Origin of the sequence: Thermoactinomyces sp. CICC 10523, assembly GCF_016055105.1 — a bacterium.
In the GTDB taxonomy this organism is placed as follows: Bacteria; Bacillota; Bacilli; order Thermoactinomycetales; family Thermoactinomycetaceae; genus Thermoactinomyces_A; species Thermoactinomyces_A daqus.
The window spans coordinates 57,672-288,357 of the sequence record NZ_JAECVX010000001.1 but is presented as its reverse complement, the minus strand read 5'-3'; the positions used below and the strand labels follow the sequence as shown (position 1 = coordinate 288,357).

The window sequence follows — 230,686 nt, the reverse complement described above, 5'->3', positions numbered from 1 at the left end:
GGATTCAGCCAAAAGCAGATTGATGAAGCGAACGATGTCATTTGCGGGATGATGACGATTGAAGGGGCACCTCATCTACGGGAAGAACATTATCCGGTCTTCGATACGGCAAATCCATGCGGAAAACACGGCACCCGCTTTATCCACTACATGGGGCATCTGCGGATGATGGCAGCCGCCCAGCCGTTTTTGAGCGGGGCGATTTCCAAAACGATCAACATGCCCCATGAAGCGACGGTTGAAGATATTTTGCATGCTTATGAACAAGGATGGAAGCTGGGCCTTAAAGCCGTTGCCCTGTACCGGGACGGTTCCAAGAGTTCGCAGCCGCTAAACAGTCGCGGAGATAAAAAGGAAGAGGATGAAAAAAATGAGGTGAAACCGTCCGCGGCAGAAACGGGGCAAACGCTGAAAGAAGTGGTTGCCACCGGGCATGTGCCCAGCATCCGCCGCCGCCTTCCGCGCAAACGGGAAGGATTTACCCAGGAAGCGAGAATTTCCGGACAAAAAATCTTTGTCCGCACCGGTGAATATGAAGACGGATCGCTGGGTGAAATCTTCATCGATATGCACAAGGCGGGGAGCACGATGCGCGGAATGCTGGATGCTTTTGCCGTGGCCGTATCGCTTGGTCTGCAGCATGGCGTTCCGCTGGAGAAATATGTGAATTCCCTTACTTTCACCCGTTTTGAACCGGCGGGGATCGTGGAGCATCCAAATATCAAAATGGCGACGTCTGTCATTGATTATGTGTTCCGGTTGCTCGGAATGGAATATCTGGGGAGAACCGATTTCGTTCAGGTACCGCCGGCAAAAGAAGAGCTTCGATATTATGCGAACAAGGATAAGAAAAAGAATGCAGAGAAGGAGCCGGATGGCGGCGGACAGCACACCAGCCGGGAGAATAACAGCCACAGCCATGAGGCTGCTTTATCCACCGGCAATCTCGATGCGATCCGTGCCAGCAGCGGGGCACCACTTTGCATCGAGTGCGGCGGGATGACAAAGCGAAACGGTTCCTGTTATGTGTGTCTCGATTGCGGCTCCACCACCGGCTGCTCTTGATTCCCATGAAAAGCACCCTTTTGCCGGGGTGCTTTTTTTCGGTTTTCGTCCCGGTCTATTGACTTTGCCAATCCTTTCCCTTCATGATTGAATAAGGGCTGTTTGCAAAGATTGATGGTAACGATCACAATGGATGCGGTCCGAGACGAATACATAAGGGTGTGAAGCATTTTGGCTATTTATGCGCTAAGCGATCTTCATTTATCATTTAAAAGGGCGGTCACGCTGTATGATATAGATCCGGTGCAGGACATTGAAAAACCGATGGATCTCTTCGGTTGGGACCGACATTATGAGAAGATCCGTGATCATTGGCTAAGGGTGGTCAGCCAGGATGATACCGTCCTCATTCCCGGAGATATCAGCTGGGCGATGAAATTGGAAGTGGCCCGCTTTGATTTCGGCTGGATCAGCCAGTTGCCGGGAAAAAAAGTGTTGTCCCCGGGCAATCATTGTTATTATGTGAGCAGCAAAAAGAAAGTGCGCGCTGCCTTGCCGGAGAGAATGGAATGGATCGATGCCGACTATACCCTGGTCGAGGGCAAGGTGGTGGCAGGAACACGCGGCTGGACATTGCCGGGGGACCGCTTTTTTAAGGAAGACGAAGACAGAAAGATTTATGAGCGGCAGGTGGGACGGCTGAGAATTGCTCTGGAAGCAGCGCAAAAAGATCATCCGGACAAAGAAAAGATCGTGATGCTGCATTTTCCTCCGATTACCAAAACATCGACGGAATCGGGGTTTTTGGATGTGATGAAGGAATTTGGTGTTCGGATGTGCATCTATGGGCATCTTCACGGCAAAGCGGGGGAAGATGCGATTCAGGGAGAAGTGGATGGCATTACCCTGCGGCTGGTCGCCTGCGATGCGGTCGATTTCTGTCCCGTCAAAATCCGGGATTGATCTGTGTATAAGGGAGGGTGAAATGCTCTCCTTTATTTTTTGCCTATGAATTCAGAATTAGTATAAAATTTTGTTTGGGCAGAGATCTTTCCTGTTTTGAAAGCTACTTGTCACAGGCAGAGGAGGAAGGTTTGATGCACTTTGGCAATCGGGTGCAGTTTGAGGTGTATCGCCGGTTTAAAAAAGCAAAATATCCTGTCCGTTATGAAGAACTTGTGGATAAAGCGAGAGACGTGCTGGAGGAGGGGCCGTTTTATTACGTGGAGGGAGGAGCCGGGGCAGAGGATACGGCACGTGCCAATCGCCGTGCTTTTCAAAAGTGGCAAATCGTGCCGCGAATGCTTCGGGATGTATCCAAACGCGATTTTCGCGTACAGCTGTTTGGACAAACTTATGATTATCCTTTGCTCTTGGCGCCGGTCGGGGTGCAGTCGATCATCCATCCCGAAGGAGAGCTGGGTGCGGCCAAGGCGGCAGCTGAACTGTGCGTTCCATTTGTCGCCAGCACTGCTTCCACTCATTCGCTGGAAAAGATTGCCCGGGTGATGGGCGATGCCCCCAGATGGTTTCAGTTATATTGGAGCAGGGATCAGGATGTGGCCGCGAGTCTTCTGGAACGGGCGGAAAGGGCGGGGTATGCGGCTATTGTCGTGACATTGGACACACCGATGATGGCATGGCGCGAAAATGACATCAATCAGGGTTATTTGCCTTTTTTGCTGGGAGAAGGAATCGGCAATTATTTGTCCGACCCCGCTTTTCGGGCGAAGCTTTCCAAGCCGCCCGAAACAGACCTTGAAGAGGCGATCCTTTATTGGGCACAGATTTTCGGAAATGAGAGCTTAACGTGGGATGATCTCCCTTTTTTGCGCAAACATACGCGATTGCCGATCTTGTTAAAAGGAATTTTGCATCCCGGGGACGCGGAACTCGCGCTCAAACACGGAATCGATGGCATTATCGTCTCCAATCACGGGGGACGGCAAGTGGACGGGGCGATCGCCGCCCTGGATGCGCTGGGGCCGGTTGTCGATGCGGTAAAAGGGAGAATTCCGGTTCTCATGGACAGCGGGATCCGTCGTGGCGCGGATATGATCAAAGCGCTGGCTCTGGGGGCGAGTGCAGTTCTGGTCGGACGTCCTTATGTGTTCGGCCTGGCGTTGGGCGGACAGGACGGAGTGCGGCATGTGGTCCGCAATTTGTTGGCTGATTTTGATCTGACCATGGCGTTGGCAGGCTTTTCCTCTCTGGCGGATCTCAACCGCTCCATTTTGGTGAAAGCGGATCAGCTGTTCCTTTGAACCTTTATTGCTCTGCCGGATTAAATCGAAAACCGCGATGAAGAACGGATTTCCTCTAAGAAATCCGTTCTTTTTCGCTTGTGGCCGATCCGATTCCATCAGCGATAATAGGGAGGGGCCGGGTAATCCGGGTTGATAGCAAGAGCTGAGAGCTGCTCACGCAAAAGGCGGTTTTCTTCTTTTAACTGCTGCACTTCATACAGCAATTGTTCCATCCATTCTTCCATCCGGAGGAAAAATTCCTGGTGATGAACCGACTCCTCATTTTGTTCAAATTCCAAATAATCTTTGATAATTTCGTCGAGAAATTCGTTTACATCATCGATATCATAACCGCGTTTCGCTCGTTTGAATTCTTTTCCGTGAATCTCTTCGGCCGTCAAGCGGGGCATACGGGAACCTCCTTAAACATTCTATTAAATTCATTATAGTATTTATATTCAAAACGGTAAATATTCTATTCGGCCCTGTTAGATCTGGAGATCCAGTCTTTCCGCAACCGCTTTAACCAGAGAACCGCTTTTGATCAGGTGAGCGGCGATGTTGATCTCTGCATGTCCTTCACGGTCATCGTCAAGCGGAGGAACGTGTCGGCGCAAAAGCTCCCGTGCAATCAGTGTTCCCCTTCCGCATGATTTGCTGGAAAATTCCAGTGCCTGTGCGGCACACAGGTATTCGATCGCCAAGACGTTGGTTACATTTTCTATGATTTTCAGGCACTTTCGCGCACTGATCGAACCCATGCTGACATGATCTTCCTGGTTGGCCGATGACGGAATTGAATCAACTGAAGCCGGATGGGCCAAAGTTTTGTTTTCCGAGACAAGTGATGCCGCCACATACTGCATGATCATATAACCGGAATGAAGCCCGCTCCTGGCCGATAAGAAGGGGGGCAGTCCGCTCAACTGCGGGTTGACGAGGCGTTCCGTCCGCCGTTCGGAGATATTGGCGATCTCCGCAAGGGCGATGGCGAGAAAATCGGTGGTGAGGGCCAATGGTTGTCCGTGAAAATTTCCGCCGGAGATCACTTCTCCTTCACTGGCAAAAATGAGCGGATTGTCCGTTGCCGCATTCATTTCCTGTACAATTGTCTTCGCTGCATAGTGATAGGCATCTTTGGAAGCTCCATGCACTTGAGGGATGCAACGTAAACTGTAGGCATCCTGCACTCTTTTCTCTCCCGGCCGGGTGGTTCGTCCGCTTTCCGCGAGCAAGGCCAGCATGTTTTTCGCTGTGACGATTTGTCCGTAATGACCCCGAACCTGCTGAATGAGCGGGTGAAAAGCATCGGGGATTCCTTCCAGCGCTTCCACGGTCATCGCGGCGATGATATCGGCTGCTTTCAGTAAGTTTTCCGCATAGAGTACAGCCAGGGCACCGATGCTGCACATCATTTGCGTACCATTGATCAGCGCCAGTCCTTCTTTCGCTTCCAGACGGATCGGTTTCATCCCCAGCCGGGCCAGCGCTTCTTTGGCAGGGATTCGATGCCCGTCGTGAATCACATCACCCAGGCCGATGAGAGGAAGACACATATGGGAAAGAGGCGCCAGGTCACCACTTGCACCGAGAGAACCCTGGGACGGGATCACCGGATGAACTTCGTGATTTAAAAGCGAGATGAGCATTTGCACAACGGACGGACGGATTCCGGAGAAACCTTTGGCCAGCGCGTTGATGCGGAGCAACATCGTCCCGCGCACCACTTCTTCCGGCAAAGGTTCACCGACACCGCAGGCATGGCTTTTCAGCAGATTGTGCTGCAAATTGTGCACTTCTTCCGGGGCGATCAAAACGTCACACAACTTTCCGAATCCGGTGGAGATTCCGTAAACTGCCCTTTCGTCGGAAAGTAATTTCGCCACATATTTCTGCGATGCCTCCATCCGTTCAATCGCGCAGTCGGAGAGTTCCACTGGTGCTTTGTTGAAAACAACTTCTGCAAATTGCTGGAAAGTTAAGCGGTCCCCGTAAATGAAAATGGCCGGTTTCTTCGTCATATTATCACTTTCCCTTTTTATTTAATTAGAGAATACAAGAGAAAGGAGGGTTAGGCGTTGGCCCGACCCTCCTTTCTTCAGAGCATCCTCTATAAACTTGTTTGCCTATTATTATAGGCAATCAAACGGGGGCACGTCTATCTTGCTGGATCACTTTTCACCGCAACAGAAAAAGATGCATAAGTTAAGAAAACGGGTTTAGTTGGGAGGTGTAGGAAAGCATGCCTTGCACCAACCGCAATCTTCTTAAAAACGGCAACTTTCGGAGCGGAATTTTCCCTTGGACGGGAACGGGAATCAAGTGGGTCAAGAACCCGTTTCAAGAAGGGGACGTTTCCGTTCTGATGAAAGGCAGTGCGACCAACCACGCAGTGTTAAAACAGACCATCCCGGGTGAGTTTGAAGAAGAATGTTCCTATTATTTGAATTTCCGCGTTCTCAATGTCACGTCCGGTGGTGGCGAAGCCATATTGTATGCCGCGGTATCCTATTTGGACGGGAGAAAAAATCTGATTCGCACAACACCGCTGTTGATAGAACCGCCGGCCGGCTCTTCCAGCTGGTATTCTTATTTTTCGATCGTTCCGCCTCCTCCTGCGAAAACGCGATTCGCCACTGTGGTCTTTTTGCTTGCGAAGGGAGAATTGCTGGTTGATTATATCCGTTTCGCTTCTCATTCCATTTCATGATTTTTTTCATTTTAAAAGCTGCCTGGCGGGTGGCTTTTTCTGTATGACTTCTCTTTTCATCCCCGGACTGCGCGGGGAAGTGATTGATCGTTTTTGTTTTTTTGTAGAAATGAGGAGACAAATTCGATATACTGTAACGTGCAAAACCATATTGATGTTTATGGGTATTTTATAAAAAAGACGATAAATACATATTTCCTGAAAAGAGGAGTGTGGACGGAATGAAAATATTAGCTGTTCCGGGGAGTTTGAGCACCAATTCGACAACCCATCTGGCTGTAGGCATCGTGGCGGAAGCGGCACGTAAGGCCGGAGCCGAGGTCGAGGTATTTGATCTGCGGAAAAACCCGTTGCCGATTTATGACGCTCGTTCGGATGAATCCACTTATCCCGACAATGTTCACTTGTTTAAGAAAAAAATGTTGGAAGCAGATGGATTTATCCTAGGTTCGCCCGAATACCACGGCAGCATCTCCGGGGTTTTGAAAAATGCCCTTGATTTTATCGGTGCACGCGAACTTGAAGGGAAATTTGTCGCTTTGGTGGGCACTGCCGGCGGGGCAATGGGGGCAACCAACACAGTCAACACTTTAAATATCATCTGCCGTACACTGCATGCCTGGCCTCTGCCCTCGATGCCGTCGGTTCCCCAATCTTATATGGCCTTTAATCCGGACGGAACCCTCAAGGATGAAAAATTGCAAAAGCGATTGGAAGAACTGGGGCAAAATCTGGTGGCCACAATCACACGCCATGGCGTTTTGACGCGATAAACCGCTTGAGACGGGAGGCATGGCATGGAGAATCAATTTTGGACGGATAGGGGGACCTCTTAAATGACGACACCGAGTATGGAAGATTACTTGGAGAACATTTACAAGTTAATTGAACAAAAGGGATACGCAAGAGTCTCCGATATTGCCGAAGCGTTGGAGGTACACCCCTCATCTGTCACGAAAATGGTGCAAAAACTGGATCAGAGTAATTATCTTGTTTACGAAAAATATCGTGGTTTGGTTCTGACCCCCAAAGGGAAAAAAATAGGAAAACGGCTGGTTGACCGCCATCATTTGCTGGAGGAATTTTTGCGGTTGATCGGCGTCAGCGAGGAACAGATTTACCATGATGTTGAAGGCATCGAACACCATTTGAGCTGGGATTCAATCACCTGTATCGAAAATTTGGTTCGGTTATTGGAAAATAATCCGGATTTGGTAAAACATTTGCATACAATAAAAGAAGCAGACGCTGATGATGAATCACGCTAACCCATGGACTCGTCCTTGGGTTTTTTCATTCATTTTTTGCTAGGAGGATGGGGATGGAAGGAAATGAGGTTTGGGCCGATGCTGTCTTTGAAGGCGGGGGAGTGAAGGGGATCGGGCTTGTCGGTGCCCTGTCTGTGGCCGAAGATCATGGATACAGATGGAAAAAGGTGGCCGGCACTTCCGCAGGGGCCATGATTGCGACGTTATCGGCAGCCGGATACACGGCGAAGGAATTGTATGAGATCTTGCTTCAAAAGGATTTTTCTGAATTTTTAATCCGGACTTGGTATGGGCGTATTCCCTATCTGGGACCGGCACTCAGCTTATTGATTAAGAAAGGATTTTATTCCGGCGATGCCCTGGAAAAATGGGTGGAGAAACTCCTTTTGCAGAAGGGGATTGCCACCTTCGATGATTTCGGGGAAGAGGTGCCTGTTCACCTGATCGCATCGGATATCACGCGCGGGCGTTTGCTCGTATTGCCACATGATTTGACGGAATATGGGTATGATCCCGGAGCATTTTCCGTGGCGAGAGTGGTTCGCATGAGTTGCAGCATTCCTTATTTTTTTGATCCGGTGAAACTGTTGCACAAACCGAGTGGAAAACCATGCTATATCGTGGATGGTGCAGTCCTGAGCAATTTCCCTGTCTGGATCTTTGACCGGGAAAATCCACGCTGGCCCACTCTCGGTTTTCGGCTTTTTTCACCGGATGAAAAAGCTTTTCACGAAATCGAGGGGCCGTTCAGCATGTTTATTTCCATTTTTTTGACCATGATGGATGCGCATGATAACCGCTACATTAAGGAACACGATGGGGTGCGGACGATTCAAGTGCCCACTTTGGGGATTAAATTAACTGATTTTTCATTATCGGCAGAAAAAAAGAGGGAGCTGTTTCAGGCGGGGGCCCGGGCAGCAGAGAGTTTCTTCAGTACATGGGATTACCGCAAACATTTGGCCGACCGCGCGAAAAAACAGGGGATTTCCTACAATCTGCGCCCTGGTGACAAGGCCGGAAACGGGTAAAAAACAGCCCTTATCCGCAAGTCCTAGGCGGTATAAGGGCTGGGGAGTTTAATATTTTTTGTTTCCGTCAATCACCTGAAACGGCCTTTTCTTTTTGCGGGCTTTTTTGCCTTTGTTTTTTTTCGCGAGCGGTGGATGGGCAGAAGTGAATCTGAGCAACCACTGTGGGGGTGTCTTAAACAGGAAATAGATCAGCGCAATAATGATCACAGGCAGCAAAATCGAGAAGGGTGCCCTGATCAGCTGAACCACAAAACCGAGACCTGCCAAGCCGAGAATGAGGTAATGCCAAGCTTTGGCTGATTTCATTATCAACCCCACCCCTTTTTAATTAAATGCTGGCGTGGTGCGCTGAACGCCGTTGGCCAGGCGTGCTTCTGCTTGGGCGTCCAGTTCCCGCATGCGGTTAAACGCAGCAATTGCCACTTCCACCTGATCGTCGGTCGGCTCTTTTGTTGTCAATTTTTGCAACCAAAGTCCCGGATATCCGAGCCAGGCTAGAATCGGGATATCTTTAACGGCGTTTGTCATCCGTAAAAGCTCGTAGGAAAGGCCGATTACGAGCGGAATCAGCGCCAGGCGAATCAGGATGCGATCCCATACGCTATGGTAAGTGAAAAATGAGTAGAGGATGACACCGACGATGATCGAGAGAATGATAAAACTGCTTCCGCAGCGGTAATGAAGCGTGGAATGTTTTTGCACATTCGTTACGGTTAATTCTTCCCCTCGTTCAAAGGCGGTAATCACTTTATGCTCGGCACCGTGGTATTGAAAAACGCGCTTGATCAAGGGGGTAAATGAGATGCCCCAAAGGTAGGCAAGCAGAAGGATGGTTTTAATGGCTCCTTCAATTAAACTCTGCAAAAACATACTATGCACGAAACGGTCAAACAGGATGCTGGCGAGAAAGGCGGGCAGGGCGGTAAAGACCATTTTTCCGATGAGCAGGGACAAAATGCCGACCATGGCGACACCGAGAATCATCCCCCATTTGGAACTTGATTGATTCTCCTGTACGCTCTCATCGGCTGATTCCGCTTCCTCATCATGATCGCGTTCGAACATGTCAGATGCAAACTGCAAATGCTTTGCCCCGGAGGCACTGGCCAATACCAGAGCAACAATTCCACGCACAAGCGGAATTTTGCTTAACCACTTCAAGCCGGGTTGTCCTTGTTTTTTCACCTCAAAAAACTCGATTTCCCCAGTTTTTCGCCTCACGGCGGTCACTTGTGCATAACGGCCGCCAAACATCACGCCCTCAACGACCGCTTGCCCGCCATATGCTACAGGTTTGTCAGCCAATTTCTGGTTGCACCACCTTCATTTTATCTGGAAGGAACAAACATTTGGTGGTTTTATTCTAACATAAGGTGAAACTAAAACAAATGCAAAAACTCCTTGGCTGATCTGGATAAATAGCTGTTGGCTCTCCAAATGACAGCCGGTTCCATCACCAAAGGATCATTCTTGAAACGGAGAATTTTAAAATTGCCGAAAGGATTGAGTGAAAGCATGGACAAAGGGAGGATTGTTGCACCGAATCCGGCTGAGACCAGACTGAGCAGCATGGCGGAGTCATGGCATTCGCACAGAATATTCGGTTCTCGTTCCAAACGTTGAAACTCATTGATGATCTGATCATACAACCCTTTGCCGTGCAGGGGACGAAGCAGAATCAGGGGCAAGTCGGAGATATTGGCCAGTTCCGTATATGTGTCGTACGGAACCGTCCATTTTTCCGGCAAAACAAGAACACAGGGATCCGCTGGCAAAACGCGCTTTTCGATATTGCGCCCGGAAACCGAACTGGTGGCAATCGCGATTTCAATCTGCCGGCTTTCCAATAGCTCAAGCAAACGGGGAGACTCCCCTTCCCAAATGTTGAAGGTGAGAGCGGGATTGCGTTTCCGAAGGAGCATCACTTTTTCCAGCATCAAGGAAGCGCAATATATGGTGGACCCGACCGCCAGGGTTCCGCTGACCCTTTCCCTTAACTCCCGGACTTCCACAATGGCCGTTTCCAGATGATTGAGCGTTTCTTTTGCTCTTTTCAGAAACAGTTCGCCCTCATGGGTAAGCGTCAAGCATTTCTTTTTATTCCGTTCAAACAGAGTAACCCCCAGCTCCTCTTCCATTCTCTTCAGCTGCCTGCTCAGCGGAGGCTGTGCCATATGAAGCCGTCTCGCCGCACCTGTAATCGTTTTTTCTTCGGCGATGGCAACAAAATATTTTAACTGGCGAATATCCATTCGTTCTCCTTCTCTCCGTTCAGATGTCAGGATGGAGGTTGCCAACGTTCAAAAATCACTCCATCCCATTCTTGTATTTAATTAATCAACAGACCTCTTAGTATATACTTTAAAAGTATTATATGTATGTTTTTTAGATATTTCAAATATGGCAAAAAGAGGAGTATACTTTAAATTTGTAAAGGCTACTTTAAAAAAGCGTTGATTGATAGAAAGGAGGGGCGGGATGAGGATTATATTGGGGATGTCCGGTGCCACGGGGGCGATTTTCGGGGTGCGCACCCTTCAGTTGCTGAAAGAAGCTGGAGTGGAAACCCATTTGGTTCTCTCTCCGTGGGCCGCAGCGACCATCCGGTTGGAAACACCTTACTCGGTTAAAGATGTGGAAAAACTTGCGGACTATACTTATTCTTACAAGGATCAGGCAGCCAAAATATCGAGCGGATCTTTTCAGGTTGACGGGATGATTGTTGCTCCATGCAGCATGAAGACCCTGGCTTCCATCCGCATCGGGTTGGCAGATAATCTCCTGACCCGTGCCGCCGATGTCATTCTGAAAGAAAGAAAAAAGCTTTTGTTGATGACGCGGGAAACCCCTCTCAGTACCATTCATCTTGAAAATATGTTGGAACTGTCGCGAATGGGAGCCGTTATTTTCCCGCCGATGCCTGCTTTTTATAATCTTCCCAAAAAATTGGATGACCTGGTTGACCATATCGCTTTTCGGGCGCTTGATCAGTTTGGAATTCATCTGCCGGGAGCAAAGAGATGGGAAGGAATGCATTCGCAATCAAAGGGAGGGAATGAAGATGGCATATAAAGATTTGCGCGACTTTCTGGCGACATTGGAAAAAGAAGGGCAACTGCTGACGATCAGTGATGAGGTGAAACCCGAGCCTGATCTCGGGGCGGCAGCCCGTGCGATCAGCAATCTGGGAGATCAGACCCCCGCACTTTTGTTCAATAATATATACGGATACAAAAATGCCCGCGTGGTCATGAATCTCCATGGTTCTTGGCCGAATCATGCTCTGATGATGGGACTGCCCAAAAATACGCCGCTAAAAGAACAGTTTTTTGAGTTCGCCCGTCGCTACAGCCAGTTTCCGGTTCCCGTCCAGCGGGAAGAAACCGCTCCTTTTCATGAAGTTGAAATTACGGAAAACATCAACCTGTTCGAGATTCTTCCTGTGTTTCGTCTAAACCAGGGCGACGGGGGTTTTTATATTGACAAAGCCTGTGTCATCTCGCGCGATGTGAATGATCCTGAGCATTTCGGCAAGCAAAACGTGGGGATTTACAGAATGCAGGTAAAAGGAAAAGACCGTCTGGGAATTCAACCGGTTCCGCAACACGATATTGGCATTCATTTGCGGCAGGCGGAAGAGCGGGGCGAAAATTTGCCGGTTGCGATTGCGCTCGGTTGTGAACCGGTGATTTCCACTGTTGCCGCCACACCGCTCTTATACGATCAATCCGAATATGAAATGGCCGGTGCCATTCAAGGAGAACCGTATAAGGTCGTCAAAGCGAAACTTTCCGATCTCGATATCCCCTGGGGTGCAGAAGTGGTATTGGAAGGGGAAATCCTGGCCGGAGTGCGTGAATTCGAAGGTCCGTTTGGAGAATTTACCGGCCATTATTCCGGCGGGAGAAGCATGCCTGTGATCCAGATCAAACGCGTGTACCACCGTAAAAATCCCATCTTTGAACATCTGTATTTAGGTATGCCCTGGACGGAAGTCGATTATATGATCGGCATCAACACGTGCGTTCCCCTTTATCAACAACTGAAAGAAGCGTTCCCGGAAGAAATTGTCGCAGTCAATGCCATGTATACCCATGGCCTCGTTGCCATTATTTCCACCAAACGCCGTTACGGCGGTTTTGCCAAAGCGGTGGGGATGCGGGCGTTGACGACACCGCACGGTTTGGGATATTGCAAGCTTGTCATCGTCGTCGACGAAGATGTCGATCCGTTTAATCTTCCGCAGGTGATGTGGGCTTTATCGACGAAGATGCACCCGAAACACGATGCCGTCATCATTCCGGATCTGTCGGTTCTTCCGCTTGACCCCGGCTCCAATCCGGCCGGCATTACGCATAAAATGATTCTTGATGCAACAACACCGGTGGCTCCGGAAACGAGAGGGCATTATTCCCAGCCGCTCGATTCTCCTTTGGGTACGGAGAAATGGGAGAAGATCCTGGGTGATATGCTTAGAAAGTAAAAAGGAGTGTGTAGCCATGCATACGTGTCCGCGATGTGAGTCGGAGAAAGCGGAAGTGGTGACCAAATCACCGGTTGAAGGGGCCTGGGAAGTATATCAGTGCCCGGTTTGCCTGTTTACCTGGCGTTCGTCCGAACCTGAAACGATCACGGATCCGAAAAAATACAACAAGGCGTTTAAAGTTGATCCTGCCGATGTTCCGCGTGCGACCAAGGTGCCGGCTGTACCGGAGCGGATCGTCAAATGATCTCCACTGGCGTGACAGCACCTTTGCGAAGAAGGTGACAGCCGGTGCAATGAAACGGGAAGCTCGCTGTTTCAAAAGCGATGCTGTTCAAGGAAAGAGTGAGAAAGATGGAAAATCAGAGGATTTCCGAAGAATTATGCCAGCTCTTCAATGGCCGGTCGCTTGAGGAGAAGCAGCATGAGGCCATGATGTTGCTGACTGTGACGGAAGATCTGTGGCCGCATATTGCCATGGTGAGTGTGGGGGAAATTCTGGCGCTTGACCGGACGCATCTGCGCCTGGCGCTCTGGCCTGGAACGACTACAACAGCGAATATCCTCCGCACAGGGAAAGCAACGCTTGTTGTTTTCTTTGCAGGAAAAGCGCACTATGTCCGGCTCTCTTTGAAAAGATTGCCCGAATTGCCGGGGGCCAGACACAAGCGGGAACGTTTTGCGGCGTCCGTTGTTTCCGCACGCGAAGATGTGGCGAAATACGCGGAGATCCGTTCAGGCGTCACAATCGATTTGAAAGATCCGGATGCGGTTCTCACCCGTTGGAGTGAAACGCTGGAGGAATTGGCCAAATAATAAAGGAATCAGGTTCGCCGAGAGTTGTTCTGTGACGAGACAGAGCAACTCTTTTTTCATGTACACGTCTTTGGGATATATCGCTTTACAATGGGATATCACTATGTTAGGCTGAACATGAGGAAAGTAAGTACTTACCTTATTAAAGTTCGGGCTGGAAGGGGATATGTCGGGTGGATTCATATATTTTGTTTTTCGATCAGGTGGATCGATCCAGCCTTTCCGTTGTCGGAGGGAAAGGGGCAAACCTGGGTGAATTGACCAAGGCCGGTTTTCCGGTGCCGGACGGTTTTTGTGTGACAACATTCGCTTATCAGGATTTTATGGCCACAAGCCCGGAAATGGATGCAATGCTTGATGAACTGAATGCCGTAAACCCGAATGATTTACCACGGCTGCGGAAGTTGGGAGAGCGCATCCGCGCACATATCCGGCAATTGGACATCCCTGTCCGGTTGGCGGAGCAAATTGTTCAAGCCTGGGAAAAGGTCGGAAAAGAGTATGCTTATGCGGTTCGTTCCAGTGCGACGGCGGAGGATCTGCCTGCCGCTTCCTTCGCCGGCCAGCAGGATACTTTCCTGAACATCAGGGGACAGGATGAATTGTTGCGTCATGTCCGGAAATGCTGGGCATCTCTGTTTACCGACCGCGCAATTTCATATAGGTCCAAAAACGGCTTTGATCACCGCCAGGTTTATCTTTCGGTCGTGGTGCAGCGAATGGTGAATCCGGAAATATCGGGGATTATGTTCACGGCTGATCCGGCTTCCGGGAACCGCCAAATCATTTCCATCGATGCCGGTTTCGGCTTGGGGGAAGCGATTGTATCGGGAATCGTCTCACCGGATTTATACAGGGTGAGAGCGGGACGGATCATCGACAAAAAAATCGCCGAAAAGAAAATCGCGATTTTTTCCCTGCCGGAAGGGGGAACGGTGAAAAAGGAGTTGCCCCTTGACCAACAAAGACAGCAAGCGCTGACAGACGAACAGATCGTGCAGCTGGCTGACCTGGGAAAAAGAATCGAGGCTCATTTTGGTTCCCCGCAGGATATCGAGTTTTGTCTGGAAGACGGACGGATTTTTGTGGTGCAGAGCCGTCCGGTCACATCACTGTATCCCTTGCCGGAACTTCCGCAAGAGCCTCTGCATGTCCTGGTCTCATTCGGCTATATGCAAATGATGACCGATGCCATGAAACCGCTTGGGATCTCCGTAATGCGAACGGTTTTTCCGAAATCCGTTCTTTTGGAAGCAGGAGGACGTCTTTTTATTGATCCGACCGAATTGCTTCGCACCAAGCCGGGAAGAAGAATAGTGCCCAAAGCGTATGAGCAGTTATTCGATGAAGGACTCGCCCGGGCGATTGATGAAGTGATTCGGCGGCCCGAGTTTGAACGGGTTTCTCCCAGGCCGGGATTGATCAGACTCATGGTCCGGATGATGGTTCCCATCGTGAAAGATATATGGAAAAACTTGTGGAAGCGCGATCCGAAATCGGCAAAAAGCAAAGTTGAAAGCTTTATGGAGAAAAAGCAATCGGAAATCCGTGCAGAGTTGCAGGGGAAAAGCGGGGCAAGCCGGCTGGAAGCAGTGCAACATCAATTGGGCGTTTTGGGGAAGGAGATTGCCCCGAAACTCTTGCCATACGTCGCCTGTTATCCGATCGCCTTTCTTCTGTTGAAGAAAATGCTGGGGGATGTCAAAGAATTGCATCAATTAAATAAATCCCTCCCTGGCAATATCACGAGCAGAATGGGGCTGGAGATCGGCGATTTGGCTGATCTGGTGCGGGAATTGCCTGAGGTAGAAGCATATTTGCAAAAAGCAAACGACGCGACTTTTTATGAAGGGCTTTTACAAGTTCGCGGAGGAGAGCGATTCAAGGCAGCCTTTGCAGCTTTTATCGCCAAATACGGAATGAGATGCCCGGGGGAAATCGATTTGACAAGGCCCCGCTGGCGTGAAGCACCGACCCGGCTGGTTCCCGCCATCCTGGGACACATGCGCAGCGTGAAGCCGGGAGAACATCGGCATAAATTTATCCGTGGCGAACAGGAAGCCCGGGAAGCGGCACAGCGGATAATGGATCAGGTAAAGCAAAGCGGTTTTAAGTCCAAACGGGTTCGGCGTCTCATTGAGGTGTACCGCTATATGGGCGAACTGCGGGAGCACCCCAAATATCTGTTTGTTTCCATTCTGGATGAATGCAAAAAAGCGATCCTGGCCGAAGCGGAAGAACTGGTGAAGAAAGGAATTCTCAACGAGAAGGAAGATGCGTTTTTCTTTACTCTTGACGAGTTGATTCAACTGACAAAGGGAGAGTTTTATCGGGATATCTTCGCTTGTCTGGCCGATCGCAAAGAAAAATACGAATGGCATCAGACGTTAAAGCCGCCAAAGGTTATGACGAGCGAAGGAGAGGTGGTTACCCCTTCCCCGAGAAAAGGAGAGTTTCCCGGCGGCGCGCTGATCGGAACTCCCGCTTCTGCCGGAGTGGCAGAAGGAATCGCCCGGGTTGTCCTCAAACCGGAAGAAGCTCATCTGAACGAAGGAGAGATTCTGGTTGCCCCTCATACTGATCCCGGCTGGACTCCGTTATTCCAGTCAGCCAAAGCGCTGGTCACCGAAGTGGGCGGGTTGATGACACACGGTTCCGTCGTGGCCCGGGAATATGGAATCCCGGCTGTGGTCGGAGTCGACGGGGCGACCGGAAAGATCAAGGACGGGCAGAGGATTCGGGTGGACGGAAATCAAGGATTTGTGGAAATCTTAGCGTAAACGGCCGGTTGAATAGAAATCAATAGCGGGGTTAAACTATTATCTGAATCGAAGGTTCATACCCCTTTATTTTTCCTGTTCCCTCGTTGATCGGGGGAATTTTTCTGTGAAAGCGGGAATACCTCTCGACTGGCCGCTTCCGGAAGGCATGAATGTTTCCCGTCAAAAGAAGAGATTCTTCCTCCTGCTCTCCTTTCCCGTAATTTTGTGGTACAATGACGGGAGGAAGCGGGGAGGTGATAGGGTGGCGAAGGTGCTTGTTTTGCACGGTCCCAACTTGAACTTGCTGGGTAAAAGGGAGAAGCAGGTTTATGGTCAGACCAGTTTGACGGAGATTAATCGCCGATTGATCTCCATGGGGAGAGAGTGGGGACTGGATGTCGAATGTTTCCAAAGCAACATCGAAGGGGAACTGATCAATCAAATTCACGGCGCAGAGAGCCGATTCGACTACATAATTTTCAACCCGGGTGCCTATACCCATTACAGTTATGCTCTGCGCGATGCGATCGCTTCCGTCGATGTTCCCGTAATTGAAGTGCACTTATCCAATATCCATGCCCGGGAGGCATTTCGGCATACTTCTGTCACTGCGCCCGTTTGCCGTGGACAAATTGTCGGCTTTGGCCCCTTGAGTTATGAATTGGCCCTGTCGGCAGTCCGGCAGTGGAGCCAGACCTAATCTGATAAAGAACGGGGTGAAACCAATGGAACAGAGGATTGACCGCTTGCGCACAAAAATGGCTGAAGCCGGTTTGGACAGCTTTTTGATCAGCAATCCGTATAACCGTCGCTACATATCCGGGTTTACGGGTTCGGCGGGCCTGGTGTTGATCACCGCTTCAGAAGCGATCTTGATCACCGATTTTCGCTATTTGACGCAGGTGAAAGAGCAGGCCCCCCATATGACATTGGTTCAGCACACGGGGTCGATTTTCGGGACGGTTGCCAAAGAATGTCAGAAACTTGGCGTGAAAAAACTGGCCTTTGAGCAGGATCATCTGACTTTTGCCGAGGCGATGAAGCTCAAAGCCACATTGGACGGAATCGAAACGGAACCGGTCAGCGGGATTGTTGAAGAAATGCGCATGATCAAAGATGCGGAAGAACTGAAGATCATCCGGGATGCCGCGAAAATCGTCGACCGCACCTTTGAAACCCTCATCGGGGAGCTGAAACCGGGGATGAAAGAAAAGGAGGTCGCTTTGCGCATTGAAGTGCTGATGCGGGAAATGGGAGCCTCTTCATCCTCATTTGAGACGATCGTTGCTTCCGGAAAACGTTCGGCGCTGCCGCATGGAACGGCAAGTGAGAAAAAACTGGAGAAAGGTGACCTGGTAACGCTCGACTTTGGCGCCTATTATCAAGGATACGCTTCCGATATCACGCGCACGGTGGTGCTCGGCAAACCGGACGGGAAACAAAAAGAGATTTATGATATTGTATTAGAGGCTAACAAACAAACCGTATCCGCGGTTCGTTCCGGAATGACCGGGCGCGAGGCTGATCGCGTCGCCCGTGATTACATCAGCAAACACGGGTATGGCGATTATTTCGGCCATGGAACCGGCCATGGGCTGGGCCTGGAAGTTCACGAAGCGCCGAGGCTTTCCACCATGGGTGACACGGTGCTCACCCCGGGAATGGTTGTTACCGTGGAACCGGGAATTTATCTCCCTGATTTTGGCGGGGTGCGCATTGAGGACGATGTCGTTGTTACGGAATCCGGCAATGAAGTGATCACCCATGCCAATAAAGAATTGATTATCATCGATTAGAGTTGGAGGATGCAAGCATGATCAGTGTAAACGATTTTCGTACCGGCCTTACCATCGAATTGGATGGTGATGTTTGGCAAGTATTGGAGTTTCAACATGTAAAACCGGGGAAAGGGGCAGCCTTTGTCCGTTCCAAACTGCGCAACTTGCGCAACGGAAATATTCAGGAACGCACATTCCGCGCCGGTGAAAAAGTGCAGCGCGCGATGGTGGAAACCCGCCAAATGCAATATCTGTATGAAAGCGGCGGAGAGTACACGTTTATGGATAATGAAACTTACGATCAGATCACCCTTCCGGCAGAACGCCTGGAATATGAGCTCAATTTCCTGCAAGAAAACATGAATGTGAACATCGTCTCATACAAGGGTGAAACAATCGGGATTCAATTGCCCAACACCGTGGAACTGGAAGTGGTGGAAACCGATCCCGGCATCCGTGGGGATACAGCAACCGGCGGCAGCAAACCGGCAAAGCTTTCCACCGGATTCGTCGTTCAGGTTCCGTTGTTTATCAACGTGGGAGATCGCCTCGTGGTCGATACCCGCAGCGGAGAATATGTGTCCCGCGCGTAAGTCTGTCCTCAAAAACCTCTGTGGCTCAAAGGCTATGGAGGTTTTGTATTATTTCCGTGAAGAGGAGGAGAAGAATGAAAATTGTCTCAGTTGAACCGACACCCAGCCCGAATGTGATGAAACTGAATCTGGATGAATCGCTTGAACCGGGCAAGAGCTATAATGTGAGCAGAGAAAAGCAGGAAGGGGCCCCCGATTATCTGCGGAAACTGGTCGCCATCGACGGTGTGACCGGAGTGTTTCAGGTTCTTGATTTTATTTCTCTTGAGCGCCATCCCAAAGCCGACTGGGAAACGGTGTTGGCGGCGGCCCGGGCCGTTTTGGGAGAGACTGAGCCGACAAAAGAAACGAAGACGGGAAATCTTGTGACGGATACTTCGGAGGATGCGTCGTTTGGTGAAGTGGAGGTGCAGATTCAGCAGATTAAAGATATTCCTATGCAAGTCAAAATCATAAAAAATGGGGAGGAAACGCGGTTTGGACTGCCGGAGCGGTTTAAAGAGGCCGTGATGGAGGCGCAAAAGGCGACGACCAATCTCGTTTTTGAGCGGAAATGGGTGCAGCAGAAACCGCGCTATGGCGATGTTCAGGAAGTGGGGGCCCAGGTGGTTGAAGAGATATCGGCCGCGTATGATGAAGAGCGCCTCAAGCGCCTGGTGGAACTCGCCTTTGCTTCCGATCAGGAGAAAGAGAAGCAAAAAACGGCCATCAGCAGGGAAGAAGTGCTCGCCGCTTTTCGCGAGGAGGATTGGAAAAAGCGGTATGCGGCTTTGGAACAATTTGAACCCAGCCTGGATGATACCGACATTTTGGATCTGGCCCTGTCCGATTCCAAAGCTGCAATTCGCCGCCTGGCGGTGGTTTATCTGGGGTTTTTGGAAAACAAAGAGGTGCTTCCCTTCCTTTATCGCGCCTTGAAAGATGCGTCGCCGATCGTGCGCCGGACGGCAGGCGATACGTTGTCGGATCTGGGGTATGCAGAAGCCATTCCGGCGATGTGCGAAGTGTTGACGGACCCGAACAAATTGGTGCGGTGGCGCGCGGCGAGATTTTTATATGAAATCGGAGATGAAACGGCTCTGCCGGCACTTCGTCAGGCGGCAAACGATCGGGAATTTGAAGTGCGTTTACAGGCCAGAATGGCGCTGGAGAGGATTGAGCGGGGAGAAGAAGCCAGCGGAACCGTGTGGCAGCAGATGATGAGGAAAATGGAAGAAGACCGCAAAGATCAGTGAAAGAGAAAAGCCCTTCGCCGAAAAGTGAAGGGCTTGCAATCGATTCAGTTCAGCCACCATTTAAACAGTTTCAATAAAAAGGCGGTGATTCCTGCAGCCATCAGCGGTCCGACTGGAATGCCCCTTAAAAATAAAATGCCGAAGATGGAGCCGAGTACCATGCCGACGATCAACTGTGGATCGACTTTCAGGAGATCAAGCCCTTTCCCGTTCATGTATGTCGCCAGTGCCCCACCGAGGAGCGCCAGGATCCCGGGGAGAGTTAAAAACACCTGAGCGATATCCTTCGATTGAATGCGTCCGCTGGCGAAAGGGACAAGAACGGCGATCGTCAGAAACAGAAGGCCAAACTCCATGCCGCGGCGCTCCAGCGCAAGAAAGTAACGTTCCAGGTGAATAAATTTCAACATAAGCAAAAGGCTTGCCGCAGTTGAGATAATGGGCGATCTTCCTAACATACCAATAATAATGAGACCGACGAGCAAAAGATCGGGATTCATGAAATTTACCCCTATTTTGTGGTGTTTGTACCACTTTATGAGGGGCTTGGTTATTTTATTAACGAAATTCACCGATCATACCGCAATAGTCGGTAAACGTATCCGCCCGGAGTCCCCGCCGCAGGCATTCGAGCGCCAAAATATCGTAATGCGGAATATTTCCGAAATTGGCATTGCTTCCAAGGATCTTTAAAAGCGTGATTTGCTGATCTTTGCAGGGAGCCTCCCAGATCAGGCGGTCGGGGTTTGTTTGTTCAATCAGCTGGTAGAGAACGGGTAACCTGATTTTTCCCTCATGGTCAAAGATGCCGATTTCCTTGCCATTTTCCCTTCCTTCCACAATCACGTAGGAGGCTCCGCTCTCCAGATCTTCCTCATAGGTTTTGACAAACGAAGAAACAGGATAGAGGTAACCGGATTGCTTTTTTCCGATTTCCGTTACTACATGGAGTCCGCTCTCTCGGCAGCGCCTGATGATTTGTTTCCGGTCGTGGGAGGGAAGATCGATCGTCCCTGCCGAGACCTCCATCCACTCCATCCCCAGTTCGGCGACTGTCTCGATGAAGAGCTCCCATTTATTTTTGCTGTAAGCAATCTCAAAAAAGGTTCCCCCGGGGTAAAGGAAGACGCCGTGCTGCTTGGCCAGTGCGGCTTTTTCCCGCAAAATGTCTGCCGGAGTGACCGCGGCGGTACCAAAACCGATCTTGATAAAATCAAGATGGCTGCCGGCAAGTTCCAGCAGATCGCGAAACGCCGTTAACCCCAGCCCTTTGTCCATTACCATGGTAATGCCGGTCTGCCGGGGTTTTTCAGCTCGTTGCAGGCTGAGATCGGTGAGCTCCTCATGCCAAATACATTGTTTTTTCTTCAAGCCATTCGCCTCCTCTAAATGGGCTTCAATTCCAGTTTATGCATAGGCGAATGACCTTGTGCCTTTTCATTTGCTTAAACAGGGGAAAGGCGTTTTTTTCGCAGCAACAGGCGTGATTGCCCATCTTTCCCTTTCAGGCGCTGGGGCCGCCGGATAAAGATGAGCGCCAGGAAAAAGGTAATGATCAGCATGATCCCAAGCCCGATAAATAAGGGGAAAGGCCGGCTGGATAAACTGCTGAAAACGGGTGGCCCCAATGCGACACCAAAAAAGCGGACGCTGTTGTATAAGGCGGTGATGATTCCGCGTTCCTGAAGTCCGATCGCCGATGTGATCAGGGTATTGAGACAGGGGAGGATCAACCCGCTGCCAATCCCGATGAAGAAGGAACAGCCCACCAGCCAATACACATTTTTAAACCAGGGCACTGCGGCGACGGATAAAGTGGCCAAAACGAGGCCGATCAGGATAAATTTTTTCATTTTGTTCGTTTTTTCTTTCACATGGGAACCGCTTAGATAGGCGGTCATACATAACGCAAGAAGCGGAATGGCCAATATGACCCCTTTGAACATACCGTCAATTTTATAAATTTTTTCCAGGAAATCGGACAGATAAAAGAGAACGCCGAACATCGTAAACATGATGATTGCACCGGCCAGGAAAGCGACGGACATCCACTTCCCCTGGCGGCGAAAAATCTTTATGACATGTTGTTTGTACTCGGAAAGAGGCTGCGGTTTTTCTTTTGCTGCCGGTTCGTCAACCAGTTTCCACAGGGCGACCGCAGCCGGCACACAAAGCAGGGGAAAGGCGAAAAACATGGCATACCAGGTGATCATGGCGATCAAGGAACCGAGGATCGGACTCAATACCTTTCCCATCGCGTTGGAAGCTTCGATGATGCCCAGGGCTTTGCTGCGGTTTTGCTTTTTGTAGAGGTCACCGACCAAAACCATCGCGATGGGGGCTGTTCCGGCTGCACCAATGCCCTGGATGATCCGCGATGCGAGCAGCAATGTGAAAGAACCGCCTTTCCATATGGAAGAAAATCCCGCCAGCAAGCCTCCGAGACCGTACAGCAGGAGACAAAGGATCACCACCTTTTTTCGCCCGACCCTGTCGGATAAAATGCCGGCTAAAGGGATGACGATGGCAGCAGGAATGGAAAATAACGTAATCAACAAGCTGACCTGAAAAGACGTTACGTTCAGCACTTTGCTGACTGTGGGCAAAACGGGTATGAGCATGGAGTTGCCAAGAACCATGATAAACGGGATGAAACTTAAAGTGATGAGAGCCCAAAGCGTCGGCGAACGGTCTTTGCTCTCAACAATTGAGCCTTGAGCCATGAAGTTCACCTCTTGTGCAAATCAGATTGATCTTAGCTTTCCCTGCCAAATCATTTTTTATCTGCCAGTTATTGAATGATTTTTGGCCGGGAATCGTGGAACAATAACGATAACGTTCAAGTGGATGAGGTGAAATGATATGTATGAAAGCTTAAGACGGGAAATTTCTTATATCCAGGGCCTTTTGGAAGGTGATTCCGACCATCAGCACCATGTTGAATATAAAGGATTAAACCGTTTGCTCGATATCATCGATCAGTTGATCGAGACCAACGAGCAAATGGCCCGCCGTCTGACGGAACTGGAAGAGTATGTGGAAGCAATTGACGAGGACTTGAATGATGTGGAGCTTCTCACTTATGGTGAGGAGGATGATGAAGGGATGGTTGAGGTCGTCTGCCCGGAATGCGGCGAAGAAGTGCTGCTGGATGAAGAGGATTTGGAAGATGATTCCGTCGAACTCCTCTGCCCCAAATGCCATACGCTGCTTGAAGTGGAAGATGTGAACGAAGAGGAAGTGGATGATTTAATTACCGCCACTGAATAGATGGATCCCTTTTTGATCTGGATGGAGCGGAAAAGGCCGCTCTTTTTTTATGCTTGTCATAATACGAACAAGCTTACATAAGAATGGGAATAAAAGATTTTTCTGGGACAGGAGGTGCTCCATGTCGATCAAACCCGTTTTGCGCATTCTTCCCCTGGCTCTTCGGGAATTGATCCAATCCCTTCCCCGGACGATTTTGGAGTCTCTTGAGGAAATCAGAATTCGGCAAGATCGGCCGTTGGAGATCATCACTTCGGAGCAATCCTGGTTTGTCAATCATTTGGCCCAGTTGACACATGCTCCGCGCGGTTCGTTTCTTCCCGGCAAAGAAGATTGCCTGAAAATACTGAACCTGATCAGTAATCATTCATTATATGCCATGGATGAAGAACTGAGAAAAGGTTTTGTGACCATCGAAGGAGGCCATCGGGTGGGACTGGTGGGCAGGGTTGTGATGGAGCAAGGAAAAGTAAAGCTACTGCGCGATGTCACCGGATTTAATGTGCGGATTGCCAGGCAGATCAAGGGGGTGGGGGAATCACTGATTCCGTTCGTTTTCCCGCATGGGCGTGCGGAAAATGTCCTGATCGTCTCACCGCCACAATGCGGCAAAACCACGCTGATTCGCGATCTGGCACGGTTGGCGAGCCTGGGCGGAGATCATCACCGGTCGCATAAAGTGGGAATTGTGGATGAGCGATCTGAAATCGCCGGCAGCGTGGGCGGGGTGCCGCAACACGATCTGGGGCCGCGAACCGATGTTTTGGATGCGTGTCCGAAAGCAGAAGGCATGATGATGATGATCCGCTCGATGTCCCCCGACATTCTGGTTGTGGATGAAATCGGCAGCAGGGAAGACAGCCAGGCCGTCCATGAAGCGGTCTATGCCGGGATCCGCCTCTTTGTTACCGTTCACGGCCAATCGGTGGATGAGATTCGGCGGCGGCCCATCTTGTCCGAGCTGATGGAGGAGGAAGTTTTTTCCCGCGTGATCGTCCTGAGCCGTTCCAAAGGACCGGGTACGGTGGAAGCGATATATAACCACATGTTTGAACCGCTTGACTTGTCCGTGTCCCGTTCGCGGAAGGTGCATCCCCTGTGATTAAATGGGCGGGCGCGATTTTCATTCTGATCGCTTCCACATGGGCGGGGTTTTTGCTCGCCGGAAATCTCCGGGAAAGGCCGCGGCAAATAAGGGAATTGCGCTCGTGTCTCGCCTTGTTGCAGACGGAAATCAATTATGGAGTCCGGCCATTGGCCGACGCTCTGTCCCGGATCGCTGAAACAGCCGGCGGCGCCCTTGCGCGAATTCTCGAAAAAGGCAGCAAAAATCTGCTCAGCATGGATGGTGAATCTACATACCAGTGTTTGCACCGGGCGATCGAGGAGGAGTGGCGTCATACTGCCCTGTCCAAAACAGAGAAAGAAATTCTGTTGAAATTGTGCCATGTGCTGGGCAATTCAAGTCGCGCGGATCAACTTCATCATTTGCAGCTGGCCGCCACCCGGCTGGAAATGGAAGAGAGCAAAGCAAGATCCGAACAGGAACGGTATGAAAAAATGTATAAAACGATGGGGATTTTGACCGGTGCGCTATTGGTAATTTTGTTGATTTAACGTGGCGGATGGAGGGTGACTATGCCGTACCATTTGGATTCAGTCTTCCAGATCGCAGGGATCGGGATCATCGTCGCGATGATTCACACGGTGCTAAAGCAGATGGGAAAAGAAGATTTCGCCCATTGGGTGACATTGTTCGGATTTGTGGTGGTGTTGTTTATGGTGGCGATGTTGGTTCAGGATTTGTTTCAAACAATCAAAAATGTGTTTCTTTTTCGCGCATGATGGGAGGCGATCCGCTTGGAAATTATCCAGGTGGTGGGTCTGGGCCTCGTCACGACGTTTCTGATCTTGGTCATTAAAGAGCAAAAACCGGTTTTCGCCTTTTTGCTGGCGACCTTTGTCGGGATTATCATTTTTATTTCCCTTGTCGGAAAAATCAGCGAAGTGATCGGCGTACTGGAAAATCTGGCCCATCAAGCGCACGTGAACAACTTGTTCCTTGAGACGATCCTCAAGATTATCGGCATTGCCTATATCGCTGAATTTGGCGCCCAGGTGACGCGCGATGCGGGACAAGGAGCCATCGCATCCAAGATTGAACTCGCCGGCAAGATTCTCATCATGGTTATGGCAATTCCGATCATCACTGTGATCATCGAAACGATTATGCAAATTTTACCTTCGTAAGGATGAACCCGTATGAGATGGAAAAGGCGATTTTTCTGGATGCTTCCGGTGATCCTGGCCCTTTGGTTCACCCCGCTCATCGCCGGGGCGCAAGAAGGCGGGGAAGGACAGGATGCTTCGATCACCAATCAGCTCGTACGATCCCAGCTTAACCAGTTGCAGACAAAGCAGGTAGAGTCGTTTTGGAGCCAGCTCAGCGATGATTACGGCAAGTTTTTCGACCGGGGAAACTTTCCGAACCTGTTTGACATGCTGTTGTCCGGCAAAAAGGAATGGAGCATCAAAGATGTTGCCCTGGCTTTTCTGCGCTATTTTTTTCATGAAATTCTTTATAACGGGAAATTGCTTGGCAGCATTCTCATCCTGACTGTTTTCAGCATGATTCTGCAGACCCTGCAGACGGCCTTTGAACGAAATCAAGTTAGCAAAGTCGCTTATGCGATTGCGTTTTTGGTTTTGATTATTTTGATGGTGAACAGCTTTCATGTGGCCGTCGAAGCCGCGAGAACCGCGATCGGACGCATGATCGATTTCATGCTCGCCCTGGTTCCGCTCATGTTGACACTGATGATGACGATGGGAAATATCGGATCGGCCACGTTGTTTCACCCGTTTATCGTCTTTATGATTCATACGATTGGGACCTTTATCTATACCCTGGTCTTTCCGCTCCTTTTTTTCTCGGCGATCCTCAGCATCGTCAGCAGCTTGTCGGATAAATACAAGGTAAATCAGCTGGCGGGGCTGATGCGGAAAATCAGCATCTCGTTGCTTGGCGGATTGCTGACCATATTTCTCGGCGTCCTGTCCATTCAGGGAACGGCTTCGGCAGTGACGGACGGCATTACTTTGCGCACGGCCAAGTATATTACCGGCAATTTCGTTCCGGTCATCGGCCGCACGATCTCGGAAGCGGCTGACACGGTGGTGGGCGCTTCGCTGTTGGTGAAAAACACCATCGGTCTGGCGGGTGTCATTATTTTACTGATGATTTGCGCCTTTCCGGCGGTTAAAATTCTTTCGCTCGCGCTGATTTACAACTTCTCTGCGGCGGTGATGCAACCTTTGGGCAACAGCCCGATCATCGAAAGCCTTGAGACCATCGGCCGGACTTTGATCTACATTTTTGCCGCGCTGGCGACGGTCGGGCTGATGTTTTTTCTGGCAATTACGATTATCGTCGCTTCCGGGAACATCGCGGCGATGGTCAGGTAGGTGGTTACATTGATCGAGTGGCTCGGCGATTGGTTAAAACAAGTGATACTGCTGATTCTCATCGCCGCTTTTATCGATTTGCTGCTGCCCAATCATTCATTGGACCGGTATGTGAAGCTGGTGATGGGGCTGTTGATTATCATGGCGATCTTGTCGCCGATTTTCCATCTGCTTTCCAAGGATCTGGATTTGTCCCGGATCGCCTTTGGAACAATGAATCCGACGGGAAAAGGCATGGAGCCGATTTCGCAAATCCGGGAGGACAGCGCAAAAGTGAAACATTCCCAGACGGAGCAGATCCGCGACCGGTCGGAGCAGGCGATGGCTCAGGAAATCAAGGATCAGATAAACCGTCACTTTCACATCACGGTAGCCGATGCCGATGTGACGTTGGCGCAAAAGGAGAATCAATGGGAAATCAGACAGGTTCGGATTCTGCTGGAAGAAGGGAAAGCGGATGAAAATCCGGCCAATCCGGCAATGAAGCCGATCGAACCGGTACACATCCAAGTCGGGGATGAAAGTCCGCAACGGGCCAAAAACGACGAACAACAGCGGATCGGCGAGCACATCTCCCGTTTTATCGCCGACAGCTGGGATCTGGCTCCCGATCAGATCATCGTCACCTTTACACAGCCGGATGGGTAGGAGGTGAAAGCATGTTTAAGAAATGGCTGGATCAAATCATCGGGAAAATGGGGGGGAGTGAAAAGCAAAAAAACCGCTTTGGCCTGATCATCATTATGGGCGGAGTCGGGCTGATGATCATGATTTTATCCTCATTTTTCAACGTCAGGGAAAATGACGGGCCTGAACTTTCCACGGGCAATCCTCCTTCGCTGGAGACCGGGGCAAAACCCCTGCAAAGCCGGGGTGACAGTGGAAGCATGCAGGAGTATGAGCGGATGTATGAAACGGAATTGAAAGAAGTGCTCAGCGAGATCGTCGGGGTTGATGATGTTTCGGTCATCGTGAATTTGGATTCCACTGAAGAAGAAGTGGTACAGACCGATGAGCGCGAATCCGAGCAGGTGACCACCGAACGCGATAAAAATGGCGGCAACCGTTCCATCACCCAAAACACCATTGATCGCAAAACCGCGTATTACCGCGGAGAGAACGGGGAGGTGCCCGTGATTGTCAAACGGTTGAAGCCAAAAGTGAGAGGGGTGCTCGTCGTTGCCAGGGGCGTGGAAAATCTGAAAGTAAAAGCGCTGGTCATTGAAGCGATCCAGCGTACACTCGATGTTCCGCTGCATCGAATTTCAGTTTTGCCAAGAGGATAAAAGGAGGGTAAAAAATGTCCATCAACAAACAAACAGTTTGGTTAATTACCATGCTTTCGATTATGGTGGTTTTGTCAGCCTATTATATTGTCACCGGTCCGGTTGAGCCGGTGGGGCAGGAAGCGAGCCGGTCCGAAAAAGCGGCCAAAGGGATCAATGTGGATATCAAACCGGTCGATCAGCCGGCAGCATCGGAAAAGGATATCCTCAAACAGCAAAACGACGATGATTATTTTGTCGGCTATCAGTTGGAACGCAGTACACTGAGGCAAAAGATGGTGGAAGATTACATGAAAGTACTGACCAATCCCGATGCTTCGGATCAGGATTTAAAGGAAGCAAACAGCAAAATTCAGCAGTTGATGAAAGTGGACAATCAGGAAACCGTTCTGGAAGATCTGATTCGCAAGCAAGGGTACAGTGACGCGGTTGTCGTTACAAACAATCCGCATGTCGATGTCGTTGTGCAGAGTGACAAATTAACCCCGCAGCAAGTGGTGAAGCTGATCAGCCTTGTCCGTCAGCATCTCAATGTTTCTCCGCAACACGTCTCTGTCGCTTACCGGCAGTAATATACGCATTTTGCGTTGGCCAGTTTCCGCAAAGGAACTGGTTTTTATTTTATCAAAACCGGTTTTTTCATCTCTGGCATGGAAAAAATAGTAAGACCTGTGTTTGTCTCGAATCTGGGGGTGGTCAAAGCCTTAAAAAAAAGTTATGCTATTAGCGGTGTCGGTAAAAAAACTGATTTTTATGAGAAGCGGGCGGAGGTTTCTGACTTTCCCCCGGGGAGCGAGCTCCCCCTTGTGGGTGTGCTGAGGGCACAAGTATAATAGGCCATGGAGTGCGGAAACACTCAAAATGGTTATAAGGACTTATGAAACTACATTTTTTCCGAAAACCAGGAGGGGCTGGAAATGGCATTCAAAATGCATGAAATTCGCGAACTCATTCGTTTAATTGATGAATCGCAAATCGAGGAATTTGAACTTGACAACGAAGGGGCAAAAGTAATCATCAAAAAAGCGACCGGACGTGCGGAAGCGACTTTGCCGCAACCGGGAATTGCCGGAGAGGCAAAGCCCGCAGCGGTACCGGCGGCTGCGGTAAAACCGGTTGAAACCCAAGCTGCCTCAGTGGCTGCCGAAGCACCGGCCGAACCGAAAAAGCCGGCAGATGAACTGGATGACGCAAACTTACATAAAATTGTATCCCCGATGGTTGGAACGTTTTATCGCGCTCCTTCGCCGGATGCAGACCCCTATGTCAAAGAAGGGGATGAAATTCAGGAGAATACGGTTGTCTGCATCGTAGAAGCGATGAAGCTGATGAACGAGATCGAGGCGGAAGTGCGCGGCACTGTTGTCAAAGTGCTGGTTGAAAACGGTCAACTGGTTGAATACGGTCAGCCGCTGTTCCTGGTAAAACGTTCGTAAGGCTGTGGAAGGGGAGACACTGAATGTTTAAGAAAGTATTGATCGCAAACCGCGGCGAAATTGCGGTCCGGATCATTCGGGCCTGCCGGGAACTCGGTATCAGCACGGTCGCGGTTTTCTCCGAAGCCGATCGCGATGCGCTTCATGTAACATTGGCGGATGAAGCCTATTGCATCGGTCCGGCACCGGGAAAAGAGAGTTATCTCAATATGACCAACCTGCTGAGTACTGCGACGCTCGTCGGAGTGGATGCCATCCATCCGGGGTATGGTTTTTTAGCGGAAAACGCGGATTTTGCCGAACTCTGCGCCGAATGTAATATTACCTTTATCGGACCATCGCCGGAAGCGATTACGAGGATGGGCGATAAAACCACAGCAAAAGAAACGATGAAGGAGGCCGGGGTACCGACGGTTCCAGGAACGGAGGGCATTATCGAGGATCTGGATGAAGCCGCCAAAACAGCGAAAGAAATCGGCTACCCCGTCATTGTCAAAGCGACTGCGGGCGGTGGCGGCAAAGGAATGCGCATCGTTCATAACGAAGAAGAATTAAAACGCGCCATCAATCTCGCACAGAAAGAGGCGGAAGCCAATTTTGGCAATCCGGGTGTTTATCTGGAAAAATTTTTGGTGCAACCAAGACATATCGAGATCCAGATTTTGGCCGACAACTACGGGAATTGCATCCATTTGGGAGAACGGGATTGTTCCATTCAGCGCCGTTATCAAAAGCTGATCGAAGAAGCCCCTTCGCCGGCCTTAAATCCCGAGCTGCGGGAGCGAATGGGGGAGGCGGCTGTTCGGGCGGCGAAATCGGTAAATTATTCCGGAGCGGGAACAGTCGAATTTTTGCTTGACCGCGAAGGCAATTTTTACTTTATGGAGATGAACACACGCATTCAGGTGGAGCATCCGGTGACGGAACTGATTACGGGTGTCGATCTCGTGAAAGAGCAAATTCTCATCGCCGCCGGAAAGAAATTGGAAATCAGCCAGAAAGATGTCCGGTTTGACGGTTGGGCCATCGAGTGCCGCATCAATGCGGAACGGCCGGATAAAAACTTTATGCCTTCTCCGGGAACGGTTGAATTTTACCTGCCGCCCGGCGGAAACGGTGTGCGCGTGGACAGCGCCTGCTATCAGGGATATCGGATTACTCCGTATTACGATTCGATGATCGCCAAGCTGATCGTATGGGGAAAAGACCGCCAGGAAGCGATCGATCGCATGAATCGCGCCCTGCGGGAATTTGCTGTCGATGGGGTTTACACCACCATCCCGTTCCATTTACAAGTCATTAACCATTCAAAATTCATCTCCGGTGATTTCCATATCCAGTTTTTGGAAACGACTAATTTAGATGAGGAGCGTTAGGATCAAATGAACGAAGTATATCGCTACGACGAAAACCAATTGGGGAAAGTGGAGATTGCTCCCGAGGTGATTCAGATCATTTCCGGCATTGCCGCTTCCCGTGTTGAAGGTGTGGTCGGTCTCAGCGGTGGCGTTGCCAGCAACCTGAACCAGCTGTTGGGGAGAAAAAATGTTAAAAAAGGGATTCGCGTAGAGCTGGATGATCAATTGGTGATTGAACTGGCTGTAGTCGTACAGTACGGATATAACATCCCCGAAGTGGGTCAGGAAATTCAGGAGCAGGTAAAATCGGCTGTGGAAAGCATGACCGGATTGATTGTCGATCAGGTGGTAGTCCGGGTTGACGGCATCAAATTCCCTCAGGAAAAAAATACCGAACAGGAATCTTCCGGGAGGGTAAGATAGAGAATGATCAGCCCTTCAGGGGCGTATATTTGAACCGGGCTTTACGGCTCGGGCTTCTTTTTGGAGGAAAGTTGGAATGAGCAGAAGAACGGTAAGAGAAAAAGTGGTTCAAGCACTTTATGAGTGCGATTTTCACCCGGACAATGTAGAAGAGGTAATCGCGAGCCGCGGCGGAAAGCTGAACGAAGAGGATCGGTCGTTTTATTTGCGCCTGGCTCACGGGATCAGGCAACATGCCGCCGGCGCTGATGCGATTATCACCCGGTTTTTGAAAAAAGGTTGGTCAGTTGGCCGGCTCTCTTCGGTTGACCGTACCATCCTGCGTATGGCCGTCTATGAATTGCTTTTTGAAGATACGCCAAAAGCGGCTGTCTTAAACGAAGCGGTTGAACTTGGCAAGGCGTTCGGCGGGCCCGAGTCGGGAAGATTTATCAATGGAGTGCTCGGTAGTGTCGTCGCCAATTTGGAACAAATCAAGCAAGAACAAAAGCAGATACAAGAGAGTTGACGCAGAGAGGGGAAGTACACCCTCTCATATTTTTTAAATCACGAACATTACCTGAAACTTTACAGCCAAAAAATAACGATATAAACTGAACATTAACGAGGTTTACATCAATTAATGTTAAGGAGTTGGGATAATGACTGCAAAGTTGATCAATGGGAAAGAGGTTGCACAAACGGTAAGAAATGAGTTAAAACAAGAAGTGATCCGGTTAAAAGAACAGGGGATTGAACCTGGACTTACCGTTATCTTGGTAGGAAACAATCCTGCCTCGGAAACATATGTACGAGGAAAAATACGCGCATCCGAAGAGGTGGGAATCCGTTCCAATCTGGTGCGCATGAGTGAAGAAGCTTCGGAAGAAGAGCTGCTTGCCGTTGTGAAACAGTTAAATGAGGACCCGGCTGTTCACGGGATTTTGGTGCAATTGCCGCTGCCGGCCCACATGGATCCGAACAAGGTGATCGCGACCATTTCACCGAATAAGGATGTCGACGGCTTTACCCCGATCAATATGGGGAACCTTTTGGTCGGGTTGGAGGGAATCATCCCTTGCACACCTTACGGAATCATGGAACTCCTGAAGCGTTCCGGCATCAAGACAGAAGGCAAACATGCCGTGGTGGTGGGCCGCAGCAATATCGTCGGCAAACCGATTTCTCTCTTGTTGCAGCAAGCGAATGCAACGGTTACGATGTGTCATTCGCGTACGCGTGATCTGCCTTCTTTTACAAAGCAGGCTGACATTCTTGTGGTCGCAGTCGGTATGGCGGAGATGATTACCGCTGATCATGTGAAACCGGGTGCTGTCGTGATCGATGTGGGCATGAACCGCAATCGCGAAGGGAAATTGGTCGGCGATGTCGATTTTGGCGGGGTGGCTCCGCTCGCATCGGCCATCACTCCCGTGCCGGGCGGCGTCGGGCCGATGACGGTGGCCATGCTGATGAAAAACACCGTCATCGCAGCCAAACAGATTCACGGCATCAGTTAATCCCTTCACTTCAAAGGGGGAGTCGCATGATTCGCGAACCGGAACGCGAGGTCTGGTCTGTCACCGAATTGGTTCAGTATCTTTACGATATATTGGATTTGGATGAGAATCTGAAAAAAATCTGGGTTGAAGGTGAGATCACCAACTTCTCCCAGCACAGCAAAAGCCGGCATATGTATTTCACGTTAAAGGATGAACAAACCGCCATCGATGCGGTCATGTTTGCTGGGAATAACCGCCGCTTGCGCTTTACACCCAAAAATGGCGACCGGGTTTTGGTTCGCGGCTACGTCTCCATCTACATGAAGGACGGGCATTTGCAGTTATATGTGCAGGATATGCGCCTGAGCGGAATCGGCGATTTGTATGTTGCGTTTCAACGCTTGAAAGAACAATTGCAGGCTGAGGGGTTGTTTGATGTCCCCAAAAAGAAATTGCCTTCCTTCCCCAGGAGGGTGGGCGTGATCACTTCAGCCAGCGGGGCAGCCGTTCGTGATATTATTGTCACGATGCGGCGCCGCCTCCCCATGACGCCGATTTTGCTCTATCCCGTCTCGGTGCAGGGAGAAAAAGCGGCGAAGGAGATTGCTGAGGCGATCGATCATATGAACAGGTTGATGGAGGTTGATGTCCTGATCGTCGGCCGTGGCGGAGGTTCATTGGAAGAGCTGTGGGCATTTAACGAGGAGATCGTTGCCCGCAGCATTTTTCGCTCCGTGATCCCCGTTGTATCCGCAGTCGGACATGAAACCGATGTGACGATCAGCGATTTTGTCGCCGATGCGCGCGCGGCCACCCCGACAGCGGCGGCAGAAATGGTGGTTCCGCACATCGCCGAGCTTCATGACCGCCTCACCCATCTTTACAAGAGGTTGCTCTACGCCCAAACGAGCCTGATGAACCGCTTAAAGGAGCGCTTGCACAAAAATGTGGATCGTCCGATCTTCACTAATCCCAATGCCCGTCTGTATCAATATGCCCAGCATGTCGATTCGCTTGAGATCCGTCTGCAAAATGCAATGGGCAAACTGATTGAAAAAAAGGACAGGCAGTTGGAACAAAGGGTGTACCGGTTAACAGCCTTTCATCCGCAGAGAAGAGTGGAGAAAGAAGCGGAGCGTCTTGAACTGCTCAAGCGGGATGCCAACTGGCATTTGCGAAATTTGCTCAAAGACAAGGCAAAACAGTACCAGCATCTGCTTGCCAAACTGGATAGCTTAAGCCCGCTGAAGGTTATGCTCCGGGGATATTCGCTCGTTTATCGCCATGATGGAAAAACCCTGGTAAAATCATATCGGCAGGCTGCCCCGGGGGACCTGATTCGCGTTCGTCTGGCTGAAGGCCAACTCAAATGCCAGGTGTGGAAATCGGAGGAGACAGAGAATGAGTGAACCGCAAAAAAATTCTTCCTTGGAATCGCTGCCTTTTGAAGAGGCGCTGAAGCGGCTGGAGGAAGTGGTGGAGATTTTGGAAAAAGGAGATACGCCGCTGGAACAGGCGATTCAACTTTTTGATGAAGGCATGAAGCTGGCCCACATCTGTGGCAAAAAGCTGGAGTGGGCAGAACAGCAGGTGGAGATGCTGGTGCAGGAGAACGGGGAATGGGTGAAAAAATCGTTTAAGGTTGAGGAGGATTCGGAGTAGGTGCAAACGATCAAATCCTATATTGAGGAAAAAGCGGAGCGGGTGCATGAGGCGCTCGACGAGTATACGGCCCGGATGCAAGGGATTCCGCCTCTTTTAAAAGAAGCGATGCGGTACTCGCTCCTGGCAGGCGGGAAACGCTTGCGCCCTGTCCTGGTGCTGGCGACCGTGGAAGCGCTGGGAGGAGAAGAAACGGCTGCTCTTCCCTTTGCTTGCGCCATCGAGATGATCCACACGTATTCTTTGATCCATGACGATTTGCCGAGCATGGATGATGATGATTACCGCCGGGGAAAATTGACCAATCACAAGGTATTTGGCGAGGCTTATGCCATTTTGGCCGGGGATGCGCTTTTGACCGAAGCGTTTGGTCTGATGGCAAAAGGGGGCAAAGAGGCTGCGCTCGCGCCGGAGATTCTGCTCACCATTATTGAGGAAGGAGCTCGTTTTGCCGGAGCACGAGGGATGGTCGGCGGCCAGGTTGATGATTTGCTGGGGGAAAACGGTGCGGTTTCCCTCGAGCAGCTGGAAAGCATTCATCGCCGCAAAACGGGTGATTTGATGGCCTACTCGGTCAGGACGGGAGCTTATCTCGGAGGAGCTTCTCCGGAGGTCCTTGAATCCTTGACCCGATTTGCCTATGATTTGGGGCTTGCTTTTCAAATTCAGGATGATATTCTGGACGTGATCGGAGATCAGCAAGTGATCGGCAAACCGGTGGGGAGTGATGAAGAAAAGCATAAAGCTACCTATCCCGCTCTCCTGGGACTGGAGGAATCGAAAAGGAAACTGACAGAGATCACAAACCGGGCCAAACGCCATGTCGAAGGTTATGAAGAATTGAATCCCGCCAGTTTGATAGGAATCGCCGATTATCTGTTACAGCGCGATCGGTAAGTTCTGCATGATGCCAACATATCCGGCTTATGTTATAATAAAATTTACTTAAGGAAGAGTGGTGCAGTATTCTAGTCAGCTCACCCCCTCTGAAGGCGGGGCTAAAAATCCGCTAAAGGGCACAGCGATGAAGTTCTTGGTGTTGGCTTGTGGCGCCCAGCTGCGGGCTGATGCTGGGAGTTAAGGGAGAAGGGCGATCCGCAAGGGCATGCGGGCGTTGACCCTCCTCCCGCGGAGGCCCAAGTTCGTCGCTTTGAGACTTCGTTTCAGCGATGGCTTGGGGGATGAACCTGCATTCGGGTCAACCCTGGGTGCAGCGTAGCCTGCCTTGAGTGGCAAAGTGGGGATATTCGGAGTTGTTCCGAATTGAAAGCTCTGTTGCAAAAGAGGCTAGGAGGGGAGCTCGGGCTGTTGAGGAAAACTCCTAGACTGTTTGCCGGTGATGGCAAGGCTGTTCAGGGATTAAAGTACGGACTAAGTGGCAATCCAGTCCGGTGACCGGTGACGGCGCCGAGAGGGGTTGTAAAGGGAAACCGCCTGATCGGCGACGATCGGGATACCCCTTTGGGAAATCCTACTGGACCTAAGCCGTAGAATTTACCTGGATAGCTTCCACTCGCTCCCACATATAAGGTTTGAAACCGGGGAAATTACATACTAACTATTGGGGAACCGGTCTATTTCAAGACCGGCGTTTTTCTGATACTGGCCTTTGGAGAAGGAGAATCGGCGCTTTATGACTTCATTACTCCATAAATCGTTGCGCTTTGCGATCACTGTCAGTTTGATTACTGCACTTATAGCTGTATTTTTCTCTCTGTTCTCCACCACTTTGATGGCCGGGCTCACCTGGGGTGGAGGGATTGTGGTTCTATTCGCGATCGTAGTGCTCGGCATTTTGTTCGATATGTTGGGGATCGCAGCAGCGGCGGCTAAAGAAAAGCCATTTCACGCGATGGCGGCCAAAAAGATTCCGGGAGCGAAGGAATCGATTGGCATTGTTCGCCGGGCAGATCAATTTTCCAGTTTTTGCAACGATGTGGTTGGAGATATCAGCGGGGTCATTAGCGGATCAGCCAGTTTTGCCGTGGCGGCTTCGCTTATTGCCACCTTTCCCCAATGGGGGAAGCAGAAATGGCTGATTGATGTGGTTTTGGTCTCGGTTATTTCCGCCCTGACAGTAGGGGGGAAAGCGTTGGCCAAAACCGTTGCCATTCATTATGCAAACGAAATCATTTATCGAGTGGGAATTGTATTTTACTGGGTAAACCGAAAACTTCATCTCTCCTTGTTTCATGTGAAATCGAACAAGAAAAGAAAGCGAAAGCGAGGCGTTTTACGTGCTCCTCGAACGAGTTAATTCGCCGGATCAACTGAAACAACTGCCTGTGGAAGAACTCCCGAAGCTGGCGGAGGAAATTCGCAGGTTTCTGATCGAGAGTTTATCGAAAACAGGCGGACATTTGGCGTCCAATCTGGGGGTGGTCGAACTGACGATCGCTCTTCACTATTTGTTTGACAGTCCCCGTGACAAACTGTTGTGGGATGTGGGCCATCAAGCTTACGTTCACAAAATTTTAACCGGACGCCGGGAGTTGTTTCCCACACTCAGGCAATACAAAGGGTTGTGCGGCTTTCCGAAAATGAGAGAAAGCGCACATGATTGCTGGGAGACCGGTCACAGCAGCACGTCGTTATCCGGTGCGATGGGAATGGCGGCCGCACGTGATCTGAAAGGGGAAGATTACAAGGTGATCGCCGTGATCGGCGACGGTGCCCTGACCGGCGGGATGGCATTGGAAGCGCTCAATCATATCGGTGAAACGAAAAAAGACCTGATGATCGTCCTGAATGATAATGAGATGTCGATCAGTCCCAATGTCGGCGCGCTTCACAATCACCTGGGGCGGCTTAGGACCAATAAGAGTTACAACAAAATGAAGGCAGAAGTGGAACAACTCCTGAAAAAAATCCCGACTGTCGGCGTTCCGTTTGCCAAGACCCTGGAACGGATAAAGGACAGTTTCAAATATCTGCTGGTTTCCGGTGTTTTTTTTGAAACGTTGGGCTTCACTTATTTGGGGCCGGTGGATGGCCACAAGCTGGATGAACTGATGGAAAGCCTGCGCATGGCCGGGCAAACCAAAGGACCGGTGGTGGTTCATGTCGTAACGCGCAAAGGTTACGGGTATGAACCGGCTGAAAACGATTCGGTCGTTTACCACGGCGTGGGGACTTACAAGATTGAATCGGGTGCATTCCAAAAGAAAGCAGGCGGTGCTCCGGCTTATCCCGCCGTCTTCGGAGACACCTTGGTTCGCCTGGCCGAAGAGGATGAGCGAATCGTTGCCATTACGCCCGCCATGTTGACGGGTTCAAAACTGGAGAAATTCTGTGAAAAATTCCCGGAACGCTGTTTTGACGTGGGTATTGCCGAACAGCATGCGGTCACGTTTGCAGCCGGATTGGCTACACAGGGATTGAAGCCGGTGCTGGCGATATATTCCACGTTTTTGCAGCGGGGGTACGACCAGTTCATCCACGACGTGTGCCGGCAGAAGTTGCCCGTCGTGTTCGCCGTCGACCGTGCCGGTTTTGTCGGGGAAGACGGGGAAACGCACCAGGGCGTCTACGATATCAGCTATTTGCGCAACCAGCCGGGCATGGTGATCATGATGCCGAAAGATGAAAATGAGCTGCAACACATGCTCTATACGGCAGTTCAGTATGATAAAGGGCCGGTTGCCGTGCGTTATTCCAAAGCGGCGGGCGTCGGGGTTCCGATGGATGAAGAATTTAAGCTGATCCCCATCGGAAAATCGGAAGAAGTCCGCCCGGGTACTGATGTGGCGCTCCTGGCTTTTGGCACCATGGTGCAAACCGCTCTGGAAGCGGCCGGGCTCCTTGAGGAAAAAGGGATCAATGCCCGTGTCATCAATGCCCGTTTTGCCAAGCCGCTGGACAGGGAATTGCTCGACCGGCTGGCTGATGAGAAAATCCCGATCATCACGCTGGAAGAAGCGTGCATCGAAGGCGGTTTCGGCAGCGCGGTGCTCGAGTATTTCGCGGCGCGGGAAATCAGTGATATCCGGATAAAAATCCTCGGTGTTCCCGATTATTATGTGGAGCACGGAAGCATTCGCGAGCAGCTGGAGGAAGTCGGATTAACTCCGGAGCAAATTGCCGATACTGTTAATACGTTCTTATCGCAAAAAATACAGAAAGCTTGAGGGTTACCAGTGGAGAAAGAACGGATCGATCTTTTATTGGTGGAAAAAGGGTATTATCCGAGCCGGGAACAAGCGCGACGTTCCATTATGGCCGGTCTGGTCTATGTGAATAACGAACGGGTCGAAAAAGCGGGGACGAAAGTCCCCGTAGATGCTATTATTGAGGTGAAAGGCAGGTTGCATTCCTACGTGAGCCGCGGCGGGTTGAAATTGGAAGAAGCGCTCCGAGTCTTTCCCATCCGCTTGCAAAATCGCGTCATGCTGGATATCGGGGCTTCTACCGGCGGGTTTACCGACTGTGCCCTGCAGCACGATGCGAAACAGGTGTATGCGATCGATGTGGGATACGGCCAGCTCGCCTGGAAATTGCGCCAAGACCCGCGTGTCATCGTGATGGAACGCACCAATTTCCGTTATTTAAATCCGGAAGACCTGAAGGGAGAACAGCCGGATTTTGCCGTCATCGATGTCTCATTTATCTCTCTTTCCCACATTTTGCCCAACTTAAAGCGGCTTTTGTCACCCGGTGGGGAAGTAGTTGTTTTAGTCAAGCCGCAGTTTGAAGCTGGAAAAGAGCAAGTGGGAAAAAAAGGGGTGATCAAGGACCCCAAAGTTCACCGGCAAGTGCTGCGCCGCTTTGTTGAAATGGCTCACATGCTCGGTTATCATGTGATGGGACTCACCTTCTCTCCGATCAAGGGCGGGGAAGGGAATATTGAGTTTTTGGCTTATCTGCGTCTGGAAAAAGCGGAGACTCCGGATCCGTGGGATGAGCGAATTGCGGAAGTGGTCGAAGAGGCGCACCGCCGCTTATCATCCGCTCAAGGGTAACCGGTCCGGATTCCCTGCCTCAAGTTTGGCATCAGGGCAGGTTTCATCTGAAGGAACTTCGAATTAGTAGAGAAAGGGGGAGGAAAAGTGGCTAAGCCAGGTGACACCCTTGTGCTTTTTCTGCTAATCGGAGTCATCCTTTATTTTATCATCAGACAGATTCCGCTTTCCGGCGCAAAGTGGGGAAAGAAAGAGGAGGAACCCGTTCAGATCAAAGGAGAAGTTCCGGATCTTTTACGCGCTCACGGATTTGAGGTCATGCATTCCAAAGAGCGGGTTCCGCTTGTGTTCGGGGTGGATGATGCGGTTTATGAAAGCCGGATTTTCATCGATTACATCGCGCGGCGCGAAGATGAACTGTATGTGGTTGTGGTCGCACGGGACAGAAAGCCGCTGAGGATGTCCGGCGCCGGACTTCGCGATTTTTTTCTCCCGTATTATCTGCTGGTTCAGCCTGATGGCATTCTCTATGTGGACAAGGAGAAAAAGACGGTCAAAGTGGTTCATCTTGAGATCCCCGAATTGACATTTTCCAAGAAAAGCCGTAGGAAATGGCCCTTGTATGCCACAGCGGTCGTCTTGCTCTTATTCATTATCTGGCTGGTTCAATAAATGATTGTTTGATGAGGTGGAATTGCTTGAAGACCATCGGGATTACCATAAACAAAAGCAAGCCCAAGGCTCTCCAAGTAGCGGAAGAACTGATCTCTCTCCTGGAACAAAAGGGAGTGGTCGTCTATTTGGAACCGGAGATGGCCGTTGAACTGAAACGGCCCGAATGGGGGCTTCCGCTGAATCAGTTTTGCACAAAGGTCGAACTGGTGTTTGTGCTCGGGGGAGATGGCACCCTGCTGGGGGTGGCCAGGCAGTTTGCGCAACACCGATTGCCCATTCTCGGCTTTAATGTGGGACAGTTGGGTTTTTTGTCGGAAGCGGAACCGGAAGATCTGTCAATGGCTGTGGATCGGGTGCTGGCGGGGGATTATTTCGTTGAGGAAAGACTGATGTTGGAAGCAGAAGTGGTTCGCGACGGCCGTGTCGTTGAAAAAGGGATTGCTTTAAACGATGTGGGTGTCGCCAAAGGCTCGTTTGGCCGGATGATTACCTGTACCGCTTATATGGATGGCATGGTACTGGGAACATATTCCGGAGACGGGCTGATTATATCGACTCCCACGGGATCAACCGCTTATTCGCTTTCGTGCGGAGGGCCGATTGTCCATCCCAGCATTCAACAAGTATTGCTGTTGACACCGATCTGTCCGCATACCCTTACCTCGCGTCCGATGGTTTTGCCGGCGGAGGGGGTTCTGGAAATCGTCGTTTCCGCCGTACATCAGGAGATGGGAATGACGATCGACGGACAGGTGGGTTATTGTTTGCAACAAGGGGATATGGTAAGAGTGAGGCGTTCCCCTTTCCCCACTTTGCTCATCAAATGGCAGGATCGCTCGTTTTTTGAGGTGGTTCGCCAAAAATTGCAAGGTGAAAGCGCGATGGATGACAGCAGAGCAGGAGGAAGATGATGAAGGCACAGCGTCACATAAAAATTCGTGAAATCATTACCAATCAGGAAATCGAGACCCAGGATGAATTGGTGGAAGAATTGAAAAAAGCAGGGTATAACGTAACACAGGCCACCGTTTCCAGGGATATAAAAGAATTGCAACTGATCAAGGTGCCGACCAATAACGGAACTTATAAATATTCGCTTCCAACCGATGAAAAACGGTTTAATCCGCTGAAAAAATTAAAAAGAGCGCTACAGGAGTCGTTTGTCAGCATTGATTACAGCGAAAATCTGATCGTGTTGAAAACATTGCCGGGAAATGCCGATGCGGTCGCAGCCCTGATGGATCATCTAGATTGGGATGAACTTTTGGGAACGATCGCCGGTGACGACACAGTGCTTCTCATCTGCCGCGGCAAAGAAAACGCACCGGTTGTGGTCGGACGCTTCCTTGAACTGTTGTAGGGGGCGATGGGATGCTCAAAGAACTCGTTATTCGCCATTTGGCCATCATTGAAGAAGTGCATATCCAATTTTCCGGGGGTTTTCATGTTCTCACAGGCGAAACGGGCGCGGGCAAATCCATTTTGATTGATGCGTTGGGGTTGATTGCCGGCGGGAGGGCTTCGGTTGATTTCGTGCGGCATGGCAAAGAGAAAGCGGAAATTGAAGCCGTTTTTGAGTTGGCTGAATCCCACCCGGTGCGCCCGCTGCTGGAAGAATGGGGATTTGCGTCCGACGAATTGGACGTGCTCATCATTCGGCGGGAGATCACCTCGGGTGGGAAGAGCACTTGCCGCGTGAACGGCCGGGTGGTGACGCTGGCCCTGTTAAAGCAGATTGGCTCAAAACTGCTGGACATTTCGGGGCAGCATGAACACCAATCCTTGCTTTCCGCCGAAGAGCATTTGTCTTTGCTGGATCAATTCGGCGGTGCTGAGATTATTCACCTGCGCAGCCAATATCAGTCGCTTTACCGGGAATTTAAAGAAATTGACCAAGAATTGAACCGGTTGAAAATCGACCAACAGGAGCTGGCCCATCGCATCGATCTCTTGGAGTTTCAACGAGAGGAAATAGAGGGGGCCGGATTGGTTCCGGGAGAAGATGAAGAGCTGGAACAAGAGCGGAACCGGCTGGCCCATATGGAAAAGTTAATGCAGCATACCGCCAAGGCATATCAAGCGCTTTTTGGCGAGCGGGGGGCTTTGGAGCTGCTTCAGGAATCCCTTTCGCATGCCGAAGAAATGGCCGAGGTGGATCACAGTTTGAAGCCCGCCTGGGATAACATGCAATCGGCTTATTACCAACTGGAAGAGGCTGCCCGGGAGATTTCGCGCTACGGTGATGGGCTTGAGTTTGATCCCGAACGCTTGTATGAGGTGGAAGAACGCCTTCATCTGATCAAGCAATTAAAGCGAAAGTACGGCGAAAGCATTGACGAGATCCTGGCTTACGGAGAAAAGATCAAACAGGAACTGTCCTCCCTGAACCACCGGGAGGAAACGGAAGCGGAATTGACGGCAAGGCGGAATGAATTGCAAGAGGAGTTGCTCGCCTTGGCGAAGGAACTGACCGCCAAACGCAAAAAAGCGGCAACTCTTTTGGAGACACGCGTGGAGAAAGAGCTGGCTGATCTGAATATGGGTTCGACTGTCTTTCATGTGGCCTTTTATCGCGAGCGCGCAGTGCAACTCCTTCCGCACGGGCAGGATCTGATCGAATTCCAGATTGCCCCCAACCCGGGCGAACCGTTGAAACCGTTGGCAAAAATCGCGTCGGGCGGGGAGCTGTCACGGATTATGCTCGCCCTTAAGACTATTTTCGCCTCAAGTGACCAGAGTCATACGCTCATCTTCGACGAGATTGATACAGGGGTCAGTGGACGTGCGGCGCAGGCGATTGCGGAAAAAATGGCCGCATTGGGCCGGAAACATCAGGTGCTGAGCGTAACCCACCTGCCCCAGGTCGCATGTATGGCCGACCATCATTTTTGCATTGCCAAAGAAGCCTTGGATAATGAAACGCGCACGAAAGTGGAGCGGCTTGACCTCAATCGTCGCATCCGGGAACTGGCCCGCATGCTCGGCGGAGCTCAGGTGACCCACACGACAACAGAACATGCGCAGGAAATGATCCGCTTAGCGGAAGAGGTCAAGCAAGCCATGGCTGAAGAAAAGCAAATGTCTCGCGGACAGTGCCTTTGAAATTGTTCAAAGGCCTTTTTTTGTATAAGTGCGAAAGTGCTTGGCGAAAGCCAGGTTGGTCGGATCACCGTTTCAGTCACCAAATCATGATCGCGTTTGTTTTGCACCGGAAGGAAGGGGACAGTGGGAAGCTGTCAATAGTGGAAGCATTTGAAGAACATAAAAGGGAAGGCCCTGGGTTAACTTATTTTTAGAGACGGCAAGGGATAGGCGGGAAGCTCAGGAGAGTGGTGAGGTTGCACAAACAGAGTAAGCAAAAGTGGCTGGGTTTTCTCCTGGTGCTTCTCCTCGTGTTGGGAAGTACTACACCGACATTTCGTCAATTCACCGAATTTCCCCATGAGCTCAGGCTCTTTATGGGGCAATGGAGCAAATTGCATTTAACGATGCCGGTCTCTGCTACTGCTAGTATTTCCAATCCGGATATTATTGAGGTGAATGGTTCCACCGGGGCGCGGGTACCCGTTGATCTGCACAGGCCGCTTCAACTGAAGCCTCATGCCGTCGGCCACGCGCTGATCACCCTGAAATTATTTGGAACGGTGCCGATTCGGAGCCTTGCTGTCCATGTCTATCCGAATCTCAAGGTGATTCCGGGTGGTCAGTCGATCGGGGTCAAATTGCATTCAAAAGGGGTCATGGTGGTTGGACATCATCTTGTACAATCAAAGCAGTCCGACGCAAAGTCGCCTGCGGAAAAAGCGGATATCCGGGTTGGGGATTATCTCCTCAAGATTAACGGACAACCGGTGCAAAGAGTGGTCGATGTCGCCAGATGGGTAAAGCTGGCCGGAAAAGATAAAAAGAGTCTGCATATTACGCTGCTCCGCGATGGCAAAGAGAAGACCGTGGAGATCCAGCCAGTGTATGACGAAAAAGAGCGTGTATACCGGTTGGGGATGTATATACGCGATTCGGCGGCCGGTGTGGGAACACTTACGTTCTATGATCCGGAACATAAAGTGTATGGTGCCCTCGGACATGTTATTACGGATATGGATACAGGAAAGCCGATCCGGGTAGGGGATGGAAAAGTCGTTAAATCCAATGTCACTTCGATTCAAAAAGGGGAGTCGGGTGAACCTGGCGAAAAAAGGGCGATATTCTTCCAGGAAGACCAGGTGATCGGGAATATCCAAAAAAACACGCCTTTCGGTATTTTTGGAAAAATGGATCGCTTGCCGGAAAAGGGATTGCTCAACCAGGAAATTCCAGTGGCCTTGGCAGAACAGGTCAAGGAAGGGCCGGCTAAAATTCTGACCGTTGTTGACGGACAAAAAGTGGAGCAGTTTGACATTGAAATCGTCCATGTGCTGAGGCAGAAGTTTCCCGCTACAAAGGGATTGATCATTAAGGTGACCGATCCACGGCTTCTGGAAAAAACAGGAGGGATTGTCCAGGGGATGAGCGGCAGCCCGATTATCCAAAACGGAAAATTGGCAGGGGCGGTCACGCATGTTTTTGTCAACGATCCGACGTCAGGCTACGGTACTTTTATTGAATGGATGTTGCAAGATGCAGGAGTGTTACACTCGCAAGCGGGCGCTATGAACAGCCCGCTTTTTTTAATTGAGAATGATTATCGACATTCACAAACGTGTTAATTTTTTTTTGCTTTTGAGATGGCATCGTGCATCGGAAAAGTTTAAAATAAAACTCGTTTTAAAGAAAAACAGACTGCGCGTGGTTGCAGTCTGTTGGAATGGATAACCTTAAGCCGCTTGTTTCAGTTCTTCGAGGTATTCTTTGGCCCGGTTTTGGTCGTATTGTTTTTCCCATTTGGACATGACAATGGCGGCAAGAGAGTTGCCGATGACGTTGACGACTGTGCGCGCCATATCCATCAAGCGGTCAACCCCGGCGATAAAGGCGAGTCCTTCCACCGGAATCCCAACCGAACCGAGCGTTGCCAAAAGGACGACGAAGGAAACTCCGGGTACGCCGGCAATTCCCTTGGAGGTTACCATCAAGGTTAACAGCAATGTGATCTGCTGAGACCAGGAAAGATGGATACCGTACATCTGCGCGATAAAAATGGCGGCGATTGCCTGATATAAGGTGGAACCATCCAGATTGAACGAATAGCCGGTTGGAATGACGAAAGAAGTAATTGCTTTGGGACAGCCGAATCTTTCCATTTTCTCCATGATTTTAGGCAGAACCGTTTCCGAGCTGGAAGTGGAATAAGCCAAAATCAGTTCTTCTTTCAGGATCCGGAGAATGTGGAAAATATTCACTCCCATGAGACGGGCAACCAACCCAAGGATGACGATAATAAAGAAAATCATCGTCAGATAAACAAGGACGACCAATTTGCTGAGCGGGATCAGCGATTGGATGCCGAATTTGGAAACCGTCACCCCGATCAGGGCAAACACGCCAAACGGGGCAAAACGCATAATGACATTGGTCATATAGAACATGGCATCCGCCGTTCCCTGGAAAAACTTCAGAACCGGTTTTCCTTTTTCGCCGACAGCGGCAATGCTGAGGCCGAACATGACCGAGAAGAAAATGATGGCCAACATATCCCCGTTTGCCAGCGAGGTAAACAGGTTGGTCGGAACAATGTTGACAAAAGTATCGATAAAGCTGTGCTTTTCAACATCCTGTGTCGTTTGTACATATTGTTCGATATCGGTTTTGTGCAAGGTATTTATATTAACGCCCGTTCCGGGATGAAATGCGTTGGCGACGAATAACCCGACGATAATGGCAAGTGTGGTGATGATCTCAAAATAAAGGATCGTTTTACCGCCCAGTTTCCCCAGTTTTTTTATGTCGCCGACGCCGGCCACCCCGACAATCAGGCTGGAGATCACAATCGGGATCACGATCATTTTGATCAGATGAAGGAAAATGTCACCGATGGGTTGAAGCCATGTGGCGACCGAAGGATTACCGTAAAAAACTGCACCGACAACAATCCCTAAGATAAGGCCGATTAAGATTTGCCATGCCAAGGCGATTTTTTTCCTCTTCATTTAACCACCTCACATATGAATAATATTAGTAAAAATTTTAATAATAAATATTTAACTAAGTAAATAAACTCAGCATATACCATAATAAAACATTTGATTAAATGAATCAATCTTTATAACAACAATAATATAAATGGGAATATTTTTACATTTTGAAGCAAAAAAAGGAGACATGTATGCCTGTTCGCACACTGTCGGCAAAACTCTTTTTCAAATTTGGAGAGGAAATTGTGGATTCGGAACACCTTTATGGGCGCTTTGTCATCAAGCTGATGCACGGGTATGCCTGTCCGCGCTTTTTTATGTTGAAGGGCGATTCGGGCCTTCCATTTTTTTATCGCCAAACCCCGCAGCCGTTTCCTCTTGGTATGGCTGTTTTTTTGCGGGTTTGTCATTCGCCTTTTTTTCCTGCTCAAGACTTCGGCTTTCTTTTGGCATGCTTGTCCCCCCTTTTAAGTAAAGTATGGATCAAAAGGGGCGGGGTTATAACAATAACTGGAATTTTTTCGATGACCGCCCGGCTGTCAGTTGCAGGAAGTTTCGATTGTTTGTCGAAAGGAAAAAAGTAGATTGGATAAGCGGCGATTAGGAGGGTCTCAATTGAGCAAGATCCGTGTCATATTGGCAGATGATAATCGGGAATTTGCTGAACTGTTAAAAGAACATTTGACAAATCAGGAAGATATTGAGGTCATCGGGGTTGCACACCATGGCGGGGAAGTGGTTGACTTGCTTCAGCGAAGTACCCCCGATGTTCTCGTATTGGATATTATTATGCCTCACCTGGACGGTTTGGGTGTGTTGGAGAAAATCCAGCAGCTTCATCTCGAACCGTCTCCCAAAATCATTATGCTGACGGCTTTCGGCCAAGAAAATATCACCCAGCGGGCAGTTGAGCTGGGAGCGTCCTACTACATACTGAAACCGTTCGATTTGGATGTGCTGACCCATCGCATCCGGCAGATGAAAGGGATCGGTGGGACAGAATCCGCGTTTGTCAAAAGCGCAGCCGGAGCGAAATCCAACGCACCAAAAGCGAATAACCTTGACGCCAATATCACCAATGTGATCCATGAGATCGGTGTCCCGGCTCATATTAAGGGTTATTTGTACTTGAGAGAAGCGATCTCAATGGTCTATAACGAGGTCGATTTGTTAGGGGCGATCACCAAATCGCTGTATCCGCGGATCGCCGAAAAGTACAATACGACGCCGAGCCGGGTGGAACGGGCGATTCGCCATGCGATTGAGGTGGCCTGGAGTCGCGGAAACATGGAATCGATTCGCAACCTGTTCGGATACACGATCAATGTGAGCAAAGCGAAGCCGACCAATAGTGAGTTTATCGCCATGGTGGCTGATAAATTGCGGATTGAGCACCGGGCAGGTTAAGCAAATCGCTGCAAAACCCCCTTTTTTCTGGATCGTCTGGCATTCAGAAAAAAGGGGGTTTTTATGGACTGAGCATCTATTTGATTCTTACTTTTTCTTTGCGGTGAAGCCAGAGGCGGTGTTCTTCCTGCGCCTTGGTCAGTTCCCGTAACAATGTATCCGCCACTTCGTAATTTTTGGCGTTTAGTGCCTGCCGGTACTTCTTTTCCAGCGGAGCGATCTCTTTTTGGTGATAAACATTGGACATGCAGGTGTATCTCGGCTTTGCGGGGCGATTGACACCTTTTTCCCGGGTTCTTTTTTTGCCCATGTACACGCACCTCCCGTGGTTTAAAAGGGCTGCCAGATAACCTGGCGGGCCACCTTGAAGCGTTGCTGCACCTGTGGCCAGTAAACGACGTGCCACCAGGCTTCGATGTACTCCTTGCGTCGGTTGGGATATTTCAAATAGTAGGCGTGTTCCCAGACATCCAGCGGCAAGAGCGGAATCACGTCCTGCTGAGAGAGGTTTTGATGTTTTTCCGCTTGCAGGATTTCCAGGCGATGGGTGCGGGGACTCCAAACCAAGAGAGCCCACCCGCCCCCTTCAACCTTTTCCGCCGCCAAAGAAAAATGTTTTTTAAAGGCTTCAAAACTGCCAAAATCCTGTTCGATCTGCTTGAGCAAGGGGCCGCTCGGGCTTCCGCCGCCATGGGGATTCATCGTTTCCCAAAAGATCGTGTGCAGATAATGGCCGGCCCCGTGAAAAGCCGCTTCCCGCTCCCAATGTTTAATCAGTTCAAAATTTCCTGACTGTCGGGCGAGTTCCATCATTTTTTCCGCCTGGTTCAAACCGTTGACATAGCTTTGGTGATGTTCGTCATGATGCAGACGCATCGTTTGTTCGTCGATGTAGGGTTCCAAGGCATCATAGGGATAAGGGAGAGGCGGCAATTTATGTTTGCCGATCGGAACGCGCGGTTCGGCAAAACGGTGGGTGGAACGGGCGGGTTCGAGGTTCAGCATCTCTTCATGTGAGGAGGTGCTCAGTTTATGCTGGGCCGGCAAAAGATCAAGCCAATGGGCGCATTGCTTCAGTGCAGCTGCCACGCGGTCAAACCATTCATCCAGGGCAAAGGGATGAAGGTGATATGCCTTTTTTTCGCTGTGCTCCAGCTGGTTGAGCAGACGTCGCATGGCGGAGGAGATTTCAGGATCGTTTGTGGTTTGCAATTGTTTTTCCAGCCATTTTTTACAGAAACGAATGCTTGACAAAAGAGGGCGTTGGATCCAATTGATCAGCCAAGTTTGCTCGAAATGGTGCATATGGTTTTTGTTCCCTCCCCTGTGATGGGCTCTTTTTTTCACAGGATATGTGAACCATGGGCAAAGGGTGAAAATGGAATCCAAATCGGGAATGACAGATTTCCGGGAAAAAGAAAAACCACCCGCCATGGATGACGAGTGGTTAAAAGCCGGGTTTGTTCTTGTAGTGGAGATCTTTCTCCTTACCCAGTAATTTGGCCTGAATCTTGTTACGTTTTTTATCGCGATAAAAAATAAAACTGCCGAGGACAAAGATTCCTGCGAGAAAGGCAATCAATCCGCCGAGAAAGGGGAACCATGCAAAAGGTTTGCCGGCAAAGGAATCAAACAGGATATCGCGCATCAAAGTCCAGCCATAGATCGCCAAGACCCCGGGCAGGCACATGATCATGATGGCGATAATGCGCTGGTAGACTGGTTTCATGGCTGTGTAACCGTCCTTTCTGTTTCTCAAGGCTATAGTACCTCATTTTTACCAATATTACCACCCTTCCAGGCGTAAAGGGGTATGTTAACATAATGGATGGAAAAAGGAGGGGGCTTCATTGCAATCGATTCTAATCGTAGGCGGGGGAAAAGGAGGACAAGCAATTTTAAGAACCTTTTCCGCAGTTGAGTTCGTCCGGGTCATCGGAGTGATCGATCATCGTTCCGACGCCCCGGCCATGATCGAAGCGAAGAAGCTCGGGATTCCCACAGGCTCAGAGCTGGAACCGTTTTTACATAAAAAGCCGGACGTGATTCTCGAAGTAACGGGTGACCCCGACGTGTTCCGGGAGCTGGCGGAACGCGATCTGCCGGGAACCACGCTCATCTCCGGGGCTGTCGCCCACCTGATGGTTCGCCTCGTTGAGGAGAAAGACCGTTGGTTTGATGCATGGCGGCGCAGACAAAAAGAGCTGGAAGCCATTTTGAATTCGACTCATGACGGTATGATCGCTTTGAACCAGCGGGGAGAGATTACGCTTATGAATGCTTCCGCGGAACGCATGACCGGAGTAAAAACCGGGAATGCTTTGGGACGGCATATTAAGGAGATCATTCCAAATTCGAGATTGGATCATGTACTGCAAACAGGAGTGCCCGAGCTGAATCGCAAGCACATTTTGCCCAGCGGTATGGAGGTGGTGACCAATCGCGTTCCGGTCAAAGGAGCGGATGGCCGGGTGATGGGGGCAGTTTCAGTTTTTCGCGATATCAGCGAGCTTAAAAATCTGACCCAGCAAGTGACGGACCTGAAAAGCATGAAGAGTTTGCTCCAGGCGATCATCGACTCCTCCGATGATGCCATTTCCGTGGTGGATGCCAACGGATTGGGGATTTTGATCAATCCTGCCTACACGAGATTGACCGGTCTTGAACCTGATCAGGTGATCGGCAAACCGGCTGAAACCGATATCTCCGAAGGGGAGAGCATGCATATGAAGGTGCTGACCACCAAGCAACCGGTGCGCGGAGTACACATGAAAGTGGGGCCTCATAATAAAGAGGTGGTCGTCAATGTGGCACCGATCATTATTGGCGGGGAATTGAAAGGGAGTGTCGGAATTCTCCACGACGTATCGGAGATCAAACAATTGAACCGGGATCTGGAACGGGCCAGACGCATTATCCGCACGCTGGAGGCCAAGTATACTTTTGCGGATATTATCGGGAGCAGTGAAGCGATGAAAGTCTCCCTTGACCAGGCAAAACAGGCTGCCAAGACGCGGGCAACCGTTTTGCTGCGCGGGGAATCGGGGACGGGAAAAGAGTTGTTCGCCCATGCCATCCATAATGCGAGCGACCGGAAATACAGCCAGTTTGTGCGCGTCAATTGTGCTGCCCTTTCGGAAAGCTTGTTGGAAAGCGAATTGTTCGGTTATGAAGAAGGAGCATTTACCGGAGCGAAGCGGGGCGGAAAAAAAGGGTTGTTTGAAGAAGCGAGCGGGGGAACCATTTTTTTGGATGAAATCGGTGAGCTGAAGCCAAATACCCAGGCGAAATTGCTTCGCGTTCTTCAGGAAAAAGAAGTGACCCGCGTCGGCGGAACCAAATCCATTCCGATTGATGTCCGGGTGATTGCCGCTACCAATATGTCCCTGGAGAAGGCGATCCAGGAGAAACGCTTTCGGGAAGATTTGTACTATCGGTTAAATGTGCTGCCCATTCATATCGCTCCATTGCGCATGCGGAAAGAAGATTTATATGAACTTTCCCTTCATCTGATTAAAAAGTTTAACCAAGAGTACGGGCGGAATGTTGAGTCAATCGACCAGGAGGCGATTCAGACGCTTTCGGATTATTCCTGGCCGGGCAATGTGCGGGAGTTGGAAAATGTTTTGGGAAGGGCCATGATTAATATGGCTTTTAATGAGAAAGTGATGAAAAAACGGCATCTCCCCCCCTTGAATCTGACGAAGCTGACATTCCCCGATCATCCGGAGAAACATCAGGAGAGCGAAGGAATCCAAACTTTGAAAGAGCGGTTGAGTGAGGTGGAGAAGGAGTATATCGGAAGCATTTACCTCGCCTGCGGGCGAAACAAAACAGAAGCAGCGCGCAAATTGGGTATTTCCGTGCGAAGTTTGTACTACAAATTGGAGCGATACGGTTTATTGTAGAAATGAATTCTTTTGCCTGCAATATTTTGCATACAGTCTGCAATTGTCTGCAAAACGAAAAAAATCTCATTCAGCCAGTTACATGCTGATTTTCAAGGCTTATCCGTTTTTTTAATCGCTTGGCATTACTTTTGCATATAGGGTATCGTGACTGATCAGTCTGCGAAAACTAGTGCTAGTTAAAAAAATAACTTGGTCGGAATAACGAGGTGTGTAGGATGATTAGAACATTTGCTGAAGTAGTAAAAAAAGCAGAAGCTTTGCCACCTGTCACTGTCGCCGTGGCCGCAGCGGCGGATGAAGACGTTCTCGAAGCAGTTCGGAATGCCATCGAACATGGAATCGCCGATTTCCTCTTGTTTGGGGATCAGGAAAAAATTGAGGCTCTGAGCAAAAAAATCGGCCTTAACATTGACTCTTCGAAAATCGGCCATGCTAATACCGTGCAGGAAGCGGCACAGCTTGCCGTGGCCGCAGTCCGCGATGGGAAAGCGGATGTGGTGATGAAGGGGATGATTCAAACGGCCGACTTTTTGCGTGCCATCCTCAACAAGGAAAAAGGATTGCGGACGGGAAGAGTGTTGAGCCATGTTGCCACTTTTGAAGTACCGGGGTATGACCGGCTCATCCACGTGACCGATCCCGCCTTGAATGTGGCACCGGCATTGCCGGAGAAAGCACAAATCGCGCAAAACATCATCGCCTATTGTCATTCGCTTGAAAATATGGAGCCCAAAATCGCTGTCCTTGGTGCGGTTGAGGTCGTGAACCCCAATATGCCGCCGACGCTTGATGCAGCAGCGCTGGCGCAGATGAATCGGCGCGGTCAGCTGAAAGGTGCGGTAATCGATGGCCCCTTCGCCCTGGACAACGCGGTTTCCGTGGAGGCAGCCGAGCACAAAGGGATTGTGAGCCCGGTAGCCGGCAAGGCCGATGTGTTGTTTGTGCCGGATATTGAAGCTGGAAACATCCTCTACAAATCAATGGTCTATTTTGCCAAAGCCAAAATCGGCGCGCTTGTGCTTGGAGCCGCAGCACCGGTTGTTTTGACATCCCGTGCGGATTCTCCTGAAGCAAAGCTGTATTCCATCGCATTGGCGGTGTTGCAAGCGGCAAACCAAAAGTGAGGTTAGGAGGAACTCTCGATGAAAATTTTTGAGTACATGGGCAAATACGATTATGAACAACTCGTATTATGTCATGATGAAGCTTCCGGACTGAAAGCCATCATCTGCATCCACGACACGACTCTGGGTCCTGCGCTGGGCGGGACCCGGATGTGGACCTACGACTCTGAGGATGATGCGATTGAAGACGCCCTGCGCCTTGCCCGTGGAATGACCTATAAAAACGCGGCTGCCGGGCTCAACCTCGGCGGCGGGAAAACCGTGGTGATCGGTGATCCGAAAAAAGATAAAAGCGAAGCGTTGTTCCGCGCCCTGGGACGTTACATTCAAGGGCTGAACGGACGTTACATCACGGCGGAAGATGTGGGGACGACGGTTGAGGATATGGATACCATCCGGATGGAAACCCGGTTTGTTACAGGTATTTCGCCTGCGTTCGGCTCGAGCGGAAATCCGTCTCCGGTAACGGCATATGGGGTATATCGCGGAATGAAAGCGGCTTCAAAAGAGGCTTTCGGAGACGATTCGCTCAAAGGCAAAGTGGTGGCTGTTCAGGGTGTGGGCCACGTTGCTTACAGCTTGTGCAAACATCTGCACGAAGAAGGTGCAAAATTAATTGTAACCGATATCAACAAGGCGAACGTCGACCGTGCCGTTCAGGAGTTCGGCGCTGAAGCGGTTAGCCCGGACAAAATCTACGACGTGGAATGCGATATCTTTGCCCCGTGCGCGCTCGGTGCGATCATCAACGATGAAACGATTGAACGCCTGAAATGCAAAGTGGTGGCCGGTTCGGCGAATAACCAGTTGAAGGAAGAGCGCCATGGCGACATGCTGGAGCAAAAAGGCATTGTCTATGCACCGGATTATGTGATCAATGCCGGCGGTGTCATCAACGTGGCCGATGAACTTCTGGGGTACAATCGTGACCGGGCCATGAAAAAAGTGGAAACGATTTATGACAACATTCTGAAGGTGTTTGAGATTGCCCGCCGGGATGGAATTCCGAGCTATCAGGCGGCAGACCGCATGGCGGAAGAGCGCATCGAAACCATGCGCAAAACACGCAGTACCTTTTTGCAAAACGAGTACAGCATCCTCAACTTGAACGGACGTTAATCCGGAGTGAAAGCCTGAGCAAAACTGAGAGGGGATGGTGCCTTACGGCCATGGAGGTTGCGAGGTGCCACCCCCGACCAACACACTTTCACAGAAAATGGTGTAAACAGAAACGGAGTGTTTAAGGTGGAACCGAAACGGGTTCTTGCAATCAACCCGGGATCGACATCAACCAAAATCGGTGTTTTCGTTGACGAGAAACCGATTCTCGTAGAGACGCTCAGACATGACCCGAAACAAATAGCAGGATTTAAGGAGTTATTTGACCAATACCCTTTTCGCAAGCAAGTGATTTTGGATACGCTTGATCGGGAAGGCATGAACCTCAACCGTCTGGATGCCGTTGTCGCCCGGGGTGGGTTATTGCGACCCATTCCAGGGGGGACTTATCGTGTTAATCAAGCGATGATTGATGATCTTCGATCCGGGGAATATGGAGTTCATGCCTCCAATCTCGGTGCGATCATCGCCGAGGAAATCGCGGGTCGGTTGGGCATACCCGCCTTTATCGTCGATCCGGTTGTCGTCGACGAGATGGAACCGATCGCCCGGATCTCCGGCATTCCGCAAATTGAGCGCAAAAGCATTTTCCATGCGCTGAATCAGAAAGCGGTTGCTCGCCGGATCGCCAAAAAAATGGGCAAACGTTACGAAGATGTCAATGTAATCGTCGTTCATATGGGAGGCGGGATTACGGTTGGCGCTCACAGGCACGGTCGTGTGATTGATGTGAATAACGGATTGAACGGAGAAGGACCTTTTTCTCCGGAACGGGCCGGAACCATTCCGGTGGGCGACTTGGTTGCGCTCAGTTTTTCGGGCAAATATTTTTCCGGTGAAATCATGCGGATGATCGTGGGCCGCGGCGGATTGATGGGGTACCTGGGTACATCCGACGCCCGTGAGGTTGAAAAAATGATCGCCGAGGGAGATGAGAAAGCAAAGCTCATTTATGAGGCAATGGCTTATCAGGTTGCCAAAGAGATCGGTTCCTGTTCAACCGTCTTATACGGAAAACTGGATGGCATTATTTTGACAGGTGGACTTGCCTACAGCGAATACTTTATCCATTTGATCAGAGAGCGGATTGATTGGATCGCGCCGGTCTATGTGGTTCCTGGTGAGAATGAATTGCAGGCACTGGTTGAAGGAGCGCTTCGAGTTATACGCGGAGAAGAAGAAGCCAAAATCTACCCATTTGTGGAAAAAGGAGCGGAGATGGTCCATGGCGGAAAATTATGATCTGGTGATCTTGGGAGCAGGGCCCGGCGGTTATGTCGCCGCAGTTCGCGCTGCCCAATTGGGGATGAAAGTGGCCGTTGTCGAAAAGGAAAAGGTGGGCGGGGTGTGCTTACATAAAGGATGCATACCCAGCAAAACTCTTTTGCGAAGCGCTGAATTGTACCACAATATGAACAACAGCAAAGAGTTCGGCATTCATGTTGCCGGCGTCGAACTGGACTTCGGGCTTGTGCAGAAACGGAAACAAAAGGTGATCGATCAGCTCCATAAAGGGGTACAGGGTCTGTTAAAGAAAAATAAAGTGGACGTGTATGAAGGAACCGGGCGCATTTTGGGACCGTCGATCTTTTCGCCACTGCCCGGGACGATTTCCGTGGAGAAAAAAGACGGCAGCGAACCGGACATGCTTGTGCCGCAATATGTACTGATTGCCACCGGGTCCCGGCCGCGTTCGCTCCCCGGGCTCGAAGTGGATGGAAAAGCGATCATGAATTCCGACCATGCTTTGGCCATGGAAGAGCTTCCGCAATCGATTCTCATCATCGGCGGGGGTGTCATCGGCATTGAATGGGCCTCGATGCTGAGCGATTTCGGCGTGGAAGTGACCGTTGTCGAATACGCCGACCGGATTTTGCCCTTTGAAGATGAAGATGTCAGCAAAGAGATGACACGCATTTTGAAAAAGAGAAAAGTCAAAGTTCTAACAGGGGTCAAAGTGCTCGGTGAAACCGCGGATATCGCTGACGGCCGGGTAACCTTGCAGGCAGAACAAGGATCGGAAACGATTTCTCTTTCTGCCGAACGCGTCCTGGTATCCGTGGGCAGACAGGCGAATATCGACGATATCGGCCTTGCCAATACATCGATCCAGGTGGAAAAAGGCGTCATTGCCGTTAACGAATTCATGCAGACGGCGGAAAAACATATTTATGCCATCGGGGATGTGGTGGGTGGTTATCAGTTGGCCCATGTGGCTTCCCATGAAGGGATTTTGGCCGTGGAACACATGGCCGGACTGGACGTGCATCCGATTGATCCCACTCAGGTGCCGCGGTGTACCTACAGCCGTCCGGAAGTCGGCAGCATCGGCTTGACGGAAGCGCAGGCGAAGGAAAAAGGATATGAGTTGAAAGTGGGGAAATTCCCCTTCCGCGCAATCGGCAAATCCCTCGTCCAGGGCGAAGTGGATGGATTTATCAAAATCATTTCCGACCGGGAGACGGATGATTTGTTGGGAGTTCATATTATCGGTCCCCATGCGACAGAACTCATCTCCGAAGCGGGACTGGCCAAAGTGTTGGATGCCACTGCCTGGGAAATCTCTCATGCGATCCATGCACACCCGACTTTGTCGGAAGTGTACGGAGAGGCCGCTTTGGCGGTGGATGGCAAACCAATTCACGGTTAACTGAAAGGAGCGAAAAACGGATGAGCGAGTTAAACCATCGGGAACTGGGTTTGACGGATGAACAGGTCTTGGAAATGTACCGCTATATGTTGTTGGCGCGCAAAATAGACGAACGGATGTGGCTTTTGAACCGCGCGGGAAAAATCCCCTTTGTGATCTCCTGTCAGGGGCAGGAAGCGATTCAGGTGGGAGCGGCCTTTGCCCTGGACCGGAACAAAGACTGGCTGTGCCCGTACTATCGCGATTTGGGAATGGTACTGGTATTTGGCCAAACAGCAAAAGATCAGATGATGTCCGCATTTGCCAAAGCGGGAGACCCGAACAGCGGCGGACGCCAGATGCCCGGGCATTACGGGGATAAACGATATCGCATTTTGACAGGTTCCAGTCCGGTAACGACCCAAGTTCTCCATGCGGTCGGAATTGCCTATGCAGGAAGGCTGGACGGAGCGGATCACGTGGTCTTAACCTCATGCGGTGAAGGTTCCAGCAACCAGGGTGACTGGCATGAAGCATGCAACTTTGCCGGTGTCCACAAGCTTCCGGTGATTTTTATGGTGGAGAACAACAAATATGCGATTTCCGTGCCTCTGGCCAAACAAGTTGCCGGCGGGGAAGTCTGGAAGCGCGCCCAAGGTTATGGGTTCCCCGGAGTCAAAGTGGACGGAAACAACCCGCTCGCTGTATACCAAGCGGTAAAAGAAGCGGTCGAGCGCGGACGGAAAGGCGAAGGGCCGACACTGATCGAAGCGGTTTCCTACCGGCTTGTTCCCCACTCCAGCGATGATGATGACCGCAGTTATCGCACGCGGGAAGAGGTGGAAGAGGAGAAAAAGAAAGACTCGATTCTCGTTTTCAGAAACTATTTGGCCGAACACGGAATTTTGACCGAAGAAAGTGAGCAAGAGCTCACCAAGTCGATTGTCAAAGAAGTGGACGAGGCGACCGAATATGCCGAAAAAGCGGCTTACCCTGATCCGAAAGATACTTACAAGCATGTGTATGCTTAAGACGGGAGGAGAGAGTTCAAGATGCCAGTCATTTCGTATATCGATGCGGTAACCCAGGCGTTGCAGGAAGAAATGAAACGGGATTCCCGCGTGTTTGTGCTGGGTGAGGATGTAGGTGTTCGCGGCGGCGTATTCAGGGCGACTGCCGGCCTTTATGAAGAGTTTGGTCCGGAGCGGGTTCTGGATACTCCTCTAACTGAATCGGCCATTGTCGGCGTCTCTATCGGTGCCGCAGCTTACGGAAAACGTCCGGTGGCGGAGATTCAGTTTGCCGATTTTATTATGCCGGCAGTTAACCAGATTGTCAGCGAAGCGGCGAAAATACGTTACCGTTCCAATGGTGATTGGACCTGTCCGCTGGTCATTCGCGCACCATACGGAGGCGGCGTGCACGGGGCCTTGTACCATTCGCAAAGTGTGGAAAAAATGTTCAACGGAGTTCCCGGCCTGAAAATCGTCATGCCGTCGACTCCCTATGATGTAAAAGGTCTGCTTAAAGCAGCGATTCGCGATGAAGACCCGGTCCTCTTTTTTGAACATAAGCGCTGTTACCGACTGATTAAGGGCGAGGTTCCCGTCGAGGATTATACGCTGCCGATCGGCAAGGCAGATGTGAAGCGCGAAGGGGATGATGTCACGGTCATCTCCTATGGACTGACGCTCCATTTCGCGCTCCAGGCAGCAGAAATGCTGGAAAAAGAGGGAATCAGTGTTCACGTCCTTGACTTGCGCACCATTTTGCCTTTGGACAAAGAAGCGATTATTGAAGCAGCAGCCAAAACGGGCAAAGTGCTGATCGTGCATGAAGACAATCTGACCGGCGGCGTCGGTGGGGAAGTGGCGGCACTGATTGCTCAGGAAGCTTTCTTTGAACTGGATGCACCCGTTCAGCGTCTGTGCGGTCCCGATGTGCCGGCGATGCCTTACAGCCCGACGATGGAAAAGGAATTTATGCTCAATCCTGAAAAAATCGCCAATGCGATTCGCGAACTGGCGGAATTTTAGAATGAGACGAGGAGGTTCCTTATGGCAACCGATATTTTGATGCCGCAGCTCGGAGAAAGTGTGACAGAGGGTACCATCGCAAAATGGCTAAAAAAACCGGGAGATCCGGTGTCCAAATATGAACCGATTTGTGAAGTTTCCACGGACAAGGTAAATGCAGAAGTTCCGTCCACGATTGAAGGGACGATCGTGGAGCTCGTGGTTGAGGAAGGAACGACGGTTTCCGTCGGGGATCTGATTTGCCGCATTCAGGAAGCCGGTACCGCCGCCGCTGAGGAAGAGCCAAAAGCGGAAGCGGCAAAAGAAGAAAAAGCATCGGCCAAAGCAGAAGTGCCGGCTCAGGAAGAAACATCGATGAAACAGCGCTATTCTCCTGCCGTCTTGAAGCTGGCGAACGAACATAACATCGATCTGACCCGGATCTCGGGAACCGGACGGGGCGGACGGATTACCCGCAAAGACATTCTGCGCGCGATCGAACAGGGAGTTCCCGCCGCTGCCGAGCAACCGGTTGCTGCCGAAAAATCGGCTGCTCCAAGAGAAGAGACAAAACCGGAACCTGCACAACCCAAACAGCCGGCACCTGTTGCTGAAGCCGCCGGCGTTCCGCTGGAAAACGGAGATATCGAAATCCCCGTGACCGCAGTAAGGCGGACCATCGCCCAGCGGATGGTGCAGAGCAAACACGAAGCGCCGCACGCCTGGACGATGATGGAAGTGGACGTAACCGGCCTGGTGGAATTGCGTAACCGCCTCAAAGAGGATTTCAAAAAACGGGAAGGGGTCAACCTTACCTTTATGCCGTTCTTCATCAAGGCGGTGGTTGATTCGCTCAAGGAATTCCCTTACCTCAACTCAGTTTGGGGCGGAGATAAAATTATCTTGAAGAAGCGGATCAATATCTCCATCGCCGTGGCCACTGATGATGCCTTGTATGTACCCGTCATTCATGATGCCGATGAGAAAAGCATCCTCGGCTTGGCACGGGCCGTCAGCCAGCTCGCGGAAAAAACGCGTGCGGGTAAACTGGATTTGAAAGATATGCAGGGTGGAACGTTTACCGTAAACAACACCGGTTCATTCGGCTCGGTATTATCCGCACCGATCATCAATCACCCGCAAGCGGCGATCCTTTCCTTTGAATCCATTGTCAAACGACCGGTTGTCACCAATCAAATGATTGCCGTTCGCGATATGATGAATATCTGCCTGTCGCTGGACCATCGTATTCTCGACGGGTTGATGGCCGGCCGCTTCCTGAAACGGGTCAAAGAGCGTCTGGAAGCTTACGGGCCCAATTCAGAAATTTAATACGCCGCTGCTCTGGTAGAATAGAAGAAGATTGCAACAATCATATGGAGGCACCCGACGCGGTGCCTTTTCCGCTTGGAAAGGTGGATGTCTATGTTTCAAGTACAGCGTCTCGGTCTGGTTCCTTATATGGAAACCTGGGACAAACAAAAGGAATGGGTTCGGAAAATCGATCAAGGGCAGGCGGAGAATCAGCTCTTGTTGCTTGAGCATCCCCATACATTTACGTTGGGACGCGGTTTTCACCAGGAAAATCTGCTCTTTTCAAAAGAATATTATGAAGCACAGGGGATTCAGGTTGTGGAGATTGACCGCGGCGGTGACGTAACCTATCATGGTCCCGGCCAATTGGTCGGCTATCCCATTTTTCACTTGGGAGAGCGCGGCAACGACTCCCACGGTTATTTGCGGGATTTGGAAGAGGTTATCATTCGTGCGCTGAAACACTTTGATATTCAGGGCGGACGAAAAGCCCCCTACACAGGTGTCTGGGTGGGAGACGTAAAAATTGCCGCGATCGGGGTGAAGTTTAACCGTGGACGGCAAAAACGGGGATATATCACCAATCACGGCTTTGCCCTGAATGTGAACACCGATTTGCGCTATTTTAATCTGATCGTTCCGTGCGGAATCCAGGAATACGGGGTTACTTCGATGAAAGAGCTGTTAGGCAGAGAAGTGGATATGGAAGAAGTGATGGAGCAAATCGTGAAAAGCACGGAGGAAGTCTTCGGATGGAAGGCGGGGCAGCCGGTTTAATCAAAAAAGAGTGGAGCGGATCTCTCATGATCCCCTCCACTTGTTTTATGGAATGGCTGGCAGGAGAGCGGGGCCACCTTTTACCTCGCCTTTTCCGGATCAGGGATCTTGAGCGGGGGTTGGCTCAGTCTTCCTTCGGCTCCGTTTCTCACTGGTGCCGTTTTCCATTATTATGCTCATCCCCTGCAGAGAGGCAAAGGTGGTTCGCTTTCAAAATCCCCTTCTTTCCAGCATCGGCCGGATCTGCTGGAGAAATGTTTCCTTGAGGAACTCTTTGGCGACCGTGTTTGTGCATTTTTCCCAGTCCTTCTGATCCGGGGAGCGCTTTCCATAGTAACGCTGGAACCTGCTGCCCAAGCGTTTGGGGAAGAGGAGATAGGAAAAAAACATTTTCCATTCATCAGGATCGAGCGGTTTGGAAGCTCTTTTTTCATAGGCGGAAAGAAAACGCCAAATGGCGGAAGGGGGCCAGTTGTAGGCATATCCGTGGTATTGGACAAATTGGGCCAGGTCAGCCACCCGTTCCATGTAGGTGAGCGTTTCAAAATCAATCAGCCAGATCTGCCGCTTGCGGTCGATCATGATGTTGCGGTGCTGCAGACCGCCGTGACACCAGACGGCATGCTCCGGCATCACCCTTTCCGGAACATCTTGGATGAGATGGTATGCCAGTTTCGCGCGGGTTAAAGCAAAATCGAGCAGGGCCGCCTGCCGGTGATCGCGGCATGACTGGCGCCAGTTTCGCAATTTTTCGAGCATCTTTCGCAGGTATTGATGTCTTCTTCCTAGATATTCCCGTTCGTTGTGGTCACCGTGGGGGATTCCCCGCGATGCTTCATGAAATTCAGCCAGTGTGCCTGCGATTTTTTTCCAATACGGATAACTGTCTGGGGGGACTTCGGTTAAATCGTGCCACTCCTCCATGAAATAAGTTTCGCCGTGATCATCGACGAGCCAATCACCTTCGAGGGAAGGAAGAAAGCTGGGCATGCGCCGAAAGCCATTTTTCCTGATGCAATTTAAACAAGAAATAATAAAGGGGAGGTCGGGCAATTCCTCGGCATTTTTAAAACCGTAGACGCCATGGGACGTTTTGGCTTTGTACACGGCACGCACTTTGGTTAACGAATGGACTTTGAGTCCGTATCGGGTTTCAATGATTCTGGTTACCTCTTCGGGACTGATATGAACATCGGCTTTTACTCGCATCGAAGACACCTCTTTTGCCAAACATGACCCGAAATTGTGCATGGTGGGTCGGATGGTATCGAAAAGGATATGAATGTTTTCCTGAGAAAGAATATGCTTCTATATACCTACGGATGAGCGGAGGCAATTATGCCCCGGTGCCGGATTGTCGCGAAAACAATTTTTTAATTGTTTAGAAGGAAATGATTTAGTAGAAATGGAAGCAAATATAGTAGATAAATCTTTTTTTATCAATTTAAAAATGTGAGGAGGGGCAAAGTGAGTGTGAGTAAAACGATTGCAGTCATCGGTGCGTTTGATACCAAGGGAGATGACTATGCTTTTATCAAGGCGGAAATTGAAAAAAAGGGACACCGGGCGCTGATGGTCAATACCGGAGTGCTTGGGGATCCTTTATTTGAACCTGACATTTCGGCGGAAAGAGTGGCCAAAGCAGGCGGTGTCGCTTTGAGCGAGCTTCGCCGAATCGCCGATAAATCGCTCGCGATGACGATTATGACGAAAGGGATTGCCATCGTGATGCAGGAGCTTTATCAGGAAGGACTGGTTGATGCCGGTTTTTCCATGGGAGGTTCCAATGGAACGATGATCGGAACGTCTGGACTGCGGGCATTGCCGATCGGAGTTCCCAAAGTCATGGTGAGTACGGTGGCGTCAGGGGATACCCAGCCTTATGTGGGGATCAGTGATATCGTCATGATTCCTTCCATCTTGGATGTATCGGGTGTGAATCGCATCAGTGCGCGCATTTACGCCAATGCTGTCGGCGCCATTGTCGGCATGTTGGAAGCTCAAGTCCCGCCTATAGAATCAAAACCGTTGATTACGGCTTCCATGTTTGGCAATACGACAACCTTGGTCAATCAATGCAAAAAATATTTGGATGAAAAAGATTATGAAGTGTTGGTGTTTCATGCCACTGGCACCGGGGGCAAAACGATGGAATCCTTGATTGAAAGAGGCTATATTTCCGGGGTGCTTGAAGTAACGCCAACCGAGCTGGCCGATGAACTGGCGGGTGGTGTTTTGTCAGCCGGTCCCAATCGCATGAGTGCAGCCGCGAAATGGGGATTGCCGCAGGTGATTGCCCCGGGATGTCTGGATATGGTCAATTTTTGGGGGATGTCCACCGTACCCGACAAGTATAAAAACCGGTTACTCTATGCCTGGAATGAGAATGTCACGCTGATGAGAACCACTCCGGAAGAGAATGAAGAACTGGGCCGGATTCTGGCCGAGAAGGCAAACCAGTCCAAAGGGCCTGTCGCCATTTTCCTTCCGCTTCAGGGCATATCCGAATTGGATGCCCCGGATAGAGACTTTTGGTGGCCGGAAGCTGATCAGGCTCTGTTTGATGCGATCAAGAAGAATACAAAGAGCGAAATCCCGATTATCGAACTTGACTGCAATATTAACGATCCCTTATTCGCCCGGGCCGTGACGGATAAACTGCTTGAATTTCTGCAAAATGAAGAAAAATAAGAGGGGGTTTTTTTATGCCTTTTATCACTCGTGATGATGCACTGAAGCGCTTGAAACAGACGATCGAAGACGGATCGGTGATTATCGGCTGCGGTGCGGGGACAGGCATTTCCGCCAAATTCGCCGAACAGGGTGGCGCAGATCTCATCATTATTTATAATTCGGGTCGGTACCGCATGGCCGGCCGCGGTTCACTTGCCGGGCTGATGCCTTATGGAGACGCGAACGGGATTGTGGTGGAAATGGCAGCGGAGGTATTGCCGATTGTCAAAAACACTCCTGTCTTGGCCGGAGTGTGCGGAACAGATCCCTTCCGTCAGATGCCCGTGTTTCTCAAACAATTGAAAGAGATGGGCTTTGACGGAGTACAAAATTTCCCCACTGTCGGCCTGATCGACGGGGTGTTTCGCCAAAATCTCGAAGAAACGGGAATGGGGTTCAACCTGGAAGTGGAAATGATCCGAATCGCCCATGAATTGGATCTGCTTACCTGTCCCTATGTATTTAACCAACGGGAAGCGATTGCGATGGCAGAAGCAGGAGCGGATGTGCTGGTTGCCCATATGGGTCTGACCACCAAAGGATCAATCGGCGCGGAGACAGCGCTCACGCTGGAAGAATCAGCTGAACGGATTCAAGCCATACATGATGCGGCAAAAGAGGTGAATCCGGACATCATCGTCTTGTGCCATGGCGGACCGATTGCCGAACCGGCCGATGTGCAAAAAATCCTCGCATCCACCAAAGGGGTGGCCGGATTCTTCGGAGCATCCAGCATAGAGAGACTGCCTACGGAAAAGGCAATCCGGTCTCAGGTGGAACAGTTTAAATCGCTGTGACAAACTGGTGAAGCCGGGAACGCACAGCGATCCCTTCGCTATGATCCGATGCGTTAAAAAAATGAGGAGACTCCGTGCCTGGTGGAGTCTCCTCACTCTTATTGCAGACCGACAAAGAAATCATACAAAGCGAGTACAGTGACACCGACGAGACCCAATGTGAAGATTCCGCCGATGATGAAACCCGGCTTGTTGCCGGTCTTTTTGTTGTAATAGGTGCCGCGAATCGCGAAAATGCTGATCAAGACCAGTAATGGAACCATAAAGTATTGCACGTTTCACACCCGCTTTCCTCTTTCATCCGCGCTTTGCTACAGCGTTTTCACTAATCAGTATAAATCAACTTCCAGTGAAAAAAACATGAAAATAGACGGCCTCAATCATTTATTTTAATCGACTGTTCTGATGATGTCTATCTATCGGCCAATAATTAAGAATCCAAACAGGATAAATATTTGTTATATTAAGAAGTGAAAGCGTTTTATTTCAGATGGAGAGGAGATTGTCCGCGTGGAGAAAGAGAGATGGAACGAACGGATCCAAAAGTGGGAAGAGAAAACGGAGACTTTATTGGCCAAATCTCCTGAACGCAAAAACCCGTTTACTACGCTTTCCGGCATCGAAGTGAAGCGTTTATATACCAAAGAGGACAGGGCACGGGAAGATGAGGAACTGCCGGGAGAATTTCCGTACACCAGAGGAATTCGGCCGACGATGTACCGAAGCCGCTTGTGGACCATGCGTCAATATGCCGGTTTCGGAACTGCGGAGGAGACAAACCAGCGCTTTCACTATCTGTTGAAGCAGGGGCAAACCGGGCTGAGCGTCGCATTTGATTTACCCACGCAGATCGGTTATGACTCCGATGATCCGATGGCAACGGGCGAAGTGGGCAAGGTCGGAGTGGCGATTGACAGTTTGCAGGACATGGAAGCCTTGTTTGCCGGAATTCCCCTGGATAAAGTGAGCACATCGATGACGATTAATGCGCCGGCCGCCATTTTGCTGGCAATGTACATTGCCGTCGGAGAAAAACAAGGAGTGAAGCCACACCAGCTGCGCGGGACGATTCAAAACGATATTTTGAAGGAATATGTGGCGCGCGGCACTTATATTTTTCCACCCAAACCGTCGATGCGGCTGATCACGGATATTTTTGCGTATTGTGCGAAAGAAGTGCCCAAATGGAATACGATCAGCATCAGCGGTTATCACATTCGGGAAGCTGGTTCCACCGCGGTTCAGGAAGTCGCGTTTACGCTGGCAAACGGGATCGCCTATGTCGAAGCGGCGCTGAAGGCCGGCCTCGAAGTAGATCAATTCGCTCCGCGTTTATCTTTTTTCTTCAACGCGCACAATCACTTTTTTGAGGAGATCGCCAAATTCCGGGCAGCGAGGCGGTTATGGGCGAAAATCATGCGGGAGCGTTTCCATGCCTCGAACGAGCGCTCGTTACAATTGCGTTTTCACACGCAGACCGGGGGTTCCACCCTCACCGCGCAACAGCCGGATAACAATATTGTCCGGGTTACGCTGCAGGCATTGGCCGCGGTGCTGGGGGGAACGCAAAGCCTGCATACGAACTCGCGCGATGAGGCGCTGGCTTTGCCCACGGAGGAATCAGCCCGTATCGCCCTGAGGACGCAACAGATCATCGCTTACGAAAGCGGAGTCGCCGACACGGTTGATCCGTTGGGAGGATCGTATTTCATTGAGGCGCTCACAGATCAGATTGAACAGGCGGCACTTGAATATATTGAAAAGATCGATGCGATGGGCGGGGCTGTCCAAGCGATTGAACAAGGGTTCATGCAAGGGGAGATCCGGCGTACCGCCCTTAATACCCAGCGGAAGATTGAATCCGGTGAAGAAGTGGTGGTCGGCGTCAATCGTTTCCGGCTGGAGCAGGAGGAACAGCCCGGACTGATGCGGGTAGATCCGCAAATCGCCACACAGCAGATTGAAAAATTGAAACGCGTCCGTTCACAGCGGGATGCCGGGAAGGTGAAAGCATGTCTGGACCGGCTGAAACAGGCGGCACAGACATCGGAAAACTTGATGCCACGAATTCTGGAAGCGGTAAAAGCGTATGCGACGGTTGGTGAAATTTGCCATACACTCCGTGGTGTTTTCGGCGAATATCAATCGGTATAGAGGGAGGAAGCAAAATGAACAGACCAATTCGCGTCTTGGTGGCAAAGCCGGGGCTCGACGGGCATGATCGCGGAGCGTTAATCATTGCCCAAGCACTGCGCGATGAAGGGATGGAAGTGATTTATACCGGTTTGCGGCAGTCTCCGGCACAAATTGTGGCTACAGCCATTCAGGAGGATGTGGATGTGATCGGATTATCCTGCCTGTCCGGAGCCCATAATGAGCTGTTTCCGGAGGTGGTGCGCCTGCTCAGGGAACAGGGAGCGGAGGATATCATTGTTGTGGGCGGCGGTGTGATTCCGCAAGCCGACATCCCTTTTTTAAAAGAGCAGGGAATCGCGGAGATTTTCACCTCCGGAACTACGACCAAGGAGACAGCGGATTTTATTCGCCAAGCCGTTTTGGACAGGGAGGGGATGAAAAATGGCTAAAAAGATCAGCCACATCGGCATCGCCGTGAAAAATCTCGACACTTCCTGTTCCTGGTATCAAGATGTGCTGGAATTGCCGCTGGAGGGGATCGAAACCGTCGAGAGCGAGCAGGTACGGGTGGCCTTTTTTAAAGTGGGGGAGAGCCGGATTGAATTGCTGGAACCGCTTTCGGAAAACAGTGCCATCGCCAAATATATTGCCAGGTTTGGAGAAGGAATTCACCATATTGCCCTCGAGGTGGAGGAATTGGAGGAGCGCCTCAAAGCCCTGCGCGAAAAAGGGGTTCGCCTCATCAATGAAAGGCCCAAGCCCGGCGCGCATCAGATGAATATCGCCTTCTTACATCCCAAACAGGCGGGCGGCGTTCTGGTGGAACTGTGCGAACCGAATCATTCGGTTGAAGATTGAACGCTTTTGCCAATCTTGTGGAAAGGATATCCAGGATAAAACTTGATGGGGAGCGACAGAGAGATGGATATGTATCAAAAGATTGAGGAACTGAATCAAAAACGGGCCAAAGTTGAGCAGGGCGGCGGGGAATTGCGGATCCGCTCCCAGCACAAACGCGGAAAGCTGACCGCAAGGGAACGCATTGACCTGTTGGTGGATGAAGGCTCTTTTGTGGAACTCAATCCGTTTATCGAGCATCGCGCCACCCATTTTGGCATGGATCAAACAGAAGCGCCGGGGGAAGGCGTGGTGACCGGTTACGGAAAGATCCACGGACGGGATGTGTATGTGTTTGCCCAAGATTTTACCGTGTTTGGCGGTGCGCTGGGAGAGATGCATGCTTTAAAGATCGCCCGCCTGATGGATTTGGCCGCAAAAAACGGAGCTCCGGTCATCGGACTCAATGACTCGGGGGGAGCGCGCATTCAGGAGGGGGTTGTCTCTCTGGACGGATACGGCCACATTTTTTACCGGAATTCGATCTACTCCGGGGTGATTCCGCAGATTTCCGTCATCATGGGTCCGTGTGCCGGGGGAGCGGTTTATTCTCCGGCGATTACCGATTTTGTCTTTATGGTGCAAAATACAAGCCAGATGTTCATCACCGGCCCAAAAGTAATCGAAGCGGTGACCAAGGAGAAAATTTCCGCAGAAGAGCTGGGGGGAGCCGAAGTCCATGCCAGCCTGAGCGGCAACGTCCATTTCACGGCTGCCACCGAACCGGAGGTGCTGGAACAAGTCCGCCGTTTAATGAGTTATTTGCCGCAAAACAATATGGAAGACCCGCCGCGAGTCTATGAAAAAGAGGATGATGGCTGGATCGAAGAGCTGGCCGGGGCCGTTCCCGTTGACGGCAGCCGGGTCTACGATGTAAAACAAGTGATCCAACTGATTGTCGATCAAGGGGATTTCATGGAAGTTCATCCCGATTTTGCCCGCAATATCGTCGTCGGATTTGCCAGAATCGGCGGACGGACGGTGGGAATTGCCGCCAATCAGCCGAAAGTGATGGCAGGAAGCCTGGATATTGATGCATCGGATAAATTGAGCCGCTTTATTCGCTTCTGTGACAGTTTCAACATTCCCATCATTACTTTCGTGGATGTCACCGGCTTTTTCCCGGGAGTCAACCAGGAACATCACGGGATCATCCGCCATGGCGCCAAAATCCTGTACGCTTATTCGGAAGCGACCGTGCCGAAAATTACGATCATTTTGCGCAAAGCATTCGGCGGGGCGTATGTGGCGCTCAACAGCAAAGCGATCGGCGCAGATCTTGTCTACGCGTGGCCCAGTGCGGAAATTGCCGTCATGGGGGCGGAAGGCGCGGCCAATATCATTTTCAGCAGGGAGATTGAGGAGAGCGAGCATCCGGAGGAAACGAGAAAACGCAGAATCGAAGAATACAAAGAGAAGTTTTCCAACCCGTATATCGCAGCAGCCCATGGAATGGTTGACGATGTCATTGATCCGCGGGAAACGAGACAAAAATTGAAAACCGCCTTGGAGATCCTGCGAAACAAACGGGAGACACGCCCGCCGAAAAAGCACGGCAATATTCCGTTATAATGGAGGGATAAAGTGAATAAGGAGATTTTCTTTATCCGGGGTTCCGTGGATCGTTCACGTTGGAAAACGATGGGCCGGGTGGCGCGATTGTATACAGGGCATACCATTCGGTCAAGGCCAAACTGGCCGTCAGGGGCAAGCCCTGTTTGGCCAAGGCACTTCGCCGGCAGACGGGACGGAGGATGGTTGCGGCGGAGATTCACGGATGAGGGTCATCGGTGAATAAAACGATGGTGATCGGGGAAAATGTATAAAAAAGAAGATTTCGGAAATTTGATCCGCGCCAGGGACACAAAATTTCATTCGATTTCTTCCAAGGGCGTGCTGATTTTCGTCAATTTCTCAGCAATGTTGGGTTTATTTGGTTAAAACTAGGTATTTTTGGCGGATACCCGGTATTTTGGCCGTTTATCGCCTTGATTATTCCCATGACAAACGGCTTGAACGTGGTAAAATAGGAAGAAATTTAAATAGCGATTGGAGGCGCACCCCGTTGATAAACAAACAACGCCTAATCGATGAATTTATTGAGCTAGTGACAACGGATAGTGAAACTGGTGATGAGAGAGCGATCTGTGATCTTCTCAAAGAAAAATTGACCTCGCTGGGGTTGCAGGTGATCGAGGATGACTCGGCCAAGCTGACGGGACACGGAGCCGGAAACTTAATTGCCACGATGCCGAGGACGATACAAGGCGCGCCGAAGATCTATTTTACATGCCATATGGATACGGTTGCTCCCGGTAAGGGGATCAAACCGTCGATTCAGGGAGATTACATCGTTTCCGATGGCACGACCATTCTCGGAAGCGATGATAAAGCCGGACTTGCCGCTCTTTTGGAAGGCTTGCGTGTGATGCAGGAACAAAAACTGCCTCACGGTCAGATTCAATTGATCATTACGGCCGGAGAAGAATCGGGGTTGATTGGCTCGCGTCATTTGGAGATGAAGCTGGTTGATGCCGATTTTGGTTTTGCCTTTGATTCGGACGGGCCGGTTGGAACGATTATCACCTCAGCCCCATCGCAGGTGAAAATTTTGGCCACCATTCATGGAAAGTCCGCTCATGCCGGTGTCGATCCCGAAAATGGGATCAGCGCCATTCAGGTGGCGAGCCGGGCGATCTCAAAAATGCGTCTGGGGCGCATTGATGCCGAGACGACAGCCAACATAGGAAAATTTCAGGGCGGCATCGCCAGCAATGTCGTTCCGGACCGGGTGGAGATCGTAGCCGAAGCACGCAGCCGCAATGAAGTGAAGCTGCGCGCACAGGTTAAACATATGGTACAAGCGTTTGAAGAGGCGGCGGAGCAATTTGGCGCACGTGCCGAAGTGGAAACCAAGGTGCTGTATCCCGGTTTTAAATTTACGGAAGAAGACGTTGTCGTGAAAAAAGCGAAAGCTGCCGTGGAAAAAGTGGGCCGCACGCCTAAAATTGCTGCAAGCGGCGGAGGCAGCGATGCCAACGTGATTGCCGGCCATGGCATTCCAACGGTCAATCTGGGGATCGGGTATGAAAATATCCATACAACCAAAGAGAGAATGCCGATCGCCGAATTGGAAAAAGCGGCAGAACTGGTTGTCGAGCTGGTCGGTGAATGCGCAAAAGTTCCCGTACACAGTACGACATCAAAATAAGGAGCCAAATTGGGAGGAGCGTCCTCATCGTGAGGATGCTCCTCTGTTTTAAACGACATGATTAAGTGTGCATTGAAAGCGTGCCATCTATTCATCCATCCGCGGTGAAACAGGTTCAATGCGTGGTTTCCAGGCCAATCGGCAGAATATAGAGAACCATCATCGCAAAGTGAAAAGCGGTTCCCGCCATGATAAACAGATGAAAAATCTCATGGAAACCGAATTTGTTCGGGAAAAAATTAAAACACTTGGTCGCATAGATGATGGCGCCGATCGTGTAAAAAACGCCGCCTGCGACCATCAGGGTAATCGCTCCCGCAGGCAAATTATGAATCAGTTGTACGAAGGGAATCAAGGCAATCCAGCCCAGTGTCACATAGAATGCCGTGGAAATATAGCGGGGGACGTGGATAAAAAACACCTTTAAAACGATCCCGATCAGCGCCAGGCTCCAGACACTGGACAGCATGATCCATTTCCAATTGCCATCCAAGCCATAATAAAAGACCGGGGTATAGGATCCGGCAATTAAGAGATAAATCGCACAGTGATCCATCTTTCGCAGGAAAAGCTCTTTTTTCGGAGTCGTGGATACCCAATGATAGAGGGAACTGGCGCCATATAATAAAATGACACTCACACCGTAGACGGTCATCGTTACGAGTGCGGAGGGGTGAAACCAGCTGAGTTTGATCAGAAACACCAAACCGGCAATAGCTGCAAGGAATGTGACGAAATGGGTCCAGGTATTAACAGGTTCTTTCATTTTCAATCGCTTCATTTCATAACCTCCGGTGGGTTCAGGATCATATGCGGACTTTCACAAAAGGAGCAGCAGGAGTGATTTCGTTATTTTAAGACAATTTTGTTTAAAGCCTCCCACACCTTTCCAGCTTGTTGTTAGCTATTCTAGCATTTATGTTTGCTGACTGTACAGGGCAAATCCGGAACTGGTCGGATGGGGAGGAGCTTGTTTTGAGTCAACATTCGTTTAAAATCGGCTGAAATGGGGAGAATGCACTTCCACCTTTCACATATGGGAATAGGATGAAGCGAATCCTGTTTGCCGGGGGTGTATAATGGCCATTATTCGGTGGATTTGGCGGATTTGGTGGTTCAGGAAAGTATGGTTCTGGTTGCGGAGATTTAAATGGCCTTCACTGCATCGCTGGATATTTGGATTGCTCAGATAACGGTTTCAAATGCAAAATCAAAAAACGGGCCATCCGCCGCAACAGCGGATCGCGGCCCGTTTTTTATTACTCTAGCGGTTCGGATGCCGTTCAGCGTTGAGACTCTCAAGTTTTTCCAGAATCCGACGCTTGCGGTACAGCATCATTCCCGCCTCTGCAACATCTTCTACCGTGGAACGGTTCAGAAACGCGCCAAAGATGATTCCGATGACGGGAACCATTTGGAACAGCTTCTTCCATCCGAAATTTTCGCCATAGGTGGCGACCACTTCACGCCATCCCTGTAATTCCGAAATCGATTCCCGCTGGATTTCCCCCTTCTGAAAACGGGTTAAATACGAAATGACCGCCTGTTTCCCCACATAATCGGCTGAAGCGAACTGGAGACACTTGACGATAAAGATCCGTTCCCTTTTTTCCAGGGGATTATAGCCATAAACCAAAGCCATCTCCTGAAGCACTTTCAAGGAGAGACCGAGCAGAGCCGGGATGTCGATCGCCAGTGTGAAAATGCCGCCGATTCCGGTTGTGGCTCCTTGGATCATGGCCCATTCGCTCCGGGATTCCTTCAGTTTTTCTGCCGCTTTATTCATTGTACCGAGAGGAAGTGACGCCACTTGATCGAGCGTGAGCCCGCCGGACGGGAGACCTGCGTGCTTTTCCAAATCGTTGATGATCTCTTTTTCGGAAATTAAGTATTTGCCGCCTGTCTGGATAAAGCCTCCCAACTCATCCAGCACCTTTCCCAAGAAGTCCTGAACGGCTTTGGGTGTGATGCGGTCCAAAAGCACAAAGGGAAGACGACCGAGTTTTTCCCAAAACCATAAATCTTTTTGATCCTTTTCCCATTTTTGAATCAGGCTGAGTTCCCTCAGCAATTGCTCTTTGCTGTCAGTCGGGAAGGAGGTGTGCAAGTTTGATCCTCTCCTTGGATAAGCTTGAATAATATTTCCTGTCTTGTGAGTCAGAAATTTTTTCACTATAATGTTAGAAATCATTCATGTCTTGTCATATACAACCGCATCAAAGTTAAGCAAAATTGGGAGTGAAGAAACGCGAACCGGCCTGAGACCACGTTGGGGATTTTTAAAGATAATAATCCAAAATTCGGTCCACGGCCGGGCCATAGGTTTCCCCAAAGATATTTAAGTGCACGAGCAGATAGTAAAGCTGATATAAAGGCTTCCGTTCTTCATATCCGGGATCAAGCGGATTCATCTCCGTGTATGCGCGGTAAAAACGCTGCGAAAAACCGCCGAACAGCTCGGTAAATGCCAGCTCCATCTCGGAATGGGCATACTGGACAGCCGGGTCGATCAAATAGGGACGTCCGCCGGGACCAGCCATCCAGTTGCCGCTCCACAAATCTCCGTGGATCAGGGATGGGGTGACATCAGCCGGTAAGAAGGAATCGAGACGGGCCATCAATCTCTCCAGTTTTTGAGAGCGCAGAGGGGAGATGGCGCCTTTTTTCTGTCCGAGTTTCAATTGAACTCCGAGGCGACGGTCACGGTAAAAAGCGGGCCAATCATCTGACCAGCCGTTTTTTTGCGGCAACATGCCAAGATAATTGTCCATTTCCAATCCGAAATGCGTTCCCCTGTGGCGGTGCAGCCCGGCCACCCCCCGCCCGAGCTCCTCCTCGGTCCGGAAGCTCTCCTCCCCGTCAATCCATTCCAACACGAGAAACGGCGATTGTCCCGTTTCTTCCCGGCTGATGCCGATTACGTCAGGAACGGCGATGGTGTTTGTTTTTTTCAGCAACTTCAATCCGTGAGCTTCCGCTTGAAAAAAACGGTGATCCATTTGTTCATTCACCTTGACAAAATAGGCACGGGTCCGGGTTTGTACATAAAATGACCGATTGATGCATCCGCCGGATACGGGGCGGTAACGGATGATTTCAGCTTCCTTCTCAATTCCCTGCAAAAGTGCCTGAAGAGTTGCCAGCAAGAAGGATCATCTCCCTGTTCTCTGTCTGATTTTTGCAGCCGCATGGTCAGAACTGTGCCCTGCTCGTCAATTTTATCTGTTTCTATTATAGTGGAAAACGGCTGATCGCTTTCGGATATATTGTTTGACGGTGAGGTTGCTTTGGGCCAGATGGTGAAGATAAAGACGGATTTGCCATGCTTTTCCGCTAATCCAGACAGAACGTTCGTCCCATCTTTTTTTCATGTTTTTTCACTCGCTTCCATTTTGAGGATTATCTTTCTGATACGCATTCTGCCCGCAAGATATGTATAATGAAGAGGATGTGAACAGGAGTGACTATGATGAAACGGGATTTGGAAGAAAAGACCATTTCGAGCCGGACGGTGTTTGAGGGAAAGGTCATCCGTCTGCAAGTGGACGAGGTACGGTTGCCAAACGGCAATACCTCCAAGCGCGAAATCGTGAAACATCCCGGGGCTGTCGCGGTAATGGCAGTAACGGATGAAAACAAAATGGTGTTTGTCCGTCAGTTCAGAAAACCGCTGGAGAAGACGATTTTGGAGATTCCGGCCGGAAAGCTGGAGCCGGGGGAGGATCCGCTGGATTGTGCCAAGCGGGAATTGGAGGAAGAAACGGGATACAAAGCGGGCGAGGTAAAACACGTTGTTTCTTTTTATACTTCCCCGGGTTTTGCCGATGAATATTTGCACCTGTACGAGGCGAGAAATCTGGCTGCCGGCAGGGTGAATCTGGATCAGGACGAATTTGTGGAGAGAATGGAGCTGTCGCTGGTGGAGTGTTTTGAACGGATCAGATCAGGAGAGATTTGCGATGCCAAAACGGTGGCCGCCGTTTATCTGTGGCAAAATCGGGTGCTGACTGAAAAATGAGTTTAACACCTTTTTTTGCTGATCTGCATATTCACATCGGACGGACCAGCCGCAATCTTCCCGTCAAAATCACAGCGGCGCGAAATCTGACATTTGAAAGTATCGTGAAGGAAGCGGAACACCGCAAAGGAATCCGCATGATCGGAGTGATTGATGCCCAGTCACCGCCGGTGCAGGAAGATATTGAAGCCGGTCTTTCCTCCGGTTTGTACAAGGAACATCCTGACGGAGGGATTTTGTACCATAACACGATCTGTATCCTTGGGGCGGAGATTGAGGTTAAAGATCCGGGCATGGGTGCAGCACACATTCTCGCTTACTTGCCGACGCTAGCTCACATGCGTGAGTTTACGAAGTGGTGCCGCAACTACATGAAAAATGTCCAGTTGAGCACCCAGCGACTGTACAGGCCTGCCCAAGCTTTGCAGGAAAAGGTGTATGAACTTGACGGGATCATCGTTCCCGCTCATGTTTTTACCCCGTTCAAAAGCGTGTACGGCAACGCGACTGACCGCATGAGCAAGCTGCTCAATCCTGATCTTGTCGCGGGAGTGGAGCTCGGACTCAGCTCGGATTCCAGCCTGGCCGATCAGTTGTCCGAACTTTCCCCGTTAACTTTTGTGACCAATTCCGACGCTCATTCATTGCCGAAAATCGGGCGGGAGTATAACGAATTTCTGATCAAGGAACCGAGTTTTGCCGAATTGAAGCTGGCGCTGTCAAGAAGAGAAGGGCGAAAAGTGTGCGCCAACTACGGATTGGATCCGAGACTGGGGAAATATTACCGAACCCGCTGTCTCAATTGTGAGGAACTGTGGCCGGCTTATCCGGAAGCAGACCGGTGCCCGGAATGCGGAAGTGCGAAAAAGGTACGAGGCGTACGGGACCGAATCATGGAAATCGCCGACCAGGAAAGCGTCCATCCTGATCACCGCCCTCCTTATATTTATCAGGTTCCTCTCGAATTTATCCCGGGACTCGGCAAACGAACCCTGGAGAAATTGTTGGCGGTATTTGGTACGGAAATGAATGTGTTGCATCATGCCGGGATGGAGGAAATCGCCGCAGTCGCCGGAGAGAAAATTGCCTGGCAGATCCGGTTGGCCAGGGAGCAGAGGCTCGAGCTGGAAGAAGGCGGCGGCGGGAAATACGGAAAAGTGAAAATCACCTAGATGAAAGAAAAAGGGCCTGGCTTTGTGCCAAGGTCCTTTTCTGTTAGTCACGGGCGCCAAACTGTTCCAGGATTTGTTGCGCTTGCGCCGATCGTTCCGGCTCCGTAAAAACGGTGACGCAAACATCTTCCATTGAATCAAAGGGTTGCCCGCCGGACAGGCCGCTGGCATCGGGATGGACAGCTTTTAAAATATCCCGGTCCGAGCGGTCACCGCCCAGCGTGCTCGCCTGCAGCGACATGGTCGGGTCAGTAAAGGGATTTTTCAAATCATCGTCCCGATCATGCAAATTTCCTCCGCCAAGAGGGGAAAAACGGTCGATATAAGCCTCGAAGCCATTTTCTTTCAAAGCCTGTGCAGCTTGTTTGGCCGCTTCCATGGTTCGGAAGTAACCGAAAAGATATTTTTGCTCCAACAGGGAATCCCTCCTTTTTCATCTATATAATGTCGTTTTATTCAGAGAAATTATTCATCTGGCAAACGAAAAAAAGGCTTCCCCTTAAGCGGTAAAGGATGTGGAATAATGTGGACAATTGTGCTTGCGGAGGGTTGGCATGCGCGGCGGAAAGGGCATATGGGCTGGTGTTGGGAAAAGCTTGGCAATGGACAGAGAATGAAAAGGGATAATCCCTTTTCAAACGGCTTAAGGATTATCCCCTGAAGGCTAGGCGGAAGGAAGCGGTTTTTTCCTTTTTTCTTTGCGGTTTACCAGGAGAATGCTCAAAATGATAAAGAGAAGGCCCAGCGCCAAATGGAACGACAGCGGCTCCTTCAGGAAGATGGCGCCAAACCAGACGGAGAGGAGAGGGACGAAAAAAGTATAGGAAGCAATGCGGCTGGCTTCTCCGGTTCTCACCAGTTTGAAGTAAACAACCCAGGCAGCCGCGATTCCGAGGAAAGCGCCAAATAACAGCCCCGAGACATAAGGCAGGTTCCATACAATTTGCCCTGCATCTTCAACGGCCAGACCGGCAACTGTCATGACGGCGCCGCCGATGACGCATTGGAGGGAGACCAGCCAGAGGGTGTCCACATTTGTTCCTTCTTTTTTCATATATACAGTGCCGATCGCCCAGCTGATAGCAGTGATCAACGCCAGAATGATTCCGGTTGCCGACAAATGACCGGCCATCCCGTCCCAGCTTACGACCCCCACTCCGATCACGCCTAAAATCAAACCGGTTACCTTGAACAGGTTAAGCGATTCGCGAAGCCAATACCATGCGAGAAATCCGACCAGCACCGGTTGCAGATAGACAATGACCGAAAACAGGCCCGAGGGTAAATACTTTAACCCGACGGTTTGGATTCCATAGAAAAGAACCGCGTTGAACAGAGCGGACACCAGGTAGACTTTCCAATGGGTGCGGAATTGAATTTGCCGGTATCGGGACAGAGCCAGGATGGAGAGACCGATCCCGCCCAAAAGGGTCCTCATTCCGGCAAAAAGAATCGGCGGGGTATATTGTAAGGTCATTTTATAAATAGGCCAGCACAGGCCCCATACGATGACAAGAAATGCGATGAAACCAATTGTTCGAAATCGTTCTTTTGCCAATGGGTACACCTCTGTTATATCAAGCTGAAAATCTTATATTAGTATATCAAAAATAACGAGAATCGAAATAAAACAGGATAATGGATCTATTCTTTTAATAATTTTGAGAAGAACCAGGGCATGACGGATTCCTGTGTTTTGTCAACACAAGCTGACTACAGATTCATTGTCTTTTGCTGGCGGGCCGTTTTGTCACAAGACCATGGAATTGCCAGCATGATGAAAATAGATTAACATAAATCGAAATTGATCCGCTTATTTTGATATGATAAGAGTAGCAGAATTCTGCCTATGCAAGAAAAAGGCAGCGAAAATACCATGATCACATCGGAGTTGGAGTTTACTTTTGCAATGGAGTGATTTCATGATCTTCCCTTTTTCCTCTCAGGAATTTGTGCTCGAGTGGCTATTGATCGCGGTGCTGGTTAGTATCGGCCTGATCATCCTCTGCAAGTTTGCCATTTTTATGCTGCGGCGTCGGCGAATCGCTTCTTTTCTTTTGATTTATAAAAGCTGTTGGGTTTTATTTTTTGTTTGCTATTTTTCCTTGATCGGATTTTTTATTTATCAAATTCTCAACTTTTCAGACTTGCGGAATTTGCGTAACCTGATCATCTCCATTATCATTTTGGGATTGGCTATCCTTTTTTGGATTGGTCCCGCCCGCGGCATATTGGGATTAAAAGCGCGCAAATTGACAATTCGGGCCGATGAAACCAAGGCGGAAAAGATCGTTTCCAAAGATGGCTGGGTGATTGACAGCTGGCTGGGAGAGGGAGGAGTCGCGGAAGTTTCCGAAAATGAAGCCAAAAAAGAAAATCAGCCGGCGAAAACCCGTTTCGGCAAGAATCTGTAAATCTAGGAATGCCGGGCTGTATATTTCTCCTTGTGCTGTCATAGAGTAGAGTGACAGGATAAGGAGGATCGCGAAATGAAGAGGAAAAATCAACTCGGGTCTACCATCGGGCTTCATGTTAAACAGCAAAAATCGCTCTATCTGTTTGTCACTGTTTTGTTTATGATGGGAGTCATTTTCGGTTCCCTGATTGTCAACGCCCTTGACCCAACTCAAAAAGAAGGCTTGCTTCATTATCTGGGGTATTTTTTTCAGGGCCTGAAACAGGATTCGATTGCCGATTCCTCCATCGCTTTGCAACATTCGGCGGGTGATCATCTGAAAACAATCGGATTGATGTGGATTTTGGGCCTCTCGGTAATCGGGATTCCGCTTTTGTTGATTTTTATCTTCATCAAGGGACTGGTGATCGGCTTTACCGTCGGTTTTTTGGTAAATCAACTGTCCTGGCAGGGATTGTGGTTTGCCTTTGTCTCCGTCGTGCCGCAAAATCTGCTGATTATTCCGGCATTGATCATCGTAACCGTCGCCGGGATCAACTTTTCGAAAGATTTGGTGCGCAATCGCCTGATTCACCATCGCGGCCGGATCTATCCGCAATTTGTTTCCTTTTGCATTCTGGTGACCGGAATGGCAGCGGTTCTGATGATTTCTTCGCTATTTGAAGCATTTCTTTCGCCGCAGATCATGAAAGAATTAATCCCTACACTTAACTAACTAAATACTGAAATGGATTTGTGATATTTTTAAAATGATTCTCATCTGATATTTTTTCTTGATTGGTTTGACTTCCCTTGTTGCTCTCCAATATAATGGAGTCAGATAGGCAGGGGGGGTGTCTCTGTGGAAAAACGGGTAAATCAAATTAAACAACAATTATCCGCCCATAATTATAAATTAACCCCCCAACGGGAAGCGACTGTCCGCGTCCTTCTGGAAAATGAGGAGGATCATTTAAGCGCGGAGGATGTTTACCTGTTGGTTAAAGAAAAAGCACCGGAAATCGGATTAGCGACGGTTTACAGGACGTTGGAGCTCCTCAGTGAATTGCAAATCATTCATAAACTGAACTTTGGCGATGGCGTAACCCGCTATGAATTTCGGGCGGAAGGGGCGGAACACCATCACCATCACCTCATCTGTCTCAATTGCGGGTCAGTTGATGAAATCATGGAAGACTTGTTGGAACCGATTGAAGTACAGGTTGAAAAAGAATATGATTTTCAGATCATTGATCACCGGTTAACATTTCACGGAATTTGTCATCGTTGTAAAGGGAAGGTTTCCGATCCAAAAAAGCTTGTTGGTTCAAAGGTAACGTGAGATCTTGGAAAAAAAGATCTCACGTTTTTGTTTAAAAAAGGTGAGCTGTTGCATCCTAGAAATAAATAATTCAGCAACAGAAGGAGGGGAAGTTTGATGAGAATTGGTGTGCCCAAAGAAGTGAAGAACAATGAATATCGTGTGGCCATCACCCCGGGGGGCGTTGATGCCCTGGTACAGGCTGGTCATGAGGTGATCATCGAAAAAGGCGCCGGAGAAGGAAGCGGTTTCAAAGATGAGGAATTTGCAGAACACGGGGCCAAGATCGCACCATCTGCTTCGGACACATGGAACAACGCGGAGATGATCTTAAAAGTCAAGGAACCGCAACCCGAAGAGTATGAATACTTCCGTGAGGATCTGATTTTGTTCACCTATCTCCATCTCGCTCCCGAACCGGAACTGACGAGGGCGCTGATGGATAAAAATGTGGCCGCTATCGCCTATGAAACCGTGCAATTGGACAACGGTTCGCTTCCGCTGCTCACCCCGATGAGCGAAGTGGCCGGGCGGATGTCGGTGCAGATCGGTGCCAGATTTCTGGAAAAGCCTCAAGGAGGGCGTGGAGTTCTTCTCGGTGGTGTTCCGGGGGTTGTTCCGGGAAATGTTGTCATTATCGGCGGGGGAACAGTGGGAACAAATGCTGCCAAAATCGCCTTGGGAATGGGAGCCAATGTTACCATCCTCGACATTAATGCCGACCGTTTGCGCCAGCTGGATGATTTGTTTGCCGGCCGATTGCACACACTCATGTCCAATCGCTATAATATTGCCGAAATGGTGAAACAGGCGGATCTGCTGATTGGTGCGGTACTGATTCCCGGACGCCGGGCCCCGCATCTGGTCACCGAGGAGATGGTGAAAGAAATGCAGGAAGGGGCAGTCATCGTCGATGTGGCAATCGACCAGGGCGGTTCGATCGAAACGATTGACCATGTCACCACTCACAGCGATCCGACTTATGTCAAATACGGAGTCGTTCACTACGCTGTTGCGAACATGCCGGGCGCCGTTCCCCGGACATCTACTTTTGCCTTGACCAATGTGACGATTCCGTATGCCGTGCAAATCGCCAGCAAAGGCCTGGAAAAGGCTATTTCCGAAAACCGCCCGTTAGCCCGGGGAGTCAATGTGTACAAAGGGCAGGTTACATACCAGGCCGTTGCAGAGAGTCTGAACTTGCCGTATGTATCGCTGAATGAGATAATGGGGCGCCAAGTGGTTTAAATGCCCCGGAGATTTTCTCATAAAAGATCGTCCTTTTCCATAGGTTATACCAATATGAGGAAAGGACGATCTTTATGGTAATCTCGCTTCGCAAGCTGAAAGATTGGTGTCAATTCATCCTGTTGTTCATCCTGTTCACTTTGTTGTTGTACCAGTTGATTTCTTTTTTGACTCCTCTCTTCAAGCCGGATTTTATGTATAAACAACCGGCGGGCGGGGCAGTCAAAGTGTTTGCTTATGCCGACAGAAGCAGTCCTTCATCCTTTCTGGAGGAAGTGAAAGAGCGATTGCTAGAATTTTATTGGATCGGGGAATGAAACGTTCGGAAAATGTTGCACTTTTTGTCGATCAGTGACAAACTATGAAAGGGAGCTTTGCTCCCAACTCACTGATAAGGCCGAGACGATGTGAGCAAAAAGCGTCGTCGGTTCTTTTTTTTCAGTGCAGGTATGAAGGAGTGAATGGAATGAATCGTTTTTCTCGAATCGCGCTGATCGTTCTTGACAGTGTCGGAATCGGCGCTTTGCCCGATGCAGCTGCCTTTGACGATGAGGGGGCCAATACGCTCGGACATATAGCTGATTACAAAAAAGGTCTTCATCTGCCCAATCTGGCAAAAATGGGGCTTGGCAATATCGCTCCGATCCAAGGGGTGAATCCGGTGGAAAAGCCGGCCGCCTATTATGCCAAAATGGCTGAAATCTCAAAGGGGAAAGATACGACAACAGGCCATTGGGAATTTATGGGCATTTATACGGACAAACCTTTCAAAACTTACCCGAACGGATTTCCCGAAGAGCTGATCAAGACTTTTGAAGAGCGGACAGGCCGTAAAGTACTTGGAAATAAGCCCGCTTCCGGCACTGAAATCATCAAGGAGTTGGGCGAGGAACATATGAAAACCGGCGCGCTTATCGTCTATACGTCGGCTGACAGCGTTTTCCAAATCGCCGCACATGAAGAAGTGGTTCCGCTTGATGAATTGTATCGGATTTGCGAGATTGCACGGGAGCTGACACTGGATGACCGCTACTCGGTGATCCGCGTCATTGCCCGTCCGTTTGTCGGGGAACCGGGCAATTTTACGCGGACGGCAAACCGGCGTGACTATTCGGTAAAACCGCCGGCTCCGACGGTTCTCAACTATCTCAAGGACGCCGGCAAAAATGTGATTGCTATCGGAAAAATTTCCGATATCTATGCAGGGGAAGGTGTAACCGAGGCCATACATACCAAATCGAATATGGATGGCGTTGATCAATTGCTCCGTACGTTGGAAAAAGATTTTGACGGGCTGGCCTTTGTCAATCTTGTCGATTTTGACGCCAAGTACGGACATCGCCGTGATCCGGAAGGGTATGCGGCAGCACTTGAAGAATTTGATGGGCGTCTACCGGAAATATTGGCTGCGTTGCGCGAAGATGATTTGCTGATTATTACAGCTGATCACGGAAATGACCCCACTCATCATGGGACGGACCATACACGGGAATACACACCGCTCCTGGTTTACGGAAAAAAACTGGCTGATGTCGGAAAATCCCTGGGAGTGAGGGAAACCTTCGCCGATGTCGGGGCGACCATTGCCCACAATTTTGCCGTCCAGGCACCGCCGATCGGCCGGAGCTTTTTGAATGAACTGGAATAACGACGGTCACGTCAACTCGCGTAACCTGAGGATGAAAGCCTTCACAAACTCGTAAGCGGAGTGAGGCCCTTCTGACCGGCCATTGGAAATGAGATAAGGGGCGGTCAGGGGGCAATACCACCAAGCTGCAATAAACGGATACAGAGAAAAGAGGAGGAACACGATCATGCGTTACTCTCGTGTACATATCAAAGAGGCCGCCGAATTTATTCAAGGCAAAATCTCGATTCAACCTGCTGTCGGTTTAATTCTTGGTTCGGGTTTGGGAGTGATCGCGGAAGAGATTCAGAACGCTGTTTCCATCGATTATGAAAACATTCCGCACTTTCCGGTTTCCACCGTGGAGGGACATGCCGGCAAGCTGATTATCGGCGTTTTGAATGAAAAGCCCGTTGTTGTGATGGCCGGCCGCTTTCATCTCTATGAAGGGCATGAGCCGGAAAAGGTGTCGTTCCCCATTCGGGTTATGAAAGAATTGGGGGTTGGAACGATCCTGGTTACCAACGCTGCCGGAGGTGTAAACGAATCATATGATCCCGGTGATTTAATGGTGATTAAGGATCATATCAATCTCATGTTTAAAAATCCGCTGGTTGGCCCGAATGATCCGGAACTGGGGCTGCGCTTCCCGGATATGTCAACCGCATATGATCCGGAATTGCGCGATTTGGCGAAGCAAGTGGCAAGAGAACAAGGTTTTTCCCTGCGGGAAGGGGTTTATGCCGCCGTTTTGGGCCCTTCTTATGAAACTCCGGCCGAGATTCGCATGATCCGGACGCTTGGTGGAGATGCGGTAGGCATGTCAACCGTGCCGGAAGTGATTGTTGCACGGCATGCCGGGATTCGCGTGCTGGGAATTTCCTGCATTTCCAACATGGCCGCCGGAATTCTGCCCCAGCCTCTCAGCCACGAGGAGGTCATGGAAACGGCCGAACGGGTCAAGGAAAAATTTATTGGCCTGGTCAAAGGGATTCTCGATCGATTGTAATAAGGAAGGGAATGCTTTCCCGCCGAAGTTGTCAGCAACGCGTCAGGCGTGATTAACGAAGGATGGACGAGGGATCAAAAGATGAGTACCGTGGAAATCATTCGCAAAAAAAGAGATGGAAAAACGTTGGAAACCAATGAAATTCGGGAGTTGATCCAAGGTTATACCTCCGGAAGGATTCCCGACTACCAGATGTCGGCCTGGGCGATGGCCGTGTTTTACCAAGGCATGACTGAAAAAGAAACCGCCGATCTGACGATGGCGATGGTGGAATCCGGCGACCAGGTCGATCTTTCCGCAATCCAAGGCATCAAGGTGGATAAACACAGCACGGGCGGTGTCGGTGATACGACGACATTGGTATTGGCACCGCTGGTGGCTGCTGCCGGGGTTCCGGTGGCCAAACTTTCCGGCCGGGGCCTGGGACATACAGGCGGTACCATTGACAAACTGGAATCGATTCGCGGTTTTTCAACCGAATTGGCCACGTCAGAGTTCGTCGAGCTCGTCAATCGCAACAAAGTGGCGGTGATGGGACAGACAGCCAATTTGACACCGGCTGACAAGAAGCTGTATGCTTTGCGCGATGTCACTGCAACAGTCGATTCAATTCCGCTGATCGCCAGCTCTATTATGAGCAAAAAGATCGCAGCCGGTGCCGATGCGATCGTGCTGGATGTAAAAACAGGGGAAGGCGCTTTCATGAAAGATGAAGCAGATGCTGTCCGCCTGGCCCAGGCGATGGTGGCGATCGGCAAACATGTAGGACGCAAGACGATCGCGGTTGTCAGTGACATGAGCCAGCCGCTTGGGTACGCCGTCGGAAATGCCGTCGAGGTAAAAGAAGCGATTGATACGTTGAAAGGGAACGGACCGGCCGACTTGACCGAGCTTTGCTTGGTGCTGGGAACGCAGATGCTGGTTCTCTCGGGTGAATACCCTGATAGCAAAGCCGCCCGGCAAACGCTGGAAGAACTGATCCGCAGCGGAAAAGCCCTGGCCAAACTGAAAGAATTTATCGTCGGCCAACACGGGGATCCGGTACAAATTGATCAACCGGAGACGTTGCCGCAGCCCGGGAAAATCATTCCGCTCGAAGCGGAGCAGGATGGGATTGTCCAGACAATTCATGCTGAAGAAGTAGGGCTTTGTGCCATGAAATTGGGGGCAGGACGGGCCACAAAAGAAGATCAAATCGACCATGCAGTGGGCATCCTGTTGCATAAAAAAGTCGGAGACAGCGTGCAAAAGGGAGAACCGCTGGCTTCCCTTTATGTAAACAGAACCGAAGCGCTGGAGGAGGTGAAGCAGCGGATGCGCCAGGCGATCCCGATCGGTACCACTCCGGTTTCGGCTCCGAAATTAATTCGTTCGATTGTAACGGAAGATGGCGTCATCCCGCTGTAAATAAAGATAAATCCGGCCCTCTGAAGAGGGCTGGATTTTTTTATGAGAAAAAATGCAATTATTTTTAGCAATCACTATGCTTTTTTCCCGTTAAAAAAGGCAAAAGAGGGAAGAAGGAAGATTTGCCGAAATATACATAAAGGGAACAAATTTGCCTGCCTGACTCGAAGTCGTTTTTTGAAAATTCAGCCCGTGCAGCAGAGGCAAAGGAGGGATCTCCATGGATTACTGGGTAGAGTTGGGTCTGGAGGAAAAAGTATTGAAGATCCTGGAGGCAGCAAGACAATCGGGGGGAGAAGCTGCGCTGGACGGCCATGAACTGGCGATTGAACTGTTGAAAAGGGAACCATCCCTGCTTCAGGGAACCTCCCTGCGTTTGCGCGGATCGTCGACGGAATCATTCGGCCTTTATCTTGCCAAGCAATTATCCACTCGCATTCTGCATCATCAACTGCCGCTCCTGATGCGAAAAGTGAACAAAAGCATGAAGGTATATACGGCGCCGGACGGGTCGGCTTTTACTGCGAATATGACTGAAAAATTTTATCTCCCATAAAAATGAAAGCGCTTTAATTTTAATGGTTTCGGCCACAAGGGGGGGAGATCGCTCCTTGTGGCTTTTTCTTAACGTTTGCCGGAAGCAGGGCACCAGGCCAGGTCATTGGAAACGAAGGAAGAAGAGGGACCTTGATCCTCATCCGATTCTTTTCATCCCCGAATTTGGACGAAAAGAGGTTTCAGTATATGATGTAAGCCTTTTCAATCAGTTGCAGTCGATTGCTTTTTTTGCAACAAGGCAGTATAGTGGATCAATTCTTCTGTGACTGATGCCAAGCGTTCCTTGACGGCTTCATGAACAGCACCCGTGTCGTCAAGATCGGTTTTATCCACGACGCATTGGCCTGGCAGCACCAGTCCCCCGACGCCGCGAATCACCAGGCGCAGATTATTGAGGGCGTTAATCCCCCCTTTGCCCCCGCCGCTGATCGCCGTGAGCGAGACCGGCTTTTGATCAAAATGGCTTCGGTTCAAAAAATCAAGCGCGTTTTTTAAGGCGCCGCTGATCCCGTTGTGATATTCGGGTGTGCAAAAGAAAAAGCCGTCCGCCTGCTCCGCGATTTTTTGCAGATGCTTTACTTCCGGATGGGCAAAGGTCTCTTCTTCTCCGTTGAATATGGGCAATACGTGAGCGCTCAAATCATACAACAGCACATCGATGCCTCTGGATTTAAAAAAATGGAAGGCGGTCTCGGCCACTTTCTGCGAATTGGAGTTTTTGCGGGGACTGCCGCTGAATATTAATATTTTCATGCGATTCGCTCCTTCATTGACTATTATTTCAAATTTGATATAATAAATTTTGTGATAATTATATAATTTGCGGCTATGTTTTGTCAAATTACAACAACTCGTTTTAAAGGATGTGGTCTTGATCAAGAACGGAGAAATTGAACAATCTATGCATTTATTGCGTGTTTTGGCGCGTTCCTATTCAAGTGTTTCCACCCATTCCTTCGGTTCTTGCAAAAAGTTTGGCTTTAACCCGACGGAATTCGCCGTATTGGAACTTTTATACCATAAAGGGCCGCAGAAGCTGAATGAAATCGGGAGCCGCCTGCTTCTGGTCAGCGGGGGAGTCACCTATGTCGTTGATAAAATGGTGGCAGCTGGATTGGTGATTCGGGAACCTTGCCAGACCGACCGCCGCGTCATCTATGCAAAACTGACGGAGAAAGGGAGAAGGACCATAGAGGAAATCGCCCCAAAGCATGCGGAAAATCTGCACGAAGCCGTCAGCGGACTTACTCCGGCAGAAAAGGAAAAGCTGATTGACCTGTTGAAAAAGATGGGAAAAGAGGCAGAGCGGAAATGGAAGGAGAAAAGCAGCAGGATATAAACGGATCAGTTTGTTTACAGGAGCCTGTCGGGGATTGAGTCCCTGCCGGCTTCCCAAAATCCTTCCATGAATACATACAGTATGGGGCTTATTAACAGGTCTAAAAAATATATATTGAAAAAATACTAAATTCATTTATAATTGTATTGTCTTTTCTATTTGTTTAGAGAAGGGGGAGCGGTATGAAGTTCAATAAGTCAGTCATCGCCCTGCTCTGTTCATCCCTGATCCTCGGGACGATGACGACAGCGCCGATGGTGGGTTTTGCCCAGTCGTCCGAACCTTCGTCCGGGCTGAAACGGAGCAATGCTGACACGGATTGGGCCGTTGTCAATGAAGAAGCATTGATCAAGTCGCTCAAGGATCGCGGGAAATTAAGCAAAGACGCTTCGCCGGAGGAAATTGAAAAAGCGGTTCAAAACTATGTTTCTCGTGGAAAGACCCCGTTCAGCAAAACAGACGGAATCGATACGTCATCTTCTTTTGGTAAGCGGGCGTTCAAAAACAGAAGAGCTTTCCAGAAGAAAATGGACAAGAAAGTTGCCGGATTCAAAGAGGAGTCGACGAAAAAGACAGGTAAGAATCATTTTTCCGATAATGCCGTGGTCGCTCTGATCGAGTTTCCGGATCTCAAACATAATCAGATTCCGCCGAACGATGACGGCACATCCCTCTGGACCAAGGATTTCAGCCCTGAGCATTATCAAAAACTGCTCTTCAGCAAAGACGGCTATACCACGGACGATGGCAAGAAACTGATTTCTTTCACCCAGTATTACCAGCAACAGTCGGCAGGCTACTGGTCGATTTCCGGGAAGATCACCCCGTGGATTGAAGCGCAGCACAATGCCGCATACTACGGGGAACACATAAAAGTCGGGGATTACGAAGATAACGACGCCCGTCCGCGGGATCTGGTCAAGGAAACACTGACGGAAGTGGGCAAGCTGATTGCCGGCCATGAGTCAGAGTACGATCAACGTGATCCCTACGACCTCGACGGTGACGGAAATGTAATGGAACCAGATGGTTTGCTGGACAACCTCATGATCGTCCACTCCGGCATGGGTGAAGAAGCGGGCGGCGGTCAGTTGGGCCCCGATGCGATCTGGTCCCACCGTTCGGTGATCGGACAGGCACCTGTACCAATCCCCGGAACAAAACTAAAAGCGTATGATTACATCATTCAACCCGAAGACGGGGCAGCAGGTGTTTTTGCCCACGAATACGGCCATAACCTGGGTTTGCCCGATGAATACGACACGGGTTACACCGGTTCGGGCTCTCCTGTGGAAGCCTGGTCCATCATGTCTTACGGCAGTTGGGCGGGCAAGGTTCCCGGAACGGAGCCGACGGGGTTCAGCCCTTACGACAAACTGTTCTTCCATGAAACCTACGGTGGCAACTGGCCGGTTCCAACCGTGATTGACTTTAAGAATTTCCACGGTCACCGGACATTCCCCCTGAAAGAAGCCGTGGCGAATACCAAGCGCGGAAAAATGCTGAAAATCGACCTGCCTGATCGTCTGGTCGATCCGCCAACCCAGCCGCTGGGCAAAAAATCGTATTTCTCCACCAAAGGAAATTCGCTTGATACCAGTATGACTTCTCCGGTGATTGACCTGACCAATGCCAAATCACCCAAACTTTCCTTTGATTCCTGGAGAGATATTGAGGCAAATTATGATTACCTGTATCTGAAGGTGAAAGCAGATGGTGCGGACCAGCCAGTCACAGTCAAGGAATACACCGATTCAACCGATGGAAAATGGGTGAATGACCAAATTGATCTGACCCCTTTTGCCGGCAAAAAGATTCAATTGACGTTTGAGTATGTGACGGACATCGGTCTGGCCAAAGAAGGATTCTATGTGGATAATATCGACGTGTCGGACAACGGCCAAACGCTGTTCCACGATGATGCCGAAGGCACGCCGCAATTTACCTTGGACGGGTTTAAAGTGTTTGACGGTTCCAAAATCCCATTCCCGAACTATTATCTTGTGGAATGGCGGAACCACAACGGTGTGGATCAGGGATTGGCCCATATCCGCCGCAACAACAGCTTCCTGGTCTATAATCCCGGAATGCTCGTCTGGTATTACGACGGGCGTTGGGGAGATGACAACATGACCGGACTCCATCCGGGCGAAGGCTTCCTCGGACTTGTCGACGCCCATCAGTTCGGATTTTATTGGAACGACGGAACGGTCGGCTCGACTCGCTACCAGCTGGCGGATGCCGCATTTGGCTGGAAGCCGACGGTGCCAATTGATATTACGTATCCGGATTCATACATGAAATACGATTCCCTGCCGGGTGTGCCCGTATTTTTTGACGGGAATGATTACAGCAGCCCGTACAACCCCGACGGAGGAAAAATTTTGCCTTACAACGGAGTAAAACTTGTTGTGAAAAAGGCAAACCGAAATGACTCAGAAGCATGGGTCGAACTGTCGAAAGTCAAATAATCTCAATCAGAAAAAGGCCTTCCCTGCTGAGTGGGGAAGGCTTTTTTCCGTCCCCGGGTTATCCAAAAAGACTTGGGATATTTTTTGGGAATAATTTTCCAAACGCCTGCTCACACTAAGAACACTGCTGCATAGGAGGGAATGTGGAATGCTGAAAAAGTTCAGCAGGTTCATCTTGTCCATCAGTGTAACATTGCCATTGATGTTTGCGCATACGACCGCCTTTGCTGAAGGGGCGGAAACGGATCTGGCGCCAAACAGCTTATCTGCGGTGTTGATCGATGCATCCACGGGTAAGGTGCTGTTTGAGAAGAATAGCCACAAACCGTTGCCCCCTGCCAGCATCACGAAATTGATGACGATGTTGTTGGTGATGGAAGCGGTGGATGAAGGAAAGATATCCCTGAAGGACCAGGTTCGGGTGAGTGAATACGCCGCCTCCATGGGCGGAACGCAAATCTTCCTGGAACCGGGCGAACAGATGAGTGTGCATGATCTGTTAAAAGGAGTGGCGATCGCTTCGGCAAATGATGCTTCAGTCGCTTTGGCTGAATATATCGGCGGGACGGAAGAAAATTTTGTCGCGATGATGAATAAAAGAGCGAGTGAATTGGGGTTGAAAAATACCCATTTTCAAAACTCGAACGGCCTGCCGGCAGACAATCATTATTCCTCCGCTTATGACATCGCGATCATCTCGCGCGAATTGTTGAAACATCCGCGCATTACCCAGTATACCGGGGTTTATCAGGATTACCTCAGACAAAACAGCAAAAAACCGTTCTGGCTGGTAAACACCAATAAATTGGTTCGTTTTTATCCCGGACTCGACGGGCTGAAAACAGGATTTACCTCCGAGGCGAGATTTTGCCTGTCGGCAACCGCCCAGCGGAAACATCTTCGCGTCATCGCTGTGGTGATGGGCGAACCGGATGCAAAAACGCGCAACAAGGAAGTCTCGGATATGCTGGACTATGCTTTCAACCGCTATACAAGTCACTTGTTGTATAAAAAAGGAGCTGTCATTGCCGAAAAAGCGATCGAAAAAGGAGACCCGGGAGTGGTTCGCATCCGCGCCAACCAGCCGTTCAGCCTGTTGATGGAAAAGGGAGAAAAGATCAGCGACTATCAGCAAAAATGGGAATGGAGAAAATTAAAGGCTCCCATTTCCAAAGGAGACGTTCTGGGAAAAGTCCAATTTCTCAAGGACGGGAAGGTAGAGGCGGAATTGGAACTGGTCAGTGCGGTCGATGTACAAAAGGCGAATCTTTGGTCCTCGCTGAAACAAGTATTGAAAGACGTATTCTATCTGCCGGGCAATATCAGGGAACAAGATTAACAACGCGGATCGGGGAGTTCCGTTTGATGTCGGAGATCCTCGATTTTTTTGTTATTTTCTGCCGGGGAGGAAGAGCAAAGAAGGGTGTAGAAATAGGGGATTAAAACAGAGAGAGGAGTACGGTTATGAGCCTGAATATTCAAGTAAAGCATTTTAAAAGTGTGTTGATTGTCCGGCTTCAGGGAGAATTGGACCATCATTCGGCGGAAAAAGTGCGAAATACCATCGAGCGCGAATTGGCACAGGAGTCGATTTCCCATCTGGTGCTCAATTTGGCCGATCTCGATTTTATGGACAGCTCCGGTCTCGGGGTGATTCTCGGCCGTTATAAAAAAGTATCGCAACTGGGAGGGAAAATGTTGCTCTGCTCGATTCAACCGTCCGTGCACCGCCTGATGGAAATGTCGGGATTATTCAAGATTGTACCTACATACGAAGATGAACATAGCGCGATTCTCGCTTGTGGGGTGGCGTCATGAAAGAGTCGGGAAAAAACGTGATGGAACTCAAGTTTTCCAGTCGATCGGAAAATGAAGCATTTGCCCGCGTGGCCGTGGCATCCTTTGTTTCGCAATTGGACCCGACGGTGGAGGAATTGACCGATATCAAGACGGTGGTATCCGAAGCGGTCACAAATGCCGTGATTCACGGGTATGAAGAGCGGGATGGAATCATCTGCATCCGCACGGAAATCGATGGGGAGCGCGTCAGCATTACCATTTCCGATCAAGGTGTGGGGATTTCCGATGTCAATTTGGCCAGGCAGCCCCTTTATACTTCCAAGCCTGAGCTGGAGCGGTCAGGGATGGGTTTCACCATCATGGAAAATTTTATGGATGAAGTGATCATCCATTCCAAGCCGGGACACGGCACGACGGTTCATATGGTTAAATATCTGAAAAGCCGGCAAAAGTCGTTGGCGAATTGAGGGATGTCCATGGAAGCAGACATTCGCAACCATAAGTTGAGCCATCTCTCTGACGATGAAGTGAAACAACTGATCCTCGACAGTCAAAAAGGGGACATGGAGTCGAGAAACCGTCTGATCAGCCACAACATCCGTCTGGTGTGGTCCGTTGTCCAGCGTTTTCTGAATCGCGGCTACGAGGCCGAGGATCTCTTCCAAATCGGCTGTATCGGTTTGCTGAAAGCCGTCGATAAATTTGACCTGAGCTATGATGTGAAATTTTCCACGTATGCCGTCCCGATGATTATCGGTGAGATTCAGCGTTTTTTACGCGATGACGGGATGGTGAAAGTGAGCCGTTCGCTCAAGGAGATGGCCAATAAAGTGCGCAAGGCGAAAGATGAGCTTTCCAAGAAGCTGAACCGGCTTCCGACCATCCAGGAAATTGCCGCGGAAATCGGGGTGGAGCCGGAAGAGATCGTCTTCGCGCAGGAAGCGAATCGCGCTCCGGCCTCTATTCATGAAACGGTTTATGAAAATGACGGCGACCCGATTACGCTGATGGATCAGATTGCCGATGAACCGGTTACGTCATGGTTTGACAAGCTGGCCATTAAAGAGGCCATTCACCGTTTGTCCGAAAGGGAACAGCTCATTGTCTACCTGCGCTTTTTCAAGGACCAAACCCAATCGGAGGTGGCCGAGAGGCTTGGAATCTCCCAGGTTCAGGTTTCCCGTCTGGAGAAGAAGATCATCGCCCGGATGCGGGAAGAACTTGATCTGAGCAGAGAAACATGAGAACGTGTGGAAAATGCACGGGAAGGTCAGGGAAACGCATATTTTCACAGAAGTCAATGAAAGCGCCGAGAACGGTGCTTTTTTATATTCTTGTCAAAAAGAAGCATACTATTAAAGGATCATCCTTGGTGGAAAGGAGGTTTCCCGTGAAGCCGACTGTATATGTGAGATTGAGGAAAAAGATCGAAGTTGATCCGGAGCAAGTCATCCGGTTAAAGGATATCTGTCAATTGGTGGCGGATGAACCATACCGGTATCTGGGAAACCTGCCTGTTCATACGGCTTCATTGAAGAATGGAAATTACGCTTTGGTTGATGCTGTTCACATCATGCGTTTGATCAAAGAGAGGCAACCGGAGCTGGATGTGTGGCACATAGGGCCGACACAAACCCTGATCGAGATCAAAACCCCGGATCCGATGCCGAAACGGTTGCCGGTGGCAATTGTGATGCTCATTCTGTTTATCGGTTCCGGACTGGCGATCATGAACTTCCATGCCGATGTGAGCATGAAAGAGGTGCACGCCCGGATCTATTATATGTTGACAGGAATTCATGACAAACATCCGTTGCTTTTGCAAATTCCCTATTCGATCGGCATCGGGGCAGGCATGATTCTGTTTTTTAACCGCTTGTTCAAACGCCGTTTCAATGAAGAACCCAGTCCGATGGAACTGGAAGTGTTTTTGTATCAGGAAGCAATGGAACAATACATTATCCATGATGAAAAACAAAAAATGGGGCGAACGACCCATGCAAATCCTGATTGATTTGATTCTGATGGTGATTGGCCTGTCCGGCGGAATTGCCGTCGGCGGAGGTTTCGTCGCCTTTATCACCGTGTTGGATATTGTTCCGCGGCTCGTTCAAATGACGCGGACGTTCCGTAAGATTATGCTGTACGAGTATGCGATTGTGTTCGGCGTCGTTTTTTTTACCTGGGTGGATTTTCGCGACTATTCTTTTTCCTTGCCACGCGTAATTGCAGGTGTGGTGGGGGTGTTTATGGGGATCTTCATCGGTATGCTGGCTGCCGCCTTGACCGAGGTGGTCAATGTGATTCCCATTATGGCCAAACGGCTGAAGATGCAGGTGCACCTCGTTTACCTGATTATGGCCATGACGATGGGGAAAGTGGCTGGTTCTTTGTTTGAATGGCTGTTTTTTGAGTTTTAAATGAAAGGATGTGAATTGCTAATGGGTTCATTTTGGGCGGCTTTTCTCGTCGGCGGATTGATCTGTGTCGTCGGGCAGCTGTTGATTGACGGAACAAATATGACGCCGGCTCATGCTCTGAGTTTGCTTGTGGTGGCAGGAGCGGTATTGGATGGCTTGGGTTTATATGAGCCTTTGATTCAATTTGCCGGGGCCGGGGCCACTGTCCCGATCACAAGTTTTGGCAACGCGCTGGTGCACGGGGCATTGATGGAAGCAAAAAAGCACGGACTTATCGGGGTATTGTCAGGCATTTTTGAGATCACCAGCGCCGGGATCTCCGCAGCGATTATCTTTGGTTTTTTAACGGCTGTGATCTTTAAACCCAAAGGTTGATATTATGGAAAGAAGGCAAGTAATCCTGGTGACGGACGGAGATCAGGCAGCCAAGACAAGCCTGGAGGTGGCGGCACGGCGGGTCGGAGGCCGCTGCATTTCATTGTCGGCGGGAAATCCGAGCCATTTGAGCGGCCCGGAACTGGTGGAATTGATTAAACAGGCTGCGAATGATCCTGTATTGGTCATGTTTGATGATTGCGGTTTGGCAAGAGAAGGGGTGGGCGAACAGGCGCTGAAATATGTGGCGACACATCCGGACATTGAAGTGCTGGGGGCGATCGCCGTAGCTTCAAACTGCAAAAACAGCAAAGGAACCCCTGTCCATGTCACGGTGAACCGCTGGGGACAACTCACAGCGAACAGCGTGGATAAATTCGGCCGGCCCCAATACCGCCACCCTCTCAGGATTTTCGGCGATACGGTTGAAGTGTTGAATGAAGTTGCCGTTCCCTTTGTTGTGGGAATCGGGGATATAGGGAAGATGGGACGCAAGGACGGCGTGGAACTGGGGGCTCCGGTTACCACCAAGGCGGTGCAACTGATTCTGGATCACTATCGGCGCGCTCCGAAGACCCCGTCCCGTCCATAAGCGAAGGAACCGGTCTGTATCGGCATTCTTACCGGCTCTTTAATTAATTAAAGCGGCAAAAAGTTTCTGTTTATTTCTGCTTCAATTTGTCGTATAGTAGTGGATAAACATAAATTAAGGAGTCGGTAGCATGTACCTGCACGGAACAAGCAGAATCAATGAAGCTGGGCATTTGGAAATCGGCGGCTGCGATGCGGTGGAACTGGCCAAACGGTTTGGCACGCCGCTTTACGTGATGGACGAGGCCTGGATTCGCAGCCGGATGCGTAATTTCGTCAAAGCGGCAAAAGAGACGATGATTCCCTTTCGGGTCGCATATGCGAGCAAAGCTTTCAACACACTTGCCATGTGCCGGCTGGTCGATGAAGAGGGATTGCTGCTCGACGTCGTCTCGGGAGGGGAATTGTTTACCGCACTGCGGGCCGGAATGCCGGCAGAGAGAATCTATTTCCATGGAAACAATAAATCCCCGGCAGAGATCGAACTGGCGCTGGACGCCGGGATTCGACTCTTTGTGGCAGACAATTTCACTGAATTGGAGATGCTGGAGGCCATTGCCGCGAACAAGGGCAAAGTGGCCCGCGTCATTCTCCGGGTGAGCCCGGGAGTGGAGGCGCATACACATGCGTATATCCAAACGGGTCAGGCCGATTCCAAGTTCGGATTCGATCTGGAAAGCGGCCAGGCCCTCCAAGGTGTTCGGATGGCGGAAGAGGCTGGACATCTCTGTCTGGAAGGGTTTCATTGCCATATCGGTTCACAAATCTTTGAGACGGAAGCATTTGAACTGGCAGCCGAAAAGATGGCCGGGTTGTGCAAGGACAGCTACGGACAGTTTGGCTTTGAAACGAAAGTGCTCAATATGGGCGGCGGGTTTGGCATCCGCTATGATGAGAATGACCATCCCCAACCGGTCGAACGGTATGTAAACATAATTGCGGACGCGATGAAAAAGCAATTTGCCGGTCTCCCCTTCCTGCCGGAGATCTGGATTGAACCGGGCAGGGCGATTGTAGGAACGGCGGGAACGACGCTGTATACGCTGGGCACGGTGAAAGAAGTTCCCGGGGTGCGCAAATACGTGGCTGTCGACGGGGGGATGACGGACAACCCTCGTCCGGCTTTATATCAGGCGAAGTATGAGGCGTTTTTGGCCAACCGGGCGCTGGAAGAGGCGGAAGAAGTGGTCTCGATTGCCGGAAAATGCTGTGAAAGCGGAGATATGTTGATTTGGGATCTGCCTCTTCCTGCGGTGAGACAAGGCGATTTGCTGGCGGTTCCCTGTACGGGTGCCTATAACTACTCCATGTCGAGCAACTATAACCGTTTCCCACGGCCGGCTGTCGTGTTTGTGCAAAACGGGCAGGCGGAATTGGTTGTGAAGAGGGAAACGTATGAAGATCTGATCTCCCATGATGTGATTCCGAAGCGTCTTTTAAAAAACGCTCCGGCAGCGGAGCTTGAAATGATCAGGAGTTGAAGGGAAGTTCGATGATGCTGCGGCAATGGAACGCGAAGCAGCTTTTTCCGTGGTATCCCTCCCAGGGCATTGAGGCATCATCCTCCCCATTTGTGAGAAGTTTGTGCCTGTTTCCTGAAAATTAAACGACCAGGTTCAGACTGTGGTAAGATGGTAGAGGCGAATCGCCTCTTGATTAGGGGGGAGTTATCTTGAACGAACAACGTTTGCTGCGCATTTTGGCGGTTTTCACGTCAATGGGCGCATATTTGATGGTATTGATGGGAGCGATCGTGAGCGCGACTGAATCGGGCCGGGGGTGCGGCGGTTCCTGGCCTTTTTGCCATGGACAACTCATCCCGCAGTCGATGCCGGTCGATACTGTGATTGAATATAGTCACCGGATTATTTCGGGAATTGATGGGTTTTTTATCCTGCTGCTGACGGTGTGGATCTGGTTCCGGTTTAAAAAGGATCAGCGGGCGAAAATCTTAAGCGGGATGAGCCTGTTTTTTGTCGTTTTGCAAGGTGCCTTGGGAGCGTTGACAGTTGTGTTTGAGGAAACCTTTTCCAAAAACTTCGCGCTGGCGCTCCATTTCGGTTTTTCTCTCATTACTTTTGCCAGTGTGGTTCTGTTGACCGTCCACTTCTTCCAGAACAGGCAGGGAACAGTCGGGAAGAAAGTCTCCCCGGTTTCACAGCGGATGAAAACGGCCGTTTGGGCACTTTCCGCTTATACGTATGTCATTGTTTATACCGGGGCATTGGTTCGGCATACCGATGCGACCATGGCTTGTGGGTATTCATTCCCGTTTTGCGGTGGCCTTTATCTTCCCAATCTCAGTTCACTTGCGGGGATTCAGATGTTGCACCGATTTGGGGCGTTTTCCCTCTGGATTCTCGTTCTCCTGTTCATGATCTTGGTCCTGCGGAGTTATCGGGCGCGAACAGACCTGGTGCGTGCAAGCATCATGGCGCTGATTTTGATTACCTTGCAGGCGGTGAGTGGTGTCATCATCATTTTGACAGGAGGGAAGCTGGTGCCGGAAATGGTTCACAGCACGATTATTTCGGTCTTTTTCTGCGTTCTCTCCTATCTCTGCATGCAAGTTGGCACCCCTTGGGGAAAAAAGCGGCCGGTATTGATTCCTGAAGAGGGGATCACCCATTAAAGATGGAATGGAATAATAGACGGGAAGGATGATTCCTTCCCGTTTTTTAATGGCAACATGAACACGCGCTCGACATTTTTTTCTTGTTGGGCTATACTCATTCATAGAAGGTGAACAATTGAATGATTGTATCTTGCATCCTTCGGGGCAGGGTGAAATTCCCGACCGGCGGTGATGATGGCGATTCGTTGCGATCTCAGCCCGTGACCCGCTTTTGCGGTGGATTCGGTGAAACTCCGAAGCCGACAGTATAGTCTGGATGGGAGAAGGATGAATGGGACTGGTGTACCCTTTGATCGCTGTTTTTTAAAAGCGGAGGTTAAAGGTTTATTTCTGCATGCCTTGATATTGAACGGTACACCGCCTGCTTCTTCCGATTTCTGCCTCGAATTTCAAGCGAATTCGAGGTTTTTTATTTTCTCAAGGTAAGGAGAGACCCATGGAAACACATGAGCATTGGATGAAGTTGGCCGTCAATCTGGCAAGATCGGCGGAAGGGCAGACCTCTCCAAATCCAATGGTGGGAGCTGTGGCGGTAAAAAATGGCCGGATGGTTGGTGTCGGGACCCATTTGCGGGCTGGGACGCCACATGCCGAGGTGCACGCCCTGAACATGGCAGGGGAGGAAGCGAAAGGGGCTACTTTGTATGTTACGCTGGAGCCCTGCAACCATTTCGGGAGAACCCCGCCATGTACGGAAAAAATAATTGAGTACGGGATCAGCAAGGTTGTGATCGGATCGCTTGATCCTGATCCCAGGGTTTCAGGCCAAGGAATCGCCCGGTTGCGCGAAGCCGGGATCGAGGTGGTTTCAGGCGTTCTCGAACAGGAGTGCCTGCGCATGAATGAAGCTTATTTTCACCATCGGCGCACGGGCAAACCTTTTGTTGCCTTGAAAATGGCAACCACCCTGGATGGAAAGATTGCCACCGAAAACGGGGACAGCCGATGGGTCACGGGAGAAAAAGCACGAGCCCGTGTTCACGATTTGCGCCGCAGGTATGATGCCATTCTTGTCGGGAGCGGAACCGTGCTGGCGGATAATCCCCGGTTGACTGTAAGGCTGGGTGGCGAAGCGGCCAATCATCCTTTGCGTGTCATTGTGGACAGCACGCTTCGCACTCCGCCCGATGCGCTGGTGACGGATGTGGCCGAGGCACCGACCTGGATTTTTACCACCGAGCGCAAAGATCCCAAGGCTGAAAAGCGTCTGAGCGAGAAGGGGGTGCGTGTGATCACGGCAGGTCGCGGTCCGCGTGTGGATTTGGATGCCATGCTGGCCTTTCTCGGTGAACAGGGAATCTTGTCCTTGCTTGTGGAGGGCGGGGGTGAAATCAATGCCTCCTTTCTTTCCGGGGGACATGTGCAGAAAGTGATTACTTTTCTGGCTCCCAAGTTGCTCGGGGGAAAAGACAGCCGTTCCGCCATCGCCGGATCCAATCCGCAGCGGATGGCCGATGCCGTCCGGTTGCGCGACCTCGATATTGAACGGATCGGCGAGGATTTTCTCATCATGGGATATGTAGACCAAGAGACAGGAAGGGATGGGTGACATGTTTACTGGAATCGTTGAAGAAGTGGGCCGGGTGCGAAACATAAAGAAAACGCCCCTCACGATGACGATCGCCATCACTTGTCAAAAAGTGTTGGAAGGGACGAAACTGGGAGACAGTATTGCCGTAAACGGCGTTTGTCTGACGGTTACGGAGTTGGGGGCGGATTATTTTACCGCCGATGTGATGCCGGAGACCGTGAAACGGACCAATCTGCATGAATTAACCCTTTCATCTCCCGTTAATCTGGAGCGGGCGGTTGCCGCCGGACAGCGCATGGGAGGCCATTTTGTGCAGGGGCATGTCGACGGAGTCGGGACGATTGTCGCCCGGACACCGTATGAAAATGCGGTTCTGTTTCGCATTCAAGTCGATCCGCATCTGACGGAATATATGGTTGAAAAGGGATCGGTTGCCATGAACGGCATCAGTTTGACCATCGTTGAAACGGGAGATGATTTCTTTACCGTTTCCGTGATTCCCCACACGATTCAGGAGACGATGCTGAGTGAGGCCCACCCTGGAACCAAGGTGAATGTGGAAGTGGATATGATCGGCAAGTACATTGTTAACCATCTGAACAAACGATCCGGTTCCCCGTCAACTTCTTTGAGTGTGGAGAAATTACAAGAGACAGGGTTTATCGGTTAAGGGGGGAGAGTACATGTCATTTCATACGATTGAAGAAGCGCTTGCGGATTTGAAACAAGGAAAAATCATTATTGTTGTCGATGACGAGGACCGGGAAAATGAAGGGGACCTGGTGGCACTCGCGGAAAAAGCAACGCCCGAAGTGATTAACTTCATGATCACTCATGGGCGGGGACTGGTTTGTGTTCCACTTGAAGAGAAAAGAGCGAAAGAACTGGACTTGCCGATGATGGTAAGCCACAATACCGACCGGCACGGTACGGCCTTTACGGTTTCGGTGGACGCCATGAATACCTCTACGGGTATTTCCGCATTTGAACGGGCCGATACCATTGGACAACTCATCGATGAGAAAAAAGGGCCGAATGATTTCCGCCGTCCTGGTCATATCTTTCCGTTGATTGCCAGAGAAGGCGGCGTGCTGAGAAGAGCGGGGCATACGGAAGCCGCTGTCGATTTGGCCCGGCTTTGCGGAGCTTATCCGGCCGGAGTCATCTGTGAAGTGATCAAGGAGGACGGCACGATGGCCCGCGTCCCCGATTTAATCGAGCTGGCGCGCACGTTTGACCTGAAGTTGATCACGATTCAGGATCTGATTCAGTACAGACGTCAGAAAGAAACATTGATCCATCGCGAAGTGTCGGTTCGCATGCCGACGGAATTCGGCGAATTCACGATGGTGGGCTATTCCAATGATGTGGATTACAAAGAGCACGTCGCCCTGGTCAAAGGCGAGATCGATCCGGACCGGCCGGTTTTGGTCCGCGTTCACTCGGAGTGTCTGACGGGCGATGTCTTCGGATCAATGCGCTGCGACTGCGGTCCCCAGTTGCACGCGGCTCTGCAGAAGATCGAAGAAGAGGGATCGGGCATTCTTTTATATATGCGGCAGGAAGGGCGCGGCATCGGCCTGTTAAACAAACTGCGAGCGTATAAATTGCAGGAAGAAGGTCTGGATACTGTTGAAGCCAATTTGCGCCTCGGATTTCGCGATGACCTCAGGGAATATGGAATCGGGGCTCAAATCCTGCGTGATCTTGGGGTTCGCAAAATACGACTGATGACCAATAATCCGCGCAAGATTACAGGACTTAAAGGGTATGGACTCGAAGTGGTAGAGGTTGTCCCGATTGAACTGCCGCCAAACAAAGTGAACCGCAAATATATGGAAACCAAAAAAACAAAGCTGGGGCATCTGTTGCACCTGTAAAGTGGGAGGATACTGTTATGGCAAACATTTTTGAAGGAAATCTGGTTGCAGAAGGAAAACGATTTGCGATTGTGGTGAGCCGATTCAACGAATTTATTACCGGGAAACTGCTGGAAGGCGCATTGGATGCCTTAAAACGCCATGGAGCAGAAGAGCGGAACATCGATGTCGCCTGGGTTCCAGGGGCTTTTGAAATTCCGTTGGCAGCCGATCGAATGGCCGCATCGAAGAAATATGACGCCGTCATCACTTTGGGCTGCGTCATTCGCGGGGCGACCAGCCATTACGATTATGTTTGCAACGAAGTTTCCAAAGGGGTGGCAGCGGCAAGCCTGCGTCACCATTTGCCTGTCATTTTTGGGGTTGTAACCACGGAAAACATCGAACAGGCAATTGAGCGCGCAGGAACAAAAGCGGGCAACAAAGGCTGGGAAGCGGCAGTAAGCGCAATCGAAATGGCAAATTTGCTGCATCAGTTAAACCGATAAGAAAGACGGGATTGAGCGGTGGATGTAAAAATCAAACTCGATATGTTTGAAGGGCCGCTTGACCTTCTGCTGCACTTGATTGAAAAAGCGGAAGTCGATATTTATCAGATTCCGATCGCACGAATCACGGATCAGTATGTGCAGGTGATTACGGCTGCCCAGGAGCGGGAGCTGGAAGTAGCGAGCGAATTTTTGGTGATGGCCGCCACACTTTTGGCCATCAAGAGCAAAATGCTTTTACCCAAACAGGAGCTGATCGAAGAAGATTTTTCGATGACGGAAGAAGAGGATTGGTTTGACGATCCCCGGACAGAGCTTGTGGAAAGACTGCTGGAATATAAGCGCTACAAGCGTTTGGGGGAAGTGCTCAGGCAGAAGGAAGCGGAGCGGAGCAAAGTATTTTCACGACCTCCGCTCGATCTCACCCCCTATACGCCTGAAGTGAACCCGGTCGAAGGACTGACTCCCGATGATCTGTTGCAAGCGTTTGTCGAGGCGCTGAAAAACAGGCAGCCACAGGAGCCGATGGCCAAAGTCGCGCGGGAGGAGATTTCCGTCAGCGAGCGGATGGAGGAGATTCATCAGGAATTGCTGCAAAAAGGGCAACTGTTTTTCACCCACCTTCTGCATTGGGGAACGGTCAGCAAAGAACGGGTGATAACGACGTTTCTGGCTTTGCTTGAGCTGATGAAATTGAAGAAAATCGTTTGCAGGCAACAAACCTTGTTCGGTGAAATATTGATAGAACCACTGGAGATCGGGGTGAGCTAGGATGAAGCCGGAAATGAAACCAGTGATCGAAGGCTTGCTCTTTGCGGCAGGAGACGAGGGACTGAGCCTGAAAGAACTGTCCGAAGCAACGGGATTGTCTAAACATGAGGCGGAACTTCTGATTCATGAACTGCGTGTTGACCTGAAAGAAGCGGGACGGGGCATCCAGATTGTCAAAGTGGCTCAAGTCTACCAGATGACTACGCTTCCCGAACACGCTCCGTACTTTGAGAAATTGGCTCAAGCGCCCAGCCGCAGCGGTTTATCCCGGGCTGCTCTGGAAACATTGGCGATTGTGGCCTACCGTCAGCCGCTGACGAGAATGGAGATTGAGGAAATTCGCGGCGTCAAGAGCGAACGTGTCATCCAGGTGTTGCAGCGCAAAGGGCTGATCAAAGATGTCGGCAGGGCGGAAGGGGCGGGACGTCCCATCCTGTATGGCACTACAAAAGAATTCCTGGAATACTTCGGGCTTAATCGCCTCGATGAATTGCCGCCGGCCGATTCCATTTTCGATTGGCAGGAATGGGAACAAGACCGCCGCGATTTGTTTGCGCGTCTGGGAATGGAAGTCGACCAAGAGACCGCCGGGCCGGATGAATGGGATGAAGAGCCGACTTCGGTCGAAATTTAAAAAAGTTGTTTTAGCGGGCCATCATCGGCCCCTTTTTTCTGTAAAATGCATAGCTGGCAGGGCATCTTCTTCCTCTTTGAGTTCCTGATAACCAGTCAGGGAACCCCGCTTCCTTTCCGGGGTTTGCTCGGTTTTCGGTTTCGTGCAACCGTTTTCTTTTTTAATTGAAAATGGGGAAGGATTGAAGGCAAAAAAAGAGAATCAGGTCAAACAGAGCCTTTGGTTGTTGCCCGTTTTTTGGTGCAAACGATGGGCGCAGATATGAAATTTTTGTTCATCCGGGTTTTCCGGGGGTTCTTTTTTAAGGAGGAGAACGTCGCTTGTTACATCATTTGATCACCCGAGAGACGATTGTATTGAAAGATTTTGTGAGCAATTGGAAGGAAGCCATAAAATCGGCAGCGGAACCGCTTCTGAAGCTAGGTTTGATCCGCGAAGAATATGTGTCGGCGATGATTGAAATCATAGAAAAACTGGGGCCTTATGTTGTACTTACTCCTCATGTGGCAATTGCCCATGCGAGACCGGAAGCGGGTGTGAACCGACTGTCGATGAGTTTGTTGCGTCTGAAAGAGAGCGTTTTCTTTGGCATGGGGAAAGAGGTTCATCTGGTTATCGTGCTGGCTGCTGAAGATAACCAACTCCATCTCAAAGCTTTGGCGGAGCTTGCCAGCCTGCTCCGTGAAGAGGAAAACGTGGATAAAATCATTCATGCGGAGAATCCGGATGAGATTTTGACGATCATTCGCCGCTATTCCGCAGAAGATTAAAATTTCTTGTATAGATCCCGGTCATCTTGCCAAAAATACGGAATATGGTAGGTGATGGGGTTGGTTCTGTTTCTCATCATGGCAGGAATTCTGGTTCTTCTTGTTGTTCTTATCTGGTTTACCAGCGTACGAATCGAAATTTTATATAAGCGCGAAAACAAAAATGACAGAGGTGAAATAAAGATTTCTGCCTTGGGGGGATTGGTGCGTTTCCGCGTGAATCTTCCGGAAGTGAAATGGACAGGCATGGATGAAGGGATGCAGGTGGAAGGAACGGTCAAAGGGCAGACGACCGCGGCCAAAATGGCGAAGGAAAAAGGAAAAGTGAAGCTGAACAGGCGGACGTTTCAACGGTTGCGTTTTTACTATCACGAATTTGTCGAGCGTTTTGACCAGTTTCATAAAACGATCCGCTGGTTTTTAAGCAAAGTCACCTTTGAAAAGCTGACATGGGTGACGAAAATCGGCACGGGTGATGCAGCGGAATCGGGCATTTTAACGGGGGTCGCATGGGGAATCAAAACCACGTTGATCGGTTTTTTCAGCCAGTATACCCGTTGGAGGGAAGCCCCGCAGTTAACGATTCACCCCGAATTTAATCGTGAGGTCTTGGAAACCTATTTTCACAGTATAATCCGATTCCGGGTTGGGCATGCTATCCTTGGTGCCAAACGTTTATTACTCCATATGCGGACAGGGAGGGAACGGACAACATGGCAGAACATCCAATTCAAAGCTTAATGCAGACAGCGATGGAAAACATCCGGGAAATGGTTGATGTGAATACGATTATCGGCGATCCGGTGGAGACGCAGGACGGCCATGTGATCATTCCCGTTTCAAAAGTGGGCTTTGGTTTTGCCGCCGGAGGCAGCGAGTTTAAAGGAGTCGAAGAAGACCGGGATGGCCGGGGGCACGGAGGCGGACAGGGAAAAGGCCAAAATGAGGATGACGCCGGCGTCAAATTCCCCTTTGGAGGCGGCAGCGGTGGAGGCGTTTCCATTACTCCGGTCGCTTTTATCGTCGTTGGTGAAAAAGGAGTCCGCCTGCTCAACATGGACGGTACCACCCATTTATATGACCGGATTATCGATTTGGCTCCATCCGTGTTTGAACAGATTAAAAATCTCGGGCGCAAGAAGAACCAGGGGCAAGAAAACGGGTATTCCCCGATGCAATAGGATTGGAAGAACGACACAGTCTTTTCAGGCAGTGTCGTTTTTTATTTGTATATTCTTGTCCCCCTTTTCATATATATGGGTACAAACCCAGACTGAAAGCGGGGTGAGTCATGTTGCTGAAACGGGTCGGATGCGGAATACTCCTCTTTATGTTGCTTTTAAACGGATCACCCGGGATCAAGCAAGCATGGGCTGAACAGGATTTAGCCCCCGGTGCCCAGGCAGCGATATTGTACGATGCCACTTCAGGGAGGATTCTTTATCAAAAAAATGCGGATAAAGAGATGCTGATCGCCAGTCTGACCAAAATCATGACAGCGATTATTGCCATCGAGAACGGGAAAATGAATGAACTCGTGACCGTCGGCCCCGATGCGGCGGGAGTGGAAGGCTCATCCATCTATCTGAAACAGGGGGAAAAAATCCCATTAAGCACCCTGCTTTACGGTCTCATGCTGCGATCGGGCAATGATGCCGCTGTAGCAATCGCCGAACATATTGGCGGTTCTCTTGAAGGGTTTGTTTATATGATGAATGAGAAAGCTGCTTATTTGGGGATGGTACACACTCATTTCGTCAATCCGCACGGTTTGGATATGCCGGGACATTACTCATCCGCCCGGGACTTGGCAATTTTAACCGCTTATGCTTTGAAAAACCCCATTTTTCAGGAGATTGTGAAGACAGAGGTCAAAACGGTTCCCTGGCCGGGTGAAAAATGGCATCGCAAGTTTTATAACAAAAACAAAATGCTCCGCTTTTACAAATGGGCTGATGGAGTGAAAACCGGTTATACCAAGAAAGCGCGCAGGACACTCGTTTCATCGGCAACGAAGGACGGACATCAGTTGATCACCGTCACCCTGAATGACGGGGATGATTGGAAAGATTCAATGAACATGCTGGAATACGGCTTTAACCATTACGATTTGCTGCCTGTGCTTGTCAAGGGACAGGATTTGCTCCGGAAGGAATATATGACAGAAGATGATCAGAAATTTCGCGTCGTCTCGGAAATTACATACCGATATCCGCTTACCGTGGATGAACGGAAAAAGATTACCGTGGAACCTGTGATCACGTATCCGCTCCATCTGGTGGAGCAAAATCGGATGCAGGTGGGAACTGCCCGTATATTCCTCGATGATCAGCTGATTGGTTCGGCTCCGTTAGTTGTTCAGTATATGAACGAGCCGTCAGTCTGGAATCGCTGGAAGGAAATGATGGGATATGTGTTTTTTCAGAGGTGGATTTGACCGATGATCAATTATATCTGGTTTTTCATGATTTTGAGCGGGGCGGTTGCGGCTGCGGTTCAAGGAAAACTCAATCTGGTTACGACTGCCGCATTAAAGGGGGCGGAAGAAGCGGTGGCCGTTTGTATCGGTTTGATCAGTATCCTTGTCTTCTGGATGGGCATGATGCGAATCGCCCAGGATGCCGGGCTGCTGGAGAAGTTGGCCAAGCTGTTAAAGCCGGTGGCATCGTTTTTGTTTCCCGGCGTTCCTCATAACCATCCGGCAATGGGGTACATCTTGTCCAACATGAGCGCCAATTTGTTCGGCCTTGGGAACGCGGCGACGCCGATGGGATTGAAAGCGATGGAGGAGCTGCAAAAGTTGAACCCTGATTCCAAGACTGCAACGCCGGCCATGTGCACGCTGCTCGCTCTGAATACATCGGGACTTACCTTAATTCCGACTACGGTGATCGGCATCCGGCTTAAATACGGGTCGGCTAATCCGACAGAGATCATCGGGCCCACGTTATTGGCCACCATCATTGCCACCACCATTGCCATTCTGCTGGATCGATATTATCGTAGCCGCACTTTTGATCAATACGGAAATTTAAAGAAATAAACGTTCATATTTTTTCGGCACATTCAACCAATGAGGGTTTGAGGGGGGGACAAACATGCTTCTGGATCTTATCAATTTTATTTCCAAAATGATGTTGCCGGCAATTCTGGTCTTTGTCCCCCTGTATGCCATTTTTCGCAAAGTTCCCATTTATGAAAGTTTCATCGAGGGGGCGAAGGAAGGATTTCCAACAGCCATTTCCATTATCCCGCATCTGGTGGGGATGATGGTGGCTGTGGCTGTTTTTCGCGATACGGGGGCGTTGCAATTTTATTTGCAATTCCTCACTCCTCTATTGGATTTCTTTCACATTCCGCATGAAGTGGTGCCGATTGGCATTTTGCGCCCCATTTCCGGAACCGGTTCGCTTGCCTTTGTCGAAAGTATTTTGCGAATCTACGGGCCTGATTCCTTTCTCGGAAAACTGGCTTCGACGATTCAGGGCAGTACGGATACCACCCTCTATGTGCTGACAGTGTATTTTGGAGCGGTTGGCATTAAGCGTACGCTGTATGCGTTAAAAGTGGGACTGTGGGCTGACCTGGCCGGGTTCTTGGCTTCCTGGATCATCTGCACCATCGTTTTCGCCCATTGACCGATTCGTTTTCCCGCTTTTCTTCGGTGGCCATGCCGCCGTTTTTTTTTGCCTTTGCAACAGAGAATGATGTGAAAAACTTGTGAAAACATGGGTAAACGGTTAAGATGTCATAGAGGTGACTGGATGCATGGAACGATTGCAAAAAGTGATGGCCCATGCCGGCGTGGCATCAAGGCGTCGCTGTGAAGAACTGATCACAGCGGGGCGGGTGAAAGTGAACGGCCGGATTGTGAAAGAACTCGGGATGAAAGTCGACCCGGAAACTGATCAAATCGAAGTGGACGGCCGGCCGCTCAGAAGGGAACAAAAAAGGACATTTCTTTTTTACAAACCGCTGCGGGTGATTACAAGTATGTATGATCCGCAGGGCAGGAAAACGATTGCCGATTTTTTCCGGGACATCAAGGAGCGGGTTTATCCCGTGGGCCGATTGGACTACGATACAGAAGGATTGCTTTTGGTCACAAATGACGGAACTCTCGCCAATCACTTGCTTCATCCCCGGTATGAAGTGGAAAAGGTGTATATTGCCACCGTTCAGGGGAAGCCGAGTCACTCCAAACTCGAGCTTTTGCGCCATGGGGTGGAATTGGAAGATGGGTTGACGGCACCTGCCAAGGTTCGTTTGCTGGAATCGGATGAGAAAAGTTCCAGGCTGGAGCTGGTGATCCATGAAGGCCGAAATCGCCAGGTGCGCCGGATGTGCGCGGCCATCGGACACCCGGTGGAAAAACTGATTCGCACGCGCATTGGATTTTTGGGGATCAACGGCCTTAAAAGGGGAGAATACCGGGAATTAAAGCCGTCAGAGATTCAGCGTTTGAAGAAAATGTTACAAATATGAGACGATATTTCAAACAATCTTCAAATTGACGGCCTGAGAGAATAAGAGGCAGCGTTATAATGAAGAATGGGGGGATAGAACCACAACCGTTATTGCGCTCACGGGTTCCGGGAGGAGAAATAAAAGATGATCGAGAACAGCAAATGTGAATGTGGACACAATAACCCCGTTGGTACCATTCTCTGTGAGTACTGCGGGAAACCGCTGGATGAGGAGTTAAAAGAGAAACAGACCATTGCCAAAGAGATGCGCTATGAAGGCAAAGCGCGCCGTTCTCAGACGCTCCCTGCTTCGCCTTTCGATATGGTCTGGAATTTTTTCTCCTCCGTAAAAGTAGCGGTGATTCTTATTTTGATCACGTTGGTGACGGCAGGAATCGGTTCCATCTATCCGCAGGAAAATCTGATTCCGGAGACAGACAGGTTGGGATATTATGAACAGCATTACGGATTTACCGGCAAGCTGTTTTATGTAACGGGTTTTTCCCATGTGTATGAAACATGGTGGTTTTTCCTTCTTGTGGCAATGATCGGAATATCCCTTGTCGTCTGCAGCCTGGACCGGGTTGTTCCTCTTTTTAAAGCGCTTAACAACCAACAAACGGTAAAAAGTACCGAATTTATTTCCAAACAGCGCATCAGGGACCAAAAAAACGTTCCGGCTGAAGAAAAAGAGGAGAAATTGCAACAAATCAGTGCTGCTCTGGAGAAAAAATTTTATCGCGTCCATCGGGATGGCGATTCCCTGCTGGCGGAAAAAGGCAGAATCAGCCGTTGGGGTCCCTACATCAATCATATTGGGTTAATCCTTTTTTTATTGGGGATTTTGCTGAGATACATACCGGGATGGTACCTCGATGAAACCATGTGGGTGCGTGAGGGCGAGATTAAACGAGTCCCCGAAACTCCCTACTATGTAAAGAATGAGCGTTTTTCCATTCAGTTTTACAATGGTACCCAGTCAGAGAATGAGGGGCCGATTGTAAAAAAATATGAAACGGATGCCGTCCTTTATAAGAAGAATGAAAAAAACGGGAAATTGATTCCCGTTAAAAAATCGCCGATTCTGGTAAACCATCCGTTGAAGTACGACGATCTGATGCTGTATCAGGCTGATTTCCAGATGGGGCTTCTCGACTCGATCAAGCTGAAGGTGACGGAGAAAAAAACAGGGAAACAGATGGGCACGTTTACGGTCGATTTATACAATCTCGATCCCAACCATGTCTACCATGTCGGCAATCTGGATGTAAGGGCGCTGGAATATTATCCTGACTTCGCCATGAAGGATAACCGGCCGATCACGAAATCCCAGGATCCAAACCGCCCTGCCTTTATTTTTGAAGTGAAGGAGAAAGGGCAACAAGAGGGAGAGAAATCATGGGTGATCGCCGGGGAAAATCTGGACAGCCTTACCAAACAAAACAAATATGCGATAGACCTGGCAGGACTTAATATGGTCAACCAAAGCGGCCTGTTGGTCCGTGTGGACAAGTGCCTTCCATTCCTGTTTGTTGGCGGATTTTTTACCATGATCGGGTTGGTGATGGGATTTTACTGGCAACACCGCCGCGTCTGGATTCGCTGGAAGGACGGAATCCTGTATGTTGGCGCCCATACCAACAAAAACTGGTACAGCCTGTTTCGGGAACTGAAGCAAATCGAGTCACTTTCGGAGTTTAGCTTGCAGCCTGTGAAGAAATAGGGGGAAGCGGCACATGGAAAAGCTGATGGAATATCTCCTGCTTTGCACATTTTTTCTTTATCTTCTTTCATCTGTTACGTTTGTCATGGGAATAGCTAAGGATAAAGATCAACAAAATGAAAAAAAGTTGCGCCGCTTTAGCAATCTGGCCGTCGGGATGGCGATCGTCGGCGTGATTTTTCAAACGCTGTTCATCATTACCCGTATCATTATCGGCGGGCATTTTCCCACCAGCAACATGTTTGAATTTACGGCCTTTTTATGTTACACCATAGTTATCGCCTTTGTCATTTTGTATTTTATCTACCGTTCTGCAGTGCTGGGAGCATTTGTCATGCCGCTGGCGGTGATTTTGCTCGCATATGCTTCCGTTTATCCGCGCGATGTACAGCCTCTCATTCCCGCGCTCCAAAGTTATTGGCTCTATATCCACGTTACTACAGCTGCCTTGGGGCAAGGGGCATTTGGTGTCGGTTTTGTGGCCGGACTGATTTACTTGATTAATAAAGTAGGTTTTAATAGAAAAGGGGCCAATGCGCTTTGGCTCGAAATCACATTAACCGTTGTGCTCATGTTTGTCTCGTTTAGTGTGACCAGCTTTGCTTTCGCTGCTGTTCATTATGATGCCAAACTGAGTCACATTGTCGACGGACAGCCGACGGTGGAAGAATATACGTTACCGCCTTTGGTCGGTCCGCACGACGGGAAAGTGATGAACATGGATTCTTTCCTGGGCCTGAAAAAACCTTTGTTTGAAGCGCCGGTCTGGATGAAAGGAAACAAGGCAGCGAGTAAGTTTAATTCCGTGATTTGGTCTGTGCTCAGCGGTTTGATTTTGTACGCGCTCATTCGCCTGTTTGCGCGTAAAAGCTTGCGGGAAATCCTGCATCCGCTTGTAAAAAACCTGAATCTCGATTTGGTCGACGAAATCAGTTATCGTTCAATTGCGATCGGGTTTCCCATCTTTACATTGGGAGCGCTCATTTTCGCCATGATCTGGGCACAGGAGGCCTGGGGCCATTTTTGGAGTTGGGATCCGAAAGAAGTATGGGCTCTGATTACATGGCTGTTCTACAGCGCCTACCTGCACTTGCGGCTCTCCAGAGGATGGCACGGGCTGAAATCCGCCTGGCTTGCAGTAGGCGGTTTTGTGATTATCATGATCAACCTGATCGCAATTAATTTGGTCATCTCGGGATTACATTCTTATGCGTAAATTTTTGGTGACAGCAGAGGTGAACAAGGAATATGGAAAAGCAATATCACATTCTGGTGGTGGATGATGAAGATCGCATCCGCCGCCTGCTAAGAATGTATCTGGAGAGGGAAGGATACCACATCGAAGAGGCGGAAAATGGGGAAAAGGCGCTGGAACTGGCTTTTGAGAACAACTATGATCTCATTCTGCTCGATTTGATGCTTCCGGGGATGGATGGATTGGAGGTTTGTGCGGAAATTCGGAAGAAGAAAGCCACCCCGATCATCATGTTGACGGCGAGAGGGGAGGAGACCAACCGGGTCGAAGGGTTTGAGGCAGGGACCGATGATTATGTGGTGAAACCGTTCAGCCCGCGCGAATTGGTGCACCGGGTCAAGGCGGTGTTGCGCCGGACGTCGGCTACGGCGTTTTTGACGACGGATACGGAAACCCATAATGTGATTGTTTTCCCTGAACTCACGATTGACCACGATGCCCATGAAGTAAAAGCAGGCGGCCGGAAAATCCAATTGACGCCCAAAGAATATGAGCTGCTGTACTATCTGGCCAAATCGCCGGATAAAGTATTCACCAGGGAACAACTTCTTCGTGATGTGTGGCATTATGAGTTTTTCGGCGATTTGCGCACAGTTGATACCCATGTGAAACGTCTGCGCGAAAAACTCAACCGGGCTTCCGCCAAGGCTGCGAAAATGATCACAACAGTCTGGGGAGTCGGGTATAAGTTAGAGGTGCCAAAAGAGTGATTTTACGAAGTGTTGTGGGAAAGCTTTGGCTGACCATCATCGTGTTGGTATCCATGGTATTGGTGCTTCTCAGTTTGTTTTTGAGCGAGCAGGTGGAAAATACGTATGGGAAGGATCAGTTAAAGAGCCTGGAAAACCTGGCGACGGAAATTCAGTCCAATCTGACAAAAACGGTTCCTGACCATACCCAGTATTTGAATAACGTTTTAAAAGTGTCCGAACTGTTCCATACATATATCGTATTGCTGGACCCGAGCGGAGCGGTGAGTCCGGTTGGCGTTTCGCCAAAGGTGCCGGATGTTCCATGGCAAGAGGTTTTGAAAAAAGAGGACATTCAAAAAGTGCTTCACGGCGAGCGTGTTTTCAAAAGGGGAAAAATCACGCTAGAGAAAGATCCGACGGACTTCAGTCTGTTTAAAAATGATATCCTGCTGGTCGCTGTTCCCTATATCAAGGATGGCAAAACGACGGGTGCGATTGTCCTGTATCAAACGCAGGAGCAATTGAGCGAAACGGATATCAAACGCTGGATTTTTTACTCGGCTCTGATCGGCATCGCCCTGACCACTGTTTTTGCATTCTTCTTGTCCACGCGCATTTCCCAGCCGCTGATCCAGATTAAAAAAGCGGCGGAAAAAATGGCTCGCGGGGAATTCTCCATCAGGGTGCCGGTGCGGTATCACGAACGGGATGAAGTGGCGGAACTGGCCTTGACATTTAATCGCATGGCATCGCAACTGGAAGATTCGATTCATCAGCTGTCCCAGGAAAAAGAGCAATTGTTCAGTATTCTCCGCAGCATGACGGACGGTGTCTTGACCATTAACCGTTATGGAAAAATTATTTTGAGCAACCCGGTTGCCGGACGTTTTCTGTCCACGTGGAAGGGACAGATTAAAGAGAACACACTTCCTCCTCCCATGCAAGTGTTTTTTGACAAGGTGATCGAAGACAACAAAGAGCATACAGGGGATATAACCGAGCAGGGGAGAACCTGGGTCGTGGTCATGTCCCCTCTCTATGACCGGGATCAGGTGCGCGGAGTGGTCGCAGTGCTGCGCGATGTGACGGAAGAGCGCCGGCTGGAGAAAATGCGCAAGGATTTTGTTGCAAATGTGTCGCACGAACTCCGCACACCGCTGGCGATGTTGCAGGGCTACAGCGAAGCACTGATGGATGACATCGCGGAAACACCGGAAGAGCGCCGCGAGATCGCTCAGGTGATTAACGAGGAGTCCCAGCGGATGGGACGGCTGGTGCGGGAATTGCTTGATTTGGCGCGCATGGAGGCCGGCCATATTCAAATCGTGCCAACCGAACGTTCCCTGTATGATTTTGTGCAGCGGATCATTCGCAAATTCCAGGCACTTGCCAGGGAGAAACAGGTTCATCTCTCCGCGAAGATTGAAGAGAATTTGCCTTGCATCTATTGGGATGGGGATAAAATTGAACAGGTGTTGACGAACCTGATTGACAATGCGATCCGCCATACCCCGCCGGAAGGATCTGTCTGTGTCCATGTCTATGAGCAGGACGGGATGATCCATTTGGATGTGGAGGATACGGGTTCCGGAATTCCCGAGGAAGATTTGCCGTTTGTCTTTGAACGTTTTTACAAAGCGGATAAAGCACGCACCCGCGGACAATCGGGCGGCACTGGATTGGGCTTGTCGATTGTCAAGCATTTGGTCAATGCTCATGGAGGGAATGTTTCCGTTAAAAGCCAATTGGGCGTAGGAACGGTCTTCATGGTGGAATTGCCGGTGCGGGTGAAGGTGGAGGAAGAAGTAAGCCTGGCATAGCGCCAGGCATTTTTTTATTTCTGGTATTCGCGTGGAACAAGGGGTCTCATTCTCACCTGATTGATGATCACCCCTTTTGGAGCGGAAACGATCGTCCAAACCGTTTCAGCCACTTGTTCGGCTTCAAGCGCATAATCTTTGTGGCGGCCGAACTCCGTTTTGATGGATCCGGGACATACTGTGGATACCTTTACCTGGTGCGGCTTTAGTTCCAAGGTGAGTGCATCGGACAGTGCCATCAACCCGAATTTGGAAGCGCAATATCCAGCCCCGCCCGCAAAGCTCTCCGTTCCGGCAATACTGGAAATATTAACGATATGGCCTTCAGTTTCCTTTAAATGGGGGATGGCATATTTACAAGCCAGAAAGGCTCCCTTCAGATTGACGGCCATCATTTGATCCCAATCGTCTTCCGATAGATCTTCCACTTTGCCGAAGCGGCCGATGCCGGCGTTGTTGACCAAAATGTCCAGGCGTCCAAAGCGTTCTCGGGTAAAATCGATCAATGCTTTGACCTCTGTCGCCCGGGTCACGTCACATGGAAAGGAGACGATTTTCTGCGACTCTTCTTGTTGAAGTTGCTCCAGTTTTTCCTTGCTGCGCGCAGCGGCGACAACCAGAGCTCCGCCTCGGGCCAGACGTGTGGCAATCGCCCTGCCCAACCCTTTGCTCGCTCCGGTTACAATTGCGACTTTTCCACTTAAACTGCTCAAATGGATACCCTCCTTTTATCTGTGAAAGTGCTTTGCAGGTTGAGCGTGATGCCCCCTGCTTTCTCGCGTTCCTGCTGGTGCGCTTTCGATTTTTCATACAGGTTGTGCGGGAAAGACGGAAGCTTTCCGCACAGGAAGAAGCAGAGGAACGGGGTTCCCCTGCTTTTACACTTATATTATAGATCAATTTCGATCAGAGACTGAATTTCTTTTAATTCCTGAAGAGATGCAATCAGCGATTGGGGCAGTGGTTTATCAATTCGCAAGACCATGATTGCCTGGCCGCCGATCGCCTGACGTCCCACCTGCATGGTGGCAATGTTGATATCATGGCTGCCGAGGAGTGTGCCGACACGGCCGATTGCCCCGGGCTGATCACGATGCTGGACAAAGACCAGGTGACCCTGCGGTGTCACATCAACCGGATAGTCGTCGATCTTGGTGATTCGCGACCCGAAGCCGTTCAGCAGGGTACCCGCAACGCTGCGAATATCCGTTGCCGTCACTACTTCCACTTTGATCAATTGGGTAAAGCCGTGGGTGTTTGCCGTTTTTTGCTCGACGACTTGAATGCCGCGCTGTTTGGCCAGGTGAGGTGCATTGACGTAGTTTACATCGGTTAAGTGGTGTGACAGAACCCCTTTTAAAATGGTACGGGTAAGGGGGGCCACTTCCAATTCGGCCACTTCTCCGGAATATGTAACCGTAATTTTCGTCAATGCCCCGCTGGCCACTTGGGAAATAAATTTGCCGAGTTTTTCGGCCAATTCCTGGTACGGCGCCAGCTTTTGTTGCAGTTCGGCCGGGATGGAAGGAAGATTCACCGCATTTTTAAACGGTTCGCCGCGCAGGATATGCAAAACTTCCTCGCACACGTCTACCGCCACGTTTTCTTGTGCTTCCAGAGTGGATGCTCCCAGGTGGGGAGTCGCAATCACTTGCGGAAGGGAAAAGAGAGGGTGCTCACCCGGTGGTTCGTTTTCAAATACATCCAGCGCCGCTCCGGCCACTTTCCCCGATTGAATGGCGTCGTAAAGCGCTTCTTCGTCGATGATTCCTCCGCGTGCACAGTTAAGGATGCGAACGCCGTCCTTCATCAGAGAGAAGGTTTCTTTATTGATCAAATGCCGGGTTTCCTTGGTCAGAGGGGTGTGCACCGTAATGAAATCCCCCGCTGCAATCGCTTCTTCAAATGTAGCTTTTTTTACCCCGATTTTGGCGGCGCGCTCGTCTGACAGATAAGGATCGAAGGCGACGACATTCATGCGGAACGCTTTGGCCCGTTTGGCCAGTTCTGTGCCGATCCGGCCCAGTCCGATGATGCTTAACGTTTTTTGGTTCAGTTCCACGCCGACAAAATTTTTCCGGTTCCATTCTCCGCTGATCACAGAGCGATAAGCCTGCGGGATATTGCGCGCCAAGGCAATCAGCATGGCAAAGGTGTGTTCGGCTGTGGAGATGGTGTTGCCGTCGGGGGCATTGACGACGATAATCCCCTTTTTGGTGGCAGCCGGAACGTCGATATTATCGACACCGACCCCTGCACGGGCGATCACTTTCAACCTGCTTGCTTTTTCGATCAGCTCTGCCGTCACTTTGGTTTGGCTTCGCACCAATAAGGCATCAGCGGTTTCGATGGCAGAAAACAGTTCTTCACCGGTCAGACCCGGTTTTCTTTTCACTTCCACATCTTCTGCTTCCAGCAGTTGATAAATTCCCTGTTCGCTGAGCGGATCCGTTATCAAAACTTTATACATGAAGCATCACCTCTTGTGCCGCTTTTACACCGCTGCCGAGCTCAACCGGGACGCCTGTTTTGATGAGGGCGATCTCCAGAGCTGACAGCACGGTCAAGATATCCAGTTCATCACAATATCCCATGTGGCCGATGCGAAAGATTTTTCCCTTAAGATGCTGTTGTCCGCCGGCGACGCCGACCCCGAGTGCCCGCAATTCTTTTCGGAGCGTTTCTGCTTCCCACTTCTCACGGCCGCCGTAAACGGATGTGACGGTGGGAGAAGCGTCGGCATCGGAGGTCATCAGTTCAAGACCGAGGGCTTTGATTCCCGCCCGGGTCATGGTTTTCAATCGCTCGTGGCGGGCAAAGACCCGGGGCAATCCCTCTTCTTCCAGCATGGCAAGAGCCTCTGCCAAACCGTAGAGAAGGGAAAGCGCCGGCGTATAGGGAGTAGTTTCTTTTTCCAAATTCTTACGGTAGGCGAGCAGATCCAAATAAAAGCGCGGGGTCGGATTTTGTTCAATCTGTTTCCATGCGCGTTGGCTGACTGCCGCAAAGGCGAGGCCGGGCGGGAGCATCAGTGCTTTTTGCGAACCGGTGACCATGATATCGATGCCCCATTCGTCCATCTTGCAGGGAACGGCGCCGAGGCAGCTGACACCGTCGGCAATCACCAGCGCATCAGAGTGTTCACGAACGGATTGGGCCAACTCCCGGACCGGATTTAAGACGCCGGTAGATGTTTCGCAATAGGTGAAAAAGACAGCTTTGGCCGCAGGATGTTGCCGGAGGAACGAGGCCAACAGATCCGGATCGCAGGCTTTCCCCCAAGGCAGATCCAAGCGGTGCAAGGTAATTCCATACTTTTGCACGATTTTGGCAAACCGGTCTCCGAAAGCGCCGGTCACCACGACAACCGCTTCTTCTCCCGGTGAGACGGTATTCACGACGGCGGCTTCCAAAGCGCCGGTTCCGCTGCTGCTGAGGAGAAGAGGATCAGTCTTGGTGCCGAAAACCAGTTTTAATTTGGCAGAGCATTCCAAATAGAGTGAAGAAGCTTCACCGCTTCGATGACCGATCATCGGTTTTTGCATCGCCTGCATCACACGCGCCGGAACCGGTGTCGGGCCGGGAATGCGCAAATGGAATTTGTCGGAAAAGGACATGATTCTTACCCCCTTCAATGAGATCAAAATAAAAAGAACCTCACGCCCATACCAATCCCAATGGATCGGAGGGACGAGAGGTTCGTGGTGCCACCCTCATTTGTTGCCGGTTCACACCGACAACCTTGGCAAGTCCAGGATCAGGACTCATGGATAACGGGTCTGCCGTGCCAGCCTACTTCAAATTCAACCAGCCGCTCCGGAGTGCTCCACATCCGAAAACTTGCCGATTCGCAGCAACCATCGGCTCTCTGGGAAGTTTTCCGTGATGTTTGGCTCCATCATCGTTTTTCTACTCTGAAATTTGATAATTAATTTAGCACGGTAATGTATTTGTGTCAACCTGAAATTTTGAAAAAGAAGGGCAAGATTCGCTTCCTTGCAGAGGGGCCACCGGTTGAAAATTTTGTGTTAAGATATAGGTTGCCTTCAATTGAAAAAACGGAACGGAACACCTGAGGGAAAGGAGGGATTTGTTGCAATGATGAATGCGACAGTGAAAGAGATGATTTTAAGCGGGCTTAACGAAGAGCAATGCCGGGCGGTTACGGCTCCGGAAGGGCCGGTTGCCGTTTTTGCCGGGCCCGGGAGCGGAAAAACCACGGTATTGACGCGCAGGATTTTGTATTTGCTGGAACAGGGGAATTCAGCAAACCAATTGATGGTGGTCACATTTACCCGTGCAGCCGCGCGGGAGATGAAAGCGAGATTGGAGCAGATTGCGCCCGGACAGAGTAAAGAGATGTACATCGGGACTTTTCACTCGCTTTTTTTCCGTATGTTGCGGGAGAGCGGGGAGTTTCCGCCGCCATTGCTTGGCGCGAAGGAACAAGCGGGATGGATTCGGGAGATTTTGGGGCAGAAGGAGCAGCCTGCGGATGAAGAGACCATTGGTACATATCTCAATCAGATCGGCCTTTGCAAAGGGAACGCGATATTGCCGGGGCAATTAAAGGTGCAAAAGCAGAAAAATGTTTTATTTCGCGATGTTTTTTCCGCTTATGAAGAGAGGAAGCAAGCAGAGGGGGTATGGGATTACGACGATATTCTGCTCGCCGTTTACAGCCGGTTGAAGCGCCCCGGTTTCAGGGACTACTGGCAAAATCGCTTTCGCCATCTTCTGGTGGATGAATTTCAAGACATCAATCGTGTGCAATACGACGTTCTCATCCAGCTGGCTGCCGGGCACCGCTGCCTTTTTGCCGTCGGGGATGATGACCAGGCCATTTACGGATTTCGGGGAAGCGATCCCCGGTTTATGTTGAAGATCAGTGAGGATTTTCCGGAAGCGAGGCGAATTATCCTTACGGTCAATTATCGTTCAACAGAGGAGATTATTGGGCTCAGCGAGCGACTGATCAGGAAAAACCGTTTGCGGCAACCCAAAACGCGAATCGGGACGGGAAAAACGGGAACCCGCATCAACTGGTGGGAGCCGGAGGATGAAAACGATGAAGCCCGGCGCATTCTTCTCTGTTTGCGCGATGGAAAGGAATCGGCCATCCTGTTCCGCACCCTGACACAGGCAAGAGCGATTATCGATGAGTTGGTTCGCCGGAATATCCCTTTTTTTGTGAATGATGGTTCATACTCTTTTTACCGCCGCTTTCAGGTGCAGGATATGTTTGCCTATTTGAAATTGGCTTCCGACCCGAATGATCTCGATGCATTGGCGCGAATCATCAACAAACCGAAGCGATACCTGTTCGGCGAAGAATGGCTGGATGCTCTGTGGAATTTGGCGCGCAAGCGGAATTTGTCGTTGCTGGAGGCGTTGCCGCATCTGCCGGGTTTGGAGCCGTACCAGATCCGTTATTTCAAGGAGATGCGTGAACATGTGTTTTCGCTGAAAAACATGTCCGCTGCGGCAGCGATTCGCGCCATCCGTGAAACGATCGGGTATGATCGATACTTAAAAGCTTTTGCGCAGGAGACCGGTTCGGATCTCACCAGTTTGATGGAGCCGGCAGATGAGCTCTTGCTCGCCGCCGAGCCGTTTTCCGACGGACAAGCATTGATGGAGCATGCAAAAAAAGTGGAAGCCCGCCTGAAAATACCGGATGAGCAGGCCAAAGTGAAGCTGATGACGTTTCACCGTTCCAAGGGGTTGGAATTTGACCGGGTCTTTCTGATCGGTTTGCACGCCATGGTTCTTCCTCATTACCGGAGTCTCCAGGTTCCGGAACAGCGGAAAAACGCAGCCTGGGAGGAGGAACGCCGCCTTTTTTACGTCGGCATCACCAGGGCCCGGAAAGAATTGTATCTGTCCGCCAGCAAGACGAGGCAGGGAAAACGGAGTGGAATCTCCCCTTTTCTAAAGGAAATGGGCTTTGCCGGCGGGGAGGAATCAGATCGCGATCCGGTGCTGCAACCCAAACGGCTGCCGGAAGCGGCGGCATGGCGGCAAAGGAGCAGGGAGCAGCCGCAACTTCGCTTCAGCCATGAAGAGGTCGCACAGGGAATGAGGGTGAATCATATCAAATTCGGTGAAGGAGTCGTCACCGAGGTGGCGAGATTGGAAGGAGTTGCTCCCGGACGAAAAATCATGGTCCGGTTTGCGGATGGATTGCAGAGTCTTCATTATGAATTGTCAAGACAGCTGGGACTCATTGAACTGCATGCAAAAAAACCCTGACTTCCGTGGAGGCGAAGCCAGGGTTTTCTTGTTTTTTTATTTGTTTTGCTGATAGCGGTTTTGGCACTCGGCATACAGTTTGGCCGCAAAATCGGCATCTCTCCAACCAACGATGTTGGTTTCTTTTTTTTCCAGGTCTTTGTACACTTTAAAGAAATGCTCGATTTCGCTCAGAATGTGGGGCGGCACGTCATCGAGGCTGTTCACTCCGTTAAAGCGTGGATCATCCTCCGGAACGGCCAGCAATTTCTCGTCCGGACCTTTGTCATCGGACATGAGCAATACCCCGATGACACGGCTGGAGATCACGCAGCCCGGGAAAGTGGGGAACGTGGTGAGTACCAGAATGTCCAACGGATCTCCGTCTTCGGCAAGGGTGTTTTCCAGATAACCGTATTCGGTCGGATAATGCATCGGGGAATAAAGAACGCGATCGAGGCGGAATACCCCTTTTTCCTTGTCAAATTCATATTTGTTTTGGCTTCCTGTGGGAATTTCGATGAATGCATCAACTACGAGGTTGTTTGCCATTCCACATCCTCCTAACTATGTATCCTTTAAGGGATAAAAATTACCTAACCCCCATTGTAGTCGGTTTTAGGCGAAGACGCAAATAAAATGACTCCGGAAAGTGCCGGGGGGACGGATTGTGTTAAAATGAAGGAAAAAAAGGTGAGAATGAGCAATGGCTAACCAAAATCCATCCCATATTTCTGCGGAAGAATTTGCCCGAAAGTACAAAAGCGGAGCCCTTCATCCCGATGAAGTGATTGATGTCCGCGAGCCGGAAGAATGGAGGATGGCCCGGTTGGAGAACTGCAAGTTTATCCCAATGGGATCCATTTCCGAGCGCATTCATGAACTGGATCCGGAGCAAAAAATATACGTGATGTGCGCACATGGGATTCGCAGCCTGCATGTCGTCCGTTTTTTGTCAGATCATGGCTTTGCCGATGTCGTCAATGTGGATGGCGGATTGGCGGAAGTGAGTTTGTATTTGGAAGAAGGGGATCTGCGTCAAGGATAGTGCGGTTTCTTTTGTGACAAAGGAGGGCGGGCTCGGGGAGGGAGGAAGCTCGCTTTCTTTTGCGACAAAAGCGAAAAAGCCACTCAGGGAACTGAGCAGCTTTTAGGCCATGGTTACTCTTCCGTGCTTTTTACTCTTCAACTTTAATGGAGTCAGTCGGGCAACCTTCTTGCGCATCGCGGACATCGTCCCACAGGTCTTCAGGGACATCGGCCGTTCCTGTGTTATCATCAAGAATTACATATGCGATTCCATCTTCATCATAATCATAGACATCCGGAGCAGTTGCACCGCAAGCTCCACATGCAATGCAAGTATCTTTGTCTACCCAAGTGCGCATAAGAATAATTCTCCTCCCATGAATATTCCGAATGAGCTAAGTCCACTTCCAACATCCCCATTTTAGAATGATTTGGTTAGAATTGCAAGGAGCAAACCATCCACAGAACCGAAAGTCAAGAGAATGGATGCATACCCTGAGGACATGAACGCATGATCATTTTTTCCTTCGTTTTCTTCCAGGCAAATCAGGATCAATGCGGCGATCACGGGAGCAGAGTGCTGCTTGACTTTCCCGGAAAGTTGATGCCTCTTGCGGGAGTGGCCAAGCATCAGTAAAATATTGACATGGAATGCGGGGAGATTTTCATTCAAGCAAATGAATTGAATGAAAACGGATCTTGTGCGTGGCCCCGGCATCATGATATGCTGTTTGCCATGCTTGGACTATGCAAGTACCCGCTTCTTTGTGTATGATATTCATAAAGAAAAATAGGAGACTTGACCTCGTAACAGAGCGTTTATTTTTCACATATCTTAGTATTGGGAGGTCTCCAGCGAGGGAGGGTAGGCCATGCGTGTCGAGCGTCTTGGGGGAGATAAAATTCGCTTCTTCTTGACCTTGGATGATCTCGCTGACCGTGGGATTGAGAGGGAAGATATGTGGCGTGATATCCCCAAAGTTCACGAGTTGTTCAATGACATGATGGAACATGCCTATCAGGAATTGGGCTTTGAAGTGGCCGGTCCGGTCGCGGTGGAAGTATTTGCCTTACCCGCACAGGGAATGGTAGTGGTAGTCACCCGTGGGCGTACATCGAAAGCGGAGGATGATTTTGAACATGATGAAGAACTGTATGAACTCGAAGTAACCATGGAAGAGACAGAAGATATCATCTTCCGTTTTGCCGACTTCGAAGACGTCATTCAGGCTGCGATGCGCATGAGTTCTCTCGTGAAGCAGGGCGGACGTCTGTACGCATATCAGAACAGATACTATTTGGTGTTTGGCCGTGATTTGGAAATCGATGATCTCCAAACCCTGGTGGCGATCCTTTCCGAATTTGGCGAGCCTTCTACCGTAACAGAACCCCTGCTGATCGAGTATGGTAAAACCGTGTGCGATCAAGATGCGATTAACCAAATCATTCGATATTTTGGATGAGATAAAAAACGCACCCAAAACAGGGTGCGTTTTCCTATTCATTCATCATGCTTGCAGGTGAATAAAAAAATTTATTTTTGTATAACTAATTGATAATATTCTTCGGAGCGCAACCGGGTCCAGTCACCTTCCAGGACGCCGGGAAAGGCGCGCTCGACGGAAAGATGTTGTGTTTTATGGGCTTTGAGCGCCTGGGCGATTTTGTCGCGATAAGCAGTAACGTCAATTTTCCTGGATACATATGCATCCGGAACTGTATGAACCGCTCTTGCATGCAACTTAGCAATTGATTCCGGAATGACAATATAGTAAAGTTTGGTAGGGAATGATATTTGCTCAACAGCGGCGAGTGTGGCTTTTTGAATCACTTTGTGATCTTGATGGCCGGAGATGCCGGACGGTGGAAAGGTAATCACGAGTTCCGGTCGAATCTGTTCGAGTACCGATCGTATATCCTCAACCAACCGTGAAAAGGGCTGATCTTTCAGCCGACCGTCTCCGAAATCACGCAGGATCAGGTTGTCGATTCCTAAGATTTGCGCCGCTTCTTGCAGTTCCTGAGTTCGCACGTGACCCAGTTCTTCTTTGCTGCAAACAGGAGGATTTCCCGTTTTTCCGGCGTCGCCGTGGGTTGCGCAGTACAGTGTTTGCTTTGCCCCCAGGGAGTGGAAACGAGCAATCGTTCCTCCGCAGGTAAAGGTTTCATCATCGGGGTGAGCAAAACAATAAAGAATGTTTTTTTCTGACATTTCCATACTTCCTCCTTGGGAAACGATCGAGCGGTTTGGGAACCCGGACTTATTTTCTCATATTTCTCGCTGTGGAGAAAGTAGCAGGTATCATTCGTGACTAGTCCGGCGAAATTTCGGTGTGGACTTAAGCAAAATCGGGAGGGGAGTGGTGTCCGCCTGACCGACCACGGGGAACGTGGGAAGGGAAGTGGAATACACGATCCGTCCAGCAAACTTTTACAGAAAAGAGTTTAGATATTTTGAGGATTATTGTATACTGATAAATGTTTAACAGGCTTAGTAGTAATTTTTCTGAGGTGGTCAGGATGGAACAACAGTCAGTTGCAACAGGTCATCAACCGGATGAACAGGAAAATCTGGATGTCCTTGTTTCAACTCAAACGGTGATTAAAGAGGCGTTGGAAAAATTAGGATATCCTGAATCGGTTTACGAACTTTTGAAAGAGCCATTGCGTGTGTTAACGGTACGAATTCCCGTCCGGATGGATGATGGAACGGTTACCGTATTTACAGGTTATCGCGCTCAACACAATGACGCTGTTGGCCCGACCAAGGGAGGAGTGCGTTTCCACCCGGATGTAACAGAATCCGAAGTGAAAGCGTTATCAATCTGGATGAGTTTAAAAGCGGGGATTGTCGATCTGCCTTATGGCGGCGGAAAAGGAGGCATTATCTGTGACCCGCGCAAAATGTCCTTTCGCGAACTGGAGCGCCTTTCACGCGGGTATGTCCGTGCAATCAGCCAGCTCGTAGGGCCGACCAAAGATATCCCGGCACCCGATGTCTTTACCAATTCGCAAATCATGGCGTGGATGATGGACGAATACAGCCGTATCCGCGAGTTTGATTCTCCGGGGTTTATTACGGGCAAACCGCTTGTGCTGGGCGGATCCCGCGGGCGTGAAACGGCGACTGCCAAGGGCGTGACGCTCATGATCCGCGAAGCTGCGAAAAAACGTGGTTTAAACATCAAAGGAGCCCGCGTCGTGATTCAGGGTTTTGGCAATGCCGGAAGTTTCCTGGCCAAATTTATGCATGATGCGGGGGCGAGGGTGATCGGCATTTCCGATGCATACGGTGCCCTTCACGATCCCGACGGACTTGATATCGATTATTTATTGGATCGTCGCGATTCATTCGGTACGGTAACCAAATTGTTTAAGGATACGATTTCAAACCAAGAGCTGTTGGAACTTGACTGTGATATTCTGGTGCCTGCTGCTGTGGAAAACCAGATTACAGCCAAAAACGCCCATCGTATCAAAGCGGACATTGTCGTGGAAGCCGCCAACGGTCCGACGACTCTCGAAGCCACCAAAATTTTGCACGAACGGGGCATTTTGCTTGTTCCGGATGTATTGGCAAGTGCCGGCGGTGTGACTGTATCTTACTTTGAGTGGGTACAAAACAACCAGGGTTATTATTGGTCTGAAGAAGAAGTTGAACAAAAATTGGAAGACATTATGGTAAGGGCTTTCGAAAACGTCTACAATACAGCCAACAACCGGAAAGTGGATATGCGTCTGGCCGCGTATATGGTCGGCGTGCGAAAAATGGCAGAAGCATCTCGCTTTCGTGGCTGGGTATAGTATAATAAGAAGCAGTGTGAGAAGGACACCCTGTTTTTTCCGGGTGTTCTTCTTTTGTATCGCAGGAGGTGGCTGGATTGACAGATGTGATTATTGTAGGAGCAGGGCCTTGTGGCATTTCTGCTGCGATTGAGCTAAAAAAAGAGGGTTTCGAGCCACTGATTATTGAAAAAGGTTGTTTGGTGAATTCCATTTATCATTATCCTTTATCCATGACTTTTTTCAGTTCGGCTGATAAATTGGAGATCGGTGGCATTCCTTTTATTACGATCAATGAAAAACCGACCCGGCAGGAAGCGCTCGCCTATTTTCGCACCGTTTGCCGGGTGCATGAGCTGAACGTCCATACTTATGAAAAAGTGGTGCAAATGGACCGGACGGACTCCGGGTTCCGGGTGGTTACGGCAAAAAGGGATGAAAAGCGGGTTTATGAAGTGCCGGCGGTTGTGTTGGCAACAGGATATTATGACAATCCCCATCTTATGAATATACCCGGGGAAGAATCAGACCATGTCCATCATTATTTCCATGATGCCCATCCCTATGCCGATCAGAACGTTGTCGTCATCGGCGGGCGCAACTCGGCCATCGATGTGGCGCTTGATCTTCATCATGTCGGGGCAAACGTGACCATGGTTTACCGAAGAGAACAATTCAGCCCAAGTGTCAAAGCATGGGTAAAACCCGTGATTGAAGCAGCGATTGAAAAAGGAAGGGTCAAGATGTACTGGGGTTCTGAAGTGAAAGAGATCAAACCGAACAGCGTGGTCATCGAGCAGAACGAAAAGCAAATTGAGATCCCCGCGGATACCGTGTTTGCCATGACCGGTTATCGCCCCAACCTTGAACCGGTTCGGCGCCTGGGCGGAAAAATTGATGAGGATACCGGTGTTCCTTATTTAACGGAAGCGATGGAGACCACGATTCCCGGTCTGTATCTGGCTGGCGTGGTGGCAACCGGCCATGACTCGACCAAAATCTTTATCGAAAACGGCCGACACCATGGGCGAATGATTGCTAGGGACTTGCGCAGAAAGCGTTCCTGAATGGCCGGGACAATCCGGGGATGTGTCTTTAAGCACCTTGCAAGAAAAGCCGGAAAACGCTGATGACCGACCACCAACATATTTTCACGGAATCAAGGCTCGGGAGAAACTGCATCTGCCGCGGGTAGGTGCAGTTTCTCTTTTTGTAGGGATAAATCATATTTTGAAGTAAGTTTCCAATTCGGTGCGATCATTGGTTACTTCAAGTGCCAGCATCAGTTTTATGCGGGCTTTCGGGCCGTTCAGCCCGTTGGCGAAGATCAGGCCCATCTGCTTTAATTGCCGGCCGCCGCCAATGTAATCATACGTATCCTGTACATAGCCATGATAGCAGCGGGAGACGAGGACGATCGGAATCTGTTTCTCCAAGGCCTGCTCTATTCCCGGAAGCATGGCGGGCGGCAGGTTTCCTTGGCCAAGCGCTTCAATGACGATCCCCTGATAGCCGCTGTCCACGGCCCAACGGATCATGGTGTCATCCATTCCGGCTGCGGCCTTGATCAATGCCACTTTCGCTTTTGGGGAGCAGAGGGGCAAGATTTTTTCGCGCGTCAGTTCGCGATGAAAGAGGATGTTCCTTTTTGTAATCAATCCTGCCGGCCCCAGCCCGGGAGATTGAAATGTGGCGACATTGCTAGTATGAGTTTTGGTCACCGTCTTGGCCGAATGGATCTCATCATTGAAGACGACAAGGGTGCCAAAGCCTTTCGCCTCTTCCTCTGCGGCGACGCGGACTGAATTTACCAGGTTATAGGGACCGTCGGCCCCCAGTTCATTTTGGCTGCGCATGGCTCCCGTAATGACGACAGGCTTATCGTTTGAGATGACCAGGTTCAAAAAGTATGCCGTCTCTTCAAGGGTATCGGTGCCGTGAGTGACGACCACTCCGTCAGCATCGTGTTGGAGCAGCGATTGAACCCGTTTGGCGAGGACATACATTTCGTGCGGGGTGATATGCGGACTGGGCAGGTTGAACAGGTGTTCCATTTCCACATCGGCAAATTGGTTAAGGAAGGGAAGCGTTTTTTGCAGCGCTTTCGGATCCTGCGGTTTGACACCTTCGGATTCGTCACTTTGCGACATTGCAATCGTTCCTCCCGTTGTGAGAACGATGATTTTCTTCATCTGTTGCGCCAACCTTTCTTGCTTCATAGTAAACCCGCCTCTATCGTATGGGACAGGGCATTCGCTGTCAATAATACGAAAAGAGGGAAAGGGGGAAAAGCGGATGAATGACAATGAAAAATACGTTGTCAATATTCATTGTAACCAGTGTGGAGAGCATTTTATCTTAAAAGGACGGATGCGCAAAGGAAAACTTGAGACGGGATTTAAGCGTTGCCTGTGCGACAATACCGGGGATTTTGAAATCCATAAAGAACCTTATCTCCCTTGAGGAAAGTCAGTCTCGGCTGCCGGGGTCAACCGACCCGGGCTTTTCTTTTTGCATAATCTGTGTTTTCCCCGCTCAAACTAGCAAAAGAATACGAAAGACGGAGGAAATGACAGTGAGAAATTGGATAAAGAGAGGAGTTATGACGGCCCTTTTCCTGGTGGTTGTTTTCGTCAGCGGAAGCGGGGGCGATTTTGTGAAAGCGGCAAATGCGGGAAATAGCAGCGGCGGCTTTTCCAAAAATGAAATTGACTTGCTGTCGCGCGCGGTTTACGGTGAGGCGCGCGGAGAGCCTTATATCGGTCAAGTCGCAATCGCAGCTGTTATTTTAAATCGGATGGAAAGTGAAAAATTTCCCCATACGGTAGCGGGGGTTGTATACCAACCGGGGGCATTTACCGCTGTAAGCGACGGGCAAGTTTGGCTGGAGCCGAATGAAACGGCACGAAAAGCGGTGATGGACGCGATCAATGGATGGGATCCGACCGGTGGTTGCATTTACTATTTTAATCCGGCCACGGCCACATCGAAATGGATTTGGTCCAGACCGCAGAAACTGAAGATTGGAAAACACATTTTTTGTGAATAAGGAGGCGTGTTGCCATGTACCGCAGGGTGGCGGCCATTCTTTTCCCTATTACATTAATTGCCTTCGTAGCCGTAGCGGCATGGGGGTATCAGGAACATCAGGATAAAAACTCCATCCTCATCAAAGCGGAAAATACGTATCAAAGAGCGTTTCATGACCTGAACAACCATATGGACAAGTTGCAGGGGGAGTTGGGCAAATCATTGGCGCTCAACACCCAAAAACAGGTTTCCAATTCGATGACCAACGTCTGGCGTCTGGCATATGACGCACAGAGCGATATCGGTCAATTGCCGCTTACTCTGATGCCGTTTGATCAGGCGGAAAAGTTCTTGTCCCGCGTCGGCCGGTTTGCGTACAGTGTCGGGATTCGTGATCTGAACAAACACCCCTTAAACGACAAAGAGTGGAAAACATTGCATACCTTGTATAATCAGTCCAAACAGGTGCGGGACGATTTGGCAACGGTTCAAGAAAAGGTTCTTGACAAAAACCTGCGCTGGATGGATGTCGAATTGGCGGTTGCCACAGAAGACAAAAAAATGGATAACACCATTATCGACGGTTTTAAATTGGTAAACCAGAAAGTGAAAGAATTTCCGGAGGTCGACTGGGGACCGAGCGTCAGCAACATGGAGGCGCATGAGCGGCAACGGGCCAAAAATATTTCCGGTGCCAAAATTACCCCGCAACAGGCGAAACAGATCGTGGCCAGAGCCTTTGGAAAACACTCAACCAAAGGGATTTCCGTTACCCTGAACAAGAACGGGGATTATGAGAGTTACAGCGTTTTCTACAGAGGTGCAAAAAATACAGATGTTCATACCGAACTGACAGCCAAAGGCGGCCACATGGTCTGGATGATCTACGACCGCCCGGTAAAACGGCAGAATCTAAGCATGGAGCAGGCACTTCGCCATGCCCAAAACTTCCTGAACCGCATCGGTTATGTTCATATGGTTCCGATTTCTCATGATGAAACGGGGAATATTGTGTCCTTCAATTTTGTTCACCGGGAAAACGGGGTTTACATTTATCCGGAAACCCTGGTGGTAAAAGTGGCGTTGGACAATGGGGAAATCATGGGATTGCAAGCTGAACAATATGTTTTCAACAAGATCAAACGTCCTGAAATAAAGCCGAAACTGACCAAAGCGGAGGCGAAGAAAAAATTAAACTCCCATTTGAAAGTGAGAAAAAGCAATCTCGCTCTTATTTACAATGACAAGGGACAAGAGGTTTTGTGCTACGAATTTTTGGGGCAAATTGATCAAATTCAATACCGCATCTTCATCAATGCGTTGGACGGAAGCGAAGAGATGGTCGATCGCATTGAAAAGGCCGACGCGGATCAAATTTAAACTTTTAAGTGGGCCGATATAATAAAATCGGCTCATTTAATTGTTTTCATTGCAACTGTGACAAAATTATGTTATTCTTTAAACAGGTTTTCCTTGCTCTTGAGATACAGGGCTAGTTCTAATTTCCTATATCTCCGTGTAAAAAAGGAATACATAGCGCGAGATTGGCTGAAAAACAGGGTCGAGTTTTTCGATAGGGATTGTACTTGAGATCGATGGAATCGAATAAAGTAAACCCAATCGAGCAGGCACGGCCTGCTCTCGCCATTTTTTATCCCGTTTTAGGAAGGACTTACGGGCTTTATGAAACGTTTTTTGGTAGCAATCGACGGACCGGCTGGCGCCGGAAAAAGCACAGTGGCTCGTCAGGTAGCCAAGCGTTTGGGGCTCGTCTACATCGATACTGGAGCGATGTACCGGGCACTGGCATGGAAAGCGCTTCGGGATAATATCCCGTTGCAGGATGAAGAATCCGTCACCCGGTTGGCGGAATCGCTCACGTTTACCCTTCATCCAAAAGGAATTTCCATAAATGGGCAGTATCTTTCCCATGAAATCCGGACACCGGAAATTTCGGCTGCGGCCTCCACCATTGCCCGCATGTTAGGGGTACGAAGGGTGCTGGTGAATAAACAGAGGGAGATTGCCGAAAAACAAAATGTAGTGATGGACGGACGTGACATCGGCACAAACGTGTTGCCGCACGCCGACTTGAAAATTTTCCTTACGGCTTCCATCGAAGAGCGGGCAAAGAGACGCTATAACGAGATGAAAGCCAAAGGATTGCCTGCAGATCTTGAGCAGTTGAAAAAAGAGATACGCGAGCGCGATGACCAAGACCGTACACGGGAGCATGCCCCCTTGAAACAGGCGGATGATGCGCTGCTCCTCGATACGACCCATCGCAGTATTGCGGAAATTGTTGAAAACATTCTGCAACTTTGTCGTAACAAATTGAGCAACAGGGAGTAAGATAATGTTATATGCTTCATTGCGTATAGCGGTTCGCAGCTTCTTTTCCTTTTTCTATCGTTGGAAAGTGGAAGGAGTTCATCATATTCCCAAAGAAGGGCCTGTGGTTATTTGTGCCAACCACATAAGCAATCTTGATCCACCGCTGTTGGGAGCTGCCATGGATCGGAGAATCCATTTCATGGCCAAACAGGAATTGTTTCGCATTCCCCTCTTCTCTATGTTGATCCGAGTGCTGGGCGCATTTCCGGTCAAGCGGGGCAGCGGGGACCTGCAAGCTCTTAAACAGGCGCTTCGTCTCTTGCAGGAAGAGAAGGTGCTGGGGATTTTTCCTGAAGGAACCAGATCAAGGGACGGAAAGCTTGGTAGAGCGCATACCGGTGCGGCCCTGATTGCCCTCAGAGCAGGAGCACCTGTCGTTCCGGCAGCGATTATCGGGCCTTATCGCTTATTTCGACCCGTGAGGATCATATTTGGACAGCCAATTGAAGTGACTTCCCCGGCCCGGGAGAAAATCGGGATGAAAGAAGCTGCTGCACTTACTGATCGCATCATGAATGAGATTAAACAAATGATTGATCAACATCGGTAATTAGATCATCAGAAAAAGGAACAATCATGAACCTTTTTCACTCTGATCTTATATCATAAAGGATTTTAGATTGTTTGGAGATTGAGGAGGGGCTCGTTTATGACCGAAGAAATGAAATCTGAATTAACGGAAGTTACCACTTTGCAAGTGGGCGATGTATTGAAAGGGAAAGTCGTCCAAGTGGAAAACAATCAGGCTCTGGTTGATGTGGGATACAAGTTTGAAGCTGTATTGCCCATTTCCGAACTGTCCAGCTTGCATGTTGATCAGGTGTCTGACGTTTTAAGCGTCGGTGACGAAGTGGAAGTGAAAGTGCTGCGCATCCGCGAAGACGAAGACAAACTGATCGTCTCCAAAAAAGCGGTCGACGCTGAGGCTGCCTGGAGCGAACTGCAACGCAAATATGAAACAGGCGAAACACTGACAGCAACCGTGGCGGACATCGTCAAAGGCGGTCTGGTCGTCGATGTGGGTGTGCGCGGATTTATCCCGGCTTCCCATGTTGAACGCCATTTCGTCGAAGATTTTACGGATTACAAAGGCAGGGAACTCACTCTGAAAGTGATTGAAATCGATCCGGAGAAAAATAAGCTGATCCTCTCCCACAAAGCGGTTTTGGAAGATGAGTTGAACCGTAAAAAAGAGGAAACGCTTGCCTCGCTGGAAGAAGGGCAAGTGCTGGAGGGAACGGTTCAGCGCTTGACCGATTTTGGTGCATTTGTGGATATTGGCGGCGTTGACGGACTGGTTCACGTTTCCGAACTGGCTTGGCATCGAGTGGAACATCCGGCGGATGTGCTCAAAGAAGGCGACCGGGTAAAAGTGAAAGTACTGAAAGTAAACCGCGAGCAGGAACGGATCAGCCTGAGCATCAAAGAAACGCAGGAAGGTCCGTGGGAGCAGGTGCAAAAACATATTCAAATCGGCGATGTCGTAACCGGGAAAGTGAAACGCCTCGCATCTTTCGGCGCATTTGTTGAGGTATATCCGGGTGTGGAAGGTCTGGTTCACGTATCGCAAATCTCCCGGCGCCATGTGGCCACTCCGGCTGAAGTGCTGGAAGAAGGTCAAGAAGTGCAAGTGAAAGTGCTCGACATGCAGCCCGAACAAAAACGGATCAGCCTGAGCATGAAGGAAGTTGAACCGGAAGAGTTACGCGAAGAGGCTGAGCAATTCGAGAATCTTCAATCCTCCGGTCTCAATGTAACCTTGGGCGATGTTTATCCCGAGCTTCGCAAATTGAAATAATCGGAAATTCTTTGCAACGGACAGAGGATAAGGCGGAGAAGAGCCTTTTCTCTGTCCTTTTTTGCAGTGAAGTTGGTTGCTGTTCGGGTGTGGCGCCAGGACTTTCGCAATTTTCAGTAGACTGCACGACTTCACATCCATCGCTCCAGATCGGGAGAACGGAACATGAAAGTTTCTGTCCCAATATTTTACTCCTCCACCATTTGCAAAAACGGCTGAAGGCAAGGGGAAACTATAAAAAATCATTCGGACAGAAAGGGGGAAGAAAGTGGAAGCCGGGATATTGGCACTTTTATGCCTGGCCGTCTTGTCGATTCTCGTTTGTACAGGTTGGTTGCCGGGTTTGGAACAGGAATTATCCCTCGGCAAGCGCGATCTTTTCATTTTTTTGGCGCTTTCTTTCTGGTTTGCCATCCGACTTCCCCTGAGCATGGATCCGGCCCTTTTTATTCATCCGGGAATCTTTTCTTTATTTCTTCTCTTTTTTATATTGTTAAAACAAATTTCCCCGAATCGTCTACTGAGCTTGGTCAGTTTCTCCATCTGCACGAGCTCGATTCTGTTTATTTGGCATGAAATGTTCAGAATGAGCGGGGATTGGTCTGATTCTCTCTTTCGCACTGTCACATCAACGGTGATTCCATTGGGGGCCTTAGCCGTTTCCAATGTTCTGGGAGAGAAAATGTTTTATCTGGCGTTCACCTTCCTTTCCTTGCATTTGATTGTGCTCTATTTTCACAGGGAAGCGTTAAGTCCCGTTGTCATCGGGGAAGAGGCTTTTTTGGGCGCGTTTTGGTTGGCTTTGACGATCTTTGTTCTGCTGCTCGAGCCAATTCCTTCCCTTGTGCGGTGGATCAGGGAAGGAGGTTTTCCGGGGATCAGAAAGCGTTGACGGTTGCCTCAGCGAACATTTATGGATAAGATTAGGTATGACTTTACTCTATTACTTGAAATATTGGTTAAAAAGCGAGGATTATGTATGAGTCTACCAGTTGTAGCGATTGTCGGAAGACCCAATGTGGGGAAATCAACCATCTTCAATCGATTGGCAGGTGAACGGATCGCGATTGTAGAGGATCAGCCGGGGATCACCAGAGATCGCATTTATTCGCGGAGCGAATGGAACGGCCGGGAGTTTCACCTGATTGATACCGGTGGATTGGAATTCGGCGAACAGGATGAAATGATGGATCACATTCGCAACCAGGCGGAATTGGCAATTGAAGAAGCCGATGTGATTGTGTTTGTCGTCGACGGCCGGCAGGGGATTACAGGGACGGATGAAGAAGTCGCCCGCATGTTGCATCGCACCAACAAACCGGTAATCGTGATGGCCAACAAGATCGATGACATCAAATACGCCGACAATGTATATGAATTTTACCAATTGGGCTTTGAGCATGTGATTGCCGTATCGTCCATTCACGGGACGGGGACAGGGGATCTGTTGGATGAAGTCGTCCGGCATTTTCCGGAACCAAGTGAAATAGAGTATGATGAGGATACCATCCGTGTCTGTCTGATCGGGCGGCCCAATGCCGGGAAATCTTCTTTGGTCAACGCCCTGCTCGGGGAAGAACGGGTGATCGTCAGCCCGGTTGCCGGCACCACGCGCGATGCGGTGGACACACCGTTTGAATTTGAGGGCCAATCCTATGTTTTGATTGACACGGCGGGCATCCGCAAACGCGGAAAGGTGTATGAATCGGTCGAAAAATACAGTGTCTTAAGAGCGATGAAAGCGATTGAGCGCTCAGATGTTTGCCTGATTGTCATCGACGGGGAGCGGGGGATTGCCGAACAGGATAAACGGATCGCCGGCTATGCGCATGAAGCTGGAAAAGCGTCGGTTTTTGTGATAAACAAATGGGACGCGGTGGAAAAGGACGAAAAAACAATGGATCGCTTTAAGCGCAAGATTCGCGATGAATTTCAGTTTATGCACTATGCCCCGATTCTCTTTGTTTCCGCCAAGACCAAAAAACGGGTACATCAGATTTTGCCGATGGTTTCCGAAGTGGCGGAACAGCATGCGATGCGTGTGCCGACATCGGTTTTGAATCAGGTTATTCAGGATGCGATGGTCACCACGCCGCCCCCTTCGGAAAAAGGGCGCCGTTTTCGTGTGCAATATGTGACGCAAGTGGCGGTAAAACCCCCGGCGTTTGTGTTGTTCGTCAATGATCCGGAGCTGTCGCATTTCAGTTATTTGCGTTTTTTGGAAAACCAATTGCGCCAGGCATTTCCGTTTCAGGGAACACCGCTTCGAATCATCATGAGAAAGAAAAACAAATCGTAAGCAGAAAGCAAAATGAAATGGGGAGAGGTTTTTCGTGTTTTCATTGTCATGGTTGATTCCCGTTCTTATCTCTTACTTACTCGGTTCAATCAGCTTTAGCTTTATTCTGACGAAATTGTTGAAGGGAGTCGATATTCGCGAGTACGGCAGCGGAAACGCCGGGGCGACCAACACGCTCAGGGTTTTGGGGAAAGGGCCCGCAGCAGCGGTGTTTCTGCTCGATGCCTTAAAAGGAATGGCTGCGGTTGGGACGGGCTATTTGGCTGACCACCAGAATCAGATCTTGATGATGGTATGCGGGATCGCCGCGATTATCGGACACAACTGGCCCGTGTTCTTGCGGTTTCGCGGCGGGAAAGGGATTGCCACTACGGTGGGGGTCACCGTATTGCTCGTTTTCTATGCTGCTTTGATCGCAGGTGTTCTCGCCATTTTGTTCATTGTCATTACCCGTTATGTATCTTTGGGATCGCTCATTTTTACCGTGATGATCCCGCTTGTGATGCTTGTGCTTCACTTTCCTTATTCATTGACGCTGCTCACGTTGCTGATTACCGCCATGGCCGTCTGGCGGCACCGGCAAAATATTGTCAACTTGATCAAAGGGCAGGAACGGAAGATTTAAAATGAGGGAGAAACAAATGAAACGGAAAATCGCGGTACTTGGAGCTGGCAGTTGGGGAACCGTTTTGGCAAAAGTGTTGGCGGATAACGGCCATCAGGTGGAGCTGTGGGCCCGGCGGGAAGAGCTGGCGGCGGAGATCACCCTGAAGCATACCAATGAAAAATATCTGCCCGGAATCAAGCTGCCTGCTGAGCTTACGGCTACTTCTTCGCTCGCAGAAGCGCTTTCCGGCAAAGAAGTGGTCGTTTTTGTTGTTCCTTCCCATTCCATGAGGGAGATTGCCCGCGAGGTTGGCGGATTGATCGCTCCCGGCGCCTTGGTTGTTCATGCCGTCAAAGGATTTGAGATCGATACTTGGAAACGGATGTCGGAGGTTTTGCTGGAAGAGCTGGGGGAATCATTTGCGGAGCGGATCACGGTTTTGTCCGGGCCCAGTCATGCGGAGGAAGTGATCAAAAAGTGCCCGACGACCGTTGTGGTCGCCTCTCCCGGCCAAGAAACGGCGGAGCAAGTGCAGATGATGTTTATGAACCGGTATTTTCGCGTCTACACCAATCCCGATGTGATCGGGGTTGAGGTTGGCGGGGCGCTCAAAAATATTATTGCTCTGGCTTCGGGTCTGGTGGATGGTTTGGGTTTTGGGGATAATGCCAAAGCAGCGCTGATGACCCGGGGATTGGCGGAAATCGCCCGCCTGGGGTCCGCGATGGGAGCGAAGCCGATCACGTTTGTCGGATTGGCAGGCGTCGGCGATTTGGTTGTGACTTGTACAAGCAGGCACAGCCGTAACTGGCGGGCCGGCCATAAAATCAGCCAGGGAAAAAAATTGCCGGAAGTTTTGGCCGAGATGGGGATGGTCGTTGAGGGCATCAAAACCACCAAGGCTGCTCATGCTCTGGCCCGGCGCTATGATGTGGAGATGCCGATCGCGGCACAGTTATATGAGGTTCTGTTTGCCGGAAAGGAACCGGCATTGGCGGTGAAAGAGCTGATGGGGCGGGGACGGACAAAAGAGTTGGAAGAGATCGTGCAAGGTTGGTAGCGTTTGGGCTTTTTTGCCTGTTGCAAGCCGTTTGTCAGCTTCATACTCTATAATAGCTTCAATCATTATCCATAAACTTGAGCACTGAAAACAAGGACAGGGGAATCAGTTGTGGCTTAAGTAAAGGATAATGACCCAGCCTTTCCTCCGCCTGAAAGGGCGGGGGTTTCTTAACGGATTTTCGGGAGCAGCCAGGACGTCCCTGAGCAAACGTTCCGGCGGTTCCCATTTGCCAAAAATAAAGGTAATGCCCAAAACGAGGCATTACCTTTATTTTTTTGACCGAAACAAGTTGGACATCATTTTTTGGAAAAGGGGCGAACGAATGATATTCATGATCTGCCCGATACTCATGTTTTGCAATAAAGGGGCAAACGGGATTCCCGGCGCTTCCTGTGACCGCCGGTTCTCATCAAATGGCGGCTGGATGACGGGAATGTTTTCATCAGGGTCGGCCGGGAAAGGACTGCTTTGATTTGTCTGCCACCCAGGAGGGGGATCGGGATTTCTTCTAAACGGTGGTAACATTCCCCGCCGGCCGGTCGGTGCGCCCGGATTCCTGCCGAAGGGCGGCAACAGGGGGAGGCGGCCTCCTCCCCTTCTTCCGGGGGCCATCATCCGGGAAGTCATCGCTAAGATCTGATAAGCTGAATCCATCATATTCTCCATCTTTTGTAACGATGTATTCAACTCCTTGATGGTGGAGCGAAAGGTCATAAACCCGTTCAATATTTTGGCGATGTTGATGGACGAAAGCTGGGATAAAAGAGAGGGTGATGTTGTGGCAGAGGATTTTGTTTTGCCCGGAGTGCCCGGGGATTTCGCCGGTAATTTTGAGCCGGTTCCTTTCTTTATGCTGCTCGGTTTTTTCCGGGAAGCGGTTTTTGGTATTTTCGTGCTCACTTGGCTTCCTCCATTCAGGCATTAGTCCATTTATCCTATGCATGAATAACGCCCCCGAACTGAGTCAGGTGTCCCGGCTCTTGGGTAGGCGATTGTGGATTTGCTATACTGATGGAGATGAGAAGGAGGGATGCCCGTTGGATCTGATGATCATTTTGTTTCTGCTCGTCCTGATCAATCTGTTGATTGCCATCGCCAGGACATCGTCAAAAAAATGGCTCAGGGTCAGTTTGAATTCCGTGTCCTTTGTATTGCTGTTTGTATCTCTCTTGTTTGTTCTTCGCATGTTTTTGTGATCCAAGAAGCAGGAGGAGATGGATGTGGACGTTTTGTTGCGCAGGCTAAAATGGATCAGTCTGCTGATGATGACTTTTTTGCTTTCCGGGTGTATGTATCCGCAAGAGCGCCAACAGCAGCTCGATAAACTGGGGGAGCAGATTGCCACTGTCCAGTCGGCAGTATTGGCGTATCAACGGGAGCATCGCTGGTTGCCTTATCGTTATACAGAGGATGAATACAAACTGACAACAAAATATAAAGTGAATTTTCAGGAGTTGCAGGGCGGGTATTTGGCGGCGATCCCCCCGTCGGCATTTGAAGAGGGAGGACCTTTTATCTATGTACTGATCGATGTGGAAAAGAAACCGACGGTTCGGCTGTTTGATCTGCGCGTCAATGATGAAGTGGAAAAAGTTCAGCCCTATGTGACCGGCTATCATTCCAAGTACAAAAAGTGGCCGCTGGGACAAAAGATTTCTCCTCACTTTTTTACGATTGATTATGAAAAGTTGGGCATCAGCCCGGTGATGGTTCCCAGTCCCTATTCCAGCACGACACTGCCGCTCATCATGGATGATCAGGGCAAAGTTTATGTCGATTACCGGACAGATGTGATGCAAAAATGGCAAATGTCGAAAAATAAACCGGATGCAAACCAGGATCTGCGCCTGTGGATCGCGGAGGATTCATTCTATGTTCCTGCTTTTTCACCAGTGATGAAGATGAGAAATAATGAACCGGTATTTGTTCGGCAATCCTCCTAGCATACAAGGAAAAGTACTTACATAAAATGAAGAGACGGGAACGGGCTTCATGATCCAGGTCACGTGGAGAAGAAGCCCGGTTTGCTCTCTCCCGAACTGGAAAAGGGGTGAAATCGATGCTGCAAAGTATTTGGTTTCATCTCGTGGTAATCCCCGGGATTTTTTTGCTGGGCAGATTGTCTGCCACTGTGAAAATCGCCGGGTTTCGTGCGAAAAAGGTGCCCTCCCGCATGAAAAACGTGACAACTAACGAAAAAGAGACTGTGTAGGGTGGTTTTCACCCTGTTTTTTTTTCATAAAGACTCATATTGGGAAGGTGCATTCATATATTAGTAGTGTCCAAGGTAAGGTCCGGGAGGGAGGGGTAGCCTTCGCACCGGCGACAGATCCAGCTGAGGGAGATCTTGAAGGAGGGAATTTCGTGGAGAAAGTAGATATCTTGCGAGATATTGCAGAGCGAACAGGAGGAGACATCTATCTGGGTGTGGTCGGTGCGGTGCGCACCGGTAAATCAACATTTATCAAGCGCTTCATGGAACAGGTTGTGATACCCAATATCGAAAATGAAGCGGATCGGACCCGGGCTGTCGATGAACTTCCGCACAGTGGTGCTGGGAAGACGATTACCACCATCGAACCGAAATTCGTCCCCAACCAGGCAGTGAAAATCCATGTGGACGAAGGGCTGGAGGTAAATATCCGCCTCGTTGATTGTGTCGGTTACGCGATTGAGGGGGCAAAGGGATATGAAGATGAAAACGGCCCGCGCATGATCACCACACCCTGGTTTGAAGAACCGATCCCGTTTCAGGAAGCGGCTGAAGTGGGAACGAGAAAAGTGATTCAGGAGCATTCCACCGTCGGAATTGTGATCACCACTGATGGAAGCATTACCGACATCCCGCGGGCATCTTATGAGGAGATTGAAGAGCGGGTTGTCAATGAGCTGAAAGAAGTGGGAAAACCGTTTATTCTGCTGCTCAATACTACCCAGCCCTACAGTGATTCCGTACGGGAATTGCAAAGTGAGCTGATCGAGAAATACGATATCCCGGTTCTTCCGGTCAGCGTCGCCAGCATGACCGAAGAAGAAATCCTGGGCATTATGAAAGAAGTCCTGTATGAATTCCCGGTTCACGAGGTGAATGTGAATCTGCCGAGCTGGGTAATGGTGCTGAACGAAGATCACTGGCTGCGTCAGGAATTTGAAAATTCCGTCCGGGAAACGGTGAAAGACATCAAGCGATTGCGCGATGTTGACCGGGTTGTCGGGCAATTTTATCAATATGATTTTATTGAAAAAGCAGCTTTGGCCGGGATGGATATGGGGCAGGGAATTGCGGAGATCGACCTGTATGCGCCGGATGAACTGTATGATCAGGTGCTGACAGAAGTCGTCGGGGTCGAAATTCGGGGAAAAGATCACTTGCTCGAGTTGATGCAGGAGTTCAGCATTGCGAAGCGGGAATATGACAAAGTGTCCGAAGCGCTGAAAATGGTGCGTACGACCGGCTACGGTGTTGCTGCTCCGGCATTGGAGGAAATGTCGTTGGACGAACCGGAATTGATCAAACAGGGAAGCCGGTTTGGTGTGCGTTTGAAGGCGACGGCCCCTTCCATTCACATGATCAAAGTAAATGTGACCTCCGAATTTGCACCGATCATCGGTTCTGAAAAACAGAGCGAAGAACTCGTTAATTATCTGATGCGTGACTTTGAAGTGAATCCGCTGAAAATTTGGGAATCCGATATTTTTGGCCGTTCGTTGAATCAAATCGTGCGTGAGGGAATTCAGGCCAAATTGTCGATGATGCCGGAAAATGCGCGATATAAGCTGCAAGAAACATTGGAGAGAATCATCAATGAGGGGTCTGGAGGATTAATCGCGATTATATTGTAAAGATTTGCAAAAGCGCGTCCCCGGCGCTTTTTTTATTTGAAATGCGGAAAATCGCAAAGATTCACTTGAACTTCCCATAAGTCTATATTAGTATAGGAGTGTCCCACGCATTGAAACCTGCTTTCTCCCCTTTTATAATAGGGAAAGAGCCGTGGATTTGTTTACGGAGGTGTGATGATGAACAAAACGGAACTGATCAATAAAGTAGCGGAAGCTACTCAAATGACCAAAAAAGACGCTGCAAAATCCGTTGAAGCAGTTTTAGATGCGATTACCGCAGCTCTTCGTGAGGGTGACAAAGTCCAACTCATCGGCTTTGGCAATTTTGAAGTGAAAGAGCGTGCCGAGCGTAAAGGCCGCAATCCGCAAACGGGTGAAGAAATCACGATTCCTGCATCCAAAGTACCTTCTTTCAAAGCCGGTAAACAACTTAAAGAAGAAGTAAACAAGTAAGCAGGATTGAATGGATCTCGGGACTACATAAATACCTGCAGAAAAAGGCCTCTTTACGAAGGGGTCTTTTTCGTTTTTGCGATTGAGCCGTGATTATTTGTGGTATAATGATTCGAGATAAAAATTGATTTCTTGCTTTACTGCAGATGAGGATGGAGGAACAATGATGGTTGATCATCGAAAAATTGAAGAAGCAGTGCGCATGATTTTGGAAGCGATTGGCGAAGATCCGAACCGCGAAGGTCTAATCGATACACCGGCACGTGTAGCCCGTATGTATGAAGAAATTTTTTCCGGACTGAAAGAGGACCCGAAGAAACATTTTTCTGTCATTTTCAGTGAAGATCATGAAGAGCTTGTCCTGGTGAAGGATATCCCGTTCTTCTCCACCTGCGAACACCATTTGGTTCCTTTCTTTGGCAAGGCGCATGTTGGATACATTCCCCGTGGAGGCCGTGTAACCGGATTGAGCAAACTGGCCCGTGCCGTTGAAACCGTCACCAGGCGTCCGCAACTTCAAGAACGCATCACCTCGACTGTGGCTGACTGCATCGTGGAGAAGTTGGATCCGCATGGTGTAATTGTCGTGGTGGAAGCTGAACATATGTGCATGACGATGCGCGGGGTGAAAAAACCGGGCTCCAAAACAATCACCTCCGCTGTCAGAGGTGTATTTGCCGAAGACGCGGCTGCTCGGGCGGAAGCGCTTAGCCTTATCGGATTAAAATAAAATTTTTAATAAACCTCTTGACACTTTCCCTTACCCGTTATATACTCATAATTGTCATCAGGCGATGGCAAAAAGTTGATACTTGACGGGCTATGGCGCAGCTTGGTAGCGCGCTTGCATGGGGCGCAAGAGGTCGTCAGTTCAAATCTGGCTAGCCCGACCAAAGGAAAGACTCTTCCTCATGGAAGGGTCTTTTTCTATGCATCTGTGTATTTATTCTATGTTAAACTATGTCTGAATTGAATTTGGGAGGGATTTCTTTGCAAGGATCTCATGCTGATTATATTGTGATTAAAGCCAAGGAAAATGGCGTCAATGTAATCGGATTGACCAGGGGGAAGGATACGCGCTTCCACCATTCCGAAAAACTGGACAAGGGTGAGGTCATGGTCGCGCAGTTTACAGAGCACACCTCAGCCATCAAGATTCGGGGCAAAGCGGTGATTATCACTCCTTTTGGCCAAGTGGAAACAGACAACTGAAAAAATGTCCCCGCCGGTCGTGCATGTTTTCCGGCTCGCACCGATACAATGGTGACAAGAGATCGGTGTAAGGGGAGATATGCGTGAAAACGTTCGCAATCCGGATGATGATGGCTGTCTTTGCCGCCGCTTTTCTGGCCGCCAGCGTGTCCGTTTTCCCGCTCTTCTACCAGAAGAAAGAGAATAAAAAGAGGGAAATTCCTGTTTTCAAATCCTCAAGTAAGCAGCTGCGAGCCGAGAATCTGGTTGATTTTATTAGGGACAGGCATTTTCAATTAACAGTGAAGAAAGTTGATTTGCAAAGGAATTTCCTCTTTTTGGAGCTTTCTCAGGAAAGAGTGAAAGAACCATTGATGTACCAGGAGATTTTGGCGTTGCTGAAGGCGGCGTTTACAGAAACAGAAAATATTGATCAAGTCCGCTTGTTCGTGCATCGGAATGACGGGGCGGACTTTTTGCTAACCGCCACCAGGGAAGAATTTAACAGAGATCCGGGACAGAAAAGAGCTGAAAAACAGCCGCCGGAGAAATATCTCAAATCGATGTTTCACGTGATCACATCCCCTGAGTGATGGAAAACAGCGGAAGAATGCCTATCTCCCCCAAAAGTATGATATACTAATCGCAGTGTTTGATCTTAAGTCCTCATGGGGGAACGTTTTTATGGCATGCGTACATAAAAAAGAGCTGAGAGAAATATTAGAGCAAATTGAAAAACATGCAGAAAATTCATATGTTCGGCAACAAATCGGGAGGCCAGATATCCCTGTTTTTTTTGTGCGCGTTTTGTATTTGATGTTACATGCGTACCAGCTGGAAAAAGAGAAAATTGCGCTGTACACGATTGCGACGACTTTGCTTAAAATGGGAATCGACTTGCACGAAACGGTGGAGACCAGTGCTCCCGAAGCGCTGCCCGGACAGCGAAAACAGCAGGTGACGGTATTGGCGGGGGATTATTACAGCAGCTTGTTTTACTATTTGCTGGCCAAAGAGAAGGAAACGGATGTGATCCATTGTTTGGCCGGGGCCATCTGTCGCATCAATGAGTGGAAAATGTCATTGCATCAGATGCGAAAAGCAGGGGCTCCCCTTACCGCGGAAATGGTCAAGCGGATCAAATCGATTTCGAGTGAACTGATTGCGGCATTGGCCGATTTTTTTCATGTTCGGAAAGGGTTTGCCTTTTCATGGCGGCCGGTTGCAGAAGAACTGCTCCTGTATGAAGAACTCCTGCGCTTTCCCGGACTCAGCTCAACGGAAAAACTTTTTTACTTGGAACAGAGCCGTTCGTCCTTGACCAACCTGTTGAACGGCTGGCCGGATTCGGAAAGCAAAGGCCAATTGGAAGAACTGGCCAAAGAGGTGTACGATAGCGTCGACAGGGGAGCCTGTCTGAAAGAGAGTGGTCAAGCATGAATGTTCGCGGGGAAGAAAAGACGAAATTTGTTCATGAGGTTTTCGAAAGCATCGCCAAAAATTATGACTGGATGAATACATTGCTAAGCTTCCGCATGCATAAGCTTTGGCGAAGATTTGCGATGAAAAAAATGGCGGTGAAGCCAGGGGATACCGCATTGGATGTTTGTTGCGGCACCTGCGACTGGACCATCTCCTTGGCGAAGTCATCCGGAACCGGACGAATCGTCGGCCTTGACTTCAGCGCAAACATGCTGAAGGTCGGGAAAGGGAAAGTGGAAAAGGCCGGATTGGACGGACAGGTGGAACTGATTCAGGGCGATGCGATGCAACTTCCTTTTCCCGATCATACCTTTGATCATGCCACGATCGGGTTTGCCCTTCGCAATGTTCCCGACATCGTCCAGGTATTGAACGAGATGAAACGGGTGGTAAAACCGGGAGGGCAAGTGGTTTCCCTGGAGCTTTCCAAACCGTCCTGGCCTCCTTTTCGCGCCGTATATTACCTGTATTTTGAGCGGATTTTGCCGCTGCTCGGAAAATGGTTTGCGGGCAGCTATGAACAGTATCGCTGGCTGCCGGAATCGCTGATGCAATTTCCCGGATATCATGAGCTGGCCAGGATCATGGCTGAGGATGTAGGATTGCAGGATGTTCAGGTCTATCCCCTCTCCGGCGGAATTGCGGCGCTTCACATCGGGCGCAAACCAGAGGTGGAATAGAAGGAAAGCAAGGTGGTTAAGGTGCTGAAAAAAATTAGGATCGTACTTGAAATGATTAAGTTTGAACACACCATTTTTGCACTGCCGTTTGCCTACATGGGGGCGGTTCTGGGCAGTCTCGAAGTGCGCGGTCATCTTCCGACCTGGGCGGAAATCGGCTGGGTTACATTGGCGATGGCAGGAGCAAGAAGTGCGGCGATGGCTTTGAACCGCTTGATCGACCGCCATATTGATGCCAAAAATCCGCGCACCGCAAACCGGGCCATTCCGGCCGGACTGGTTTCGGTTCCGTTTGTGTGGGGGTTTGTCATCGTTTCGTTTGCACTCTTGTTTCTGGCTGCATTCCAGTTGAATATGCTTGCGGTGGAATTGTTGCCGGTTGCTGTCTTTTTCCTGGTTTTTTACTCCTACACTAAGCGTTTTACCTGGACATGCCATTTTTTCTGCGGAATTTCGTCGGCGTTGGGGTCGCTCGGCGGATGGGTGGCGACCACGGGAGAAATCGATATGCTCTCACTCATTCTGTTTGCCTCCGTGGCATTATGGATCGGTGGCTTTGATGTGATCTATGCCTGCCAGGATTTGGAGTTTGACAGACAGGAGCGGCTTTACTCGCTTCCTGCCCGGTTTGGAATCAAGCGGTCGCTTTTTATTTCCGCATTGATGCATGTCGGTACCGCTGCCGGACTGATTGCCCTTTTGCTGCTGGGTGATTTGGGCTTGTGGTATGGCATCGGTGTGGTGATTGCCCTGATTATCCTCTTTTATGAGCATTCCATTGTTTCCGCTGATGATTTGTCCCGATTGAATACTGCCTTTTTCACGATGAACGGGGTTCTCAGCGTGATTGTTTTCGTCTTTACCATGCTCGATGTGTTAATCAGATAAGGCATCTGGTGTTTGGAGCCGGTTATTTCAAGAACGTTGCTGAGCAATTGCGATTACCGTAATGTTAAGGGATGCAGGGGTTGGTCTTGTCAGTTTTTGAATGGTGATTGTCCTTTAGCATGCGTTAACAGGGTGAAACGGATGAACTTGCAAGAAATTTATCTCAATCTGAAGAATGACTTAGAGCTGATCGAAAAAACGCTGACTGAGGCCATTCAGACCAGCGAGCAAATGTTATATGATTCGTCAAGCCATTTGCTTACAGCGGGCGGAAAGAGGATGCGCCCTGTTTTTGTTCTGCTGGCCGGTCATTTCGGGCGATATGACATTGAGAGATTGACAAAAGTGGCCGTGGCCTTGGAACTGATTCATATGGCCACACTGGTACATGATGATGTGATCGATGATGCCGATACCCGCAGGGGGAGACGAACGGTCAAAGCGGAATGGGATAATCGCGTCGCCATGTATACCGGTGATTATATCTTCGCCCGCGCTTTGCAGAAAATTACGGAGTGCAGGCCGCATGAAGTGCAGGCAATTTTGGCGACGGCGATCAACCGCATGTGCCTGGGGGAGATTGACCAAATGGCCGATTTGTTCAGCGAGTCGCTCTCTTTCAGGCGTTACCTGCGCCGGATCAAGAGAAAAACGGCGCTCCTGATGGCCACCAGCTGTTACTTGGGCGCGTATGTGAGCGGAGCGGAGCCGCGCTATATTCGTTCCCTTCAGGCGTATGGCTATTACGTGGGGATGGCGTTTCAGTTAACCGACGATGTGCTCGATTTTGTCGGAAACGAAAAAGTCCTGGGCAAACCGGCCGGAAGCGATTTGCGCCAGGGCAATGTGACCCTCCCGGTTATTTATGCGCTGGCCAAAGCAGGAACTTCAGATAAGCAAAAAATCACGGATTATCTCCGTTCCGGCGGGGGAGAAGGCAACTTGCCCGCGATTTTGGATCTGATCAAACGGCTGGGCGGAATTGAGTATACGCTGGATTTGTCCCGGCGGTATATGAAGAAAGCGATGCAATGCCTGTCGCTTTTGCCCGAATCGCATGAGCGTGAATCATTGCGACTGATCGGGGAATTTATCGTCAGCCGCTCATACTGAAAAGTGATATTCGGGTGCTGCCCGAGGGTGAAAGTTTTGGCAGAACCGGGAGGGGTGATGCCCCGCTGACCATCCGTTTGAAATAGCAGGGAGGTTTAGGGGCATCAGACACCACCTGCAACATATTTTCACAAAAATAAGGGAATTGGTTGCGTTTTCATTTCGATCTCTGTTACAATTTGGTGTGGTTACCTGGATTCAGGTGCATGCATCGATACATAGCAGTATGGGGGATTCATTTATGGAAAAAACGTTTATCATGGTTAAACCGGATGGAGTTCAACGCGGGCTGATCGGGGAAGTGGTTGCCCGTTTTGAAAAAAAAGGATTCCAGCTGGTGGCAGCAAAGTTGATGTCCGTATCAAGCGAATTGGCGGAACAGCATTATGCTGAACACAAAGAAAAGCCGTTTTTTGGAGAATTGGTTGATTTTATTACCTCGGGTCCTGTCTTTGCCATGGTGTGGCAAGGACCGAATGTGATCGCCACCGCCCGTCAAATGATGGGCAAAACCAATCCGTCTGAGGCACTGCCTGGGACGATTCGCGGCGACTTCGGGGTCAATGTGGGCATGAATATTATCCATGGGTCGGATTCCCAGGCGAGTGCAGAAAGGGAAATCGCCCTTTGGTTTGACGAAGCAGAACTCCTGTCCTACGAAAAAACGATTAACCGCTGGATTTGAAAATAAAAAGCACGGTTCACACGAATCGTGCTTTTTTTGGTTGGCAGGATTATTTTTTGATTTCTTTGACCATATTGGTAACAGAAAAAAGGATCGTTGCTTAAGAAGGAGGTGGACATCCTCTGCCTGCTGTCAACCTGCAAGTGTGCGGGTGATTTTTCGGTTCAAGCAGGCGGAAGGCAATATGGATATTCCGATGAGCCCCGACGAAGTGACCAAGCGAATCAAACATTTAAAACAGCAGGGAGTTTCCCTCAGCAAGAAAAAAGTAAAACAAATGGACCCGGAATTGATGCAAAGCGCCCTGTATTATTATCCCAGCTGGGACCACGCCGTCACCAGCAGTTTAAATATCAAACAGTAAGACCTGTAATCTCCTTCAGCCGGCTTTTTTGCCGGTTTTTTTATTATTGACCGCGAACTTTTTTCAATTTCATCTCCCATCCCCTTTTTTTCTGTGTTATGATAACTATCAAATTTCAGGTCAAAAGAGTTGAGACAGAGAGGAAGATTTGAGATGAGATATTTGACCGCTGGAGAATCACACGGGCCACAGCTGACCGTGATCATTGAGGGATTGCCGAGCCATTTGCCTTTTGCCAAGGAAAAAATCGATTTTGAACTGGCCAGGAGACAAAAGGGGTATGGCCGGGGACGGCGGATGCAGATTGAAAAAGACCAGGTGAAAATCATGTCGGGCGTGCGTTTTCAGCAAACGACAGGCGCTCCGGTTACCCTGGTGATTGAGAATCGCGATTTTACGCATTGGCAAAAAGTGATGGGGGTTGATCCGATTCCGGAAGAAGCGGAAAAAAGGCGGATTTCGCGGCCTCGTCCCGGGCATGCCGATCTCAATGGCGCGATCAAATACGGCCACCGCGATCTGCGGGATGTTCTGGAGCGTTCCAGCGCGAGGGAAACGGCGGCGCGTGTGGCTGTCGGTGCGGTTGCCCGCCTGATTTTGGAGGAATGCGGCATCAAACTTGCCGGTCATGTTCTGCGGATCGGGGATGTTGCGGCGGAACCGGTCGATCTGCCGCTGGAGGAAATGAGACGGGTGGCTGAGGATTCGCCGGTGCGTTGCCTTGATAAAAAAGGGGAGCAGGCGATGATGGAAGCGATTGACCGTGCCAAAAAAGAAGGAGATTCCCTGGGAGGGATCGTTGAAGTGGTGGTCGAGGGGGCTCCGGTCGGTTTGGGCAGTCATGTCCACTGGGATCGCAAGCTCGATGCCCGCATCGCTCAGGCGGTTGTCAGCATTAATGCGTTTAAAGGCGTCGAATTTGGGCTCGGATTCTCCATGGCTTCCCTTCCGGGATCAGAAGTTCATGACGAAATTATGTGGGAGGAGGGGAAAGGTTTTTACCGCGCAACGAATCGCCTCGGCGGATTTGAAGGCGGGATGACGACCGGCGAACCGATTATCGTGCGCGGGGTGATGAAGCCGATTCCCACCCTGTACAAACCGCTGAAAAGTGTGGATATCGATTCCAAAGAACCATTTGAGGCCAGCATTGAGCGCTCTGACAGCTGCGCCGTTCCCGCAGCCTGTGTCGTGATGGAAAATGTGGTCGCATGGGAAATCGCCAATGCCCTTTTGGAAAAGTTCCCGGCTGACACGATGATGGAATTGACAGAACAGGTGAAGCGCTATCGGGAAAGGACGGCCCAATTCTGATGAAAACGTTGACGGTTTCCTTGGAACGGACATCTTATCCCATCTACATTGGCTCGGGCACGTACCAGCAATTGCCTGCTTTGCTCAAGAAACATGGCGTGAGCCGGGATCGCACCATCATGCTGGTCAGCGACACCCATGTTGGTCCGCTTTATGCCGGGAAAATCCAGGAAATATTGCAGCAGGCTGGTTACCGGGTCGGTCTCAGTCTGATTCCCGCGGGAGAAGAGAACAAAAACCTGAAAGAATTTGAACGGGTGATTGGAGATTGCCTTCGATTCGGGTTGACCCGGCGAAGCGTGATCTTGGCTTTGGGCGGCGGTGTGGTCGGCGATTTGGCGGGATTCGTCGCGGCCAGCTATATGCGCGGGATTCCCTTCGTTCAGCTCCCCACTTCGCTGTTGGCTCATGACAGCAGTGTCGGAGGAAAAGTGGCGGTAAACCATCCATTGGGAAAAAATTATATCGGTGCTTTTCATCAGCCGCTCATGGTCGTCTTTGATGTGGATACATTAAAAACCCTGCCCCAAAAAGAGGTCGTTTCCGGCTTCGCGGAGGTGCTAAAACACGGCCTGATCTGGGATGAATCTTTTGTTTCCTGGCTGGAAGATCGTGCCGGGGAACTGCTTGGCTTGGAAACCGAACCGTTGATCGAAGCGATTTACCGCGGCTGTCAGGTGAAAACGGCGGTTGTGTCCCAGGATGAGCGGGAGGCAGGAATCCGGGCGATTTTAAATTACGGGCATACAATCGGCCATGCACTCGAAGCGGTATCCGGTTATCGCACCTTCACGCACGGAGAAGCGGTCGCCATCGGAATAGCCGGTGCGGCGCGCCTGAGTGTAAAGGTCGTCGGAGCCTCTCCCGCGCTGGTGGAACGCACGGAAGCGCTGCTCCAGGCATTTTCCCTGCCGGTGCGCATGGAAACCACCTGGCCGGCAGAAGATTTGCTTGAAGCGATGAAACGCGATAAAAAAGTGCAGAGCGGAGAATATACATTTGTGCTTTCCCCGCAGATCGGCCGTGTCGAATTGGTGCGCGGAGTCGCCGAAGAACCGATTCGCGAGGTGTTGAAGGAGCTTCGCCGGGCATAAGGATGATTATCCGGACGGCAGTGAAATTGGGTTATTGACAGAAAAACACAAGTTCGATACAGTTTTAGATGAGACGAGAAAAAGAAAATCATTCAGTTTGTGAGAGAGTGTTTTTATTTTACCTTGTTTTGTACATTTCAGAGGGTTTAGTTTAGCTGAGCAGAGAATGGATATAGCGTAGTTTGAGCTGAGTGGAGGCTGTTCACATATATTTTCGCCAGAACCAAAGCAGCTCTGCTTTGGTTTTTATTTTTCCTCCATTCTTCCCCTATATCCTTTCTCTCTTCTTGCCGACAGAAGAGGAGGGAGTTCATTGATTTACCCCGATTTGCAGGAGGCCGTGAAACTTGCCAGAGATTTTTCGGTCATCCCTGTTTGCAAAACGGTTCTTGCCGATACGGAAACCCCGATTCGATTATATGATCGTGTAAAAGATCAGCCGTACTCTTTTTTGCTTGAAAGTGTTGAAGGTGGAGAAAGATGGTCGCGCTATTCGTTTGTCGGCTCATCCCCGTGCCGGGTGATTAAGAGCCGGGAAGGGCGAATGGCGATTCGCGACCAGAAAGGGGAACGAACAGCGGTCACTTCCGATCCGCTTTCCGACTTGAACGAACAACTGGCCGCGTATCGTTCCCCGGTATATGACGGGTATCCGCCGTTTTTGGGAGGGGCGGTCGGATATTTCGGCTATGAAATCGTCCGCTTTTTTGAACCGGCCCGTCCAGTGGCAAAGCAGGCCGGTCTGGAGAATTCCGCTTATGATCTTCATTTTATGGTGATGGATCGCTTGCTGGTGTTTGATCATCTCAAACAAGAAGTGATTTTTATCCAGCACTTGCAGGTGCCAAAGAACGGCTCGCAGGCCGAATTAAGGGAGCGATACGAAGAGACGGTCAAAGACTTGGAACGCTGGGCAAACGAGCTTCTCAGTAAGCCCGTTTCCGCCACCTTCAGCGGTGTCACCATCGACCGTGAACCGGTGGATTTAAGCAGCGTCACGGCCAATCTCAGTAAAGAAGCGTATGTGAAGATGGTGGAAAAAGCGAAGGAATATATTCGCGCCGGGGATTTGTTTCAAGTGGTTTTATCGCGGAAACTGACGTGGGCGCCGGCTCCCGACCCGTTTGAAGTATACCGTGTATTGCGGGTGCTCAATCCTTCTCCGTACATGTATTATTTGCGGCTTGGCGAGGAAACGATTGTCGGGACCTCTCCGGAATTGCTGGTGCGGGTAACCGGCGGGCGCGCAGAGACCCGACCGATCGCCGGCTCAAGGCCCCGGGGCAAAACGGCGGAGGAAGAGAATCGATTGTTGGAAAATTTGCTGGCCGATGAGAAGGAACGGGCGGAACACGTGATGCTGGTCGACCTGGGACGGAATGATTTGGGCCGGGTTGCTGACATCGGCAGTGTGACGGTAACGGATTTTATGACAATCGAAAAGTATTCTCACATTATGCACTTGGTCTCCCATGTGGAGGCAAAGCTGAAGGAAGGGAAAGTCCCTGCCGACGCGTTTCGCGCCTGCTTTCCGGCCGGAACCTTATCCGGGGCTCCCAAGATCCGGGCTATGGAGATAATCAGCGAGTTGGAACCCGATTTGCGGGGGGTTTACGGCGGAGCCATCGGTTATCTCAGTTTTACCGGAAATTTGGACACATGCATCGCCATTCGTACGATTTATTTTCACAAGGGACAGGCGACGGTGCAATCCGGAGGCGGCATCGTGGCGGATTCCGATCCGGAGCTGGAATTGCAGGAATCGGTAAATAAAGCGATGGGGATGCTCAAAGCACTGGAACTTGCCGCAAAAAGGACGGTGGGGCTGTCGTGTTGAGGGATTTGCTCAGAAAGATGGTGGAAGGAAAGCATTTAAGCAGACAAGAAGCCCGTCAGGCGATGGAGGAAATGATGAACGGAGAGGCCACTCCCGCTCAGATGGGCAGCTTTTTAACCTCCCTGCGCATGAAAGGGGAAACGGCAGAAGAAATCATCGGGTTTGCCCAGGGACTGAGGGCCCGGATGACCGGATTTGAAGGGGAAATTTCCCATGCGGTCGATACGTGCGGAACCGGCGGGGACGGAGGACAGACATTTAATATCTCCACCGCAGTCGCTTTTGTTGCCGCTGCGGCCGGCGTTCCGATCGTGAAACACGGAAATCGCGCTGTTTCCAGCAAGAGCGGAAGTGCCGATGTATTGGAAGCGCTGGGGATCGAGATTCATCACAGTGCTAAAGAAGCGGAGTTGATGTTGCAGGAAACGGGAGTTTGCTTCCTGTTTGCCCCGCTGTACCATCAGGCGATGAAAAATGTGATGCCCACTCGTACGGAACTGGGATTTCGCACGATTTTTAATCTGCTCGGTCCCCTTGCCAATCCGGCTGGTGTGCAATATCAGCTGCTCGGTGTGTACGATCCGGAATTAACGGAGAAAGTGGCCTGTGTCCTGCAGGAACTGGGGACGAAAAAGGCGCTTGTCGTGGCCGGACTGGACAGATTGGATGAAATTTCTGTTTCGGCTCCCACCCGAATCAGCGCTCTTGACGGAGACAAGGTGGTGACTTTTGAAGTAATTCCGGAAGACTTCGGGATATCCAGGTCGCCGATCACCGCAGTCAAGGGGGGGACGGCACAGCAGAACGCGGCGCTGATTGCGGATATTTTCAGCGGGAGACGGGGAGCTCCGCGCGATATCGTCCTCTTGAATGCGGGTGCGGCCCTGGTCGTGGGCGGCAAGGTGTCCACTTTGACAGAAGGGGTTCAGATGGCCCGGGAAACCATCGATTCAGGTATGGCGGCAAAAAAACTGCAACAAGTGATTCGGATGTCACGGGAGGTACGCTATGTTTCTTGAAAAAATCGAAGAGTGTAAAAGGGCGGAAATCGCCAAACTGCGGGAACGATTCGGCAAAGAGGATTGGGATCGTGCGCGGCGGATGCCGCCAGGTCGTTCTTTGCAGGCGGCCCTGAGCAAGCAAACCGGACTTTCCCTGATTGCCGAGGTGAAACCGGCTTCTCCTTCAAAAGGAGTGATCCGGTCGGAGGTGAATCCGGTTCAGGTGGCCAAAGGGTATGAAAATGGAGGAGCGGCCGCTGTTTCCGTGTTGACGGACGTTTCCTTTTTTTACGGAAATCCGGAATCGCTCCGAGCGGTAAAAGAAGCAGTGCAAATTCCGGTGCTTCGCAAAGATTTTATTCTCGATCCGCTTCAGGTGCTGGAGAGTAAATTGCTGGGAGCCGATGCGATTTTATTGATCGTGGCTCTGCTGGAGGAAGACCGGTTGCAGGAATTAAGCTCGATTGCTCACCGTCTGGAGATGGAAGTGCTGGTCGAGGTGCACGCAGAAAAGGAGATCCCGGCTGCGACCCGGTGCGGGGCGGATGTGATCGGCATTAATAACCGCAATTTGCATACGTTTGTCACTGACCTTGCCACCACTGAACGTTTGCGGCCGCTGATATCCGCTTCGGTTCCGGTGATCGGGGAAAGCGGCGTTTTCTCCATCGGAGACGCGAAGCGCATGCTGGCCGCCGGCGTGGACGGATTGCTCATCGGTGAATATTTGATGCGGCAAACTGATCCGGGGGCAGCAGTTAAGGAATTGATCGAGGGTACACGGTATGAATAAAAACATTTCTCTTAAATTTTGCGGTTTTTTTGCTGAACCGGATGTGGAAAAGGCCGTTCAATTTGACATTGATGCGATCGGATTCATCCTTGTCCGCGGCCGAAAGCGTTCGGTTGAACGGGAAATGCTGCCGAAACTGGTGCGCAAGGTTCCGGCCGGAATCTGGACGGTTGGTGTGCTGCAAAACCCGTCTCTCAGGGAGATGGAAGAATGGCTTTCCGTGGCTCCCTTAAGCGCCATTCAACTGCACGGTGAAGAAACGCCGGAGTTTTGCCGCACGGTGAAAAAAGCATTTGGCGTGCGGGTGATTAAAACGTTTCATGTTACCGGCCGCATTGCCGGCGAAGAGCGAATTGCCCAATATGCGCCGTGGATCGATGCGGCGCTCCTTGATACCGGAACGTCGGGAGGAAGCGGTCAGGCTTTTGACTGGAATCAGATTCCGCCTTTTTATGAGGAGTGCCGGAGGGCGGGAGTCCCGCTGTGGGTGGCAGGCGGTTTGAATGTTCGGAATGTCAGGTCGCTCATCACGCGTTATCCGTTGGATGGCGTTGATGTTTCCAGCGGGATCGAAGCAGATGGAGGAAAAAAGGCCGAATTGATGGCAAAGTTTGCGGAAAGGGTGAAGCGGAATGAAGACAGATGAAAAACTGGGCGGTCAGGGGAAGGCGACGACGTGGAGATTTGGCCCTTTCGGCGGCCGTTTTGTGCCGGAAACGACGATGAATGCGCTGATCGAATTGGAGCAGGGATTTCGCGAAGCCTTGGCAGATCGCGAGTTTATGAACAATTGGAGAGAGAGGCTTGAGGAATATTCCGGCCGCCCCACCCCGCTCACATTTGCAGAGCGGCTGACCGATTATGCCGGAGGAGCCCGCATCTACCTGAAACGCGAAGACCTGAACCATACGGGCGCCCATAAGATTAATAATGCCCTGGGCCAGGCGTTATTGGCCAAACGGATGGGCAAAAAGAAACTGATTGCGGAAACCGGTGCCGGGCAGCACGGGGTGGCTACAGCGACCGTCGCTGCCCTGCTCGGACTTGATTGCGAAATCTATATGGGCGAAGAAGATGTGAAAAGGCAGCAGTTAAACGTGTTTCGCATGGAATTGCTGGGGGCCAGGGTAGTTCCGGTAACTTCCGGTACCCGGACATTAAAGGATGCGACCAATGAGGCGCTAAGGCAATGGGTTGCCCAGGTGGATCGCGCCTACTATCTGATCGGTTCTTCCGTTGGACCCCATCCTTATCCGTTGCTGGTCAAAACGTTTCAGCGGGTGATCGGGGATGAGACGCGGGCGCAACTTTTGGCTGCCGAAGGAAGGCTGCCCGATGATGTAGTCGCTTGTGTCGGGGGTGGAAGCAATGCGATTGGGATGTTTACCGCATTTGTGGAGGACGAGACGGTTCGCCTGCACGGAGTCGAAGCGGCGGGAAAAGGTGTTGATACTTCCTTCCATGCTGCTTCTTTAAGTAAAGGCCGCCCCGGAGTTTTGCACGGGATGTACAGCTATTTCCTCCAGGATCAGCACGGACAAGTGACACCAGCCCACTCGATATCCGCCGGTCTCGATTATCCCGGTGTGGGTCCTGAACATGCTTTTTTGAAGGAAACGGGCCGCGTTCGCTATACCTATGCCACCGATGAAGAGGCGCTTGATGCCGTGGGGCTTCTCTGCCGGACGGAAGGAATCCTGCCTGCGCTCGAATCGGCGCATGCCGTGGCGGAAGCGGTCAAAATCGCCCGTAAGCGGAGCAAAAATGAAATAGTGGTCATCTGTTTATCCGGCCGCGGCGATAAAGATGTGGAAACCATCAGCAGCGCAGGAAGGAGGAGCGGAGAATGAATCGCCTGACAGAAGCATTTCAGCGCAAAGAAGAAGTCCTCATTCCATTTATCTCTTGTGGGGATCCGAGTTTGGACGTTACCCGTGAACTGATTCACTGCCTGGCTGAAGAAGGCGTGCTGGCGATTGAACTGGGGGTTCCTTTCTCAGATCCGATAGCGGATGGCCCGGTGATTCAAGCGGCTTCCGAACGGGCGCTCGAAAATGGGGTAACGCTGGTCGATGCCCTGGAAATGGGCAAAAAAGTAAGAGAAGACGGAGTGGAAGTTCCGCTTATTCTCTTTACTTATGCAAATCCCGTTTTTCAATACGGGCTGGCAGCGTTGGTTCGCGATGCGGTCGCTGCCGGATTTGACGGGATCATCGTACCTGATCTTCCGTTTGAGGAAAGTGAGGAATTAAGGCAGTACGGGCAAAAAGCGGGACTGGCTGTCATCCCGTTGGTCGCTCCGACTTCCAGACAGCGGATTGCCGATATTGTCGCTTCGGCACAAGGGTTTGTTTATTGTGTGTCGTCGCTCGGCACAACCGGGATGCGACACGGATTTTCCGGGGAAGTCGATGAATTTTTGCAGACGGTGCGCTCATTGAGCCCGGTTCCGATCGCGATTGGGTTTGGGATTTCGGAATCGAAGCACGTGGCTCATTTCCGGAAACGGACCGATGGCGTTGTCGTGGGAAGCGCTTTGGTTAAACGGATTGGAGAGCTTCAATCGTCACTTGTTTCCGAGAACAGCCGAAAGCGGGCACTAAGCGAAGTGAAAGCATTTGTCAGACAGCTGAAAACGGAGTAAGATAGAGGGAAAAAAAGAGAGGGATCATGAGATGCAACCGAAGGCGACCGTCCGGGGATTGCCTGTTTACCAACCGGGTAAGCCCCTGGAAGAAGTAAAGAGAGAATTGGGATTGGAGGAAGTGATCAAACTGGCCTCCAATGAAAACCCGTTTGGTTGTTCACCAAAAGTTTGGCCTGCGCTGGCCGGGGAGCAAGGACGCTTTCACCTTTATCCCGAGGGCCTGGCTCCGGAACTGCGGGAGAAGCTGGCCGAGCATCTGGAAACGGACCCCCGCAGGATTATCTTCGGGAATGGTTCGGATGAAGTAGTGCAAATGATTGCCCGCGCTTATCTGGAACCGGGAACGGAGTCGGTGATGGCCGACCGCACATTCCCGCGCTATGAGACGGTGGTGCGGATCGAAGGGGCGACTCCGGTGAAAGTGCCGCTTAAAAACGGGGTGCATGACCTGGAGGGAATGTTGGAGGCGATCACTGAGAAAACGCGGGTCGTCTGGATTTGCAATCCCAACAATCCGACAGGGACCATTGTCTCCGGTGATGATCTGAGCGATTTTCTAGACCGGGTCCCGGAGCACGTGCTGGTTGTCATTGATGAAGCTTATTATGAGTACGTGACTGATCCGTCCTATCCTGATTCCTTATCCTTGCTTGATTACAATCCGCAGATCGTGGTCTTGCGCACGTTCTCCAAAATTTATGGGTTGGCGGCATTTCGCATCGGCTACGGTGTGGGCCATCCCGATGTGATTACCGAGCTCAACCGCGTTCGCGAGCCGTTTAATGTCAGCCGTCTGGCACAAACTGCAGCGATCGCCGCACTGGAAGATCAGTCGTTTGTCGTTTACTGCCGCAACCAGAACAGGCTCGGACTGAAAAAAATAACGGAGAAACTGGAGGAATGGGGGCTGGGCTATTACCCGGCACACGGGAACTTCCTGTTGATCGATACCGGTTTCCCGGCGGGCGAAGTGTTTGAGGCTCTCCTGCGTCAAGGGGTGATCGTGCGGTCGGGAGAAGCGCTTGACTTCCCGAGACACATTCGGGTAAGCATCGGAACACAGGAAGAGAACGAACGCTTTTTGCACAGCTTGGCCGAATTTCTGAAAAAGAAAGGAACGATTCCAAGCAATGCCTGAAAAAATAGCCGTACTCGGAATCGGGCTGATTGGCGGTTCATTGGCGTTGGGACTGAAAGAGCGAACAAATGTCACTGTGATTGGCTTTGACAGAAACGAGCAGGATTTGCAGTTTGCCAAAGCCATCGGGGCCATCGATGAAGGCACCACGAAGTTGGACGAAGCTGTCCGGGATGCGGATGTGGTCATCATCGCCCTTCCTGTCGGGAAAATCAAACAGACAATTGAAGAGCTGAACTTGTTGCCTTTGAAAGAAAACTGCATCGTGACCGATGTCGGCAGTACAAAAGCGGAAATAGTGCGCAGCGGCCGGAAGCTGAGCGGCCGCGGAATCACTTTTATCGGCGGCCATCCGATGGCGGGTTCACATCAATCGGGCATCAAGGCCGCCCGATCTTTATTGTTTGAAAATGCCTATTACGTCTTGACTCCGGAACCGCACACATCCCTCGCCGCCGTCCAGAAATTGAGCCGTTTGCTCGCGCTTGCGACGAAAGCGGAACTGGTGATTATGGATCCTGTGCACCATGACCGCATTGTCGGTGCAATCAGCCATTTGCCTCATATTATCGCCGCCGGGCTGGTCAATATGGTGGGGGATTACAATGAGGATAACGAATGGTTTCATCGTCTGGCGGCGGGCGGGTTTCGCGATTTGACCCGGATTGGGGCCAGCCATCCGATCATGTGGCGGGATGTGTTGCTCACCAACCGTGAAGAACTGATCAAATTGATGGATGACTGGATCGAGAGAATGGCAAGGGTGCGTTCAGCGATCATGGAAACGGATCCGGAGTGCATCGAACATTTTTTCACCCGTTCCCGGGCCATTCGCAGCAAGCTTCCCGACCGGAAAAAAGGAATACTGGAACGTCGTTACACCCTCTATGTCGACGTTCCCGACCGGCCGGGGATCATCGGAAAGGTGGCTACCCTGCTCGGTGAAAAAGAGATCAATATCAGCAACCTGGAAGTGATGGAAAACCGCGAAGAGATCCCCGGTGTGCTGAAATTGACCTTTAAACAGGAAAAACATTATCAAAACGCGATCATGGCATTGCGCGAGGCAAACTATGTCGTATTTGCAGAGGAAGAACGATTGGAGGAAGTCAGCGTATGATTCGTACATCGCGTCTTGGGCCGTTTCGATTGACGACGAAGGTTCCCGGCGATAAATCGATTTCCCACCGTTCCGTCATGTTTGGCTCGATCGCCGAAGGAGTCACGGAAATCGAAGGATTTTTACCGGGTGCGGATTGCTTGAGTACCATTCACTGTTTCCGTCAGATGGGGGTGGAGATTGAGCGGACATCTCCCACTTCCGTACGAGTCAAAGGAAAAGGTTTTGCAGGTCTGGCCGAGCCTCGTGTGCCGCTGGATGTCGGGAATTCAGGAACCACGATCCGGCTTCTGCTCGGCATTCTCGCCGGCAGTTCGATTTTTGCCACGCTGGTCGGGGACGAATCAATTGGCCGCCGTCCGATGGGACGAGTGGTAAAACCATTGCGCCGGATGGGAGCCGTGATTGACGGACGGAGAGATGGAAGCTATACACCGCTGGCAGTCCGGGGAAGCAAACTGACGGGGATTCGTTATGAAAGTCCGGTGGCCAGCGCACAGGTGAAATCGTGTCTGTTGCTGGCCGGTTTAAAAGCAGAAGGGATGACAACCGTCATCGAGCCAAGCCGTTCGCGTGACCATACGGAACGGATGTTGCCGGCGTTCGGTTGCCAGGTGGAGGTGCGCGACCGGGAAGTCTCCCTCGCCGGCGGACAGCATTTGTCCGCAGCAAGGGTACAAGTTCCCGGTGATATTTCTTCAGCCGCTTTTCTGCTGGCTGCAGCGCTGGTCGTTCCCGGGGCGGAGGTGACGATTGAGGATGTGGGACTCAATCCGACGCGGACGGGAATTTTAGATGCCCTGGCCATGATGGGGGCTAAAATTCAAATTGAAGAAACGGGCAGCTGGTGCAATGAGCCGGTGGGACGCGTGACGGTGACCGCCGGTGAGTTACAAGGTGCGACGATCGGTGGCGAACTGATTCCACGGCTCATCGATGAAATCCCGATCTTGGCCGTGGTCGCCACCCAGGCGAAGGGAACCACCGTCATTAAGGACGCTGAAGAACTGAAAGTGAAGGAAACCAATCGGATTGCGACGACGGTGAACGAACTCCGAAAATTGGGGGCCAAAATCGAGGAGACAGAAGACGGAATGATCATTGAAGGGCCGGTCGTTTTATCCGGGGGAAGATGTGACAGCCACGGCGACCACCGGATTGGCATGGCGATGGCTATTGCCGGGCTGGCGGCAGAACAGGAAGTGATTGTCGAGCATACGGAGGCCATCGATGTATCGTTTCCCGGATTTGTCAATAAAATCCATGAGATGGAATTAAATCAAATCAGAAAATTAGGAAAAACATATTGACCTTGTCCGACCTGCTTCGTATAATGGGAAATACAGTATGGTTTCTCTCCACTCCTATCCAATATTGTACGTCCTGTGCACACCGCCCTTGATCAGGGGCGGTTCTTTTTTTATGCGTTTTGTCATAATGGTGTGATGAGGTGGTGGTTGTCTATGATGAAGCGCTATCGGCGCATCGGGGCAGAAATTTTTTTGACTGTGGCGGTGGTGATCAGCTTAAAGCAATGGTTTTTTCCTTTTCTGATATCCTTGTGGTTTCATGATTCCCTTATTGCTGATATGGTCACAGAATGGACGGTTCTGATCGTCGGAGCGTTTACTTTTTTTATCTATCTGGGGCTTGGATCTTCCGCAAAACACGTCCATCATTTGCCGATGCGACAGTCGATTTTGGGATTCGTCATCTTCCATTTACCCTTATTGTTGGAAAATGCGCCGCTTGTTCAATCCTTTTGTCGCGATTGGAAAAATTTGCTCGGAGACCTGCTCGTATTATTTTTTCCTTGGCATTTTTTTAGTTCTCTCGAGATTTTTATGGTTTACCTGCTCCTCTTTCTGTTTGGCCGCGTGATTAAAATTACCGATTTGGACGAGGAGAGAGCAGGAATGAAAGAGGAACGGCTTCATCAATCGACTTTTTGACTTCCACCTGAGTCTATCTTCCTTTCGTTTCGTCCACAATAAGGATAACTAGCGACAGAAGGGAAGATCAGACTATGCGGATGGCGGACTGGCTTACATATACCGACATTGAACATTTGAAACAAATGAACCGCTATTACGGCTGCCAAAGCCGTGGGTCTCATTCCAAACGGGATTTAATCTGTTCGCTGCTGCAGATGATGGGAAAAAAGAACTACATAAAGGAAATGATTTTGAAGCTCACGACGGCGGAAAAGCTTTTTTTGGAACAGGTGGTTCTGGATCAAAGTCCCAGTTTTACAATGGAGGAATTGCTTGCCAAAGGGAGGGCGGCCCTGAGGGGAGAAGAGGGAGAACCGCGGAAGCTCATCGTAAGCGCATTGAAACGAGGTTGGTTGTTTCCCGGTTATTCACACCAAACGCAATATCTCTATCATGTGCCTTCCGACATGAGAGACCGGGTGTTGGATATTTTGGCTGAACCTTACAGAAACAGCAGGGATGTGCGGAAAACGCCTCCTTCCTTTTACCGGGACGAGAGCGGGCAAATCGTTGCAGATCTGTATCATTTTCTTGATTTTTTGGCGAAAGAGATCGTGCGGGTTACTGCCAGTGGTTCAATGTATAAACAACAGCAAAAACAGTTATTCAAAACTTTTTATATTGAAGAAAAACCTTTGGAACATAAAGGCCCCCGCTTCGGTTTCGGCAGATGTTATCACCTCTATCCTGATCGCTTCGCCTTTCTGTACGATTATGCCTTTTATCAGGGGTATTTTATCGAAAGTGAAGAAGGATATTTATGTTTAACAGATGCTGGTTCCGGGAAATTAAGAAGCAAAGAAGACCAAGGAAAACAAATGTTGCGTTTTTGGCTTCGGCTCTATCGCAAACCGATTCCGCATCTGCCCATGGTGGTCCGCTGGATCACTCTGCTCGGTTACCCGGGCTGGATTCGCACTGAAGCGGTTTATCAGGCGGTGGAGCCTTGGTTATCCCCTTATTTCTACGAGACGAAAGAGAGCCTGTTTCAGAAAATAGTGCAGATGCTGGTTCATCTCGGTGTTCTCGCGCTGGGATGGGATGAGGAAACTTCCTATGTTTCCTTGACTGCTTCGGGAATCAAATGGTTGAGGGGAATCGTTGCGTTTCGCGAACAGGCGATCGAGGACGGATTCATAAAAGAGGGTTCCGAAGCAGGAAATCAGTAAAAATGGGTCGAATCAATTATTACGGAAACAGAAACTTCACCCTTCTGGGAACATACAGTGAATCAACTTCAACTTTGCTTGTGTCTTAAGGGGTTGGGAAGGATGAAGAGCAAGGTCTCGGTGGCTGAGAAAAAGGAATTCATCCACTGGTTTTTGCAGAAATACGAACTGCAAAAAAAAGAAGCAGCATGGCTTCTCAGCTACCTGTCCTCAAGCGACGAACTTCTCAAACGCGTTCATTTTGTTGACCATGTTCGCCATCTGCCGAAATCGATGATGATTTCGACCAAGTGCAGCAAGATGGTTTCTTTTCGGTTTACGAAGAACAAGCGAGTAGGCGCTGATGTGGAAACCGCCTTTTACGATATTCGGACCTATCCGCATGAAGATTTATATATCGGCCTCTATTTTAAAGATCGGGCGAAATCACCCGAATATGCCGCGGTATTGGAGGTTAATCCCATGGAGAAACATGACTTGGTGCAAGATCACTTGCTAAGTCTGTTCGCGGAGATGCTTCTTGACCAGGCGGTAAAAGATTTCCAGCGGCGTGAATTGTATAAAAAGATTGATCATGCCCTTGAAGAACGGGACGAACAAGCGTTTTTACAGCTCAGCGAACAATGGATTAAAATACTGGAGTCCTGATGTCAGATTCGATATAATGCTCAGCAGAAGTTGCTGGGCATTTTTATTTTTCCGGAAAAGAGGGCAAAATATGAGATGGAAACGAATGAATGAGAACGAGTGGAAAGAAGTTGCAGCTTTTGTTGATACGCTCCTGATCCCGGTTCATTCCCTGACCCTAAGGGAGAAGGCGGTCGAAGCGGGGGACAGCCGTCTGGTCGAAGCGGTGGCGGAAGAGCTGGAAAAAAGTTTGACGGGGCGGATTCTGCTGCTCCCTTCAATTTCATATATTGGTCAAAATCCTGATGTATTTAAAGCCTACATCAGTGAAATAATAAGAGAGATGAATCAATCAGGATTCTATTATCTGGTGCTGATCGCCGGCCCGAATCAGGGTTTTTTGACCGACTGGCTGGAAGATGAACCGCCGGGCGGCTTCATTTCCACCGTCTGTCATGTCGTAAACCGTTCCGAAGGACAGCCCGCTGAAGAGGCATTGGAGTCGGAACACGGGGAACTCTTTGAAAAAGTACTAAATATGTGGCAAAATCATTCATAAATTTTCAAAAAAAAGTATTAATATTGTCGGCTTAAAGTCATGACAGTTTCTTGACTTTTAAGGAATTAATTCGCTATCATGGTATATGTCCTAGTAAAAGATAGGTGTTCTAGCATAATAAGATTCCGGTCCGAGTGGACGGTTCGAAAGCCGTATAGAAGGAGGTCGGACACGTGAGCAAAAAAGTTTCCCGCCGTCAGTTTTTGACCTACACGCTGGGTGGGACAGCCGGGTTTCTGGCTTCGGGAATGCTCTTTCCGATGGTTCGCTTCGCCATTGACCCAATTCTTAGAAAAGGGGAAAAAGGCAATTTTCATGACGTGAACCTGAAAGAGTCAGAAGTGACTGACATACCCAAACAAGTCAAGTTTACGGAGCATCGGAAAGATGGCTGGTATAATCCGCCAAAAGGGGAAACGTTGACGGCATGGGTGGTTCGGGTCAAGGGTGAGATCATCGCCCTGTCACCGATTTGCAAACATTTGGGCTGTACCGTCAACTGGAACAGCAACCCGATGTACAAAAATGAATTTTTCTGTCCATGCCACTTTGGCCGGTACTACAAGGATGGGACGAACGTACCCGGTACTCCTCCGCCAAAGCCGTTAGACCGCTATGAAGTAAAAGTGGAAAATGGAAGAGTGTTGATTGGACCACTGCAAAAAACTTAATCGCTCTGTGAAACGGAGGTGTAGCGAATGCTGCGCGCCATTTACGACTGGGTGGATGAACGATTGGATATTACGCCGCTATGGCGCGATGTCGCTGACCACGAAGTACCGGAACACGTCAACCCTGCCCATCATTTTTCAGCATTTATCTACTGCTTCGGGGGTTTGACTTTTTTTGTCGTCGTCATCCAGATCCTTTCCGGTATGTTCTTGGCCATGTACTATGTACCTGACATTGTAAACGCTCACGCCAGTGTCGCTTATTTGCAAAGTGAAGTGGCGATGGGGGCGATTGTAAGGGGAATGCACCACTGGGGAGCGAGTGTGGCGATCGTCATGCTTTTCTTACATACCCTGCGCGTGTTTTTTACCGGATCGTACAAACATCCCCGCGAATTCAACTGGCTTGTGGGCATGTTGATTTTTGGCGTGATGTTGGGGCTTGGTTTCACCGGTTACCTGCTGCCTTGGGACAATAAAGCTTATTTTGCGACCAAGGTAGGGGTGCAGATCGCCGCATCCGTTCCGGTGCTTGGTCCCTATATCGCTTCTTTTCTGCAAGGGGGCGATATCGTTGGTGCGCAAACGCTGGCACGTTTCTTCGCATTGCACGTGTTTTTCCTGCCGGCCGCATTGCTCGCACTGTTGGGCGTTCACTTTATCCTGATTCGTCGTCAGGGCATATCCGGACCACTATAAGGTCTACGCGTGAGGAGGGATCCACTTGGCACACCATTCCAATGGAAATGATAAACAAGTCCACTATGTGGGAGACTCGCGCGTTCGTGCAGACCGCAAGAAATTGTATCCAAAGGATTATGCTGAGTTTCCAGGTAAAACGGAAGCCTTCTTTCCTGACTTCCTTCTGAAAGAGTGGATGGTGGCGGCTGTTTTCCTCGTCGGGTTTATGACGTTGGTCATGTCGGAAGAACCTCCGCTCGGAGAACTGGCCGATCCCACCAATACCAGCTTTTTGCCGGTGCCTGACTGGTACTTCTTGTTTTTATACCAGTTGCTCAAGTATAAATGGGCATCGGGTCCGTTTGTCGTCATCGGTACCGTGCTCTTGCCTGGCATTGCTTTTTTGGCATTGATGCTGGTACCGTGGCTTGACCGCAGCAAAGAGCGGCGACCACTCAAACGGCCAATGGCTACAGGGATCATGATCGTCACCCTGATCGCTATTTGTGCTCTTACCTGGGCGGCCGAATACCAGCACGAACTGCAGTCGGAATCCGTACCGGGTCGCAAACCAAATGATACCACGGTTATAGGTTTAAATGAACAGGGATACAGGATTTACCAGAAAAATGCTTGTATCAAATGTCACGGGGATCATCTGCAGGGGTTAAACGGTCCCAGCTTGCTCGGAGTGGGCAATCGGCTTACCCATGATCAGATTAACCACATTATCGATCATGGCCGCGGTGCCATGCCTGCTGGGATGTTCCAAGGATCTCCGGCAGAAAAACAAGTATTGATCAATTGGCTGTTGCAGCAAAAACAGAAATAGTGGAGAGCAAACCTGGCCTATTCCTTTCCTGTGGCCAGGTTTTTTCTTCTCAGCTTACAACATGGGTCGGAAGCAGAAAGGTGGCAGCAGGATGAAAAACTGGATCATACGTCTTTTGGAACAGAGATGGGTGTTGTGGAGTTTATTCATTGTCAACTTTCTGGGGACGATTTACGGTTTTTATTGGTACAAAAATCAACTGATGGATACGAGTCCCCGGATTTTGGATATATTTGTGCCGGACAGTCCGACAGCGAGCGGTTTTTTTACCCTGGTGCTGTTGGGATATTTATGTTCGCGGCGAAGTCCCCTGCTGGAGGCATTCGCTTCAATTACGTTGTTTAAATACGGAATTTGGGCGGTTGTGATGATCATCTGGGAAGGATGGCTCGATCCGCTGCCGTTTACAGAGGCGCTGTCCTGGCAGCATTGGATGTTGATGTTCTCCCACTTCGGAATGGCGATGGAAGGGTTGCTGTTTGTTCCGTTTTATACCTATAGGAGGCGGGAAATTCAAATTGTGGCAGCCTGGACATTGCTCAACGACCTGATGGATTATGGTTTGGATCTTCATCCGTGGTTGACCGCAGCCCTCGAAGTATATGATGACTGGGTCGGTCTGTTTACCGTACTTCTCAGTTTCACCTCGATATTGCTGTTTTCCGCGTTGTCGATGCTGGAAAGCAGCCGGCGCCGTAAAAACGAATCCCTTTTGTCTTCAGCCGGGAAATAACCGGCTTTTTTATTTTTGCGGGCATAACGGAATGAACAAGCTGAATAGGATGAGGTAAGGTGATCGGTGATTCAGAAAGGAGTGGGACCTTTGCGAACATTTTGGCTGACAGTGATCTTTGCCTGCCTGTTTCAAATGATGGTCCCTGCCGTTCATGCAACCGGCATGCGTTCTTTGGAGACTGAGGAGTGGTCGCGCCTTGCTAATCAAGTGGCCAAATGGGCCGGTGCCGGTGAATACATAAAGGCGAGAGACCAACTGTTGAAGTTGTCGGGCCGTTTTTCCAAAGCGGATTTTACCAAACTGAATTTGCGGATTGAGTCAATTCATGCTTTGGCGGAAGTGATCATGGAGATGGAGGGGGCGTTAAACCGGGTACAGCCAAACAGCAAGGAAATCGCGGATGCGGCTGCCCGCCTACAGCTGGCTTTTGATGCACTCACCCATCCCAATCAACCGATGTGGCAGCAATATTATCAGCCATTGAAAAAAGATCTGGATATGATTGACGAAGCGATCAGGATGAACGATCGTCATGCCGTGCAAGAGGGGGTCGACCAGTTTTATGAACATTATCAGATCATCCGGCCGGCGTTGATCGTGGCCAAAAGCCCTTTTACGATCAGCAAAGTCGATTCATTGGTCACTTTTTTGCGCAATCAAACGGAAATGGACAAACTGAAAATCGGGGTGACACAGCTTAAGAGTTTGCTCAATCCCCTTTTTTTCGGATCGGAACGGGATGTGATGGCGACCGTATATCGCTGGAATGAAGGTGATTTTTTCAAAGTGATTTTGTGGGTGAGCGGGTTGATCGCCAGTGTGCTCGGATTTGTCAGTTGGCGAAAGTACAGGGAAAACAGGGAGGCTTCTCCGTATGCGTGAGAAGAGCATGGAACTGCGCTTCTCTTAACGGTCTTGTTTTCGTTTGAGTATTTTGCACAGATTTTTTTCTCCCACCATGACTTCGTTGATTAAATCGATAAACAGTCCGTGTTCGACAATCCCGGGGATTCCGTTTAGCCAATCCGCCAATTCCGTCGGAGACTCAATCCGCCCGAGACGGAGGTCGAGAATCATGTTTTTTTCATCCGTGAGATACGGCTTTTTATCTTCGTTCAGACGGAGGGTTGCTTCGAGTCCATTCTTTGCCAATTTTTTAAGAACGTGTTTATAGGCAAAAGGTACTACTTCCACCGGGAGGGGAAAGCGGCCGATCTGGTTTGTCAGCTTGGTTGAATCGACGACGCAAATTACTTTCCGGGAGATCGATGCGACAATTTTTTCATACAGAAGGGCTCCGCCACCCCCTTTAATGGCGTAAAAACGGGGATCGATTTCGTCGGCTCCGTCTATCGTGACATCGATCCGGGAGACATCATTGGCCGAAACCAGGGGAATGCCCAGAGATTTGGCCAGTTTTGTTGTGGCGGAAGAAGTGGAGACCGCTTCAATCTTCAGTCCTTTCTTCACCAGGGTACCCAGCCGTTTAATGGTGTAATACACAGTGGAGCCGGTTCCGAGCCCGACCACCATTCCGTCTTTTATGTAATCCGTCGCTTTTTCCCCGGCAATCTGTTTTTCCGATTTGCTGTGCTTCATTCTCCTTCCCTCCAATCCCTGAAAAATATGATGATCTTATTATGTGGCGGGGGAGATGGATTTATTTAGTGTATTGTTTCAGGCCAGACAAGGTGCAGGATTTTGGTCGGAGCGGATTTGAAGTGATGATGCAGTGGTAAAAACAAAAGACGGGCGGATGGAATAGTCTTAATTTTCTTTGGATGGAGGGGGAGTGATCCAAGATGGCCGGAGTTGTGATGCACTTGCATGAGATTGATCGTAGAAATCTCCCTGAAGTCGGAGGCAAAGCTGCCAACTTGGGTGAGTTGCTCAGAGCGGGGTTTCCGGTGCCTGAGGGATTTTGCATTACGACTGAAGCATACCGCCGCTTTATTGAAACTAGCGAGGATATGAAGCGGTTTTTTGATTCGCTTGATCGACTTCGGCCCGGTCAGCTTGAAGATGTGCGGATTATGGGCCGGCAGATTCGTGATCACTTGCAATCGCTTCCCATCCCTGCCTATCTTGAGGCAGAAATCATCGGGGCATGGGAACAATCGGGACAGGAGCATGCTTATGCGGTTCGCTCCAGTGCTACGGCTGAAGATCTTCCGACAGCCTCATTTGCCGGACAACAGGATACGATATTAAATGTGCAAGGCGCTGCCCGACTGCTCGAAGCTGTAAAAAGGTGCTGGGCATCGCTGTTTACAGACAGGGCCATCCTCTATCGGATTAAGAACGGTTTTGCTCACCGCACTGTCTTTTTGTCTGTAATGGTGCAAAAGATGGTCATGTCTGAGGTCTCCGGCATTTTATTTACTGCTGATCCGGTTTCCGGTCATCGTGGGACGATCTCCATCGATGCCGGTTTTGGACTCGGTGAAGCGTTGGTCTCCGGTATTGTCTCAGCCGATCTTTATCAGGTCCGAAACGGAGAAATTGTGAAAAAGCAAATCAGTGAAAAGAACAAGGTGATTCTTCCCGCGCGAAATGGAGGGATGGAGGTCGTCGAACTCTCTCCCGAGCTGGGCAGGAAACAGGCTCTTTCCGATGAGCAAATTTTGAAACTGGCCGAGCTGGGCAAAAAGATTGAATGTCACTGCGGGGCAGCCCAGGATATCGAATGGGGATTGTCCGGTGACCGCTTTTTTGTCCTGCAAAGCCGGCCGATCACCACTCTTTTTCCTCTTCCTCCCCATCTTGACGGGCGCTTGCGTGTGTTTTGCTCGTTTGGCCACACCCAGATGATGACGGACGCGATGAAACCGCTGGCGCTTTCGGTTTGGCGGACGTTGCTACCATTAGGCAGGAGATCCGGGGATTCGCGTGGCAGGATGTTGGTGGAAGCAGGAGGCAGGCTTTATTTTGATCCAACGGAACTGATGTACTGGAAAGTATTTCGGAAAGGTTTGCCCCGGTCGCTCAAGAGCAATGATGAATTGATGAGCGATGCGCTCTCCCGTTTCCTTGCCCGTGAAGATTTTTTAAAGGAGGCCGCATTGTACCGTGCTTCCAAATGCAAGATGATTCCCCTGATCGGGATTTTTTATTTCAGCATGCTTAAAGGATATCCGAGGCTGATAAAAACGATGTTCAGCAAAAATCTGCAGGATGTGGCACGGAGGGCGGAAGCAGCAGTCGAGAAAGCCGTCGCCCGGTGCCAAAACGAGATTTTTTCCGTCAACGGACCGGAACGGATCAAGCGGATTCGAGCCAGGATCGCAAACTGGATATCGTTTTATGGACGTGAATTGGCTCCCGGACTGCTGGCGGCGTTCGTTGCGCAAAGAATGCTTTTGCATCTCGGCAAAAAGTGGCTGGGAGAGGATCAAGCAGAAAAGATCGCCGCTTTGAACAAATCGCTGCCCGGCAATGTGACGAGCGAAATGGGATTGATGATCGGTGATCTGGCTGATCTCCTGCGGCCGTATCCCCAGCTGGCCGCTTATCTTGACAGAGCGGAGGATCGCACGTTTTATGAAGGGCTGGATCTGTTTCCGGGAGGTTCCGAATTTAAGAAAGAGTTGCACCGGTTTATGGAACGGTACGGTATGCGCTGTCCGGGGGAAATCGATCTGACGAGGAAGAGGTGGCGCGAATCGCCGACGATGCTCGTTCCTTCTATTTTAAGCCATATGCGCAGCAATGAACCGGGGGAACATCGAAAGAAATTCAACCGTGGCAAAAAGGAAGCGGAGGAGGCGGCACAGGAGATTCTGGCCTGCTTAAGGAAAAAACGGGGCGGATGGTTGAAACGGAAGTGGATTTCCTGCCTGATCGCGGTCTATCGCAATCTGATGGGGCTTCGTGAACTTCCCAAGTATATGATCATCCGATGTTTTGATCATTACCGGCAAGCGATTCTGGAAGAGGGGCGGTTTTTGCGTGAAAGGGGAACAATCGAGCATGAAGAAGCTCTTTTTTATCTGACCTTGGATGAAATCATCGCTCTGCTGGAAAACCGGTTGGAGGATGTCGCCCGGTTGATCGCCATGCGCAAACAGGAGTTTGCCCGATATGAAAAAATGACACCGCCGCGGGTGATGACCAGCGAAGGCGAAGTGATCACCGGCAGGAGAAGCGGTGTGCAGGTTCCTCCCGGCGCTTTGTCCGGAATTCCGGTATCCCCCGGCCTTGCTGAAGGCTATGTCAAGGTGGTGCGTAACCTGGAAGAAGGGAATCTGGAAAAAGGGGATATTCTCGTTGCTCCCTATACCGATCCGGGCTGGACCCCTTTGTTCCACTCCGCCAGAGCGCTGATCATGGAGGCCGGGGGATTGATGACTCATGGTTCCGTCGTGGCCAGGGAGTACGGGATTCCGGCTGTTGTCGGTATTGATCGTGCGACGGAGCGATTGAAAGACGGCCAGTTTGTTCGTGTGGATGGTACACAGGGGGTAGTGGAGATATTGGAGCAGCCGGCAAAAATATAATCCAGCTGAAAAAACCCGTTCCTGGACAGAAGGATCGGGTTTTTTCTTAACCGTTGTTGTTTTTTATGCCGCCGTTGCCAAAGGTAAATCCTTCCCCCAGAACATCCCGGGCATCATGGACAACCACAAAGGCTTGCGGATCGATTTTGTCGACAATCTGCTTTAATTTGGGAAGTTCATTCGGGGCGACGACGACATACAAAACCTCCCGGGTTTTGCCGGTATAACCGCCGCGGCCTTCGAGGATCGTAACTCCGCGGTTCATTTTTTTGGTGATAAACCCGGCCAATTCCTGGGGTTTGTTGGAGATGATGGTGGCCGCTTTTGAGGCGCTCAAGCCTTCGATGACAAAGTCGATCACACGGGCGCTGATAAACACCGCGACCAGGGTGTACATCGCTTTTTCCCGACCGATGATGAAGATGGAGATAAAAATGACGGTAAAGTCAAACAGGAACATGGTGCGGCCGACACTCCATCCCAGATACTTGTTGCCGAGCCGGGCGATGATATCCGCCCCGCCGGTGGTACCGCCAATCCGGAAGATCAGCCCCAGCCCGATTCCCGACAAAACTCCGGTATAAAGGGCGCACAGAAGTGTATCATGCGGCGGGGGACCCCAGATTTTCGGGAGATCCGTCGTCACTTCCAACATCAAGGAGACAGCCGCAATGCCGATGATCGTATAGATAAAGGTCTGTTTGCCAAACACTTTATAGCCGATGAGCAAGAGGGGAATATTGAGGACGAAAATGACGATTCCGGGTGACCAACGGAACAAATAATAGGTGAGCAGGCCGATTCCCGTAAAACCACCTTCGGATAAATGGCTGGGAATGGTAAAGTAATTGATGGCGAATGAAAAGATGAGCGAACCGAGAAAAATGAGCAAAACGTTTCTGAAATGGTAAGTCAGCTTGTGTTTCATGGTTGACCCGCCCTTAACTGGAATCATGATTCTGCTATATTATACATTTCCAAAAATGCTTCATCAATGCACGATTTGGCATGATCCCGGGTGAAAGCATTGAGTTTATCCGAGGACTTCGGTAACATGATAGAATCGGGAGGGTGATGGCCGATGGAGAGTAAAACGCTGAAAGAAGTTCAGCAAGAAGTACATGAATATATCAGTCAGTTTAAAGAGGGATATTTCAAACCTCTGTCGATGTTGGCACGTATGACCGAAGAAGTGGGGGAATTGGCCCGGGAGGTAAACCACCTTTACGGGGAAAAGCCAAAAAAACCGGGGGAAGAGGAAAATACGATTGCCAATGAATTGGGAGATATCATCTTTATTGTGACCTGTTTTGCCAATTCGCTTGGAATTGATCTGGAACAGGCTTTTAATGAAGTGATGGAAAAATATCGGGTTCGCGATGCCAATCGGTGGACGCGGATCGAAGAATAACAGCATGAAGAGAGGTTCAGACATCATGGGAATTCGAGTCATCGTTGCGGGCGCAAATGGCCGGATGGGCCGGGAAGTCGTAAAAATGCTGTCCCAGCATGAGCATTTGCAACTGGTTGGTGCCGTATCCCGTTCCGAAGCGGGAAAAGATGTGGGGGAAACATTGGGGCTGGGCCGCTATGGCCTTTCGTTTACCTCTTCTGTTGCTGAGGTGCTGAATCAGACGAAAGCGGATGTGCTCGTTGATTTCACCACTCCCCATGTGGTGGCGGAGAATATGGAGCTGGCCATTCAGGCGGGTGTCCGTCCTGTCGTGGGCACTAGCGGCCTGCCGGAAAAAGAAATAGAGCGCCTGTCGTCCCTGTGCCAAAACAAGGGGATCGGTGCGATTATTGCTCCCAACTTTGCGATTGGTGCAGTTTTGATGATGATTTTCGCCAAGCAGGCGGCCAAATACATGCCGCATGTGGAGATTATCGAATCGCACCATGACCGCAAACTGGATGCCCCGTCGGGAACGGCCGTGAAAACGGCGGAGATGATTGTGCAGACGCGGGAAGAGATGAAGCAGGGACATCCGGAGGAAAAAGAGATCCTTGACGGAGCCCGCGGTGCATATTATCAGGGATTCCGCATTCACAGCGTCCGCCTGCCCGGCTTGGTCGCCCACCAGGAAGTGCTGTTCGGAGGAAACGGGCAATTGCTCACCCTGCGCCATGATTCATTAAACCGCGAATCCTTCATGCCGGGGGTTAAGCTGGCGATAGAAAAAGTGATCGAACTGGACAAGCTGGTTTATGGACTGGAAAATATTCTGGACTGATAAAGGAGAATAGCCGTGGTTGATTTTCCGCGATTTCCGATTCTGTGGGGAGAAACGCCGCTGATGCCTCTCCCCCGCTTTGCCCGGGCGATCGGGGCGAAAAGCGTTTGGATAAAACGGGATGATCTCACCGGCTTCGCCTTTGGCGGCAACAAGTTGCGGAAGCTGGAGTTTTTGCTTGGCGAAGCGTTGGAGCAGGGATGCGATCTGATCATTACCGGGGGCAGCCTGCAATCCAACCATGCCCGGCTGACTATTGCCGCGGCCAATCGGGCAGGGCTGGACACCTGGCTTTGTTTTGCCGGAAGCCGATGGGGAAGCATTCAAGGGAATTTGCTGCTTGATCATCTGCTCGGAGCCACCTGCTTTTTAACCGGGGCGTACGGCTCGGAAGGACTGCTTCAGGCGATGGAAGAAAAGGCGGAAGAAGCGAGAGAACAAGGGAGAAAGCCTTATGTGATCCCTGTCGGCGGATCGACGGCAGTGGGGGATTACGGCTATGTCCTGGCATGGGACGAGCTTGAGCGTCAACGCAAGCAACAAAACCTGCCGCCGTTTGATGAAATCTATTTGCCGGCAGGAACCGGGGGAACGCTTGCCGGTCTTGCCTGCGGACAGGAACGTGATCCGGCCGGAACCCTTCTGGTGGGAATCAGCGTTTGGCTGTCAAAGGAGAAAGCTGAACAGGAAGTCAGGCACCTGGGTGACAATCTGATGCGGGAAATCGGGGAAGCAGGTGAGTTTTCCCTTCAGTCGGTTCGGATTTTGGATGACTATATCGGACGAAAATATGGAGTCCCTTCAGAGGAGGGAAATGAAGCGATACGCCTTCTGGCACAAACGGAGGGGGTGTGTCTCGACCCGGTCTATACGGGTAAAGCATTGGCAGGATTGATTGACCAGGTAAAAAACGGAGACGCCTCGGATAAAAATTTGTTGTTCTGGCATACAGGCGGCACACCCGCTCTCTTTACGCACGCATCTTCTTTGCAGGGGGGAAGATCAGTTGAACATCGCCCTGATTGCCCATGATAAGAAAAAAGAAGATATGATCCGGTTTTGCATCGCTTATGAAACGTTTTTGAAGCCGCACCGGCTGTATGCGACAGGCACCACCGGAACGAAGATTATGGAAGCGACGGAACTGAAAGTGCATCGTTTTTTGTCCGGTCCCCTGGGCGGTGATCAGCAGATCGGGGCGTTGGTGGCGCAAAATGAGATGGATTTTATTGTTTTTTTTCGCGACCCATTGACAGCGCAGCCGCATGAACCGGATATCCTGGCGCTTTTGCGATTGGCCGATGTTCATGACATTCCTGTCGCGACCAATCTGGCGACGGCGGAAATCATGATTCGGGCGATTGAACAAGGGGAATTAAACTGGCGCAACTACGTGAGAAAGAATCAGAGTTGATGAAGAAAAGAGGAGTCGAAATGAACGAGAGCATAGATATCTTGGCATTTGGAGCTCATCCGGATGATGCGGAGATCGGGATTGGTGGAATCCTGGCCAAGCACGCGGAAAACGGGTTTTCGGTGGCAGTTTGCCATCTGACCGAGGCGGAGCTTTCTTCCAACGGCACAGTGGAAAGACGGCGGGAAGAAGCGAAAGCTGCAGCGGAGATTCTGGGGATTACCCGGTCGATCCAGTTGGGTTTTCCCGATCGGGGCCTCCGTGGAAGTGAGGAGCAGATTTTAAAAATGACCCAGGTGATCCGGCAATTAAAGCCCCGGGTGGTCCTGGCTCCGTACTGGGAAGACCGGCATCCCGATCATGTCGCTTGCAGCCGGATGGTGAAAGAGGCGGTTTTTGATGCGGCCATTCGGATGAAACAGACACCGGGTGGAGAATCGGCTCACCGGGTTGACCAGGTTTTTTATTATTTTATCAACAATGTACATAAGGCTGATCTGATTGTTGATGTAACCAATGTTTACGAACGCAAACAGCAAGCGCTTTTGGCTTATAAAAGCCAGTTTGACCCCAATGAGGGTGAGGTGAAGACACCGCTGAACAGCCCTACTTATCTGGCCATGATCCGCGGCCGCGATCAGTTGTGGGGACATCAGATCGGCGCATTGTATGGGGAAGCATTGGTGAGTGCCGGCCCGCTCAAACAAACATTGTTGATTCCTCAGGAAAAATGATGAAGGAGGGGGGGCCCCATGCGTATTGGAATTACTTGTTATCCTTCCCACGGCGGTTCCGGAGTGGTCGCTACGGAGCTGGGAAAATTGCTGGCCGAAAGGGGACATGATATCCACTTTATCACGTATGACATGCCGTTCCGGTTGGGAAAGTTCATGCAGAATATCCGATATCACGGCGTAGAAGCAAACCGCTATGCGGTGTTTAAATATCCTCCTTATGATTTGGCACTTGCCAGCCGGATGGCACAAGTGGCGAAAACATACGAGCTTGATTTGTTGCACGTCCATTATGCGGTTCCCCATGCCATTGCGGCCGTATTGGCCAAGCAGATGGTGGGAGAGCATCTCAAAGTTGTGACGACATTGCATGGTACGGATATTACCGTCCTGGGAGAAGATCCCTCTCTCAGGGATGTGATTTGTTTCGGCATCAATAAAAGTGATGCGGTGACGGCGGTATCGCAAAGTTTGGTCAAACAGACTTATGAGCTGTTTTGTTCCGACCGGCCCATCGATTGCATATACAATTTTGTCGATACCCGGATTTACTATCCGCGCGATGTCGCTCATATTTGCGAAAAGTACGGGGCACCGCACGAAAAAATCTTGCTCCATATTTCCAACTTTCGCCCCGTTAAGCGCCCTCTCGATGTCATAGAGGTGTTTTACAAGGTGCAGCAAGTGATTCCCGCACGGCTGCTGTTGGTCGGAGAAGGACCCGAATTGCCGAAAGTGATTCAAAAAGTGGAGGATCTCGGGCTGACGGATCGTGTCATCTTTCTGGGGAAACAGGATGAAGTGGCCGCATTGATTTCATTGGCGGATTTGCTGTTGCTTCCGTCGGAGAAAGAAAGCTTTGGCCTGGTTGCACTGGAAGCGATGGCCTGCGGTGTCCCGACGGTCGCATCCAACGCGGGCGGGATTCCCGAAGTGGTGGAACATGAAGTGACCGGTTTTCTGGCTGATCCGGGGGACACCGACAGCATGTCGCGTTTTGCCATCAGGCTGCTTCGCGATGAACGGTTGTATCAATCGTTTTCGGAAGCGGGCCTGGCCCGGGTGCGGGAGAAATTTTGCGGTTTGAAGATCGTTGAGCAATATGAACAGATTTATTACCGCCTCCTGGAGAAATAAGCGGGAGGATCGAGGATGGACACAAGAAAAGCGGCAGCGTTAAGCGTGATGGAACAATTGGAGAAATCCGGATTTCAGGCATACCTGGTGGGCGGATGCGTAAGGGATGAAATGCTGGGTATTTCCCCGCAGGATTATGATATTGCGACCGATGCCGTTCCCGATCAGGTGCAAAACCTGTTTCCGCGAACCATTCCCACCGGTTTGAAACATGGAACGGTCACCGTGGTTGAACAGGGAATCCCGCTGGAAGTCACCACGTTCCGGATTGAAGAAGCATACCTGGATCGGCGGCGCCCCAGCCAGGTGCGTTTCGTTTCATCGTTGAAACAAGATTTGGCCCGTCGCGATTTTACCATAAACGCGATGGCGAAAAACCGTCGGGGACAGGTGATTGATTATTTTTCCGGAAAAGAAGATCTCCTGGCCGGAAGGATCCGCACCGTGGGCAATCCGCGTGATCGCTTTCGGGAAGATGCGCTGCGCATGCTTCGGGCCGTGCGGTTTGTCGCGCAATTCGGGTTTGCGTTGGAAGAGGAAACCCGGCGGGCGCTGATCGCGTTACGGTCGGAGTGCTTTCATCTCTCAGTGGAACGCGTGGTGCAGGAACTGGAGAAGATGTGGAAAGCCGTCTCTCCTTCCGCCGGGGTAAGAGAATTGTTTTCGACTGACCTGCTTCGCGCTTTGCCCCCGTTTTGCCGGTGGGATCTGCAATCTTTCCCGCCGGATCAAGCGGCATCTTTTGACCAAACATCCGATCGGATCGTTCGCTGGGCTTATCTTCTTTGGTTGTGCCAAACAGATGAAGCCTGCTTGGGAAGACGGCTGAAAGCGTTGAAGTTGTCCGCCCGTGATCAGAAACAGATATCGGTTTGTTTCAGGTTGATGTTGGCGGGAGAATGGACGGCAACCGATCCGGTCTATTGGAAACGGCAGCTTCTGCGCCATGGGCTGGATTCCGTCCGACGATCCGGCCAATTGAGGAGACTCGTCGGGAAAATCATGGACAAAGATCTGACAGAGACCAGGTTTCAGGACTGGTGGAACGAAATGCCGGTGAAGGAGCGAAGGGAGTTGGACTTGGGCGGGGAGGAGCTCATTCGTTATTCGGGGAAAAAGGCGGGGCCATGGGTCGGACAGGTGTTAAACAATCTTTATGAACAGGTGGCACTTGGCTTGTTGCCAAATGATAAAAATGCTTTGCTGGAGGAAGGGTACAAAATTGGAAAAGTCGATTCGCAATGAATTGATTTCACTGTTGATCAACAATTACGATCAATTTATCTCGGGTGAGGAGATCAGCCGCCGGGTGGGTTGCAGCCGTGCGGCCATCTGGAAGCATATTGAGGAGCTCAGGCATGAAGGGTATGAGATTGAAGCCCGCCCGCGCAGCGGTTACCGGCTCATTTACCGACCGGATCGGATTGCGCCGGAAGAGATCCTGCCTTATTTGCATACAGATCGATTCGGCCGGGAAATGCGCTATGAGCCGACCACTCCTTCCACGCAAGTCATCGCTCATCAATGGGCGCGCGAAGGGGCGCCGGAAGGAGCGCTCGTGATCGCCGAAGAGCAAAAACAAGGAAGGGGGAGATTGGGACGGACCTGGCACTCCCCCCCGCAGACAGGAATTTGGATGAGCTTGATTTTGCGCCCGCCCATTCCCTTGACGGATGCTTCCCATCTCACCCTGCTCGCTTCCGTCGGAGTACGGGAAGGGATGTACCGCGTCACCGGCCTGCCGATCCGCATTAAGTGGCCCAACGATTTGCTGATTGACGGGAAAAAGGTGTGCGGGATCTTGACCGAACTCAGGGGAGAGCAGGACAGGATTCACTATGTGATTTTGGGAATCGGCATCAATGTGAACGCTGATGTGAATCAGTGGCCGGACGACATTAAGGATGTTGCCACATCCCTGGCGAAAGAAAAGGGAACAAAAATACACCGTCCTCCGTTGGTCGCTGCCATTTTGGAGGAATTGGAGCAAATTTATGACCGCTATTTGCGCGAAGGATTTTCCTTTATTCGGGAGAAATGGGAAGAAACAGCCGGAATGCTGGGCCAAACCATCACCGCCAGAACGACACAGGGATCCGTAACCGGCGTCGCGATGCGGTTAAATGAACAAGGAGCTTTACTGATCCGCACCGCTACGGGAATCACGCCCGTTTACTCAGCAGAGGTCGAATGGGACGCAGGAGGGAATCGTTCGTAAAAAGAAGCTGGGAGCGATGCCACTCCAGAAAGAAAGTATCGGCAAGCGGACAGGGGACGCCACCGCCCTGCCAACAACGCATGTTCACATGAAAAAAGAGCCCTTAGGGATGATCTCCAGGGCTCTTTTTTTCATTCTGCTTGCATCTTTTCCGGACATAAGGCGTACCGCTTCTTTACTTCCAAATACGAATATAAAGATTAATATTATGAATGATTTGATTTTTTATTATAATTATAGCATATAAAGATTGTGACTGTCCGAAACAGGGGGGCAACCAATTATTCACTTCAACAAGGTTAAAAAATGAAAGATGATTTGCTTGCTCTGTTGAGGGATATCAAAAAATTCATCGATTCTTTAACAGAAAAATGGTGTGTTTCTCAAAATGGGTCAGACGGGGGGATTCATGGTGCTGAATGCCCGGATGATCGGGATTTTGCGGGAGCTGATGGCGGCCAAGACAGCTTTAACCAGCGAATATTTGGCCAATGTGATTCAAGTTACCTCCAGGACCATTCGAAATGACATGAAGGAATTGGATGCTTTACTGACCGAAAACGGTGCTGCGATCCGGGCTGTAAGAGGGACCGGATATGAATTGATCATTCATGATCATGAGCTTTTTCGGACACTTCTCAAAGAGATTTTTCAGACTGATTCGCCGAAAAGCAAAGGGATTCCGACTCTGCCGGAAGAGAGGGCCGACTATTTAATCAAACGGCTTCTTCTCTCTGAAGGGTATGTCAAACTCGAAGATTTGGCAGAGGAATTATACATCAGCAAATCAACCATCCAAAATGATCTGCGTACCGTAAAAAAACGATTGAAAGCGTATGGGCTCGAATTGGAAAAGCGGCCTAATTATGGATTGAAATTAAAAGGGGATGAGATGAAATGGCGTTTTTGCATGTCCGAATATCTCTTTAACCGAAAAGAAACGGAACGGAGTCTGATTCAGGACGGTGTTCCGCTTCTCCCTGAAGAAGAGATGAAAGTGATTCAAACCATTACGCTGGAACAGATAAAGGAAGAAGAAATTACCCTTTCGGACATTGGCTTGAACAATCTTATCATTCATATTGCGATCGCATGTAAGCGGATACAAAGCGGGAACTATGTATCTTGGTACAAAGAAGAATTAAAGGACATCATTAAGCAAAAAGAATTTGAGGTGGCAACCAATATATTGAAAAAAATCGGGGAGAGATTGAAAATAAAATTTCCATTTGCGGAGATTGCGTATGTTGCCATTCATTTACTGGGAACCAAAATTACCGTAGACCCTGCTCTCTGCGAAACCGAAGTCCAGACGTTTATTGATCCGGACATCTATGCTTTAACAATGGAGATTCTGGAAACCATTGAGAATAAACTCAGGCTGGGAATTCAGCATGATAAGGAACTTGTCGTTGGAATCAGTCTTCATTTAAAACCCGCGATAAACCGCTATCGGTTTCGAATGAACATACGAAACCCAATGCTTGAGACCATTAAATCAAATTATACGATCGCCTTTGAGGCAGCGATTCTTGCAGGGATGGTTCTAAAAGAGAAAATGGGCATCGAAATTGATGAAAATGAAATGGGATACCTTGCTCTTCATATCGCTGCAGCAATGGAAAGAAGCAGGATGAATGATCAGCGCAAAAAGCGCTGCATGATTGTATGTGCCTCAGGCGTTGGCAGTGCCCGGCTCTTATACTACAAATTGCGCTCCAGGTTTGGTTCCAGACTTGAGATCCTGGGAACGACCGAATATTACAAACTGGATCAAATCCCTATGCAATCTCTTGATTTTCTCATCAGCACCGTTCCGATCCCTCATCCTTTGCCGATCCCGGTAATTGAGGTGAATACGATTCTCGAAGGGATGGATCTGGAAAAAATTGAACGGGCCATCTTTGAAAATGCGGGGCGAATATTGGAATATGCCAGAGAAGAATTGGTATTTCTTCAGCAGACGTTTAAATCAAGAGAAGAAGTGTTGCATTTTTTGGGGGATCAATTGCAACAGGCAGGCCTTGTCGATGAAACGTTTTTGGCTTCCGTTTTCGAGAGGGAAGCCTTATCCCCGACATCTTTCGGCAATCTCGTAGCGATCCCACATCCCATCGTACCGCAAACAGAAACTACGTTTTGGGCGGTATGTACCTTGCAAAAGCCGATCGAGTGGGGGGATAAGCGTGTCCAATTTGTTTGTTTATTAAGTGTGAAAAAAAACAGCAGGGAAGATTTACAAAAAATGTATGATCTGCTGGGCAAGGTTGTAAACGATGGCCAAATGGTTCAACAGCTACTTAAATGCAAAACCTACCGGGAGTTTGTTGATGTACTGTTCAAGCAATCCTGACGCAAATCCTGGCACCTCTTGCTGTCGCTCCTTACAGGGCTGAACAAGCGGGAGGTTTTTATTTGGGTCGAATAAAAAACATTTTCCCTATAATGCATTTTTTAAAATGTTGGACAAACATTTTCCGTTGCTTAACGGAAAAAGGATGCGTGTAAATGTAAGTATTTTTAAAATACAATCAAACTGTAAACATCGTTTTTGATCTTTTGCTGGGTTGGATTTGGCATAACAGAGGAGATTTTGCGTTTTGGTTTCCAACCGTCCTGATCTGTCCGATCAATAAGGAGGGGTTATGAATGAATATTTTGTTATGTTGTTCAGCGGGGATGTCAACAAGTCTGTTGGTAACAAAAATGCTCAAAAGCGCAGAGGAACAAGGGATTGAATGCAAAATTTGGGCTGTTCCGGCTGATGCAGTACGCAATCACATTGATGAGGCAGATGTGTTGCTCCTGGGGCCTCAAGTTCGATACCTGCTTAAGCAATTGAAAAAATTGGGGGAAGAAAAAGGGATTCCGGTTGATGTTATCAACACCGTCCATTATGGCACATGTAATGGTGCGGAAGTGCTGAAATTCGCACAACAGTTGCTTGCAAACAGGAGGTGAATTTATGGGAAAATTAAATGATTTTTTGGAAAACAGCGTGATGCCGCTTGCCGGGCGGATCGCTGCTCAACGCCACTTGCAGGCTTTGCGGGATGGAATCGTCTTAACCATGCCTTTGATTATTATCGGCTCCGTTTTTTTGATTTTATCCAACCTACCGATTCCGGGATATGATGCTTTTATGGCTGAACACTTCGGTGGACAGTGGGCTGAGAAGTTGTCTTATCCGGTCGGGGTTACTTTTGATATTATGGCGCTCATTGCCGCTTTTGGAATCGCCTATCGGCTCGCTGAAAAATATGCGGTTGATGCGTTATCGGCCGGCGTCATTTCCGTTGCCGCCTTCTTATTGGCAACCCCATTTAAAGTGCCATTTACTCCTCAAGGGGCAAAAGAAGCGATTCTCGTCGATGGCGGGATTCCGACATCACTGTTGGGAAGCAAAGGATTGTTCGTGGCGATGCTGGTTGCCATCCTGTCCACCGAAATTTATCGTTGGATTATTCAAAAGGAGATTTTCATTAAACTGCCCGATGGAGTCCCGCCTTCTGTGAGCAAGTCATTTGTTGCCCTTATTCCGGGCTTTGCAGTGATTACGGTGATCTGGCTGGCCCGCTTGCTCGTCGAACAGACCCATTTCGAAAGTTTGCATAATATCGTGGGAGATTTGTTAGGAAAGCCTCTCGGGATTTTGGGGGGCAGTCTGGGAGGAAGCCTTGTTGCCGAACTGATAAAACTGTTGCTCTGGGTTTGCGGGCTGCATGGAGCTAGTATCGTAGGAGGCGTGATGGCTCCGATCTGGTACGGGGCCATGGATGCCAACCGGGTGGCTTTTCAGCATCATGAGGCATTACCCAACATTTTTACCCAGCAATTTTTTGATAACTTTATCAATGTTGGCGGGAGCGGGGCAACATTTGCCCTGGCACTGGCCATGCTGCTGCGTTCGAGAAGCAAGCAAATGAAACAGTTGGGGCGCTTGGCGATCGGCCCGGCCATCTTTAACATCAATGAACCAATCATCTTCGGGATGCCGATTGTATTGAACCCGGCGATGTTGATTCCGTTTATTGTTGCACCCATTCTTACCGTCATATCCACATATATTGGAATGAAGACCGGATTGGTGGCCAGACCTGCCGGGATCGCGGTTCCCTGGACAATGCCCCCCATCATTTCCGGATATCTGGCCACGGGTGGAAAAATATCCGGTGCCGTCATGCAGTTGGTCAATATCGTGATTACCTTTTGTGTGTATTACCCATTTTTCAGAATGTGGGATAAGCAAAAACGATTGGAAGAAGAGGGGGATGAAACGGCCAACTCTCAGGAGGAAAAGGTGGTTTAGGTCCGGGACAATGTCTGACGTGCTTTTTGTTCAAACTCAAAGGGGAATCGGAGAATGGAAAATGCAGAGAAAGTGATCTTTCAGATCATCATTCATGGGGGAAACGGGAGAAGCTGTGCGATGGAAGCCATAGCAGCAGCGAAACAGGGCAGATTTTCCGAGGCGAGGGAAAAATTGCAACAGGCCGGTGAAGAGCTGAATCAGGCTCATCACATACAAACATCCCTGATTCAAGAGGAGGTGAAAGGAGTAAAGAGGGAAATTTCGTTGTTAATGGTTCATGCGCAGGATCATTTGATGAATGCCATTACGGTGAAAGACTTGGCAACCGAATTGGTCGATCTGTATGAATATTTGAAAATATGATGGGTGATGGAGGTAGATGATCATGAGCAACGGGCTGAAAATCGTTACCATTGGCGGAGGATCAAGCTATACACCTGAACTGGTGGAAGGATTTATCAAGAGATATGATAAACTCCCGGTTAAAGACCTGTGGTTGGTGGATATTCCGGAAGGAAAGGAAAAATTGAATATCGTCGGAGGCCTGGCCAAGCGTATGGTGGATAAAGCCGGGATTCCCATGCAGATTCATCTCAGTTTGGATCGGCGTGAAGCGATGAAAGATGCCGATTTTGTCACTACCCAGTTCCGTGTTGGATTGCTGGATGCGAGAGCTTTGGATGAAAGAATTCCCTTGAAATACGGGGTGATCGGTCAGGAAACCAACGGTCCGGGTGGTTTATTTAAAGGATTGAGAACCATCCCTGTCATCCTGGACATTTGCAAAGATATGGAAGAGTTGTGTCCCGATGCCTGGCTGATCAACTTTACTAATCCGGCCGGTATGGTGACGGAGGCTGTTCTTCGTTACAGCAACATTAAAAAAGTGGTCGGTCTTTGCAACGTACCTGTCGGAATGAAAATGAGCGTCGCCGAAATGCTCGGTGTGGAGGGAGAACGTGTTCACATTGATTTTGCAGGTTTAAATCATATGGTTTTCGGATTGGATGTATATATGGACGGCAAAAAGGTGACCGAACAGGTAATCGATCTGCTGACCGGCGGAGAGCAGTCCGGCATGACGATGAAAAATATTAAGGATTTGGGCTGGGAGAAAGAATTTATTCAAGCTTTGGGAATCCTTCCCTGTCCATATCACCGTTACTATTATCAAACGAGCAAAATGCTTGAGCAGGAATTGGAGGCCGCAAGAACGGTGGGAACCCGGGCGGAAGTCGTCAAGAAGATCGAAGCCGAACTTTTTGAGCTGTACCAGGACCCCGAATTGGACATTAAACCGCCTCAGCTGGAACAGCGCGGAGGTGCTTATTACAGTGATGCAGCCTGCAACTTGATTGATTCGATTTACAATGACAAACGCGACATTCAGCCCGTCAATGTGAAGAATAACGGAGCGATCGCAAGTATTCCCGCCGAATCCGCCGTGGAAATCAACTGCGTTATCACCAAAGAAGGTCCTGTGCCCATTGCGATGGGAGATCTTCCCGTCGCTGTCAGGGGTCTCGTCCAACAAATCAAATCGTTTGAACGGGTGGCGGCAGAAGCTGCTGTCACAGGAGATTACAAAACGGCCTTGCTGGCGATGACGATAAACCCGTTGGTTCCGTCTGATTCTGTCGCCAAACAGATTTTGGATGAGATGCTGGAGGCACATAAAAAATATTTACCGCAATTTTTTAAAGATGCGTCGAAAGATGCGTCTCCATTGCAGAATTGAATTTGCAAAATGTACCGACGGGGACAGAAAACCGGGCGTTATACGGTCAGCAATGTGTCAGTCATGGAGAGATTTCCGGCACAGCTCCGGGGAGGAATCGTATTGGCCGGAAGAAAGAATGAGAGAGGGGATGAGTGCCCCTCTCTCATTTTGCTGTACGGCGATCGGGTCAATTTTCCTGATCGGATAGATATACCCGATGATCCGCGAAGAATCCGGAGAGATCACGTCCGCTTGTCTGCTCCATGATCCGGATGAAATCCGCAGTCGTTGTCACCCCGAACTTTTTCTCTTTGAAATAAGCCTGCATGGAGCGGTAGAATTGTTCATCGCCCAGTTCTTTTCGCAGGTCATTTAACGTGCGGGCCCCGTAGGAGTAAATCATGTAATAATAAGCATCCACTCCTTCATCCCCTCGGGCCGTGAAATCGGAAACTTTGGATGACAGGTGATAGGAAGGATCTTCCAAAGGTTCTGCGGTCAGGCTGTCCAAGGTTCCGTCGTACAAAGCGGCCGAGAATGTGGCAAACGACTCGTCCAGCCAAGGTTCATCATATTCGTTATCGCCGATGATCCCGTAGAACCATTGATGGCCGTTTTCATGAGCGACCACCGATTTCACCCTGTCCACGGTGCTGTTGTCCGTAATGGAAATCATCACAAGCTGTGGATATTCCATCCCTCCGAACCAGCCTTCCATACTGACTACATCCAGTTCCGGCCACGGGTATTTCCCGAATTTTTCGCTGTAGAGTTTGAGGCTGTCAATGCCTGATTCCAACATCGCATCGGCAAATTTGGCCTGTTTGTCCGTGAAGTACACGTTTACTTTGGTATTTCCGGCCATCCCTGACTTGACATGATAGGTTGGGTCCATTTCCATCGCAAAATCGCGGACATTTTTGGCCACATAATGGTGGACAGCCTGGTTTCCGACGATTTTCGGCCGGCCTTTTTCCGTCCCTGTGGCAGCGATCACCTGTGACTTGTCGGTGGTTACAGTCACATCAAAATCACCGGTCAAAGAATAGAAACTTTCACCATATGGGAAATAGGGATCGACATTCCACCCTTCATCGTCATAAACAGCGAGGATCGGAAACCAGTTGCCAAGGGAGACGGTGGTCCCGGACCAGCCGAAACGATCCTGTCCTTCCGGAACAGAGACTGTAAAATCCATTTCAACGGAAGCTTTTTTGTTTGCTTTCAAAGAAAACCCCTGCAGATGTAAGGAGGTATCTCTTACCTCGTACCTGGCTTTTTTGCCGTTCACTTTCACATTTTGAACATCGATGCCACCGCCGTTTTCTTTAAAAACTGCGGCATTTCCCCAGAGGTTGAAATACAGCTCGGTCAGATCTTGTTTGAGATTGTTGGTAAATTGGACTTTCATGGTTCCGTTGATTTGATGTGCCTTTGAATCATAATTGACATTCATCTCGTAGCGTGGATGAATTGGGCCCAATACGCCTTTTTTCTCAGGCTTTTTGGTGGTTGCCGGGTCCTTTGCTTGCAGCAGGGATTGCGACAGCGGCTGATTCGGCGTTTGATAAGCTCCCGGCACCCGGTTTGGCACAACTGATTCGGCATGGGCAAAAGTCGGACTTACAGCGGTTCCAAGCAAAATCGTCAGCACACTCGCCCATTGCACAGATCGGCGAATCGATTTTTTCCAGCTCATAACCCGCCTCCTGATGTAAGTTTTCTTTAATTATTTTGACATAAAATAAAATTTTCCTTTCGAAATAATTATAAATTTTATAATATATCTGTATTAATTTCTGTAACAATGCTGAGTTTTCAGGAATCGCTGTTTAAATACTCCACCGATGCAAAAATTTTACGGATAACTTGTTGACTTATCACGCACAATCCCGTACCTGCCGATGCATTTTCAAAGAAAAAATCCTCGCTCTTTAGCGGAGGAAATTGCAATTTGCCTTGTTTTTCGTTAATTTATAAGTGGGGAGAGGCGGCATCCGGAGAGGAGCTGCACTTCATCTCCTTGCGTACATTTTTTTATCTGTATGGATCTGCTTCGAGCCGTTGGGACGGAGACAGAGGGAACCCGATTTAGCAACCTCACGTCTGTTTTGGTCCCGTGAATGCCAAAACGGGCGTTTTCTTTTTCTTCTCCCAAGGGCCCTGAGAAAAGGGAGGATACCTGCATGAGCGATAAGCCAAAAAAAGTGACGACCAGAGCGCTCGTGAAGATGAAGCGCGAGAAAGAGCCGATTGCCATGATTACGGCCTATGATTATCCTTCGGCCAAACTTGCCGAACAAGCCGGGGCTGACGTGATTTTGGTCGGAGATTCCCTGGGGATGGTCGTGTTGGGATATGATTCGACCATTCCGGTCACCCTCGCCGATATGTTACACCATACAAAAGCCGTGACGCGAGCGACAAAACGGACGATGGTGATTGCCGATCTCCCGTTTGCCTTGGCCCATCTGTCCAAAGATGAGGTAATCAAAGCTGCGGCCAAATTAATGCAAGAAGGCGGGGCTTATGGTGTCAAAATGGAAGGCGGCTCTGAGATTTTGGAGAATGTGCGGGCGTTGACGGCAGCAGGCATTCCGGTGATGGGGCATTTGGGCTTAACCCCGCAGACGGTCAACCAGTTGGGAGGATATGTGATTCAAGGAAAAACGCTGCAAGCCGCCGAGCAGCTTGTCGAGGAAGCCAAGCGGCTGGAAGAGGCGGGGGCATTTGCGCTGGTGCTCGAATGTGTGCCGGAAGAGCTCGGGCAATGCATCACGGAACAATTATCCATTCCGACCATCGGAATTGGAGCCGGCCGCTACTGCGACGGTCAGGTTCTTGTCTGGCATGATGTCCTTGCTATGTCCGGCGATTGGCATCCATCCTTCGTAAAAGTGTATCAGCAAACCGGGCAATTGATGCTCAAAGGGGTCAGCGATTATGTTCATGAGGTAAAAACCCGCCGTTTCCCCGAAGAGAAGCATGCGACGCATCTGGGGGCGGAGTTGGCTGGACAATTGTATGGCAATCAAAAAGGAGTTTATGGCAAATGAAAATCGTAGAAACAGCTGCAGAATTACGACAGTACTTGAAGCCGCTCAGAATCAATAGGGAAATCGGTTTCGTTCCGACCATGGGCTATTTGCATGAAGGGCATCTCAGTCTTGTGCGACGGGCAAAGCAGGAGTGCCAAACGGTCGTAATGTCGATCTTTGTCAATCCTTTACAATTCGGACCCGGTGAAGATTTTGACCGGTATCCGCGCGATCTGGAACGCGATGCCGCATTGGCCCGCCAGGCGGGGGTTGATGTTCTCTTTTATCCCTCGGTAGATGAAATGTATGGGGAGGGAACCCTGACTACCGTTCAGGTAAGGAAAGTGAGTGAACCGCTGTGCGGTGCTTCCCGACCGGGCCATTTTGACGGGGTGGCAACCGTCGTGGCCAAATTGTTCAATATCGTCGGGCCGGATCGCGCCTATTTCGGGTTAAAAGATGCCCAACAAGTGGCCGTGATTGAACGAATGGTGCAAGATTTGCACTTTCCGGTCACCATCGTTCCATGCCCGATTGTGCGCGAAGCGGATGGCTTGGCGCTCAGTTCGCGCAATGTTTATTTGTCTGAGACGGAAAGAGAACAGGCGCTGATTCTGAGCCGGTCCCTGCGTGAAGCGGAGGAGAAATTGAAACACGGGGAACTGGAACACGCGGAAGAGATTAAGGAATACGTACGCCGGCGCATTTCCACCATGCCGCTGGCGGAGATCGATTATGTCGAAGCCTTAACCTACCCGGATCTGGAACCTTTTTTCCGCTGGGAAGGGCAGCGCGTGATCGTGGCCGTGGCGGTGAAGTTTGGGGCGACGCGATTGATCGATAACTTGTTGATTGGTGGCAGGGAGGATTAAGATGATGTTGCGTACGTTGATGAAGGCAAAAATCCACCGGGCGACGGTAACAGAAGCCAATCTCAATTATGTCGGAAGCATTACGATTGATGAGGAGATTTTGGAACGAGTGGATATTTTGCCGAACGAGAAAGTGCAGGTCGTCAATAACAACAACGGTGAACGGCTGGAAACATACGTCATTCCCGGGGAGCGCGGCAGCGGAGTGATTTGTTTGAACGGTGCGGCCGCGCGGCTGGTGCAGCCGGGTGATGTGGTGATTATCATGTCCTATGCCATGATGGATGAGCAGACGGCACGCACCCACAAGCCGAAAATCGCTTTGCTGGATGAGCAAAACCGGATTGTGGAAATGCTTGGCGAAGAAGTTCACGGGGCGATCCTCTGAGAGTCGTTCCCGTGAAGTTTAATAGAAGCGACCGATGGACACCGGAACCATCGGCCGCTTTTTTATTTTTTGCATGGAAACCGTGCCGCAGAGATACGCTATGACATAGGGAATATCCGGCTGGAGGGAAGAACGATGTTTCACCAACAATGGCAAGATTTAGTGCACAATGCTTTGGAAGAGATCAAGTTAAAGTATCCAAACTGTTCATTGGCCGAAAAAACGAAATGGCGGCAGAGGTTTTTACAAATCAAACAATCTTGTGATCAACTGCTGGAAACATGGGCGCTTGTTGAGGAGGAGATCAGACAACTGCTGCATGACCACCCTGATCTGGGGAGTGACGAAACAGAGATTGATGAAGAGATTTGGCTCGATGAATCCGCTGTTCGCCAATTTCGCCAGGGGCAGGGTTACTACGGCCTGACGATGTACGCGAAAGCCAAGCGGTTGTTTCAGGAAGTGATCGAACTCGAACCTGATTTCCTTTTAGGCCGGCTTTATCTGGGGCTTACCCATTTTCAGGAGGAGAATTTGGATGAAGCGCGCCGTCAGTTTGAATTGGTGGCCAAAACCGCTGCGCATGAGACATTTATCGGGTTTGCCAGGCACATGCTGGGCTGCATTTTGGTGAAAGAAGGAAATGATCGTCAGGCGATTCGCGAATTTTCCAAGGTGGTTTCCATGCTTCCGGATCACGCGGATGCCTGGTTTAATCTTGGAGCCTGTCATTACCGGCTTGAGGAATACCATGAAGCGATCCCTTATTTTTATCATGCTCTGTCGCTCAATGAGGATGATTGGGAATCGATGTATTATTTATCCAGCTGTTACCGCCACCATCAGGAGTGGGGGAGTGTTTCCTTCTGGCGGCTGGCTTCCTATGAAAAAGCGAAACTTCCCCGAATCATGGAATCGATCGCCCATGATTATGAGGAGATGGGGCAGCCGGCCCAGGCGATGGAGTGGTATAAAAGGTTATTGTCATCCGACCCGAAAAAACCGGAAGCCTATTACGGGATTGCTTGGAATTTGTGGACGCTTAAACGGGAAAGCGAATCCCTGTTATGGTTAAAAAAAGGGTTGAGTTTGTTCCCGGACCATCCGGATCTGCTTTTTGCCTATGTATGGATCTCCATCAGCCAGGGAGAGTTGAAGCAGGCGAGATCGGCGGTGAGCCGTTTGCCGGCAAAGGTGGCGGAACAGCCCAAGTGGTTGGCGGTTCGTTCCCATCTGTCGACACATACCGGTGACTTCCGGCAAGCCGCCAGCATCGCAGACCAGCTGATTACGCATGAACAAACGGCTCTGCAAGCGATGGGCTATTATCAGAAAGGGCGGGCGACACTGGAGATGGGACATTCCGGCGAAGCGATCAGCCATTTTAAAACGGCACAGAAGCTTGCTCCGAACTGGAAAGATCCCCTCTTTTATGAAGGAGTATGCCACTTGATGGAGGGAAGGCCTGATTTGACTCGATCTTGTTGGGGGCAGCTGATTTCCAAAAGCTGAGGTGATAAACGATGCACACGATATGGAAAGGATCGATCAGTTTTGGCCTGGTGAATATTCCGGTGAAGATGTATGCGGCGACGGAGGACAAGGATATTCGCTTTCGCTATTTGCATAAAGAGTGCCAGACGCCGGTCAAGATGGTGCGCACCTGTCCGCACTGCAAGCGGGAAGTTTCGTGGGATGAAGTTGTCAAAGGGGTGGAGTATTCCAAAGGGAAATATGTCATCCTGGAAGATGATGACTTGAAGGCGCTGGCGCCCGATGCCAACCGGGCCATTGAGATTATCGATTTTGTGGAGTTAAAAGAGATTGACCCGATTTATTTTGCCAAATCGTACTATCTCGGAGCGCAGGATGAAAATAACCGGGCATATGCCCTTCTCAGGCAGGCTTTAAAGGAGTCAGGCAAAATCGGGGTGGCCAAAGTGACAATTCGCTCGAAACAATCGATGGCTGTCATTCGCGTTTACGGGGAGAGCCTGGTGATGGAAACCATTTTTTATCCGGATGAAGTGCGTGATTATAAGCAAATCCCTTACATTCCGGCTGAAAGCGAGCTGCCGGAAAAGGAATTGAAGATGGCTGTACAATTGATCGAGCAACTGTCTACGCCATTTGATCCCGAAAAATACAAAGACGATTACCGGACCGCGCTGGAGGAAATGATCGAAAAGAAAATCGGGGAGGAGGATACAGTGGAAGCGCCGGCCGGAAGACCGGAGAAAGTGGTCGATTTGATGGAAGCGCTGCAAGCCAGTCTGGCTGCCGCTTCGGGGAAAGGAAAAGGAAAGAGAAAGGGAACCCGGGCGAAAAAGAAGGCGACCTCCTGAATTACTTGGCCGGTTGCCAGTAACGAAGATAGGTGTCGTTATTCGTCGGGCTTTTATAAAGCAAGTGTCCGTTTTTTCTGTCATAGTGACATTCAAATTGGCGGTAGTGTTCGACAATCCAGTATCCTTTGCCGGTATCTGAGGCAGCGGGAACTTTGCGCGACCCGATTTTTTCCATTTCGTAACTGATCGTGATCGCCTGTTTTGACGCCGGGGCAAGTGACGGAACCGCTTCCTGAATGATAACGGATTTTTTGCCGATGACAAGAGCAAGCAGCATCAAATTGATTGCCACAACCGTGCCGAAGATGATTGGCCTGAAAGAAATCCGTTTATCCATTTCCATTCCTCCAATATCCGGTATGGTTCATTTTATGCGGAAAAAAAGAGGTTAGTCCAAAAAGGTGAGAAATGCCAAGCTCCCCGACGAAGAGGGGAACTTGGCATTTGCCGGAAATCGGAGGGGAAACGATGAGATTTCCCTGATACGTCCCGCTGTGAGAGGTACTCATTGCGGATGGGGGATATGGTCAGCGGTGGCCGTTCAGTGTAATGGTCCGCTGCTCCTGGGCACTTTGCATCGCATATTCGATCATGCGAATCACATCGCGTGCTTCCTCTGCCGCCACGGGCGGTTTTGTGTCGTTGCGGACGGCTTCGGCCAATTGTTCATAAAAGGAAACATAACGCCCGGGTATGGTTTGGATTCGTCCTTTTGTCTGAAGAGAGCCGATTGTTGTGTGAATCTGCCCGTAAGATTTCGCTTCATCTTCACCAAAACCGAGTTCATCCGGCAGCAAACCGGCTTTAAGCTGCTCTTCCTGCGGGTCGAGCCCGTATTTTATGAAACTTCCTTTGTCCCCGTGCAGGATAAACCGGGGTCCCGCTTCGCGAACGAGAGAACCGGAGTGCAAAATGACGCGCAGTTCGGGATATCCCAGCACCAGATGAAAATAATCGACAGACTCCGTTCCTTCCCGCTCAGCACGTAAATCGGCCCAAATCGTTTGCGGTTTTCCAAACAAGAGAAGGGCCTGGTCAATGAGATGTGAGCCCAGGTCATATAGCACACCGGATCCGGGCAGGTTTTGCTCTTTCCAGCGACGGCGGACGGACGGGCGATAGCGGTCGTAATGGGATTCAAAAGTGGACAAACGACCGAGTAATTGTTGATCGAGGATTTTTTTGATGGTCAGGAAATCGTTATCCCAGCGGCGATTATGGTAGACGGTCAGGATCACGCCCTTTTCTTCGGCTAACTGAATAAGTTGGTCCGCTTCACTTGATGTGACGGTAAACGGCTTTTCGACCACGACGTGTTTGCCCGCTTCAATCGCCTTCTTCGCGTAATCAAAGTGAGTGAGATTGGGGCTGGAGATAACCACGATGTCAATCTCTTTCATCTTCAAAAGTGCTTCTGTATCCGGAACGACTTTTACATCGGGATAACGCGCGTGCACCTTGGCGGGATCGGAAGAAACGACGGCTGCCAATTCGAGATTTTCCACGTGTCCGATTAACGGGGCGTGAAAGGTGGAGCCGGATAAACCAAAGCCGATCAGTCCGACACGAATTTGCATCAGATGTTCCTCCGTTTCTGTATCAGCGTTAACTGTTTTCAAAAAAGAAAAAGCCGATGATGGCCAGCACGAGAAGGCCACCCAAAAAACCGAGGACCAGCAGGCCAAGTCCCTCGACGAGAAAAAGGTGACCAGGGGAAAGGACCAGTACGATCAATCCAAGTATGAGCAACCAGAAAGCGGTTTTCAAGGTTACTTTTAACAGTTTCCAGATGAGAAAGGCCAAGACAATGCCAACCATGATTTTGATAAGCATAAAAGATACCTTCCTCCGCAACAAATGACAATTACCCTTTAATTTAAGACTAAGATTTATTTTAAGTCAAATGAAAATCCATAAGAAAAAGGCGAACATCTCGTTCGCCTCAACGTCCTTTGAAGGAAGGAGCGCGTTTGCTGAAGAAGGCGGCCACTCCTTCAATGGCATCTTCCGTTTGCGCCACTTTCAGCATATTTTCCTTTTCGATCTCAAGCCCTTGCTTCAGTAATACTTCCTCTCCGCGAATCGTGGAATCCAAGATTGCTTTGAGCGCAATCGGGGGGCCGGCTGCCAACTGTTTGGCCTGAGAGAAAGCTTCCTCGTAAACCCGTTCTGCCGGCACCACCCGGTTGATCAACCCGTACTCTGCCGCCATTTGTGCGGAAATCCTCCGTCCGCTCAGCAAGAGTTCCAAAGCACGCCGTCGTCCGATCAAGCGGGGAAGGCGCTGGGTTCCCCCATAGCCCGGGATCAGGCCCAGGCGGACTTCGGGCAATCCCAGTTCGGCCGTGTCGGCGGCGATGGCCAAATGACAGGCCATTTGCAATTCATTTCCGCCGCCCAAGGCATTGCCGTTGATGCAAGCGATGACCGGTTTGGGGAACCGTTCGATCCGATGAAACAGCTCATGGGCGCGGCGCAGCGTTTCTGCTGCGGTTTCCGGATGCCCGATGTCACCGAACTCGGAAATATCCGCGCCGGCGGAAAACATCTTGTTTCCGGCGCCGGTTATGATGAGACATCCGACCGATTCATCCGTTTCCATCCGGTTCAAGATTTCTTCCAATTCCCTTAATGTTTCCCGGTTTAAGGTGTTCATCGGGGGACGGTTTATTTTCAGGGTGCAGACGCGATCCTTAATCTGAACCAGCCAATTTTTGTTCCCCATCATTCGCCCTCCCGCTCGATGATGATCGCGGACGCCATGCCAAAGCCGATGCACATGGCAATCAGGCCGAAGCGTTTTTCCTGCCGTTCCAGCTCGTTCAGCAACGTTGCGACGATTCGGGCTCCGCTGGCTCCAAGCGGATGGCCCAGGGCGATTGCACCGCCGTTGGGATTAATTTTATGGGATGGAACCCCCAATTCGCGCTGCCAGGCCAGAACCACGGAAGCAAATGCTTCATTCACTTCAAACAGGTCAATATCATCCAGGGTTAACCCCGCCCGTTTCAGCACTTTTTGTGTGGCCGGAATAATGCCGGTTAACATGATTTCCGGGTCTACACCGGCAATGGCGGTGGCTCGGACTTTTGCCCGGGGTTTCAATCCCAGCTCTTCCGCTTTTCTCCGCGAGGCGAGCAAAACGGCGGCAACGCCGTCACTGATTTGGCTCGAATTGCCCGCAGTGATTTTCCCGTCGGGGAGAAAGGAGGGAGGCAGGGATAACAAGGCTTCAAGATTCGTGTCCGGTCTTGGCGTTTCATCAGTCTGAAGCTGTATGGTTTCTCCGGAGGGGGTTTGTGCCTTTACCGGAATAATTTCATTTTGAAAACGGTTTTCGGACTGGGCTTTCAGCGCTTTTTGATGGCTGCTGAGGGAAAACTGATCGAGTTCTTCCCGGGAGAGCTGCCATTTTTCCGCGATCAGTTCAGCTGAGATGCCTTGCGGGACAATGTTGAAACGGTTTAACAGTTGGTCGCTGAAGCTGCCTCCGTCGCTGCCCATCGGAACCCGGTTCATGCTTTCGACACCGGCGGCAATGACGCAATCGGACATACCGGCCATAATCGCATGGGCCCCCTGAGCCAATGTTTCCAGGCTGGAGGCACACATGCGGTTGACGCTCACTCCGCATACTTCCACGGGAAATCCGGCAATCAGGCCGGCCAGCCGACCGATGTTATACCCTTGTTCACCTGTTTGTGTCACACAGCCCATTTTGATATCCTCAATTTCCGCAGGATCGAGTTGATTTCGTTCAACCAGTTTTTGAAGCAGGAAGGCGGCCAGCTCGTCCGGCCTTATTCCGGAGAGGGAACCTTTCTTGCGTCCGATCGGCGTCCGGGCGGCATCAATGATAACCGCATCCTGTTCGTTCATCGGCTTCCCTCCCTTTCAGAAAGTGAATAAATCGAGGCCGCCCGTGACGGGAAGGCCGATCCCCGTGATGTAGCTCGCATAATCGGAGGCCAGGAATACGACAGCGTGAGCGATATCTTCCGGCTTACCGGGTCTTTTCAGTGCTGTTCGCCCAATCATGCGCTCACGGAGGTCGGGCTTGGTCATTTGAAACGATTCAGTATTGATGATGCCCGGAACAATCGCGTTAACGGTGATCTCATAGCGTGCTCCCTCCAGGGCAAGGGTCCGCGTAAGCCCCAAAATGCCCGCCTTGGTCGTGGCATAGCTCGATTGCCCAAAGCCCCCCATGATGCCGGTGATCGAAGCCATGTTGATGATCCGGCCCCCTTTTTGTTCCTGCATGTAAGGCCACACAGCCTTGCAGCAGTTATAGGTGCCGGTCAAATTGATCTGCAAATCCCGCTCCCAAAATGCATCGTTTTGATGTTCGAGACGCGCTGTATGATCGACCGTTGCCGCATTGTTTACCAAAATATCGATTCGCCCGAACTGTTCGATGACTTTGGCCATGACGGATTTGACTTCTTCCCGGTTGGTCACATCCATGCGAAACGCGGCGGACCGGCGTCCCATCGCACAAATTTCCTTAGCTGTCGACCGGGTGTAGATCTGCTTCGATTGTGCCATGATCTGCGCCAATGGTCCCATTTTCTCCGTTGTCTCTTCCAGATTGCCGTCTTCCTCCAACAGAATGTCGGTCACGATCACATCGGCACCGGCTTTGGCCAGCATCAAGGCATCCATCCGGCCCAAGCCGCGGGAAGCCCCTGTGACAAGGGCCACTTTTCCGGCCAGGGGTAAATTCATCTTTTTTCCTCCCCCTTTTTTTGAATTTCGATGGCAACAGCTGCTTCATCCTTGTCCAGGTTCCATTCGCTTACCCCGGTATCCCCGTAAAGCTGATCGAGCAGCGCTTCATACTTTTCTTCAACCCGTTTGGCCCGCACTTTCAAGGTGGGGGTGAGTTCTTCCGCTTCAATGGTCCATTCCCGGGAAAGAATGATTGCTTTTTTCGGCTGTTCATGAGGAGGGAAGGGGGAAATGGCTTGCTTGATCTCGCTCCGGATCAGGTTTTTGACGGGGGGTTGCCGGATCAGACGGGATGCAGGACCCGCCGGTAAGCGATTTTGCCCGGCCCATTCCGATAATACTTGGAAATCCGGGACGATAAGAGCGGTTACATATTTGCGCCGGTGGCCGACCAGAACAGATTGTTCGATATACCGGCTTTGGTTGATGGCGTTTTCAACAGGTTGCGGAGCCACATTTTTTCCGGTGGTTAAAATGAGAAGGCGTTTTTTTCGATCGATGACACGCAGATAGCCCTCTTCATCAAGTTCACCCAGATCGCCTGTGTGCAGCCACTCCCCGCTTAATTGGGCTGCGGTGGCTCCTTCATTCTGATAATACCCTTGCATCACATTGGGTCCGCGGACCAGAATTTCACCGTCCGCAGCGATTTTGACTTCGAGATTGGGGAGCGGTTTGCCCACGGTGCCAATTTTGACCCGCGCCATCGGGTTGGCGGAAATGACCGGAGAAGTTTCTGTCAATCCGTACCCTTCCAGAACTGGGATATTCACAGCCCAGAAGAAGCGTGCGATTTCGGGATTAAGAGGGGCTCCGCCGGAAATCAGACCGCGAAGCCGGCCGCCAAACGCAGCTTTGATTTTCCGAAATACCAGCCGTTCGGCGATGTTCCATTGCCAGCGGAGTTTGAGTGGCCATTGATGAAGGAGCAGTTGATCCAGCGGCATCTGTGAATAGTAGTCATAGCGTTTTAAGCCAACGTTGACGGCCCAGTTTGCAATCTTTCTCCTTAAGGAGGTACCTGCAAGGATTTGGCTTTGAATGCGGGCATACACTTTTTCAAACAGCAGAGGGACACTGGTCATGACTGTCGGTTTGATTTCCAATAAATTTTCCGGAATTTTCTCGATGCTCTCGGCATAAGCGATCGTGGCTCCGACGGATAATGGCATGAAGTGTCCGGCCATCCGCTCAAACACATGGGAGAGCGGAAGATAGGAAAGCAGGCGGTCATCGGCGCGGGCTTCCAAACACCAGAATTGAACGCCTTCGATATTGGACAAAAAGTTTCCGTGGGTCAGCATGACGCCTTTCGGTTCACCGGTCGTTCCCGATGTGTGGATAATGGTGGCGAGATCGCTGCGCTTCAGCTGCCGCCATGTCTGTTCCCAATCAGGGAGAGGGTGTTCCCGGCCGAGATTGGTCAGTTTTTTCAGGGTCAGGCTCATCCCCGATTTTTCATCTGTTTCATCGGGTTGCATGATTATCGCGAGGATGTCTGCGCCGGCTTCCGTTACTTTGGCAAGCTGTTTTCCATTTTGCACGGCGATCGCTTTACAGTCGCTTTGGCGCAAAATCCAACCCACCTGTCCGGCGGGAAGGGTGGGGTAGATGGGAACGGTAACCGCTCCCAGACTGCAAATGGCGAAATCGAAAACCGCCCACTTCGGATTGTTTTCAGAGAGGATGGCCACTTTATCATCGCGGCCGATCCCCAGATGTGCCAGACCGGAGGCAACCAGTCGGATTTCCTCCCAAAACTGGCGGTAGGTGATTGGTTCATAACAATCGGTTTTTTTCCATAAGAAAGCAGCTTTATCCGGGTAACGCTCAACGGATTGACACAGCATTTCCACCAAATTATTTGGTTTCATCGCGATCACCCCGGAAGAATTACTGTTGGGCCCGGACGGATTATGACAGGTATTGGCTCGGATCATACTGGCGCAAAATGTTTTCCAATTTCAGCGCCAGTCCGATATTTCCCTTCACTTTCAATTTGCCGGTCATGAAAGCGGCTGTTCCGCTGAGATTTCCCAACAGCAGTTCTTTGAAATTGTCGACGCTCATCTGCAAAATGCAATCAGCCTTGGCTGAAGCTCCTTTTTCGACTTTGGCTGTACCGTTGTTCAGATGAAGCTGGTAGGTTCCGCCATCATCCCCTGACAGATCAAACTGGTAAACCACGTTCAGATCCTGCACGGGCTTGGGATTGTCTTTTAAAGCCTTTTCGACCAATTGGAAAATTTCATCCACAGAAATCGCTTTTGTCATATGGATTCTCCTTTCATTTTTGGAAAATGCAGCGCTTTCCGTTTACAAACCGGCTGCAATCGTTCTTTTTTGGATTTGCGTCGTCCCTTCGTAGATCGATAAAATTTTGGCGTCCCGCATCCATTTTTCGACGGGATGATCCCGCATGTAGCCGTATCCGCCGAGGATCTGGACAGCATTGGTGGTCACTTCCATTGCAACCTCTGCCGCAAATGCTTTGGCCATGCTTCCTTCCACCACACATGACTCTCCCAGATCGGCCAATTCCGCTGCTCTCCAAGTTAACAGGCGCGCTGCGTCGATTTTGGTTTTCATATCAGCCAGCATGAATGAAATGGCCTGGTTTTTGATGATGGGACGACCGAATTGCACACGTTGTTTCGCGTAATCAAGCGCATACTCGTAGGCGGCGCGGGCAACGCCGACCGCAGCTGCGGCAACAGCCGGGCGGGAGTACTCCAGCATCTTAAGAGCGCCAAAATATGCCATGTTTTCCTCGCCGAGCAAGTGGTCAAGCGGGACGCGCACATCTTCCAGAATGACATCGCCCGTATGGGAGGCCCGGATGCCCATTTTGCGTTCTTTTTTGCCTCCCGAAAGGCCCGGTGTGTCTCCCGGAACGATAAATGCAGATACGCCTTGAAATCCTGCCGCGGGGTCGGTTTTCGCGAACACGACATAGAGATCGGCAATCCCGCCGTTGGTGATAAAACATTTGCGCCCGTTGATCACCCAATGATCTCCGTCGCGGACCGCTTTTGTCTGAATCGCTTTCACATCCGATCCGGCGTTTGGTTCTGTCAGTGCCATTGCTCCGAGGCGGGGGTGATCCGGATCACACAGGTAGGAGATCCATTTCCGTTTTTGCTCTTCATTTCCCATATAGTAGATCGGCAACCCGGCCAGGCCGACGGCGGAAAGGGAAGTGGCGATACCGGCGCAACCCCAGAACAGCTCTTCGCCGATCAGGCAGGCGGCCATGACGCTGGTAAGACCGCCTCCGCCGTATTCCTCCGGGGCGGCATAACTGGTCAGGCCCACTTTTGCTGCTTTTTTAAGGACTTCCATCGGAAATTCCTCTTTTTCGTCGTATTCTGCGGCTACGGGACGAATCTCTTTTTCAGCAAACCCGTGGGCCCATTTGCGCAATGCTTCCTGTTCGTCGGAAAGCCTGAAGCATAATCCTGATGTCGAGGGGGGGTTTTCCGGCATATCGATCCCTCCTTAATACTGATACGTATCGGTACTCTGCGTTAAGCCTTCAACAGGGACAGATTGACAAAAGAGCCGACTACGATCCGATTGAGCAAGCGGGCGAGCGCATCGATTTCCACGCTCTTTTCGGAGGAAAACAGGTTTTGCACAACCACTTCGTTAATCGCTCCGACCATCGCTTGGGATATGATGCGGATTTCCTCTTTGGAGAGAGATTCCGTGACCACGCCTTGCACCGTTTGAAAAATCTGCCCGGCAAAGATCTGGTGAGCTTCGCGCCGCACCTTTTCCACCGTCCGGCTGATTCCCACGGATTCCACCAGCAGCAATTTGGCGGCCCGGGATTGGCTGATGCAGATTTCGAGATAACGGCGGATTCCGGCGTACGCTTTATAAGTGATTTTTTCTTCCCGCTCTACCGCGTCTGCAATTTCTGCGATGATTTCTTCGGCCAGTTGTTTAAAGAGGTGGACGAGCAGTTCTTCTTTACTGTTAAAATGCTGGTAAAACGTCGTTTTTGAAACGCGGGCCAGTTCGACCACTTCAAGAATCGTCGTGTTTTTGTACCCTTGTGAAGTGAACAGTTCAAGAGCGGCAAACAAGATTTTGTCCCGTGCTTCAAGCGGCATTTCCTGCAAAAATAACAAGTTCATCATTCCATTCAGATCAGTATGAGTACCAATTGGTACTCTGGAACAATTATATTTTACAACATAATAGAATGCTAATTCAATATTTTTTGTCAATTTTATTTAAAATGAATTGCTTTCTTTGCGCTGGTATTCTACATATAAAAGATTGATTTTTTTAGAATTAAACGAATACAATACAAAATAGAGGGAGTATTCCATCATTTTGGCTTTAACGAATCCGTAGGAGGATGATACATGAAATTAATCCCTCGCATCGACAGCATTTTGATGAGAAGGCGTGAAGAAGGATGGAAGATCGCGGGGAAGAAACCGAGTCAGACTTCATTGGCGAGGGCGCTGGGAGTGCGCAAGCAACAAGTCTCTTTATGGGCTCGTGGAGGGGCGATCCCAAGGCCGGAGACGATTTTTCATATGGCCTTGCTCTTGGGGGTAAAGCCGGACGAGCTTTATGAGTTTGTTGCGCCGACCGAAGCAGAGCAAAAACGCCTGATTGAAGAATTTGATAAAAAGGAAAAGGAAGATATTTTGCGCCGTAAGGAAAATAAAATCAAGGAATTGCGGGAAAAAGGATTTACTGAGGAAGCCATTTACGAACAGATCCGGATTATGGGATTGACGAAATATGACCGGGGATAATGGATCCTGTTTCTTTCATCTGTGCAAAACCAACCACCTTCCTGATGCGGGGTGGTTGGTTTTGCTTTGTTGTTCCATTCTTAAAATAAGATGCTTGCTCCGACGGCAAGGAGATAAATTCCGGTGGCTGCGGCCAGCCCCAACAGCCAGGGCAGGATGGGCCGATCAAGCAGGACGGCGCGAATGGCCAGCACGGTAAAAATGAGAATAGAGAGGAGAACCAGGAGATAGAGTACGCTAAAAAACATGAAAATACCCCTCTGCTAATGACTTTTTCTGTGAAAGTGCCGTAGGACGGGGCGATGGGCATCCTTCGCTCTTTGCGTTTCGGATGGTTGCCCGGTGCTCCCGCACGACCCTCACCATTTTGCTGAGTTTCACCCCCAGATCGTGCCGACATGATGTCAGGGCAGCAGACTCAGTAGCAGCAGCTTTTCATTCAGCTCGTGCAATTCAGCGATCGAGGTGGTTGTTAATTTGCCAATGGCGTTGATGGTTCTGTTTTCCTGGTCAGTCTGGCTGGCCATCGACTGGGTGAGCGGGTCCAATTCCTGATTGGCCGAGGAAATTGACCGGAGCCGTTCAAGAACTTCGGAGGTATCTTTGTTTAACTGGTCCAGCCCGGAGATGATTTTCTGCTCGCTGTTGTTGATACTGGCAACGCTTTGATTCATCCGGATCAGCAAATGATGGGTGGTTTCCAGTTTATGATTCATCTCACCGATGGTGGAGGCGCTTTCTTCCAACGGTTTTAGCTGTTCATTTGTTTGCTGTGTCAGCCGGTGAGAGACGGTGATGTTTTGGGACACCTCTTCCATCAACCGGTTTGTTTCCTTCTGATTGTCAATCTGCTGCCAAGTGCCGTATCCGAAGAGGGCGAACAAGGTCAAATTGACGATGAGCCAGGTGATTTTCACTTGTGATTTCCCCCCTTATGGCAACAAAAAGTCCAAGAGACCTTTCTTGTCTTTTTCTTCAGTTTGCCCCTGTTTCGATCGCTCCGTGCCGGAAATGATTTGTTTCGGTAGCCCGGTGACACCATTGACGATTTTCTTCACGGGTGATGGCTCCCCGCCGGTGGGAGGTTCCTGTTGCGTGCCCCTTGGAAATGGAAGATGAATTCCGATGAGCCGTTGCAAGCTGTCAAGCAAGCTGGTGATATGGCCCAGGAAGCGAAAGTTTTTCTCCGATTGGCTGAGTTCGGCCAGAAGCTGGTCCAACAGGCCATTTACCTGATTGCTGTTTTCACCGATCTGACCGGTGGTGTTCGCTACATCCTGAAGATGGGAGATGGTGGAATTCATTTGGCCTGAGATGGCGGAAGCCGTGGAAGCGACATTGCTCGTTATTTGATAGGTATCGGCCTGACGGGACAAAATTTGTTCCATTTTCTCACGGGCGGAGATGTTCCCGTCCAATTGTTTGCCCAATTCTGTTTGAATGGATCCGCTGGTTGCGATTTGCGCGTCCAGCAAGCGCTTTTGATCATCCAGAGCGGACAGTGATTGGCCTGCTTTCTCCACCTGTCCCTTCAACTTGTCTGTTTCGCTGATCATATCGTCAGTCAAAGTAACCAATTGGCTGGTGATGGAAAAAATATTCATATTGGATAAAGCCGGCAGAACGATTCGGTCGCTCCAGGAGGCCAAGGTGGGAATGAACAGGATAAAGATGAGCAATCCGAATGCAACCAGCAAGAGCCGCCATTTCAGCAAGAGGTTTTTCCAAAAGCCTTGCACTGGTGTTTCCCTCCCAGCCGCGGAATCAGTTTGGTTTTTTCATTGATCTCGTGTAGCTGATCGTTAATCTCACGTTGAATATCCTCCATCATTGAAAGGGAAGAGATGACTTGACGATTGCTGTTTTGCATGGATTGAAGCGCCTTTGTACTAAGATTGACCGAATTGAGGATGCTTTCCAGCGATTTTGTCGTCGCTGCCGTGTTGCGGTCGATGGAGGCCACATGGCTGGCAATCGAGGCAACCACGTAATCTAACCGGGCAAGTTGCGCCTTCAGCCCGTTGGTATTGGATTCCACTTGAGAGATTTTAAGATTTAACGCCGCTGTTTTCTTGTTGATCGTCCGGATTTGAGCAAGCTGTTGATTCATGGTCTTTGATTTGGCCGCTGATTGTTCCAGTTTTTCCTTCAGTTGGTTCGATTTTGCGGCGATTCTGTCCTGAATGGCCAGTTGCAGCCAGGTATTCCCGACCAGAACAATGAGAAGCATGCAAATGATGGCAGAGAAACTGGAGGCGATTTTGGTCACGGCAATTTCACCCCCGGCGTTTTTTGGTTCAGTTCTCTTGTTGAATGATAGATATCGTTCAAATGCTGCTCATCTTTTTTGGCGGTGGCCGCCAATTGTTTCAAAAGTTGATCGAGATCGGACAGATATGGGGCTAACGCCGACATTGACGAATCGACGGCGGAAATTTGAGTCCCGGCGTTTTTTGATGACTTTTCCATCTGTTCATTAAGGGCTAAACTGCCGCTGTTGTACCGGACGACTTCGGTTAAAAGGGCAAGGGTTTCTCCGGTCTTGCCGATCACTTGATCCAGATTTTGATCCAGCTTGTTCAGGGTGTTGCTCATTTGTCCCAGTTCTTCATTTTTTCGGATGATGCTGGCCTGAACCTGATTCAGTTTTTGAATTGATTCCAGATTGTCTTCCAGACTTGCTTCGATTTTTTTCATTTGCTGGGTCATCGTGATGGAATTGATTAAAAGACCGCTTAACACCAAAATAGCCAAAATTTTGAGAAACTTCAAAGTTCACCCTCCTTTACGGCATAGAACGGTTGACCTTCTCGGCTTTATCGGCAGCCTGTTTTAATTTTTGTTCCAACAGGTCGTTCTGTTTGAGGACTTCCGCCAATTTGGATCGGGTGGAGGTGGTGACCGATTTCAAGTCTACCGCTTGATCCACTTGCTTTTGTCCTGAATTGGAGATCAGCTCCATCTGTGTGGACAACTGTTTGCTCAAACGGTTCAGGTTTTGGCTTAAAGTCACTTGTTGGCCGGTAACCCGGCGGATCTCCTCCAGCGTGGTTCCCTGCTTTCGGACGCCTTGGTTCACTTCAATCAACTCCTGACTGACTGTTTGGGTTTTGCCCGATTGTGCGTCCAGCTGAAGCAGTCCGTTGTAAATATCCTTGTTGAGCAGCCCCAGTGTTTTTGTCTTTTCATTGATCTCCTTCAACATTCCGTTCAGGTCAAACTTTTTCAACTGCCCGGGGGTGAAACTTTCCGGATGGGTGAAGATGTAAATTCCCGGTACAGCAACCAACAAGATCGGGACGAGTGCCGTCACCGCTTTGCGCTTTAGACTCACAAGATCACCGCCTTTTTTACGTTCAACTGTCAAACTCGGATTTTTCGCGCAGAAGTTTGCTCATCATTTTTTCCAGGACGCCGGCGAGTTCGACCGGGGATGGAAGTTCTTCTTCCAAAAGGGAGCGGATCACGATTTGGTTGATCGCTCCCACCATGGCATGGGAGAGAATCCATTGTTCTTTTGTCAGCCGATGGCAAGTGAGGGAAGATAACTCCCTTTGGAAGATGGAAGCGAATTGATCAATTACCGCTTGCCTCTTTTTTTCAAGTGAAGGAACCAATCCCACAGTATCCACCATTAACAATTTTGCCGCATCCCGGTGAGTAAAACAGGTATCGATATAGGTTTTGATGGCTTGAAAGGTGCGTTTGGAAGTGGGAGGAACTGAGCGGAGAACATCTTCCACTTTTCGGATGAGTGCAGTTGACAGCAAGTCGAACAGATGGATTAAAATGGATTCTTTGTTTTTGTAATGTTTGTAAAAGGTCGACTTCGAAGTGCGGGCGTTTGCCACGATCATGCTGACGGAGGTGGACGGGTAACCGCTCTTTGAAAACGCTGCCAAAGAGGCGGACAAAAGACGGTATTGCTGATTGGACAATGGAAAATCCTCTTGCAAAAGAGAGAAGAGCGGTAACATGGCTTGCATAATCACCCCTCCATCATTTGGTACGCTGACGTACTCTCTTTAATTATAATGGAAAGTATGAATAATATAAATAATATTAAGAATAATATTACGAAATGTTGGGCGGAAGAATATTTTAACTTTCGATGAATCCATGTGAAGATAGTCGGAAAACGCAAGGTAAAGAAAAAACGGGATCTTCCGTTGCCGCCGGCAAAGAAAGAACCCCGTTTGTTTCAGCCGCATCATCTTATGCATTTATTGATTTTGAAGCCGGTTATTCCGTTTTCGGACAAACTGGTAACTGATGGCCAGAATGCCGAACCAGACCGGTGCGACATACAAAGCAATCCGCGTATCCGGACTAAATGCCAGCAGGACGGCCACCATCACGAGGAACAGGATGGCAATCCAGTTGGTGACGGGATAACCCGGCATTTTGAAGGAATCGTTCTTTGTTTGTTTGCTTTTCCGGTATTTGAGATGCGCATAAACGATTACTCCCCAAACCCACAGGGCCCCGATCGTTGCCACACTCGTGATGTAGGTGAAGGCCTGCTTGGGAATGAAATAGTTAAGCAAAACGCCGATCAACAGAACGATAAATGAGGCGGTAATCCCGCGGGCGGGAACTTTTCGCTTGCTCACTTCCTTAAAGGTGCCAGGAGCCTGGTTTTGATGGGCCAGCGTATAGAGCATGCGCCCGGTGCTGAACATGCCGCTGTTGCATGACGACAAAGCCGCCGTCAGCACGACAAAGTTGATGATCCCGGCAGCTGCGGGAATTCCGATTTTCGCGAAGGTGAGGACGAACGGGCTTGTCTTTCCGTCAAGCTGATCCCACGGATACAGGGACATGATGATGACCAATGCTCCGATATAGAAAATCAGAATTCTCCATAAGATCTTATTGATGGCCGAAGGCAAGGTTTTCTCCGGATCGCTGGCTTCACCGGCCGTCACTCCGACCAGCTCCACACCCAGAAAGGCAAACATCACCATCTGGAGGGCAAACATGACTCCACTGAATCCATGCGGCATAAATCCGCCGTGGGTCCAGAGATTTGAAAATCCGACCGCTTGCCCCTGGTTGCCCCAGCCGGTTGTGATGATCACGAGGCCGATGACGATCAGTGCGATGATCGTCACGATTTTGATAAGGGCAAACCAGAACTCGATTTCACCGAACAGCTTGACCGCTATGAGATTGACGAGGTAAACGGCGATCAGCGCGATCAGAGCCGGCAGCCATTGGGGAACAGACGGGAACCAGTAGCGCACATAAACACCCACGGCCGTGATTTCCGCCATACCGGTAACCACCCACATGAACCAATAGGTCCAGCCGGTGATAAAACCGGCCCAAGGCCCGATATATTGCGTTGCATAAGTGCTGAATGAACCTGTGACAGGCTGATCCAAAGCAAGCTCTCCCAATGCGCGCATTATGAGAAAAATGATGATTCCTCCCAATACATAGGAGAGGATCAAGGCAGGTCCCGCGGCTTGAATTGCTTGAGCCGAACCCAAAAACAAACCTACTCCGATCGCTCCTCCGATGGCGATCAATTGAATATGCCGATCGCTTAATCCCCTCGACAGGTGTTCTTTTTGATTTGTTGACTTCATATTTGGCCCCCTTGCAATTATTCGCCTAGACGCATTTTCATTAAATCAATAATAAAGAACCAACTCTATATTACTGAAGAGGTGATAGCGTTTTCAAGTTCAAGAATGTTCTTATTAATGAAAATGATGTCGAAAATCCCCTTTTGAACAGGGGACAAGCGGCCGGGACGAAGCCGCTCTCCCGGTTTATTTAACTGCATACATGCCATTAATCGAATAATGGATTGCGCAATGCACCTGATTTAACGGGATGAAGTTGCTTTTTTCAGCATTTCGATTTCTTCATCCGATAATTCCCTGTATTCGCCCGGTTCCAGATCCGGATCGAGGCTTAAGGGGCCCATTGCAATCCGTTTGAGGAACTTGACCCGTTTGCCTACAGCTTCAAACATGCGCTTAACCTGATGATATTTCCCTTCATAAATGGTTACTTCCACTTCGGAGACCGGACCGGAATTGAGAATGCGGAGTTGGCCGGGCAAGGTTTCATATCCATCGTCAAGCGTAATTCCGCTTGCAAATGCTTCGCGATCCGCCTCGGTAACTGCTCCCTCAACCAAAGCATAGTAGACTTTGGGAACGTGTTTCTTCGGAGACAGAAGCTGGTGCGAAAGTTTTCCGTCATTGGTCAAAAGGATTAACCCTTCTGTGTCCTTATCCAGCCTGCCGACCGGGAAAGGATCGAAAACGCGATGTTCGGGCTCGAGCAGATCGCTGATCACCTCATTGAAGCGGTCTTCGGTGGCGGAAATGACTCCCTGCGGCTTATTCATCATTAAATAGATATGTTCCCGATAGTGAATCGGGATCCCGTCCACAGTCAGTTCATCCTGGTCAGGATAGACATGGATGCCCGGGTCGTTTGCAGTGATTCCGTTGAGGCGGACCAGTCCGGCCCTGACCAGTTTTTTGATCTCTTTGCGTGTTCCGATGCCCATATGAGCCAATATTTTATCCAAACGCTGGCTTTTTTGTGTTCCCATCTTTTGTTACACTCACTTTCCGTTAAGTTCAAATGACATCATAGCACAAGAGAGGGAAAAAGATAATGAAAATGCCTGATTTTATCAATAAGAAAAACTAGTTTGCAACACAAACGATAAATTTTCAGATCGGGAAGCCACAGGCGGAGTTGATGGATGAACAGAATGGCGGGTGCGAATAAGATCAGAAAACACCGATGTATTTTCAGTCAAACCCGGAGATGAAAAGAAAGGCGGAAGAGAGGGGATGGAAAAAAGTTTGATTTCATATTTGAAGGGGAATGATAAAATTCGTCATTACCCTCAAGTTTTATCCACTTGTCTGTTTTCTATTCTGGGTATATAAAATATAAAGACAGAACTGGTTATTTTTTATTTACATAGACCGGTATCGTCTTAACTTAATGGAGGTGTCAACATGGAGAAAGTGATTGTATTGGGAACGGGACCTGCTGGTCTGACCGCGGCGATTTATCTGGCACGGGCCAATATGGAACCTTTGGTGGTGGAAGGTCCGGAGCCTGGCGGACAGTTGACGACCACAACAGAAGTTGAAAACTTTCCGGGATTCCCGGATGGTATCATGGGACCGGAACTGATGGACAACATGCGCAAACAGGCGGAGCGTTTCGGGGCCAAATTCAAGCGCGGATGGGTACAAAAAGTTGATTTGTCCGGTCGCCCGTTTAAGCTTTATATCGGGGAATCCGAGGTTCTGGAAACGGAAGCCCTCATCATTTCCACAGGTGCTTCGGCGAAATTGCTGGGGATCCCGGGAGAAAAAGAGAATATCGGCATGGGTGTGAGCACTTGTGCCACATGCGACGGATTCTTCTTCCGCGGAAAGAAAATCGTCGTGGTAGGCGGCGGGGATTCGGCGATGGAAGAAGCAACATTCCTGACGAGGTTTGCCACCGAGGTGACGATTGTCCATCGTCGCAATGAGTTGCGCGCATCGAAAATCATGCAGGAACGTGCACGTGAAAACGAAAAAATCAAATGGTGCCTGAATCGCACACCGGTTGAAGTGATCCGAGGGGAAAACGGCGTAACCGGCCTTAAAGTGAAGAATAATGAAACCAACGAGGAAGAGATTCTGGAAACGGACGGTATTTTTGTTGCCATCGGCCATAAGCCGAACACCGACTTTTTAAGCGGACAATTGGAAATGGATGAATTGGGCTATATCAAGGTACAGCCGGGTTCCACCCGAACAAGTGTCGAAGGGGTATTCGCTTGCGGGGATGTACAGGATCGTGTTTACCGTCAAGCAATTACAGCAGCGGGAAGCGGATGTATGGCTGCCCTTGATTGCGAACGTTTCCTCGAAGGAAGCACGACACAGGATTGGAGCAAAACATTGTAATACAGAATGAGGCAACCCCGGAGAGCAACCGGGGTTGTTTTTTATTCGGGGCGAGCGGCGATCCAGACTGACCAGCGATCCCTGTCCGTGACAGGGGTTTCGGTACCGACTTTTGCCGCGATATACCGGATGAGTTCCTCTATCTCCCCGTCAGTCAATTCATGCAAAATCGACCGGCCTGAACGGTTTCGCATTTCATCGGCAAACTGCTCAAATGTTGCATAGGTTTTTCGGGTTTCCCATAATGACTTGGAAACAATCCCGGTAAAACCGGTTTGCAGCAAAGCCTGAACCACTTTGTCATGGTTATGTCTCCTGTCTTTTTCAATTTGCTGCAAGCGTGGAAATTTTTCGAAAAAATAGCCGCGGAGATGATCGGGACTTCCCGGAAGATGGCAATCTGCGACTGTGCGGTTTTGCGTAATGATGATTCCACCGGGTTTGAGAATCCGATAAACTTCCCGGAAATATGCCGGCAAATCGCGGAGATGATGGATTAAAGCGCGTGAAAAGACAAGATCAAATGAGCAATCTTGCAATCCGGTTGCATAGGCATCTCCTTTGCAAAATTCAATTTCCTTATGTTCCGATTTCGCCACTGACAGCATTGCCTCTGAAAAGTCAATGCCGACAACACTTTTGGCGCCGAGATTTAATAATTCGCTGGTGTAGATTCCTCCGCCGCAACCGATATCCACTACCCGTTTTCCATGCCAGGAGATCTCTTGCTCCATGAAGCGGATCCAGGCCGGATCGATGTTCCGGTTGGCATACGTAAAACGGTTCGCGCGATCGTGAAAATTGATCGGCATCCGATATGCTCCTCTCTGGTTTCATATAGTGAAACTTTGTTTCTTTTTTTATTATAACATACCAAAACGATGGTTGTAAGATGCATGAAGCGTAATTTTACAGGCGGATGATGAGCGGGGGATTTTGGAGCTTGTTCACCTGTTTTGGCCAAAGAAGCATTCGCGGGAATGTCGATGTCCCTTGATCGAAGCGCACGGGGGAGAGACCGGGGGGGCAGCGTTCCGGTGAAAGGGATGACCATTCGCCTGACATTTCCACTGGCAGGGGATCAACGGGTTTTCGGGTTCTTAATATTCAGTCTGAAACTCCGAGCAGATGTTTTTTCTTGAGCGGTGGTAAGGGAGAAAGGATGGAATACAAAACATGAAGGCGGAAGAGGGAGGTTCAATGGTTCCCCTTCCGCCTTCCCGAGAGATTACGCGGGAGCATGCCGGTTGCTCTTTTTATGTTTTTATTGCCATAAAACGAAATTTCACAAATCGAATTCTGGAGATCAGGTGACTGTTTCGCTGGAAATATTGATGATCACGCTTCCGATCAATATCAAAATAATGCCGGCCAGTTGGTGAGGTTGAATTTTTTCATCCCAGATATAGTAACCGATCAGAATCATTCCGACGGTTCCGAGCCCGGACCAGACGGCATAGGCCACACCCAAAGGAATGTGGCGCAGACTGAGAGTAAAAAGATAACTTGCGGCAACATATCCGATTATGACAATCAGTGTCGGGAGCAAACGCCTGAACCCGTTTGACTCCTTGAGGGCGGTTGTCGCGATGATTTCAAGAAGGATTGCAGAGATGAGTAATATAAACGGTTTCATTATCCCACCCCAAAACGAATTGAAAAACCAGTGACGACAAATACGATCAAAAAGAAGATTATTTATTATAATTATACAATAAATTCCAATTAGAATAAAGGCCTGCAAGAAAAGATTCGTGTCTTGCCGGCGGAGCCCGGGGATGAAAAAATCTGGAGACGAGGAAGAATGCTGCCTCACGGTCGGTTATCACACTTTTACAGAAAATAAAGCGAAAAGTGAGTCAACACTTGCTAGCAAAAATTTAAACGGAATGCTTGGCAGCGGATTTGGGTTATGCGAGAATATCGTCTGGGTTTCTTCTTTTTAATCTATTTGGTTTTATTTCATAAGAACTGAAGAGGAACACGGAGAATAAGGCTTTCTATCCAAGCGTTTCTATTAATCTATTTGTTCCCCCGTCAAATACAAGAATAAGGCGATTGAAAGAGAAAAAAAACAAAATCGGATGGTAACCTCCTCTTGAATAGCTGAATCTGCCCATAGCCCTTTTTTTTGTATTTGGCACAATATGTTGTATTAGCTATACTACAAAAGCAACTATATATTGAGAACGGACGTGATAAGATGTTAAGTGTACTGCCAGAGAAAATGGCACCCTATGGGGCATTAATCGATGACATCTGCGGTCGTTTTCCCCACCTGGACAAAAATGAATGGCTTGGGGATGCAGCGGCCCAGATGAGAGAAAACATGTCAGAGGATGAAATGTTGCAAACCTTTATCCAGGCTGCTGTTGAAAAGACCAGCGTCGAAGAGCCGGATTGGCAATTTGTTGCATCGCATCTGCTCGCTCATTACCTGTACAAAAAAGCGGCAGAGAACCGCAATTACGACGCTGACCGGAAATACGGGGATTTGTATGTGCTCATACATACGCTTACGGAAAAAGGGTTGTATGGAAAATATCTATTGCAACATTACAGCAAAAGTGAGATCGATGAGTTGGGAGCTTATCTGATTCCGGAACGGGATTATCTTTTTAACTACATCGGTCTCAAAGTGTTGTCTGATCGCTACATCGTCCGGGATTACGATGGCAAGGTCATGGAGTTGCCGCAAGAGCGCTTCATGATCATCGCCATGCACCTGGCGCAAAAAGAAGAAGACAGGCTTGGCTGGGCGAAGAAATTTTATGATGTGTTGTCCAAGCTGGAAATGACGGTGGCAACCCCGACATTGAGCAATGCCGGAAAGCCGCTTCACCAGTTGTCCTCCTGCTTTATCGACACCGTGGATGATTCGCTTTGGTCGATCTACAATACCAACTCGGCCACGGCGCAAGTGTCGAAGCACGGAGGCGGCGTGGGCATCTACCTTGGAAAAGTGCGCTCCAAAGGCTCGAAGATTCGTGGCCATAAAGGAGCTTCCGGAGGTGTGATCCCATGGATCCGCAACTATAATAACACAGCGGTCGCGGTTGATCAGTTGGGAGTTCGCCGCGGTGCCTTTGCCATTTATCTGGATGTATGGCATGCCGACATTTTGGATTTTCTCAACCTGAAAACAAATAACGGGGATGACCGGCTCAAGGCACATGATATTTTCCCCGGGGTCTGCATTCCGGACATTTTTATGAAACGCGTGAAAGAGCGGGGAATGTGGTATCTGTTCGATCCGCATGAGGTGCGGGAAGTGATGGGTTATTCCATCGAAGATTACTGGGGCGAAGAGTTTGAACGCCGCTATCTGGAATGCGTCAACCATCCGGAACTGAACAAAACGGAGATCCCGGCCATCGAGATCATGAAGCGGATGATGGTCAGCGCATTTGAAACCGGAACCCCGTTCATGTTCTTCCGGGATACGGTAAACCGGGCAAACCCCAACAAACACAAAGGCATGATCTATTCTTCCAATCTGTGTACCGAGATCTGCCAGAACATGTCGCCCACGGAATTGATCAGTGAAGAGCTGGAAGACGGCGTCATCGTGACCAGGCAAAAGCCGGGGGATTTCGTCGTTTGCAACCTGTCTTCGATCAATCTGGGACGGGTCAAAACGATGGATGATATTGAGCGCGTTGTTTCCGTGCAAATGCGCATGCTGGACAATGTGATCGACCTGAACATGTATCCGGTGAAGCAGGCGGAGGTCACCAACAAGAAGTATCGTGCCGTCGGCCTGGGAACAAGCGGGTATCACCAGTACCTGGCCGAACGGAAAATCGCCTGGGAATCGGAAGAGCATGTGGAAGAAGCTGACCGTTTATTTGAGGAACTGGCTTATCAGGCGATTCGCGCCTCGATGGAAATCGCCAAGGAAAAAGGTGCTTATCCGCTGTTCGCGGGAAGTGAATGGGAATCCGGCGAATATTTCGAGCAACGCGGCTATACGAGCGAACGCTGGCAGAGATTGAAAGAAGACGTGAAAAAATACGGCTTGCGAAATGCCTGGGTGTTTGCCGTGGCTCCGACCGGTTCCACCTCCCTCATCGCCGGTTCGACCGCGGGGATTGATCCGGTGTACGCCAAATTCTTTGTCGAGGAGAAGCGGGGAGCTGTCATTCCGCAGACGGCGCCGAATCTTTCGCCGGAGACAACCTGGTATTACAAGGAGGCGCACCTGATCGACCAGCATTGGAGCATCCGTGCTGCCGGGAAGCGCCAGCGGCACATTGATCAGTCGCAATCGTTCAACCTCTACATTACGCCGAATACAACGGCCAGGGAATTCCTGGATCTCTATCTGGCGGCTTGGGAAAACGGATTAAAAACCATCTATTATATTCGCAATCAGTCGCTCGAAGTGGAAGAGTGCGTCAGCTGTTCTTCCTAATCAGTCGGAAAGGTGATGAAAAGTGGCAGAATTAAAGCGGAAAAAGATTTTTAACGAACACGGACAGCGCGGAACCCAGCGCCTGATCAACGGGAATACAACCAATCTGCGCGAGTGGAACCGGATCAAATACGATTGGGCGCATAAACTTTACCGGGCCATGTTGAACAACTTTTGGATTCCGGAAGAGATTCCGCTGGCCGGCGATGCGAAACAGTTTATGGAGCTGTCGCCGGAAGAGCGCCGCGCATTTGACAAGACGATTTCTTTCCTTAACTTTCTGGATTCGATTCAGGGAGAAAACCTGCCGAATATCAATGAATACACAACGGCCCCGGAGGTTTGCTCACTGCTGAATATCCAGGCGTTTCAAGAGGAAATTCATGCGCAATCCTACAGCTATATCCTTGACAGTGTCTGCTCTCCGGAAACGCGCGAAAACATTTACGATGAATGGGTGCGCCCGTAAGAGGATCTGGGGAATCTGCCCTGACAAGGCAGTAGGCGAAGGACGCTGGCAAAGCCTATCACCGACGAACTGATCCCGAAGGGAAACCGGAGGGGGAGTGCAGCATGTTCGGAAAGCCACAAGTTGGTCAACTGCCGGATCACGACTGAGTGGCGAGGTGAAAGGATACGGACGAGGATGAAGGCTAAACTGCTTGAATGACAGTCCGAGCGGGCGAATCGTAGCCGGTGACGAAAGGCAGTTGGTACGTTGCCGAGTCTTATGGGAGATGGGAGTGCCATTCGCCAATCTCCGGAGCGTCCCAAGACTCCGCATCTTCAATCAGAAGAAAAGGACGAACGTCACATCCGACACCGTATCATGTCAAGTCTCCAGATTCGTTAAACGGGGATCACCTAAAGCGGAATGCCTCCTGCAGGCTATGGCTGATCGAGCCTGAATATCCGCCAGGGTGACGGAGTTCCCGTAGTAGTCCGAGGCAGGGAAAGCCTGCTGCATGGCGAAGGGGAACAGCTTATCTTGTTTAATACAGCGAGGGAAGGAGCGCGAGGCTCTGTGAGAAATCCTGAGAACGTATTAAACAGTCTGGCCTCCAAAGCGCAGCATGACGGGTACAAATACCGCAGATTGTACCGTAACCTGTATAACAAGGAGTTTTTTCTTCTGGCGTACAAGAGAATCAAGGGGCATCCGCCCGATGATCGGAGCTTGGAGCGGATTGATTGTTTAATCGAGAGCATGAAGGACGAAAGCTATCAACCCAATCCGGTGAACAGTGTTTCCTCTCCTGGGGCCAACGGAACGAAACGGCCTCTTGGAGTTCCGTCATTGACCGATAAACTCGTTCAGGAAATCCTGAGGATGATGCTGGAAGCGATCTACGACCGGTCATTCTCTGATCACTCGCACGGCTTTCGTCCACGAAGGAGCTGCCACACGGCGTTAACGGAAGTCCGGAAGACCTTTACTTGGGTAAAATGGTTTGTCGAAGGAGATATCAAGCGTTTTTTTGGACAGATGGATCACCATGTTCTGGTCAACATCCTCGGAAACAGAATCGATGATGAAAAGTTCCTCCGGCTGATCCGGAAATTTCTGAGGGCAGGGTACCTGAATGATTGGAAGTACCATCGTACATACAGCGGTACTCCGCAAGGCGGCATTATTAGTCCTGTTTTATCGAATATATATCTGAATGAACTGGATCAATACATCGACAAGTTGAAAGAAAATTTTACCCAAGACGACAGGAACATTCCGGACTCAAGATACAAAAGGCTTTACTATGTAAGGTATGCGGGTGATTTTCTGATCGGGATCATCGGAAGCAAAGATGATGCCAGGGGAGTGAAAGAGGAGCTGGCGGAGTTTCTAAAAGAAAAGCTGAATCTCCAACTCTCCGGGGAGGAGATGAAGATCACCCACTCGGAAAAGCCGGCAAGGTTCCTCGGATATGATATTCGCGTATCAAGGAAACACAAGGGGCCGGCCGGTTCAGGGGGCGGTTCATCGGGCAGCCCGTTAAAATGCAAACTTTATGTACCGCATGAAGTATGGAAGAAGAAACTCCTTGAGAGCGGTTCGCTTGAAATTGCAAAAAACGGAAAATGGAAATCAAAACACAGATCATCTCTCATCAGGCTTGATGATTGTGCGATTCTCGACACGTACAATGCAGAGATCAGGGGACTCTACCATTACTACCGATTGGCGTCAAATGTGAGTGTACTCAACAAGTATTACCACATCATGAAGTACAGCCTGTACAAAACCTTAGCCGGCAAATACCGGACGACGACCAGGAAGATCATCAAAAAATACGAAGTGAACAAGGTCTTTACGGTTACCTGCGAAACGGGAAACGGAACAAGAACGCGAACGTTGTACCATGAAGGTTTTGCCAGGCAAGCTGATCCGTCGGAAGACAACAGGGTGGATTACCTCCCGAAGGCTGCAAAGTACATCAATAAGTAAACATTCATCTCTTGACTTGGAAAGATGATTTTACGGAGGCTGGATTCGGATAAGTGGAGAGCCGGATACATGGAGACATGTACGTCCGGTTCGGAGGGGAGTTCTTGGAAACCTCCCGCTGCAAGGCGGCAAGGCGCCGGGTTCTTACCCTACCGCAACGATGAGCATCTGCTCCGCCGGAATCGGTTTATCGCCGATTTGTACCAGCGGTTTGTCGATGACAGAAATGATGAAAACTATGTCCGAACCTGCATGGCCAACTTCTTGCTGGAGTCGCTTTACTTTTACAGCGGATTCTCCTTTTTCTACGCTTTGGCGCGGCAGGGAAAAATGACGGCAACCGCGACACTGATCAAATATATTCAGCGTGATGAATTAACCCATGTGGTCTTGTTCCAAAACATGATCAAGGAATTGCGCCGGGAAAATCCCGATCTCTTCACACCGGAATTTATCGAGGAATTGCGGGAAATGGCCCGTACGGCGGTTGAACATGAGATTCGCTGGGGTCAATATATCACCAACAACAACATTCAAGGACTGACCAATGATATTATCGACCGCTATATCAAATATTTGGCCAATGAACGCATGACCCGTCTCGGCTTTGATATTTTGTATCCGGAGATTACGACGCATCCGATGAAATGGGTTGAGAGTTTCTCCAACCTGAATGCGACGAAAACGGATTTCTTTGAACAGAAAGTGACCAATTACACCAAAGCGAGCACACTCGATTTTGGCGATCTTTAATCAAAACACCTCCCTGAATCGGGGAGGTGTTTTAATCGCTATAACTGTTGTAACAGAAACCAGAGGGCGGCAACGGCAATTGCAAGTTGGTAGACAAATTCAAACCAGTTTTGTTTCGGTGCTTGCAGGATTTGAATAGCTGTGACGACTGCATGAACAAGAATGAGAACGAGCGCGATCGAAAAAAGTAAGACTGGCATATTTTTCACCTCCTACAGTTGAAAAATATTCAAATTAAGCTAGTACTACCCCAAAAATGGGCCCGGACTTTTTAATCATTTTGCTAATGCGAACGGGGGAAAGTTGATGGATCAGGCTTGGGAAAAAGTAAAAGAGTTTCATCGCTGCTTTGGGGTTCCCCATAAGGAAAAACCCGAAAAACTGGCGATGGAGCGGGTGCAAAAGCGGGCGAAATGGATGGAGGAAGAAATCGGGGAATTCAAACAGGCAAGGACGATTGAAGAGCAAGCGGATGCGATGATCGACACGATTTATCTGGCCTTGGGAACTTTGGTTGAAATGGGAGTTCGCCCGCAAGCCCTGTTTGATATTGTCCACACGGCCAATATGGATAAACTCTGGGAAGACGGAAAACCCCGGTACCGGGAGTCTGACGGAAAAGTGATCAAGCCTTCTTCTTGGCAGGATCCCGGGCCGCTTCTCAGAGAGGAAATTAATCGGCAAACTGATACGCATGAATAATATTTTTTCACGGATGGGAGAGGCGTTTTACGCCTCTTTTTTTTCGGGCAGTGATTCAACATCGCAAAGGAATCCGTGCTCAGTTCTTAATCGAGGATTGGTATAGACCATTATAAATAGGAATGCTAAACTAAATACAATGGAGAAATTTTGCAAAAAGGGGCGCAACAAATATGAATAAGCCGTCAGTTTTATTGACCAACGCACAGATCTGCACAGCAAATGGTACGGTTGATCCGGGCTATGTATTTATTGAGAATGGGAAAATCGCTGCGCTCGGGTCGATGGAACAACTTTCAGGCATTGAGGCCGGTGAGGTGATTGATCTCAGCGGAAAAAAGGTGATTCCGGGCATGGTGGACGTCCATATTCACGGAGTAGCCGGAGCGGATACGATGGATGCAACGCCGGAAGCCTTAAAAACGATGGCCGAAAATCTGCCGAAGGAGGGGACGACGAGTTTTTTGGCCACTACGATCACGCAATCGCACGAAAAAATTGAGAAAGCGTTGGTCAATGCCGCCGACTTCATTGAAAATCATCAAGTTGCGGGGCAGGCTGAATGCATTGGGATCCATCTGGAAGGGCCATTTATCAATGTGAAACGCGCGGGAGCGCAACCTCCGGAATACATCGTTCCTCCGGATGTGGATCTCTTTCGCCGCTGGCAGGAGCTGGCGCGGGGGCATATTAAATTGGTGACACTTGCACCCGAGCAGCCGGGCGGGCCGGAGTTGGTCCGCTATCTGAAGGAAACAGGAGTCATCGCTTCGATTGGCCATTCGGACGCCACCTATGATGAAGTGGTCGAAGCGATTGGGAACGGAGCGAGCCATGTGACGCATCTGTTCAACGGGATGCGCGGCTTTCATCACCGTGAGCCGGGGGTGGCCGGAGCGGCCTTTTTGCGCGATGAACTCAATGTGGAAATCATTGCTGACGGGATTCACATCAATCCTCACAGCGTGCGTGTTGCCTATAACCAGATCGGCAGCGGGAGGATTATCCTGATCACGGATGCGATGAGAGCCAAATGCCTCAAACGGGGAGTTTATGACCTCGGCGGTCAGGAAGTGATCGTGAGCGAACGGGATGCAAGGCTCGTAGACGGAACGTTGGCGGGAAGCATTTTGAAGATGAAAGACGCTTTGGCCAATATGGAGCGGTTTGCAGGTTGCTCAATGGAGCAACTGGTTGAAATGACATCGTTAAATGCGGTGCAGGAATTGGGATTTGCCAATCGCAAGGGCGCACTCGCTCCGGGAAAAGACGCTGATATCGTCGTGCTTGATGACCAGCTTGAGATCTTTATGACTTTTTGCCGGGGTGTACTGGCATACCAAAGATAAGAAAGGTTGTACCTGCTTTCCGGGTACAGCCTTCGGCGCTGCGGACAATCCCGCCCCGGAATCAGGCTCTTTGCGGAAAAATTCCAAGGGAAAGGAAATCAAGTTGAACGATGAAAAAGGTATCCAAAAAAAGTCCAGTTCCCCTATACTACCAACTGAAAGAGATCTTGCAGGAAATGATCGAAAATGAGGAATTAAAACCTGGAGATGCAGTCCCGCCCGAGCGTGAATTGTGCGAAGTTCATGGAATCAGCCGGATGACTGCGCGCAAAGCGGTGATGGCTCTGGTGAATGAAGGCGTGTTGTTCCGGGAGCAGGGAAAGGGAACATTCGTGGCCGAGCCAAAGCCCAAGCATCTGCTCACCCGCCTGCGAAGTTTTACCGAAGAGATGGAAGAACAAGGTTTTTCCGTGCGTTCGGAAATTTTGTCATTTTCCATTGTCGAAGCGACTCTGCAATTGAAAAAAAATTTAAAAATGCTGCCCGATCAGTCAAAAGTGGTGGAAATCAAGCGGCTTCGCTATGTGGATGAGTTGCCGTACGCGCTGGAAACAGTCTGGCTCAACCATGACAAAGTTCCCGGTCTTACCCGGGAAAAGCTAGAAGGCGAATCATTGTATACGGTTTTAAAAAATCAATACCAATACCATCCCGCCTATGCCCGGCAAACGATTGAGCCGATCAGCCTGAATGATTATGAAAGCAAACTCCTGGGTGTTCCCAATCATTCGCTGGCCATCCTGTTCAGCAGAACCACCTATCTGGAAAAAGGGGAAATCATGGAGTTTACGAAGTGCATTTATCGTACGGACCGGTACAAATACGAGATTGTGTTGCAGCCTTAAAATTGGTTCGGGTGGACGGTTGAAATTTTTTATTTGCATATGGATGAATTATTTGATTAGATTTAATTATTATGAATAAAAATGAAAGAGTGAGGCCGGATGTTGGAATATGACAAATTGGAAAAATACGCGGAACTGGCAGTCCGGATTGGGGTAAACATTCAAAAAGGGCAGACCTTGTACATTTCAGCTGCGCTGGAAGCCGCTCCTTTCGTACGAAAGATCACGGAAGTCGCTTATAATGATGGAGCAAAAAATGTTGTCGTTGACTGGTTTGACGATGAAGTAAACCGCATCCGCCTGTTGCATGCACCGGAGGAGTCGCTCTCCAACATCAGGAAGGGCAAACTGGAAGATCTCCGCAAGGATCTGGAAAATGGAGCCGCGATGTTGACAATCCATTCCCCCAAGCCTGATTACTTCCACGGGGTTGAAACCAAACGAATTACCGCGGTCAGCAGGGCGAACAATGAAGCGATGCATTTTGCCCGGGAACTGATTCGGCAAAATAAGATCAGCTGGTTGATTGTCGCTTATCCCACGACAGAGTGGGCTAAAAAAGTCTTCCCGCATCTGCCTGAAGAAGAAGCGATGCAAAAGTTATGGGAATGCATTGAAAAGGCGACGCGGCTGGATGCGACTGATCCGGTGGAGCGCTGGCAGGAACATCTGAAAAAGATCGAGGATCGGGTGCAGTTGTTGAATAACCTTCACCTGAAAAAACTTTCTTATCGTGCGCCGGGTACCGCGCTGACGATCGAATTGCCAAAAGACCATCTCTGGGTGGGAGCGGGCCAGCAGAATGAACAGGGCGTGTTGTTTGTCCCCAACTTGCCCACTGAAGAGGTGTTTACCGTTCCGTTGAAGACCGGAGTCAACGGGGTGGTGAGCAGCACACGGCCGCTGAGCTATAACGGGCAAATGATCGATCGCTTCTCCTTGACCTTCAGGGAGGGAAAAGTGACCGAAGTAAGGGCGGAAACAGGTGAAGAGCTGTTAAAATCGCTGGTCGGGTTGGATGAAGGGGCCGCTTATCTCGGTGAAGTGGCACTGGTTCCCCATACATCTCCCATTTCGCAATTGGGTGCGATTTTCCACCAGACCTTGTTTGATGAAAATGCTTCGTGCCATCTGGCTTTGGGCTTTGCTCTGCCGTTCTGCCTGAGGGGGGGAACCGGATTGACAAGAGAGGAGCTGGCCGAGCGGGGCATTAATCAAAGTATGGTTCATGTCGATTTTATGATCGGTTCATCCGAACTGGATATTGACGGCGAGAATTGGGAGGGAAAAACGATCCCCATTTTCCGCAACGGAGATTGGGTAATCTGAGTCAGTTTCATTTGCCCCGATAAAAATGTCCGGCGATCGCTCCCGTGGCCAATCCGGGAACGATCGCCGGCAATTTTGCTGGTTTTATCAATTAAACCCAGTTATCGTCGTCACCGCCGCCAAAAAATCCCCCATCATCCCCATCGTCAAAAAATCCGCCGTTGTCATTGTTGCCGAACAGACCGGCATCGTGATTCTGATTATCATCTCCGTCCAGCAGTTCATCAAGCAGAACGCCTCCGATCAGCCCCGCTGCAAAACCGCCGATCGCCCCTGTCATTCCGGACAAATGGGAGTGGTGATGGTGATCATGCCCGTGGTGATGGTGACTATGCCCGTAATGACTTTGACCATGGTGATAGGAATGAGGGATATGGTAGTGACCATGTCCGTAATGGGGAGTTGACATCGATTCGGTGATCAGATTTTGCCAAAGCATCATCAGTGCATCCGGATCCGAAATTTGATCCTGCGGGATGAATACTTCCCGTTTTACCTCATGATGATGTCCGAATGAATAATACTCCACTTCGAGCAGTAAGCGAACCCCGTTTGGCTCAATTGCCGCTGCAAATTCCACTTCTTTTACCTGCTCGCGGAACAATTCCGTCGGAACCAGTTCAAATTCTTGCACATATCCGTTAAACTTGCGTGAATGATGTGTTTCCCGGAAACCGAGACGGCTCAGGGCTGCCAGGATATTGCTGAGCGGAACCGGCGGGACGATCTCGATATAGTCCCGGTCGGATTGATCGACGGCACCGGCAAGATCGAGTTGTGTATCAAAGTAGTAAGAAACCGATTGTCCGGTAACCAGCAGGTTTCCCGGCAACTGAAAATGAAAAGGAAGTTCCTTTTGTTCGCCGGGCCGGATGACGAACGACTGGTAAAAAGGAACGGATGCGACCGGATGCGTGTGCACGTGTCCTTTTGCATAGATACTGAGCATGAAACGGACATCGATTTTATTGATGCGTTGCTCCACACTTCCACCTTTGATCAACACTTTTCCCGCAACGGGATCACCGGGAGCAAATCGGTTTTGTTCCAGAATCAGATCCACTTTTGCGGCTCCATGACCAAGTCTCGCCATGAAATCTTTAAACATTCAATGCTTCTCCTTTCAACTGACAAAACGATCTTCCCTTTAATTTCACTATATCGGAAAATTGAAACCTGTTTTTTTCAGTTTTGTGTGCAATTTGTTAACAATGGATTTTAGATGACAGAATAGAAATGTAATTTATTATAGATGAAATGATTACATTATTAACAGGAATTGAATATGCATAAAAGTTGCATGGGACGAAAAACAGCGGATAGGTAAAGGAGGCCGGAATCAATGCTGACTCCTGCCCATTGGCTTTATGGTGCGTTTACTCTGCTGGTGATTCTCGCTGTGCTTTTTCGCCGCGGGGTCGTTTTGCTCTCCCTGGTTGGCACCCTTTTGGTTGCCTGGGTGTACAAGGGGAGTTTTGTAGACGGATTGCAGGCGATTTTTAATGCCAACCTGGTAGCCGCCAATGAGCTGTTCAGCATTTTCCTGATTATTACCTTTATGGTGGCCCTGCTGCGGGCCTTGAAGGATTTGGGGGCTGACCGGCAGATGATCGCACCGATTCAACGACTCATGGTTAACGGACACGTTTCTTTTTTTATTCTTGTCGTAATTACTTATGTCATTTCCCTTTTTTTCTGGCCTACACCAGCCGTGCCGCTGATCGGTGCCCTGTTGATCCCGCCTGCGGTCCGGGCCGGTCTTCCGGCGATGGGGGCGGCGATGGCCGTCGCTGTGGCCGGACAGGGAATGGCTCTCTCATCTGATTATGTCATGCAAGTGGCGCCGATGCTGAGTGCCAAGTCAGCCGGAATCAATACGGCGGCGGTAGCGGACAAAGCTCTGATCCTGTCGCTGGTCACGGGGGTGATTGCCAGTGGTTCCGCGTATTTGTACCTGTTCAGGAAAGTGAGAAATCCGGATTTGTACGAGGATGACGCCTTGAACCAGATGGCGGTCATGTCGGCGGAAGAAGATATATCCCGGTGCAGCGGAGCAGAAGAGAAGTGGGGAAGAGTCTTCGCCGTATTGGTTCCGTTCTCCTTGCTTGGGGTAATGCTGTATATGGTTTACACCAAAATCCACGGTCACGGCAGGCTGGAAGGAGCGAACGGAGCCGCCTTTATCGGGGGTGTGGCTGCCGTCCTGTTGATTATGGCTACTTTTGTTCATGGCCGGTTTCGAGCTTTGGAACGGATCAGCGAGCATATCGTGGAGGGATTTTTGTTCTCCTTTAAAGCGATGGGGCCTGTTGTTCCAATCGCCGGATTCTTCTTCCTTGGCAATGGGGATTTTGCCGGAGCCATCCTCTCTGTGCATAAAGGTGCCCCCGCCTTTCTGTTTGACATTGTCAAGACGATGCAAGCCTTTATTCCGGCCAATCGCATCGTGACCTCTTTCGGTATTTTACTGGTCGGCATGGTAACCGGGCTGGAAGGATCGGGTTTTTCCGGATTGCCTTTAACCGGAGCCTTGTCCGGAGCTTTGGCAAGTTCTTCCGGATTTGACCCGTCCACGCTGGCTGCCATTGGGCAGATGGGGTCGGTTTGGACGGGAGGAGGGACTCTGATCGCCTGGTCATCGCTTGTGGCGGTCGCCGGTTTTGCAGGTGTTCCCGTCATGGAGTTGGCCCGGAAAAACGCCATCCCCGTCATCATGGGATTAGTCGTTTCCACTCTGGTCGCCGTTTTCCTGTGGTAGACATCTTTAACATTTCATGTGCGGAAGTGGGGTAAACTGTAGCAAACAGGAGTCATCGAAGAGGGGTTTTCAGGATGCCGCTGACACCGATCATTCCATTTGAGCCAACGAGCACTGACATCATTCCGGATGAGGATAACTGGGTTGCCCAAGTGAAATGGGATGGTGTAAGGGTTTTAACCTATTGGGACGGGAATCAGGTGAAACTCTACAACCGCAAAAAAAACGAGCGTACTTTTCATTATCCGGAGTTACTTCCGATTCAAACGTACTGTAAGGCAAAATCCGTAATTTTGGATGGTGAAATCATTTCGTTGGGTTCTGATGGAAAACCATCGTTTCACGAAGTGATGCGCCGTGATGGAGTTCGGCGTCTGGAACGGGTTAAACAGGTGCGGAAAGATGTGCCGATCTGCTACATGATCTTTGACGTGATTTACTGCGATGGCCAATGGCTGACTGAGCGCAGTTTGCTGGAGAGAAGTGAGATACTCTCTAGGATTATCGTTCCCGGGGAGCATGTGCAACTGGTCACTTCACACGAAGATGCGGAAGCGCTGTTTCAGGTGATAAAAGAACATGAGATGGAAGGAATCGTAATCAAGGACCTTTCCAGTACATATTTGATCAACGGAAAAGACCCGCGCTGGCGCAAGAAAAAATTTTACAGAGACTTAATTGCTGTGGTGGGCGGTGTCACACTAAGAGATACGATTGTGAATTCACTTTTGCTCGGTCTTTTCGATCGTGACGGCCGGTTATGGTATATTGGTCACGCCGGTACGGGACGTTTAACCCGGAAGGACTGGCTTGAACTAACCCGGGGGATCAAGCCGCTTATTATCTCAACCATGCCATTTGCAAACAAACCGTCAAGATGGAAAGAAACCATCTGGCTGAAACCTGAAATCACGGTGAAAGTGAATTTTGCGGAATGGAGCGTTGGCCATACCTTAAGACAACCAAGCATTCAGGCTTTTGTTGATGTTCCGCCTCACGAATGCCTGCTTCCATAAGCGGTCGGAATGTGAAAACGCGACCATCCAGTCAAAAATCTGGCAGGCCCAAGCTCTTCCTCATGCCTAAAGAGGCAGCGTTGGACGGAACCAAATCACTGCCTGTGAATGCGTGAAAAGGCCGACTGACCATTCTGGTTATGGATGAACTTTTCTGGCGATCAAGATATTCATCGCGTGTTTGTGCGGAACACCACTGGAATTGCAATCGAAGATGATTTCTTCAAATGAAATGATTTCCCAATCCCAATAGTAGTTGAGCAAATCCCCGGAACGATAAAAATATTCGTCCGTTCCCCAGTCCGGAGCGGTTTCAATAAACGGCTTTTCAACAAATACATTGAAGACGTTTAATCCGCCGATGTTGGTATGTTCCTTATAGTTTTTGAATTTTTCTTCCCGAAGAGAGGGAGACAGATAAGTCAGGGTTCCGCTTGAATATACAATACCAAACATTTCCGTCAGGTTTAATTCATTAAGATTGGCTTGAACGGTTTTGATTGTCAGTCCTTCTTGGTCAGCCCATTTCTGTGCCTTTTGCAAACCGGGTTGGGAAACATCAACGCCAACCGTATCAAATCCGTTTCGGGCAAAATGGATAATGTCCTTCCCTTCTCCACAGCTAAGTTCGATGATTTTTCCTTTATTTTCAGACGTAACCAACTCTACTGCGCGTTTGCAGAGTTGGTTGGGTTCGCGTCTCCAGTAAAACTCGTCCTTGCTGTATACTTCATCGTAACTCTTCATTGCCACTTAACCACCTTCTCTCAAAACAGTTTGAATGAATCTATTTTATCAAGGGAATATTTTGAATTACAATTTTTTTCATTATCTATTGGTGAAGCCTTGACTCAACTTTTCCGATTCATGGATGACAGTCCGACTGGTATCCGGTCACGAGAAAAGGGGGTGGGAGGCGTATGGAGCAAACGGGTCTGTCTGGAAGACTTAGGCGGTTGAAAGCTCTGTGTCGCATGTTTCATGGGAATGCCGGGGATAATTTAATTGCAAACAACGAAAGGAGGATAAGGATGGAAGATCAGTCCCGGCAATACGAAATTCCTGATCTCCGGAATCATCGACAGGTGATGAACAAAATAACGGAACTGGAAAAGGAAATAGCAGATTTAATAAATAAAGAAGTTTCGCTTGTTGTGTATGCAAAAGAAACGTAGGCAGCAAAAGCTGGTGTCCGGCAGTACGGAACCAGCTTTTGGATGTTGCCGGTCAATTCGCGCCGCAAGCCTGTTTTCCGAGCAAGAGCGAGCCGATAATCCCGGAATCTTCTCCCAAGTCCGGAGGAACAATATACCGGTTCAGTGGAGATGGAAAAGATAAATATTGGTTCAGCATTTTCTCCAGCTTTGCATAAATGGAAGGAAAGAGCTGTTTCTGATTCATCACGCCTCCGCCTAAAATGATTTTTTGCGGTGCCAGAATCAGGATATAATGCATCAGTGCCTGTGCGATGTAGTAGGCCTCAAGTTCCCACACTTCGGGGTTGCCCGCGAGTTCGCTCCCTTTTTTGCCCCAGCGCTCCTCAATCGCTGGTCCGGAAGCCAAACCTTCAAAACAGTCTGCATGATACGGGCACTTCCCGGTGTACGGGTCATCCGGATGCCGCCTGAGCAAGAGATGGCCCATTTCCGGATGTGAAAATCCTTGAAGAAGTTTTCCGGATATGACGGCTCCTGCTCCGATTCCAGTTCCCACGGTGATATACAAACAGCTGTCAAGCCCTTTAGCGGCGCCAAAGGCTGATTCGCCCAGAGCTGCTGCATTCACGTCCGTATGAAAACCGACAGGAACGGACAATGCTTCTTGCAGCGTCCGAACCATCGGAAAATTCCTCCACTTCTTTTTGGGTGAGGTTGTGATGTAACCATAGGTCGGACTGGCCGGATTGATATCGATCGGTCCAAACGAACCGACGCCGATTGCTTTTAACGTGAATTTTTTGAAAAAGTCAATCACTTGCTTCATCGTTTCCCCCGGTGTTGTGGTGGGGAATTGAATTCGTTCCGTCACATTTCCATGTTCGTCTCCGACAGCGCAGATAAATTTGGTGCCGCCTGCTTCTATTCCCCCGATGACCATAATGTTACCCTCGCTTATAAAGAATATTGATGATATTGAATTTATTTTCTATTATAAACTTCTTCGCGGTTCCGGGCGAACTGAAACCGAAATAAACTGAAATAGATCAGTTGAATGACTCTGCGAAAAAGGGAGATAGGCTCATGTATTGGTGCTGGTGTATCATTCCGGTGGTTTATTACATCGCGGTTCCGTTTGTTTATCCGTACCCGGAAACAGACCCGCCGAATCCGAGGCCACCGCGGCCGACAAGACCGCCGACGCCACCGCGGCCCATCCGGCCGATCAGACCTGTCCGCCCGCCAACTCCTCTGACTCCCGGGCCGGGAAGACCCGTCCGCATGCCGCCGGAGCGAAGACGTCCGCGCAGGGGATTTTACGGATAGATCTCTTAAGAAGGCAGATAATAAACAGAGTGATTCCTTCAGCCGAAAGGTGTGAAGAAACGGTGGCAGACGAACGATATGTGCAAGTGGAAGGAGTCGAACTGAAAATTTCCAATCCGGATAAAATGCTGTTTCCGCAGGCGAGAATTCGCAAATGGGATTTCATCATGGCGTGCGCCCGGCTGGCTCCTTATTTGCTCAAGTATTGCCGCAATCGGCTGCTTACGACGATTCGTTTTCCCGACGGGGTGGGCGGAGAATCTTTTTTTCAAAAAAACGCCCCGTCTTTTCGGCCTTCCTGGATTGAAACATATCGTTCCGGTGAGATTGATTATATCCTGCTGAACCAGGTTCCGTCCTTGATTTGGTTGGCTAATCTTGCCGCCCTGGAGTTCCATGTCTCTTTTCATACTGCCGCGGAAGAATCCTTTCCGACGGAGTTGGTGTTTGACATTGATCCGTCCATCCCTGACTTTTCCAAAGTGGTGGAAGTGGCACTGCTGACACGTCAGGTTCTGAACAAGTTGAATCTGGATGGCATTGCGAAAACATCGGGAGCGACGGGATTGCAGATCTACGTACCGATTGAACCGGTTTATACATATGAACAAACGAGAAGAATCGGGGAGATGATCGCCCGTTATTTAACCGAGCAGCATCCGGCTTTGGTGACGATTGAGCGCAGAGTGGAGAAGCGCGGGGACAAAGTCTATTTTGATTACTTGCAACACTGGCATAATAAAACCTTAATCGCTCCCTATTCACCGAGGGCGGTTCCCGAAGCGACGGTGTCCACCCCGTTGCAATGGGATGAGGTCACGGAAAAGTTAAGTCCGAAAACGTGGACTCTCCATACGATTTTCTCCCGGCTGGAGGAAAAGGGGGATTTGTTTGCCCCGATCTATGGTGGTGAGCGTTACCGCCTGGATGAAATTTTGCGCTTTTTGGAGCAACACAGGCTATGAAGATTGAATTTGTTCATGTTATGCTTAACTGGTAAAAGGAAAGAGAATGGAGGAAGCTCCTTTGAAACGCATTTTTATCCATGCAGCTTTACTGCCGATGGTGGAAGGGCAGGAAGATGTGATCCGGGACGGTGCCCTGGGAATCGAAGGAGATACGATTTCTTATCTCGGTCCCGTACCAGAAGAGTCTGTACTTGCACAGTATGATGAAGTAATCGATATGAGCGGGAAAGCGATATTGCCGGGATTGATCAATACGCACGGTCATGCGGCAATGTCACTTCTGCGGGGATATGCGGATGATCTTCCGCTGCAAACATGGCTTCAGGAGAAAATTTGGCCCCTTGAAGCGAAATTTACGGCAAAACAGGTCTTCGACGGGACGGCATTGTCTGTTCTGGAAATGATCAAATCGGGTACAACCTGTTTTCTCGATATGTATGATCACATGGATCAGGTAGGGAAAGTTGTGGAGGAATCGGGCATCCGTGCACGCCTGTGCCGCGGGGCCATCGGGTTGTGCAGCGAAGCCGAGCAAGAAGCGAAACTGCAGGAAGCAGTTCAATTTGCCATCGATTGGAACGGACAGGCGGATGGTCGCATTACGACGATGTTGGCGCCGCACTCGCCCTATACCTGTTCGCCGTCGTACATTGAAAAGTTTGTCGAAAAGGCTGCTGAACTGAATTTACCCATTCATACCCATATGTCGGAAACCAGAGCCGAAGTGGAGCAAAACGTAAGAGATTACGGATTGCGCCCGGTTGAACATCTTCGCCGCCTCGGCTTTTTTGATTTGCCGGCATTGGTGGCGCACGCCGTGCATTTGACGGATGAGGAAATCGATATTTTGGCAGAATATAACGTGAAGGTAGCCCACAATCCCGGGAGCAACTTAAAGCTGGGGAGCGGAATCGCGCCGATCCCGAAAATGCTGGAAAGAGGGATTCGACCGGGCTTGGCGACTGACGGGGCAGCCAGCAACAACAACCTTGATATGTTGGAAGAGATTCACCTGGCTGCGATGATCCACAAGGGAGCCAATCAGGACCCGATCGCCGTTCCGGCCTTGACCGCTTTGAGGATGGGAACCAGTTACGGAGCTGAATCCCTTTTTCTCGATCAGCAGATCGGTACCCTCGAGACGGGAAAAAAAGCCGATTTTATCACGATTGATTTAAGCGGTCCCCATATGCAGCCGCTCCACGATATCGTCTCGCATCTTGTTTATTCGGCCTCGCGGGGAGATGTATGCGATATGTACGTTGATGGCCGGCCGATCATGCGAAACCGTGAAGTATTGACGCTCGATGAAGAAAAAATTTGTCATGAAGCGATGAAGTCATTTGAAGCGATGACCCGCTGAAAATCATCATACCTGCCCTGCGACAGACAGAGAACAGCCATCTTTTGGCATAAACGGCTGCCCCGCAGAAAAAAAGCTGCCAACATATGGCAGCGACAGTGGGACGGTATAAGGAATAGGCAGGAGTTTCTAAGTCATACTAAAGGCAGGTTATATTTTCATATCAATATCCAAATGAAAGCGAAGGGGAATATCGGTGTTTTCCTGAAGCCAATAACGTTTTTGGGCAGATGGGGATGCCCATGTTTCGGCATGGATAAAGGGAGAAAGTTGCCGAAGTTCTTCTTCGCTCAAATGAGTTTGGAGAAACTCATGTACCCACCCCGGGTAAAGGTAAGAGGTTGACATTTGCCATCACCTCCCTTGTTGCTTTTAGTATCACCTAAGCTGTACCCAATATGATTTACACTTTTTTCACGTATGAGGGTTTGAACCAGGCTGCGTTGCGCAGTCTGGTTTTATCATTGGGTGCTAAAATCCGGTGAGGCGACGTAAATATGGGAAAAGGGGAGTGAAGGTACATGTACTGGGTATTATCTTTGCTTCTTTTTATTTTTCTGGGTGTTTGTTCCGGGGATTACCTGGATCATACGGGTCGTTCGGATCACCAGGCCGTACAGGAGCGGGAGGATCAACGGGTGATCAGCGCAATTAACCGCAAATTAAAGGAATCCGCCTACTCCTATCGCCTCACCGTCAAACAGTCGGGACAGGTTCGGGCGTTCACCGGTCAACAGCAGGGTGAGAACTGGATGATCCAGGAAAGCGAAAAAAAGCTGAAGATGGAGAGAAAAGGAAATCATATCCTGATTCATGTTGCCGGGAAAGAAGAGGAAATGACTGCCAAACAAGCGGGTGTCATCTCTCCGCGGGATCATTTGCAGTTGATCAAAGAGATCGCCAAATCGTATCATCCGGTAAATGGCGGTGCGTTCAATGTGGAAATCGATCAGCACAAATGGTTGGAAAAATTAAAAGAGCGGCTCTACCTAGAAGAGGAGACACCACTTTTCGCCCTTTCGGAAAAAATGCAGGTCAATTACCGGCTCCTGCTTGCCCAAAATGGGACGAAATTAAAAAAGATTACCCTGACCATCAAAGGATATGATCCTGATCAGGAACAAGTGCTGACTTATTCGTTTTAAAGGGAACGGATTCGTTCCCTTTTTTTGTTTTTAATTGCGGAATAATGACAACGAACTTGTAAATTCATAAAATTTTATAAAATATCAGCCTGATCCAAGCGGACGATGTCGGGATTTACCTTTATATTTAAGCATTGTTTGTACATTTTATTAAAGAAAGAAGTAAAATCAAGAGGAGATTTTCGGAAAATGTTAAAGAAATATGATCAAGAACCTGTTAAAATATACAAGGTTAATGGAGTGAAAGGAGTTTGAACGGAAGTGGCAAACATTCAACATATTGCGGTCATCGGTGGCGGCACCATGGGCCAGGGGATTGCCGAACTGATCGCTTCCAAAGGATTTGAAACCACCGTAATTGAACAATCAGACGAATTGGCGAAAAGCGCCTATCAACACATAGAGATGAGTCTGGATAAAAAGCTGGCCAAATGGGGAATTACACCGGCGGAGAAAAAATTAACCCTTTCCCGAATCAAGGTGACGTCTGATTTCTCTGCCCTTAAAGACGCAGACTTGGTGATCGAATCGGTCTATGAAGATCTCAACACCAAGATCGAAGTATTTAAGCGCTGTGACGAATTATGCCGGCCGGATGTCATCATCGCCAGCAATACTTCTACGCTCAGTTTGACGGAGATCGCTGCGTCTACAAACCGCACGGACAAGGTGATCGGCCTTCATTTTGTCCACCCGGTTCCCAAAATTCCATTGGTTGAAGTGGTGCGCGGCTTGAAAACTTCGCAAACGACTGTGGAAACGGTACTCAAATTGCTTTCGGATCTCGACATTAAGGGAATTGAAGTATATGAGTCACCGGGGTTTGTGACGACCCGACTCATTATCCTGTTGATAAACGAAGCTCTTTATACACTGATGGAAGGGGTTGCCACCGCGGAGGATATTGACCGGGCGATGAAGATCGGTTATCAATTTCAAGCGGGCCCCTTGGAGATGGCGGATCATTTCGGATTGGATTCGGTTCTCGCGGCGATGGAACGGCTTTATCGCGAATTCGGGGATACCAAATATCGTCCGGCACCTTTGTTGAAAAAAATGGTGCGCGCAGGGCATCTTGGCGTAAAAACCGGCGAAGGGTTTTACCGTTACAATGAAGATGGTGAACGGGTGGATCGCAAGGAGGAACAGTCATTATGAAAATTCTCGTTATTAACTGCGGAAGTTCATCGATTAAATACCAATTGTTTGATATGACTGACGAGTCAGTTTTGGCATCGGGGCTGGTCGAAAAGATCGGGACGGAAAGTGCCATTATCAAACATGAGCCTGCAGGAAGGGAAAAGAAGGTTATTATCAGTGAAATCCTCGATCATCGGGTGGGGCTGAAAAAAGTACTCGATCTGCTGATGGATGAAAAAGAAGGCGTAATCAAAAGCGCCGACGAAGTGTCGGCTGTCGGCCATCGCGTCGTTCATGGCGGCGAAACTTTTGCCCGCTCCGTCGTGGTTGACAGCGAGGTGCGCCGGGCGATTCGTGAAACATTTGACCTGGCACCCCTGCACAATCCCCCGAACTTGATCGGGATCGATGCGGCACAAGCCAACTTGCCGCACGCTGTTCACGTGGCGGTATTTGATACGGCATTTCACCAAACGATGCCGGACTATGCCTATATGTATCCCTTGCCGCGGATTTTGTACCATAAATACAAAGTTCGCCGCTACGGATTTCACGGCACGTCCCATAAATATGTGTCCCAGCGCGCTGCCGAATTTTTGGGCAAACCGCTGGAAGAGCTTAAAATCATCTCCTGCCATATCGGGAACGGTGCCAGCATCACGGCTGTACAAGGCGGAAAATCGGTTGACACCAGTATGGGGATGACGCCGCTTGAAGGTTTGATGATGGGAACGCGCTGCGGGGATATTGACCCGGCCATCGTGCCGTTTGTTATTGCCAAAGAAGAACTTACCTTAAGTGAAGTAAATTCGATGATGAACAAGCATAGCGGACTTCTGGGCGTTTCCGGCATTTCCAGCGACATGCGCGAAGTGATGGAAGCAATGTTCGACGGAAATGCTAATGCCCGACTGGCCATTGATATGTACGTATACAAAATCAAAAAGACGATCGGCGCTTATGTGGCAGCAATGGATGGAGTTGATGCCATCATCTTCACGGCCGGGGTTGGCGAAAATGCAGCCCAGATTCGTGAAAAAGTGTGTGAAGGATTAACATTCTTCGGCGTCGATCTCGACAGGGATAAAAACGGGATGCGCAGTAAAGAGATTCAACGCATCAGCACAGAAAAATCCAAGGTGGAAGTGCTGGTCATCCCGACCAATGAAGAGTTGATGATTGCCCGGGAGACACTGGCACTGGTCTAACCCGGCAGGGGCGTGTTAAGATAAAAAGGAAATGGCTAGAAAATGTGGGGGAGGGGCTCGATGTTTAAATTATCGAAACGAGTTCAACAATTGTCACCATCACCGACCCTGGCTATCACAGCAAAAGCAAAAGCGCTCAAACAGGAAGGATACGATGTGATTGGGCTCGGTGCCGGGGAACCCGATTTTAACACGCCTGAACATATTCTGGATGCCGCCAAGCAGGCGATGGACAGCGGTAAAACCAAATATACGCCTTCCAGTGGTGTTCCGGAGCTGAAACAAGCGATTATCGCTAAACTGAAACAGGATAACGGGCTGGAGTATACACCCGGTCAGATTATCGTGACGGTCGGAGCGAAACACGCTTTGTACAACCTGTTTCAAGTTCTTCTCGACGATGGGGATGAAGTGGTTGTACCAGCGCCTTATTGGGTAAGCTATCTGGAGCAAGTCAAGCTGGCCGGCGGCAACCCGGTCGTAATCGAAGGAAAAGAGGAAAACCAATTTAAGATTACGGCCGAACAATTGCAAAATGCGATTACGAAGCGAACCAAGGCCTTGATTCTCAACAGCCCATCCAACCCGACGGGTATGCTCTACTCAGAGGAAGAATTAAGAGCCATCGGGGAAGTCTGTGTGAAAAACGGGATCTTAATCGTGTCCGATGAGATCTATGAACATCTTATTTATGATGAAGAGAAGCATCATGTGAGCATGGCCAGTCTTGGCCCTGAATTTTATCAACATACCGTCATCATCAACGGTGTATCCAAAACCTATTCCATGACCGGATGGCGAATTGGTTTTGCTGCCGGGC

At 49.9% G+C, this 230,686-nt stretch carries 244 protein-coding genes, 1 tRNA gene, 1 pseudogene, 1 riboswitch and 1 other annotated feature (2 of these 248 only partly in view); of the genes and pseudogenes, 188 read left to right on the top strand and 58 right to left on the bottom strand.

The genetic code is table 11. The features are described 5' to 3' along the window. The 3 genes from I8U19_RS01515 to I8U19_RS01505 form a co-directional block, all read left to right on the top strand. On the top strand, window positions 1-1,065 hold the final stretch of the coding sequence (locus I8U19_RS01515; protein WP_232330880.1) for a vitamin B12-dependent ribonucleotide reductase. 2,208 nt of this gene lie to the left of the window's left edge; the window shows 1,065 of its 3,273 coding nt (coding positions 2,209-3,273); the start codon falls outside the window, past its left edge; it ends in the stop codon at window positions 1,063-1,065. Window positions 1,066-1,236: 171 nt separating this feature from the next. After that, window positions 1,237-1,968: a metallophosphoesterase gene (locus tag I8U19_RS01510; RefSeq protein WP_198054992.1), complete on the top strand. Its 732-nt coding sequence runs from the start codon at window positions 1,237-1,239 to the stop codon at window positions 1,966-1,968. 134 nt (window positions 1,969-2,102) lie between these two features. Then, entirely contained in the window at window positions 2,103-3,269 is a 1,167-nt protein-coding gene (locus tag I8U19_RS01505) for a lactate 2-monooxygenase (RefSeq protein WP_198054991.1), read from the top strand. Between the two features lie 98 nt (window positions 3,270-3,367). On the opposite strand, the gene I8U19_RS17565 is transcribed toward I8U19_RS01505, so the two are convergent. Together I8U19_RS17565 and hutH are read right to left on the bottom strand one after the other, a co-directional pair. Continuing rightward, on the bottom strand, window positions 3,368-3,661 hold the full coding sequence (locus tag I8U19_RS17565) for a DivIVA domain-containing protein (protein ID WP_052153851.1): 294 nt from the start codon (window positions 3,659-3,661) through the stop codon (window positions 3,368-3,370). Window positions 3,662-3,739: 78 nt separating this feature from the next. Beyond that, window positions 3,740-5,272, bottom strand: a complete 1,533-nt coding sequence (gene hutH / locus I8U19_RS01495) for a histidine ammonia-lyase (RefSeq protein ID WP_198054990.1) — start codon at window positions 5,270-5,272, stop codon at window positions 3,740-3,742. Between the two features lie 221 nt (window positions 5,273-5,493). Here hutH and I8U19_RS01490 point away from each other — a divergent pair, with 221 nt between their 5' ends. From I8U19_RS01490 to I8U19_RS01475, 4 genes are all read left to right on the top strand, one after another. Next, on the top strand, window positions 5,494-5,961 hold the full coding sequence (locus I8U19_RS01490; RefSeq protein WP_033099159.1) for a hypothetical protein: 468 nt from the start codon (window positions 5,494-5,496) through the stop codon (window positions 5,959-5,961). Window positions 5,962-6,182: 221 nt separating this feature from the next. Then, a complete protein-coding gene (locus I8U19_RS01485) occupies window positions 6,183-6,734 on the top strand; it encodes an NADPH-dependent FMN reductase (RefSeq protein WP_033099158.1) in 552 nt (183 codons plus the stop codon). A gap of 63 nt (window positions 6,735-6,797) precedes the next feature. Continuing rightward, window positions 6,798-7,229, top strand: a complete 432-nt coding sequence (mntR, locus tag I8U19_RS01480; RefSeq protein WP_033099157.1) for a transcriptional regulator MntR — start codon at window positions 6,798-6,800, stop codon at window positions 7,227-7,229. Window positions 7,230-7,282: 53 nt separating this feature from the next. After that, window positions 7,283-8,260, top strand: a complete 978-nt coding sequence (locus tag I8U19_RS01475; protein WP_198054989.1) for a patatin-like phospholipase family protein — start codon at window positions 7,283-7,285, stop codon at window positions 8,258-8,260. A 48-nt stretch (window positions 8,261-8,308) separates the two neighbouring features. On the opposite strand, the gene I8U19_RS01470 is transcribed toward I8U19_RS01475, so the two are convergent. From I8U19_RS01470 to I8U19_RS01460, 3 genes are all read right to left on the bottom strand, one after another. Beyond that, window positions 8,309-8,569 carry a hypothetical protein gene (locus tag I8U19_RS01470; RefSeq protein ID WP_033099156.1) on the bottom strand — a complete coding sequence of 87 codons (261 nt, stop codon included), beginning with the start codon at window positions 8,567-8,569 and terminating at the stop codon, window positions 8,309-8,311. 18 nt (window positions 8,570-8,587) lie between these two features. After that, window positions 8,588-9,517 (bottom strand): DUF1385 domain-containing protein, encoded by a 930-nt coding sequence (locus I8U19_RS01465; RefSeq protein WP_198055136.1) that lies wholly within the window; start codon window positions 9,515-9,517, stop codon window positions 8,588-8,590. Between the two features lie 125 nt (window positions 9,518-9,642). Beyond that, the gene (locus tag I8U19_RS01460) at window positions 9,643-10,515 is read right to left on the bottom strand and encodes a LysR family transcriptional regulator (RefSeq protein WP_198055135.1); all 873 of its coding nucleotides are present in this window, start codon (window positions 10,513-10,515) and stop codon (window positions 9,643-9,645) included. Window positions 10,516-10,741: 226 nt separating this feature from the next. Here I8U19_RS01460 and I8U19_RS01455 point away from each other — a divergent pair, with 226 nt between their 5' ends. The 9 genes from I8U19_RS01455 (at window position 10,742) to I8U19_RS01415 (ending at window position 19,930) form a co-directional block, all read left to right on the top strand. Then, the gene (locus tag I8U19_RS01455) at window positions 10,742-11,335 is read left to right on the top strand and encodes a non-oxidative hydroxyarylic acid decarboxylases subunit B (protein WP_198054988.1); all 594 of its coding nucleotides are present in this window, start codon (window positions 10,742-10,744) and stop codon (window positions 11,333-11,335) included. Continuing rightward, entirely contained in the window at window positions 11,325-12,746 is a 1,422-nt protein-coding gene (locus tag I8U19_RS01450) for a non-oxidative hydroxyarylic acid decarboxylases subunit C (protein WP_033099152.1), read from the top strand. Before I8U19_RS01455 ends, I8U19_RS01450 begins: the two co-directional genes overlap by 11 nt. 16 nt (window positions 12,747-12,762) lie before the next feature. Then, window positions 12,763-12,993, top strand: coding sequence for a non-oxidative hydroxyarylic acid decarboxylases subunit D (locus tag I8U19_RS01445; RefSeq protein ID WP_198054987.1), 231 nt, complete (start codon window positions 12,763-12,765; stop codon window positions 12,991-12,993). Between the two features lie 107 nt (window positions 12,994-13,100). Then, window positions 13,101-13,562, top strand: a complete 462-nt coding sequence (locus tag I8U19_RS01440) for a pyridoxamine 5'-phosphate oxidase family protein (protein ID WP_033102369.1) — start codon at window positions 13,101-13,103, stop codon at window positions 13,560-13,562. A gap of 173 nt (window positions 13,563-13,735) precedes the next feature. Beyond that, a complete protein-coding gene (locus tag I8U19_RS01435) occupies window positions 13,736-16,342 on the top strand; it encodes a phosphoenolpyruvate synthase (RefSeq protein ID WP_198054986.1) in 2,607 nt (868 codons plus the stop codon). A 244-nt stretch (window positions 16,343-16,586) separates the two neighbouring features. After that, entirely contained in the window at window positions 16,587-17,024 is a 438-nt protein-coding gene (aroQ, locus tag I8U19_RS01430) for a type II 3-dehydroquinate dehydratase (RefSeq protein WP_033102368.1), read from the top strand. A 25-nt stretch (window positions 17,025-17,049) separates the two neighbouring features. Continuing rightward, the gene (locus I8U19_RS01425) at window positions 17,050-18,120 is read left to right on the top strand and encodes a M24 family metallopeptidase (RefSeq protein ID WP_198054985.1); all 1,071 of its coding nucleotides are present in this window, start codon (window positions 17,050-17,052) and stop codon (window positions 18,118-18,120) included. 17 nt (window positions 18,121-18,137) lie between these two features. Continuing rightward, on the top strand, window positions 18,138-18,695 hold the full coding sequence (gene efp / locus I8U19_RS01420) for an elongation factor P (protein WP_033102366.1): 558 nt from the start codon (window positions 18,138-18,140) through the stop codon (window positions 18,693-18,695). 74 nt (window positions 18,696-18,769) lie between these two features. Further along, window positions 18,770-19,930 (top strand): conserved virulence factor C family protein, encoded by a 1,161-nt coding sequence (locus I8U19_RS01415; protein WP_198054984.1) that lies wholly within the window; start codon window positions 18,770-18,772, stop codon window positions 19,928-19,930. A gap of 44 nt (window positions 19,931-19,974) precedes the next feature. Here I8U19_RS01415 and I8U19_RS01410 read toward each other — a convergent pair whose 3' ends face one another. The 3 genes from I8U19_RS01410 to I8U19_RS01400 form a co-directional block, all read right to left on the bottom strand. Next, window positions 19,975-20,430, bottom strand: coding sequence for a DUF441 domain-containing protein (locus I8U19_RS01410; RefSeq protein WP_033102364.1), 456 nt, complete (start codon window positions 20,428-20,430; stop codon window positions 19,975-19,977). A 58-nt stretch (window positions 20,431-20,488) separates the two neighbouring features. Then, window positions 20,489-21,301: a phosphosulfolactate synthase gene (gene comA / locus I8U19_RS01405; RefSeq protein ID WP_198054983.1), complete on the bottom strand. Its 813-nt coding sequence runs from the start codon at window positions 21,299-21,301 to the stop codon at window positions 20,489-20,491. 74 nt (window positions 21,302-21,375) lie between these two features. Next, complete coding sequence (locus tag I8U19_RS01400) at window positions 21,376-22,653, bottom strand: MFS transporter (RefSeq protein ID WP_198054982.1); 1,278 nt, start codon at window positions 22,651-22,653, stop codon at window positions 21,376-21,378. A gap of 139 nt (window positions 22,654-22,792) precedes the next feature. Between I8U19_RS01400 and I8U19_RS01395 the strand changes: the two genes are divergently transcribed. The 25 genes from I8U19_RS01395 to spoIVB all read left to right on the top strand — a co-directional run bounded on the left by I8U19_RS01395 (window position 22,793) and on the right by spoIVB (window position 44,590). Continuing rightward, window positions 22,793-23,200: a CD1247 N-terminal domain-containing protein gene (locus I8U19_RS01395; protein WP_198054981.1), complete on the top strand. Its 408-nt coding sequence runs from the start codon at window positions 22,793-22,795 to the stop codon at window positions 23,198-23,200. 127 nt (window positions 23,201-23,327) lie between these two features. After that, complete coding sequence (gene spoIIIAA / locus I8U19_RS01390; RefSeq protein ID WP_198055134.1) at window positions 23,328-24,302, top strand: stage III sporulation protein AA; 975 nt, start codon at window positions 23,328-23,330, stop codon at window positions 24,300-24,302. Beyond that, entirely contained in the window at window positions 24,299-24,817 is a 519-nt protein-coding gene (gene spoIIIAB, locus I8U19_RS01385) for a stage III sporulation protein SpoIIIAB (RefSeq protein WP_033102363.1), read from the top strand. Before spoIIIAA ends, spoIIIAB begins: the two co-directional genes overlap by 4 nt. 21 nt (window positions 24,818-24,838) lie before the next feature. Then, window positions 24,839-25,045 carry a stage III sporulation protein AC gene (gene spoIIIAC / locus I8U19_RS01380; RefSeq protein WP_033102362.1) on the top strand — a complete coding sequence of 69 codons (207 nt, stop codon included), beginning with the start codon at window positions 24,839-24,841 and terminating at the stop codon, window positions 25,043-25,045. Between the two features lie 15 nt (window positions 25,046-25,060). Beyond that, complete coding sequence (gene spoIIIAD / locus I8U19_RS01375; RefSeq protein WP_033102361.1) at window positions 25,061-25,450, top strand: stage III sporulation protein AD; 390 nt, start codon at window positions 25,061-25,063, stop codon at window positions 25,448-25,450. Between the two features lie 12 nt (window positions 25,451-25,462). After that, window positions 25,463-26,665: a stage III sporulation protein AE gene (spoIIIAE, locus tag I8U19_RS01370; protein ID WP_198054980.1), complete on the top strand. Its 1,203-nt coding sequence runs from the start codon at window positions 25,463-25,465 to the stop codon at window positions 26,663-26,665. Window positions 26,666-26,674: 9 nt separating this feature from the next. Beyond that, window positions 26,675-27,313, top strand: coding sequence for a stage III sporulation protein AF (gene spoIIIAF / locus I8U19_RS01365; protein WP_198054979.1), 639 nt, complete (start codon window positions 26,675-26,677; stop codon window positions 27,311-27,313). 11 nt (window positions 27,314-27,324) lie between these two features. Continuing rightward, window positions 27,325-27,951 (top strand): stage III sporulation protein AG, encoded by a 627-nt coding sequence (gene spoIIIAG / locus I8U19_RS01360; protein WP_033102358.1) that lies wholly within the window; start codon window positions 27,325-27,327, stop codon window positions 27,949-27,951. Window positions 27,952-27,965: 14 nt separating this feature from the next. After that, window positions 27,966-28,523, top strand: coding sequence for a SpoIIIAH-like family protein (locus tag I8U19_RS01355; protein ID WP_033101935.1), 558 nt, complete (start codon window positions 27,966-27,968; stop codon window positions 28,521-28,523). A 345-nt stretch (window positions 28,524-28,868) separates the two neighbouring features. After that, window positions 28,869-29,387, top strand: coding sequence for an acetyl-CoA carboxylase biotin carboxyl carrier protein (accB, locus tag I8U19_RS01350; RefSeq protein ID WP_198054978.1), 519 nt, complete (start codon window positions 28,869-28,871; stop codon window positions 29,385-29,387). Between the two features lie 23 nt (window positions 29,388-29,410). After that, window positions 29,411-30,763 (top strand): acetyl-CoA carboxylase biotin carboxylase subunit, encoded by a 1,353-nt coding sequence (gene accC, locus I8U19_RS01345; RefSeq protein ID WP_033101932.1) that lies wholly within the window; start codon window positions 29,411-29,413, stop codon window positions 30,761-30,763. A 6-nt stretch (window positions 30,764-30,769) separates the two neighbouring features. Further along, the gene (locus I8U19_RS01340; RefSeq protein ID WP_033101931.1) at window positions 30,770-31,168 is read left to right on the top strand and encodes an Asp23/Gls24 family envelope stress response protein; all 399 of its coding nucleotides are present in this window, start codon (window positions 30,770-30,772) and stop codon (window positions 31,166-31,168) included. A gap of 76 nt (window positions 31,169-31,244) precedes the next feature. Next, entirely contained in the window at window positions 31,245-31,676 is a 432-nt protein-coding gene (gene nusB, locus I8U19_RS01335; protein ID WP_033101930.1) for a transcription antitermination factor NusB, read from the top strand. Between the two features lie 133 nt (window positions 31,677-31,809). After that, window positions 31,810-32,667 (top strand): bifunctional methylenetetrahydrofolate dehydrogenase/methenyltetrahydrofolate cyclohydrolase FolD, encoded by an 858-nt coding sequence (folD, locus tag I8U19_RS01330; protein ID WP_198054977.1) that lies wholly within the window; start codon window positions 31,810-31,812, stop codon window positions 32,665-32,667. Window positions 32,668-32,693: 26 nt separating this feature from the next. Then, on the top strand, window positions 32,694-34,058 hold the full coding sequence (gene xseA / locus I8U19_RS01325; protein ID WP_198054976.1) for an exodeoxyribonuclease VII large subunit: 1,365 nt from the start codon (window positions 32,694-32,696) through the stop codon (window positions 34,056-34,058). After that, complete coding sequence (gene xseB / locus I8U19_RS01320; RefSeq protein ID WP_198054975.1) at window positions 34,051-34,311, top strand: exodeoxyribonuclease VII small subunit; 261 nt, start codon at window positions 34,051-34,053, stop codon at window positions 34,309-34,311. The genes xseA and xseB overlap by 8 nt, the downstream gene beginning before the upstream one ends. Then, a complete protein-coding gene (locus I8U19_RS01315) occupies window positions 34,312-35,208 on the top strand; it encodes a polyprenyl synthetase family protein (protein ID WP_370589750.1) in 897 nt (298 codons plus the stop codon). A gap of 736 nt (window positions 35,209-35,944) precedes the next feature. Then, on the top strand, window positions 35,945-36,568 hold the full coding sequence (locus I8U19_RS01310; protein ID WP_198054974.1) for a hypothetical protein: 624 nt from the start codon (window positions 35,945-35,947) through the stop codon (window positions 36,566-36,568). Next, window positions 36,549-38,438: a 1-deoxy-D-xylulose-5-phosphate synthase gene (dxs, locus tag I8U19_RS01305; protein ID WP_198054973.1), complete on the top strand. Its 1,890-nt coding sequence runs from the start codon at window positions 36,549-36,551 to the stop codon at window positions 38,436-38,438. The genes I8U19_RS01310 and dxs overlap by 20 nt, the downstream gene beginning before the upstream one ends. Window positions 38,439-38,447: 9 nt before the next feature. Next, the gene (locus I8U19_RS01300) at window positions 38,448-39,269 is read left to right on the top strand and encodes a TlyA family RNA methyltransferase (protein WP_198054972.1); all 822 of its coding nucleotides are present in this window, start codon (window positions 38,448-38,450) and stop codon (window positions 39,267-39,269) included. An 87-nt stretch (window positions 39,270-39,356) separates the two neighbouring features. Further along, on the top strand, window positions 39,357-39,881 hold the full coding sequence (locus tag I8U19_RS01295; protein ID WP_198054971.1) for a hypothetical protein: 525 nt from the start codon (window positions 39,357-39,359) through the stop codon (window positions 39,879-39,881). A 26-nt stretch (window positions 39,882-39,907) separates the two neighbouring features. Continuing rightward, a complete protein-coding gene (locus I8U19_RS01290) occupies window positions 39,908-40,795 on the top strand; it encodes an NAD(+)/NADH kinase (protein WP_033101923.1) in 888 nt (295 codons plus the stop codon). Next, window positions 40,792-41,244: a transcriptional regulator AhrC/ArgR gene (gene ahrC, locus I8U19_RS01285; protein ID WP_033101922.1), complete on the top strand. Its 453-nt coding sequence runs from the start codon at window positions 40,792-40,794 to the stop codon at window positions 41,242-41,244. The genes I8U19_RS01290 and ahrC overlap by 4 nt, the downstream gene beginning before the upstream one ends. A gap of 11 nt (window positions 41,245-41,255) precedes the next feature. Further along, window positions 41,256-42,986, top strand: coding sequence for a DNA repair protein RecN (recN, locus tag I8U19_RS01280; protein ID WP_033101921.1), 1,731 nt, complete (start codon window positions 41,256-41,258; stop codon window positions 42,984-42,986). A 236-nt stretch (window positions 42,987-43,222) separates the two neighbouring features. After that, a complete protein-coding gene (gene spoIVB / locus I8U19_RS01275; protein ID WP_198054970.1) occupies window positions 43,223-44,590 on the top strand; it encodes a SpoIVB peptidase in 1,368 nt (455 codons plus the stop codon). 108 nt (window positions 44,591-44,698) lie between these two features. Here spoIVB and gltP read toward each other — a convergent pair whose 3' ends face one another. Then, window positions 44,699-45,970 carry a glutamate/aspartate:proton symporter GltP gene (gltP, locus tag I8U19_RS01270; protein WP_033101920.1) on the bottom strand — a complete coding sequence of 424 codons (1,272 nt, stop codon included), beginning with the start codon at window positions 45,968-45,970 and terminating at the stop codon, window positions 44,699-44,701. A 152-nt stretch (window positions 45,971-46,122) separates the two neighbouring features. Here gltP and I8U19_RS01265 point away from each other — a divergent pair, with 152 nt between their 5' ends. Next, a complete protein-coding gene (locus I8U19_RS01265) occupies window positions 46,123-46,539 on the top strand; it encodes a hypothetical protein (RefSeq protein WP_160173899.1) in 417 nt (138 codons plus the stop codon). A gap of 31 nt (window positions 46,540-46,570) precedes the next feature. Further along, window positions 46,571-47,362 (top strand): sporulation transcription factor Spo0A, encoded by a 792-nt coding sequence (spo0A, locus tag I8U19_RS01260; RefSeq protein WP_033101918.1) that lies wholly within the window; start codon window positions 46,571-46,573, stop codon window positions 47,360-47,362. 76 nt (window positions 47,363-47,438) lie between these two features. Here the strand turns inward: spo0A and I8U19_RS01255 are convergent, their stop codons facing one another. The 3 genes from I8U19_RS01255 to I8U19_RS01245 all read right to left on the bottom strand — a co-directional run bounded on the left by I8U19_RS01255 (window position 47,439) and on the right by I8U19_RS01245 (window position 49,121). Then, the gene (locus I8U19_RS01255) at window positions 47,439-47,672 is read right to left on the bottom strand and encodes a hypothetical protein (protein WP_198054969.1); all 234 of its coding nucleotides are present in this window, start codon (window positions 47,670-47,672) and stop codon (window positions 47,439-47,441) included. A gap of 20 nt (window positions 47,673-47,692) precedes the next feature. Continuing rightward, window positions 47,693-48,667: a superoxide dismutase gene (locus I8U19_RS01250; RefSeq protein ID WP_232337196.1), complete on the bottom strand. Its 975-nt coding sequence runs from the start codon at window positions 48,665-48,667 to the stop codon at window positions 47,693-47,695. Between the two features lie 142 nt (window positions 48,668-48,809). Then, the gene (locus I8U19_RS01245; protein ID WP_232330877.1) at window positions 48,810-49,121 is read right to left on the bottom strand and encodes a DUF2627 domain-containing protein; all 312 of its coding nucleotides are present in this window, start codon (window positions 49,119-49,121) and stop codon (window positions 48,810-48,812) included. A gap of 91 nt (window positions 49,122-49,212) precedes the next feature. On the opposite strand from I8U19_RS01245, the gene I8U19_RS01240 reads away from it, so the two are divergent. The 9 genes from I8U19_RS01240 to lipB all read left to right on the top strand — a co-directional run bounded on the left by I8U19_RS01240 (window position 49,213) and on the right by lipB (window position 60,251). Then, the gene (locus I8U19_RS01240; protein WP_198054967.1) at window positions 49,213-51,270 is read left to right on the top strand and encodes a sigma-54 interaction domain-containing protein; all 2,058 of its coding nucleotides are present in this window, start codon (window positions 49,213-49,215) and stop codon (window positions 51,268-51,270) included. A gap of 218 nt (window positions 51,271-51,488) precedes the next feature. Next, window positions 51,489-52,397 (top strand): phosphate butyryltransferase, encoded by a 909-nt coding sequence (gene yqiS, locus I8U19_RS01235; RefSeq protein WP_033101915.1) that lies wholly within the window; start codon window positions 51,489-51,491, stop codon window positions 52,395-52,397. Window positions 52,398-52,415: 18 nt separating this feature from the next. Continuing rightward, window positions 52,416-53,516, top strand: a complete 1,101-nt coding sequence (locus tag I8U19_RS01230; RefSeq protein WP_033101914.1) for a Leu/Phe/Val dehydrogenase — start codon at window positions 52,416-52,418, stop codon at window positions 53,514-53,516. Window positions 53,517-53,642: 126 nt separating this feature from the next. Beyond that, on the top strand, window positions 53,643-54,758 hold the full coding sequence (gene buk, locus I8U19_RS01225) for a butyrate kinase (RefSeq protein WP_152568601.1): 1,116 nt from the start codon (window positions 53,643-53,645) through the stop codon (window positions 54,756-54,758). Beyond that, window positions 54,742-56,166, top strand: coding sequence for a dihydrolipoyl dehydrogenase (gene lpdA, locus I8U19_RS01220; protein ID WP_198054966.1), 1,425 nt, complete (start codon window positions 54,742-54,744; stop codon window positions 56,164-56,166). The genes buk and lpdA overlap by 17 nt, the downstream gene beginning before the upstream one ends. A gap of 20 nt (window positions 56,167-56,186) precedes the next feature. Further along, window positions 56,187-57,176, top strand: coding sequence for a thiamine pyrophosphate-dependent dehydrogenase E1 component subunit alpha (locus I8U19_RS01215; RefSeq protein WP_198054965.1), 990 nt, complete (start codon window positions 56,187-56,189; stop codon window positions 57,174-57,176). Between the two features lie 21 nt (window positions 57,177-57,197). Next, entirely contained in the window at window positions 57,198-58,181 is a 984-nt protein-coding gene (locus tag I8U19_RS01210; RefSeq protein WP_033101911.1) for an alpha-ketoacid dehydrogenase subunit beta, read from the top strand. Window positions 58,182-58,202: 21 nt separating this feature from the next. Then, on the top strand, window positions 58,203-59,492 hold the full coding sequence (locus tag I8U19_RS01205; RefSeq protein WP_033101910.1) for a dihydrolipoamide acetyltransferase family protein: 1,290 nt from the start codon (window positions 58,203-58,205) through the stop codon (window positions 59,490-59,492). Window positions 59,493-59,585: 93 nt separating this feature from the next. Beyond that, window positions 59,586-60,251: a lipoyl(octanoyl) transferase LipB gene (gene lipB / locus I8U19_RS01200; RefSeq protein WP_232330876.1), complete on the top strand. Its 666-nt coding sequence runs from the start codon at window positions 59,586-59,588 to the stop codon at window positions 60,249-60,251. Window positions 60,252-60,461: 210 nt separating this feature from the next. Here lipB and I8U19_RS01195 read toward each other — a convergent pair whose 3' ends face one another. After that, window positions 60,462-61,460, bottom strand: coding sequence for a phosphotransferase (locus I8U19_RS01195; RefSeq protein WP_198054964.1), 999 nt, complete (start codon window positions 61,458-61,460; stop codon window positions 60,462-60,464). 258 nt (window positions 61,461-61,718) lie between these two features. Here I8U19_RS01195 and I8U19_RS01190 point away from each other — a divergent pair, with 258 nt between their 5' ends. Together I8U19_RS01190 and I8U19_RS01185 are read left to right on the top strand one after the other, a co-directional pair. Further along, window positions 61,719-62,942: a Tm-1-like ATP-binding domain-containing protein gene (locus tag I8U19_RS01190; protein ID WP_370589207.1), complete on the top strand. Its 1,224-nt coding sequence runs from the start codon at window positions 61,719-61,721 to the stop codon at window positions 62,940-62,942. Between the two features lie 14 nt (window positions 62,943-62,956). Next, a complete protein-coding gene (locus I8U19_RS01185; protein ID WP_033101851.1) occupies window positions 62,957-63,781 on the top strand; it encodes a phosphoenolpyruvate hydrolase family protein in 825 nt (274 codons plus the stop codon). A gap of 98 nt (window positions 63,782-63,879) precedes the next feature. Here I8U19_RS01185 and I8U19_RS01180 read toward each other — a convergent pair whose 3' ends face one another. Beyond that, the gene (locus I8U19_RS01180; RefSeq protein WP_160173891.1) at window positions 63,880-64,056 is read right to left on the bottom strand and encodes a hypothetical protein; all 177 of its coding nucleotides are present in this window, start codon (window positions 64,054-64,056) and stop codon (window positions 63,880-63,882) included. A 235-nt stretch (window positions 64,057-64,291) separates the two neighbouring features. Between I8U19_RS01180 and I8U19_RS01175 the strand changes: the two genes are divergently transcribed. The 6 genes from I8U19_RS01175 to I8U19_RS01150 all read left to right on the top strand — a co-directional run bounded on the left by I8U19_RS01175 (window position 64,292) and on the right by I8U19_RS01150 (window position 70,025). Continuing rightward, window positions 64,292-65,935 carry an acyl-CoA mutase large subunit family protein gene (locus I8U19_RS01175; RefSeq protein ID WP_198054963.1) on the top strand — a complete coding sequence of 548 codons (1,644 nt, stop codon included), beginning with the start codon at window positions 64,292-64,294 and terminating at the stop codon, window positions 65,933-65,935. A 14-nt stretch (window positions 65,936-65,949) separates the two neighbouring features. After that, entirely contained in the window at window positions 65,950-66,366 is a 417-nt protein-coding gene (locus I8U19_RS17560) for a cobalamin B12-binding domain-containing protein (RefSeq protein WP_052154364.1), read from the top strand. Next, a complete protein-coding gene (gene mce / locus I8U19_RS17555) occupies window positions 66,359-66,775 on the top strand; it encodes a methylmalonyl-CoA epimerase (protein ID WP_198054962.1) in 417 nt (138 codons plus the stop codon). The genes I8U19_RS17560 and mce overlap by 8 nt, the downstream gene beginning before the upstream one ends. 69 nt (window positions 66,776-66,844) lie before the next feature. Next, the gene (locus tag I8U19_RS01160; protein WP_152568604.1) at window positions 66,845-68,386 is read left to right on the top strand and encodes an acyl-CoA carboxylase subunit beta; all 1,542 of its coding nucleotides are present in this window, start codon (window positions 66,845-66,847) and stop codon (window positions 68,384-68,386) included. A gap of 59 nt (window positions 68,387-68,445) precedes the next feature. Then, complete coding sequence (locus tag I8U19_RS01155) at window positions 68,446-68,595, top strand: hypothetical protein (protein WP_198054961.1); 150 nt, start codon at window positions 68,446-68,448, stop codon at window positions 68,593-68,595. 284 nt (window positions 68,596-68,879) lie between these two features. Next, a complete protein-coding gene (locus tag I8U19_RS01150) occupies window positions 68,880-70,025 on the top strand; it encodes a M20/M25/M40 family metallo-hydrolase (RefSeq protein ID WP_033101847.1) in 1,146 nt (381 codons plus the stop codon). A gap of 115 nt (window positions 70,026-70,140) precedes the next feature. On the opposite strand, the gene trhA is transcribed toward I8U19_RS01150, so the two are convergent. The 4 genes from trhA to mciZ all read right to left on the bottom strand — a co-directional run bounded on the left by trhA (window position 70,141) and on the right by mciZ (window position 73,396). Beyond that, window positions 70,141-70,806: a PAQR family membrane homeostasis protein TrhA gene (gene trhA, locus I8U19_RS01145; protein ID WP_033101846.1), complete on the bottom strand. Its 666-nt coding sequence runs from the start codon at window positions 70,804-70,806 to the stop codon at window positions 70,141-70,143. 483 nt (window positions 70,807-71,289) lie between these two features. Beyond that, on the bottom strand, window positions 71,290-72,132 hold the full coding sequence (locus tag I8U19_RS01140; RefSeq protein ID WP_232337195.1) for an EcsC family protein: 843 nt from the start codon (window positions 72,130-72,132) through the stop codon (window positions 71,290-71,292). A 172-nt stretch (window positions 72,133-72,304) separates the two neighbouring features. Then, complete coding sequence (locus I8U19_RS01135; protein ID WP_198054959.1) at window positions 72,305-73,171, bottom strand: fructosamine kinase family protein; 867 nt, start codon at window positions 73,169-73,171, stop codon at window positions 72,305-72,307. Window positions 73,172-73,243: 72 nt separating this feature from the next. Continuing rightward, window positions 73,244-73,396 carry a Z-ring formation inhibitor MciZ gene (gene mciZ, locus I8U19_RS01130; RefSeq protein WP_081943959.1) on the bottom strand — a complete coding sequence of 51 codons (153 nt, stop codon included), beginning with the start codon at window positions 73,394-73,396 and terminating at the stop codon, window positions 73,244-73,246. A 95-nt stretch (window positions 73,397-73,491) separates the two neighbouring features. On the opposite strand from mciZ, the gene I8U19_RS01125 reads away from it, so the two are divergent. After that, window positions 73,492-74,043, top strand: coding sequence for an NUDIX domain-containing protein (locus I8U19_RS01125; RefSeq protein ID WP_198055131.1), 552 nt, complete (start codon window positions 73,492-73,494; stop codon window positions 74,041-74,043). Beyond that, entirely contained in the window at window positions 74,040-75,215 is a 1,176-nt protein-coding gene (locus I8U19_RS01120) for an endonuclease Q family protein (protein ID WP_033101843.1), read from the top strand. Before I8U19_RS01125 ends, I8U19_RS01120 begins: the two co-directional genes overlap by 4 nt. Before the next feature lie 43 nt (window positions 75,216-75,258). Here I8U19_RS01120 and I8U19_RS01115 read toward each other — a convergent pair whose 3' ends face one another. Both I8U19_RS01115 and I8U19_RS01110 read right to left on the bottom strand, forming a co-directional pair. After that, a complete protein-coding gene (locus I8U19_RS01115) occupies window positions 75,259-75,630 on the bottom strand; it encodes a hypothetical protein (protein ID WP_052154363.1) in 372 nt (123 codons plus the stop codon). Window positions 75,631-75,879: 249 nt separating this feature from the next. After that, window positions 75,880-76,773 carry a DMT family transporter gene (locus I8U19_RS01110; RefSeq protein WP_033101842.1) on the bottom strand — a complete coding sequence of 298 codons (894 nt, stop codon included), beginning with the start codon at window positions 76,771-76,773 and terminating at the stop codon, window positions 75,880-75,882. A gap of 346 nt (window positions 76,774-77,119) precedes the next feature. Here I8U19_RS01110 and I8U19_RS01105 point away from each other — a divergent pair, with 346 nt between their 5' ends. The 9 genes from I8U19_RS01105 to I8U19_RS01065 all read left to right on the top strand — a co-directional run bounded on the left by I8U19_RS01105 (window position 77,120) and on the right by I8U19_RS01065 (window position 84,778). Beyond that, entirely contained in the window at window positions 77,120-77,629 is a 510-nt protein-coding gene (locus I8U19_RS01105) for a hypothetical protein (RefSeq protein WP_152568597.1), read from the top strand. A 75-nt stretch (window positions 77,630-77,704) separates the two neighbouring features. Continuing rightward, complete coding sequence (gene spoIIM / locus I8U19_RS01100) at window positions 77,705-78,346, top strand: stage II sporulation protein M (RefSeq protein ID WP_198054958.1); 642 nt, start codon at window positions 77,705-77,707, stop codon at window positions 78,344-78,346. A 126-nt stretch (window positions 78,347-78,472) separates the two neighbouring features. Next, the gene (gene fur / locus I8U19_RS01095; RefSeq protein ID WP_033101839.1) at window positions 78,473-78,952 is read left to right on the top strand and encodes a ferric iron uptake transcriptional regulator; all 480 of its coding nucleotides are present in this window, start codon (window positions 78,473-78,475) and stop codon (window positions 78,950-78,952) included. Window positions 78,953-79,048: 96 nt separating this feature from the next. Continuing rightward, entirely contained in the window at window positions 79,049-80,179 is a 1,131-nt protein-coding gene (gene ald / locus I8U19_RS01090) for an alanine dehydrogenase (protein WP_033101838.1), read from the top strand. A gap of 74 nt (window positions 80,180-80,253) precedes the next feature. Beyond that, window positions 80,254-80,496, top strand: coding sequence for a DUF4227 family protein (locus tag I8U19_RS01085; protein ID WP_033101837.1), 243 nt, complete (start codon window positions 80,254-80,256; stop codon window positions 80,494-80,496). Window positions 80,497-80,645: 149 nt separating this feature from the next. Continuing rightward, window positions 80,646-81,827, top strand: a complete 1,182-nt coding sequence (gene deoB / locus I8U19_RS01080) for a phosphopentomutase (RefSeq protein WP_198054957.1) — start codon at window positions 80,646-80,648, stop codon at window positions 81,825-81,827. 166 nt (window positions 81,828-81,993) lie between these two features. After that, window positions 81,994-82,815 (top strand): purine-nucleoside phosphorylase, encoded by an 822-nt coding sequence (locus tag I8U19_RS01075; protein ID WP_033101835.1) that lies wholly within the window; start codon window positions 81,994-81,996, stop codon window positions 82,813-82,815. An 81-nt stretch (window positions 82,816-82,896) separates the two neighbouring features. Further along, window positions 82,897-84,222 carry a pyrimidine-nucleoside phosphorylase gene (locus I8U19_RS01070; protein WP_033101834.1) on the top strand — a complete coding sequence of 442 codons (1,326 nt, stop codon included), beginning with the start codon at window positions 82,897-82,899 and terminating at the stop codon, window positions 84,220-84,222. A gap of 220 nt (window positions 84,223-84,442) precedes the next feature. Then, window positions 84,443-84,778: a hypothetical protein gene (locus I8U19_RS01065; RefSeq protein ID WP_033101479.1), complete on the top strand. Its 336-nt coding sequence runs from the start codon at window positions 84,443-84,445 to the stop codon at window positions 84,776-84,778. A 203-nt stretch (window positions 84,779-84,981) separates the two neighbouring features. Here the strand turns inward: I8U19_RS01065 and I8U19_RS01060 are convergent, their stop codons facing one another. Beyond that, entirely contained in the window at window positions 84,982-85,533 is a 552-nt protein-coding gene (locus tag I8U19_RS01060) for an NADPH-dependent FMN reductase (RefSeq protein WP_033101478.1), read from the bottom strand. Between the two features lie 118 nt (window positions 85,534-85,651). Here I8U19_RS01060 and I8U19_RS01055 point away from each other — a divergent pair, with 118 nt between their 5' ends. The 29 genes from I8U19_RS01055 to I8U19_RS00915 all read left to right on the top strand — a co-directional run bounded on the left by I8U19_RS01055 (window position 85,652) and on the right by I8U19_RS00915 (window position 112,441). Next, window positions 85,652-86,119, top strand: a complete 468-nt coding sequence (locus I8U19_RS01055) for a MarR family winged helix-turn-helix transcriptional regulator (RefSeq protein ID WP_033101477.1) — start codon at window positions 85,652-85,654, stop codon at window positions 86,117-86,119. Window positions 86,120-86,301: 182 nt separating this feature from the next. Continuing rightward, a complete protein-coding gene (locus tag I8U19_RS01050) occupies window positions 86,302-88,590 on the top strand; it encodes an immune inhibitor A domain-containing protein (protein WP_198054956.1) in 2,289 nt (762 codons plus the stop codon). 148 nt (window positions 88,591-88,738) lie between these two features. Further along, window positions 88,739-89,929, top strand: coding sequence for a D-alanyl-D-alanine carboxypeptidase family protein (locus I8U19_RS01045; RefSeq protein WP_033101476.1), 1,191 nt, complete (start codon window positions 88,739-88,741; stop codon window positions 89,927-89,929). Between the two features lie 125 nt (window positions 89,930-90,054). After that, entirely contained in the window at window positions 90,055-90,408 is a 354-nt protein-coding gene (spoIIAA, locus tag I8U19_RS01040; protein ID WP_033101475.1) for an anti-sigma F factor antagonist, read from the top strand. Continuing rightward, entirely contained in the window at window positions 90,405-90,857 is a 453-nt protein-coding gene (gene spoIIAB, locus I8U19_RS01035; RefSeq protein ID WP_033101474.1) for an anti-sigma F factor, read from the top strand. The genes spoIIAA and spoIIAB overlap by 4 nt, the downstream gene beginning before the upstream one ends. A gap of 9 nt (window positions 90,858-90,866) precedes the next feature. After that, a complete protein-coding gene (sigF, locus tag I8U19_RS01030) occupies window positions 90,867-91,634 on the top strand; it encodes an RNA polymerase sporulation sigma factor SigF (RefSeq protein WP_033101499.1) in 768 nt (255 codons plus the stop codon). A gap of 146 nt (window positions 91,635-91,780) precedes the next feature. Beyond that, on the top strand, window positions 91,781-92,404 hold the full coding sequence (locus I8U19_RS01025) for a stage V sporulation protein AA (protein ID WP_033101473.1): 624 nt from the start codon (window positions 91,781-91,783) through the stop codon (window positions 92,402-92,404). Beyond that, window positions 92,388-92,810 carry a stage V sporulation protein AB gene (locus tag I8U19_RS01020; protein WP_198054954.1) on the top strand — a complete coding sequence of 141 codons (423 nt, stop codon included), beginning with the start codon at window positions 92,388-92,390 and terminating at the stop codon, window positions 92,808-92,810. Before I8U19_RS01025 ends, I8U19_RS01020 begins: the two co-directional genes overlap by 17 nt. A gap of 21 nt (window positions 92,811-92,831) precedes the next feature. After that, on the top strand, window positions 92,832-93,185 hold the full coding sequence (gene spoVAE, locus I8U19_RS01015) for a stage V sporulation protein AE (RefSeq protein ID WP_033101471.1): 354 nt from the start codon (window positions 92,832-92,834) through the stop codon (window positions 93,183-93,185). A 4-nt stretch (window positions 93,186-93,189) separates the two neighbouring features. Next, entirely contained in the window at window positions 93,190-93,777 is a 588-nt protein-coding gene (spoVAEA, locus tag I8U19_RS01010; RefSeq protein ID WP_081943913.1) for a stage V sporulation protein SpoVABEA, read from the top strand. Between the two features lie 130 nt (window positions 93,778-93,907). After that, complete coding sequence (gene lysA, locus I8U19_RS01005; protein WP_198054953.1) at window positions 93,908-95,257, top strand: diaminopimelate decarboxylase; 1,350 nt, start codon at window positions 93,908-93,910, stop codon at window positions 95,255-95,257. 191 nt (window positions 95,258-95,448) lie between these two features. Next, window positions 95,449-96,408 carry a COX15/CtaA family protein gene (locus I8U19_RS01000; protein WP_198054952.1) on the top strand — a complete coding sequence of 320 codons (960 nt, stop codon included), beginning with the start codon at window positions 95,449-95,451 and terminating at the stop codon, window positions 96,406-96,408. A gap of 134 nt (window positions 96,409-96,542) precedes the next feature. Beyond that, window positions 96,543-96,683: riboswitch (FMN riboswitch) on the top strand. A 164-nt stretch (window positions 96,684-96,847) separates the two neighbouring features. Next, a complete protein-coding gene (gene ribD / locus I8U19_RS00995) occupies window positions 96,848-97,960 on the top strand; it encodes a bifunctional diaminohydroxyphosphoribosylaminopyrimidine deaminase/5-amino-6-(5-phosphoribosylamino)uracil reductase RibD (RefSeq protein ID WP_198054951.1) in 1,113 nt (370 codons plus the stop codon). A gap of 1 nt (window position 97,961) precedes the next feature. After that, entirely contained in the window at window positions 97,962-98,612 is a 651-nt protein-coding gene (gene ribE / locus I8U19_RS00990) for a riboflavin synthase (RefSeq protein ID WP_033101468.1), read from the top strand. Between the two features lie 13 nt (window positions 98,613-98,625). Then, entirely contained in the window at window positions 98,626-99,822 is a 1,197-nt protein-coding gene (locus tag I8U19_RS00985; RefSeq protein ID WP_033101467.1) for a bifunctional 3,4-dihydroxy-2-butanone-4-phosphate synthase/GTP cyclohydrolase II, read from the top strand. Window positions 99,823-99,839: 17 nt separating this feature from the next. Continuing rightward, window positions 99,840-100,310 carry a 6,7-dimethyl-8-ribityllumazine synthase gene (gene ribH / locus I8U19_RS00980; RefSeq protein ID WP_033101466.1) on the top strand — a complete coding sequence of 157 codons (471 nt, stop codon included), beginning with the start codon at window positions 99,840-99,842 and terminating at the stop codon, window positions 100,308-100,310. An 18-nt stretch (window positions 100,311-100,328) separates the two neighbouring features. Continuing rightward, window positions 100,329-101,081: a segregation and condensation protein A gene (locus I8U19_RS00975; protein WP_033101465.1), complete on the top strand. Its 753-nt coding sequence runs from the start codon at window positions 100,329-100,331 to the stop codon at window positions 101,079-101,081. A 13-nt stretch (window positions 101,082-101,094) separates the two neighbouring features. Further along, window positions 101,095-101,715 (top strand): SMC-Scp complex subunit ScpB, encoded by a 621-nt coding sequence (gene scpB, locus I8U19_RS00970; protein WP_081943917.1) that lies wholly within the window; start codon window positions 101,095-101,097, stop codon window positions 101,713-101,715. Between the two features lie 320 nt (window positions 101,716-102,035). Continuing rightward, window positions 102,036-102,485, top strand: a complete 450-nt coding sequence (locus I8U19_RS00965) for a PTS sugar transporter subunit IIA (protein WP_033101463.1) — start codon at window positions 102,036-102,038, stop codon at window positions 102,483-102,485. A 54-nt stretch (window positions 102,486-102,539) separates the two neighbouring features. Continuing rightward, on the top strand, window positions 102,540-103,226 hold the full coding sequence (locus tag I8U19_RS00960; protein ID WP_232331169.1) for a DUF2953 domain-containing protein: 687 nt from the start codon (window positions 102,540-102,542) through the stop codon (window positions 103,224-103,226). Continuing rightward, on the top strand, window positions 103,199-103,666 hold the full coding sequence (gene ytfJ, locus I8U19_RS00955) for a GerW family sporulation protein (protein ID WP_033101462.1): 468 nt from the start codon (window positions 103,199-103,201) through the stop codon (window positions 103,664-103,666). Before I8U19_RS00960 ends, ytfJ begins: the two co-directional genes overlap by 28 nt. Before the next feature lie 110 nt (window positions 103,667-103,776). Continuing rightward, window positions 103,777-104,922: a D-alanyl-D-alanine carboxypeptidase family protein gene (locus I8U19_RS00950; RefSeq protein ID WP_198054949.1), complete on the top strand. Its 1,146-nt coding sequence runs from the start codon at window positions 103,777-103,779 to the stop codon at window positions 104,920-104,922. A 3-nt stretch (window positions 104,923-104,925) separates the two neighbouring features. Continuing rightward, window positions 104,926-105,528: a nucleoside recognition domain-containing protein gene (locus tag I8U19_RS00945; protein ID WP_033101461.1), complete on the top strand. Its 603-nt coding sequence runs from the start codon at window positions 104,926-104,928 to the stop codon at window positions 105,526-105,528. A gap of 55 nt (window positions 105,529-105,583) precedes the next feature. Further along, a complete protein-coding gene (locus I8U19_RS00940) occupies window positions 105,584-106,123 on the top strand; it encodes a spore maturation protein (RefSeq protein ID WP_033101460.1) in 540 nt (179 codons plus the stop codon). A 130-nt stretch (window positions 106,124-106,253) separates the two neighbouring features. Further along, a complete protein-coding gene (locus I8U19_RS00935) occupies window positions 106,254-106,970 on the top strand; it encodes a pseudouridine synthase (protein ID WP_198054948.1) in 717 nt (238 codons plus the stop codon). Between the two features lie 126 nt (window positions 106,971-107,096). Then, the gene (locus I8U19_RS00930; RefSeq protein ID WP_081943911.1) at window positions 107,097-108,674 is read left to right on the top strand and encodes a cytochrome c biogenesis protein ResB; all 1,578 of its coding nucleotides are present in this window, start codon (window positions 107,097-107,099) and stop codon (window positions 108,672-108,674) included. A gap of 13 nt (window positions 108,675-108,687) precedes the next feature. Next, window positions 108,688-109,890 carry a c-type cytochrome biogenesis protein CcsB gene (gene ccsB, locus I8U19_RS00925; protein ID WP_033101458.1) on the top strand — a complete coding sequence of 401 codons (1,203 nt, stop codon included), beginning with the start codon at window positions 108,688-108,690 and terminating at the stop codon, window positions 109,888-109,890. Between the two features lie 32 nt (window positions 109,891-109,922). After that, complete coding sequence (locus I8U19_RS00920) at window positions 109,923-110,639, top strand: response regulator transcription factor (RefSeq protein ID WP_033101457.1); 717 nt, start codon at window positions 109,923-109,925, stop codon at window positions 110,637-110,639. Beyond that, window positions 110,636-112,441, top strand: coding sequence for an ATP-binding protein (locus I8U19_RS00915; protein WP_370589370.1), 1,806 nt, complete (start codon window positions 110,636-110,638; stop codon window positions 112,439-112,441). Before I8U19_RS00920 ends, I8U19_RS00915 begins: the two co-directional genes overlap by 4 nt. 14 nt (window positions 112,442-112,455) lie before the next feature. Here the strand turns inward: I8U19_RS00915 and I8U19_RS00910 are convergent, their stop codons facing one another. The 3 genes from I8U19_RS00910 to I8U19_RS00900 form a co-directional block, all read right to left on the bottom strand. Continuing rightward, entirely contained in the window at window positions 112,456-113,154 is a 699-nt protein-coding gene (locus I8U19_RS00910) for an SDR family oxidoreductase (RefSeq protein ID WP_033101455.1), read from the bottom strand. A gap of 176 nt (window positions 113,155-113,330) precedes the next feature. Next, window positions 113,331-114,911 carry a phosphoglycerate dehydrogenase gene (gene serA / locus I8U19_RS00905; protein ID WP_033101454.1) on the bottom strand — a complete coding sequence of 527 codons (1,581 nt, stop codon included), beginning with the start codon at window positions 114,909-114,911 and terminating at the stop codon, window positions 113,331-113,333. Beyond that, on the bottom strand, window positions 114,904-116,058 hold the full coding sequence (locus I8U19_RS00900; RefSeq protein WP_033101453.1) for a pyridoxal-phosphate-dependent aminotransferase family protein: 1,155 nt from the start codon (window positions 116,056-116,058) through the stop codon (window positions 114,904-114,906). The genes serA and I8U19_RS00900 overlap by 8 nt, the downstream gene beginning before the upstream one ends. 66 nt (window positions 116,059-116,124) lie before the next feature. Continuing rightward, window positions 116,125-116,352: a binding site (T-box leader), on the bottom strand. A gap of 190 nt (window positions 116,353-116,542) precedes the next feature. Between I8U19_RS00900 and I8U19_RS00895 the strand changes: the two genes are divergently transcribed. Next, window positions 116,543-118,693, top strand: coding sequence for an ATP-dependent helicase (locus tag I8U19_RS00895; protein WP_232337194.1), 2,151 nt, complete (start codon window positions 116,543-116,545; stop codon window positions 118,691-118,693). 36 nt (window positions 118,694-118,729) lie between these two features. Here the strand turns inward: I8U19_RS00895 and I8U19_RS00890 are convergent, their stop codons facing one another. Next, window positions 118,730-119,224, bottom strand: coding sequence for an inorganic diphosphatase (locus I8U19_RS00890; RefSeq protein WP_033101451.1), 495 nt, complete (start codon window positions 119,222-119,224; stop codon window positions 118,730-118,732). A gap of 154 nt (window positions 119,225-119,378) precedes the next feature. Here I8U19_RS00890 and I8U19_RS00885 point away from each other — a divergent pair, with 154 nt between their 5' ends. After that, on the top strand, window positions 119,379-119,720 hold the full coding sequence (locus I8U19_RS00885) for a rhodanese-like domain-containing protein (RefSeq protein WP_198054946.1): 342 nt from the start codon (window positions 119,379-119,381) through the stop codon (window positions 119,718-119,720). Window positions 119,721-119,850: 130 nt separating this feature from the next. Here I8U19_RS00885 and I8U19_RS00880 read toward each other — a convergent pair whose 3' ends face one another. Further along, window positions 119,851-120,060: a ferredoxin gene (locus I8U19_RS00880; RefSeq protein WP_033101450.1), complete on the bottom strand. Its 210-nt coding sequence runs from the start codon at window positions 120,058-120,060 to the stop codon at window positions 119,851-119,853. Between the two features lie 513 nt (window positions 120,061-120,573). Between I8U19_RS00880 and I8U19_RS00875 the strand changes: the two genes are divergently transcribed. Beyond that, window positions 120,574-121,164 (top strand): genetic competence negative regulator, encoded by a 591-nt coding sequence (locus I8U19_RS00875; RefSeq protein WP_198054945.1) that lies wholly within the window; start codon window positions 120,574-120,576, stop codon window positions 121,162-121,164. Between the two features lie 71 nt (window positions 121,165-121,235). Here I8U19_RS00875 and I8U19_RS00870 read toward each other — a convergent pair whose 3' ends face one another. Further along, on the bottom strand, window positions 121,236-121,913 hold the full coding sequence (locus I8U19_RS00870) for a PIG-L deacetylase family protein (RefSeq protein WP_198054944.1): 678 nt from the start codon (window positions 121,911-121,913) through the stop codon (window positions 121,236-121,238). Between the two features lie 308 nt (window positions 121,914-122,221). On the opposite strand from I8U19_RS00870, the gene I8U19_RS00865 reads away from it, so the two are divergent. Continuing rightward, the gene (locus I8U19_RS00865) at window positions 122,222-123,505 is read left to right on the top strand and encodes a Glu/Leu/Phe/Val family dehydrogenase (RefSeq protein WP_033101446.1); all 1,284 of its coding nucleotides are present in this window, start codon (window positions 122,222-122,224) and stop codon (window positions 123,503-123,505) included. An 86-nt stretch (window positions 123,506-123,591) separates the two neighbouring features. Further along, entirely contained in the window at window positions 123,592-124,551 is a 960-nt protein-coding gene (locus tag I8U19_RS00860; RefSeq protein ID WP_309485173.1) for a YpdA family putative bacillithiol disulfide reductase, read from the top strand. Between the two features lie 156 nt (window positions 124,552-124,707). Here the strand turns inward: I8U19_RS00860 and I8U19_RS00855 are convergent, their stop codons facing one another. Continuing rightward, window positions 124,708-125,703, bottom strand: a complete 996-nt coding sequence (locus I8U19_RS00855) for an asparaginase (RefSeq protein WP_304650700.1) — start codon at window positions 125,701-125,703, stop codon at window positions 124,708-124,710. Between the two features lie 76 nt (window positions 125,704-125,779). Between I8U19_RS00855 and I8U19_RS00850 the strand changes: the two genes are divergently transcribed. From I8U19_RS00850 to I8U19_RS00805, 10 genes and pseudogenes are all read left to right on the top strand, one after another. Next, complete coding sequence (locus I8U19_RS00850; protein ID WP_181735418.1) at window positions 125,780-125,947, top strand: hypothetical protein; 168 nt, start codon at window positions 125,780-125,782, stop codon at window positions 125,945-125,947. 181 nt (window positions 125,948-126,128) lie between these two features. Next, window positions 126,129-126,533, top strand: a pseudogene (locus I8U19_RS00845) (cell wall hydrolase); the annotation flags it as partial. A gap of 14 nt (window positions 126,534-126,547) precedes the next feature. Beyond that, entirely contained in the window at window positions 126,548-127,894 is a 1,347-nt protein-coding gene (gene ypeB / locus I8U19_RS00840; protein WP_033101444.1) for a germination protein YpeB, read from the top strand. A 303-nt stretch (window positions 127,895-128,197) separates the two neighbouring features. Next, entirely contained in the window at window positions 128,198-128,866 is a 669-nt protein-coding gene (gene cmk / locus I8U19_RS00835; protein ID WP_033101443.1) for a (d)CMP kinase, read from the top strand. 4 nt (window positions 128,867-128,870) lie between these two features. Then, complete coding sequence (locus I8U19_RS00830) at window positions 128,871-129,458, top strand: lysophospholipid acyltransferase family protein (RefSeq protein WP_052154285.1); 588 nt, start codon at window positions 128,871-128,873, stop codon at window positions 129,456-129,458. 99 nt (window positions 129,459-129,557) lie between these two features. Then, window positions 129,558-130,706, top strand: coding sequence for a 30S ribosomal protein S1 (gene rpsA / locus I8U19_RS00825; protein WP_033101442.1), 1,149 nt, complete (start codon window positions 129,558-129,560; stop codon window positions 130,704-130,706). A 268-nt stretch (window positions 130,707-130,974) separates the two neighbouring features. Continuing rightward, window positions 130,975-131,598: a hypothetical protein gene (locus I8U19_RS00820; protein ID WP_198054943.1), complete on the top strand. Its 624-nt coding sequence runs from the start codon at window positions 130,975-130,977 to the stop codon at window positions 131,596-131,598. Window positions 131,599-131,685: 87 nt separating this feature from the next. Continuing rightward, window positions 131,686-133,005 (top strand): ribosome biogenesis GTPase Der, encoded by a 1,320-nt coding sequence (der, locus tag I8U19_RS00815; RefSeq protein ID WP_198054942.1) that lies wholly within the window; start codon window positions 131,686-131,688, stop codon window positions 133,003-133,005. A 34-nt stretch (window positions 133,006-133,039) separates the two neighbouring features. Beyond that, window positions 133,040-133,630 (top strand): glycerol-3-phosphate 1-O-acyltransferase PlsY, encoded by a 591-nt coding sequence (gene plsY / locus I8U19_RS00810; protein WP_081943908.1) that lies wholly within the window; start codon window positions 133,040-133,042, stop codon window positions 133,628-133,630. A 16-nt stretch (window positions 133,631-133,646) separates the two neighbouring features. Continuing rightward, window positions 133,647-134,672 (top strand): NAD(P)H-dependent glycerol-3-phosphate dehydrogenase, encoded by a 1,026-nt coding sequence (locus tag I8U19_RS00805; protein WP_033101488.1) that lies wholly within the window; start codon window positions 133,647-133,649, stop codon window positions 134,670-134,672. Between the two features lie 270 nt (window positions 134,673-134,942). Here I8U19_RS00805 and I8U19_RS00800 read toward each other — a convergent pair whose 3' ends face one another. Beyond that, the gene (locus tag I8U19_RS00800; protein ID WP_198054941.1) at window positions 134,943-135,575 is read right to left on the bottom strand and encodes a hypothetical protein; all 633 of its coding nucleotides are present in this window, start codon (window positions 135,573-135,575) and stop codon (window positions 134,943-134,945) included. Window positions 135,576-135,712: 137 nt separating this feature from the next. Here I8U19_RS00800 and I8U19_RS00795 point away from each other — a divergent pair, with 137 nt between their 5' ends. The 35 genes from I8U19_RS00795 to I8U19_RS00625 all read left to right on the top strand — a co-directional run bounded on the left by I8U19_RS00795 (window position 135,713) and on the right by I8U19_RS00625 (window position 164,469). Next, complete coding sequence (locus tag I8U19_RS00795; RefSeq protein ID WP_160173868.1) at window positions 135,713-135,871, top strand: hypothetical protein; 159 nt, start codon at window positions 135,713-135,715, stop codon at window positions 135,869-135,871. 18 nt (window positions 135,872-135,889) lie between these two features. Continuing rightward, on the top strand, window positions 135,890-136,618 hold the full coding sequence (locus I8U19_RS00790; protein ID WP_198054940.1) for a hypothetical protein: 729 nt from the start codon (window positions 135,890-135,892) through the stop codon (window positions 136,616-136,618). Between the two features lie 116 nt (window positions 136,619-136,734). Further along, window positions 136,735-136,887: a hypothetical protein gene (locus I8U19_RS00785; RefSeq protein WP_160173867.1), complete on the top strand. Its 153-nt coding sequence runs from the start codon at window positions 136,735-136,737 to the stop codon at window positions 136,885-136,887. Between the two features lie 152 nt (window positions 136,888-137,039). Then, window positions 137,040-138,518, top strand: coding sequence for a stage IV sporulation protein A (spoIVA, locus tag I8U19_RS00780; protein ID WP_033101436.1), 1,479 nt, complete (start codon window positions 137,040-137,042; stop codon window positions 138,516-138,518). A gap of 177 nt (window positions 138,519-138,695) precedes the next feature. Next, window positions 138,696-138,971 carry an HU family DNA-binding protein gene (locus I8U19_RS00775; protein WP_033101435.1) on the top strand — a complete coding sequence of 92 codons (276 nt, stop codon included), beginning with the start codon at window positions 138,696-138,698 and terminating at the stop codon, window positions 138,969-138,971. A gap of 163 nt (window positions 138,972-139,134) precedes the next feature. Continuing rightward, window positions 139,135-139,701, top strand: coding sequence for a GTP cyclohydrolase I FolE (gene folE, locus I8U19_RS00770; RefSeq protein ID WP_033101434.1), 567 nt, complete (start codon window positions 139,135-139,137; stop codon window positions 139,699-139,701). Between the two features lie 86 nt (window positions 139,702-139,787). Next, window positions 139,788-139,864 (top strand) — tRNA-Pro (locus I8U19_RS00765). Window positions 139,865-139,961: 97 nt separating this feature from the next. After that, the gene (mtrB, locus tag I8U19_RS00760; RefSeq protein ID WP_033101433.1) at window positions 139,962-140,183 is read left to right on the top strand and encodes a trp RNA-binding attenuation protein MtrB; all 222 of its coding nucleotides are present in this window, start codon (window positions 139,962-139,964) and stop codon (window positions 140,181-140,183) included. 83 nt (window positions 140,184-140,266) lie between these two features. Continuing rightward, a complete protein-coding gene (locus I8U19_RS00755) occupies window positions 140,267-140,755 on the top strand; it encodes a hypothetical protein (RefSeq protein WP_033101432.1) in 489 nt (162 codons plus the stop codon). A 91-nt stretch (window positions 140,756-140,846) separates the two neighbouring features. Beyond that, the gene (locus tag I8U19_RS00750; RefSeq protein ID WP_052154284.1) at window positions 140,847-141,602 is read left to right on the top strand and encodes a heptaprenyl diphosphate synthase component 1; all 756 of its coding nucleotides are present in this window, start codon (window positions 140,847-140,849) and stop codon (window positions 141,600-141,602) included. Continuing rightward, window positions 141,599-142,324: a demethylmenaquinone methyltransferase gene (locus I8U19_RS00745; protein ID WP_033101431.1), complete on the top strand. Its 726-nt coding sequence runs from the start codon at window positions 141,599-141,601 to the stop codon at window positions 142,322-142,324. The genes I8U19_RS00750 and I8U19_RS00745 overlap by 4 nt, the downstream gene beginning before the upstream one ends. Window positions 142,325-142,345: 21 nt before the next feature. After that, complete coding sequence (locus I8U19_RS00740; protein WP_198054939.1) at window positions 142,346-143,212, top strand: UbiA-like polyprenyltransferase; 867 nt, start codon at window positions 142,346-142,348, stop codon at window positions 143,210-143,212. Window positions 143,213-143,353: 141 nt separating this feature from the next. Continuing rightward, window positions 143,354-144,325, top strand: coding sequence for a polyprenyl synthetase family protein (locus I8U19_RS00735; protein ID WP_198054938.1), 972 nt, complete (start codon window positions 143,354-143,356; stop codon window positions 144,323-144,325). Window positions 144,326-144,566: 241 nt separating this feature from the next. Next, a complete protein-coding gene (gene ndk / locus I8U19_RS00730) occupies window positions 144,567-145,010 on the top strand; it encodes a nucleoside-diphosphate kinase (protein ID WP_198054937.1) in 444 nt (147 codons plus the stop codon). A gap of 184 nt (window positions 145,011-145,194) precedes the next feature. Next, complete coding sequence (locus tag I8U19_RS00725) at window positions 145,195-145,374, top strand: hypothetical protein (RefSeq protein ID WP_033101486.1); 180 nt, start codon at window positions 145,195-145,197, stop codon at window positions 145,372-145,374. A gap of 153 nt (window positions 145,375-145,527) precedes the next feature. After that, complete coding sequence (gene aroC, locus I8U19_RS00720; protein WP_033101427.1) at window positions 145,528-146,688, top strand: chorismate synthase; 1,161 nt, start codon at window positions 145,528-145,530, stop codon at window positions 146,686-146,688. After that, window positions 146,688-147,782 carry a 3-dehydroquinate synthase gene (gene aroB, locus I8U19_RS00715; RefSeq protein ID WP_033101426.1) on the top strand — a complete coding sequence of 365 codons (1,095 nt, stop codon included), beginning with the start codon at window positions 146,688-146,690 and terminating at the stop codon, window positions 147,780-147,782. The genes aroC and aroB overlap by 1 nt, the downstream gene beginning before the upstream one ends. Window positions 147,783-148,095: 313 nt before the next feature. Beyond that, window positions 148,096-149,619, top strand: a complete 1,524-nt coding sequence (gene trpE, locus I8U19_RS00710; protein ID WP_198054936.1) for an anthranilate synthase component I — start codon at window positions 148,096-148,098, stop codon at window positions 149,617-149,619. Continuing rightward, entirely contained in the window at window positions 149,613-150,638 is a 1,026-nt protein-coding gene (gene trpD / locus I8U19_RS00705; protein WP_033101424.1) for an anthranilate phosphoribosyltransferase, read from the top strand. Before trpE ends, trpD begins: the two co-directional genes overlap by 7 nt. Continuing rightward, entirely contained in the window at window positions 150,628-151,413 is a 786-nt protein-coding gene (gene trpC, locus I8U19_RS00700) for an indole-3-glycerol phosphate synthase TrpC (RefSeq protein ID WP_198054935.1), read from the top strand. The genes trpD and trpC overlap by 11 nt, the downstream gene beginning before the upstream one ends. Then, a complete protein-coding gene (locus I8U19_RS00695; protein WP_033101422.1) occupies window positions 151,406-152,059 on the top strand; it encodes a phosphoribosylanthranilate isomerase in 654 nt (217 codons plus the stop codon). The genes trpC and I8U19_RS00695 overlap by 8 nt, the downstream gene beginning before the upstream one ends. Continuing rightward, on the top strand, window positions 152,046-153,263 hold the full coding sequence (gene trpB, locus I8U19_RS00690; RefSeq protein WP_198054934.1) for a tryptophan synthase subunit beta: 1,218 nt from the start codon (window positions 152,046-152,048) through the stop codon (window positions 153,261-153,263). The genes I8U19_RS00695 and trpB overlap by 14 nt, the downstream gene beginning before the upstream one ends. Next, complete coding sequence (gene trpA, locus I8U19_RS00685; protein ID WP_033101421.1) at window positions 153,260-154,057, top strand: tryptophan synthase subunit alpha; 798 nt, start codon at window positions 153,260-153,262, stop codon at window positions 154,055-154,057. Before trpB ends, trpA begins: the two co-directional genes overlap by 4 nt. A 31-nt stretch (window positions 154,058-154,088) precedes the next feature. Next, entirely contained in the window at window positions 154,089-155,198 is a 1,110-nt protein-coding gene (hisC, locus tag I8U19_RS00680; RefSeq protein ID WP_198054933.1) for a histidinol-phosphate transaminase, read from the top strand. Next, window positions 155,191-156,318, top strand: a complete 1,128-nt coding sequence (locus tag I8U19_RS00675; protein WP_198054932.1) for a prephenate dehydrogenase — start codon at window positions 155,191-155,193, stop codon at window positions 156,316-156,318. Before hisC ends, I8U19_RS00675 begins: the two co-directional genes overlap by 8 nt. Then, the gene (aroA, locus tag I8U19_RS00670; RefSeq protein WP_198054931.1) at window positions 156,315-157,628 is read left to right on the top strand and encodes a 3-phosphoshikimate 1-carboxyvinyltransferase; all 1,314 of its coding nucleotides are present in this window, start codon (window positions 156,315-156,317) and stop codon (window positions 157,626-157,628) included. Before I8U19_RS00675 ends, aroA begins: the two co-directional genes overlap by 4 nt. Window positions 157,629-157,781: 153 nt before the next feature. Then, window positions 157,782-158,270: a hypothetical protein gene (locus I8U19_RS00665; RefSeq protein ID WP_033101419.1), complete on the top strand. Its 489-nt coding sequence runs from the start codon at window positions 157,782-157,784 to the stop codon at window positions 158,268-158,270. Between the two features lie 74 nt (window positions 158,271-158,344). Then, a complete protein-coding gene (locus I8U19_RS00660) occupies window positions 158,345-159,481 on the top strand; it encodes a hypothetical protein (RefSeq protein WP_033101418.1) in 1,137 nt (378 codons plus the stop codon). A 102-nt stretch (window positions 159,482-159,583) separates the two neighbouring features. Then, on the top strand, window positions 159,584-160,129 hold the full coding sequence (locus tag I8U19_RS00655) for a ReoY family proteolytic degradation factor (protein ID WP_033101417.1): 546 nt from the start codon (window positions 159,584-159,586) through the stop codon (window positions 160,127-160,129). A gap of 70 nt (window positions 160,130-160,199) precedes the next feature. Beyond that, entirely contained in the window at window positions 160,200-160,667 is a 468-nt protein-coding gene (locus tag I8U19_RS00650) for a DUF2487 family protein (protein ID WP_198054930.1), read from the top strand. A 173-nt stretch (window positions 160,668-160,840) separates the two neighbouring features. After that, complete coding sequence (locus I8U19_RS00645) at window positions 160,841-161,338, top strand: Rieske (2Fe-2S) protein (RefSeq protein ID WP_033101415.1); 498 nt, start codon at window positions 160,841-160,843, stop codon at window positions 161,336-161,338. 27 nt (window positions 161,339-161,365) lie between these two features. Continuing rightward, window positions 161,366-162,037: a menaquinol-cytochrome c reductase cytochrome b subunit gene (qcrB, locus tag I8U19_RS00640; RefSeq protein WP_033101414.1), complete on the top strand. Its 672-nt coding sequence runs from the start codon at window positions 161,366-161,368 to the stop codon at window positions 162,035-162,037. Window positions 162,038-162,062: 25 nt separating this feature from the next. Next, window positions 162,063-162,851: a menaquinol-cytochrome c reductase cytochrome b/c subunit gene (locus I8U19_RS00635; RefSeq protein ID WP_033101413.1), complete on the top strand. Its 789-nt coding sequence runs from the start codon at window positions 162,063-162,065 to the stop codon at window positions 162,849-162,851. A 91-nt stretch (window positions 162,852-162,942) separates the two neighbouring features. Next, window positions 162,943-163,584 carry a DUF1405 domain-containing protein gene (locus tag I8U19_RS00630; protein ID WP_033101412.1) on the top strand — a complete coding sequence of 214 codons (642 nt, stop codon included), beginning with the start codon at window positions 162,943-162,945 and terminating at the stop codon, window positions 163,582-163,584. Window positions 163,585-163,674: 90 nt separating this feature from the next. Continuing rightward, the gene (locus I8U19_RS00625; protein ID WP_033101411.1) at window positions 163,675-164,469 is read left to right on the top strand and encodes a sporulation protein YpjB; all 795 of its coding nucleotides are present in this window, start codon (window positions 163,675-163,677) and stop codon (window positions 164,467-164,469) included. A 24-nt stretch (window positions 164,470-164,493) separates the two neighbouring features. Here I8U19_RS00625 and rpiA read toward each other — a convergent pair whose 3' ends face one another. Then, the gene (gene rpiA / locus I8U19_RS00620; RefSeq protein ID WP_198054929.1) at window positions 164,494-165,186 is read right to left on the bottom strand and encodes a ribose-5-phosphate isomerase RpiA; all 693 of its coding nucleotides are present in this window, start codon (window positions 165,184-165,186) and stop codon (window positions 164,494-164,496) included. A gap of 203 nt (window positions 165,187-165,389) precedes the next feature. Between rpiA and I8U19_RS00615 the strand changes: the two genes are divergently transcribed. Next, window positions 165,390-168,083, top strand: coding sequence for a phosphoenolpyruvate synthase (locus I8U19_RS00615; RefSeq protein ID WP_198054928.1), 2,694 nt, complete (start codon window positions 165,390-165,392; stop codon window positions 168,081-168,083). 46 nt (window positions 168,084-168,129) lie between these two features. Here the strand turns inward: I8U19_RS00615 and I8U19_RS00610 are convergent, their stop codons facing one another. Then, window positions 168,130-169,011, bottom strand: coding sequence for a YitT family protein (locus tag I8U19_RS00610; RefSeq protein WP_198054927.1), 882 nt, complete (start codon window positions 169,009-169,011; stop codon window positions 168,130-168,132). Window positions 169,012-169,164: 153 nt separating this feature from the next. On the opposite strand from I8U19_RS00610, the gene I8U19_RS00605 reads away from it, so the two are divergent. From I8U19_RS00605 to I8U19_RS00545, 13 genes are all read left to right on the top strand, one after another. Further along, on the top strand, window positions 169,165-169,494 hold the full coding sequence (locus I8U19_RS00605; protein ID WP_033101407.1) for a nucleotide pyrophosphohydrolase: 330 nt from the start codon (window positions 169,165-169,167) through the stop codon (window positions 169,492-169,494). A 25-nt stretch (window positions 169,495-169,519) separates the two neighbouring features. After that, window positions 169,520-170,317 (top strand): 4-hydroxy-tetrahydrodipicolinate reductase, encoded by a 798-nt coding sequence (dapB, locus tag I8U19_RS00600; RefSeq protein WP_033101406.1) that lies wholly within the window; start codon window positions 169,520-169,522, stop codon window positions 170,315-170,317. Between the two features lie 15 nt (window positions 170,318-170,332). After that, window positions 170,333-171,349, top strand: a complete 1,017-nt coding sequence (locus I8U19_RS00595) for a 1-aminocyclopropane-1-carboxylate deaminase/D-cysteine desulfhydrase (RefSeq protein ID WP_198054926.1) — start codon at window positions 170,333-170,335, stop codon at window positions 171,347-171,349. Beyond that, window positions 171,324-171,731 carry a methylglyoxal synthase gene (locus I8U19_RS00590; RefSeq protein ID WP_033101405.1) on the top strand — a complete coding sequence of 136 codons (408 nt, stop codon included), beginning with the start codon at window positions 171,324-171,326 and terminating at the stop codon, window positions 171,729-171,731. Before I8U19_RS00595 ends, I8U19_RS00590 begins: the two co-directional genes overlap by 26 nt. Window positions 171,732-171,751: 20 nt before the next feature. Then, the gene (gene bshB1 / locus I8U19_RS00585; RefSeq protein WP_198054925.1) at window positions 171,752-172,465 is read left to right on the top strand and encodes a bacillithiol biosynthesis deacetylase BshB1; all 714 of its coding nucleotides are present in this window, start codon (window positions 171,752-171,754) and stop codon (window positions 172,463-172,465) included. A gap of 18 nt (window positions 172,466-172,483) precedes the next feature. Beyond that, window positions 172,484-173,602 (top strand): N-acetyl-alpha-D-glucosaminyl L-malate synthase BshA, encoded by a 1,119-nt coding sequence (gene bshA / locus I8U19_RS00580; protein ID WP_198054924.1) that lies wholly within the window; start codon window positions 172,484-172,486, stop codon window positions 173,600-173,602. Window positions 173,603-173,617: 15 nt separating this feature from the next. Further along, a complete protein-coding gene (locus I8U19_RS00575) occupies window positions 173,618-174,847 on the top strand; it encodes a CCA tRNA nucleotidyltransferase (protein ID WP_198054923.1) in 1,230 nt (409 codons plus the stop codon). After that, entirely contained in the window at window positions 174,825-175,820 is a 996-nt protein-coding gene (locus I8U19_RS00570) for a biotin--[acetyl-CoA-carboxylase] ligase (protein WP_232331007.1), read from the top strand. The genes I8U19_RS00575 and I8U19_RS00570 overlap by 23 nt, the downstream gene beginning before the upstream one ends. Before the next feature lie 412 nt (window positions 175,821-176,232). Then, the gene (locus I8U19_RS00565) at window positions 176,233-178,173 is read left to right on the top strand and encodes a BglG family transcription antiterminator (RefSeq protein WP_198055129.1); all 1,941 of its coding nucleotides are present in this window, start codon (window positions 176,233-176,235) and stop codon (window positions 178,171-178,173) included. 296 nt (window positions 178,174-178,469) lie between these two features. Continuing rightward, window positions 178,470-178,781, top strand: coding sequence for a PTS sugar transporter subunit IIB (locus I8U19_RS00560; RefSeq protein WP_198054921.1), 312 nt, complete (start codon window positions 178,470-178,472; stop codon window positions 178,779-178,781). A 4-nt stretch (window positions 178,782-178,785) separates the two neighbouring features. Beyond that, a complete protein-coding gene (celB, locus tag I8U19_RS00555; protein WP_198054920.1) occupies window positions 178,786-180,129 on the top strand; it encodes a PTS cellobiose transporter subunit IIC in 1,344 nt (447 codons plus the stop codon). Between the two features lie 54 nt (window positions 180,130-180,183). Further along, window positions 180,184-180,495 carry a PTS sugar transporter subunit IIA gene (locus tag I8U19_RS00550; RefSeq protein ID WP_033101399.1) on the top strand — a complete coding sequence of 104 codons (312 nt, stop codon included), beginning with the start codon at window positions 180,184-180,186 and terminating at the stop codon, window positions 180,493-180,495. 22 nt (window positions 180,496-180,517) lie between these two features. Further along, window positions 180,518-181,870, top strand: a complete 1,353-nt coding sequence (locus I8U19_RS00545) for a 6-phospho-beta-glucosidase (RefSeq protein WP_198054919.1) — start codon at window positions 180,518-180,520, stop codon at window positions 181,868-181,870. Window positions 181,871-182,039: 169 nt separating this feature from the next. On the opposite strand, the gene I8U19_RS00540 is transcribed toward I8U19_RS00545, so the two are convergent. Continuing rightward, on the bottom strand, window positions 182,040-183,551 hold the full coding sequence (locus I8U19_RS00540) for a M1 family metallopeptidase (protein ID WP_198054918.1): 1,512 nt from the start codon (window positions 183,549-183,551) through the stop codon (window positions 182,040-182,042). 487 nt (window positions 183,552-184,038) lie between these two features. Here I8U19_RS00540 and panB point away from each other — a divergent pair, with 487 nt between their 5' ends. From panB to ku, 5 genes are all read left to right on the top strand, one after another. Next, window positions 184,039-184,908, top strand: a complete 870-nt coding sequence (gene panB / locus I8U19_RS00535; RefSeq protein ID WP_198054917.1) for a 3-methyl-2-oxobutanoate hydroxymethyltransferase — start codon at window positions 184,039-184,041, stop codon at window positions 184,906-184,908. Next, window positions 184,905-185,762: a pantoate--beta-alanine ligase gene (gene panC, locus I8U19_RS00530; RefSeq protein ID WP_033101395.1), complete on the top strand. Its 858-nt coding sequence runs from the start codon at window positions 184,905-184,907 to the stop codon at window positions 185,760-185,762. Before panB ends, panC begins: the two co-directional genes overlap by 4 nt. A 4-nt stretch (window positions 185,763-185,766) precedes the next feature. Beyond that, on the top strand, window positions 185,767-186,150 hold the full coding sequence (gene panD, locus I8U19_RS00525) for an aspartate 1-decarboxylase (protein ID WP_033101480.1): 384 nt from the start codon (window positions 185,767-185,769) through the stop codon (window positions 186,148-186,150). Between the two features lie 135 nt (window positions 186,151-186,285). Further along, a complete protein-coding gene (locus tag I8U19_RS00520) occupies window positions 186,286-187,662 on the top strand; it encodes a tetratricopeptide repeat protein (RefSeq protein WP_033101394.1) in 1,377 nt (458 codons plus the stop codon). An 11-nt stretch (window positions 187,663-187,673) separates the two neighbouring features. Further along, on the top strand, window positions 187,674-188,495 hold the full coding sequence (gene ku / locus I8U19_RS00515) for a non-homologous end joining protein Ku (protein ID WP_033101393.1): 822 nt from the start codon (window positions 187,674-187,676) through the stop codon (window positions 188,493-188,495). Between the two features lies 1 nt (window position 188,496). On the opposite strand, the gene I8U19_RS00510 is transcribed toward ku, so the two are convergent. The 10 genes from I8U19_RS00510 to I8U19_RS00465 form a co-directional block, all read right to left on the bottom strand. Beyond that, the gene (locus tag I8U19_RS00510) at window positions 188,497-188,835 is read right to left on the bottom strand and encodes a hypothetical protein (protein WP_033101392.1); all 339 of its coding nucleotides are present in this window, start codon (window positions 188,833-188,835) and stop codon (window positions 188,497-188,499) included. Between the two features lie 190 nt (window positions 188,836-189,025). Then, on the bottom strand, window positions 189,026-190,075 hold the full coding sequence (locus I8U19_RS00505) for an oxidoreductase (protein WP_198054916.1): 1,050 nt from the start codon (window positions 190,073-190,075) through the stop codon (window positions 189,026-189,028). 28 nt (window positions 190,076-190,103) lie between these two features. Next, a complete protein-coding gene (locus tag I8U19_RS00500) occupies window positions 190,104-190,331 on the bottom strand; it encodes a hypothetical protein (protein WP_033101390.1) in 228 nt (75 codons plus the stop codon). Between the two features lie 109 nt (window positions 190,332-190,440). Beyond that, on the bottom strand, window positions 190,441-191,223 hold the full coding sequence (locus I8U19_RS00495; protein WP_255517776.1) for an enoyl-CoA hydratase/isomerase family protein: 783 nt from the start codon (window positions 191,221-191,223) through the stop codon (window positions 190,441-190,443). Continuing rightward, on the bottom strand, window positions 191,223-192,377 hold the full coding sequence (locus tag I8U19_RS00490) for a thiolase family protein (protein ID WP_033101535.1): 1,155 nt from the start codon (window positions 192,375-192,377) through the stop codon (window positions 191,223-191,225). Before I8U19_RS00490 ends, I8U19_RS00495 begins: the two co-directional genes overlap by 1 nt. Window positions 192,378-192,392: 15 nt before the next feature. Further along, window positions 192,393-193,226 (bottom strand): SDR family NAD(P)-dependent oxidoreductase, encoded by an 834-nt coding sequence (locus I8U19_RS00485; RefSeq protein ID WP_198054914.1) that lies wholly within the window; start codon window positions 193,224-193,226, stop codon window positions 192,393-192,395. Continuing rightward, on the bottom strand, window positions 193,223-195,103 hold the full coding sequence (locus I8U19_RS00480) for an AMP-dependent synthetase/ligase (protein WP_198054913.1): 1,881 nt from the start codon (window positions 195,101-195,103) through the stop codon (window positions 193,223-193,225). Before I8U19_RS00480 ends, I8U19_RS00485 begins: the two co-directional genes overlap by 4 nt. Window positions 195,104-195,143: 40 nt before the next feature. Beyond that, on the bottom strand, window positions 195,144-195,503 hold the full coding sequence (locus tag I8U19_RS00475; RefSeq protein WP_033101537.1) for an SCP2 sterol-binding domain-containing protein: 360 nt from the start codon (window positions 195,501-195,503) through the stop codon (window positions 195,144-195,146). 42 nt (window positions 195,504-195,545) lie between these two features. After that, window positions 195,546-196,715 carry an acyl-CoA dehydrogenase family protein gene (locus tag I8U19_RS00470; RefSeq protein ID WP_198054912.1) on the bottom strand — a complete coding sequence of 390 codons (1,170 nt, stop codon included), beginning with the start codon at window positions 196,713-196,715 and terminating at the stop codon, window positions 195,546-195,548. 41 nt (window positions 196,716-196,756) lie between these two features. Next, entirely contained in the window at window positions 196,757-197,371 is a 615-nt protein-coding gene (locus tag I8U19_RS00465) for a TetR/AcrR family transcriptional regulator (RefSeq protein WP_160173872.1), read from the bottom strand. Between the two features lie 234 nt (window positions 197,372-197,605). On the opposite strand from I8U19_RS00465, the gene I8U19_RS00460 reads away from it, so the two are divergent. Continuing rightward, window positions 197,606-198,007 (top strand): helix-turn-helix transcriptional regulator, encoded by a 402-nt coding sequence (locus tag I8U19_RS00460; protein WP_198054911.1) that lies wholly within the window; start codon window positions 197,606-197,608, stop codon window positions 198,005-198,007. Window positions 198,008-198,087: 80 nt separating this feature from the next. Here I8U19_RS00460 and I8U19_RS00455 read toward each other — a convergent pair whose 3' ends face one another. From I8U19_RS00455 to I8U19_RS00415, 9 genes are all read right to left on the bottom strand, one after another. Then, window positions 198,088-198,255 (bottom strand): hypothetical protein, encoded by a 168-nt coding sequence (locus tag I8U19_RS00455; protein ID WP_160173873.1) that lies wholly within the window; start codon window positions 198,253-198,255, stop codon window positions 198,088-198,090. 156 nt (window positions 198,256-198,411) lie between these two features. Next, window positions 198,412-198,924: a hypothetical protein gene (locus I8U19_RS00450; RefSeq protein ID WP_198054910.1), complete on the bottom strand. Its 513-nt coding sequence runs from the start codon at window positions 198,922-198,924 to the stop codon at window positions 198,412-198,414. A gap of 15 nt (window positions 198,925-198,939) precedes the next feature. Beyond that, entirely contained in the window at window positions 198,940-199,746 is an 807-nt protein-coding gene (locus tag I8U19_RS00445; protein WP_198054909.1) for a hypothetical protein, read from the bottom strand. Continuing rightward, window positions 199,716-200,276, bottom strand: coding sequence for a hypothetical protein (locus tag I8U19_RS00440; RefSeq protein WP_198054908.1), 561 nt, complete (start codon window positions 200,274-200,276; stop codon window positions 199,716-199,718). The genes I8U19_RS00445 and I8U19_RS00440 overlap by 31 nt, the downstream gene beginning before the upstream one ends. Further along, window positions 200,273-200,779 carry a hypothetical protein gene (locus I8U19_RS00435; RefSeq protein WP_033101544.1) on the bottom strand — a complete coding sequence of 169 codons (507 nt, stop codon included), beginning with the start codon at window positions 200,777-200,779 and terminating at the stop codon, window positions 200,273-200,275. The genes I8U19_RS00440 and I8U19_RS00435 overlap by 4 nt, the downstream gene beginning before the upstream one ends. A gap of 13 nt (window positions 200,780-200,792) precedes the next feature. Beyond that, on the bottom strand, window positions 200,793-201,341 hold the full coding sequence (locus I8U19_RS00430; RefSeq protein WP_198054907.1) for a hypothetical protein: 549 nt from the start codon (window positions 201,339-201,341) through the stop codon (window positions 200,793-200,795). A 22-nt stretch (window positions 201,342-201,363) separates the two neighbouring features. Then, window positions 201,364-201,993 carry a TetR/AcrR family transcriptional regulator gene (locus I8U19_RS00425; RefSeq protein WP_033101546.1) on the bottom strand — a complete coding sequence of 210 codons (630 nt, stop codon included), beginning with the start codon at window positions 201,991-201,993 and terminating at the stop codon, window positions 201,364-201,366. 237 nt (window positions 201,994-202,230) lie between these two features. Beyond that, window positions 202,231-203,601: an amino acid permease gene (locus I8U19_RS00420; protein ID WP_198054906.1), complete on the bottom strand. Its 1,371-nt coding sequence runs from the start codon at window positions 203,599-203,601 to the stop codon at window positions 202,231-202,233. A 242-nt stretch (window positions 203,602-203,843) separates the two neighbouring features. After that, on the bottom strand, window positions 203,844-204,584 hold the full coding sequence (locus I8U19_RS00415; RefSeq protein ID WP_198054905.1) for a pseudouridine synthase: 741 nt from the start codon (window positions 204,582-204,584) through the stop codon (window positions 203,844-203,846). Window positions 204,585-205,002: 418 nt separating this feature from the next. On the opposite strand from I8U19_RS00415, the gene trxB reads away from it, so the two are divergent. Further along, complete coding sequence (gene trxB / locus I8U19_RS00410) at window positions 205,003-205,950, top strand: thioredoxin-disulfide reductase (protein ID WP_198054904.1); 948 nt, start codon at window positions 205,003-205,005, stop codon at window positions 205,948-205,950. A gap of 41 nt (window positions 205,951-205,991) precedes the next feature. On the opposite strand, the gene I8U19_RS00405 is transcribed toward trxB, so the two are convergent. Beyond that, window positions 205,992-206,762 carry a class I SAM-dependent methyltransferase gene (locus tag I8U19_RS00405; protein ID WP_198054903.1) on the bottom strand — a complete coding sequence of 257 codons (771 nt, stop codon included), beginning with the start codon at window positions 206,760-206,762 and terminating at the stop codon, window positions 205,992-205,994. 494 nt (window positions 206,763-207,256) lie between these two features. Then, window positions 207,257-207,586 carry a DMT family transporter gene (locus tag I8U19_RS00400; RefSeq protein ID WP_033101551.1) on the bottom strand — a complete coding sequence of 110 codons (330 nt, stop codon included), beginning with the start codon at window positions 207,584-207,586 and terminating at the stop codon, window positions 207,257-207,259. Between the two features lie 567 nt (window positions 207,587-208,153). On the opposite strand from I8U19_RS00400, the gene I8U19_RS00395 reads away from it, so the two are divergent. From I8U19_RS00395 to I8U19_RS00380, 4 genes are all read left to right on the top strand, one after another. Continuing rightward, window positions 208,154-210,364, top strand: coding sequence for a ribonucleoside-diphosphate reductase subunit alpha (locus I8U19_RS00395; RefSeq protein ID WP_052154300.1), 2,211 nt, complete (start codon window positions 208,154-208,156; stop codon window positions 210,362-210,364). 22 nt (window positions 210,365-210,386) lie between these two features. Beyond that, window positions 210,387-210,833: a ribonucleotide-diphosphate reductase subunit beta gene (locus tag I8U19_RS00390; RefSeq protein ID WP_309485176.1), complete on the top strand. Its 447-nt coding sequence runs from the start codon at window positions 210,387-210,389 to the stop codon at window positions 210,831-210,833. 555 nt (window positions 210,834-211,388) lie between these two features. Next, window positions 211,389-212,807 (top strand): reverse transcriptase/maturase family protein, encoded by a 1,419-nt coding sequence (locus I8U19_RS00385; protein WP_198054902.1) that lies wholly within the window; start codon window positions 211,389-211,391, stop codon window positions 212,805-212,807. Window positions 212,808-212,876: 69 nt separating this feature from the next. After that, window positions 212,877-213,560, top strand: a complete 684-nt coding sequence (locus I8U19_RS00380) for a ribonucleotide-diphosphate reductase subunit beta (protein WP_232331008.1) — start codon at window positions 212,877-212,879, stop codon at window positions 213,558-213,560. A 38-nt stretch (window positions 213,561-213,598) separates the two neighbouring features. On the opposite strand, the gene I8U19_RS00375 is transcribed toward I8U19_RS00380, so the two are convergent. Continuing rightward, window positions 213,599-213,760, bottom strand: coding sequence for a hypothetical protein (locus tag I8U19_RS00375; protein WP_160173875.1), 162 nt, complete (start codon window positions 213,758-213,760; stop codon window positions 213,599-213,601). A gap of 106 nt (window positions 213,761-213,866) precedes the next feature. On the opposite strand from I8U19_RS00375, the gene I8U19_RS00370 reads away from it, so the two are divergent. The 4 genes from I8U19_RS00370 (at window position 213,867) to I8U19_RS00355 (ending at window position 217,785) form a co-directional block, all read left to right on the top strand. Next, entirely contained in the window at window positions 213,867-214,262 is a 396-nt protein-coding gene (locus I8U19_RS00370) for a pyrophosphohydrolase domain-containing protein (RefSeq protein ID WP_033101552.1), read from the top strand. A 173-nt stretch (window positions 214,263-214,435) separates the two neighbouring features. Then, a complete protein-coding gene (gene nagA / locus I8U19_RS00365) occupies window positions 214,436-215,611 on the top strand; it encodes an N-acetylglucosamine-6-phosphate deacetylase (protein ID WP_198054901.1) in 1,176 nt (391 codons plus the stop codon). A 110-nt stretch (window positions 215,612-215,721) separates the two neighbouring features. After that, a complete protein-coding gene (locus tag I8U19_RS00360; RefSeq protein WP_198054900.1) occupies window positions 215,722-216,456 on the top strand; it encodes a GntR family transcriptional regulator in 735 nt (244 codons plus the stop codon). Window positions 216,457-216,555: 99 nt separating this feature from the next. After that, the gene (locus I8U19_RS00355) at window positions 216,556-217,785 is read left to right on the top strand and encodes an aminopeptidase (protein WP_198054899.1); all 1,230 of its coding nucleotides are present in this window, start codon (window positions 216,556-216,558) and stop codon (window positions 217,783-217,785) included. Window positions 217,786-217,876: 91 nt separating this feature from the next. Here the strand turns inward: I8U19_RS00355 and I8U19_RS00350 are convergent, their stop codons facing one another. Then, window positions 217,877-218,893, bottom strand: coding sequence for a sporulation protein (locus tag I8U19_RS00350; RefSeq protein WP_198054898.1), 1,017 nt, complete (start codon window positions 218,891-218,893; stop codon window positions 217,877-217,879). Between the two features lie 234 nt (window positions 218,894-219,127). Between I8U19_RS00350 and I8U19_RS00345 the strand changes: the two genes are divergently transcribed. Beyond that, a complete protein-coding gene (locus I8U19_RS00345; protein ID WP_033101556.1) occupies window positions 219,128-220,543 on the top strand; it encodes a hypothetical protein in 1,416 nt (471 codons plus the stop codon). 74 nt (window positions 220,544-220,617) lie between these two features. Beyond that, window positions 220,618-221,559 (top strand): ATP-dependent DNA ligase, encoded by a 942-nt coding sequence (locus I8U19_RS00340; protein WP_033101557.1) that lies wholly within the window; start codon window positions 220,618-220,620, stop codon window positions 221,557-221,559. A gap of 138 nt (window positions 221,560-221,697) precedes the next feature. Here the strand turns inward: I8U19_RS00340 and I8U19_RS00335 are convergent, their stop codons facing one another. Further along, window positions 221,698-222,306 carry a methyltransferase domain-containing protein gene (locus I8U19_RS00335; RefSeq protein ID WP_198054897.1) on the bottom strand — a complete coding sequence of 203 codons (609 nt, stop codon included), beginning with the start codon at window positions 222,304-222,306 and terminating at the stop codon, window positions 221,698-221,700. A 173-nt stretch (window positions 222,307-222,479) separates the two neighbouring features. Between I8U19_RS00335 and I8U19_RS00330 the strand changes: the two genes are divergently transcribed. Next, window positions 222,480-222,734 carry a hypothetical protein gene (locus tag I8U19_RS00330; RefSeq protein WP_152568581.1) on the top strand — a complete coding sequence of 85 codons (255 nt, stop codon included), beginning with the start codon at window positions 222,480-222,482 and terminating at the stop codon, window positions 222,732-222,734. A 52-nt stretch (window positions 222,735-222,786) separates the two neighbouring features. On the opposite strand, the gene I8U19_RS00325 is transcribed toward I8U19_RS00330, so the two are convergent. Beyond that, window positions 222,787-223,656, bottom strand: coding sequence for an ROK family protein (locus tag I8U19_RS00325; RefSeq protein ID WP_033101559.1), 870 nt, complete (start codon window positions 223,654-223,656; stop codon window positions 222,787-222,789). Window positions 223,657-223,807: 151 nt separating this feature from the next. Between I8U19_RS00325 and ligD the strand changes: the two genes are divergently transcribed. Beyond that, window positions 223,808-225,007 (top strand): non-homologous end-joining DNA ligase, encoded by a 1,200-nt coding sequence (gene ligD / locus I8U19_RS00320; RefSeq protein WP_370589237.1) that lies wholly within the window; start codon window positions 223,808-223,810, stop codon window positions 225,005-225,007. Between the two features lie 97 nt (window positions 225,008-225,104). Further along, window positions 225,105-226,373: an amidohydrolase gene (locus tag I8U19_RS00315; protein WP_198055128.1), complete on the top strand. Its 1,269-nt coding sequence runs from the start codon at window positions 225,105-225,107 to the stop codon at window positions 226,371-226,373. Between the two features lie 150 nt (window positions 226,374-226,523). Here I8U19_RS00315 and I8U19_RS00310 read toward each other — a convergent pair whose 3' ends face one another. Then, window positions 226,524-226,721 (bottom strand): hypothetical protein, encoded by a 198-nt coding sequence (locus I8U19_RS00310; RefSeq protein WP_033101562.1) that lies wholly within the window; start codon window positions 226,719-226,721, stop codon window positions 226,524-226,526. 173 nt (window positions 226,722-226,894) lie between these two features. On the opposite strand from I8U19_RS00310, the gene I8U19_RS00305 reads away from it, so the two are divergent. The 4 genes from I8U19_RS00305 to I8U19_RS00290 all read left to right on the top strand — a co-directional run. Further along, window positions 226,895-227,518, top strand: coding sequence for a hypothetical protein (locus tag I8U19_RS00305; RefSeq protein ID WP_033101563.1), 624 nt, complete (start codon window positions 226,895-226,897; stop codon window positions 227,516-227,518). A 261-nt stretch (window positions 227,519-227,779) separates the two neighbouring features. After that, window positions 227,780-228,676, top strand: a complete 897-nt coding sequence (locus tag I8U19_RS00300) for a 3-hydroxyacyl-CoA dehydrogenase family protein (protein ID WP_033101564.1) — start codon at window positions 227,780-227,782, stop codon at window positions 228,674-228,676. Then, on the top strand, window positions 228,673-229,866 hold the full coding sequence (locus I8U19_RS00295) for an acetate/propionate family kinase (RefSeq protein ID WP_033101565.1): 1,194 nt from the start codon (window positions 228,673-228,675) through the stop codon (window positions 229,864-229,866). Before I8U19_RS00300 ends, I8U19_RS00295 begins: the two co-directional genes overlap by 4 nt. 60 nt (window positions 229,867-229,926) lie before the next feature. Continuing rightward, window positions 229,927-230,686 carry the 5' portion of a pyridoxal phosphate-dependent aminotransferase gene (locus I8U19_RS00290; RefSeq protein WP_033101566.1) on the top strand. The gene runs 431 nt beyond the window's last position, so the window shows 760 of its 1,191 coding nt (coding positions 1-760); it begins with the start codon at window positions 229,927-229,929; the stop codon falls past the right edge of the window.

Coding starts and splice junctions, on each gene's coding strand:
- I8U19_RS01505 (WP_198054991.1), top strand. CDS start 2,103: ATGCACTTTGGCAATCGGGTGCAGTTTGAGGTGTATCGCCGGTTTAAA.
- I8U19_RS17565 (WP_052153851.1), bottom strand. CDS start 3,661: ATGCCCCGCTTGACGGCCGAAGAGATTCACGGAAAAGAATTCAAACGA.
- hutH (WP_198054990.1), bottom strand. CDS start 5,272: ATGACGAAGAAACCGGCCATTTTCATTTACGGGGACCGCTTAACTTTC.
- I8U19_RS01490 (WP_033099159.1), top strand. CDS start 5,494: ATGCCTTGCACCAACCGCAATCTTCTTAAAAACGGCAACTTTCGGAGC.
- I8U19_RS01485 (WP_033099158.1), top strand. CDS start 6,183: ATGAAAATATTAGCTGTTCCGGGGAGTTTGAGCACCAATTCGACAACC.
- mntR (WP_033099157.1), top strand. CDS start 6,798: ATGACGACACCGAGTATGGAAGATTACTTGGAGAACATTTACAAGTTA.
- I8U19_RS01475 (WP_198054989.1), top strand. CDS start 7,283: ATGGAAGGAAATGAGGTTTGGGCCGATGCTGTCTTTGAAGGCGGGGGA.
- I8U19_RS01470 (WP_033099156.1), bottom strand. CDS start 8,569: ATGAAATCAGCCAAAGCTTGGCATTACCTCATTCTCGGCTTGGCAGGT.
- I8U19_RS01465 (WP_198055136.1), bottom strand. CDS start 9,517: ATGTTTGGCGGCCGTTATGCACAAGTGACCGCCGTGAGGCGAAAAACT.
- I8U19_RS01460 (WP_198055135.1), bottom strand. CDS start 10,515: ATGGATATTCGCCAGTTAAAATATTTTGTTGCCATCGCCGAAGAAAAA.
- I8U19_RS01455 (WP_198054988.1), top strand. CDS start 10,742: ATGAGGATTATATTGGGGATGTCCGGTGCCACGGGGGCGATTTTCGGG.
- I8U19_RS01450 (WP_033099152.1), top strand. CDS start 11,325: ATGGCATATAAAGATTTGCGCGACTTTCTGGCGACATTGGAAAAAGAA.
- I8U19_RS01445 (WP_198054987.1), top strand. CDS start 12,763: ATGCATACGTGTCCGCGATGTGAGTCGGAGAAAGCGGAAGTGGTGACC.
- I8U19_RS01440 (WP_033102369.1), top strand. CDS start 13,101: ATGGAAAATCAGAGGATTTCCGAAGAATTATGCCAGCTCTTCAATGGC.
- I8U19_RS01425 (WP_198054985.1), top strand. CDS start 17,050: ATGGAACAGAGGATTGACCGCTTGCGCACAAAAATGGCTGAAGCCGGT.
- efp (WP_033102366.1), top strand. CDS start 18,138: ATGATCAGTGTAAACGATTTTCGTACCGGCCTTACCATCGAATTGGAT.
- I8U19_RS01415 (WP_198054984.1), top strand. CDS start 18,770: ATGAAAATTGTCTCAGTTGAACCGACACCCAGCCCGAATGTGATGAAA.
- I8U19_RS01410 (WP_033102364.1), bottom strand. CDS start 20,430: ATGAATCCCGATCTTTTGCTCGTCGGTCTCATTATTATTGGTATGTTA.
- I8U19_RS01400 (WP_198054982.1), bottom strand. CDS start 22,653: ATGGCTCAAGGCTCAATTGTTGAGAGCAAAGACCGTTCGCCGACGCTT.
- I8U19_RS01395 (WP_198054981.1), top strand. CDS start 22,793: ATGTATGAAAGCTTAAGACGGGAAATTTCTTATATCCAGGGCCTTTTG.
- spoIIIAC (WP_033102362.1), top strand. CDS start 24,839: ATGCCGTACCATTTGGATTCAGTCTTCCAGATCGCAGGGATCGGGATC.
- spoIIIAE (WP_198054980.1), top strand. CDS start 25,463: ATGAGATGGAAAAGGCGATTTTTCTGGATGCTTCCGGTGATCCTGGCC.
- spoIIIAG (WP_033102358.1), top strand. CDS start 27,325: ATGTTTAAGAAATGGCTGGATCAAATCATCGGGAAAATGGGGGGGAGT.
- I8U19_RS01355 (WP_033101935.1), top strand. CDS start 27,966: ATGTCCATCAACAAACAAACAGTTTGGTTAATTACCATGCTTTCGATT.
- accB (WP_198054978.1), top strand. CDS start 28,869: ATGGCATTCAAAATGCATGAAATTCGCGAACTCATTCGTTTAATTGAT.
- accC (WP_033101932.1), top strand. CDS start 29,411: ATGTTTAAGAAAGTATTGATCGCAAACCGCGGCGAAATTGCGGTCCGG.
- I8U19_RS01340 (WP_033101931.1), top strand. CDS start 30,770: ATGAACGAAGTATATCGCTACGACGAAAACCAATTGGGGAAAGTGGAG.
- nusB (WP_033101930.1), top strand. CDS start 31,245: ATGAGCAGAAGAACGGTAAGAGAAAAAGTGGTTCAAGCACTTTATGAG.
- folD (WP_198054977.1), top strand. CDS start 31,810: ATGACTGCAAAGTTGATCAATGGGAAAGAGGTTGCACAAACGGTAAGA.
- xseA (WP_198054976.1), top strand. CDS start 32,694: ATGATTCGCGAACCGGAACGCGAGGTCTGGTCTGTCACCGAATTGGTT.
- xseB (WP_198054975.1), top strand. CDS start 34,051: ATGAGTGAACCGCAAAAAAATTCTTCCTTGGAATCGCTGCCTTTTGAA.
- I8U19_RS01310 (WP_198054974.1), top strand. CDS start 35,945: ATGACTTCATTACTCCATAAATCGTTGCGCTTTGCGATCACTGTCAGT.
- ahrC (WP_033101922.1), top strand. CDS start 40,792: ATGATGAAGGCACAGCGTCACATAAAAATTCGTGAAATCATTACCAAT.
- recN (WP_033101921.1), top strand. CDS start 41,256: ATGCTCAAAGAACTCGTTATTCGCCATTTGGCCATCATTGAAGAAGTG.
- gltP (WP_033101920.1), bottom strand. CDS start 45,970: ATGAAGAGGAAAAAAATCGCCTTGGCATGGCAAATCTTAATCGGCCTT.
- I8U19_RS01255 (WP_198054969.1), bottom strand. CDS start 47,672: ATGGGCAAAAAAAGAACCCGGGAAAAAGGTGTCAATCGCCCCGCAAAG.
- I8U19_RS01250 (WP_232337196.1), bottom strand. CDS start 48,667: ATGCACCATTTCGAGCAAACTTGGCTGATCAATTGGATCCAACGCCCT.
- yqiS (WP_033101915.1), top strand. CDS start 51,489: ATGATTAGAACATTTGCTGAAGTAGTAAAAAAAGCAGAAGCTTTGCCA.
- I8U19_RS01230 (WP_033101914.1), top strand. CDS start 52,416: ATGAAAATTTTTGAGTACATGGGCAAATACGATTATGAACAACTCGTA.
- lpdA (WP_198054966.1), top strand. CDS start 54,742: ATGGCGGAAAATTATGATCTGGTGATCTTGGGAGCAGGGCCCGGCGGT.
- I8U19_RS01215 (WP_198054965.1), top strand. CDS start 56,187: ATGAGCGAGTTAAACCATCGGGAACTGGGTTTGACGGATGAACAGGTC.
- I8U19_RS01210 (WP_033101911.1), top strand. CDS start 57,198: ATGCCAGTCATTTCGTATATCGATGCGGTAACCCAGGCGTTGCAGGAA.
- I8U19_RS01205 (WP_033101910.1), top strand. CDS start 58,203: ATGGCAACCGATATTTTGATGCCGCAGCTCGGAGAAAGTGTGACAGAG.
- lipB (WP_232330876.1), top strand. CDS start 59,586: ATGTTTCAAGTACAGCGTCTCGGTCTGGTTCCTTATATGGAAACCTGG.
- I8U19_RS01195 (WP_198054964.1), bottom strand. CDS start 61,460: ATGCGAGTAAAAGCCGATGTTCATATCAGTCCCGAAGAGGTAACCAGA.
- I8U19_RS01185 (WP_033101851.1), top strand. CDS start 62,957: ATGCCTTTTATCACTCGTGATGATGCACTGAAGCGCTTGAAACAGACG.
- I8U19_RS17560 (WP_052154364.1), top strand. CDS start 65,950: ATGAACAGACCAATTCGCGTCTTGGTGGCAAAGCCGGGGCTCGACGGG.
- mce (WP_198054962.1), top strand. CDS start 66,359: ATGGCTAAAAAGATCAGCCACATCGGCATCGCCGTGAAAAATCTCGAC.
- I8U19_RS01160 (WP_152568604.1), top strand. CDS start 66,845: ATGTATCAAAAGATTGAGGAACTGAATCAAAAACGGGCCAAAGTTGAG.
- trhA (WP_033101846.1), bottom strand. CDS start 70,806: ATGAAGCGATTGAAAATGAAAGAACCTGTTAATACCTGGACCCATTTC.
- mciZ (WP_081943959.1), bottom strand. CDS start 73,396: ATGAAAAAAAGATGGGACGAACGTTCTGTCTGGATTAGCGGAAAAGCA.
- I8U19_RS01125 (WP_198055131.1), top strand. CDS start 73,492: ATGATGAAACGGGATTTGGAAGAAAAGACCATTTCGAGCCGGACGGTG.
- I8U19_RS01120 (WP_033101843.1), top strand. CDS start 74,040: ATGAGTTTAACACCTTTTTTTGCTGATCTGCATATTCACATCGGACGG.
- spoIIM (WP_198054958.1), top strand. CDS start 77,705: ATGAAGAGGAAAAATCAACTCGGGTCTACCATCGGGCTTCATGTTAAA.
- ald (WP_033101838.1), top strand. CDS start 79,049: ATGAGAATTGGTGTGCCCAAAGAAGTGAAGAACAATGAATATCGTGTG.
- I8U19_RS01085 (WP_033101837.1), top strand. CDS start 80,254: ATGGTAATCTCGCTTCGCAAGCTGAAAGATTGGTGTCAATTCATCCTG.
- deoB (WP_198054957.1), top strand. CDS start 80,646: ATGAATCGTTTTTCTCGAATCGCGCTGATCGTTCTTGACAGTGTCGGA.
- I8U19_RS01075 (WP_033101835.1), top strand. CDS start 81,994: ATGCGTTACTCTCGTGTACATATCAAAGAGGCCGCCGAATTTATTCAA.
- I8U19_RS01070 (WP_033101834.1), top strand. CDS start 82,897: ATGAGTACCGTGGAAATCATTCGCAAAAAAAGAGATGGAAAAACGTTG.
- I8U19_RS01065 (WP_033101479.1), top strand. CDS start 84,443: ATGGATTACTGGGTAGAGTTGGGTCTGGAGGAAAAAGTATTGAAGATC.
- I8U19_RS01060 (WP_033101478.1), bottom strand. CDS start 85,533: ATGAAAATATTAATATTCAGCGGCAGTCCCCGCAAAAACTCCAATTCG.
- I8U19_RS01050 (WP_198054956.1), top strand. CDS start 86,302: ATGAAGTTCAATAAGTCAGTCATCGCCCTGCTCTGTTCATCCCTGATC.
- I8U19_RS01045 (WP_033101476.1), top strand. CDS start 88,739: ATGCTGAAAAAGTTCAGCAGGTTCATCTTGTCCATCAGTGTAACATTG.
- spoIIAA (WP_033101475.1), top strand. CDS start 90,055: ATGAGCCTGAATATTCAAGTAAAGCATTTTAAAAGTGTGTTGATTGTC.
- spoIIAB (WP_033101474.1), top strand. CDS start 90,405: ATGAAAGAGTCGGGAAAAAACGTGATGGAACTCAAGTTTTCCAGTCGA.
- sigF (WP_033101499.1), top strand. CDS start 90,867: ATGGAAGCAGACATTCGCAACCATAAGTTGAGCCATCTCTCTGACGAT.
- I8U19_RS01020 (WP_198054954.1), top strand. CDS start 92,388: ATGCAAATCCTGATTGATTTGATTCTGATGGTGATTGGCCTGTCCGGC.
- spoVAE (WP_033101471.1), top strand. CDS start 92,832: ATGGGTTCATTTTGGGCGGCTTTTCTCGTCGGCGGATTGATCTGTGTC.
- spoVAEA (WP_081943913.1), top strand. CDS start 93,190: ATGGAAAGAAGGCAAGTAATCCTGGTGACGGACGGAGATCAGGCAGCC.
- lysA (WP_198054953.1), top strand. CDS start 93,908: ATGTACCTGCACGGAACAAGCAGAATCAATGAAGCTGGGCATTTGGAA.
- ribD (WP_198054951.1), top strand. CDS start 96,848: ATGGAAACACATGAGCATTGGATGAAGTTGGCCGTCAATCTGGCAAGA.
- ribE (WP_033101468.1), top strand. CDS start 97,962: ATGTTTACTGGAATCGTTGAAGAAGTGGGCCGGGTGCGAAACATAAAG.
- I8U19_RS00985 (WP_033101467.1), top strand. CDS start 98,626: ATGTCATTTCATACGATTGAAGAAGCGCTTGCGGATTTGAAACAAGGA.
- ribH (WP_033101466.1), top strand. CDS start 99,840: ATGGCAAACATTTTTGAAGGAAATCTGGTTGCAGAAGGAAAACGATTT.
- scpB (WP_081943917.1), top strand. CDS start 101,095: ATGAAACCAGTGATCGAAGGCTTGCTCTTTGCGGCAGGAGACGAGGGA.
- I8U19_RS00960 (WP_232331169.1), top strand. CDS start 102,540: ATGGGGTTGGTTCTGTTTCTCATCATGGCAGGAATTCTGGTTCTTCTT.
- ytfJ (WP_033101462.1), top strand. CDS start 103,199: ATGGCAGAACATCCAATTCAAAGCTTAATGCAGACAGCGATGGAAAAC.
- I8U19_RS00950 (WP_198054949.1), top strand. CDS start 103,777: ATGTTGCTGAAACGGGTCGGATGCGGAATACTCCTCTTTATGTTGCTT.
- I8U19_RS00945 (WP_033101461.1), top strand. CDS start 104,926: ATGATCAATTATATCTGGTTTTTCATGATTTTGAGCGGGGCGGTTGCG.
- I8U19_RS00940 (WP_033101460.1), top strand. CDS start 105,584: ATGCTTCTGGATCTTATCAATTTTATTTCCAAAATGATGTTGCCGGCA.
- I8U19_RS00935 (WP_198054948.1), top strand. CDS start 106,254: ATGGAACGATTGCAAAAAGTGATGGCCCATGCCGGCGTGGCATCAAGG.
- I8U19_RS00930 (WP_081943911.1), top strand. CDS start 107,097: ATGATCGAGAACAGCAAATGTGAATGTGGACACAATAACCCCGTTGGT.
- ccsB (WP_033101458.1), top strand. CDS start 108,688: ATGGAAAAGCTGATGGAATATCTCCTGCTTTGCACATTTTTTCTTTAT.
- I8U19_RS00920 (WP_033101457.1), top strand. CDS start 109,923: ATGGAAAAGCAATATCACATTCTGGTGGTGGATGATGAAGATCGCATC.
- serA (WP_033101454.1), bottom strand. CDS start 114,911: ATGTATAAAGTTTTGATAACGGATCCGCTCAGCGAACAGGGAATTTAT.
- I8U19_RS00900 (WP_033101453.1), bottom strand. CDS start 116,058: ATGTCCTTTTCCGACAAATTCCATTTGCGCATTCCCGGCCCGACACCG.
- I8U19_RS00895 (WP_232337194.1), top strand. CDS start 116,543: ATGAATGCGACAGTGAAAGAGATGATTTTAAGCGGGCTTAACGAAGAG.
- I8U19_RS00890 (WP_033101451.1), bottom strand. CDS start 119,224: ATGGCAAACAACCTCGTAGTTGATGCATTCATCGAAATTCCCACAGGA.
- I8U19_RS00885 (WP_198054946.1), top strand. CDS start 119,379: ATGGCTAACCAAAATCCATCCCATATTTCTGCGGAAGAATTTGCCCGA.
- I8U19_RS00880 (WP_033101450.1), bottom strand. CDS start 120,060: ATGCGCACTTGGGTAGACAAAGATACTTGCATTGCATGTGGAGCTTGC.
- I8U19_RS00875 (WP_198054945.1), top strand. CDS start 120,574: ATGCGTGTCGAGCGTCTTGGGGGAGATAAAATTCGCTTCTTCTTGACC.
- I8U19_RS00870 (WP_198054944.1), bottom strand. CDS start 121,913: ATGTCAGAAAAAAACATTCTTTATTGTTTTGCTCACCCCGATGATGAA.
- I8U19_RS00865 (WP_033101446.1), top strand. CDS start 122,222: ATGGAACAACAGTCAGTTGCAACAGGTCATCAACCGGATGAACAGGAA.
- I8U19_RS00855 (WP_304650700.1), bottom strand. CDS start 125,703: ATGAAGCAAGAAAGGTTGGCGCAACAGATGAAGAAAATCATCGTTCTC.
- I8U19_RS00850 (WP_181735418.1), top strand. CDS start 125,780: ATGAATGACAATGAAAAATACGTTGTCAATATTCATTGTAACCAGTGT.
- ypeB (WP_033101444.1), top strand. CDS start 126,548: ATGTACCGCAGGGTGGCGGCCATTCTTTTCCCTATTACATTAATTGCC.
- cmk (WP_033101443.1), top strand. CDS start 128,198: ATGAAACGTTTTTTGGTAGCAATCGACGGACCGGCTGGCGCCGGAAAA.
- I8U19_RS00830 (WP_052154285.1), top strand. CDS start 128,871: ATGTTATATGCTTCATTGCGTATAGCGGTTCGCAGCTTCTTTTCCTTT.
- rpsA (WP_033101442.1), top strand. CDS start 129,558: ATGACCGAAGAAATGAAATCTGAATTAACGGAAGTTACCACTTTGCAA.
- der (WP_198054942.1), top strand. CDS start 131,686: ATGAGTCTACCAGTTGTAGCGATTGTCGGAAGACCCAATGTGGGGAAA.
- I8U19_RS00805 (WP_033101488.1), top strand. CDS start 133,647: ATGAAACGGAAAATCGCGGTACTTGGAGCTGGCAGTTGGGGAACCGTT.
- I8U19_RS00790 (WP_198054940.1), top strand. CDS start 135,890: ATGGATGTGGACGTTTTGTTGCGCAGGCTAAAATGGATCAGTCTGCTG.
- I8U19_RS00785 (WP_160173867.1), top strand. CDS start 136,735: ATGCTGCAAAGTATTTGGTTTCATCTCGTGGTAATCCCCGGGATTTTT.
- I8U19_RS00775 (WP_033101435.1), top strand. CDS start 138,696: ATGAACAAAACGGAACTGATCAATAAAGTAGCGGAAGCTACTCAAATG.
- folE (WP_033101434.1), top strand. CDS start 139,135: ATGATGGTTGATCATCGAAAAATTGAAGAAGCAGTGCGCATGATTTTG.
- I8U19_RS00750 (WP_052154284.1), top strand. CDS start 140,847: ATGGCATGCGTACATAAAAAAGAGCTGAGAGAAATATTAGAGCAAATT.
- I8U19_RS00745 (WP_033101431.1), top strand. CDS start 141,599: ATGAATGTTCGCGGGGAAGAAAAGACGAAATTTGTTCATGAGGTTTTC.
- I8U19_RS00735 (WP_198054938.1), top strand. CDS start 143,354: ATGAACTTGCAAGAAATTTATCTCAATCTGAAGAATGACTTAGAGCTG.
- ndk (WP_198054937.1), top strand. CDS start 144,567: ATGGAAAAAACGTTTATCATGGTTAAACCGGATGGAGTTCAACGCGGG.
- I8U19_RS00725 (WP_033101486.1), top strand. CDS start 145,195: ATGGATATTCCGATGAGCCCCGACGAAGTGACCAAGCGAATCAAACAT.
- aroC (WP_033101427.1), top strand. CDS start 145,528: ATGAGATATTTGACCGCTGGAGAATCACACGGGCCACAGCTGACCGTG.
- aroB (WP_033101426.1), top strand. CDS start 146,688: ATGAAAACGTTGACGGTTTCCTTGGAACGGACATCTTATCCCATCTAC.
- trpC (WP_198054935.1), top strand. CDS start 150,628: ATGTTTCTTGAAAAAATCGAAGAGTGTAAAAGGGCGGAAATCGCCAAA.
- I8U19_RS00695 (WP_033101422.1), top strand. CDS start 151,406: ATGAATAAAAACATTTCTCTTAAATTTTGCGGTTTTTTTGCTGAACCG.
- trpB (WP_198054934.1), top strand. CDS start 152,046: ATGAAGACAGATGAAAAACTGGGCGGTCAGGGGAAGGCGACGACGTGG.
- trpA (WP_033101421.1), top strand. CDS start 153,260: ATGAATCGCCTGACAGAAGCATTTCAGCGCAAAGAAGAAGTCCTCATT.
- hisC (WP_198054933.1), top strand. CDS start 154,089: ATGCAACCGAAGGCGACCGTCCGGGGATTGCCTGTTTACCAACCGGGT.
- I8U19_RS00675 (WP_198054932.1), top strand. CDS start 155,191: ATGCCTGAAAAAATAGCCGTACTCGGAATCGGGCTGATTGGCGGTTCA.
- aroA (WP_198054931.1), top strand. CDS start 156,315: ATGATTCGTACATCGCGTCTTGGGCCGTTTCGATTGACGACGAAGGTT.
- I8U19_RS00665 (WP_033101419.1), top strand. CDS start 157,782: ATGATGAAGCGCTATCGGCGCATCGGGGCAGAAATTTTTTTGACTGTG.
- I8U19_RS00660 (WP_033101418.1), top strand. CDS start 158,345: ATGCGGATGGCGGACTGGCTTACATATACCGACATTGAACATTTGAAA.
- I8U19_RS00655 (WP_033101417.1), top strand. CDS start 159,584: ATGAAGAGCAAGGTCTCGGTGGCTGAGAAAAAGGAATTCATCCACTGG.
- I8U19_RS00650 (WP_198054930.1), top strand. CDS start 160,200: ATGAGATGGAAACGAATGAATGAGAACGAGTGGAAAGAAGTTGCAGCT.
- qcrB (WP_033101414.1), top strand. CDS start 161,366: ATGCTGCGCGCCATTTACGACTGGGTGGATGAACGATTGGATATTACG.
- I8U19_RS00630 (WP_033101412.1), top strand. CDS start 162,943: ATGAAAAACTGGATCATACGTCTTTTGGAACAGAGATGGGTGTTGTGG.
- rpiA (WP_198054929.1), bottom strand. CDS start 165,186: ATGAAGCACAGCAAATCGGAAAAACAGATTGCCGGGGAAAAAGCGACG.
- I8U19_RS00615 (WP_198054928.1), top strand. CDS start 165,390: ATGGCCGGAGTTGTGATGCACTTGCATGAGATTGATCGTAGAAATCTC.
- I8U19_RS00610 (WP_198054927.1), bottom strand. CDS start 169,011: ATGAAACACAAGCTGACTTACCATTTCAGAAACGTTTTGCTCATTTTT.
- I8U19_RS00605 (WP_033101407.1), top strand. CDS start 169,165: ATGGAGAGTAAAACGCTGAAAGAAGTTCAGCAAGAAGTACATGAATAT.
- dapB (WP_033101406.1), top strand. CDS start 169,520: ATGGGAATTCGAGTCATCGTTGCGGGCGCAAATGGCCGGATGGGCCGG.
- bshB1 (WP_198054925.1), top strand. CDS start 171,752: ATGAACGAGAGCATAGATATCTTGGCATTTGGAGCTCATCCGGATGAT.
- bshA (WP_198054924.1), top strand. CDS start 172,484: ATGCGTATTGGAATTACTTGTTATCCTTCCCACGGCGGTTCCGGAGTG.
- I8U19_RS00575 (WP_198054923.1), top strand. CDS start 173,618: ATGGACACAAGAAAAGCGGCAGCGTTAAGCGTGATGGAACAATTGGAG.
- I8U19_RS00560 (WP_198054921.1), top strand. CDS start 178,470: ATGAATATTTTGTTATGTTGTTCAGCGGGGATGTCAACAAGTCTGTTG.
- celB (WP_198054920.1), top strand. CDS start 178,786: ATGGGAAAATTAAATGATTTTTTGGAAAACAGCGTGATGCCGCTTGCC.
- I8U19_RS00550 (WP_033101399.1), top strand. CDS start 180,184: ATGGAAAATGCAGAGAAAGTGATCTTTCAGATCATCATTCATGGGGGA.
- I8U19_RS00545 (WP_198054919.1), top strand. CDS start 180,518: ATGAGCAACGGGCTGAAAATCGTTACCATTGGCGGAGGATCAAGCTAT.
- I8U19_RS00540 (WP_198054918.1), bottom strand. CDS start 183,551: ATGAGCTGGAAAAAATCGATTCGCCGATCTGTGCAATGGGCGAGTGTG.
- panB (WP_198054917.1), top strand. CDS start 184,039: ATGAGCGATAAGCCAAAAAAAGTGACGACCAGAGCGCTCGTGAAGATG.
- panC (WP_033101395.1), top strand. CDS start 184,905: ATGAAAATCGTAGAAACAGCTGCAGAATTACGACAGTACTTGAAGCCG.
- panD (WP_033101480.1), top strand. CDS start 185,767: ATGTTGCGTACGTTGATGAAGGCAAAAATCCACCGGGCGACGGTAACA.
- I8U19_RS00520 (WP_033101394.1), top strand. CDS start 186,286: ATGTTTCACCAACAATGGCAAGATTTAGTGCACAATGCTTTGGAAGAG.
- ku (WP_033101393.1), top strand. CDS start 187,674: ATGCACACGATATGGAAAGGATCGATCAGTTTTGGCCTGGTGAATATT.
- I8U19_RS00510 (WP_033101392.1), bottom strand. CDS start 188,835: ATGGATAAACGGATTTCTTTCAGGCCAATCATCTTCGGCACGGTTGTG.
- I8U19_RS00505 (WP_198054916.1), bottom strand. CDS start 190,075: ATGCAAATTCGTGTCGGACTGATCGGCTTTGGTTTATCCGGCTCCACC.
- I8U19_RS00500 (WP_033101390.1), bottom strand. CDS start 190,331: ATGCTTATCAAAATCATGGTTGGCATTGTCTTGGCCTTTCTCATCTGG.
- I8U19_RS00495 (WP_255517776.1), bottom strand. CDS start 191,223: ATGGGGAACAAAAATTGGCTGGTTCAGATTAAGGATCGCGTCTGCACC.
- I8U19_RS00490 (WP_033101535.1), bottom strand. CDS start 192,377: ATGAACGAACAGGATGCGGTTATCATTGATGCCGCCCGGACGCCGATC.
- I8U19_RS00485 (WP_198054914.1), bottom strand. CDS start 193,226: ATGAATTTACCCCTGGCCGGAAAAGTGGCCCTTGTCACAGGGGCTTCC.
- I8U19_RS00480 (WP_198054913.1), bottom strand. CDS start 195,103: ATGAAACCAAATAATTTGGTGGAAATGCTGTGTCAATCCGTTGAGCGT.
- I8U19_RS00475 (WP_033101537.1), bottom strand. CDS start 195,503: ATGACAAAAGCGATTTCTGTGGATGAAATTTTCCAATTGGTCGAAAAG.
- I8U19_RS00470 (WP_198054912.1), bottom strand. CDS start 196,715: ATGCCGGAAAACCCCCCCTCGACATCAGGATTATGCTTCAGGCTTTCC.
- I8U19_RS00465 (WP_160173872.1), bottom strand. CDS start 197,371: ATGAACTTGTTATTTTTGCAGGAAATGCCGCTTGAAGCACGGGACAAA.
- I8U19_RS00460 (WP_198054911.1), top strand. CDS start 197,606: ATGAAATTAATCCCTCGCATCGACAGCATTTTGATGAGAAGGCGTGAA.
- I8U19_RS00455 (WP_160173873.1), bottom strand. CDS start 198,255: ATGTTTTTTAGCGTACTCTATCTCCTGGTTCTCCTCTCTATTCTCATT.
- I8U19_RS00425 (WP_033101546.1), bottom strand. CDS start 201,993: ATGCAAGCCATGTTACCGCTCTTCTCTCTTTTGCAAGAGGATTTTCCA.
- I8U19_RS00420 (WP_198054906.1), bottom strand. CDS start 203,601: ATGAAGTCAACAAATCAAAAAGAACACCTGTCGAGGGGATTAAGCGAT.
- I8U19_RS00415 (WP_198054905.1), bottom strand. CDS start 204,584: ATGGGAACACAAAAAAGCCAGCGTTTGGATAAAATATTGGCTCATATG.
- trxB (WP_198054904.1), top strand. CDS start 205,003: ATGGAGAAAGTGATTGTATTGGGAACGGGACCTGCTGGTCTGACCGCG.
- I8U19_RS00405 (WP_198054903.1), bottom strand. CDS start 206,762: ATGCCGATCAATTTTCACGATCGCGCGAACCGTTTTACGTATGCCAAC.
- I8U19_RS00400 (WP_033101551.1), bottom strand. CDS start 207,586: ATGAAACCGTTTATATTACTCATCTCTGCAATCCTTCTTGAAATCATC.
- I8U19_RS00395 (WP_052154300.1), top strand. CDS start 208,154: ATGTTAAGTGTACTGCCAGAGAAAATGGCACCCTATGGGGCATTAATC.
- I8U19_RS00380 (WP_232331008.1), top strand. CDS start 212,877: ATGGAGACATGTACGTCCGGTTCGGAGGGGAGTTCTTGGAAACCTCCC.
- I8U19_RS00375 (WP_160173875.1), bottom strand. CDS start 213,760: ATGCCAGTCTTACTTTTTTCGATCGCGCTCGTTCTCATTCTTGTTCAT.
- I8U19_RS00370 (WP_033101552.1), top strand. CDS start 213,867: ATGGATCAGGCTTGGGAAAAAGTAAAAGAGTTTCATCGCTGCTTTGGG.
- nagA (WP_198054901.1), top strand. CDS start 214,436: ATGAATAAGCCGTCAGTTTTATTGACCAACGCACAGATCTGCACAGCA.
- I8U19_RS00360 (WP_198054900.1), top strand. CDS start 215,722: ATGAAAAAGGTATCCAAAAAAAGTCCAGTTCCCCTATACTACCAACTG.
- I8U19_RS00355 (WP_198054899.1), top strand. CDS start 216,556: ATGTTGGAATATGACAAATTGGAAAAATACGCGGAACTGGCAGTCCGG.
- I8U19_RS00350 (WP_198054898.1), bottom strand. CDS start 218,893: ATGTTTAAAGATTTCATGGCGAGACTTGGTCATGGAGCCGCAAAAGTG.
- I8U19_RS00345 (WP_033101556.1), top strand. CDS start 219,128: ATGCTGACTCCTGCCCATTGGCTTTATGGTGCGTTTACTCTGCTGGTG.
- I8U19_RS00340 (WP_033101557.1), top strand. CDS start 220,618: ATGCCGCTGACACCGATCATTCCATTTGAGCCAACGAGCACTGACATC.
- I8U19_RS00335 (WP_198054897.1), bottom strand. CDS start 222,306: ATGAAGAGTTACGATGAAGTATACAGCAAGGACGAGTTTTACTGGAGA.
- I8U19_RS00330 (WP_152568581.1), top strand. CDS start 222,480: ATGGAGCAAACGGGTCTGTCTGGAAGACTTAGGCGGTTGAAAGCTCTG.
- I8U19_RS00325 (WP_033101559.1), bottom strand. CDS start 223,656: ATGGTCATCGGGGGAATAGAAGCAGGCGGCACCAAATTTATCTGCGCT.
- I8U19_RS00315 (WP_198055128.1), top strand. CDS start 225,105: ATGGTGGAAGGGCAGGAAGATGTGATCCGGGACGGTGCCCTGGGAATC.
- I8U19_RS00310 (WP_033101562.1), bottom strand. CDS start 226,721: ATGTCAACCTCTTACCTTTACCCGGGGTGGGTACATGAGTTTCTCCAA.
- I8U19_RS00305 (WP_033101563.1), top strand. CDS start 226,895: ATGTACTGGGTATTATCTTTGCTTCTTTTTATTTTTCTGGGTGTTTGT.
- I8U19_RS00295 (WP_033101565.1), top strand. CDS start 228,673: ATGAAAATTCTCGTTATTAACTGCGGAAGTTCATCGATTAAATACCAA.